General features: G+C 66.9%; 218 protein-coding genes, 3 tRNA genes, 3 pseudogenes and 1 riboswitch (2 of these 225 cut by a window edge). Of the genes and pseudogenes, 107 read left to right on the forward strand and 117 right to left on the reverse strand.

Annotation, left to right across the window (positions count from 1 at the left end; genetic code table 11):
* The 3 genes from ACSQ9I_RS18845 to ACSQ9I_RS18855 all read right to left on the reverse strand — a co-directional run.
* Window positions 1–881, reverse strand: the 5' portion of a protein-coding gene (locus ACSQ9I_RS18845; RefSeq protein ID WP_436314084.1) for a PDR/VanB family oxidoreductase. The gene continues 70 nt to the left of window position 1, outside the view; the window shows 881 of its 951 coding nt (coding positions 1–881); its start codon is at window positions 879–881; its stop codon lies off the left edge, out of view.
* A gap of 1 nt (window position 882) precedes the next feature.
* Window positions 883–1,407, reverse strand: a complete 525-nt coding sequence (locus tag ACSQ9I_RS18850; protein ID WP_436314085.1) for an MOSC domain-containing protein — start codon at window positions 1,405–1,407, stop codon at window positions 883–885.
* 527 nt (window positions 1,408–1,934) lie between these two features.
* Window positions 1,935–2,840 carry a LysR family transcriptional regulator gene (locus ACSQ9I_RS18855; protein WP_436314086.1) on the reverse strand — a complete coding sequence of 302 codons (906 nt, stop codon included), beginning with the start codon at window positions 2,838–2,840 and terminating at the stop codon, window positions 1,935–1,937.
* Window positions 2,841–2,924: 84 nt separating this feature from the next.
* Here ACSQ9I_RS18855 and mdlC point away from each other — a divergent pair, with 84 nt between their 5' ends.
* From mdlC to ACSQ9I_RS18885, 6 genes are all read left to right on the forward strand, one after another.
* Window positions 2,925–4,553: a benzoylformate decarboxylase gene (gene mdlC, locus ACSQ9I_RS18860; protein ID WP_436314087.1), complete on the forward strand. Its 1,629-nt coding sequence runs from the start codon at window positions 2,925–2,927 to the stop codon at window positions 4,551–4,553.
* 39 nt (window positions 4,554–4,592) lie between these two features.
* Window positions 4,593–6,044, forward strand: a complete 1,452-nt coding sequence (locus ACSQ9I_RS18865; protein ID WP_436314088.1) for an aldehyde dehydrogenase — start codon at window positions 4,593–4,595, stop codon at window positions 6,042–6,044.
* A 20-nt stretch (window positions 6,045–6,064) separates the two neighbouring features.
* Window positions 6,065–7,030: a Bug family tripartite tricarboxylate transporter substrate binding protein gene (locus tag ACSQ9I_RS18870; protein WP_436314089.1), complete on the forward strand. Its 966-nt coding sequence runs from the start codon at window positions 6,065–6,067 to the stop codon at window positions 7,028–7,030.
* Window positions 7,031–7,053: 23 nt separating this feature from the next.
* Entirely contained in the window at window positions 7,054–8,781 is a 1,728-nt protein-coding gene (locus ACSQ9I_RS18875) for an FAD-dependent oxidoreductase (protein ID WP_436314090.1), read from the forward strand.
* Complete coding sequence (locus ACSQ9I_RS18880; RefSeq protein WP_436314091.1) at window positions 8,778–9,332, forward strand: Bug family tripartite tricarboxylate transporter substrate binding protein; 555 nt, start codon at window positions 8,778–8,780, stop codon at window positions 9,330–9,332. The genes ACSQ9I_RS18875 and ACSQ9I_RS18880 overlap by 4 nt, the downstream gene beginning before the upstream one ends.
* 133 nt (window positions 9,333–9,465) lie before the next feature.
* Window positions 9,466–11,574, forward strand: coding sequence for a TonB-dependent siderophore receptor (locus ACSQ9I_RS18885; RefSeq protein WP_436315780.1), 2,109 nt, complete (start codon window positions 9,466–9,468; stop codon window positions 11,572–11,574).
* 17 nt (window positions 11,575–11,591) lie between these two features.
* On the opposite strand, the gene ACSQ9I_RS18890 is transcribed toward ACSQ9I_RS18885, so the two are convergent.
* The gene (locus ACSQ9I_RS18890) at window positions 11,592–12,395 is read right to left on the reverse strand and encodes an IclR family transcriptional regulator (protein ID WP_436314092.1); all 804 of its coding nucleotides are present in this window, start codon (window positions 12,393–12,395) and stop codon (window positions 11,592–11,594) included.
* A gap of 176 nt (window positions 12,396–12,571) precedes the next feature.
* Here ACSQ9I_RS18890 and ACSQ9I_RS18895 point away from each other — a divergent pair, with 176 nt between their 5' ends.
* From ACSQ9I_RS18895 to ACSQ9I_RS18910, 4 genes are read left to right on the forward strand one after another with little or no spacing between them, the layout of a single operon-like run.
* Window positions 12,572–13,339, forward strand: a complete 768-nt coding sequence (locus ACSQ9I_RS18895) for an ABC transporter substrate-binding protein (RefSeq protein ID WP_436314093.1) — start codon at window positions 12,572–12,574, stop codon at window positions 13,337–13,339.
* Window positions 13,339–14,004 carry an ectoine/hydroxyectoine ABC transporter permease subunit EhuD gene (gene ehuD, locus ACSQ9I_RS18900; protein ID WP_244503894.1) on the forward strand — a complete coding sequence of 222 codons (666 nt, stop codon included), beginning with the start codon at window positions 13,339–13,341 and terminating at the stop codon, window positions 14,002–14,004. Before ACSQ9I_RS18895 ends, ehuD begins: the two co-directional genes overlap by 1 nt.
* Window positions 14,001–14,756, forward strand: a complete 756-nt coding sequence (locus ACSQ9I_RS18905) for an amino acid ABC transporter ATP-binding protein (protein ID WP_093108212.1) — start codon at window positions 14,001–14,003, stop codon at window positions 14,754–14,756. The genes ehuD and ACSQ9I_RS18905 overlap by 4 nt, the downstream gene beginning before the upstream one ends.
* Entirely contained in the window at window positions 14,753–16,051 is a 1,299-nt protein-coding gene (locus tag ACSQ9I_RS18910; RefSeq protein ID WP_436314094.1) for an NAD(P)/FAD-dependent oxidoreductase, read from the forward strand. Before ACSQ9I_RS18905 ends, ACSQ9I_RS18910 begins: the two co-directional genes overlap by 4 nt.
* Here the strand turns inward: ACSQ9I_RS18910 and ACSQ9I_RS18915 are convergent.
* Window positions 16,048–16,998, reverse strand: coding sequence for a LysR family transcriptional regulator (locus ACSQ9I_RS18915; protein ID WP_436314095.1), 951 nt, complete (start codon window positions 16,996–16,998; stop codon window positions 16,048–16,050). The two genes, ACSQ9I_RS18910 and ACSQ9I_RS18915, sit on opposite strands and share 4 nt — an antisense overlap.
* A 91-nt stretch (window positions 16,999–17,089) precedes the next feature.
* On the opposite strand from ACSQ9I_RS18915, the gene ACSQ9I_RS18920 reads away from it, so the two are divergent.
* Window positions 17,090–18,445, forward strand: coding sequence for an aspartate aminotransferase family protein (locus tag ACSQ9I_RS18920; protein WP_436314096.1), 1,356 nt, complete (start codon window positions 17,090–17,092; stop codon window positions 18,443–18,445).
* Between the two features lie 18 nt (window positions 18,446–18,463).
* Here the strand turns inward: ACSQ9I_RS18920 and ACSQ9I_RS18925 are convergent, their stop codons facing one another.
* Genes ACSQ9I_RS18925 through ACSQ9I_RS18940 form a run of 4 tightly spaced genes read right to left on the reverse strand, consistent with a single transcriptional unit; the run spans window position 18,464 to window position 23,428 of the window.
* Window positions 18,464–20,644 carry an alpha/beta hydrolase domain-containing protein gene (locus tag ACSQ9I_RS18925; protein WP_436314097.1) on the reverse strand — a complete coding sequence of 727 codons (2,181 nt, stop codon included), beginning with the start codon at window positions 20,642–20,644 and terminating at the stop codon, window positions 18,464–18,466.
* A 36-nt stretch (window positions 20,645–20,680) separates the two neighbouring features.
* A complete protein-coding gene (locus ACSQ9I_RS18930) occupies window positions 20,681–21,646 on the reverse strand; it encodes a Bug family tripartite tricarboxylate transporter substrate binding protein (RefSeq protein ID WP_436314098.1) in 966 nt (321 codons plus the stop codon).
* 40 nt (window positions 21,647–21,686) lie between these two features.
* The gene (locus ACSQ9I_RS18935; RefSeq protein WP_436304570.1) at window positions 21,687–22,052 is read right to left on the reverse strand and encodes an AtuA-related protein; all 366 of its coding nucleotides are present in this window, start codon (window positions 22,050–22,052) and stop codon (window positions 21,687–21,689) included.
* Complete coding sequence (locus tag ACSQ9I_RS18940; protein WP_436314099.1) at window positions 22,049–23,428, reverse strand: acyclic terpene utilization AtuA family protein; 1,380 nt, start codon at window positions 23,426–23,428, stop codon at window positions 22,049–22,051. Before ACSQ9I_RS18940 ends, ACSQ9I_RS18935 begins: the two co-directional genes overlap by 4 nt.
* Window positions 23,429–23,518: 90 nt before the next feature.
* Between ACSQ9I_RS18940 and ACSQ9I_RS18945 the strand changes: the two genes are divergently transcribed.
* Window positions 23,519–24,430: a LysR family transcriptional regulator gene (locus tag ACSQ9I_RS18945; RefSeq protein ID WP_436304572.1), complete on the forward strand. Its 912-nt coding sequence runs from the start codon at window positions 23,519–23,521 to the stop codon at window positions 24,428–24,430.
* Window positions 24,431–24,493: 63 nt separating this feature from the next.
* Window positions 24,494–25,024 (forward strand): protein-tyrosine phosphatase family protein, encoded by a 531-nt coding sequence (locus ACSQ9I_RS18950; RefSeq protein ID WP_436314100.1) that lies wholly within the window; start codon window positions 24,494–24,496, stop codon window positions 25,022–25,024.
* Window positions 25,025–25,204: 180 nt separating this feature from the next.
* On the opposite strand, the gene ACSQ9I_RS18955 is transcribed toward ACSQ9I_RS18950, so the two are convergent.
* Window positions 25,205–28,702 carry an indolepyruvate ferredoxin oxidoreductase family protein gene (locus ACSQ9I_RS18955; protein WP_436314101.1) on the reverse strand — a complete coding sequence of 1,166 codons (3,498 nt, stop codon included), beginning with the start codon at window positions 28,700–28,702 and terminating at the stop codon, window positions 25,205–25,207.
* Window positions 28,703–28,851: 149 nt separating this feature from the next.
* Here ACSQ9I_RS18955 and ACSQ9I_RS18960 point away from each other — a divergent pair, with 149 nt between their 5' ends.
* The gene (locus ACSQ9I_RS18960) at window positions 28,852–33,234 is read left to right on the forward strand and encodes a DEAD/DEAH box helicase (protein WP_436314102.1); all 4,383 of its coding nucleotides are present in this window, start codon (window positions 28,852–28,854) and stop codon (window positions 33,232–33,234) included.
* 29 nt (window positions 33,235–33,263) lie between these two features.
* Here the strand turns inward: ACSQ9I_RS18960 and ACSQ9I_RS18965 are convergent, their stop codons facing one another.
* Window positions 33,264–34,058, reverse strand: a complete 795-nt coding sequence (locus tag ACSQ9I_RS18965; RefSeq protein WP_436314103.1) for an exodeoxyribonuclease III — start codon at window positions 34,056–34,058, stop codon at window positions 33,264–33,266.
* Between the two features lie 250 nt (window positions 34,059–34,308).
* Between ACSQ9I_RS18965 and ACSQ9I_RS18970 the strand changes: the two genes are divergently transcribed.
* Window positions 34,309–34,704 carry a response regulator gene (locus tag ACSQ9I_RS18970; protein WP_436294580.1) on the forward strand — a complete coding sequence of 132 codons (396 nt, stop codon included), beginning with the start codon at window positions 34,309–34,311 and terminating at the stop codon, window positions 34,702–34,704.
* Window positions 34,705–34,723: 19 nt separating this feature from the next.
* On the opposite strand, the gene ACSQ9I_RS18975 is transcribed toward ACSQ9I_RS18970, so the two are convergent.
* Both ACSQ9I_RS18975 and ACSQ9I_RS18980 read right to left on the reverse strand, forming a co-directional pair.
* Window positions 34,724–35,089 carry a hypothetical protein gene (locus ACSQ9I_RS18975; protein WP_093108236.1) on the reverse strand — a complete coding sequence of 122 codons (366 nt, stop codon included), beginning with the start codon at window positions 35,087–35,089 and terminating at the stop codon, window positions 34,724–34,726.
* Window positions 35,086–35,307 (reverse strand): hypothetical protein, encoded by a 222-nt coding sequence (locus ACSQ9I_RS18980; RefSeq protein WP_093108238.1) that lies wholly within the window; start codon window positions 35,305–35,307, stop codon window positions 35,086–35,088. The genes ACSQ9I_RS18975 and ACSQ9I_RS18980 overlap by 4 nt, the downstream gene beginning before the upstream one ends.
* Before the next feature lie 274 nt (window positions 35,308–35,581).
* Here ACSQ9I_RS18980 and ACSQ9I_RS18985 point away from each other — a divergent pair, with 274 nt between their 5' ends.
* The 3 genes from ACSQ9I_RS18985 to ACSQ9I_RS18995 all read left to right on the forward strand — a co-directional run bounded on the left by ACSQ9I_RS18985 (window position 35,582) and on the right by ACSQ9I_RS18995 (window position 36,819).
* Window positions 35,582–35,785, forward strand: coding sequence for a hypothetical protein (locus ACSQ9I_RS18985; RefSeq protein WP_436314104.1), 204 nt, complete (start codon window positions 35,582–35,584; stop codon window positions 35,783–35,785).
* 273 nt (window positions 35,786–36,058) lie between these two features.
* Complete coding sequence (locus ACSQ9I_RS18990) at window positions 36,059–36,439, forward strand: helicase SNF2 (protein WP_436314105.1); 381 nt, start codon at window positions 36,059–36,061, stop codon at window positions 36,437–36,439.
* Between the two features lie 125 nt (window positions 36,440–36,564).
* Window positions 36,565–36,819: a hypothetical protein gene (locus tag ACSQ9I_RS18995; RefSeq protein ID WP_436294505.1), complete on the forward strand. Its 255-nt coding sequence runs from the start codon at window positions 36,565–36,567 to the stop codon at window positions 36,817–36,819.
* Window positions 36,820–36,848: 29 nt separating this feature from the next.
* On the opposite strand, the gene ACSQ9I_RS19000 is transcribed toward ACSQ9I_RS18995, so the two are convergent.
* Together ACSQ9I_RS19000 and ACSQ9I_RS19005 are read right to left on the reverse strand one after the other, a co-directional pair.
* Complete coding sequence (locus ACSQ9I_RS19000; protein WP_436294506.1) at window positions 36,849–37,421, reverse strand: hypothetical protein; 573 nt, start codon at window positions 37,419–37,421, stop codon at window positions 36,849–36,851.
* Between the two features lie 28 nt (window positions 37,422–37,449).
* Window positions 37,450–37,638 carry a hypothetical protein gene (locus tag ACSQ9I_RS19005; protein ID WP_244503896.1) on the reverse strand — a complete coding sequence of 63 codons (189 nt, stop codon included), beginning with the start codon at window positions 37,636–37,638 and terminating at the stop codon, window positions 37,450–37,452.
* Between the two features lie 273 nt (window positions 37,639–37,911).
* On the opposite strand from ACSQ9I_RS19005, the gene ACSQ9I_RS19010 reads away from it, so the two are divergent.
* Window positions 37,912–38,316: a hypothetical protein gene (locus tag ACSQ9I_RS19010; protein WP_436304579.1), complete on the forward strand. Its 405-nt coding sequence runs from the start codon at window positions 37,912–37,914 to the stop codon at window positions 38,314–38,316.
* An 8-nt stretch (window positions 38,317–38,324) separates the two neighbouring features.
* Here ACSQ9I_RS19010 and ybaL read toward each other — a convergent pair whose 3' ends face one another.
* The 5 genes from ybaL to phbB form a co-directional block, all read right to left on the reverse strand.
* Complete coding sequence (gene ybaL, locus ACSQ9I_RS19015; protein ID WP_436314106.1) at window positions 38,325–40,016, reverse strand: YbaL family putative K(+) efflux transporter; 1,692 nt, start codon at window positions 40,014–40,016, stop codon at window positions 38,325–38,327.
* Window positions 40,017–40,068: 52 nt separating this feature from the next.
* On the reverse strand, window positions 40,069–42,315 hold the full coding sequence (locus ACSQ9I_RS19020) for a xanthine dehydrogenase family protein molybdopterin-binding subunit (protein ID WP_436314107.1): 2,247 nt from the start codon (window positions 42,313–42,315) through the stop codon (window positions 40,069–40,071).
* On the reverse strand, window positions 42,312–43,307 hold the full coding sequence (locus ACSQ9I_RS19025) for an FAD binding domain-containing protein (RefSeq protein WP_436304582.1): 996 nt from the start codon (window positions 43,305–43,307) through the stop codon (window positions 42,312–42,314). Before ACSQ9I_RS19025 ends, ACSQ9I_RS19020 begins: the two co-directional genes overlap by 4 nt.
* Window positions 43,304–43,840, reverse strand: coding sequence for a (2Fe-2S)-binding protein (locus ACSQ9I_RS19030; protein WP_436304583.1), 537 nt, complete (start codon window positions 43,838–43,840; stop codon window positions 43,304–43,306). The genes ACSQ9I_RS19025 and ACSQ9I_RS19030 overlap by 4 nt, the downstream gene beginning before the upstream one ends.
* Window positions 43,841–43,962: 122 nt before the next feature.
* Complete coding sequence (gene phbB / locus ACSQ9I_RS19035; protein WP_214697806.1) at window positions 43,963–44,700, reverse strand: acetoacetyl-CoA reductase; 738 nt, start codon at window positions 44,698–44,700, stop codon at window positions 43,963–43,965.
* A gap of 154 nt (window positions 44,701–44,854) precedes the next feature.
* On the opposite strand from phbB, the gene ACSQ9I_RS19040 reads away from it, so the two are divergent.
* A complete protein-coding gene (locus tag ACSQ9I_RS19040) occupies window positions 44,855–45,682 on the forward strand; it encodes an endonuclease/exonuclease/phosphatase family protein (RefSeq protein WP_436314108.1) in 828 nt (275 codons plus the stop codon).
* A 12-nt stretch (window positions 45,683–45,694) separates the two neighbouring features.
* Here the strand turns inward: ACSQ9I_RS19040 and ACSQ9I_RS19045 are convergent, their stop codons facing one another.
* The 7 genes from ACSQ9I_RS19045 to ACSQ9I_RS19075 all read right to left on the reverse strand — a co-directional run bounded on the left by ACSQ9I_RS19045 (window position 45,695) and on the right by ACSQ9I_RS19075 (window position 53,179).
* Complete coding sequence (locus ACSQ9I_RS19045; RefSeq protein ID WP_436315781.1) at window positions 45,695–46,630, reverse strand: tripartite tricarboxylate transporter substrate-binding protein; 936 nt, start codon at window positions 46,628–46,630, stop codon at window positions 45,695–45,697.
* A 90-nt stretch (window positions 46,631–46,720) separates the two neighbouring features.
* The gene (locus ACSQ9I_RS19050; protein WP_436309359.1) at window positions 46,721–47,581 is read right to left on the reverse strand and encodes an HpcH/HpaI aldolase/citrate lyase family protein; all 861 of its coding nucleotides are present in this window, start codon (window positions 47,579–47,581) and stop codon (window positions 46,721–46,723) included.
* Window positions 47,578–48,933, reverse strand: coding sequence for an MmgE/PrpD family protein (locus ACSQ9I_RS19055; RefSeq protein WP_436314109.1), 1,356 nt, complete (start codon window positions 48,931–48,933; stop codon window positions 47,578–47,580). Before ACSQ9I_RS19055 ends, ACSQ9I_RS19050 begins: the two co-directional genes overlap by 4 nt.
* A 1-nt stretch (window position 48,934) precedes the next feature.
* A complete protein-coding gene (locus ACSQ9I_RS19060; protein ID WP_436314110.1) occupies window positions 48,935–50,116 on the reverse strand; it encodes a CaiB/BaiF CoA transferase family protein in 1,182 nt (393 codons plus the stop codon).
* Between the two features lie 13 nt (window positions 50,117–50,129).
* Complete coding sequence (locus ACSQ9I_RS19065; protein ID WP_436304588.1) at window positions 50,130–51,299, reverse strand: acyl-CoA dehydrogenase family protein; 1,170 nt, start codon at window positions 51,297–51,299, stop codon at window positions 50,130–50,132.
* 7 nt (window positions 51,300–51,306) lie between these two features.
* A complete protein-coding gene (locus ACSQ9I_RS19070) occupies window positions 51,307–52,197 on the reverse strand; it encodes an FAS1-like dehydratase domain-containing protein (RefSeq protein WP_436314111.1) in 891 nt (296 codons plus the stop codon).
* A gap of 4 nt (window positions 52,198–52,201) precedes the next feature.
* Window positions 52,202–53,179 carry a tripartite tricarboxylate transporter substrate binding protein gene (locus ACSQ9I_RS19075; RefSeq protein WP_093112004.1) on the reverse strand — a complete coding sequence of 326 codons (978 nt, stop codon included), beginning with the start codon at window positions 53,177–53,179 and terminating at the stop codon, window positions 52,202–52,204.
* Window positions 53,180–53,310: 131 nt separating this feature from the next.
* Here ACSQ9I_RS19075 and ACSQ9I_RS19080 point away from each other — a divergent pair, with 131 nt between their 5' ends.
* Window positions 53,311–54,222, forward strand: a complete 912-nt coding sequence (locus ACSQ9I_RS19080) for a LysR substrate-binding domain-containing protein (RefSeq protein ID WP_436294518.1) — start codon at window positions 53,311–53,313, stop codon at window positions 54,220–54,222.
* On the opposite strand, the gene ACSQ9I_RS19085 is transcribed toward ACSQ9I_RS19080, so the two are convergent.
* On the reverse strand, window positions 54,192–55,610 hold the full coding sequence (locus ACSQ9I_RS19085; protein ID WP_436314112.1) for an MFS transporter: 1,419 nt from the start codon (window positions 55,608–55,610) through the stop codon (window positions 54,192–54,194). The two genes, ACSQ9I_RS19080 and ACSQ9I_RS19085, sit on opposite strands and share 31 nt — an antisense overlap.
* A gap of 268 nt (window positions 55,611–55,878) precedes the next feature.
* On the opposite strand from ACSQ9I_RS19085, the gene ACSQ9I_RS19090 reads away from it, so the two are divergent.
* Window positions 55,879–56,106 (forward strand): CDGSH iron-sulfur domain-containing protein, encoded by a 228-nt coding sequence (locus ACSQ9I_RS19090; RefSeq protein ID WP_093112001.1) that lies wholly within the window; start codon window positions 55,879–55,881, stop codon window positions 56,104–56,106.
* A gap of 158 nt (window positions 56,107–56,264) precedes the next feature.
* Here the strand turns inward: ACSQ9I_RS19090 and ACSQ9I_RS19095 are convergent, their stop codons facing one another.
* From ACSQ9I_RS19095 to phaC, 4 genes are all read right to left on the reverse strand, one after another.
* Entirely contained in the window at window positions 56,265–57,005 is a 741-nt protein-coding gene (locus ACSQ9I_RS19095) for a Mut7-C RNAse domain-containing protein (RefSeq protein ID WP_436304592.1), read from the reverse strand.
* Window positions 57,006–57,036: 31 nt separating this feature from the next.
* On the reverse strand, window positions 57,037–57,516 hold the full coding sequence (locus ACSQ9I_RS19100) for an aminoacyl-tRNA deacylase (RefSeq protein ID WP_436294521.1): 480 nt from the start codon (window positions 57,514–57,516) through the stop codon (window positions 57,037–57,039).
* Window positions 57,517–57,669: 153 nt separating this feature from the next.
* Window positions 57,670–58,848, reverse strand: coding sequence for an acetyl-CoA C-acetyltransferase (locus ACSQ9I_RS19105; protein WP_436304593.1), 1,179 nt, complete (start codon window positions 58,846–58,848; stop codon window positions 57,670–57,672).
* Between the two features lie 40 nt (window positions 58,849–58,888).
* Window positions 58,889–60,613, reverse strand: coding sequence for a class I poly(R)-hydroxyalkanoic acid synthase (gene phaC, locus ACSQ9I_RS19110; RefSeq protein ID WP_436314113.1), 1,725 nt, complete (start codon window positions 60,611–60,613; stop codon window positions 58,889–58,891).
* A 112-nt stretch (window positions 60,614–60,725) separates the two neighbouring features.
* Between phaC and ACSQ9I_RS19115 the strand changes: the two genes are divergently transcribed.
* Window positions 60,726–61,022, forward strand: coding sequence for a hypothetical protein (locus ACSQ9I_RS19115; RefSeq protein WP_093111991.1), 297 nt, complete (start codon window positions 60,726–60,728; stop codon window positions 61,020–61,022).
* Here the strand turns inward: ACSQ9I_RS19115 and pgeF are convergent.
* Together pgeF and maiA are read right to left on the reverse strand one after the other, a co-directional pair.
* Entirely contained in the window at window positions 60,954–61,700 is a 747-nt protein-coding gene (pgeF, locus tag ACSQ9I_RS19120; protein WP_436314114.1) for a peptidoglycan editing factor PgeF, read from the reverse strand. The genes ACSQ9I_RS19115 and pgeF overlap by 69 nt on opposite strands.
* Window positions 61,697–62,335, reverse strand: coding sequence for a maleylacetoacetate isomerase (gene maiA / locus ACSQ9I_RS19125; protein WP_436315782.1), 639 nt, complete (start codon window positions 62,333–62,335; stop codon window positions 61,697–61,699). Before maiA ends, pgeF begins: the two co-directional genes overlap by 4 nt.
* Before the next feature lie 104 nt (window positions 62,336–62,439).
* Between maiA and ACSQ9I_RS19130 the strand changes: the two genes are divergently transcribed.
* The 5 genes from ACSQ9I_RS19130 to ACSQ9I_RS19150 all read left to right on the forward strand — a co-directional run bounded on the left by ACSQ9I_RS19130 (window position 62,440) and on the right by ACSQ9I_RS19150 (window position 66,637).
* On the forward strand, window positions 62,440–63,141 hold the full coding sequence (locus tag ACSQ9I_RS19130) for a fumarylacetoacetate hydrolase family protein (protein ID WP_436314115.1): 702 nt from the start codon (window positions 62,440–62,442) through the stop codon (window positions 63,139–63,141).
* A 93-nt stretch (window positions 63,142–63,234) separates the two neighbouring features.
* The gene (locus tag ACSQ9I_RS19135) at window positions 63,235–63,786 is read left to right on the forward strand and encodes an NUDIX hydrolase (protein ID WP_436314116.1); all 552 of its coding nucleotides are present in this window, start codon (window positions 63,235–63,237) and stop codon (window positions 63,784–63,786) included.
* Window positions 63,783–64,253, forward strand: coding sequence for a CreA family protein (locus ACSQ9I_RS19140; protein WP_093111983.1), 471 nt, complete (start codon window positions 63,783–63,785; stop codon window positions 64,251–64,253). The genes ACSQ9I_RS19135 and ACSQ9I_RS19140 overlap by 4 nt, the downstream gene beginning before the upstream one ends.
* Window positions 64,254–64,268: 15 nt before the next feature.
* The gene (locus ACSQ9I_RS19145; RefSeq protein ID WP_436314117.1) at window positions 64,269–66,062 is read left to right on the forward strand and encodes an ABC transporter ATP-binding protein; all 1,794 of its coding nucleotides are present in this window, start codon (window positions 64,269–64,271) and stop codon (window positions 66,060–66,062) included.
* Window positions 66,063–66,124: 62 nt separating this feature from the next.
* Window positions 66,125–66,637, forward strand: coding sequence for a murein hydrolase activator EnvC family protein (locus ACSQ9I_RS19150; protein ID WP_436304599.1), 513 nt, complete (start codon window positions 66,125–66,127; stop codon window positions 66,635–66,637).
* Here the strand turns inward: ACSQ9I_RS19150 and ACSQ9I_RS19155 are convergent.
* A complete protein-coding gene (locus tag ACSQ9I_RS19155; protein ID WP_436314118.1) occupies window positions 66,634–68,256 on the reverse strand; it encodes a phospholipase D family protein in 1,623 nt (540 codons plus the stop codon). The genes ACSQ9I_RS19150 and ACSQ9I_RS19155 overlap by 4 nt on opposite strands.
* Complete coding sequence (locus tag ACSQ9I_RS19160; RefSeq protein WP_436314119.1) at window positions 68,246–68,683, reverse strand: DUF1810 domain-containing protein; 438 nt, start codon at window positions 68,681–68,683, stop codon at window positions 68,246–68,248. Before ACSQ9I_RS19160 ends, ACSQ9I_RS19155 begins: the two co-directional genes overlap by 11 nt.
* Window positions 68,684–68,802: 119 nt before the next feature.
* On the opposite strand from ACSQ9I_RS19160, the gene ACSQ9I_RS19165 reads away from it, so the two are divergent.
* Window positions 68,803–69,072, forward strand: coding sequence for a hypothetical protein (locus ACSQ9I_RS19165; protein WP_436314120.1), 270 nt, complete (start codon window positions 68,803–68,805; stop codon window positions 69,070–69,072).
* Here ACSQ9I_RS19165 and ACSQ9I_RS19170 read toward each other — a convergent pair.
* A complete protein-coding gene (locus ACSQ9I_RS19170) occupies window positions 69,047–69,607 on the reverse strand; it encodes an NADPH-dependent FMN reductase (RefSeq protein ID WP_244504133.1) in 561 nt (186 codons plus the stop codon). The genes ACSQ9I_RS19165 and ACSQ9I_RS19170 overlap by 26 nt on opposite strands.
* Before the next feature lie 52 nt (window positions 69,608–69,659).
* Window positions 69,660–70,529 (reverse strand): intradiol ring-cleavage dioxygenase, encoded by an 870-nt coding sequence (locus tag ACSQ9I_RS19175; RefSeq protein ID WP_436314121.1) that lies wholly within the window; start codon window positions 70,527–70,529, stop codon window positions 69,660–69,662.
* A 126-nt stretch (window positions 70,530–70,655) separates the two neighbouring features.
* On the opposite strand from ACSQ9I_RS19175, the gene ACSQ9I_RS19180 reads away from it, so the two are divergent.
* Window positions 70,656–71,720: a maleylacetate reductase gene (locus tag ACSQ9I_RS19180; protein ID WP_436314122.1), complete on the forward strand. Its 1,065-nt coding sequence runs from the start codon at window positions 70,656–70,658 to the stop codon at window positions 71,718–71,720.
* On the opposite strand, the gene ACSQ9I_RS19185 is transcribed toward ACSQ9I_RS19180, so the two are convergent.
* Window positions 71,717–72,631 carry a LysR family transcriptional regulator gene (locus tag ACSQ9I_RS19185; RefSeq protein ID WP_093112268.1) on the reverse strand — a complete coding sequence of 305 codons (915 nt, stop codon included), beginning with the start codon at window positions 72,629–72,631 and terminating at the stop codon, window positions 71,717–71,719. The genes ACSQ9I_RS19180 and ACSQ9I_RS19185 overlap by 4 nt on opposite strands.
* Before the next feature lie 124 nt (window positions 72,632–72,755).
* On the opposite strand from ACSQ9I_RS19185, the gene ACSQ9I_RS19190 reads away from it, so the two are divergent.
* The 8 genes from ACSQ9I_RS19190 to ACSQ9I_RS19225 all read left to right on the forward strand — a co-directional run bounded on the left by ACSQ9I_RS19190 (window position 72,756) and on the right by ACSQ9I_RS19225 (window position 81,580).
* The gene (locus ACSQ9I_RS19190; protein ID WP_436314123.1) at window positions 72,756–73,712 is read left to right on the forward strand and encodes an AraC family transcriptional regulator; all 957 of its coding nucleotides are present in this window, start codon (window positions 72,756–72,758) and stop codon (window positions 73,710–73,712) included.
* A gap of 167 nt (window positions 73,713–73,879) precedes the next feature.
* Entirely contained in the window at window positions 73,880–74,743 is an 864-nt protein-coding gene (locus tag ACSQ9I_RS19195) for a DUF2272 domain-containing protein (protein ID WP_436314124.1), read from the forward strand.
* A gap of 118 nt (window positions 74,744–74,861) precedes the next feature.
* On the forward strand, window positions 74,862–75,833 hold the full coding sequence (locus ACSQ9I_RS19200; RefSeq protein ID WP_436314125.1) for a Bug family tripartite tricarboxylate transporter substrate binding protein: 972 nt from the start codon (window positions 74,862–74,864) through the stop codon (window positions 75,831–75,833).
* Window positions 75,834–75,851: 18 nt separating this feature from the next.
* The gene (locus ACSQ9I_RS19205; protein WP_436314126.1) at window positions 75,852–76,967 is read left to right on the forward strand and encodes a DSD1 family PLP-dependent enzyme; all 1,116 of its coding nucleotides are present in this window, start codon (window positions 75,852–75,854) and stop codon (window positions 76,965–76,967) included.
* Window positions 76,968–76,990: 23 nt separating this feature from the next.
* Window positions 76,991–78,457 (forward strand): N-acyl-D-amino-acid deacylase family protein, encoded by a 1,467-nt coding sequence (locus ACSQ9I_RS19210; RefSeq protein ID WP_436314127.1) that lies wholly within the window; start codon window positions 76,991–76,993, stop codon window positions 78,455–78,457.
* Between the two features lies 1 nt (window position 78,458).
* A complete protein-coding gene (locus tag ACSQ9I_RS19215) occupies window positions 78,459–79,598 on the forward strand; it encodes a DSD1 family PLP-dependent enzyme (RefSeq protein WP_436314128.1) in 1,140 nt (379 codons plus the stop codon).
* 20 nt (window positions 79,599–79,618) lie between these two features.
* Complete coding sequence (locus tag ACSQ9I_RS19220) at window positions 79,619–80,590, forward strand: ornithine cyclodeaminase family protein (RefSeq protein ID WP_436314129.1); 972 nt, start codon at window positions 79,619–79,621, stop codon at window positions 80,588–80,590.
* Window positions 80,591–80,599: 9 nt separating this feature from the next.
* Window positions 80,600–81,580: a LysR family transcriptional regulator gene (locus tag ACSQ9I_RS19225; RefSeq protein ID WP_436314130.1), complete on the forward strand. Its 981-nt coding sequence runs from the start codon at window positions 80,600–80,602 to the stop codon at window positions 81,578–81,580.
* A gap of 13 nt (window positions 81,581–81,593) precedes the next feature.
* On the opposite strand, the gene ACSQ9I_RS19230 is transcribed toward ACSQ9I_RS19225, so the two are convergent.
* A complete protein-coding gene (locus ACSQ9I_RS19230; RefSeq protein WP_436314131.1) occupies window positions 81,594–83,426 on the reverse strand; it encodes a histidine kinase in 1,833 nt (610 codons plus the stop codon).
* A complete protein-coding gene (locus ACSQ9I_RS19235) occupies window positions 83,423–84,124 on the reverse strand; it encodes a response regulator (RefSeq protein ID WP_436314132.1) in 702 nt (233 codons plus the stop codon). The genes ACSQ9I_RS19230 and ACSQ9I_RS19235 overlap by 4 nt, the downstream gene beginning before the upstream one ends.
* 152 nt (window positions 84,125–84,276) lie before the next feature.
* On the opposite strand from ACSQ9I_RS19235, the gene ACSQ9I_RS19240 reads away from it, so the two are divergent.
* Window positions 84,277–86,388: a carboxypeptidase regulatory-like domain-containing protein gene (locus tag ACSQ9I_RS19240; RefSeq protein WP_436314133.1), complete on the forward strand. Its 2,112-nt coding sequence runs from the start codon at window positions 84,277–84,279 to the stop codon at window positions 86,386–86,388.
* A gap of 104 nt (window positions 86,389–86,492) precedes the next feature.
* Window positions 86,493–87,554 (forward strand): alpha/beta hydrolase, encoded by a 1,062-nt coding sequence (locus ACSQ9I_RS19245; protein ID WP_436314134.1) that lies wholly within the window; start codon window positions 86,493–86,495, stop codon window positions 87,552–87,554.
* Here ACSQ9I_RS19245 and ygiD read toward each other — a convergent pair.
* Window positions 87,551–88,456 carry a 4,5-DOPA dioxygenase extradiol gene (ygiD, locus tag ACSQ9I_RS19250; RefSeq protein WP_436315783.1) on the reverse strand — a complete coding sequence of 302 codons (906 nt, stop codon included), beginning with the start codon at window positions 88,454–88,456 and terminating at the stop codon, window positions 87,551–87,553. The genes ACSQ9I_RS19245 and ygiD overlap by 4 nt on opposite strands.
* Before the next feature lie 89 nt (window positions 88,457–88,545).
* On the opposite strand from ygiD, the gene ACSQ9I_RS19255 reads away from it, so the two are divergent.
* Complete coding sequence (locus ACSQ9I_RS19255; protein ID WP_436315784.1) at window positions 88,546–89,619, forward strand: GAF domain-containing protein; 1,074 nt, start codon at window positions 88,546–88,548, stop codon at window positions 89,617–89,619.
* Between the two features lie 156 nt (window positions 89,620–89,775).
* Here ACSQ9I_RS19255 and ACSQ9I_RS19260 read toward each other — a convergent pair whose 3' ends face one another.
* Both ACSQ9I_RS19260 and ACSQ9I_RS19265 read right to left on the reverse strand, forming a co-directional pair.
* The gene (locus ACSQ9I_RS19260; protein ID WP_436314135.1) at window positions 89,776–89,934 is read right to left on the reverse strand and encodes a hypothetical protein; all 159 of its coding nucleotides are present in this window, start codon (window positions 89,932–89,934) and stop codon (window positions 89,776–89,778) included.
* Entirely contained in the window at window positions 89,928–90,920 is a 993-nt protein-coding gene (locus tag ACSQ9I_RS19265; RefSeq protein WP_436314136.1) for a hypothetical protein, read from the reverse strand. The genes ACSQ9I_RS19260 and ACSQ9I_RS19265 overlap by 7 nt, the downstream gene beginning before the upstream one ends.
* Before the next feature lie 1,227 nt (window positions 90,921–92,147).
* Here ACSQ9I_RS19265 and ACSQ9I_RS19270 point away from each other — a divergent pair.
* Window positions 92,148–93,467: a Fic family protein gene (locus ACSQ9I_RS19270; RefSeq protein ID WP_436314137.1), complete on the forward strand. Its 1,320-nt coding sequence runs from the start codon at window positions 92,148–92,150 to the stop codon at window positions 93,465–93,467.
* A gap of 104 nt (window positions 93,468–93,571) precedes the next feature.
* Here ACSQ9I_RS19270 and ACSQ9I_RS19275 read toward each other — a convergent pair whose 3' ends face one another.
* On the reverse strand, window positions 93,572–94,006 hold the full coding sequence (locus ACSQ9I_RS19275) for a hypothetical protein (RefSeq protein ID WP_436314138.1): 435 nt from the start codon (window positions 94,004–94,006) through the stop codon (window positions 93,572–93,574).
* A gap of 516 nt (window positions 94,007–94,522) precedes the next feature.
* Here ACSQ9I_RS19275 and ACSQ9I_RS19280 point away from each other — a divergent pair.
* Window positions 94,523–95,119, forward strand: coding sequence for a DUF6088 family protein (locus tag ACSQ9I_RS19280; protein WP_436314139.1), 597 nt, complete (start codon window positions 94,523–94,525; stop codon window positions 95,117–95,119).
* Window positions 95,112–96,122 (forward strand): nucleotidyl transferase AbiEii/AbiGii toxin family protein, encoded by a 1,011-nt coding sequence (locus ACSQ9I_RS19285; protein ID WP_436314140.1) that lies wholly within the window; start codon window positions 95,112–95,114, stop codon window positions 96,120–96,122. The genes ACSQ9I_RS19280 and ACSQ9I_RS19285 overlap by 8 nt, the downstream gene beginning before the upstream one ends.
* A 376-nt stretch (window positions 96,123–96,498) precedes the next feature.
* Here the strand turns inward: ACSQ9I_RS19285 and ACSQ9I_RS19290 are convergent.
* From ACSQ9I_RS19290 to ACSQ9I_RS19335, 10 genes are all read right to left on the reverse strand, one after another.
* Window positions 96,499–96,575: transfer RNA gene (locus tag ACSQ9I_RS19290), tRNA-Pro, on the reverse strand.
* Between the two features lie 26 nt (window positions 96,576–96,601).
* Window positions 96,602–97,063: a MerR family transcriptional regulator gene (locus tag ACSQ9I_RS19295; RefSeq protein WP_093109752.1), complete on the reverse strand. Its 462-nt coding sequence runs from the start codon at window positions 97,061–97,063 to the stop codon at window positions 96,602–96,604.
* A gap of 63 nt (window positions 97,064–97,126) precedes the next feature.
* Window positions 97,127–97,498: an integration host factor subunit alpha gene (locus ACSQ9I_RS19300; protein ID WP_093109753.1), complete on the reverse strand. Its 372-nt coding sequence runs from the start codon at window positions 97,496–97,498 to the stop codon at window positions 97,127–97,129.
* Window positions 97,495–99,933 (reverse strand): phenylalanine--tRNA ligase subunit beta, encoded by a 2,439-nt coding sequence (gene pheT / locus ACSQ9I_RS19305; RefSeq protein ID WP_436314141.1) that lies wholly within the window; start codon window positions 99,931–99,933, stop codon window positions 97,495–97,497. The genes ACSQ9I_RS19300 and pheT overlap by 4 nt, the downstream gene beginning before the upstream one ends.
* A gap of 21 nt (window positions 99,934–99,954) precedes the next feature.
* Window positions 99,955–101,031, reverse strand: a complete 1,077-nt coding sequence (pheS, locus tag ACSQ9I_RS19310; RefSeq protein ID WP_436314142.1) for a phenylalanine--tRNA ligase subunit alpha — start codon at window positions 101,029–101,031, stop codon at window positions 99,955–99,957.
* Between the two features lie 110 nt (window positions 101,032–101,141).
* Window positions 101,142–101,501, reverse strand: a complete 360-nt coding sequence (gene rplT, locus ACSQ9I_RS19315) for a 50S ribosomal protein L20 (RefSeq protein WP_028253492.1) — start codon at window positions 101,499–101,501, stop codon at window positions 101,142–101,144.
* A gap of 24 nt (window positions 101,502–101,525) precedes the next feature.
* Window positions 101,526–101,729, reverse strand: a complete 204-nt coding sequence (rpmI, locus tag ACSQ9I_RS19320; protein WP_028253491.1) for a 50S ribosomal protein L35 — start codon at window positions 101,727–101,729, stop codon at window positions 101,526–101,528.
* A gap of 147 nt (window positions 101,730–101,876) precedes the next feature.
* A complete protein-coding gene (gene infC / locus ACSQ9I_RS19325) occupies window positions 101,877–102,488 on the reverse strand; it encodes a translation initiation factor IF-3 (RefSeq protein ID WP_126836544.1) in 612 nt (203 codons plus the stop codon).
* A 99-nt stretch (window positions 102,489–102,587) separates the two neighbouring features.
* The gene (gene thrS, locus ACSQ9I_RS19330) at window positions 102,588–104,495 is read right to left on the reverse strand and encodes a threonine--tRNA ligase (protein WP_436314143.1); all 1,908 of its coding nucleotides are present in this window, start codon (window positions 104,493–104,495) and stop codon (window positions 102,588–102,590) included.
* A 221-nt stretch (window positions 104,496–104,716) separates the two neighbouring features.
* Window positions 104,717–105,028, reverse strand: coding sequence for a putative quinol monooxygenase (locus tag ACSQ9I_RS19335; RefSeq protein WP_093109758.1), 312 nt, complete (start codon window positions 105,026–105,028; stop codon window positions 104,717–104,719).
* A 114-nt stretch (window positions 105,029–105,142) separates the two neighbouring features.
* On the opposite strand from ACSQ9I_RS19335, the gene ACSQ9I_RS19340 reads away from it, so the two are divergent.
* Window positions 105,143–106,105, forward strand: a complete 963-nt coding sequence (locus tag ACSQ9I_RS19340) for a GlxA family transcriptional regulator (protein WP_436309377.1) — start codon at window positions 105,143–105,145, stop codon at window positions 106,103–106,105.
* Window positions 106,106–106,170: 65 nt separating this feature from the next.
* Here the strand turns inward: ACSQ9I_RS19340 and aceA are convergent, their stop codons facing one another.
* Window positions 106,171–107,490: an isocitrate lyase gene (aceA, locus tag ACSQ9I_RS19345; RefSeq protein ID WP_436314144.1), complete on the reverse strand. Its 1,320-nt coding sequence runs from the start codon at window positions 107,488–107,490 to the stop codon at window positions 106,171–106,173.
* A gap of 216 nt (window positions 107,491–107,706) precedes the next feature.
* Window positions 107,707–108,123 carry a gamma-glutamylcyclotransferase family protein gene (locus tag ACSQ9I_RS19350; protein WP_436306319.1) on the reverse strand — a complete coding sequence of 139 codons (417 nt, stop codon included), beginning with the start codon at window positions 108,121–108,123 and terminating at the stop codon, window positions 107,707–107,709.
* Window positions 108,124–108,158: 35 nt separating this feature from the next.
* Between ACSQ9I_RS19350 and ACSQ9I_RS19355 the strand changes: the two genes are divergently transcribed.
* Together ACSQ9I_RS19355 and ACSQ9I_RS19360 are read left to right on the forward strand one after the other, a co-directional pair.
* Complete coding sequence (locus ACSQ9I_RS19355; protein WP_436314145.1) at window positions 108,159–109,085, forward strand: DMT family transporter; 927 nt, start codon at window positions 108,159–108,161, stop codon at window positions 109,083–109,085.
* A 183-nt stretch (window positions 109,086–109,268) separates the two neighbouring features.
* A complete protein-coding gene (locus ACSQ9I_RS19360) occupies window positions 109,269–109,685 on the forward strand; it encodes an SWIB/MDM2 domain-containing protein (protein ID WP_093109762.1) in 417 nt (138 codons plus the stop codon).
* A 60-nt stretch (window positions 109,686–109,745) separates the two neighbouring features.
* Here the strand turns inward: ACSQ9I_RS19360 and ACSQ9I_RS19365 are convergent, their stop codons facing one another.
* Window positions 109,746–111,470: a thiamine pyrophosphate-binding protein gene (locus tag ACSQ9I_RS19365; protein ID WP_436314146.1), complete on the reverse strand. Its 1,725-nt coding sequence runs from the start codon at window positions 111,468–111,470 to the stop codon at window positions 109,746–109,748.
* 93 nt (window positions 111,471–111,563) lie between these two features.
* On the opposite strand from ACSQ9I_RS19365, the gene ACSQ9I_RS19370 reads away from it, so the two are divergent.
* The 17 genes and pseudogenes from ACSQ9I_RS19370 to ACSQ9I_RS19450 all read left to right on the forward strand — a co-directional run.
* Window positions 111,564–112,211: a TetR/AcrR family transcriptional regulator gene (locus ACSQ9I_RS19370; RefSeq protein WP_436304626.1), complete on the forward strand. Its 648-nt coding sequence runs from the start codon at window positions 111,564–111,566 to the stop codon at window positions 112,209–112,211.
* A gap of 98 nt (window positions 112,212–112,309) precedes the next feature.
* A complete protein-coding gene (locus ACSQ9I_RS19375) occupies window positions 112,310–113,287 on the forward strand; it encodes a tripartite tricarboxylate transporter substrate binding protein (protein WP_436314147.1) in 978 nt (325 codons plus the stop codon).
* Window positions 113,288–113,311: 24 nt separating this feature from the next.
* A complete protein-coding gene (locus tag ACSQ9I_RS19380; RefSeq protein ID WP_436294550.1) occupies window positions 113,312–114,475 on the forward strand; it encodes a Gfo/Idh/MocA family protein in 1,164 nt (387 codons plus the stop codon).
* An 8-nt stretch (window positions 114,476–114,483) separates the two neighbouring features.
* Window positions 114,484–115,671 (forward strand): dihydrodipicolinate synthase family protein, encoded by a 1,188-nt coding sequence (locus tag ACSQ9I_RS19385; RefSeq protein WP_436314148.1) that lies wholly within the window; start codon window positions 114,484–114,486, stop codon window positions 115,669–115,671.
* A 26-nt stretch (window positions 115,672–115,697) separates the two neighbouring features.
* Window positions 115,698–116,720 carry an NAD-dependent epimerase/dehydratase family protein gene (locus ACSQ9I_RS19390; RefSeq protein ID WP_436314149.1) on the forward strand — a complete coding sequence of 341 codons (1,023 nt, stop codon included), beginning with the start codon at window positions 115,698–115,700 and terminating at the stop codon, window positions 116,718–116,720.
* A 2-nt stretch (window positions 116,721–116,722) separates the two neighbouring features.
* Window positions 116,723–117,790, forward strand: coding sequence for a dihydrodipicolinate synthase family protein (locus ACSQ9I_RS19395; protein WP_093109769.1), 1,068 nt, complete (start codon window positions 116,723–116,725; stop codon window positions 117,788–117,790).
* Between the two features lie 67 nt (window positions 117,791–117,857).
* Window positions 117,858–118,868, forward strand: a complete 1,011-nt coding sequence (locus ACSQ9I_RS19400) for a Bug family tripartite tricarboxylate transporter substrate binding protein (protein ID WP_436304630.1) — start codon at window positions 117,858–117,860, stop codon at window positions 118,866–118,868.
* A complete protein-coding gene (locus tag ACSQ9I_RS19405) occupies window positions 118,865–119,437 on the forward strand; it encodes a tripartite tricarboxylate transporter TctB family protein (RefSeq protein WP_436304631.1) in 573 nt (190 codons plus the stop codon). The genes ACSQ9I_RS19400 and ACSQ9I_RS19405 overlap by 4 nt, the downstream gene beginning before the upstream one ends.
* 21 nt (window positions 119,438–119,458) lie before the next feature.
* Complete coding sequence (locus ACSQ9I_RS19410) at window positions 119,459–120,985, forward strand: tripartite tricarboxylate transporter permease (RefSeq protein WP_093109772.1); 1,527 nt, start codon at window positions 119,459–119,461, stop codon at window positions 120,983–120,985.
* Window positions 120,986–121,001: 16 nt separating this feature from the next.
* Window positions 121,002–121,856, forward strand: a complete 855-nt coding sequence (locus tag ACSQ9I_RS19415) for a sugar phosphate isomerase/epimerase family protein (protein WP_436314150.1) — start codon at window positions 121,002–121,004, stop codon at window positions 121,854–121,856.
* Window positions 121,849–123,273 (forward strand): enolase C-terminal domain-like protein, encoded by a 1,425-nt coding sequence (locus tag ACSQ9I_RS19420; protein WP_436314151.1) that lies wholly within the window; start codon window positions 121,849–121,851, stop codon window positions 123,271–123,273. The genes ACSQ9I_RS19415 and ACSQ9I_RS19420 overlap by 8 nt, the downstream gene beginning before the upstream one ends.
* A 34-nt stretch (window positions 123,274–123,307) precedes the next feature.
* Window positions 123,308–124,186, forward strand: coding sequence for a sugar phosphate isomerase/epimerase family protein (locus ACSQ9I_RS19425; RefSeq protein WP_436314152.1), 879 nt, complete (start codon window positions 123,308–123,310; stop codon window positions 124,184–124,186).
* 42 nt (window positions 124,187–124,228) lie between these two features.
* A pseudogene (locus ACSQ9I_RS19430) lies at window positions 124,229–124,483 on the forward strand (DNA glycosylase AlkZ-like family protein); the annotation flags it as partial.
* Window positions 124,401–124,646, forward strand: coding sequence for a lecithin retinol acyltransferase family protein (locus tag ACSQ9I_RS19435; protein WP_436296328.1), 246 nt, complete (start codon window positions 124,401–124,403; stop codon window positions 124,644–124,646). The pseudogene ACSQ9I_RS19430 and the gene ACSQ9I_RS19435, both read left to right, overlap by 83 nt.
* 43 nt (window positions 124,647–124,689) lie before the next feature.
* Window positions 124,690–125,295, forward strand: a complete 606-nt coding sequence (locus ACSQ9I_RS19440) for a type IV toxin-antitoxin system AbiEi family antitoxin domain-containing protein (protein ID WP_436314153.1) — start codon at window positions 124,690–124,692, stop codon at window positions 125,293–125,295.
* On the forward strand, window positions 125,292–126,200 hold the full coding sequence (locus ACSQ9I_RS19445) for a nucleotidyl transferase AbiEii/AbiGii toxin family protein (protein WP_436314154.1): 909 nt from the start codon (window positions 125,292–125,294) through the stop codon (window positions 126,198–126,200). The genes ACSQ9I_RS19440 and ACSQ9I_RS19445 overlap by 4 nt, the downstream gene beginning before the upstream one ends.
* Window positions 126,201–126,424: 224 nt before the next feature.
* A pseudogene (locus tag ACSQ9I_RS19450) lies at window positions 126,425–126,661 on the forward strand (hypothetical protein); the annotation flags it as partial.
* Here ACSQ9I_RS19450 and ACSQ9I_RS19455 read toward each other — a convergent pair.
* Together ACSQ9I_RS19455 and ACSQ9I_RS19460 are read right to left on the reverse strand one after the other, a co-directional pair.
* On the reverse strand, window positions 126,630–126,986 hold the full coding sequence (locus ACSQ9I_RS19455; RefSeq protein ID WP_436296329.1) for an ArsR/SmtB family transcription factor: 357 nt from the start codon (window positions 126,984–126,986) through the stop codon (window positions 126,630–126,632). The pseudogene ACSQ9I_RS19450 and the gene ACSQ9I_RS19455 overlap by 32 nt on opposite strands.
* On the reverse strand, window positions 126,970–127,431 hold the full coding sequence (locus tag ACSQ9I_RS19460) for an SRPBCC family protein (RefSeq protein ID WP_436314155.1): 462 nt from the start codon (window positions 127,429–127,431) through the stop codon (window positions 126,970–126,972). The genes ACSQ9I_RS19455 and ACSQ9I_RS19460 overlap by 17 nt, the downstream gene beginning before the upstream one ends.
* A 166-nt stretch (window positions 127,432–127,597) precedes the next feature.
* A riboswitch (FMN riboswitch) is annotated at window positions 127,598–127,754 on the forward strand.
* Window positions 127,755–127,843: 89 nt separating this feature from the next.
* On the opposite strand from ACSQ9I_RS19460, the gene ACSQ9I_RS19465 reads away from it, so the two are divergent.
* The 3 genes from ACSQ9I_RS19465 to ACSQ9I_RS19475 all read left to right on the forward strand — a co-directional run bounded on the left by ACSQ9I_RS19465 (window position 127,844) and on the right by ACSQ9I_RS19475 (window position 129,616).
* Window positions 127,844–128,356, forward strand: coding sequence for a 6,7-dimethyl-8-ribityllumazine synthase (locus ACSQ9I_RS19465; RefSeq protein WP_093109780.1), 513 nt, complete (start codon window positions 127,844–127,846; stop codon window positions 128,354–128,356).
* 16 nt (window positions 128,357–128,372) lie between these two features.
* The gene (locus ACSQ9I_RS19470) at window positions 128,373–129,047 is read left to right on the forward strand and encodes a glutathione S-transferase family protein (protein ID WP_436314156.1); all 675 of its coding nucleotides are present in this window, start codon (window positions 128,373–128,375) and stop codon (window positions 129,045–129,047) included.
* Window positions 129,048–129,157: 110 nt separating this feature from the next.
* Window positions 129,158–129,616: a hypothetical protein gene (locus ACSQ9I_RS19475; RefSeq protein WP_436314157.1), complete on the forward strand. Its 459-nt coding sequence runs from the start codon at window positions 129,158–129,160 to the stop codon at window positions 129,614–129,616.
* Window positions 129,617–129,640: 24 nt separating this feature from the next.
* Here ACSQ9I_RS19475 and ACSQ9I_RS19480 read toward each other — a convergent pair whose 3' ends face one another.
* Both ACSQ9I_RS19480 and ACSQ9I_RS19485 read right to left on the reverse strand, forming a co-directional pair.
* Complete coding sequence (locus ACSQ9I_RS19480; RefSeq protein ID WP_436314158.1) at window positions 129,641–130,393, reverse strand: sulfite exporter TauE/SafE family protein; 753 nt, start codon at window positions 130,391–130,393, stop codon at window positions 129,641–129,643.
* A gap of 88 nt (window positions 130,394–130,481) precedes the next feature.
* Entirely contained in the window at window positions 130,482–131,723 is a 1,242-nt protein-coding gene (locus ACSQ9I_RS19485; RefSeq protein WP_436314159.1) for an MFS transporter, read from the reverse strand.
* 89 nt (window positions 131,724–131,812) lie between these two features.
* On the opposite strand from ACSQ9I_RS19485, the gene ACSQ9I_RS19490 reads away from it, so the two are divergent.
* The 3 genes from ACSQ9I_RS19490 to ACSQ9I_RS19500 all read left to right on the forward strand — a co-directional run bounded on the left by ACSQ9I_RS19490 (window position 131,813) and on the right by ACSQ9I_RS19500 (window position 135,179).
* Complete coding sequence (locus tag ACSQ9I_RS19490; RefSeq protein ID WP_093109900.1) at window positions 131,813–132,634, forward strand: AraC family transcriptional regulator; 822 nt, start codon at window positions 131,813–131,815, stop codon at window positions 132,632–132,634.
* Between the two features lie 74 nt (window positions 132,635–132,708).
* On the forward strand, window positions 132,709–134,400 hold the full coding sequence (locus ACSQ9I_RS19495; RefSeq protein WP_436314160.1) for a SulP family inorganic anion transporter: 1,692 nt from the start codon (window positions 132,709–132,711) through the stop codon (window positions 134,398–134,400).
* Complete coding sequence (locus ACSQ9I_RS19500) at window positions 134,397–135,179, forward strand: metallophosphoesterase (protein WP_436314161.1); 783 nt, start codon at window positions 134,397–134,399, stop codon at window positions 135,177–135,179. Before ACSQ9I_RS19495 ends, ACSQ9I_RS19500 begins: the two co-directional genes overlap by 4 nt.
* Window positions 135,180–135,186: 7 nt before the next feature.
* Here ACSQ9I_RS19500 and ACSQ9I_RS19505 read toward each other — a convergent pair whose 3' ends face one another.
* The 6 genes from ACSQ9I_RS19505 to ACSQ9I_RS19530 are packed head-to-tail and all read right to left on the reverse strand — an operon-like array spanning window position 135,187 to window position 140,756.
* A complete protein-coding gene (locus ACSQ9I_RS19505) occupies window positions 135,187–135,450 on the reverse strand; it encodes an FmdB family zinc ribbon protein (protein ID WP_093109787.1) in 264 nt (87 codons plus the stop codon).
* A 6-nt stretch (window positions 135,451–135,456) separates the two neighbouring features.
* Entirely contained in the window at window positions 135,457–136,869 is a 1,413-nt protein-coding gene (hydA, locus tag ACSQ9I_RS19510; protein WP_436314162.1) for a dihydropyrimidinase, read from the reverse strand.
* 26 nt (window positions 136,870–136,895) lie between these two features.
* A complete protein-coding gene (locus tag ACSQ9I_RS19515; RefSeq protein ID WP_093109789.1) occupies window positions 136,896–137,831 on the reverse strand; it encodes a dihydrodipicolinate synthase family protein in 936 nt (311 codons plus the stop codon).
* A gap of 12 nt (window positions 137,832–137,843) precedes the next feature.
* Window positions 137,844–138,992, reverse strand: a complete 1,149-nt coding sequence (locus tag ACSQ9I_RS19520) for an NAD(P)/FAD-dependent oxidoreductase (protein WP_436309385.1) — start codon at window positions 138,990–138,992, stop codon at window positions 137,844–137,846.
* Window positions 138,989–140,437 (reverse strand): FAD-dependent oxidoreductase, encoded by a 1,449-nt coding sequence (locus tag ACSQ9I_RS19525; protein WP_436314163.1) that lies wholly within the window; start codon window positions 140,435–140,437, stop codon window positions 138,989–138,991. The genes ACSQ9I_RS19520 and ACSQ9I_RS19525 overlap by 4 nt, the downstream gene beginning before the upstream one ends.
* Window positions 140,430–140,756 (reverse strand): (2Fe-2S)-binding protein, encoded by a 327-nt coding sequence (locus tag ACSQ9I_RS19530; RefSeq protein WP_436314164.1) that lies wholly within the window; start codon window positions 140,754–140,756, stop codon window positions 140,430–140,432. The genes ACSQ9I_RS19525 and ACSQ9I_RS19530 overlap by 8 nt, the downstream gene beginning before the upstream one ends.
* A gap of 204 nt (window positions 140,757–140,960) precedes the next feature.
* Between ACSQ9I_RS19530 and ACSQ9I_RS19535 the strand changes: the two genes are divergently transcribed.
* The 4 genes from ACSQ9I_RS19535 (at window position 140,961) to ACSQ9I_RS19550 (ending at window position 143,938) form a co-directional block, all read left to right on the forward strand.
* Window positions 140,961–141,794 (forward strand): transporter substrate-binding domain-containing protein, encoded by an 834-nt coding sequence (locus ACSQ9I_RS19535; RefSeq protein ID WP_093109792.1) that lies wholly within the window; start codon window positions 140,961–140,963, stop codon window positions 141,792–141,794.
* 71 nt (window positions 141,795–141,865) lie between these two features.
* On the forward strand, window positions 141,866–142,534 hold the full coding sequence (locus ACSQ9I_RS19540; protein WP_093109793.1) for an amino acid ABC transporter permease: 669 nt from the start codon (window positions 141,866–141,868) through the stop codon (window positions 142,532–142,534).
* Complete coding sequence (locus ACSQ9I_RS19545) at window positions 142,534–143,223, forward strand: amino acid ABC transporter permease (RefSeq protein WP_436314165.1); 690 nt, start codon at window positions 142,534–142,536, stop codon at window positions 143,221–143,223. The genes ACSQ9I_RS19540 and ACSQ9I_RS19545 overlap by 1 nt, the downstream gene beginning before the upstream one ends.
* Window positions 143,201–143,938 (forward strand): amino acid ABC transporter ATP-binding protein, encoded by a 738-nt coding sequence (locus tag ACSQ9I_RS19550; RefSeq protein ID WP_436304648.1) that lies wholly within the window; start codon window positions 143,201–143,203, stop codon window positions 143,936–143,938. Before ACSQ9I_RS19545 ends, ACSQ9I_RS19550 begins: the two co-directional genes overlap by 23 nt.
* Before the next feature lie 15 nt (window positions 143,939–143,953).
* Here ACSQ9I_RS19550 and ACSQ9I_RS19555 read toward each other — a convergent pair whose 3' ends face one another.
* Together ACSQ9I_RS19555 and arfB are read right to left on the reverse strand one after the other, a co-directional pair.
* On the reverse strand, window positions 143,954–144,748 hold the full coding sequence (locus tag ACSQ9I_RS19555) for a GntR family transcriptional regulator (protein ID WP_436314166.1): 795 nt from the start codon (window positions 144,746–144,748) through the stop codon (window positions 143,954–143,956).
* Window positions 144,749–144,827: 79 nt separating this feature from the next.
* Window positions 144,828–145,241 (reverse strand): alternative ribosome rescue aminoacyl-tRNA hydrolase ArfB, encoded by a 414-nt coding sequence (gene arfB / locus ACSQ9I_RS19560; protein ID WP_436304649.1) that lies wholly within the window; start codon window positions 145,239–145,241, stop codon window positions 144,828–144,830.
* A gap of 93 nt (window positions 145,242–145,334) precedes the next feature.
* On the opposite strand from arfB, the gene amrB reads away from it, so the two are divergent.
* The 3 genes from amrB to ACSQ9I_RS19575 are packed head-to-tail and all read left to right on the forward strand — an operon-like array spanning window position 145,335 to window position 147,711.
* A complete protein-coding gene (gene amrB, locus ACSQ9I_RS19565) occupies window positions 145,335–146,141 on the forward strand; it encodes an AmmeMemoRadiSam system protein B (RefSeq protein WP_436304650.1) in 807 nt (268 codons plus the stop codon).
* Complete coding sequence (amrS, locus tag ACSQ9I_RS19570; RefSeq protein ID WP_436304651.1) at window positions 146,138–147,223, forward strand: AmmeMemoRadiSam system radical SAM enzyme; 1,086 nt, start codon at window positions 146,138–146,140, stop codon at window positions 147,221–147,223. Before amrB ends, amrS begins: the two co-directional genes overlap by 4 nt.
* 11 nt (window positions 147,224–147,234) lie before the next feature.
* Window positions 147,235–147,711: a YbhB/YbcL family Raf kinase inhibitor-like protein gene (locus ACSQ9I_RS19575; RefSeq protein WP_436314167.1), complete on the forward strand. Its 477-nt coding sequence runs from the start codon at window positions 147,235–147,237 to the stop codon at window positions 147,709–147,711.
* 3 nt (window positions 147,712–147,714) lie between these two features.
* Here the strand turns inward: ACSQ9I_RS19575 and ACSQ9I_RS19580 are convergent, their stop codons facing one another.
* The 12 genes from ACSQ9I_RS19580 to ACSQ9I_RS19635 all read right to left on the reverse strand — a co-directional run bounded on the left by ACSQ9I_RS19580 (window position 147,715) and on the right by ACSQ9I_RS19635 (window position 160,260).
* The gene (locus ACSQ9I_RS19580; RefSeq protein WP_436314168.1) at window positions 147,715–149,052 is read right to left on the reverse strand and encodes an amidase; all 1,338 of its coding nucleotides are present in this window, start codon (window positions 149,050–149,052) and stop codon (window positions 147,715–147,717) included.
* Window positions 149,052–149,765 carry a DUF2848 domain-containing protein gene (locus ACSQ9I_RS19585; RefSeq protein ID WP_436304654.1) on the reverse strand — a complete coding sequence of 238 codons (714 nt, stop codon included), beginning with the start codon at window positions 149,763–149,765 and terminating at the stop codon, window positions 149,052–149,054. The genes ACSQ9I_RS19580 and ACSQ9I_RS19585 overlap by 1 nt, the downstream gene beginning before the upstream one ends.
* A gap of 11 nt (window positions 149,766–149,776) precedes the next feature.
* Window positions 149,777–151,177, reverse strand: a complete 1,401-nt coding sequence (locus ACSQ9I_RS19590) for a TRAP transporter large permease (RefSeq protein ID WP_093109802.1) — start codon at window positions 151,175–151,177, stop codon at window positions 149,777–149,779.
* Complete coding sequence (locus ACSQ9I_RS19595) at window positions 151,174–151,782, reverse strand: TRAP transporter small permease subunit (protein ID WP_436314169.1); 609 nt, start codon at window positions 151,780–151,782, stop codon at window positions 151,174–151,176. Before ACSQ9I_RS19595 ends, ACSQ9I_RS19590 begins: the two co-directional genes overlap by 4 nt.
* A complete protein-coding gene (locus ACSQ9I_RS19600) occupies window positions 151,782–152,858 on the reverse strand; it encodes a TRAP transporter substrate-binding protein (RefSeq protein WP_436314170.1) in 1,077 nt (358 codons plus the stop codon). Before ACSQ9I_RS19600 ends, ACSQ9I_RS19595 begins: the two co-directional genes overlap by 1 nt.
* A 69-nt stretch (window positions 152,859–152,927) precedes the next feature.
* Window positions 152,928–153,308 carry a cupin domain-containing protein gene (locus tag ACSQ9I_RS19605; protein ID WP_436314171.1) on the reverse strand — a complete coding sequence of 127 codons (381 nt, stop codon included), beginning with the start codon at window positions 153,306–153,308 and terminating at the stop codon, window positions 152,928–152,930.
* Between the two features lie 151 nt (window positions 153,309–153,459).
* The gene (locus ACSQ9I_RS19610; protein ID WP_093109806.1) at window positions 153,460–154,377 is read right to left on the reverse strand and encodes a LysR family transcriptional regulator; all 918 of its coding nucleotides are present in this window, start codon (window positions 154,375–154,377) and stop codon (window positions 153,460–153,462) included.
* A 45-nt stretch (window positions 154,378–154,422) separates the two neighbouring features.
* Window positions 154,423–154,755 carry a hypothetical protein gene (locus ACSQ9I_RS19615; RefSeq protein WP_436304658.1) on the reverse strand — a complete coding sequence of 111 codons (333 nt, stop codon included), beginning with the start codon at window positions 154,753–154,755 and terminating at the stop codon, window positions 154,423–154,425.
* A gap of 5 nt (window positions 154,756–154,760) precedes the next feature.
* Window positions 154,761–157,382, reverse strand: coding sequence for an ATP-dependent chaperone ClpB (gene clpB, locus ACSQ9I_RS19620; protein ID WP_436304659.1), 2,622 nt, complete (start codon window positions 157,380–157,382; stop codon window positions 154,761–154,763).
* Window positions 157,383–157,453: 71 nt separating this feature from the next.
* Window positions 157,454–158,350, reverse strand: coding sequence for an alpha/beta hydrolase (locus ACSQ9I_RS19625; RefSeq protein WP_436304660.1), 897 nt, complete (start codon window positions 158,348–158,350; stop codon window positions 157,454–157,456).
* 4 nt (window positions 158,351–158,354) lie between these two features.
* Window positions 158,355–159,335: a Bug family tripartite tricarboxylate transporter substrate binding protein gene (locus ACSQ9I_RS19630; RefSeq protein ID WP_436314172.1), complete on the reverse strand. Its 981-nt coding sequence runs from the start codon at window positions 159,333–159,335 to the stop codon at window positions 158,355–158,357.
* 10 nt (window positions 159,336–159,345) lie between these two features.
* Window positions 159,346–160,260 (reverse strand): ferritin-like domain-containing protein, encoded by a 915-nt coding sequence (locus ACSQ9I_RS19635; protein ID WP_436304662.1) that lies wholly within the window; start codon window positions 160,258–160,260, stop codon window positions 159,346–159,348.
* A 113-nt stretch (window positions 160,261–160,373) separates the two neighbouring features.
* Here ACSQ9I_RS19635 and ACSQ9I_RS19640 point away from each other — a divergent pair, with 113 nt between their 5' ends.
* Entirely contained in the window at window positions 160,374–161,267 is an 894-nt protein-coding gene (locus tag ACSQ9I_RS19640; RefSeq protein ID WP_093109810.1) for a LysR family transcriptional regulator, read from the forward strand.
* 93 nt (window positions 161,268–161,360) lie between these two features.
* Window positions 161,361–162,359 (forward strand): Bug family tripartite tricarboxylate transporter substrate binding protein, encoded by a 999-nt coding sequence (locus tag ACSQ9I_RS19645; protein ID WP_214693205.1) that lies wholly within the window; start codon window positions 161,361–161,363, stop codon window positions 162,357–162,359.
* Between the two features lie 9 nt (window positions 162,360–162,368).
* On the opposite strand, the gene ACSQ9I_RS19650 is transcribed toward ACSQ9I_RS19645, so the two are convergent.
* Complete coding sequence (locus ACSQ9I_RS19650; protein ID WP_436304663.1) at window positions 162,369–162,845, reverse strand: molybdenum cofactor biosynthesis protein MoaE; 477 nt, start codon at window positions 162,843–162,845, stop codon at window positions 162,369–162,371.
* A gap of 153 nt (window positions 162,846–162,998) precedes the next feature.
* Here ACSQ9I_RS19650 and dapA point away from each other — a divergent pair, with 153 nt between their 5' ends.
* Entirely contained in the window at window positions 162,999–163,988 is a 990-nt protein-coding gene (gene dapA, locus ACSQ9I_RS19655; RefSeq protein ID WP_436314173.1) for a 4-hydroxy-tetrahydrodipicolinate synthase, read from the forward strand.
* Here dapA and moaD read toward each other — a convergent pair.
* The 6 genes from moaD to ACSQ9I_RS19685 are packed head-to-tail and all read right to left on the reverse strand — an operon-like array spanning window position 163,975 to window position 170,022.
* Window positions 163,975–164,226 (reverse strand): molybdopterin converting factor subunit 1, encoded by a 252-nt coding sequence (gene moaD, locus ACSQ9I_RS19660; RefSeq protein ID WP_126836506.1) that lies wholly within the window; start codon window positions 164,224–164,226, stop codon window positions 163,975–163,977. The genes dapA and moaD overlap by 14 nt on opposite strands.
* 2 nt (window positions 164,227–164,228) lie before the next feature.
* Entirely contained in the window at window positions 164,229–165,476 is a 1,248-nt protein-coding gene (locus tag ACSQ9I_RS19665) for a molybdopterin molybdotransferase MoeA (protein WP_436314174.1), read from the reverse strand.
* Window positions 165,469–166,014, reverse strand: a complete 546-nt coding sequence (mobB, locus tag ACSQ9I_RS19670; protein ID WP_436314175.1) for a molybdopterin-guanine dinucleotide biosynthesis protein B — start codon at window positions 166,012–166,014, stop codon at window positions 165,469–165,471. The genes ACSQ9I_RS19665 and mobB overlap by 8 nt, the downstream gene beginning before the upstream one ends.
* Before the next feature lie 15 nt (window positions 166,015–166,029).
* A complete protein-coding gene (gene thrC, locus ACSQ9I_RS19675; RefSeq protein ID WP_436314176.1) occupies window positions 166,030–167,445 on the reverse strand; it encodes a threonine synthase in 1,416 nt (471 codons plus the stop codon).
* Window positions 167,445–168,767 carry a homoserine dehydrogenase gene (locus ACSQ9I_RS19680; protein WP_436314177.1) on the reverse strand — a complete coding sequence of 441 codons (1,323 nt, stop codon included), beginning with the start codon at window positions 168,765–168,767 and terminating at the stop codon, window positions 167,445–167,447. The genes thrC and ACSQ9I_RS19680 overlap by 1 nt, the downstream gene beginning before the upstream one ends.
* Window positions 168,768–168,795: 28 nt before the next feature.
* Window positions 168,796–170,022, reverse strand: coding sequence for a pyridoxal phosphate-dependent aminotransferase (locus ACSQ9I_RS19685; RefSeq protein WP_093109819.1), 1,227 nt, complete (start codon window positions 170,020–170,022; stop codon window positions 168,796–168,798).
* Between the two features lie 66 nt (window positions 170,023–170,088).
* Between ACSQ9I_RS19685 and ACSQ9I_RS19690 the strand changes: the two genes are divergently transcribed.
* From ACSQ9I_RS19690 to ACSQ9I_RS19715, 6 genes are all read left to right on the forward strand, one after another.
* Entirely contained in the window at window positions 170,089–170,475 is a 387-nt protein-coding gene (locus ACSQ9I_RS19690) for an Mth938-like domain-containing protein (RefSeq protein ID WP_093109820.1), read from the forward strand.
* A 135-nt stretch (window positions 170,476–170,610) separates the two neighbouring features.
* A complete protein-coding gene (locus tag ACSQ9I_RS19695) occupies window positions 170,611–171,087 on the forward strand; it encodes a peroxiredoxin (protein WP_093109821.1) in 477 nt (158 codons plus the stop codon).
* A gap of 191 nt (window positions 171,088–171,278) precedes the next feature.
* The gene (locus ACSQ9I_RS19700; RefSeq protein ID WP_436314178.1) at window positions 171,279–173,027 is read left to right on the forward strand and encodes a PhoH family protein; all 1,749 of its coding nucleotides are present in this window, start codon (window positions 171,279–171,281) and stop codon (window positions 173,025–173,027) included.
* A gap of 76 nt (window positions 173,028–173,103) precedes the next feature.
* Window positions 173,104–173,553, forward strand: a complete 450-nt coding sequence (locus ACSQ9I_RS19705; RefSeq protein WP_436314179.1) for an EVE domain-containing protein — start codon at window positions 173,104–173,106, stop codon at window positions 173,551–173,553.
* Between the two features lie 19 nt (window positions 173,554–173,572).
* Complete coding sequence (locus ACSQ9I_RS19710) at window positions 173,573–174,025, forward strand: GyrI-like domain-containing protein (RefSeq protein ID WP_436314180.1); 453 nt, start codon at window positions 173,573–173,575, stop codon at window positions 174,023–174,025.
* Window positions 174,026–174,068: 43 nt separating this feature from the next.
* Window positions 174,069–174,779 carry a helix-turn-helix transcriptional regulator gene (locus ACSQ9I_RS19715; RefSeq protein ID WP_093109825.1) on the forward strand — a complete coding sequence of 237 codons (711 nt, stop codon included), beginning with the start codon at window positions 174,069–174,071 and terminating at the stop codon, window positions 174,777–174,779.
* Window positions 174,780–174,804: 25 nt separating this feature from the next.
* Here ACSQ9I_RS19715 and dnaB read toward each other — a convergent pair whose 3' ends face one another.
* From dnaB to ppsA, 7 genes are all read right to left on the reverse strand, one after another.
* Entirely contained in the window at window positions 174,805–176,211 is a 1,407-nt protein-coding gene (dnaB, locus tag ACSQ9I_RS19720; RefSeq protein WP_093109826.1) for a replicative DNA helicase, read from the reverse strand.
* A gap of 187 nt (window positions 176,212–176,398) precedes the next feature.
* On the reverse strand, window positions 176,399–176,851 hold the full coding sequence (gene rplI / locus ACSQ9I_RS19725) for a 50S ribosomal protein L9 (protein WP_436291105.1): 453 nt from the start codon (window positions 176,849–176,851) through the stop codon (window positions 176,399–176,401).
* A gap of 13 nt (window positions 176,852–176,864) precedes the next feature.
* Entirely contained in the window at window positions 176,865–177,146 is a 282-nt protein-coding gene (gene rpsR / locus ACSQ9I_RS19730) for a 30S ribosomal protein S18 (protein ID WP_007830781.1), read from the reverse strand.
* A gap of 21 nt (window positions 177,147–177,167) precedes the next feature.
* Window positions 177,168–177,470: a primosomal replication protein N gene (gene priB, locus ACSQ9I_RS19735; protein ID WP_244503991.1), complete on the reverse strand. Its 303-nt coding sequence runs from the start codon at window positions 177,468–177,470 to the stop codon at window positions 177,168–177,170.
* 4 nt (window positions 177,471–177,474) lie between these two features.
* The gene (gene rpsF, locus ACSQ9I_RS19740) at window positions 177,475–177,849 is read right to left on the reverse strand and encodes a 30S ribosomal protein S6 (RefSeq protein ID WP_093109828.1); all 375 of its coding nucleotides are present in this window, start codon (window positions 177,847–177,849) and stop codon (window positions 177,475–177,477) included.
* 121 nt (window positions 177,850–177,970) lie between these two features.
* On the reverse strand, window positions 177,971–178,507 hold the full coding sequence (locus ACSQ9I_RS19745; RefSeq protein WP_436314181.1) for a hypothetical protein: 537 nt from the start codon (window positions 178,505–178,507) through the stop codon (window positions 177,971–177,973).
* 217 nt (window positions 178,508–178,724) lie between these two features.
* Window positions 178,725–181,118, reverse strand: coding sequence for a phosphoenolpyruvate synthase (gene ppsA, locus ACSQ9I_RS19750; RefSeq protein ID WP_093109830.1), 2,394 nt, complete (start codon window positions 181,116–181,118; stop codon window positions 178,725–178,727).
* A gap of 194 nt (window positions 181,119–181,312) precedes the next feature.
* Between ppsA and ppsR the strand changes: the two genes are divergently transcribed.
* The 3 genes from ppsR (at window position 181,313) to ACSQ9I_RS19765 (ending at window position 183,665) form a co-directional block, all read left to right on the forward strand.
* Window positions 181,313–182,134, forward strand: a complete 822-nt coding sequence (ppsR, locus tag ACSQ9I_RS19755; RefSeq protein ID WP_436314182.1) for a posphoenolpyruvate synthetase regulatory kinase/phosphorylase PpsR — start codon at window positions 181,313–181,315, stop codon at window positions 182,132–182,134.
* Window positions 182,135–182,196: 62 nt separating this feature from the next.
* A complete protein-coding gene (locus tag ACSQ9I_RS19760; protein WP_244503992.1) occupies window positions 182,197–182,649 on the forward strand; it encodes a MarR family winged helix-turn-helix transcriptional regulator in 453 nt (150 codons plus the stop codon).
* Window positions 182,646–183,665, forward strand: a complete 1,020-nt coding sequence (locus tag ACSQ9I_RS19765) for an FUSC family protein (protein ID WP_436314183.1) — start codon at window positions 182,646–182,648, stop codon at window positions 183,663–183,665. Before ACSQ9I_RS19760 ends, ACSQ9I_RS19765 begins: the two co-directional genes overlap by 4 nt.
* Here the strand turns inward: ACSQ9I_RS19765 and ahpF are convergent.
* Window positions 183,617–185,194, reverse strand: coding sequence for an alkyl hydroperoxide reductase subunit F (gene ahpF, locus ACSQ9I_RS19770; RefSeq protein ID WP_436314184.1), 1,578 nt, complete (start codon window positions 185,192–185,194; stop codon window positions 183,617–183,619). The two genes, ACSQ9I_RS19765 and ahpF, sit on opposite strands and share 49 nt — an antisense overlap.
* A gap of 79 nt (window positions 185,195–185,273) precedes the next feature.
* A complete protein-coding gene (gene ahpC, locus ACSQ9I_RS19775) occupies window positions 185,274–185,846 on the reverse strand; it encodes an alkyl hydroperoxide reductase subunit C (RefSeq protein WP_093109835.1) in 573 nt (190 codons plus the stop codon).
* A gap of 239 nt (window positions 185,847–186,085) precedes the next feature.
* Here ahpC and bfr point away from each other — a divergent pair, with 239 nt between their 5' ends.
* From bfr to ACSQ9I_RS19805, 6 genes are all read left to right on the forward strand, one after another.
* Window positions 186,086–186,562: a bacterioferritin gene (gene bfr / locus ACSQ9I_RS19780; protein ID WP_093109836.1), complete on the forward strand. Its 477-nt coding sequence runs from the start codon at window positions 186,086–186,088 to the stop codon at window positions 186,560–186,562.
* A gap of 106 nt (window positions 186,563–186,668) precedes the next feature.
* The gene (locus tag ACSQ9I_RS19785) at window positions 186,669–187,313 is read left to right on the forward strand and encodes a PepSY-associated TM helix domain-containing protein (protein ID WP_436306320.1); all 645 of its coding nucleotides are present in this window, start codon (window positions 186,669–186,671) and stop codon (window positions 187,311–187,313) included.
* A gap of 20 nt (window positions 187,314–187,333) precedes the next feature.
* A complete protein-coding gene (locus tag ACSQ9I_RS19790; protein WP_093109838.1) occupies window positions 187,334–187,855 on the forward strand; it encodes a DUF2271 domain-containing protein in 522 nt (173 codons plus the stop codon).
* A 35-nt stretch (window positions 187,856–187,890) separates the two neighbouring features.
* Complete coding sequence (locus ACSQ9I_RS19795) at window positions 187,891–188,697, forward strand: DUF4198 domain-containing protein (protein WP_093109839.1); 807 nt, start codon at window positions 187,891–187,893, stop codon at window positions 188,695–188,697.
* 125 nt (window positions 188,698–188,822) lie between these two features.
* On the forward strand, window positions 188,823–189,725 hold the full coding sequence (locus ACSQ9I_RS19800; protein ID WP_436314185.1) for an FAD:protein FMN transferase: 903 nt from the start codon (window positions 188,823–188,825) through the stop codon (window positions 189,723–189,725).
* Window positions 189,722–191,083 (forward strand): sulfite reductase subunit alpha, encoded by a 1,362-nt coding sequence (locus ACSQ9I_RS19805; protein WP_436314186.1) that lies wholly within the window; start codon window positions 189,722–189,724, stop codon window positions 191,081–191,083. Before ACSQ9I_RS19800 ends, ACSQ9I_RS19805 begins: the two co-directional genes overlap by 4 nt.
* Window positions 191,084–191,219: 136 nt before the next feature.
* Here ACSQ9I_RS19805 and ACSQ9I_RS19810 read toward each other — a convergent pair whose 3' ends face one another.
* Together ACSQ9I_RS19810 and ACSQ9I_RS19815 are read right to left on the reverse strand one after the other, a co-directional pair.
* On the reverse strand, window positions 191,220–192,446 hold the full coding sequence (locus ACSQ9I_RS19810) for an IS110 family transposase (protein ID WP_436313553.1): 1,227 nt from the start codon (window positions 192,444–192,446) through the stop codon (window positions 191,220–191,222).
* A gap of 403 nt (window positions 192,447–192,849) precedes the next feature.
* On the reverse strand, window positions 192,850–194,076 hold the full coding sequence (locus tag ACSQ9I_RS19815) for an IS110 family transposase (protein WP_436313553.1): 1,227 nt from the start codon (window positions 194,074–194,076) through the stop codon (window positions 192,850–192,852).
* 488 nt (window positions 194,077–194,564) lie between these two features.
* On the opposite strand from ACSQ9I_RS19815, the gene ACSQ9I_RS19820 reads away from it, so the two are divergent.
* The 7 genes from ACSQ9I_RS19820 (at window position 194,565) to hemP (ending at window position 200,274) form a co-directional block, all read left to right on the forward strand.
* Complete coding sequence (locus ACSQ9I_RS19820) at window positions 194,565–196,853, forward strand: catecholate siderophore receptor Fiu (protein WP_436314187.1); 2,289 nt, start codon at window positions 194,565–194,567, stop codon at window positions 196,851–196,853.
* Window positions 196,854–196,938: 85 nt separating this feature from the next.
* Complete coding sequence (locus tag ACSQ9I_RS19825) at window positions 196,939–197,619, forward strand: Fe2+-dependent dioxygenase (protein WP_093109843.1); 681 nt, start codon at window positions 196,939–196,941, stop codon at window positions 197,617–197,619.
* Between the two features lie 115 nt (window positions 197,620–197,734).
* Window positions 197,735–198,007, forward strand: a complete 273-nt coding sequence (locus tag ACSQ9I_RS19830; protein WP_093109844.1) for a (2Fe-2S)-binding protein — start codon at window positions 197,735–197,737, stop codon at window positions 198,005–198,007.
* 96 nt (window positions 198,008–198,103) lie between these two features.
* Window positions 198,104–198,817, forward strand: coding sequence for an energy transducer TonB (locus ACSQ9I_RS19835; protein WP_436315786.1), 714 nt, complete (start codon window positions 198,104–198,106; stop codon window positions 198,815–198,817).
* 16 nt (window positions 198,818–198,833) lie between these two features.
* Window positions 198,834–199,547 carry a MotA/TolQ/ExbB proton channel family protein gene (locus ACSQ9I_RS19840; RefSeq protein WP_093109846.1) on the forward strand — a complete coding sequence of 238 codons (714 nt, stop codon included), beginning with the start codon at window positions 198,834–198,836 and terminating at the stop codon, window positions 199,545–199,547.
* Window positions 199,548–199,552: 5 nt separating this feature from the next.
* Window positions 199,553–199,966 carry an ExbD/TolR family protein gene (locus ACSQ9I_RS19845; protein ID WP_436314188.1) on the forward strand — a complete coding sequence of 138 codons (414 nt, stop codon included), beginning with the start codon at window positions 199,553–199,555 and terminating at the stop codon, window positions 199,964–199,966.
* 95 nt (window positions 199,967–200,061) lie between these two features.
* Entirely contained in the window at window positions 200,062–200,274 is a 213-nt protein-coding gene (gene hemP, locus ACSQ9I_RS19850) for a hemin uptake protein HemP (protein ID WP_093109848.1), read from the forward strand.
* A gap of 177 nt (window positions 200,275–200,451) precedes the next feature.
* Here the strand turns inward: hemP and ACSQ9I_RS19855 are convergent, their stop codons facing one another.
* The gene (locus ACSQ9I_RS19855) at window positions 200,452–200,859 is read right to left on the reverse strand and encodes a GlcG/HbpS family heme-binding protein (protein ID WP_093109849.1); all 408 of its coding nucleotides are present in this window, start codon (window positions 200,857–200,859) and stop codon (window positions 200,452–200,454) included.
* A 179-nt stretch (window positions 200,860–201,038) separates the two neighbouring features.
* Between ACSQ9I_RS19855 and ACSQ9I_RS19860 the strand changes: the two genes are divergently transcribed.
* On the forward strand, window positions 201,039–201,740 hold the full coding sequence (locus ACSQ9I_RS19860; protein ID WP_093109850.1) for a Bax inhibitor-1/YccA family protein: 702 nt from the start codon (window positions 201,039–201,041) through the stop codon (window positions 201,738–201,740).
* Between the two features lie 45 nt (window positions 201,741–201,785).
* Here the strand turns inward: ACSQ9I_RS19860 and rlmD are convergent, their stop codons facing one another.
* From rlmD to surE, 5 genes are read right to left on the reverse strand one after another with little or no spacing between them, the layout of a single operon-like run.
* Window positions 201,786–203,222, reverse strand: a complete 1,437-nt coding sequence (gene rlmD / locus ACSQ9I_RS19865) for a 23S rRNA (uracil(1939)-C(5))-methyltransferase RlmD (RefSeq protein WP_436314189.1) — start codon at window positions 203,220–203,222, stop codon at window positions 201,786–201,788.
* Between the two features lie 43 nt (window positions 203,223–203,265).
* Window positions 203,266–204,306: a sigma-70 family RNA polymerase sigma factor gene (locus ACSQ9I_RS19870; RefSeq protein ID WP_436314190.1), complete on the reverse strand. Its 1,041-nt coding sequence runs from the start codon at window positions 204,304–204,306 to the stop codon at window positions 203,266–203,268.
* An 8-nt stretch (window positions 204,307–204,314) separates the two neighbouring features.
* The gene (locus ACSQ9I_RS19875) at window positions 204,315–205,259 is read right to left on the reverse strand and encodes a peptidoglycan DD-metalloendopeptidase family protein (protein ID WP_436314191.1); all 945 of its coding nucleotides are present in this window, start codon (window positions 205,257–205,259) and stop codon (window positions 204,315–204,317) included.
* 11 nt (window positions 205,260–205,270) lie between these two features.
* Window positions 205,271–206,044 (reverse strand): protein-L-isoaspartate(D-aspartate) O-methyltransferase, encoded by a 774-nt coding sequence (locus ACSQ9I_RS19880; protein WP_093109854.1) that lies wholly within the window; start codon window positions 206,042–206,044, stop codon window positions 205,271–205,273.
* Between the two features lies 1 nt (window position 206,045).
* Window positions 206,046–206,810: a 5'/3'-nucleotidase SurE gene (surE, locus tag ACSQ9I_RS19885; RefSeq protein WP_093109855.1), complete on the reverse strand. Its 765-nt coding sequence runs from the start codon at window positions 206,808–206,810 to the stop codon at window positions 206,046–206,048.
* 126 nt (window positions 206,811–206,936) lie between these two features.
* Between surE and ACSQ9I_RS19890 the strand changes: the two genes are divergently transcribed.
* The gene (locus tag ACSQ9I_RS19890) at window positions 206,937–207,923 is read left to right on the forward strand and encodes an NADPH:quinone oxidoreductase family protein (RefSeq protein ID WP_093109856.1); all 987 of its coding nucleotides are present in this window, start codon (window positions 206,937–206,939) and stop codon (window positions 207,921–207,923) included.
* Window positions 207,924–207,989: 66 nt separating this feature from the next.
* Here the strand turns inward: ACSQ9I_RS19890 and ACSQ9I_RS19895 are convergent, their stop codons facing one another.
* From ACSQ9I_RS19895 to ACSQ9I_RS19925, 7 genes are all read right to left on the reverse strand, one after another.
* The gene (locus ACSQ9I_RS19895) at window positions 207,990–208,328 is read right to left on the reverse strand and encodes an H-NS histone family protein (protein WP_436314192.1); all 339 of its coding nucleotides are present in this window, start codon (window positions 208,326–208,328) and stop codon (window positions 207,990–207,992) included.
* A 119-nt stretch (window positions 208,329–208,447) separates the two neighbouring features.
* Window positions 208,448–208,523: transfer RNA gene (locus ACSQ9I_RS19900), tRNA-His, on the reverse strand.
* A 30-nt stretch (window positions 208,524–208,553) separates the two neighbouring features.
* Window positions 208,554–210,467: a SurA N-terminal domain-containing protein gene (locus ACSQ9I_RS19905; protein ID WP_436314193.1), complete on the reverse strand. Its 1,914-nt coding sequence runs from the start codon at window positions 210,465–210,467 to the stop codon at window positions 208,554–208,556.
* A 74-nt stretch (window positions 210,468–210,541) separates the two neighbouring features.
* Window positions 210,542–210,617: transfer RNA gene (locus ACSQ9I_RS19910), tRNA-Val, on the reverse strand.
* A gap of 17 nt (window positions 210,618–210,634) precedes the next feature.
* Window positions 210,635–210,907, reverse strand: a complete 273-nt coding sequence (locus ACSQ9I_RS19915; RefSeq protein WP_007830705.1) for an HU family DNA-binding protein — start codon at window positions 210,905–210,907, stop codon at window positions 210,635–210,637.
* A gap of 228 nt (window positions 210,908–211,135) precedes the next feature.
* Window positions 211,136–212,221 carry a tartrate dehydrogenase gene (locus ACSQ9I_RS19920; RefSeq protein ID WP_436309451.1) on the reverse strand — a complete coding sequence of 362 codons (1,086 nt, stop codon included), beginning with the start codon at window positions 212,219–212,221 and terminating at the stop codon, window positions 211,136–211,138.
* 3 nt (window positions 212,222–212,224) lie between these two features.
* Window positions 212,225–213,115, reverse strand: a complete 891-nt coding sequence (locus tag ACSQ9I_RS19925; RefSeq protein ID WP_436314194.1) for an alpha/beta fold hydrolase — start codon at window positions 213,113–213,115, stop codon at window positions 212,225–212,227.
* Between the two features lie 74 nt (window positions 213,116–213,189).
* On the opposite strand from ACSQ9I_RS19925, the gene ACSQ9I_RS19930 reads away from it, so the two are divergent.
* The gene (locus tag ACSQ9I_RS19930; protein ID WP_436314195.1) at window positions 213,190–214,068 is read left to right on the forward strand and encodes a LysR substrate-binding domain-containing protein; all 879 of its coding nucleotides are present in this window, start codon (window positions 213,190–213,192) and stop codon (window positions 214,066–214,068) included.
* On the opposite strand, the gene ACSQ9I_RS19935 is transcribed toward ACSQ9I_RS19930, so the two are convergent.
* The gene (locus ACSQ9I_RS19935) at window positions 213,990–214,340 is read right to left on the reverse strand and encodes a DUF6788 family protein (protein ID WP_436314196.1); all 351 of its coding nucleotides are present in this window, start codon (window positions 214,338–214,340) and stop codon (window positions 213,990–213,992) included. The genes ACSQ9I_RS19930 and ACSQ9I_RS19935 overlap by 79 nt on opposite strands.
* Before the next feature lie 54 nt (window positions 214,341–214,394).
* Here ACSQ9I_RS19935 and ACSQ9I_RS19940 point away from each other — a divergent pair, with 54 nt between their 5' ends.
* Window positions 214,395–216,113: an IS1634 family transposase gene (locus tag ACSQ9I_RS19940; RefSeq protein WP_436314197.1), complete on the forward strand. Its 1,719-nt coding sequence runs from the start codon at window positions 214,395–214,397 to the stop codon at window positions 216,111–216,113.
* A gap of 61 nt (window positions 216,114–216,174) precedes the next feature.
* Window positions 216,175–216,387 (forward strand): annotated as a pseudogene (locus ACSQ9I_RS19945) (LysR family transcriptional regulator); the annotation flags it as partial.
* Between the two features lie 88 nt (window positions 216,388–216,475).
* On the opposite strand, the gene ACSQ9I_RS19950 reads toward ACSQ9I_RS19945, so the two are convergent.
* The 3 genes in view from ACSQ9I_RS19950 to uvrC are tightly spaced (at most 44 nt apart) and all read right to left on the reverse strand, a layout consistent with a single transcriptional unit that may run on beyond the window.
* The gene (locus ACSQ9I_RS19950; RefSeq protein ID WP_436314198.1) at window positions 216,476–217,318 is read right to left on the reverse strand and encodes a DMT family transporter; all 843 of its coding nucleotides are present in this window, start codon (window positions 217,316–217,318) and stop codon (window positions 216,476–216,478) included.
* A 35-nt stretch (window positions 217,319–217,353) separates the two neighbouring features.
* Window positions 217,354–217,920, reverse strand: coding sequence for a CDP-diacylglycerol--glycerol-3-phosphate 3-phosphatidyltransferase (gene pgsA / locus ACSQ9I_RS19955; protein ID WP_093109863.1), 567 nt, complete (start codon window positions 217,918–217,920; stop codon window positions 217,354–217,356).
* A gap of 44 nt (window positions 217,921–217,964) precedes the next feature.
* Window positions 217,965–219,147, reverse strand: partial view of an excinuclease ABC subunit UvrC gene (gene uvrC / locus ACSQ9I_RS19960; RefSeq protein ID WP_436314199.1) — the 3' portion only. The gene runs 779 nt beyond the window's last position; the window shows 1,183 of its 1,962 coding nt (coding positions 780–1,962); the start codon falls outside the window, past its right edge — the gene reads right to left on this strand; it ends in the stop codon at window positions 217,965–217,967.

The following is a 219,147-nucleotide window of genomic DNA, read 5'->3' on the forward strand; positions in this document are numbered from 1 at the left end:
TGAGCACTCAATACCCGATCGTGATGGATGGGCGGCCCCTCGGTCCAGCGTGTGCGGCATGCCCCGCAGATGCCGCCGGCGCACGACACGGAGATATCGGCGTCCATCGCTTCCAAGGTGGCAAGGAGTCCCACCTCGGGCCGCACTTCCATCTCGCGACCGCTCTTGGCCAGCACTACGCTGTATGGCTGCGCGATCAGGTTTGGAACAAGCTTGGACGCCGTGAACCGCTCCACGTGCTTGCGGCTTTCAGGCCACTCTGCGACAGCGGATTCGAATGCATCGAGCATCCCTGTGGGTCCACAGCAAAATGCCTTTGCATCTTCACCATGGGCTCCCAAGAGGGATTTGATGTCGGGCGGATTGACCTCGAGCGTGTTGTACAAGTGGACCCGTCCACCCTTGACCGCCGGCTCCAGCATGTCGATCAGGCTCGGGTGACCCATGCTTGCCCAATGGAGTTCGTAGTTCGTTTTGCCCTCACGCTCCAACGCCAGAATCGCGGAAACGAACGGCGTCACGCCTATTCCGCCGGCAACGAAGATATTCATTCCCGTTGGCGAAAACTCCAACCCGCTGCGCGGTACCGAAACACCAATGACTTCGCCGGCATGAAGCTCGTCGTGTATGTGGCGCGACCCTCCGCGCCCCCCCTCTTCGCGCTTGACTGCGACAACGTATCTCCTGCTATCGGCGGGGTCGTTGCACAGCGAATAGGTGCGTACGAGCCCATTGGCAAGGTGGAGATCGATGTGCGCTCCGGGCCTGAAGGCAGGCAGGCGCCAGCCGTCCTGGTCGGTCAACACGAGCCGCTTGACTCCCGCCAGTGGCTCGTCGATTTCACGAACGACAGCCTGCAGGTGCTTGATCGCCTTCGGCATATCACGCGCCGCGGACAGCGTCGCCCACGCGGATGACGCCGCCCTTCAGGATCCGGCAATTTAGCCCGGACCTGTTGATCAATGGATCGAACACGGCCTTGCCGAGGATTTCCTCGATGTGGCGGCACGGCGTGGAGAGCCGGGTGGCTTCAAGAAGCGTTTCCCCCACCCAGAATTGGCGGCCGACCAGATGATTCAGCGGCACCCCTTGCACGGTCATGTTTCTGCGATGTTCCTCGGGCAGCATTTGGATCTTTGCATCGCGCGCCAAGGCCTCAAGCGTCTCGATCTCGAACAGCGTGATCTGCCGTCCCTCCTCCGGCTTGTGGGAGTAGAAGCCGGACTCCCTTCCGATCATGTACCGGTCCCCTTCGATGCCCTTGCCAGCCACAAGCGTCAACTCGTCGAATGACTCCATGGGGAGGAAGGCGCGAGGCGTGATGTGAAGATATCGAACGACGCCCGCCCAGGCAGGAACAACTTCCCGATTGCCGAACTCCTGTTGGTGAGTTGCTGCAGTAAGCATGTAACACGCTCCTTGATAACGGTGGCTCAGCCGGTTTGATGAAGGAACCTCATTGTAGGACACTTTGTGTCCCATGGGACTCGCCAGGCACCACGAGAACTGGCTCGAAGCGTGGCATTCTGGCCAAAAGGTGATGGAAGACCAATGCGGCAGGCAGGGATCTTGGACCACAGGGCCGCAACACGGTTGATGGTCGCGCGACGCGCGTCGATGAGCATGTCGGGTTGCCTTCGCTCTTTTCGCAAACCCCGATGTGACAGACGAGTAGCCTGCGACTCTCAAGGCCGCGCTGCGAGCGGGCGGCGTCCGGTTCGTCGAGTTGGCACCTGCTTCAGGTCTGTGCCAGGGTGATCGCCTGATAGATGCCGACGGCGTGTATGCCCTATTCCGGGAATCCCTCGACGCCGAGGCCGTTCTGACGCGGCCCGACTTCGTGGTGTATGGGCACGCCGATCGTGCAGGTCCCGTGCATCTGGCCGAAAGCTTCGCACGCCTCGACAAGGCGGCATCATTCCACCATCAGCGTCCTAGTCCTTGAAAAGACCGATGAAGAGATTCCGCATCCAATGGTGCGCGGGATCCGATTCGAAGCGGCGGCTCCAGTGCAGCGACACGGTGAAGGCGCTGCGGGGAAGCTCCGCCGGAAGCACCGCATAGCGCTTCGGCTCGATGAACCTGCGCGCGATCGCCTGCGGCATCACGACGGCGAAATCGGTGCGCGCAATGATCGCCGGCAGCGCAAGAAAATGCGCCGAGTTGAGCACCAGCCTTCCATCGAGCCCGAGCTGCTGCAAGATGCGGAAGGTCTCCGAATGCGAGCGCACGGCCACGTATTCCAGACGCCGCAGGTCCTGAATGGTCATGCGGACATCCGCCGCCTTCGTGGCCTTGGCCATCGGATGTCCCGACCGCACCACCACCGCGTAGCGATCGCGCAGCAACTCGACGCGCTCCGTTCCGCTGACCGAAGGCAGAAACCCGAGCGCGAAATGGATGGCGCCGGTTTCGAGGGCATCGGTGATCTCCCCGTGCGGCAGCGGAGTCGTATGCACGCGTATGCCGGGTGCCTGGCGGTGCAAGGCTTCCATCAATTCTGGCAGCAGCCGGGCTTCTCCGATGTCGTTCATATGCAGCCGAACGGTCATCTTCGAGCGTGACGGATCGAAAGTGTCTTCGTCCCGCAGCACATCCTCGATGGCCGCCACGGCCGGCTGAACGACGCTTGCGAGCCGCTCCGCACGCAGCGTCGGTCGCATGCGCCCGTTGGCGCGCACGAACAGCGCATCGCCCAAGGCGAGACGCAACCTTGTCAGACCCTGGCTGGCCGCCGGCTGCGACAGCCCCAGCGCATCGGCGGCGCGGCTGACGCTGCCCAGGCGGTAGACCGCCTCGAACAGGCGGAGCAGGTTCATGTCCAGCTTTTCAGTATGCATTCGTCTAATTTTGCTTTAGACATTTCATTGTATTGATGAATACCGCGGCAAGCGTAAGACTGCGGCCTTCATCTAGGAGCATTCATGGATCGACGCGTCGAACTTTCCGCGCAAGCGCCCCTCTCGGCCGTCAGCACCCTGACCGTGCGAGACGCGGTTTTCAGGCTGCTGCGCGCGTTCGGCATGACCAGCGTATTCGGCAACCCCGGCTCGACTGAACTGCCGATGTTCATCGACTTCCCGGAAGACTTCCGCTACGTGCTCGGTCTGCAGGAGTCGGTGGTCGTGGGCATGGCGGATGGCTATGCGCAGGCCACGCACAACGCGGCATTCATCAACCTGCACTCCGCCGCCGGCGTCGGCCATGCAATGGGCAACATCTTCACGGCCTTTCGCAACCGCACGCCGCTTGTCATCACGGCCGGGCAGCAGGCGCGGTCGATCCTGCCCTTCGAGCCTTTCCTCGGCTCCACGCAGGCGCCCGAACTGCCGAGGCCCTATGTGAAGTGGAGCGTCGAGCCGGCGCGGGCCGAGGACGTTCCGCTGGCGATCGCGCGGGCCTACTACATCGCGATGACCCCGCCGCGAGGCCCCGTGCTGGTCTCGATTCCGTCGGACGACTGGGACGTTCAGACCTTGCCGGTTGATGCACGAGAGGTCAGCCGCCACCTGCGCGCTGACCCCGACCTTCTCGCACGCATTGCCGCGGCCCTCGATGGCGCCCGCTCCCCCGCCTTCGTCGTCGGTGCCGCGGTCGATCGCGACGAGGCCTGGAAAGAGGCGGTCCAATTGGCCGAGCGGCACAACGCGCGCGTGTATGTCGCGCCCATGTCGGGCCGATGCAGCTTTCCGGAAGATCATCCGCTGTGGGGCGGCTTCCTGCCGCCGATGCGTGAGCGCATCGCCGAGCGGCTCGCTGGCCACGACCTGGTGTTTGCGCTCGGTGCGCCGGCGTTCACCTACCATGTGCCGGGCCACGGGCCGCACCTGCCCGAGGGGACCGAGCTGGTGCAGCTGACGGACGATCCCCAGGTCGCGGCCTGGGCGCCGACGGGAACCTCCGTGGTCGGCAGCATCCGCCTCGGACTGCTCGATCTGCTCGAGTGCAGCACGCCGCGCGATCGTCCAGCACCACCTGCCCATGTGCGGCCGCCGCGCATGGCAGAGCCCGAACCCGGCGAGCGCCTACCGGTGGCCTGGGTGCTGCAGACGCTGGCCGACGTGCGCGCGCGCGACAGCATCCTGGTTGAGGAAGCACCCAGCGCACGGCCCGTGATGCACGGCCACCTGCCGATCTTCGAATCCGAGACCTTCTACACCATGTGCAGCGGCGGCTTGGGCTACGGCCTTCCGGCGGCGGTGGGGGTGGCGCTGGGCAAGCCGGGCTCACGAGTCATTGCATTGGTGGGCGATGGCTCGGCGATGTACGCCATCCAGGCGCTGTGGAGCGCAGCCCAGCTGGCGCTGCCGGTCACGGTGCTGATCCTGAAGAACCGCCGCTACGCCGCGCTGTACGACTTCGCCCGCATCTTCGGCTACCGGCCGGACGAGCATGTGCCGGGCACGGACCTCCCCGATCTCGATTTTGTCGCGCTGGCTGGCGCGCAAGGCATGAAGGGGCTGCGCGTCGACACGGCGGAGCAACTGCGTCCCGCCTTGCACCAGGCCCTGCAATCGTCCGCACCGATGCTGGTCGAGATCGAAGTGGGCTGACGGTTTTTCGCCTTTCCAAATCTACAAGGAGACAAGACGATGGGCACGATATCGATGTTGATCAATGGCGAGAGCCGCCAGGCTGCGGACGGTGCGACCTTCGAGCGCCGCAATCCGCTCGACGGGACGGTGGCGACCGTCGCGCCGGCCGCAACGAAGGCCGACGCGGTGGCAGCGGTCGAAGCCGCCGCGGCCGCGTTTCCGGCCTGGTCCCGCACCGGCCCGGGCGAACGCAGGGCGCTGCTGCTGAAGGCGGCTCAGGCCATCGAGGCCAAGGCACAGGCCTTGACGGACGCCATGGCATCCGAGACCGGTGCCGGCGCCCCGTGGGCCGGTTTCAACGTGCACCTGGCCGCCGGCATGCTGCAGGAAGCGGCCGGCATGACCACCCAGATCAGCGGCGAGGTCATCCCCTCCGACGTGCCCGGCAGCCTGGCCCTGGGCCTGCGCCGACCGGCCGGCGTCGTGCTGGGCATTGCGCCCTGGAATGCGCCGGTGATCCTCGGCGTGCGTGCGATCGCCACGCCGCTGGCCTGCGGCAATACGGTCGTCTTCAAGGGCTCGGAACTCAGCCCTGCGACACACGGACTGATCGTTGAAGCGTTCAAGGATGCCGGCTTCCCGACCGGCGTCGTCAACTTCGTGACCAATGCGCCGGCGGATGCGGCCGAGGTGGTCGAAGCGATCATTGCCCATCCGGCGCTACGCCGCGTGAACTTTACCGGCTCCACCCGCGTCGGCAGACTGATCGCGCAGACCTGCGCGAAGTACCTGAAGCCGGCGGTGCTCGAGCTTGGCGGCAAGGCCCCACTGGTCGTGCTGGACGATGCCGACCTCGACGCCGCGGTCAACGGCGCGGCCTTCGGCGCCTTCGCCAACAGCGGCCAGATCTGCATGAGCACCGAGCGCATCATCGTGGACCGCAAGATCGCGGACGCCTTCGTCGCGAAGCTCGCCGCCAAGGCCGTGCAGCTGCCGCTGGGCGATCCGCGCAAAGGGCCGGTGGTGCTGGGTTCGGTGGTCGATGCGAGCACCGTCGAGCGCTGCAACGCGCTGATCGACGACGCGCTTGCCAAAGGGGCGAAGCTGGTTTGCGGCGGCAAGGCCGACAGCACGCTGATGCCCGCGACGCTGCTCGACCACGTGACGCCGCAGATGCGCATCTACCATGAAGAGAGCTTCGGTCCCGTGAAGCCGGTGGTGCGTGTCGACGGTGTCGACGAAGCGGTGCGCGTGGCCAACGACAACCCCTACGGGCTGTCCGCGGCGGTGTTCGGGCGCGACATCGCGCGTGCCTGGGAGGTTGCCAATCGCATCGACTCCGGCATCTGCCACGTGAACGGCCCGACCGTGCACGACGAGGCGCAGATGCCCTTCGGCGGCGTGAAGGACTCGGGCTACGGCCGATTCGGCGGCAAGGCCGGCATCGACGCGTTCACCGAACTGCGCTGGCTCACGGTGCAGACCACCGAACGCCACTATCCGTTCTGATGAAGCGCAGGAGACAGCCCATGAAATCCCTGCTCGCAACCGCGGCGCTGGCGCTCGGACTCGGCCCGTGCGGCATCGCCCAAGCCCAGGACTGGCCCAGGCAGCCCATCAAGATCGTCGCCAACTTCGCGCCCGGCGGCGCGGCCGACCAGCTGGCGCGCGTGATCAGCGCACCGCTGCACGAAGCTCTGGGCCAGCCGGTGCTCGTCGAGAACAGGGGCGGCGCCGGCGGCAACCTCGGCGGCGATTTCGTCGCCAAGTCGCCACCCGATGGCTATACGTTTCTGATGAGCTCCGGCGGCATGGTGTCGATCAATCCGCACATCTACGCAAAGATGCCCTTCGATCCGGCGAAGGATCTCGTCCCGGTCGCATCCGTCGCGCGCGTTCCGTTCTACCTGGTGGTCCGTGCCGACAGCCCGGTCAAGGACTTCAAGGGCCTGGTCGCCGACCTCAAGGCGAACCCCGGCAGGCGGTCGTTCGGATCGCCCGGAAACGGGAGCTCGCCGCACCTCGCGGCGGAGATGATGACCGGCCAGACAGGCACCACGGCCATCCATGTGCCCTACCGCGGCGCAGCACCCGCGCTGACGGATTTGCTGGGCGGCCAGATCGACTTCCTCTTCGATCCCGGCATCAGCATCCAGCACGTCAAGACCGGCAAGCTGCGCATGCTGGCCGTGGCAAGCCTCAAGCGCGCGCCGCAGATGCCCGAGGTACCGACGCTCGACGAACTCGGGCTGAAGGGCTTCGACGCCGATGCAGTGTTCGGCCTCTACGCGCCTGCCGGCACCCGGCCGGGCGTGATCCAGCGAATCAATGCCGAAGTCAACCGCGCGCTGGCACTGCCGGCCGTCCGGGCAACCATCGAAACCCTCGGCAACGTGCCGGAGCCGCTGACCCCCGCGGCCTTCAGCGACAAGGGCGCAGCCGACTTCAAGCGGCTGGGCGCCGTGATCCGGGAACGCGGCATCCGCGCCGACTGATGCATGAAGAAGAAAGACAGCCGATGACCGCCACGCTCCGGCCCGATGCCGGCCGCCCTCCCCTCATCGCCACGGACGTGCTGATCGCCGGCGGCGGTCCCTGCGGCCTGATGCTTGCCAACGAGCTCGGCCGCCGCGGCATCCGCTGCCTGTTAGTCGACGCCAAGCCGGGCACGGCCTTCAACCCGCAGGCCAATGCGACGCAGGCACGCACAATGGAGCACTTTCGCCGACTCGGCTTCGCGCACGAGATCCGTGCGCTGGGGCTGCCGGCCGACCACCCGACGGACATCGCCTACTTCACGCGCCTGGCCGGGCATGAGCTGGCGCGCATCAGCCTGCCCACGGCCGCCGAGGCCGCGGTCAAGGTCAAGTCGATGACGGGTTCCTGGAGCGCCGCCGAACTGCCGCATCGCGTATCGCAGAAATTCGTCGAGCAGGCGCTGCGCCGCCATGCACAGGCCTGGCCTTCCGCCGATGTGCGCTATGGCTGGCGGCTGGAGCGGTTCAGCGACAACGGTGAGTCGGTGAGCGCCACGGTGCGGCCGAGCGAAGGCGGCCCTGCGCAGGACGTGGCCGCGAAGTTCCTGATCGGTGCCGACGGCGCGCGCAGCCTGGTCCGGCAACAGCTGGGCATCGAGTGGGGCGGCGAGAGCGGCATCCAGCGCGAGTTCATGGGCGGCAAGATGTTTGCCATCTACCTGCGCGCGCCCCGGTTCCTCGACGTGCTGCGCCACCCCAAGGCCTGGATGTACGTGGCCGTCAACCACGAAAGGCGTGCCTTCATGGCCTCGGTGGACGGCGTGTCCGAATACGCCTTCCATGCGGCGCTGCGCCCCGGCGAAGATGCCGACGGCTGGACCGAGGCCGATGCGCGCCGTGTCTTCGCCGAGGCGGTAGGGGCCGACGTGCCGATCGAGATTCTCTCCATGGCCACCTGGCTCGCCGGGCATGCGCTGGTGGCGCAGCGCTTCCAGCAGGGCCGGGTCTTCATCGCGGGGGATGCGGCCCACCTGTTCACGCCCACCGGCGGGCTGGGCTACAACACGGCCGTCGAAGACGCAGTCAACCTGGGCTGGAAGCTCGCGAGCGTGGTCCGCGGCCAGGCACCGCTGGGATTGCTCGACAGCTACGAGGCCGAGCGCAGGCCCCTGGCCGAGCGCAACACCAGCTACGCGCGCAAGTTCGCCGACTCGGTGGGGCTCTTCGCGGCAAAGCCCGAACTGGAGGAAGCCTCCCCTCGGGGCGATGCCGAGCGCAAGCTCGCGAGTCTGCACTTCGATGCGCATGCCAGGCTCGAATTCAATATCCCGGGCGTGACCTTCGGCGGCAGGTACGACGGCTCGCCGATCATCCTCGGCGATGGGGCCGTGCTGCCGCCCGACGAGCCGAATGCCTACACACCCACCGCCAGTCCGGGCGGCCGGCCGCCGCATGCGTGGCTCGATGACGGGCGTTCGCTGTTCGACCTGTTCCACGCCGAATGGACCCTGCTCGCGCTGGGGGCTGATGCCCCCGCTACCGAAGCCTTCGAAGCCGCGGCACGGGATCTGGAAATGGACCTGCGCGTCGTGCGGCTGGCGCAGCCGGCCCTGCGCGAACTCTACGAAGCGCCGCTTGCACTGATCCGCCCGGACCAGATCGTGGCATGGCGCGGTGCGGCCGCGGACGACGCGGCAAGTGTGCTGTCTCGCGCCACTTCAACCCCCACAACAATCTCCGTCGATGCGACGAGAGGAGACCCGGCATGAAAGCCCACACCCCGCTTCTTCGTCTCGCCGCCTTTGCGCTGGCCCTGGCGATGGCTCCTTCGGCCTTCGCGCAGGCTTGGCCCACCAAACCGGTCCGCCTGGTGGCCGCATTTCCGCCGGGCACCCCGGGTGACGTGATCGCCAGGTTGATACAGCCGGCGCTTCAGGCCGCCTGGAATCAGCCGGTCATCATCGAGAACAAGACAGGCGCGGGAGGCAACTTGGCCGCCGGAGAAGTCGCGCATGCCAGGGACGGCCACACACTGCTCGTCGGGCCCGACACGATCCTCACCATCAATCCTCATCTGTACAGGAAGCTGGGCTTCGATCTGAGGGCATCGCTCAAACCGGTGACCTACTTCGCGAGCTTCAACCAGACGCTGGTCTGCAATCCCGCGGCCGATGTTCCGTCCCTTGCGAAGTTCGTCCAGTTGCCCTCGACGCGGCTGTATGCCTCCGGCGGCGCCGGGACACCGAGCCACATGGCCATGGAGATGCTGTTGGCCACGACCGGAACCAAATCGAGCAATCGGCTCCAAGATTTCTCCTAAATGTGAATGATAATGATTTCTATTTGTACTACTGAGATAGAAATTGTTGAACGTCAGACTCACACCCATTGCCTCAGCCAAAACCCACCGGTCGCCAAAATCTGCCTCTGCACCCCCTTTCAAGCGCTCGACGCTGAGTCTGCACACCGGCGCGACGCTGCTCGTTCTATGGGCCGCCGCCCAGGGCGGCCGCGCCGAGGCGCAAGAGGCCACGAGCGAACAAAAAGCGCTGCCGGTCGTGACCGTGACCGCGTCCCAGGACGACACGTCCCAGCACCTCGATACGAAGGTAAGCAGCGGCGCCCTCGGCGCGCGGACGCAACTTGAAACGCCCTTCTCCACCACTGTGGTCAGGAACGATGACCTGGCGGAACGCCAGGTATCGAAGCTGGGCGACGTGTTCGCCCTCGACGCCTCGGTCTCCGACAACAGCGGCGCCTACAGCAGTTGGGCCAGCTACATCACGGTCCGGGGCCTGCCGCTGGATTGGCAGAACGCCTATCGGATCGACGGCAAGCCCTTCCTCAGCTATGCCATCAACCTGCCCTACGAGCACTTCGAGCAGATCGAATTGCTCAAGGGCTCGTCCGGCTTCATGTACGGCTTCGGATCGCCGGGCGGCATCGTGAACTACGTGTCCAAGAGGCCGACCGATCGGCCGGTGAGGAGCATCGAGGTCGGCTACAAGTCCGACAGCGTGTGGAGCGAGCACGTCGACCTCGGCGGGCGCTTCGGCGCCGACGACCGCTTCGGCTACCGGCTCAACGCCACGCACGAGGAAGGCAAGACCTTCAACGACGGCGGCATCCGCCGCGATTCCGTGTCGCTGGCGCTCGATGCCAGGCTGACGCGCGACCTGAGCTGGAATTTCGACGCGCTGTACCAGAAGCGCAACTCCACGGACCAGTCCCCGTCGATCTTCACCGGCAGCTATGTCGGGGCACAGCTGCCCACCGCAATCCGAGGCGACAACCAGCGCCTCGTGGGGCCCGGACAGCACCTCGACACCGATCTGAAGCTCTACTCGACCGGGCTCCAGTACAAGCTGTCACCCGATTGGACGCTGAGCACCAGCTACAGCCACAGCACGGCCACACGCAGTCGCAACGAGGGCATCGCCTACCTGCTGGATCCGAGCGGCAACTACAACGACTTCCGCTCCGACAGCAGCGAGGGCCATCGCTTCGACCAATGGCAGGCGATGGCGCAAGGCGTGTTGCGCACGGGTGCCATCGAACACCAGCTGACCCTGGGCGCGTCCTGGCAGAAGCAGACCAACGACTACAGCAGCAACAGCGTCTACCAGCAGATCGGCACCGGCAACCTCCATACACAGAACACCAACGGCTATGCCAGCGTGACCGACTTCTCGGTCTACCGCGACAGCGACATCGCGCAGCGCGCGATCTTCGCCAGCGACACCGTGAAGCTGTCGGACCAGTGGTCCGCGCTGCTTGGCCTGCGCAGCACCAACTACGAGCAGAACAGCTACAGCATCGCCGGCGCCAGGTCTTCGCAATACACCAAGAGCGGCGTGGTGACGCCCACGCTGGCGCTGATGTTCAAGCCGGCGCCGGACACGACGCTCTATACCAGCTATGTCGAATCCCTCGAGCAAGGCGCTTCGGTGGGCATCACCTATGCCAACTACCGTGACCTCCTGAATCCGCTCAAGAGCAAGCAGTACGAACTGGGCATCAAGACCCAGCGCCAACGCTGGAGCGCCACGGCCGCCCTGTTCCGCATCGAACGCGGTGCCGAATACGCGAACAGCCAGAACGTCCTCGTGCAGGACGGGCAGTCCATCTACCAAGGCCTCGAACTGGGCGCCGCCACCCGCCTGGGATCGCAATGGCAGCTCGGCGGCAACCTGATGTTCCTCGACACCTCCTACCAGCGCGGCAGCGACTTTGTCGGCAACCGCGTGGCGGGTGCGCCGAACTTCGTGGCGACGGCGCAGCTGTCCTATGCGGTGCCGCAGGTGCCGGGTCTCAAGCTGTCGGCAGACGCGAAGTACACGGGCGGCACCATGCTCAACGCCTCGAACCAGCTGAAACTCGCCGGCTACACGGTCGCGAACATCGGCGCGAGCTACGCGACACGCATCGGCGGCCACGACACAACCTTCCGCGTGGCGGTCAACAACCTGACCAACAAGCGCTACTGGGAATACCAGTATGCGAACTACATCAAGCCCGGTGACCCGCGCACCCTCAGCTTGAGCGCCAAGCTGGATTTCTAGGCGTAGTGGCGGGGCGCTCAGCCGATGCCCCGCACCGACCCCGTCAGCGACCGCGCGCATTGCAGCAGCGTCGGGGCGAGCTTGCGCACGGCGTCATCCATCGTCCAGCGGCTCGTGGGCGCCACCACATGCACGGCCGCCACGGGCCGGCCGTTGCTGCCCAGCACGGGCGCCGCCACGGTCATGTCGCCGAGGAAGAGCTCCTCGCTGTTGGTGGCGAAACCCTGCAGCCTCGCCTGGCGCAGCGCCTCCAGGATGTCCTCGACCGCGGTGCGTGTGTGGACCGTGTGGGCCACGCGATCCGAGGCCTCGATCAGCGCCAGCGCCTCGCTCTCCGGGAGCGCGCTCAGGTAGGCGCGTCCGGAGGCCGTGCAGTACATCGGGATCCGACTGCCGATCGGCATGTGGACGGGCACGAACTGCGCGCTGACGAAGCGGGCGACGTAGACCATGTCGAGCCCGTCCGGCTCAGTGAGGTTGGAGGTTTCCGTGGTGACCTTGGTCAGCTCCGACAGGAAGGGGTTGGCCAGGTCGATCAGCGGATCGGCCGCCAGGTAGTTGAAGCCTATTTCCATCACGCGCGGCGTGAGCTGGTAGCGCCGCGTCTGGGGATGCTTTCGCACATAGCCCAGCCGCTCCAACGTGAAGACCATGCGCTGCGCCGAGCTCTTGTTGATGTCCGTGGCTGCGGCCACTTCCGCCAGCGTCATGGTGCGCCGCCGTGCACTGAAGGCGCGCAGGACGGCCAGCCCTTTTTCCAGCGACTGGTTGAAAAGCAGGCTGCTGCTGTCGTCGGGGGCGGATTTCAGTGGGGCGTCCATCGCAGAAGTATAGCGACCCCGCTCGAAAGAATCGAATATCGATTCATTTGATTCGACTAGTGGTTTTCATAAATTGATATAAGGTTCTTAAGAATCGAATATTGGCACGCATGTTGCATCGCATGAAGGCCGGGCTGTTCCGGCCCGCCCATTTGCATCTTCCTCAAGGAGTCCACATGAATCCCTTCGTTCGCCGCTTTCATCGCTTTGCCGCGGGTCTGTTCGCTGCAGGTGTCGTTTCGCTCGCCTGCGCCCAGGGCGCCTCGCCGACCTACAACGTGGGCGCCACGGCCACCGGCGTGCCCTTCACCTTCCTGGACGTGAAGACCAACACCATCCAGGGGATGATGGTGGACACCGTCACCGCCGTCGGCAAGGCGGGCGGCTTCGGGGTCAACGTGCAGCAGACGGTGTTCTCGGCGCTCATTCCCTCGCTCACCTCGAACAAGATCGACATCGTCTCGGCGGCCATGCTGAAGACGGCCGCGCGCCAGCAGGTAGTGGACTTCAGCGATCCGGTCTATTCCTATGGCGAAGGCCTGATCGTCAAGAGCGAGGACACGCGGACCTATACCTCGCTGGACGAGCTCAAGGGCGAGGTGGTCGGCGCGCAGGTCGGCACGGTCTTCATCGACATGCTCACCAAGAAGGGCATCTTCAAGGAGGTGCGCAGCTACGACTCGGTGGCCGACATGACGCGCGATCTCGCGCTGGGGCGCATCAAGGCGGGCCTGGGCGACCAGCCCATCATCGCCTACCAGCTGCGGCAGAACACCTTCACCGGCGTGAAGCTGGTGGACAGCTACAAGCCGGTCAACGTCGGCGATGTGTGCCTGGTGGTGCGCAAGGGCGACACCGAGACGCTGGCCCGGATCAACAAGGCCATCGCGACGATCAAGGCTGACGGCACCTTGCAGAAGATCGTGCAGAAGTGGGGCATCTAGTGCCCGCGTCCTTCCTCCAGCACGCCCGCGACTTCCTCCCGATCCTGCTGCAGGGCGCGGTCGTCACGGTGCAGGTGACCGTCCTCTCCTTCCTGCTCAGCAGCGTGCTCGGCCTGGCGCTGGCGCTGATGAAACTGTCGCCGGTGCGCGCCCTGTCCTGGACGGGAACGGCGGTGATCAACCTGATCCGCGGCCTGCCGATCATCGTGCAGCTCTTCTACATCTACTTCGTGCTGCCCGAGTTCGGCGTGCAGCTCACGGCCTTCCAGGCCGGCGTGATCGGGCTGGGCATCGCCTACTCGGCCTACCAGGCCGAGAACTTCCGCGGCGGCATCGAGGCCGTCGACGCGGGCCAGCGCGAGGCCGCGCAGGCCATGGGCATGCGCTCCGCGATGATCATGCGCCGCGTGATCCTGCCGCAGGCCTTTCGCATCGCGCTGCCGCCCTACGGCAACACGCTGGTCATGATGCTCAAGGACTCCTCGCTGGTCTCCACCATCACCGTGGCCGAGATGACGCGCGCCGGCCAGCTGATCGCGTCCTCGACCTTCCAGAACATGACGGTCTACACGCTGGTCGCCCTGCTCTACCTGATCATGAGCCTGCCGCTGGTCTACGGCCTTCGCCGGCTGGAGCGCCGTCTCGGCGCCGGGAGGAAAGCATGATCCGCGTCACCGAACTGGAGAAGCGCTTCGGCCAGCACCGCGTGCTGCAGGGCGTCAGCCTGCACGTCGATGCCGGCGAGGTGGTGTGCCTGATCGGCCCCTCGGGCTCGGGCAAGTCCACGGTGCTTCGCTGCATCAACGGGCTGGAGTCGTACGAAGGCGGAGAGGTGCGCGCCTTCGGCGAACGCGTCGACCGCGGCAGCAAGAACATCCACCAATTGCGCAGCCGCATGGGCATGGTGTTCCAGCGCTTCAACCTGTTCCCGCACCGCACCGTGCTGCAGAACGTGATGGAAGGCCCGGTCTATGTGCTGCGCGAAAACCCCGCGCAGGCGCGCAACGAGGCGATGGCGCTCCTGGCCAAGGTCGGGCTGGCCGAGAAGGCGCAGGCCTACCCGGCCCAGCTCTCGGGCGGCCAGCAGCAGCGCGTGGCGATCGCCCGCGCGCTGGCGATGAAGCCCGAAGCCATGCTGTTCGACGAGCCCACCTCGGCGCTCGATCCGGAACTGGTCGGCGACGTGCTCGCCGTGATGCGCGCGCTCGCGGGCGAAGGCATGACGATGATCGTGGTCACGCACGAGATGGGCTTCGCGCGCGAGGTGGCGGACCGCGTCTGCTTCCTGCACAGCGGCAGCATCGTCGAGGAAGGCCCGGCGGCGCAGGTGCTGGGCGCGCCGCGGCAGCCGCGCACGCAGGACTTCCTGCGGCGCGTGCTGCACCCGTCGGCCGCACCCGCGGAGGTTTTGCAGTGACGGGCAACCGGTTCGCATCGGGCCAACAGCTTCCTCCGTCGCTCTGGGCCGCCACCGCGCCAGCCGCGCCGCCGACGCCGCGGCTCACGGAATCGCACAAGACCGACGTGCTCGTCGTCGGCGGCGGCTTCACCGGCCTGTCGACGGCGCTGCACTTGGCCGAGGCCGGCGCGCAGGTTTGCGTGCTCGAAAGCCATGAGCCGGGCTGGGGCGCCTCCGGGCGCAACGGCGGGCAGGTCAACCCGACGCTCAAGCACGATCCCGACGACCTGGTGCGTCTGTATGGCGTCGAGCGCGCGGAGCCCTTGATCGACGCCGTGTCGCGATCGGCCGACCTCGTGTTCGAGCTGATCGCACGTCACGGCATCGACTGCCAGCCGGTGCGCAGCGGCTGGGTGCAGGCCGCGTACTCGGAGCGGGAGGTGGCCGGCCTGCACGCCCGTGCCGCGCAGTGGTCACGGCGCGGCGTGACAACGGAGCTGCTGGACCGCGCCGGCGTCGCCGCCCGCCTCGGCACCGAAGCCTTTGCCGGCGGCTGGCTCGACGGACGCGCCGGGGGCATCCAGCCGCTGGCCTATACGCGCGGCCTGGTGCGCGCCGCCCAAAGTCTGGGCGCGGCGGTGCACGGCGAAACGCAGGTGACGGGGCTCGAGCGCCGCGGCGCGCTCTGGCATGCGAGCACGTCGACGGGCGCCGCCGTCACAGCCGACCAGGTGGTGCTGGCGACCAACGGCTACACGGGCCCGCTGTGGCCGGGCCTCGCGCGCACCATCCTGGCCGCGAACAGCTTCATCGTCGCCACGCGGCCGATCGAAGGTGCGGCCGCCGACAAGATCCTCCCGCGCGGCGAAACGGCATCGACCTCGCAGCGCCTGCTGCTCTACTTCCGCAAGGATGCGCAGGGGCGGCTCCTGATGGGCGGGCGCGGCCACTTCGCCGATCCGCGCGGGCCGCAGGATTTCGCGCACCTGGAGCGCTCGCTCGAGCTGCTCTTTCCCCAGCTGGGGCCGCTGCGCTACGAGTACCGCTGGGCCGGCCGCATCGCGGTCACGCGCGACTTCATGCCGCACGTGCACACGCCGGCGCCGGGCGTCACGATGGCGCTCGGCTACAGCGGGCGCGGCATTGCGCTGGCGACCAGCATGGGCCGGCATCTGGCCGCGCGCCTGACCGGCGACAGCAGCAGTTTCCCCTACCCGGTGACGCCGATGCAGGCCATACCGCTGCACGGCCTCCAGCGCTTCTACGTGGCGGCAGGCGTCGCCTGGTACAGCCTGCTGGACCGGCTCTCCTAGGGGGCGTGCGCCGCCGCGAGGCAGGCCTGGAAGGCCAGCACCGCGCGCGAAGGCTTGGGCGAGCGCCGCAGCACGCTGACGAAGCGGCAGCTGTAGTTGAAACGCGCCGGCAGCACGGCCTTCATGAGGCCGCGCTGCTCGAAGGCCTGCGCATAGTGATCGGGCAGGAAGCCGAGAAAGCGCCCCGAGAGAATCAAGGTCGCGATCGCCTCCTGGTCGAAGCCGGTGGCCTTGCGCGTGAGCTTCGCGCGATGGCTGAGCTGCATGTTGGGCGAGTGGTAGCCGAGCCCGGCGAAGTGATGCTCGCGCAGCCGCGCCCAGTTCAGCTTCGCGTGGCTGCTGTCGAAGAGCGGATGCCCCGCGCCGCAGTACAGCAGCATGGTCTCGTCGAACAGATCCGCGTAGACCAGGCTCTTCGACGTACGGTGCGCCGGAATGATGCCGATCTGGAACTTGCCCTCCAGCACGCCCTGCTCGATGGCGTTGATGGACCCCACGTGCACGCTCAGGCTCACCTCGGGCGCGAGCTGCGTGAAGCGGGCGATGGCCTCGCTGATGCGCGCCTGCGGGTTGCTGGCCGTCTTGTCGAACAGCGCCACCTCGAGTTGCCCGCCCATGCGGTTGTGGATGTCGTCGATGCTGCCGCGGAAGGCGTCGACCGAGGCCAAGAGGCGCAGGGTCTCGTCGTAGACGCGCTGGCCCTCGGCGGTGAGCGAGAAGCCGGCCCGCCCGCGCCGGCACAGCACCAGGCCGAGCCGGGTTTCGAGATCCTTCACATGCCGGCTCACGGTGGAGGTGCCGATGTTGAGCTCCAGCTCGGCGGCCGCCATGCCGCCGCACTCGACCACGCTCTTGAACACCTTGAGCAGGCGCAGGTCCATGTCGCTCAGCTGGCCGAGCACGGCGCGGTTCCTGGCGGCGCTTTCGCGCGGCGGTTTTACTTGCATGGATCGTCAAGTGAAGATTGATATTGCGCCATTCTCCACACTGAAGGCCGTGCGAACAATCGACGCATTCCCATCACCTCCGGAAGCGCCCATGAGCACCGCATCGACCGCCCTCGAACCGAACCCTGCCCTGCGCACCGACGCCGCCTGGCTCGACGCGCACTGGATGCCCTATACCGGCAACCGCAACTTCAAGGCCGACCCGCGCATGATCGTGGAGGCCAAGGGCGCCTATTTCACCGACGGCGACGGCCGCAAGATCTTCGACGGCCTCTCGGGCCTGTGGTGCTCGGGCCTGGGCCACGGCCGCCCCGAGATCACCGAGGCCGTGAGCCGCCAGATCGCCAAGCTCGACTACGCGCCGGCCTTCCAGCATGGCCACCCGCTCTCCTTCGAACTCGCCAACAAGCTCAAGGAACTCACGCCCGCCGGGCTCGACTACGTGTTCTTCACCGGCTCGGGTTCCGAGGCCGCGGACACCTCGCTCAAGATGGCGCGCGCCTACTGGCGCACCAAGGGCCTCGCCGGCAAGACGCGGCTGATCGGCCGCGAGAAGGGCTACCACGGCGTCAACTTCGGCGGCATCTCGGTCGGCGGCATCGGTGCCAACCGCAAGCTCTTCGGCCAGGGCGTGGAGGCGGATCATCTGCCGCACACGCAGCTCGCATCCAACGCCTTCTCGCGCGGCATGCCCGAACACGGCGCCGAACTGGCCGAGCGCCTGCTCGATCTGATCGCGCTGCACGATGCATCGAACATCGCGGCCGTGATCGTCGAGCCCTTCGCGGGCTCGGCCGGCGTGGTGATCCCGCCGCGCGGCTACCTGCAGCGGCTGCGCGAGATCTGCACCGCCCACAACATCCTCTTGATCTTCGACGAGGTCATCACCGGCTTCGGCCGCTGCGGCGCGCTCACCGGCGCGGATGCCTTCGGCGTGGTGCCGGACATCATGAACGTGGCCAAGCAGGTCACCAACGGCGCACAGCCGCTGGGCGCGGTGATTGCGAGCAAGGAGATCTACGACACCTTCATGGCGGCCGGCGGCCCCGACTACATGCTCGAGTTCCCGCACGGCTACACCTACTCGGCGCATCCGGTCGCCTGCGCCGCCGGCATCGCCGCGCTGGACGTGCTGCAGAAGGAAGACATGCCCGGCCGCGCGAAGGCGCTGGCGCCGCATTTCGAGAACGCCGTGCACAGCCTCAAGGGCAGCAAGCACGTGGCCGACATCCGCAACTTCGGGCTGGCTGCCGGCCTCACGATCGCCCCCCTGCCCGGCGAGCCGGCACGCCGCCCCTACGAGATCGCGATGAACTGCTGGAAGAAGGGCTTCTACGTGCGCTACGGCGGCGACACCATCCAGCTCGCGCCGCCCTTCATCGCCGAGAAGGCCGAGATCGACCGCCTCGTCAATGCACTGGGCGACGCGCTCGCGGAGACCGCCTGATCCGGCCGCGCGCTTCGCTCAAGGCAGCACCACGGTGCTTTGAGCCCGCGCGATTCTCCGGTCCGCGTCGCGCTGCAACAGGAAGCGCTGGGCCACCAGGCTGTTGGCCGCGCCGGTCACCGCGGTCACGAAGCCGGCCTGGTTGCCATAGAGCGATTCGATCGATGGCCGCGTGTCGCCGGCCGCGATGCGCGCCGCTTCGGTCTTGTGGAAGGGGATGAAGCTGCCCGACAGGTTCACCAGATCGACGATGCCCGGCGTGGCCACGTAGTTGAACTCGAGGCTGGTGCCCAGCGGCGCCTGCACGTCGACATTGCGGATGCCGGCCTTGGTGAGGGCGGTGCCCGGATCGACCTGCGGCACCAGGATCGCGTAGTCCTTGCCCATGTATGAGGGGGGAACCACCGTCGGGATGCCGGACTCGTCCTGCGGCCTGTACTGCGGGCCGTAGTCGAGCAGCGGAAAGCCGTTGTAGCGCGCCAGATAGTTGAAGGCCGGAATCGCCGTCGGCGCGCCGCCGCCCGCGAGCGGCCAGGTGGCGCCCGCGATGGTCGGGAACACCAGCTGGTCGGGCCGCACCAGCGTGCCGTCGGCGAGCTTCGGCACCTGGCTCGCGGGCGGGGCGAGATTCTTGACGACCCAATCCTCCAAGTCGACGAACAAGGCGCGGAAGGTATCGGCATGGTCCGTCATCGACCCGATCGGATACACCGCCGAGGTCGGACTGAAATTGATTCCGCTCGCCAGGCTTCCCGTGCCGCTGCCGTGCTGCGTGCTCGCGTAGTAGTAGATGCGCGCATTGGCTGGTTGGACGAGGTCCGAGGCACCCAGGGCATCGGTCAACACCGGCGAGCCTTGCAATTGCCAGAACTCCGTGCCCGACAGGCCGAGGAAGAATTTCGGACAGGTGGCGGTCTCGGTGCAGCGCTTCATCACGCCGCCCGTGCGGCCCGAGATCGCGTCGGCGTAGTCGGCCGCCAGTCCGCGCGGCGCGGTCTGGCCGAAGGCACGGTGATCGGTGCGCAAGCCTCCGCCGCCGCCCGGCACCGCGAAACGCGTGTTGATGTTGGTCTGGCGCGCCGCGACATGGGCGTAGATGCCCTCGAAGACCTGCCCGCCGTCGAGCCGCTGATTGAAACCCAGGTGCAGGAAGGTCTTCATCGCATTGCCCGATTGCGAGGTGCCCTGCCCGATCGCATGGCGGATCTTGCCGGCGATCGGATTCGGGGTGCCGGCCGAATCGGCTTGCTGGCTCCTGAAGAAGGCGATCGTGTCGCGCAGCGCCGCGAGGCCGACACCCATCACCTTGGGATCCTTCGCGACGTACTGGAGCTCGTAAAGCGTGTTCGGCTGAAAGCCGCCCTTCAGACAGATGCGCGCGGGATCCGCCGTGCCCGGGAACGGGTTGTCCGTGGCGTTGCAGCTCGCGAACTTCCAGTCCGCGGCGGGGATCGCAATGCGCGGGTCGGTCTCGTTCACGCGGCGCGTCAGCAGATAGCCGGGCTGCGTGTTGTCGAGGCTCGCGGGCGCATACGGAATCATCGTGCCGTTGAAGACGCCGCCCGGCAGGCTGAGCGAAGGCGCGGCGGCCGAGGTCAGCAGCTCGGTGGCGTACGGCCCCGTGATCGACGAACCGTCCTTGTTCTTCGCGACCGGCACCGTGACCGTCAAGCGCTGCGGCGAGCTCTTCGGAACGTCGCCTTGCCAGGCCGAGAACATCCACACGTAGCCGCGCTCGAAGAACACCGCATCGCTGGGATTCGCCGCGAGATTCGGCATCGTCAGGATGTTGCCGCGGTTCGGCGCGTCGTAGCGCAGCACGCCGCTGGCCTTGCTCATGTCCTTCGGCTTGAGCATCACGAAATCGGCGCTGTACTCGACCATGCCGCGCGCATTGACCGGCGCGAGATCGAGGTCCTGGATCACGGCATTCTTCGGGTCCTTCGGATCGACTTCGCCGCTGATCGTGCCGGTCAGCTGTTCGTAGGCGCCGACGCTGCCGAAGCTGCCCGGCATGTCGGTGGTGGCGCTGATCGTCAGCTTCATCTGCGCCGCCGCGGGTGCGGACGCAGGGGGCGCAACGATGCCGCCACCACCACCACCACCGCCGCCGCCACCGCCACCGCAGGCCAGCGTCATCAGTGCCGCAAGCGCGGCTGCGCACAGGACGCGGCAGCGTCCATTGATTCTCATCTGCATTTTTGTCTCCTCGGCTGCCTCTTCGGACAGCGACGCTTACTCGGCCTCGATGCCCGCCGCCTTGACGATGCGCCCCCACTTCTGCGATTCGCCGTACTGGAACTTCGCGAGCTCCTCGGGCGAGGTGGTGAACACTTCGGTACCGCTCGGCTCGTAGAACGCGGTCTTCGCAGCCTCGCTCTTCGCCGCCTTGACCAGCAGTTCGTTGAGCCGCTTGACCACCGCCGGCGACGTCTTCGCGGGCGCATAGGCCGCGAACCAGTAGCCCATCTCGTAGCCCTTGACGCCGGCTTCCGCGATGGTCGGCACCTCCGGTGCCAGCGGCGAGCGCTGGGCGCCCGAGACGCCGAGCGCGCGCAGCTTGCCGGCCTTGACCTGCGGCAGGCCGGTCGCGGTGTCGGTGATCATCATGTCGATCTGGCCGCCCAAGAGGTCGGTCACCGCGAGCGGGTTGCTCTTGTAGGGCACATGCAGCAGCTTGATGCCGGCCAACTGCTGCAGCAGTTCGCCGGCCATGCGGCTCGAGGAGCTGCCGCTGCCGAAGCTCAGCTTGCCGGGCTCCTTCTTCGCGAGCGCGACGAACTCGGCCACCGTCTTGGCCGGCGAGTTCGGATTCACCACCATGATCTGGCCGCCCTTGCCCAAAGCGGCGATCGGGCTGAAGTCCTTCACCGGGTCGTAGGGCAGCTTCTTGAACAGGTGCTCGTTGGCGGCGTGCGTGGTGTTGGTGGTGATCAGCACCGTGTAGCCGTCGGGCGGCGCTTTCGCAACCTGCTGCGAGGCGATGAAGCCGCTGGCGCCGGCCTTGTTGTCGATCACCACCGGTTGCTTGGTTTCCGCCGTCACGCCATTGCCGAGCGCACGCGCGATCTGGTCGGTCGCGCTGCCTGCGGCAAAAGGCACGACGAAGCTGATGGGCTTGTCGGGGTAGGTCTGCGCCGCTGCGGCGCCGGCGCCCAGCAGCGCGGCGAAGGCCAGCGCGAGGGGTCGAATGCGAATCATGGTGATGTCTCCTGGATGAATGAATAAGCGAAGCGAAAGATCAGGCATCGGCCGGGCCGATCAGCAGATGCGCCAGCGAGGCAGGCACCTCGATGGACATGTCCAGCAACAGGAAGGACAGCGCCTTGCCGTGCGCATCGAGGTTCAGCGCATCGTTGACGCCGCCGTCCAGCACATCGTCGAGCACGAAGTTCATCGCGTGCAGCTTCGGCAGCAGGAAGCGCTGCACGCGGCTCGGTTGCCGGTGGCCGAACTGCGCGGCCACGGCCTCGGGCGTGAGCTGTGCCACCAGCAAGGGATAGAGCTCCGGATGCCAGGCGATCACGCTGATGTTGGAGCGGTTGCCCTTGTCGCCGGTGCGGCCGTGGGCGGCGCGGAAGAGCGCGACCTTGTGCACCTGTGTCATGCCGCCTCCACGATCTCGAAGCGCACCGGCACCTGCTCCCGCGGCAACAGGCAGGAGCGCGTGTTGAGCCGCGGCGTGAGCGCCGTGCGCACGCCGCCGCCGCCGGCCGGGCCGCAGGTGTAGAGCGCCATCACCTCGCGCGTGAGCCGCTCGGCTTCGCCGCGCTCCTCGTGCGTCGCGGCCACGCGCAGCCGCACGTCGCGCGCGCCGCTCTCGGGCATCGCGTCCAGCATGCGGCCGGCGTCGTCCGCGAAGATGCTGATCGCGCCGATCAGGTCGACCCGCAGCGCGAGGCCCGCGAGCCGCTTGCGCAGGATGTCGGCGGCCAGCCGTGCCCGCGCCTCGGCGCGTGCGCCGGCGTAGGAGATCTCGCCTTCGGCCAGCCAGCCGCCTTCGTAGCAGACGTTGACCTTGTAGTCGGCGGGCCGCGCATGGCCGCGCACGCCGGAGAGCGCGACGCGCTCGGGCCCGGCGGCGCTCACCTCGGCGTCGCCGATGTCGGCCACCACGTCGGGCGTCAGGTAGGCAGCCGGGTCGTGCACCTCGTACAGCAGCTGCTCCTTGACCGTGGCCTCGCTGAGCAGGCCGCCCGTGGCATCGGCCTTGCCGATGATGCAGAGGCCGTCTGCGTCGATCTCGGCGATCGGAAAACCGATCGCCTCCAGGCCCGGCACCTCCTTGTAGCCCGGATCGGCGAAGTAGCCGCCGCAGACCTGCGCGCCGCATTCGAGCAGATGGCCGGCCATGGTGGCGCGTGCAAGCCGGTCCCAGTCGTCGGAACGCCAGCCGAAGTGCGACATGGCCGGCCCCACCGTCAGCGACGGATCGGCAACGCGCCCACACACCACGATCTGCGCGCCGGCATCGAGCGCGGCGGCGATCGGCTCGGCGCCGATGTAGGCGTTGGCGCTGACCAGGCGCATCCGGTCCATCTCGGCACCCAGCTGTTCGCGCAGCAGCGCGCGCTGCGCGGGCGCCGACAGATCGTCGCCTTCCACAACCGCAATGCGCGGCGCGTCGACGCCGAGCTCGCGCGCCATGCGGGCGATGTGGCGGGCGGCGGCGCGCGGGTTCGCAGCACCGAAGTTGCTGACGATGCGGATGCCGTGCGCCAGGCAGCGTGCGAGCACCGGACGCAGCATCGCGTCGAGCAGCGGCTCGTAGCCCGCTTCGGGATCGGCGCGCCGGCGCAGCTGCGCCAGCGCGAGCGTCCGCTCGGCCAGGGTTTCGAAGATCAGGAAAGCGCGCTGCTCCGAGGGGCCGTGCTGCATGCGCGCGATCAGCGTGTCCACCACCGGTGCGGCGGCATCGGTGCGGTCGCCCGAAAAGCCGGCCGCACAGCCGACCAGCAAGGGGGAAGCGGGCAAGTTGCTCATGTCTCCGATCTCGTCATGCGGTGAATGTAGGTTTTAGGGCCTCATCCGTACAATCGAAAGTTTGGATGGATTCATTCACTATTCGAATCAATGGCATCCGCCGACCTTTCCACCCGCCAGCTGCGCGCCTTTCTCGCGCTGGCCGATCTGCGCCACTTCACGCGGGCTGCAGAGGCCTGCCATCTCTCCCAGCCGGCCTTCAGCACCTTGGTCCGCGCGCTCGAGGAATCGGTGGGCACGCGCCTGTTCGACCGCAACACGCGCAGCGTGCAGCTCACGCCCGAGGGCCGGCTGTTCGAACCTTCTGCGCGCCGCCTGCTCGCCGACATGGGCCGTGCGCTCGCCGACCTGGGCGACCACGTGGAGCGGCGCAAGGGGCGCGTGCATGTCGCGGCGCTGCCCTCGCTCGCGGCCGGCTGGCTGCCGGCGCTGTTCGCGGAGTTCCGCCAGACCTGGCCGGGAATCGAGCTCGCATTGAGCGATCAGCTGTCCGATGCCTGCATCGACCTGGTGCGCGGCGGCCAGGCCGATTTCGCGCTGGCGTCGGGCAGCACGCGCGTCGCGGATGCGGCCGAGCTGCGCATGCGCGTGCTGTGCACCGATCGCTTTCACCTCGTGTGCCGAGCCGACCACCCGCTGGCTTCCGAGCCGCGGCTCACGCTGCGCAAGCTGGCGCCCTGGCCCTTTATCCACATGACGCGCAACAGCAGCGTGCGGCAGGCGCTCGAAGCCGCGCTGCATCCGCTGGCCATGAACACCGTGCTCGAGGTCGAGCAGCTCGCCACCGTGATGGGCATGGTCGAGGCCGGGCTCGGCATCAGCGTCGTCCCGACGCTCACGCTCTACCAGTTCCGGCGCGAGACGATCGCCACCCGGCCGCTTCCGATGCCCCAGCTCACGCGCCGGATCTACCTCGTGCAACGCCGCGAGGGCAGCTTGTCCGCGGCTGCACGGGCGCTGCACGACATGGTGGTGGCGCGACTGGGGTCGCTGTCGGTCTAGCAAGGCGATCTCTTTCTACAACGGCCTACGCAAATGCCAGGCAGAAGGCGCTAGGTTTGGTTCATGGACCCCTGGCAACCGAACTTCAGCTGGATCACCGAGCTGCTCGCCGTCGGCGGCAGCTTCCCCTACGACTGCGCGGAGCGGCTCGCGCGCGAGCATCGTATCCAGGCCGTGATCGACCTGCGCGGCGAAGCGATCCCCGATCCGCACGTGCTGCGCCGGCACGGCATCGCGCTGCTGCACCTGCCCACCGAGGACATGTGCGGCGTACGGATGGCAGATGTCGAGCACGGCATCCGCTTCGCGAACGAGTTTCTCGACGCGGGGCAGCGCGTGCTCGTCCATTGCGAGTACGGCATCGGCCGCTCCGCCACGCTGGCGCTGTGCCTGCTGGTGCACCGCGGCCATGCGCCGCTCGAGGCGCTCGAACTGATGAAGAGACAGCGCCCCGTCGTGGCGCCCTCGCCGCCGCAGTTCGCATGCTGGTCGGCGTGGCTCGACGACTATCGCTTCTCCCGCGACGACGTCGACTGGAGCTTGCCGAGCTTCGACGATTTCAAGACCCTGGCCTACGGCCATCGGCCACGCTGACAGGCAAAAAAAAAGGCCCGCACGAAGCGGGCCGAATGATTGCAGTCAGCAATCCCCCAGAGAACCTGGGTCGCAGTGTCGGCGCAAACGGCCCGGGTACCGCGTGAAGGATTCGGCAAAAAATGCGGGCATCGATGGCGGCGGGCCGGATCGTCCGCGCACCTGAGAATTTTTCCTCGCTCAGGCAATCCTCAAGGCAGGAGCCGCACGGCTTTTCTGCGCGCCGTCCAGCGCAGCGGCCAGGCTCTCCCGGTACGCGCGGATGCTCTCGTCCTTGATGTGGCCGTAACCGCGGATCTTTTCCGCCAGGCCGGCAATGCGCGCCGCCTCGGCCAGCCGATCGGGACCCAAGCCCTCGAGCAGGCGCTCCACCAGCTGGCGGTACTCGGCGATCAGCTGCCGCTCCTGCCTGCGTTCCGCCGTGTAGCCGAAGGCATCGAAAGGCGTGCCGCGCAGCCAGCGCAGCGCACCGAGTCCCTTGAACATCGCCAGCATCCACTGCCCGTAGGCGCGCTTCATCGGCAGGCCCTGCGCATTCCGCTTCGCGAACCAGGTCGGCGCGAGATTGAACTGGAGCCGGAAATCGCCTTCGAACTGCGCGCGCAGCTCGGCCAGGAACTCCGGGCGCGTGTACAGGCGCGCCACCTCGTACTCGTCCTTGTAGGCCATGAGCTTGAAGAGGTTGCGGGCCACGGCTTCCGTCAAGCGCAGCCGCCGGCCCTCCGGCACGACCGCGCGCTCGCCAGCCTCGACGCGCCGCACGAAATCCAGGTAGCGCTTCGCGTACGACAGGCTCTGGTAGTCCTCGAGAAAACGCACGCGGGTCTCGATGATCTTCTCGAGGCCTTGCGGCCGCGTCAGCTGCACCACCGTGCCCTCGCGGCCCGACAGCTTGGCCTTCCAGGCCGGATCGTGCGCGGCCAGGCGCCCGGCGGCAAAAGCCTTCTTGTTGGCCGCGACCGCGACACCGTTGAGCTCGATGGCCCGCGTCAGCGCATCGAGCCCGACCGGCACACCGCCCCGTTGCCAGGCAAAGCCGAGCAGTAGCATGTTGGCGCCGATCGCGTCGCCCAGCAGGGCCTTGGCAGCGTCGTGCGCATCGATGGCCTGGACCTGGGCCTCGCCGACGGCGGCCCGGAACTTCTGCAACAGCGCATCGTGGCGGAAAGGCAGGTCCGGCGAACGCGTGAACTCCGCCAAGGTCTGCAAGTGCGAGTTGACGAGGAGCTGCGTGCCGCCCTCCTTCACCGTGCCCAGCACGTCGGGCAACGCACCCACCACCATGTCGGCCACGATCAGCGTGCGTGCGCGCTGCGGCTGCACGCGCACCGCATGCAGGAGCGAAGGCCGGCCGGCGATGCGGATGTGGCTCACGACCGAGCCGCCCTTCTGCGCCAGCGCGGTGAAGTCCAGCACCGACGCGCCCTTGCCTTCCAGGTGCGCCGCCATCGCGACCAGCGCGCCGATGGTGATCACGCCCGTGCCGCCGACGCCCGCGACCAGCATGTCGAAGGGCCTGTCGACCTTCGGCAGCGCGGGCAGCGGCAGCGCCCCGGCCAGCGCATGCAGATCCGGCGCGGGCGACAGGGCCGTGCTGCTCTTGCGCACCTCGCCGCCCAGCACGGTCACGAAGCTCGGGCAGAAGCCTTCGGCGCAGGAATAGTCCTTGTTGCAGCTCGATTGCTCGATCTGCCGCTTGCGCCCGAACTCGGTTTCGAGCGGCGCGACCGAGAAGCAGTTGGACTGCACGCCGCAATCGCCGCAGCCCTCGCACACGGCGGCGTTGATGAACATGCGCTTGGCCGGATCGGGGTAGGTCTTCTTCTTGCGCCGGCGCCGCTTCTCCGCCGCGCAGGTCTGGTCGTAGACGAGCACCGTGACGCCGGCGATCTCGCGCAGCTCGCGCTGGACCGCGTCCATGTCGCGCCGGTGGTGCACCTGCACCCCTTCTTCGAGCCGCACGCCGCGGTAGACCTCCGGGTCATCGGTGACCACCACGACCCGCTTCGCGCCTTCGCTCGCGACCTGCGTGCAGATCTGCGCGACGGAGATGCTGCCGTCGACCGGCTGGCCGCCGGTCATCGCGACCGCGTCGTTGAACAGAATCTTGTAGGTGATGTTCGCGCCGCTCGCGATCGCCTGGCGCAGCGCCAGGTAGCCCGAGTGGAAATACGTGCCCTCGCCCATGTTCTGGAAGATGTGCGGCATCGCGGTGAAGGGCGCATGGCCCAGCCAGTCGGCGCCCTCGCCACCCATCTGCGTCAAGCCGCCGGTGCTGCGGTCCATCCAGCTCGCCATGTAGTGGCAGCCCACGCCGGCGAGGGCCTTGCTTCCTTCCGGCACCTTGGTCGACGAGCTGTGCGGGCAGCCCGAGCAGAAGTAAGGCAGCCGGCGCATGCCGTCCGACTCGTTCGACAGCAAGGCGGGCTTCGCGAACAGGCCGGCGTCGATGCGCTCGGCGAGCGGGTCTCCGATCGATGCGAGCCAGGCGCGCAAGGCCGAGGCGATCGATGCGGGGCCCAGCTGGCCCACCCACGTCAGTAGCGGCCCGCCGGCCAGATCGTGCTTGCCGCAGACCGTGGGCCGCTGTTCCTGGTTGAACACCAGCTCCTTCAGCTGCTGCTCGACCACCGAGGCCTTCTCCTCGATGACCAGCACATGGCGCAGGCCGGCGCAGAAGTCCTGCGCGCGCTGCGATTCGAGCGGGAAGCAGAGGCCCGGCTTGTAGATGCGCAGGCCAATGCACTGCAATTCGGCTTCGTCGATGCCGCAACGCTGCAGCACTTCCATCAGGTCATGGAAGGACTTGCCGACCACCATGATGCCCGCCGTCGCCTCCGGCGCAGCGACCACCAGGCGATCGATGGAGTTCAGCCGCGCGAAGGCCTTCAGCGCCTCCAGCCTCGCGGCCAGGCGCACTTCGATGGCGGGCGTCAGGAAGTCGTCGCTGCGGTAGGCCCGCGCTTCGGCGGCCCCGGGCGCCTCATCGGGCGCGGTGAACTCGGGCAGCGACGCCACCTCGATCGAACGCCCGCTCTCCACCGTTTCGGAGATGGCCTTGAATGCGACCCAGAGGCCGGCGTGCCGCGATGCGGCCCAGCCCCACAGCCCGAAGGCGTCGTACTCGTCGACCGAGGCCGGATGGACGATCGGCATGCCCCAGCCCATCAGCGAGAGCTCGCTCGCATTCGGGATCGAGGACGAGACCGCCGCATGATCGTCGCCCACCACCACCAGCACGCCGCCCTGGCGCGTCGTGCCCGCGGCATTGCCGTGGCGCAGCGCATCGCCGGCCCGATCCAGTCCGGGGCCCTTGCCGTACCACATGCCGAAGACGCCGTCGAAGCTGCGCTCTGCATCGGCGCCCACCTGCTGGGTGCCCATCAGCGCCGTGGCGGCCAGGTCCTCGTTGATGGCGGGCAGGAAGCGGATATCGTGCGCCTCGAGATCGGCCTCCGCGCGCCAGAGTTCGACGTCCACGCCGGCGAGCGGCGAGCCGCGGTAGCCGCTCACGAAACCTGCCGTCTTCAGGCCGTGCACTTCGTCCCATTTGCACTGCAGGAGCAAGAGCCGCACCAGCGCCTGCGTGCCGGTCAGGAACACGCGTCCCTGAAGCGCGCTGCGGTTGTCGGCGAGCCGGTAGCTCGTTGCCGGAACCGGCTCGGGGTCGCGTTTCATGTCGTCGTTCATCGTGCGCAAAAACAAATAGTAGTCTTGCCGCGCGTCACCGGCATGGCTTCGCCCAGGAGCCGTTTTTTTTTGACTTGACATTCGCGACAAAGGCCCGAATTGACCGGATATCGCAAGCTGGCCCATCGGCCGCTACGATGTCCGTTCTGCCTGTGTCCCTCGAAGCCTTCCACCCCGCCGTCAGCGGCTGGTTCAGCCGCAGCTTCGCTGCGCCCACCGAGGCGCAGGCGGCGGCGTGGCCCGCGATCCGTGCGGGTCGCCATACGCTGGTCGCCGCGCCGACCGGATCGGGCAAGACCCTGACGGCCTTCCTCGCCGCGCTGGATGGACTGGTGCGCCAGGGCTTGAAGCCCGAGGGGCTCGCCGACGAAACCACGGTGGTCTACGTCTCGCCGCTGAAGGCGCTGTCCAACGACATCCACCTGAACCTGGAAGTGCCGCTGGCGGGCATCCGCGCCGAACTGGCCGCGCTGGGCCTGCCGGACGTCGACATCCGCAGCGCCGTGCGCACCGGCGATACGGCGCCCAGGGATCGCCAGCAGAACCTGCGCAAGCCTCCGCACATCCTGGTCACCACGCCGGAGTCGCTGTACGTGCTGCTCGGTTCGGCATCGGGCCGCAAGATGCTGTCGACCGTGCGCACGGCGATCGTCGACGAGATCCATGCGATCGCGGCCAGCAAGCGCGGCAGCCATCTGTCGCTGTCGCTCGAAAGGCTGCAATCGCTCTGCGAGAAGCCTCTGACGCGCATCGGTCTCTCCGCCACGCAGAAGCCCATCGACGAGGTCGCGCGCTTCCTGGTGGGTGCGGGCGCAGTCACCGATGGCGTTGCGGATTGCGAGATCGTCGACATCGGCTATGCCAAGGAACGCGATCTCGCGCTCGAGCTGCCGCCCGTGCCGCTCGGCGCGGTGATGTCGAACGAGCAGTGGGAGCAGGTCTATTCGCGCGTCGCCGAACTCGTGCACCTGCATCGCACCACGCTGGTCTTCGTCAACACCCGGCGCATGGCCGAACGTGCGGCGCGGCATCTGGGCGAGCGCCTCGGGAAGGAAACGGTGGCGGCCCATCACGGCAGCCTCGCGAAGGAGGCGCGCCTCGACGCGGAGCAACGCCTCAAGCGCGGCGAACTGAAAGTGCTCGTGGCTACCGCCTCGCTGGAACTGGGCCTGGACATCGGCGATGTCGACCTGGTGTGCCAGCTGGGTTCGCCCCGATCGATCGCCACCTTCCTGCAGCGCGCCGGCCGCTCGGGCCATGCGGTGGGCGGCACGCCCAAGGCGCGCCTGTTCCCGCAGTCGCGCGACGAGCTGGTCGAATGCGCGGCCTTGCTCGATTGCATCCGCCGCGGCGAGCTCGATGCCTTGCATGTGCTGCCCGCGCCCCTCGATGTGCTGGCGCAGCAGATCGTGGCCGAGACCGCCAGCCGCGAATGGGACGAAGACGAGCTGTTCGCCCTGCTGCGCCGCGCCTGGCCCTATGCGCAGTTGGAGCGCGAGGACTACGCCGCCGTGGTGCGCATGCTTTCCGAAGGCTTCACCACCCGTAACGGACCGCGCGCCGGCTATGTGCACCGTGACGCGGTCCATCACCGCTTGCGCGAACGCAAGGGCGCGCGCCTGACCGCCCTCACCTCGGGCGGCACCATTCCCGAGACCGGCGACTACAGCGTGGTGCTCGAACCGCAGGCCCACAAGATCGGCACCGTGAACGAAGACTTCGCGGTCGAGAGCCTGGCCGGCGACGTGTTCCAGCTCGGCAACACCAGCTACCGCATCCTGCGCATCGAGCCGGGCCGCGTGCGCGTGGAAGATGCGCATGGTGCGGCGCCCAACATCCCGTTCTGGCTCGGCGAGGCGCCGGGCCGCAGCGACGAGCTCTCCTTCGGCGTCTCGCGGCTGCGCGACGAGGTCGGACAGCACATCGCCACGCAAGGCGCCGAGGCCGCGGTGCGCTGGCTGGCGCGCGGCGTGGGACTGCACGACGAAGCCGCACGCCAGATCGTCGACCACCTCGCGCGCACCGTGGCAGCGCTGGGCGCGGTGCCGACGCAGGACCGGATCGTGATCGAGCGCTTCTTCGACGAATCGGGCGGCATGCAGCTGGTGATCCATTCGCCGTATGGAAGCCGTCTCAACCGCGCGTGGGGCCTGGCCCTGCGCAAGCGCTTCTGCCGCAAGTTCAATTTCGAGCTGCAGGCCGCGGCGACCGAGGATGCGATCGTGCTCTCGCTGTCCACCAGCCACAGCTTTGCGCTGCCGGAGGTGGCCCGCTACCTGCACTCGGCCACGGCGCTGGACGTGCTGGTGCAGGCGCTGCTGGACGCGCCGCTGTTCGGTGTGCGCTGGCGCTGGAATGCAACCACCGCACTCGCCCTGCCGCGCTTCATCGGCGGCCGCAAGGTGGCGCCGCAGCTGCAGCGCATGAAGTCCGAAGACCTGCTGGCGTCCGTGTTCCCGGACCAGGTCGCCTGCGCCGAGAACCTCGCGGGCGAACGCGAGATCCCCGAGCACCCACTGGTCGCGCAGACCCTGGACGACTGCCTGCATGAGGCCATGGACGCCGAGGGCTGGTTGCGCCTGCTGCGTCGCATCGAAGCGGGCGAAGTGAGCGTGCTCGCGTGCGATCTTCCCGCGCCCTCGCCGCTCGCCGCGGAAGTGCTGAACGCACGGCCCTATGCCTTTCTCGACGATGCGCCGCTGGAAGAGCGCCGCACCCAGGCCGTGCAGAGCCGCCGCTACACCGATCCGGAGAGCGCGGACGACATGGGCCGGCTGGACCCGGAGGCGATCGGCAGCGTGCGCGAGGAAGCCTGGCCCGGCCCCCGCAACCCCGACGAGATGCATGAAGCGCTCAGCGGGCTCGGCGTGGTCAACGACGAGGATGTGGCCCGCAATGCGAACTGGAAAACATGGCTCGAGGCGCTCGCCGGCGCCGGCCGCGCGACGCGCCTGTCGCCTGGCCTGTGGGTCGCGGCCGAGCGCCTGGCGCTGACCCAGGCGCTCTATCCCGGCGCCGCCATGCAGCCGCTCATCGAGGCCCCTGCCGAATATGCGCAGACCTCCGGGAGCCGCGACGAGCTGCTGCGCGAGCTGCTGCAGTCGCGCCTCGGCGGGCTGGGCCCGGTCTCGGCGGACGAACTGGCGCAGCAGCTCCGGTTGCCGCTCTCAGACATCGAAGCCGCACTGCTGGGATTGCAAAGCGAAGGCCAAGTGCTGCAGGGGCGATTCACGCCCGAGGCCGACGGCCAGGAGTGGTGCGAAAGGCATCTGCTCGCACGCATCCACCGCTACACCCTCAAGCGCCTGCGGCGCGAGATCGAACCCGTGGAGCCGCGCGACTTCGCACGCTTTCTCTTCGAATGGCAGCACGTCGGCGCGGCCGCGCGTGTCAGCGGCCCGGATGCCCTGGCCGGCGTGCTGACCCAATTGGAAGGCTACGAGGCGCCGGCCGCGCTGTGGGAGGCCGAACTGCTGCCGGCGCGCGTCAACGACTATGCCAGCGCCTGGCTCGACGACCTGTGCACTGCGGGGCGCGTGCTGTGGACGCGGCTGCGGCCGTCCGCCAACGATGGCCGCGCGGCAGGGGGTGCCGGCCAGTCGCTGCGCGCCACGCCGATCCTGCTGCTGCCGCGGCGCAGCGCAGCGCTCTGGAACGGACTCGCGCCGGCACCGGTCGACGACGCGGGACTGGGTTCGCGCGCGCAGCGCGTGGCTGCCTGGCTCGCGGCCAACGGCGCGTCATTCTTCGACGAGATCGCCGAGGGCGCACGCCTGCTGGGCACCGAGGTCGAAGACGCGCTCAGCGAACTGGTCGCGCGCGGCCGCGTGCGCTGCGACAGTTATGCGGGCCTGCGCGCATTGCTGGTTCCGGCCTCGAAGCGCGCGCCGACGCACGCGCAGCAGCAGCGCCGGCGCCGCGCCGCGCTCTTCGGCATCGAGGACGCGGGCCGCTGGCTGCTGACGCGGCAGCCGGGCTCCGCGACGACCGAAGAGCCGCCACGCGCCCTCGCGCCCGAATCCATCGAACAGGTCGCGCGCGTGCTGCTGCGCCGCTATGGCGTGGTGTGCTGGAGCATGCTCGAGCGCGAGGCCGCCTGGTTGCCGCCATGGCGCGACCTGGTGCGCAGCTACCGCCGGCTCGAAGCGCGCGGCGAGATCCGCGGCGGCCGCTTCATCGCGGGCCTGTCCGGCGAGCAGTTCGCGCTGCCCGAGGCCATCGGGCTCATGCGCCAGATGCGGCGCCGGCCGGCCGACGAAAGCCTGGTCTGCCTGTCGGCTTCGGATCCCGCCAACCTGCTCGGAACGGTCGTTCCGGGCACCAAGATTCCGCGGGTCGCAGGCTCGCGTGTGCTGTACCGGGATGGCATCCCTATCGCGACCAGCGTCGCGGGCCAGGTCGAGATGCTTGCGCCCCTGAGCGCCGCGCAGCAGAACGCGGCGCGCAAGACGCTCTCGCTGGACCCCGCGCTGCATTGGGTGCATCGAACAACGGAGATCGCCGAGGAGCTTCGCCGCTGAACGCCGGCGTCGGCGAGCGCATCGCTGCTTCAGCTCTTGTCGGAGAGCCCGATCGAGGGCAGATCGAGTTCGACCCAGGCCGGCGCGTGATCGCTGGCACCAGCCCGGCCACGCACCTCGCGATCCACGTTCGCATCGATCAGCAAGGGCGCGAGCTCCGCATTGAGCAGCAGGTGGTCAATGCGAAGGCCCGCGTTGCGCGGCCAGCGGTTGCGCCAGTAGTCCCAGTAGGTGTAGATCGCCTCGTTCGGATGGCGCGCGCGGATCGCGTCGGTCCAGCCCTGCTTCAAGAGGCGCGCGAAGGCGGCACGAGCCTCCGGCTGCAGCAGCGCATCGTCGCGCCACGAGGCGGGGTTGTAGATGTCGGCATCGGTAGGCACCACGTTGAAGTCCCCGGCCAGCACCGCCGGCAGCCCGCAGGCGTAGAGCTTGCGCGCATGCACTTCGAGCCGTCCGAACCATTCGAGCTTGTAGTCGAACTTGGGGCCGGGCTGGGGATTGCCGTTGGGCAAGTACAGGCAGCCGACGACCACGCCGCCGACCACGGCTTCGAGGTAGCGGCTCTGGCTGTCTTCGCTGTCCAGGCCGCGGCCGGTTTCGATCGGCTCCCGGCCGCGCGCGAGGATGGCCACGCCGTTCCACGAACGCTGGCCATGAAACACGACGCCGTAGCCCGCTGCGCGAATCGCGGCCGCTGGAAAATTCTCGTCGGGCGACTTGAGCTCCTGCAGGCAGGCCACGTCCGGCCTCGACTCGGCCAGCCATTCCAGCAGGCGCGGGAGACGGCCGTTGACACCGTTGACGTTGAAGGTCGCGATCTTCATGGCGCAGGCATGGGAGGAAGAATGACGTCGGCATCATGACGTGCAAGCCGTCATCGGCCGCGTCGGAGGACATGCTGTGCTTTTCCATGTGTTGCGCCCTGTATCGCCATACACCAGAGGCGGGCATCTGATCGCGGCGCGTTCCTACAGTCCGCCCCTCGGCGCAGGACGATGCTCCCGATCCCAACGTCCCGAGAGATCGCAGATGGCCCCCTCAACCGCATGCTCGCCCAATGCTTGCAGCTTGCGGGTGCTGGTGGTCGAAGACGATCCCGATGTGCTGGAAGCCGCGCTCGAGGCCCTGGAACTCCTGGGCCACTGGGCGACCGGCGTCCGCAGCGCCGAGGGTGCGCTCACCCGCTTCCTCGAAGGCGCGTTCGACGTGCTGATGGTCGACGTCGGCCTGCCGGCCTTGTCCGGGCTGGAACTGGCCGGCAAGTTGCAGTCTCGTTGCAAGCTGCCGGTCATTTTTGCCACGGGCAGAAAGGCGCCGGACGGACCTCTGCACAGCGCCGTCTGGCTGTGCAAGCCCTTCAGCCTCGAGCAACTGCGCGACGCACTGCGCCAGGCGTCCCAGCTCGTCGAGCTGAAGCTCGTCGACAACCCGGTCGCGCCTGCACCACGGGTCGCGGCAAGCGGCGCCTAGAAGCGGCGCTGCGAAGCACTCAAGCCGGCGGGCAGCGGTCGTAGACCAGGGCCAGGTAGTCCGCGTGCTTTCGAAGGCTCTCGAGCTGCTGCACCGTGTTGCCGCGGATCGGGTCCTTCGGGTCGAACCTCACGTCGCCGTCGGGCAACAGAATGAAATGCGTTCGGCCGGACAAGCGGCCGCTGCGGTCGTCGGCATGCACGTAGCCGCAGCCCGTGCCCGTGCTCTTGTTGTAGGTCACGCCGGAGAACACGGCGAAGCGGGGTTCCGGCAGCCTGGTTTTCACCTGTGATTGGACCTGCCAGATCGGCCAATAGAACCACCACCCGCCGACGCAAGCGGCAAAGACCGAGATGCTGGCCAGAATGCAGACAATGACTCTCATGGCTTGTCCTTGTCGGGTTGCACGAACTGCATCGCGAAACGACCCAGAGGGGTCAGTTCCGTCACGGTGGCCGTGCCCGCCCGTCCCGGCGGCGCCGAGAACGTGACCTTGACCCAGCCCCCGTCCTTCAGGATGCGCAGGCTCTCGATGTCCTCTGCCGCAGTGAAGACCATCGGCAGAGGACCCTTGGCCACGCGCTGGAGCACGCTATAGGACATGTGCTGCCAGGCAGGCACGGCGAAGAGACCGACCGTGGTTTGTCTCGGAGCGTATGTCCATGTAGCCAATTGTAATTACATGTAGTACTTACAGGTTAACTTCTTTCGTGATCCATTTCACGCGTTCGCGAAACCGGCAAAAGCATGAAGTAGTGCCGAATGCGGCGCGCAAGGCCCGCCCCTGCCATGGAAAGGGTCCGGCGCTTTGTGTAGTCTTTCGTGGAGCAGGAGATAACCATCGAAATGGCCCGAGCGCCATGAAATAGAGGCAGCCATGCAGGATTCGGTGACGCCTATCGACGCATCCTTCGAGCGATGGACGCAACTCTCGGACGCCTACGAGCAGCACCTGCTGCACATGAAGCAGGGTGATGAAAGCGCGCGCGCAGAAGCGATACGGCTCGCACGCGAACTGGATGCGCTGACCCGACTGCTCGGACGCAAGCTCCCCGCGAACCAGTCGCCCGACAAGCGCTGAGGGCCTTCTTCGTCCTTCCGCGCAGCCTTCTCTGGGTCCAATTGCCCGATCCGGATCGGGGTGCCGCGTCCGGATTGTTGCCGGAACGAAAACACCGCAATTCCATTTGGCAGGGTTTCCACCTAGATTTCGGGCGCAAACTTCATCCCCACAGAGCAGCCATTCACTGTTCTGGATGAACAGGGCACCGAGCGAGGTGGCCGCCCCCGAAGGGACGGCGCCCCACCCAAGACCGGTTCGAAATCATCATCCAAACCATTGAAGGAAATTGAAATGAAGACCTCGAAGATCATTGCCGCCGCCGCTCTCTCGCTTCTTGCTGCCGCTGGCGCCCAAGCCGAAACCTATGAAGGCGTGCATTCGCTGGTGTCGGCCAACAGCCGTGCCGACGTGAGGGCCCAAGCGGTGGCTGCCGCACGCAGCGAGAACCCGTACGCCGAAGGCGTCTCGTCCCGCATCGCGCCGGCGCTGACCGCCTCGACCGACCGTGCCGGCGTGCGAGCCGAAGCCGTCGCCGCCGCCCGCAGCGCCAACCCGTACGCGGAAGGCTATGCGCAAGGCGTGGCGCCGGTGCTCGCCAGCACGGTTGACCGTGCCACCGTGCGCGCCGAAGCCCGCGCCGCAGCGCGCGGCATCGACCAGCTTGCGCTGTAATCGGCTGCACTCGAGACGACAAACCGGGCCGCGAGCCCGGTTTTTTCATGCGGCGTTGGCCGCAGGCCACTCGGCCTCGCTGAAAGAATGCCGGCGGCCCGGGAGCGCGGCACAATCTCGTCAGCATGACGCAGCAATTGCCCCACCCCGATGACCTGAGCGATGCGGAGCTCGCTGAACACGCCCATGCCTGGCGACGCCTGGCATTGCGCGGAGACCGCAACGCGCGAGCGCCCGCGCACGCTTACGAGACTGCCTTGCGCGAACGCGTGCGCGCCTCGATGGCAGCCGAGCTGATGGCCAGCGCCGCGGCGCCCGAACCGAAACGCCCGTGGTGGCGCCGATGGTGGCCCTCGATGAGCGAGCACGTCACGTCCTGAACGGACGGCGCTTCCTCCTTCTTCAGCGGTCAGCGGCCGCCGAGCTGCCCGAAGGAGGTGCGAAGCCCCACATAGTCGGTCGGCCCGCTGCTCTCGGGTGGATGACCGGTCGCCGACAGCCAGGCCGCGATGCTGGGCAGGCGCTTGTCGAAATAGAGCTGCAGGTGGGACCAGTTGCCGCCCTCCGTATGGGGCGCGGTCATTTCGAGCGCCTCGACCGCGATCGCGCGCAAGCTGCTCACCATCGCCAGCGAGCGCCCGTCGAGCAATTGCAGCGTCACCTCGCGACCCTGCGCCAGGATTTCATCGAGGATGCGGCGATTCACCGTGTAGTCGGGCCAGCTGCGCTTGCCGCAGGCGTCGTTCAGCTCCCTGAAGACCCAGTGCATGTTGGTGGCGAAGATCGCCGCCACCTGACCGGCCTGCCGCAGGCTCTGCTTCGAGGCCAGGGCCTGCAGCCGCAGCGCCCACAGGATCGCGGCAAGAACGCCCAGTGTCTGGACCCATGCCGCCCATTCGGTCGAGGTCGCAGGACGGTTGAACCAGCCGACGACCACCAGTGCGACAGTGAGCGCGGCGACCGCCGCTCCGAATTTCCGCATGCTTTCCTCTGGGTCTGGGTACGCCGCCTCAGGCGCGCGGCCCGTCCTTGCCGAACAGTTTTCTTATCGCCGCAATCCCTGCCACCAATGCATTGGCGTAAGTCGCTTGCGGATCGCTCGCAGCCTCGAGCGGCAGGTATGGAAGCGCTTCTTCCATCGCGTAGTCGGTGCCCTCCATCAATACCCAATAGAACTCGCCCTCTTCGAGTTCGTGCACGGTGAGCGCGATATTTCGCAATTGCGACATGAGTTTAGGAGGGGGTCATCGAGTGAACTCATCGATCCTATTCAACGCGCGTTACAACACCTAGCCAAAACTTCACGTTTCGTCTCAAATGTGATGAACGGTAATTAAATTGGCAAGTCTTGAATACCCTCAATAGTCTGAATGTGGGTAATTTGCACCTGCCAAGCTTTTCCTACAGCGCCCGGGTGCCGCCATGCCTAAGCTGAATGCACCTCAACAACACCGCCGTGCCAAGGAGGAGACATGAAGCATTTCACCCTCGACCCCCACATGGTCGCCGCCTTCGGAGGGGCCTTCTATCCGACCGGCCACTCCATGGTGATGTTTCCCAATGCCGAGGACGCGAGCCGAGTCGGACACCAGCTGATCGAGAACGGCTTCAGCGGCGACGAGGTCTACCTGATCCCTCCCAAGACCATGCTGGCCCAGATCTCGCCCACGGTCAGGGACGCGGACAACCCGCTGCCCTCGGCCGGCACCGACGGCGCCACCGTGCGCGCCTACACCAAGCTCGCGCGCGACGGCCACACCGGCCTCCTGGTCAAGACCGAGAACAGGGCCGCGGCCGAGCGCCTGATGGAGGTGGTGCGTACGGTGCCCTATTCGATCGCCGAGCGCTACTGCAGGCTGGTGATCGAGGACCTCTGAACCAGGTCTCAGGCCGGCGCGGCGCGGCTGAGCACGGCGCGCGCCATCGACTGCGCAAGCTCGTGCTCGCCGAGGAACACGGTGGCCTCCACCTCCTCCGAGAGCAGCCGCGCCTCCTCCTCGTTGTGGCTGCGGATCACGGTCTCGATCGCGGGGTTGAGCGTGCGCGCGGTCTCGATCATCTGCCGCACATTCATCGCATCGGCGACGGCGACCACGAGCACGCGGGCCCGCGCCACATGCGCCTGGATCAGCACCGCGGGATCGGCCGCATCGCCCCAGACGGCCGCCAGCCCCTCGGCGCGCAGCTTCTCCACCAGTTCGCGGTTCTGCTCCGCCACCACGAAGGGAACATCGTGGGCTGCCAGCTCGGCGGCAATGCGCCGCCCCACGCGGCCATAACCGACCAGCACGACGTGGCGCGACAGGTACTTCGCCTCGGTGCTCACCGGCAGCTCGGCCAACGGGTCGTCGCGCAGCGTCAGGCTGCGCGCAAGGGATGAACGCGCATGCAGCCATTTCTGCAGCGGACCGATCAGGCTGAACCACAGCGGATTGGTGGCGATGGAGATCAGCGCGCCGGCCAGCAGCAGGCTCTGGCCCTCGGCCGGCAGCAGCCCGAGCGAGACGCCGAGCGCAGCCAGGATGAATGAGAACTCGCCGATCTGCGCCAGGCTCGCGCTCACCGTGAGCGCCGTGCTCAAGGGATAGCGCAACAGCAGCACCAGCGCGCAGGCCGCCACGGACTTGCCCACCACGATCACCCCCACGACCGCCAACACCTGCAGCGGGCGTTCGATCAGCACGGCCGGGTTGAACAACATGCCGACCGAGACGAAGAACAGGACGGCAAAGGCGTCGCGCAGGGGCAGCGATTCCTGCGCCGCCCGATGACTGAACTCGGATTCGCGCATCACCATCCCCGCGAAGAAGGCGCCGAGCGCGAAGGACACGCCGAACAGCGCCGCCGATGCGAAGGCGATGCTGACCGCGGCCGCCACCACGCACAGCGTGAAGAGTTCGCGCGAACCGGTGCGCGTGACCTGCCACAGGATCCACGGGAACACGCGCCGCCCCACCACCAGCATCAGCACCACGAAACCACCCACCTGCAGCAGCGTGAGGCCCAGCGTCTGCCAGACCGGCGCAGCGTCGGCCACGGCCGTCTTGCCGCCCATCACGCCGGCCAGCGGCGGCAGCAGCACGAGCACCAGCACCATCGCGAGGTCTTCCACCACCAGCCAGCCGACCGCGATGCGGCCGGTGAAGGAATCGAGGAGCCCCAGGCTTTCGAGCGCGCGCAGCAGCACCACCGTGCTCGCCACCGACAAGGCGAGCCCGAACACCAGTGCGCCGCCCAGGCTCCAGCCCCACCACGTGGCCAATGCGCCACCAAGCAGCGTGGCCACCGCCATCTGCACGATCGCGCCGGGCAATGCGATCTTGCGCACCGCGAGCAGATCGTCGAGCGAGAAATGCAGGCCGACGCCGAACATCAGCAGCATCACGCCGATCTCGGCCAGCTGCGCGGCGATCTCCGCATCCGCCACGAAGCCCGGGGTGAACGGGCCGATGATCACGCCCGCGAGCAGGTAGCCCACCAGCGCCGGCAGCCGAAGCCGCGCCGCCAGGAAGCCGAGTACCAGCGCCAGGCCGAGACCGGCCGCAACGGTATTGATCAGGGAGACGCTGTGGGGCATCGCTGCATTTTGCAAGATCGACGCCAACGCACCTGCACCTTTCAGCGCGCCGTCAATCCAGTCCCAGCACCTTGTCGAGCGTGATCGGCAGGCTGTACACGCGGCGCCCCGTCGCATGGAAGATCGCGTTGCCCACGGCCGCCGCGACGCCCACGATGCCGATCTCCCCGACGCCCTTGACGCCCAGCGGATTGACGACCTCGTCCTGCTCGTCGACGAAGATCACCTCGATCTCCCCGACGTCGGCGTTGGCAGCCAGGTGGTATTCGGCCAGGCTGTGGTTCATCACGCGGCCCAAACGGTGATCGACGAGACCCTCCTCGTGCAGCGCCATGCCGATGCCCCAGACCACGCCGCCCTCGATCTGGCTGGTGGCCGTTCTCGGATTGACGATGCGTCCGGCCGCCACCGCGCTGACGACGCGCGTGACGTGCACGCTGCCCAGCTCTTCATCCACGCGCACCTCGGCGAACACCGCCGAATGCGTGGCGCGCGCGTACTTGCGCTGCTTCATGAGATTGGGCAATGCGAGGCTCTTGGCTTCGATCTGGGCCGCACCGGCGCGCTGCATCAGCTCGCGCAGGCTGATGGAACGCGAGGGATCCACGCGCAGCCGCACCAGGCCGTTGACGAATTCGACATCCTTCAACCGCGGCTGGCGCAGCGGCGTATCGCCTTGCGCACGCGCCATGAGGAGCAGCTTGGCCGCGATCTTGAGGCAGGCGGCCTGAACCGCCGTGCCGATGGTGGCCACGGTGAAGGAGCCCCCCTGGACCGGCGCCAGCGGCAGGCTCGAATCGCCGAGGCTGAAGTCCACCTTGGCAAGCGGCAGGCCCAAGGTCGCCGCTGCGATCTGCGACATCACGGTGCCGGTGCCGGTGCCGATGTCGGTGGTGGCGCTGCCGACCTCCAGCGTGCCGTCGACCCGCAGCACGGCGCGTGCGGCGCCGTGGATCTGCATCGCGTCCCACACGCCGGTGGCCATGCCCCAGCCGATCAGCGTGCGGCCGTCACGCATCGAGCGCGGCTCGGGCTCTCGGCGCGACCAGCCGAAGCGCTCCGCGCCGCGCGCATAGCATTCGCGCAACGCCTTGCTCGAGAAGGGTTTGCCGCTTCCGGGCTCGGTCTCGGTGTAGTTGCGCAGGCGCAGGGCCAGCGGGTCCAGGCCGACGGCATGCGCCAGTTCGTCCATCGCGCTTTCGAGCGCATAAACCCCTTGGGCCGCGCCGGGTGCGCGCATGTCGGTCGGCGTGAAACGGTCGAGCTCGACCACGCGATGGGCCAGCCGCAGGTTCGGCGTGTCGTAGAGCAGACCCGTCCAGCTGACGATGTTCTCGACGTAGTCCTCATTGCGCGAAGTCTCCGACACCGCCTCGTGCACGACGGAGCGCAGCCGCCCTTCGGTATCGCAGGCCAGCTTCAGCGTCTGCAGGGTCTCGGGCCGATGGCCGAAGCTGAACATCTGCTGGCGCGTGAGCACCACGCGCACCGTGCGCCGCAGCGTCAGCGCCGCCATCGCGGCCAGCACCAGCTGGTAGCCGGGCCGCAGCCCCGACCCGAAGGCCCCGCCCACGAAGGGACACAGCACGCGCACATCGCGCTTGCGCAGCTTCAGCACGCGCGCCAGGTAGGCGCGGCTGTTCTGCGCGCCCTGCGTCTTGTCGTAGATCGTGAGCCGCCCTTCGCCCTCCCAGATCGCCGTGCTGGCATGCGTTTCCATGGGGTTGTGAAACTCGGCCGGCGAGCGGTAGCGCGCCTCGATCTTGACCGGCGCTTCGTCCCAGGCATCTTCCGGTTCGCCGCGCACCTTGGGCGCGACCTGGTAGCCGAACTTGAGGCGGCTCGGCTTGCGGGCCTCGATCGCCAGCCGCTGCATGTCGCTGCGCGGCCGCTCGGCGGCGCAGTGCACCTCGATCAGCCGCGCCGCATGGCGCGCGGCCTCGAAGCTCACCGCCACGACCAGCGCCACCGGCTGCGCGTCGGAGTGGATCTGCGCATCGTGCAGCGGCCGGAACGGCGAGCCGCCGGGCGCATCCATGTCCTTGTGCAGCAGATCGAAGCGTGCCATGGGCGGCCGGTTCTCGTGGGTCAGCACCTCGATCACGCCCGGCACGGCGCGCGCCGCGCGGCTGTCGATGGAACGGATGCGGCCGCGCGCGATCGGGCTCGGCACCACCACGCCATAGAGCAGGCCCTCGGCCGGATGCTCGGCGGCGTAGCGGGCCGCACCCGTCACCTTGGCCCGAGCGTCGACACGCGCCACCGGCGCCCCGAAGGGCAATCCGGCTTGTGCCGTCACGCACCCGCCTCCATGCCGGCCGCCTGCAGCAGCGCACGCACGACGGTACGGCGCGCCAGTTCGATCTTGAAGCCGTTGTGCTCCAGCGCCCGCGCGCCCTCGACCAGCACGGCCGCCGCTGCCTCGAACGCGGCGACACCGGGCACCTGGCCGGCCAGCAGCGCCTCGGCTTCGCACCGGCGCCAGGGCTTGTGGGCCACACCGCCGAGCGCGATGCGCGCCGACCGGATGCGCCCCTGCGCGATGTCGAGCGCGCAGGCCGCGGACACCAGCGCGAAAGCGTAGGAGCGCCGGTCGCGCAGCTTGAGATAGCAGGAATGGCGAGCGAAGGGATCGGGCGGCAGCTCGAGCGCGATGACCAGTTCGTCCGCGGCCAGCGTCGTATCGCGCTCCGGTGCATCGCCGGGCAGCCGATGGAAGTCGGCCATGGCGATGGAGCGTTCGCCCTGCGGCCCCTGCACGTGAACCACCGCTTCGAGCGCCGCCAGCGCGACGCACATGTCCGAAGGATGCACCGCAACGCACTGCTCGCTGGCGCCGAGGATCGCGTGGATGCGATTCAGCCCCTCGATCGCCGGGCAGCCGCTGCCCGGCGCGCGCTTGTTGCACGGCGTGACGATGTCGTAGAAGTAGTAGCAGCGCGTGCGCTGCAGCAGGTTGCCGCCGACGGTCGCCATGTTGCGCAGCTGCGGCGAGGCGCCGGCCAGCAGCGCCTCCGCCAGCAGGGGATAGCGGCGCTGCACTTCCGGATGCCAGGCCAGGTCGGCATTGCGCACCAGCGCGCCCACGTGGAGGCCGCCGCGTTCGGTGACGCGCACCTCGCGCAGCGGCAGGTGCGTGATGTCGACCAGCCGCGCAGGCCGGGCGACGCCTTCCTTCATGAGGTCGAGCAGATTGGTGCCGCCGGCGATGAAGCGCGCGCCGTCCACGCCGCCAATGGAGCGCAGCGCGTCGGCCGCATCGGTGGCGCGGTGGTACTCGAAAGGATTCATCGCACGGCTTTCCACGCACCGGACTGCTGATGCCCCAGCACTTCGACCACCGCCCTGACGATGTTCGGATAGGCGCCGCAACGGCAGAGGTTGCCGCTCATCTGTTCGCGCACGTCGTCTTCGTTCTGCGCATGGCCCTCGCGCAGCAGGCCGACCGCCGAGCAGATCTGGCCCGGCGTGCAGTAGCCGCACTGAAAAGCATCGTGGTCGACGAAGGCCTGCTGCAGCGGATGCAGAAGGTCGCCGTGCGCCAGCCCCTCGATGGTCTGTATCGTCGCGCCCTCCTGCATCACCGCGAGCGCGAGACAGGCGTTGATCCGGCGGCCGTCCACCAGCACCGTACAGGCGCCGCACTGCCCATGGTCGCAGCCCTTCTTGGTGCCGGTCAGGCCGCAGTGCTCGCGCAGCAGGTCCAGCAGCGTGGTCCAGGCCTCGAGCCGCACCGTGCGCGCGACGCCGTTCAAGTGGAAGCGGACCGTGTGCACCTCGCAGGCCGTGCGCTCCTGCGTGCCGAGGGTGGAGGTGGCATCCATGGGCTGTGACCTTGTCGTGCGGCGGAGGCTGGCGCAGTAGGACGTGACCGCAAGCATCGTCGCCGGAAACAAAAAGACCCGCCGTGGCGGGTCTTTTTGCAACTGGCCGAAGCGTCGGCGCCTCAGTGCATGTGCAGGCCGCCGTTGACCGAGAAGTCGGCGCCCGTCGAGTAGCCGCCTTCGTCGGTCGCGAGCCACGCGATGATGGAAGCGATCTCGCTGGGCTCGCCGAGCCGCTTGACGGGGATCGTGCCCACGATCTTGTCGAGCACTTCCTGGCGGATCGCCTTGACCATGTCGGTGCCGATGTAGCCCGGGCTCACGGTGTTCACCGTCACGCCCTTGGCCGCCAGCTCCTGCGCCAGCGCCATCGTGAAGCCGTGCATGCCGGCCTTGGCGGCCGAGTAGTTGGTCTGGCCGGCCTGGCCCTTGGCGCCGTTGACCGAGCTGATGTTGATGATGCGGCCCCAGCCCTTTTCGACCATGTCCGCGACCACCTGCTTGGTGACGTTGAACATGCTGTTGAGGTTGGTCTCGATCACCGCGCTCCAGTCCTCGGGCGTCATCTTGAGGAACATGCGGTCCCGCGTGATGCCGGCGTTGTTGACCAGCACGTCGATGCTGCCGTGTTCGGCCTTGGCCTTGGTGAAGGCCTCGACCGTCGACTGCCAGTCGCCGACATTGCCGACCGACGCGTGGAACTCGTAGCCCTCGGCTTTCTGCTCGGCCAGCCACTTGGCATGGTCCCGCGTGGGACCGCAGCCGGCGATGACCGTGAAACCATCCTTGTGCAGGCGCTGGCAAATGGCGGTTCCGATGCCTCCCATGCCCCCGGTGACGTATGCGACTCTTTTGCTCATGATGTTCCTTATGTTGACGAGCCTGAACAGGCGCTGTTCACTGTAGCGAAGTTTCGCGCAGCCACCGGCTCAGGAAAACACTGACCCCTCAATGCAACGGGGTGTCACAAGCCGTCCATATACCGCGTTCGAACAGAAGGAAGGCAGGCATCCAATGAAACTCGTGACCTGGAACACCCAATGGTGCTGCGGCCTCGACGGCGTCGTGAGCCCGCAGCGCATCGTCGAGGGCGCGCGCGCCATGGGCGACTTCGACGTCCTGTGCCTGCAGGAGATCGCATCGGGCTATGGCGCCATGCCCGGCGGCCCGGGCGACCAGCCGGCCGAGCTCAGCGCGCTGCTGCCGGGCTTTCAGCTCTTCTTCGGTGCCGCGGTGGACGAGTTCGACCCCGAGGGCCGGCGCCAGCGTTTCGGCAACGTGATCGCGACCCGCCTGCCGGTGTCCCGGGTCCAGCACCACCCGCTGCCCTGGCCGGCCGACCCGGACGTGACCAGCATGCCGCGCATGTGCACCGTGCTCACGCTGACCAGCCCCGAACTCGGGCCCCTGCGCGTGATGACCACGCACCTCGAGTACTACTCGTCGAAGCAGCGCACGGCGCAGGCAAGGGCCCTGCTCGCATTGCACGCCGAGGCCTGCGAACAGGCCGCAGCGCCGCCGAAGGCCGACTACGAGGGCCCCTTCCAGCCCAAGCTGCATACGAAAGAAGTCATCCTCTGCGGCGACTTCAACATGGGCGCATCGGACCCGGCGCACGCGACGCTGCGCGAGCGCCTGCGGGATGCGTGGCCGCTGGTGCACGGCAATGCCCCCCACGCACCCACCTTCCGGCTCTTCGACCGCAGGTACGGCCCCGATCCGGTGAGCTACGACTTCGTCTTCGTCAGCGACGGCCTGGCGCCGCGCGTGCGCCGCATCGAGGTCGACCTGGCCACGCGCGCATCCGACCACCAGCCCGTGTTCGTCGAGTTCGGCGATTGAGGCCTAAGGTTCTCACTCGCCTTGGATGCCGGCGGCGCGGATCACCTTGCCCCACTTGGCGGTCTCGGCCGCGAGGTGGCTGCGCAGCGCCTCGGGCGTGACCTTGTCCATGGGCACGATCTCCGAACTCAGGTCGGCCAGGCGCTGCTTGACCACCTCGTCCTGCAGGGCCGCGCGCAGGGCGACGTTGAGCTTCCCGGTCACGGCGGCCGGCGTGCCCTTGGGCGCGTAGATGCCGTGCCACACGCGCACGTCGAAGCCCTTGAGTCCCTGCTCGTCGAGCGTCGGGATGTCGGGCATGCTGGCCAGGCGCTTGGGCGTGGTCACGCCGAACACCTTGACGCGGTTGCCGTCCTTGATGACCGGCGCCGTCTGCGTGGTCTGGTCGCACAGGAGGTCGACCTGGCCGCCCATGAGGTCGTTGAGCGCCGGGCCGGCGCCCTTGTAGGGCACGGTCGTCAGGTCGACGCCGATCTGGCTCGCGAACAGCAGGCCGCACAGCTGCGAGACGGCGCCGATGCCGGCATTGGCAAGCGAGACCTTGTCCTTGTTGGCCTTCACGTAGGTCAGCAGCTCCTTGAAGTTGTTGGCCGGGAAGTCCTTGCGCGACAGCAGCGTCATCGGCACGTCCATCACCTGCCCGATGTACTCGAAGTCCTTGAGCGGGTCATAGGACAGCTTCTTGTAGAGCGCAGGCGCGGTGGCCATGCCCATGTGATGGATCAGGATGGTGTAGCCGTCGGGCTTCGCCTTCGCGACCCGCGCGGGCGCGATGGTGCCGCCGGCGCCGACCGTGTTCTCGACCACCACCGTCTGCCCGAGCGACTTGCCCATCGGGATCGCCAGCATGCGGGCCACCACGTCGGTCGGACCGCCGGCCGAGTAAGGCACCACCATCGTGATGGGCTTGTCGGGCCACGCGGCCTGGGCCGCAGCGGGCGATTGCATTCCCAGCAGGCCTGCGGCCAGCGATGCGCAAAGCAGAACTTTGGATTTCAGTTCCATGTCGTCGTCTCCTGATGTCGATAAAAACCGGATTCAGACCGCGCCCTGCGCTTCCAGCGCGAGCAGGCGTTGCGCGAGCCGCAGCACGGGCGCGTCGACCATGCGGCCGTCCAGGCTGATCACGCCACCGCCGGCGGACTGCATGGCCTCGTTCACGCGCCGCGCCCAGGCCAGTTGCTCGGCGCTCGGGCCGAGGGCCGCATGCACCGGCCCCACCTGCTCGGGATGGATGCAGAGCTTGGCGCCGAAGCCACCGCGCCGCGCGCGTGCGCAATCGAGCTGGAGCCGCTCCCGATCGCGCCAGTCGGGCGACACGCCGTCGATCGGTGCTGCGAGCCCGGCGCGGCGCGAAGCCAGCACCAGCGCAAGGCGCACCGGCACCAATTCGGCCTCGTCGGCTTCGCAGGCCAGACCGAGATCGGCCTGGAAGTCCAGATGGCCGAAGGCAAGCCGAAGCACCTGCGCTGCGTTCGCGAGCGCATCGAGCGCGGCGAGCCCGGCGGCCGATTCGATCAACGGCACGAGCACGCCCTGCGGCCCGACCGTCGCGACCAGCGCTGCGAGTTCTTCGGCACGCTCGGCCTTGGGCAGCACCACGCCGGCGAGCCCTTGCCGCGACAGCTGCGCCACGAGCGCGCAGTCTTCGTCGTGCCAGGCCGTGCCTGACGGATTGACGCGCACGAACAGGCGGCTGCGCTCGCCAGCGGACAGCGCCGCATGGCTGCGGGCGAGCTGCTCGCGCGCCGCCGCCTTGCGCTCGGGCGCCACCGCATCTTCGAGATCGACGATCACAGCGCCGGCGCCCGAAGCCAGCGCACGCGCATGGCGCTCGGGCCGGTCGGCCGGCACGAAGAGGAAGGTACGCGCCAATGCGAGCGGTGTTGCAGCCTTCATGAAGACGCTCCCAGCAGCATGCCGACCGAGGGCGCACGCGCCACGTCCCAGAGCCGCTCGATGGCGTCGTGCATCTCCGCCTCGCTGGCGCCGCCGCTGTAGGCCGCGAGCCGCAGCGCCTTGGCCGTGATCTCCTCGCGGGAGAGCGTGTTGCCGGGGTCGCCCTTGGGTTCGTCGACGCGGCCCTGCAGCACGCGGCCGTCGTTCGTGTGCACCGTGACCTTGCCGATCCAGCGCTTCGGGTAGGCACCGTCCACCTCCGGATCGAGCACCATCTGCACGCAGTCGCGCAGCGCCACTGTTTCGGCATCGCGGAAGTGCGCGTCGAACTCGGCCAGCCCGGCCTGCCCGAAGCGCGCCACCAGCGCGAGCACGGTACCCATCGAGAACTTGGACTGGTGCACCGTGGCCGGGTCGACCACCGGCCCCAGCACATCGATCGCGCCCTGGTGCACATGCGTCGTGACGCGCGCCAGGTTCTCCGCGCGCAGATCGTTCGCGCGCATGACTTCGAGCAGCGCATCGGCCGCCGGATGCGTATGGCGGCACGAGGCGTGGTACTTGAACGAGGTCTCGGCCAGCGCCCAGCGTGTGCCCAGGCCATCGACCAGCCGCTCTGGATCGGCATCCTGCGACATCCCCGCGGCCATGCCCTGCGGGCCTTCGAGGATCTGCTGCGCGCCGGTGAAGCCGTCGCGCGCCAGCGTCGCCGCCATCAGCCCGGCCGCGGCCGCATGCGCGGTGTGCAGTTGCTTCGAATCAGCCGCGGTGCGCAGGAACTCCCAGAGCCCGGCCGACTGCGTGCCGGCCGAGCCGAAGGCATGCTGCATGCGTGTCGCGTCGAGCCCCAGCAGATGGCCGGCCGTGGCCGCTGCCGCAAGGGTGCCGGCCGTGCCGGTCGTGTGGAACACCTTGTAGTGCGAACGCCCGAGGAATTCGCCCACGCGGATGCCGACCTCGTAGCCCGCGACCGCCGCCGCGAGCAGTCGTTCGCCGCTGGCACCCAGCGCCTGCGCCCAGGCCAGCGCGACCGGGAAGACCACCGTCGCCGGATGGAACACAGAGCCGTTGTGCACGTCGTCCTGCTCGGCCACGTGCGAGGCCGCGGCATTGACCAGGGCCGCGAAGTACGGGCTCGTGCGCGTGCGGCCCACCAGCACTTCGCTGCGGCCACCCACGGGCCCCATCTCGCGCGCGAAGGCGGCAATGGTCTCGACCGGCCGTGCGCCGTGCCCTGCGATCGCGGAGCCGAACCAGTCGACCAGCAGGTCTTCGGTGCGGCGAATCACGGGCGCCGGAATGTCGGTGAAGCGCAGCCCGGCGGCGAAGCGTGCGAGGGATTCGGTGCTCATGTCAGATGGCCTCCGCGGCGCGCAGTGCGTGGATGTCGGCCTCGCTGCGGCCCATCGAACGCAGGATGGATTCGGTGTGCTCGCCGACTGCCGGAATCGCATCCATGCGGTAGTCGAAGGCGCTCTGCCGGCCCGGTGGCAGCAGCGCGGGAATGGCACCGGCCGGCGACTCGACCTCGCGCCAGCGCTCGCGCGCCTGCAGCTGCGGGTGCTGCCAGAGGCCCGCCATGTCGTTCATGCGCGCATTGGCGATCTGCGCCGCGTCGAGGCGTTCGAGCACCTGCGCCGTACTCAGCGCGGCGAAGGTCTCGAGGATCAGGGCCTGCAAGACCTCGCGGTTCGCATTGCGCTTGGCGTTGCTGTCGAAGCGCGGATCGGTCGCGAGCCCGGCCTGCATCAGCACGCCTTCGCAGAAGGCCCGCCATTCGCGTTCGTTCTGCAGGCCCAGCATCACGGTGCCGCCATCGCCCGCGGCGAAGGGGCCGTAGGGGTAGATGGTGGCGTGCGAGGCCGCGCTGCGCGGCGGCGGCGGCGCGCCGTCGTAGGCGTAGTACATCGGGTAGCCCATCCATTCGGCCAGCGACTCCAGCATCGACACATCGATGTGCGAACCCTTGCCGGTCTTGCCCCGCTGCAGCAGCGCCGCGAGGATGCCCGTGTAGGCATACATGCCGGCCGCGATGTCGGCGATCGAGTTGCCCGACTTGCAGGGCGCATCGGCCGTGCCGGTGATCGACAGGAAGCCCGCCTCGCTCTGGATCAGCAGGTCGTAGGCCTTCTTGTCGCGATAGGGCCCGTCCTCGCCGTAGCCCGAGATGTCGCAGACGATCAGCGACGGATGCTTCGCCTGCAGCACCTCCGCGCCGAGCCCCATGCGTGCGGCGGCGCCGGGCGCGAGGTTCTGCACCAGCACGTCGGCGCCGGCGACCAGCTCCTGCAGCACGGCCTGCGCGGCCGGCTGCTTGAGGTCGAGCGTGAGACTTTCCTTCGAGCGGTTGACCCAGATGAAGTGCGAGGCCTCGCCGGCCACGCGCTGGTCGTAGGCGCGCGCGAAGTCGCCGCCGCCGGGCCGCTCCACCTTGATCACGCGAGCGCCGAGATCGGCCAGCTGGCGGGTGCACAAAGGTGCCGCGATCGCGTGTTCGAGCGAGACGACGGTGATGCCGTCCAAAGGTCGTGTCATGACGGATCTCCGATCAGAAGGAGCGCGGCAAGCCCAGCAGGTGCTCGGCCACATAGGAATAGATGAGGTTGGTCGAGATCGGTGCCACCTGGTAGAGCCGCGTCTCGCGGAACTTGCGCTCGACGTCGTATTCGCAGGCGAAGCCGAAGCCGCCGTGGGTCTGCAGACAGGTGTTGGCCGCCTCCCACGAGGCCTTGGCCGCGAGGTACTTGGCCATGTTGGCCTCGGCGCCGCAGGGTTGGCCGGCGTCGAACAGCGCGCAGGCCTTGAAGCGCATGAGGTTCGCCGCCTCGGTCTCGATGTAGTTGTCGGCGATCGGGAACTGGATGCCCTGGTTCTGGCCGATCGCGCGGCCGAACACCTGCCGGTCGCTCGCGTAGCGGCGCGCGCGATCGATGAACCACCAGGCATCGCCGATGCACTCGGCCGCGATCAGCGTGCGCTCGGCATTGAGCCCATCGAGGATGTACTTGAAGCCCCTGCCCTCCTCGCCGATCAGGTTCTCGGCCGGGATCTCGAGGTTGTCGAAGAAGACCTCGTTGGTCTCGTGATTGACCATGTTGAGGATCGGCCGCACGGTCATGCCGCGGCCGATGGCCTGCTTCAGGTCGACGATGAAGATCGACATGCCTTCCGACTTCTTCTTCACCTCCGCGAGCGGCGTGGTGCGCGCCAAGAGGATCATCAGATCGGAATGCTGGATGCGCGAGATCCACACCTTCTGACCGTTGACCACGTAGCGGTCGCCCTTCCTCACCGCGGTGGTCTTGAGTTGCGTGGTGTCCGTGCCGGTGGTGGGCTCGGTCACGGCCATGGTCTGCAGGCGCAGCTCGCCGGTCGCGATCTTCGGCAGGTACTGGCGCTTCTGCGCCTCGCTGCCGTGGCGCAGCAGCGTGCCCATGTTGTACATCTGGCCGTGGCAAGAGCCCGCGTTGCCGCCGGCGAAGTTGATCTCTTCCATGATCACCGAGGCTTCGGCCAGGCCCAGGCCGGAGCCGCCGTAGTCGGCGGGGATCAGCGCGGCGAGCCAGCCGGCCTCGGTCAGCGCGTTCACGAAGGCTTCGGGGTAGCCGCGCTCGTGATCGACCTTCTGCCAGTAGGCGGAATCGAAACTGCCGCAGAGCGCGCGCAGGGCATCGCGCATCTCCTGATGCGCATCGGGGGTGGGGATCTGGGTTTTCATGGGGCTCTCAGGACAGGGTGGCGGTGGCTTGCATCGCGAGCCAGCCGTCGGCGTCTTCAGCCCACAGCCGGAAGCTCTTGCCGTCGGCCTCGGGGCGGCCATGCACGCGGAAGGAAGCGGTGTCGAAGGTGGGTCGCACCGCGCGGAACTCGAACTTCGACAACGTGGCCTGCGGCCTCTCGCGCCGCAGCAGGTCGACCAGCAGCGTGGCGATCAGCGGGCCGTGCACGATCAGGCCCGGGTAGCCCTCGACCTCGGTCACGTAGCGCCGGTCGTAGTGGATGCGGTGGCCGTTGAAGGTGAGCGCCGAATAACGGAACAGCAGCACGTCGTCGGGCACGATCTCGCGGCTGAATGCCGCGTCCTTCGGTGCCGGGATGGGCGGCGGCGCGGCTTCGCCCGCGGCCGGCGCTGCACGGTAGACGATGTCGTGCTCCTCGGTCAGCACCAGGCCGCGCGCATTGCGGACCTCGTGGCGCACCAACACGAAGACCAGCTCGCCGCTGCGGCCTGCCTTGTGCGAGACCGAAGCGATGGTCGATGTACGTTCGAGCGCATCGCCGACCACGAGCGGATTGCCTGCCTCCCACGCCAGTCGACCGCCGGCCCACATGCGGCGCGGCAGCGGCACCGGCGGCAGGAAGCCCCCGCGCTTGGCATGGCCGTCGGGGCCGATCTCGGATTGACGGTGGTGCGGCAGGAAGTAGAGCCAGTGCCAGAGCTCGGGCAGCCGCGTGCCCTGCCCGGGGGCAGGATCGTCGCGGTCCAGCGTGGCCGCCAGCGCGCGCACCGGCGCGGCCGTGACCTCGTCGGCCAGCGTTTCGCTGCGGCCCTGCCAGGCCTGCAGGCGGGCCAATGCCTCGGCATCGATCACTGAAGGGTGTTGAGAGAGGGTCATGCGTTCAATCCACGGCGGCGCCGGAAGCCTTGACGATCCGCGCCCACTTGGCGATGTCGTCCTGCAGCAGCTTCGTGAACTGCTCGGGCGAGGTCGGCGCCGCGATCTCGACGCCCTGCTGGTCGAGCTTTTCGCGCAGGTCCGGCGCGACCATGGCCTTCTGCGTCGCGTCCTGCAGTTTGGCGAGCACGTCCTGCGGCACGCCGGCCGGTGCGAACAGGCCGATCCACAGCGTGCCGTTGTAGCCCGGCACCGATTCGGCGATGGCGGGCACGTCCGGCAGCACCGGCGAGCGCTTGTCGCCGCTCACCGCCAACGCGCGCAGCTTGCCGGCCTTGATGTGCGGCAGCGCCGAGGGCAGGCTCGCGAACACGATCGGCAGCTGGCCGCCGAGCACGTCGTTGATGGCGGGCGCCACGCCCTTGTAAGGCACGTGCTGCAGCTGGATGCCCGCCATGCTGTTGAGCATCTCGCCGAGCAGGTGGTTGAGCGTGCCGTTGCCGGCCGAGGCGTACTGGTAGGCCGCGTCCTTGCGCTTCGCGAGCGCAAGCAGCTCGCCGAGCGACCTGGCCGGGAACGACGGGTTGACCAGCAGCACGTTGGGCACTGCGCCGATCAGGCCCACGGGGCGGAAATCCTTGACCGGATCGAAGCCCGGGTTCTTGTAGAGCGCGGGGTTGATGGCCTGGCTGCTGCTGATGGTCATGAGCAGCGTGTAGCCGTCCTTCGGCGCCTTGGCCACCAGCTGTGTGCCGATGTTGCCGCCGGCGCCGGGCCGGTTGTCCACCACCACGCTGGCGCCCAGCACCTCGGCGATCTTCTGGCCGACCAGGCGGCCGACGATGTCGTTGGTGCCGCCGGCCGCCTGCGGCACGACCAGCGTGATCGGGCGCGAGGGATAGCCGGTTTGTGCGGCCGCGTGCCCGACCGGCCATAGCGCGGCAGCAGCAGCCAGAAGAAGCGCGAGTGCGCGAAAGCTCATTTGTGTCTCCGTTGCGTTTGGGCGTTCAAGCCACGCCCAGACCCGCATGGTGGCCATGGCGGCTCCTGCGCGCAATCTTCGATTTCGAGACGGAGCCTTCAGAATTTCCGAAGGCTTGCTAGGATGCACCCATGCATTTCGACCTGACCGACCTGCGTCTTTTCGTCGCCGCGGCGGAGCTGGGCAGCCTCACGCGCGCGGCCGAACGCCAGCACCTGTCGCTGGCCGCAGCCAGCGCGCGCATCAAGGCGCTGGAGGCGCAGTCCGGGCTGGCGCTGCTGTCGCGCGAAGCGCGCGGCGTGCGCCTGCTGCCGCCGGGCGAGGCCTTTCTCCACCACGCGCGACTGATGCTGCACCAGGCCGGGCAGCTGCGTTCCGAACTGGCCGAGTACGGCGAGGGCCTGCGCGGTCATCTGCGGGTGTTCGCCAACACCACGGCGGTCAGCGATTTCATGCCCGAGATCCTGCCCGGCTTCCTGGCCCGGCACCCGCGGATCAACATCGACCTTCAGGAAAAACCGAACACCCAGATCCCGCACGGCGTGCTCGACGGCCGCGCCGACATCGGCATCGTCGCCGGGCGCGTCGACACGCTGGGGCTGGAGGCGATCCACTTCAGTACCGACCGGCTGGTGCTCGTGACCTCGCGCAAGCACCGCTTCGCGCGGCGCCGTCGCATCGCCTTTGCCGAGACGCTGGACGAGGACGCCGTCGGCATGCAGCAGGGCAGCACGCTGCACGCCTTCCTGGCGCAGATCACTGAAAGCCTGGGCAAGAGCCAGAAGCTGCGCATCCAGCTCGGCGGCTTCGATGCCATGTGCCGCATGATCGGCAGCGGCGTGGGCATCGGCGTGGTGCCCGAGTCGGCCGCGCGCCGCAATCTCGAGAGCATGCGGCTCGCGTTGATCGAACTCAGCGATCCGTGGTGCGTGCGCGAGCGCTACCTGCTGGTCCGCGACCGCGCCACGCTTCCCACCTATGCGCAGGCCCTGGTCGATACCCTCTGCGCGCACTACGCGGCGCAAGACGCCTCTGCCGGCTGAGGCGCACGCAGCAGCCGCTGGAACAGCGCCGCCACCGCCAGCGCGAGCAGCAGCAGGTAGACCGTCGAGGCGACGAAGGCGAGCCGCGGCTCCGTCCAGCCCGCGTAGAACAGGATGCCGATCAGCGCCACGCCGAGCGAGTTGCCGACCTGCTGCACGGTGGAAGCCACGCCGGCCGCCACGCCCGCATGGGCCGCGGGCACGCTGGCCAGCACCGCCGACATCAGCGGCGCGATGATCATGCCGAGCCCTGCCCCCTGCAGGCACAACACCGGCAGCAGCCAGGCCACCGCCCCGCTGCCGGGGTGCGTCAGCACGACCGCGATCATCAGCCCGTGTCCCGCGGCCAGCAGCAAGGCGCCGATCGCGATCGTTTGCGGACCGAGCCGAGCGGCCAGCTTCTTCGCCGTCATCGAGGTCGCGAAGAAGCCCACCGCAAGCACCGTGAAGACCAGGCCCGAGGCCAGAGCCTCGAGCCCGAGGATCTGCTGCAGGTAGAGCGCGAGCACGAAGTAGAACGATGCATTGCCGGCAAAGAACGCGAGCGTCACGCCCAGCCCGATAACGAAAGCCGGCAGGCGGAACAGCGCCGGCGCGATCAGCGGATTGCCGCCACGCTGCTCCAGCCGGCGTTGATGCAGCGCCAGCCCGGCGATCAGCGGCAGCGCGACGATCAGCGTGAGCACGCTCCACAGGGGCCAGCCCTGCTGCCGGCCTTCGACCAGCGGCCACAGCACCGCGGCCAGTGCCAGCGCGACCCACAGCGCGCCGGGCACGTCGAGCCGGCTGCGCGCCTCGGGCGCGAAAGGCGGAATAAAGCGCAGGCCGAACAGCAACCCGGCCAGGCCGATCGGCACATTGATGAGAAAGCATATCCGCCAGCCCAGCTGCGCGAAGTCGGCATGGATCAGCAGCCCGCCCACCAGCTGGCCGAGCACCGCAGCCAGGCCCAGCGCCACGCCGTAGGCGCCGAAAGCCTTGGCGCGCGCCTCGCCGGTGAAGACCAGGCCCAGCATCGCCAGCACTTGCGGCTGCAGCAAGGCGCCGGCCAAGCCCTGCACGATGCGCGCCGCAATGAGCGTCGTCGTGCCCTGCGCCAGGCCACAGGCGGCCGAGGCAAGCGTGAACAGCAGCAGGCCCAGCATGAACATGCGGCGGCGTCCGAACAGATCGCCGAGCCGCCCGCCGGTGATGAGCCCGGCCGCGTTCGCGAGGCCGTAGCCTGCGACCACCAGCTGCAGGGCGCTGTCGCTGGCCTTCAGGTCATGCTGGATCGACGGCAGCGCGACGTTCACGATGAAGAAATCGAGCACCACCATGAAGGTGCCGCTCAAGAGCAGCAGCAGCGTGGGCCAGCCGGAGCGAGGGACGGGAAGAGCGGATGTCATGGGGCCACTCTCGCGCGCGGCGCGCGGCGCCGCAATGACCTCCAAGGTCAAGTCGCGCAGGCCCCTTTGTCGGCAGCCATGGTTTGCGCGCGTTGATGCTCGATCAGACTGCGCTGATAAGTCCGAGTTGCTGCTGGGCCTTTACTCCATCGTCCTAAGTAGGACGCGATCTTCGGAGCTTGAGCGGTGAGTATCAGGCGGTTGTCCCGGGCAGCGCGGACTATACTGAGTTGATCGTTTTGCCGCTTCTAACCCGTCGGAGGCAATCATGACAAGACTGGTGATGCGCACGCGCAGCAAACCCTATCCAGTGACCATTGGCGGCGAGACGAAATTCATCTGCGGCTGTGGCCTGTCGGCGACCCAGCCCTTCTGCGACGGTACGCACAAGCAGACTCGCGACGAGAAAGAGGGGACGATTTGCTGGTACGACGCCGACGTCGGTCGCAACGAAGTCGCAGATGCGTTCCCCAACATCCGCATCCCGAGCGAATAGTTGTCCCGGGGACCCCTCGTTTTCAGTGCAATAACTGACGGTACGCAAGGCCAGTGCCCGACCACAGCCATCGAGCCAGTCGGCGGGCTGCCGATCATGGTCACGAAAGGCCCTATCCGGTGGCTACGAGGTCCGTGACGTTCCGAGCGCTGTCGCCATCACTCCGCCAGCAACCCATCCACCATAACGCGCATGCGCTGCCAGTGCGAACCCTCCCAGAACACGCGACGGCAAACATCGCATACGCTAAAACGTTGGTAGCGCTCGCGCACCGCCGGTGGCAGCGTCGACGTGACCAGCGCCTTGTCGATCCCATGCAAGGGCGTGTTGCAGTTCAGACACAGCGTGAACGGCCGCGCACCACGCGCCAGGTCGAGTCGATCGAAGATCTCGCGCAACTGCTCGGCCGATCGCAAGGCATGCACGTAGCAGCCATGCGTGATCCCACGGCGCTTGAGCAGCTCCCGATCCCGCGTCAGCACGATGCGCCCCTGCGCTACAGCGATACGCTCGATCTCTTCGTCGCGGAAATGGTTGTCGTACAGGGTATCGAACCCGGTCATGCGCAGCAGGTGAGCGAGCCCGCCCAGATGCGCATCGGCGACGAAGCGCGTGACGCGCAGCGCATGCTCGCGAACGCGCAGCAGCGGCGTGACATCGAGCGCTTCGAACTTCGGAAACACGGCGACCCGATCGCCATCGCTCAGCAACACCCCGAATCCGGCCGACTCGCCGTTGACCAGCACCAGCTCGACCTCGGTGTGCGGCACACCGAGCGCCTCGATCATGTGCTTGGCGGTCGCCGCCCGCGCGCACGTGCAGGAGAACTCGTGCCCGCGCCGCTCGCGTGCCAGAAAGTCGTTCAGCTCCTCGTAGAACCGGAAGGTCGCAGTGACCATTGCCAGCCAATGACGGCTTCCGACATCGCACTCAATGCGTCGGCGACTTGCAGAAATTCCCGTGCGGCTGAGCGCGCATCAGCTCGTGAAACTGCTCGCGCGACATCCGCAGCAGCCGCTCGTGATCGCCGCCTTCCATGTAGACGACGTCGCTGGTCTCGAGTTCGTCGTCGACGATGGTCTGGATACCCCAGGCCATGCCGATCGGCGGTATCGCACCGGGTTCGCAGTCCTCGAACAGCGTCGCAACGCGGGCTTCGTCGGCCAGCCTCAGCCGGTGGCGGCCGAGTATGCGGGAGAACTCGCCCAGCATGACCATCTTGTCAGCGGGAACGACGGCCATCACGCAGCCCGTTTCGTCCTCGAGGATGACCGATTTGGCCAGTTGACCCGGAGGAACATGGGCGTTGTGAGCCGTCTCCGCGCTGGTGCGGCTGTGCTCATGCATGCAAACCTCGTAGCGTGTGCCGCGCTGTTCGAGGTAGTCGGACAGATGCGAAGGAATGGACATGGCATGCTCCTTGTGCGAAGCCACGGGCCCTGGTTCGAACAGCGGCTCGGCATGCTCGGCCCGGCCGTCTCCTCAGTTTGCTCCCGGCGCCAGCGGATCGCAAGTGAAAGCGCCGCGTGTTGCGCGGCGCTTTCAGGGGTGGTGATGGACGCTTCAGCGTTCGATCGTGAGCGCCACCCCCATGCCGCCACCGATGCACAGCGAGGCGATGCCCTTCTTCGCGTTCTGGCGCTGCATCTCGTGCAGCAGCGTCACCAGGATGCGGCAGCCGGAGGCACCGATCGGGTGGCCGATGGCGATGGCGCCGCCGTTCACGTTGACCTTGTTCACATCCCAGCCCATCTCGCGGTTGACGGCGCAGGCCTGCGCGGCGAAGGCCTCGTTGATCTCGAGCACGTCGAGGTCCTGCGGCTTCCAGCCGGCGCGCTGCAGCGCCTTGGTCGAAGCAGGCACCGGGCCCATGCCCATGAAGGCCGGGTCGAGGCCGGTGCTCGCGTAGCTCGCGATGCGGCCGAGCGGTTTCAGGCCCAGCGCGGCCGCCTTCTTCGCGGTCATCACCAACACGGCGGCGGCGCCGTCGTTCAGGCCCGAGGCATTGCCCGCGGTCACGCCGCCGGCCTTGTCGAAGGCCGGGCGCAGGCCGGCCAGGCCCTCGGCGCTGGTCTTGCGATTGATGAACTCGTCCTGGTTGAAGACCAGCGGATCGCCCTTCTTCTGCGGGATGTTGACGGCGACGATCTCGTCCTTGAACTTGCCGGCGTCCTGCGCGGCGGCCGCCTTGGTCTGGCTGCCGAGCGCGAGCTCGTCCTGCGCGGCGCGGCTGATGTCGTACTTCTTGGCCACGTTCTCGGCCGTGATGCCCATGTGGTACTGGTTGTAGACGTCCCACAAGCCGTCGATGATCATCGTGTCGACCAGTTTCCAGTCGCCCATGCGCTGGCCGTTGCGCGAGTTGGGCAGCACGTGGGGCGCCAGGCTCATGCTCTCCTGCCCGCCCGCGACGACGATCTCGCTGTCGCCGGTGGCCACCGCCTGCGCCGCCAGCATCACGGCCTTGAGGCCCGAACCGCACACGGCATTGATGGTGAGCGCCGGCGTTTCCTTGGTGATGCCGCTTTTCACGAGCGCCTGGCGCGCCGGGTTCTGGCCGGCACCCGCCGCCAGCACCTGGCCCATGATGACTTCGCCGATCTGGTCGCTGCCGACCTTGGCGCGCGCCAGCACCTCCTTGATGACGATGGCGCCGAGCTCGGTGGCCGAAATCCCGGCCAGCGATCCGCCGAACTTGCCGACAGCGGTACGTGCGGCTGAAACGATGACGATGTCTTCCATGGTGTGCTCTCCGAGGCTGCTATTGAAAAAAAAGTGAAGTTCAGGCTTTTGCCTTGACGTAGCGACCGGGCGCCGGCTCGATCGCCTTGTAGGCGCTGCCCTTGCCGTAGGTCTTGGGGGCAGGGATCTGCTTGCCCGCATGGGTCTTGAGCCAGGTGGACCAGTCGGTCCACCAGCTGCCGGGATGCTCGGTCGCGCCGGCCAGCCATTCGGCCTGGCTCTTCGGCAGCTTGCCGTCGGTGCGGATCCAGTGGCTGCGCTTCTTCTTGGCCGGCGGGTTGATCACGCCGGCGATGTGGCCCGAGGCGCCCATCACGAAGCGCTTCTTGCCCGACAGCACCTGCGTCGAGGCGTAGGCGCCGCCGATCGGCACGATGTGGTCTTCGCGCGAGCCATAGATGTAGACCGGCGCCTCGATGCGACCGAGGTCGATCTTCTCGCCGGCCACGGTGAGCGCGCCGGGCTGGGCCAGCTTGTTCTCGTGATAGGTGTTGCGCAGGTACCAGCAGTACATCGGGCCCGGCAGGTTGGTGGCGTCGCTGTTCCAGTAGAGCAGGTCGAAGGGCGGCGGGGTCTCGCCCTTCAGGTAGTTGCCGACCACATAGTTCCACACCAGATCGTTGGGCCTGAGGAAGCTGAAGGTCGAGGCGAGCTCGCCGCCCTGCAGAAGGCCGCCCTGGCCCATCTGCATCTCGCGGAACTGCACGAAGCCCTCGTCGATGAAGATGTCGAGCACGCCGGTGTCGACGAAGTCGAGCAAGGTGGTCAGGAGCGTTACGGACGCCGCCGGCTGCTCGCCGCGCGCCGCCAGCACCGCCAGCGCGGTCGAGAGGATGGTGCCGCCGACGCAGAAGCCCAGCGTATCGATCTTCCCGCCCTTCTTGTCCTGGCCGGTGATCTCCCGCGTGACCTGGATCGCCTTGATCGCGGCGTCCTCGATGTAGCGGTCCCAGGTGTACTGGGCCATCGATGCATCGGGATTGCGCCAGCTCACGACGAACACGCGGTGGCCCTGCTCCACCGCATAGCGGATCAGCGAGTTCTCGGGCTGCAGGTCGAGGATGTAGAACTTGTTGATGCAAGGCGGCACCAGGAGCAGCGGCCGCTCGTAGACCTTGGCGGTGAGCGGCTTGTATTCGAGCAGCTGGAACAGCTCGTTCTCGAACACCACGGAGCCTTCGGTGGTCGCGACGTTGCGGCCGACCTCGAAAGCGCTTTCGTCGGTCATGCTCAGGTGGCCCTGCTGCACGTCGTGCAGGAGATTCTGGATGCCCTTGGCGATGCTCTCGCCCTGCGTGTCGAGGGCTTTCTTCATCGCCTCGGCGTTGAAAGCGAAGTAGTTGCTGGGCGCCGAGGCGGCCGTCCACTGCTCGACCGCGAAGCGAAGGCGGGAGCGGGTTTTCTCGTCGGCTTCGACGGCCTCGGCCATGCCGAGCAGCGTGCGCGTGTTGAGCAGGTAGACCGCCGCCGAAAAGGCCGAGACCGGATTGCTGCCCCAGGCCTCGCCCGCAAAGCGCCTGTCGCCGCCGGCGCGGGCCGCGAGGTCCTGGCGCCACAGCTCGGTGGCCTCTTCAACGTACTGCTGCTGCAACTGCTGCAGTTTCTCGGTGGACAGCGAGAACTTCGGCATCTCCCACGGGGCGCCCGCGTTGCCGCCGGCGCCGAGCGACTGGAAGGATTCGAGCGCCTTCCCCCATCCTTGGGTCAGCGCCTGCTGGAAGGGCGCGAAACTATCGGCTGCCGCGGCCTGTTGTTCTGGTCTCATGACGTCTCCTGGTTCCTCGCCTGACTCGCCTCATGGCAACGGGTTTTGAGTATGCTGCATTCGCAGGGGCCCGACCAGCAAGCCCCGCTATACCTTCCTGAAACAATCGTCTATGCACCTCGTCGTCATCGCCTGGCTGTATGTCGCCCTGATGATGGCGGTCGCAGAAGCCACCAACACCACCGGCACCGTGCTCGGCGCGGTCTTCACCTTTCTACTCTACGGCTTGGCGCCGGTGGCACTGGTGGTTTACCTGATGGCCACGCCGGCACGGCGGCGGGCGCTTCGCGAACGCGAAGCGGCCGAACGCGAAGCCGCGATCCGGGCTGGCGCGAACGCTTCAGCCGCGCCAGATGCAGGCCGCGAAACGCCCGCTGACGCGGTCCCGCCGGTGCGAGAAAAAGAGTAACGGGTTGTGCACCGTGCACCAAGCCTCGGAGCTGTCGTTGCCGTGGAGCTGCGTCAAGCCGGCCGCACGCAGGCGCTGGCGGGCCAGGCCGGCCAGGTCGGCCAGCCATTTGCCGGGTTGTCCAGCGGACTTGAAGCATCGAGCGGCTTCAGGGGCGCCGGCATCGAAGGCCGCCTTCACCTCGTCGCCGACCTCGAAGGCATCGGGCCCGATGCAGGGCCCGAGCCAGGCCATGAGCCGGTCGTCCGCGCCGAAGCTCTCCACCGTCCGTTCGAGCACCCCGGCCGCCAAGCCGCGCCAACCCGCATGCGCGGCGGCCACGCGTCGGCCTTGTTCGTCGGTGAACAGCACCGGCAGGCAATCGGCGACCATGATCGTGCAGGCCACGCCGCTGGCGCTGGTGGTGCAGGCGTCGGCGGCCTCGCCATCCGGCGTGGACGCATCGAGCGGCAGCAGCTGCGTGCCATGCACCTGCCGGAGAAACACGGCCCGCGCGCCGATGGCCTGGCGCAGAAGCGCCCGGTTGGCTGCCACATCGGCCGGTGCATCGCCGACGTGATCCCCGAGGTTCAGTCCGCGGTAGTTGCCGCCAGAGACTCCGCCTCGGCGCGTGGTGCACAGCGCATGCACGCCAGCCGGCGCTGGCCAGTCGGGCACCAGCCAGTCGGCAGCGTTCATGCTTCTGCGTCGGGGCAGCGCGAGGGCTGGGCGCGCTGGAAGGCATCGAGCTGCATGCAGGCCTCGAAGGCCGCCATGGTGCGCGGCAGGCCGCTGAAATCGCAGTCGAAGCGCTGGCCGTTGAAGACCTGCGGCACCAGGCAGCAGTCGGCCAGCGTGGGCGTGCTGCCCCAGCAATAGAGGCCGGCGGGATGCTGCGCGAGCTGGCGTTCGAAGGCCAGCATGCCCTCGCGCACCCAGTGGCGATACCACGCGTTCTTGGCCGCCTCGTCGAGCTTGAGCTCGCGCACCAGGTACTTGAGCACGCGCAGGTTGTTGAGCGGATGGATCTCGCAGGCGATCGACTGCGCCAGCGCCCGCACGCGCGCGCGGCCCACCGGATCGTGCGGCAGCAGCGCCGGTTCGGGATGCACTTCGTCCAGGTATTCGATGATCGCCATCGACTGCGACAAGCGCTCGCCCTCGTCTTCGAGCAGCGGGACCAGCATGTCGGCCGAGATGGCGGAGAAGGGCCCGGTCTTGTGCTCGCCGCGCGCGATGTGCACCGGGATGTAGTCGTAGTCGAGGCCCTTGAGGTTCAGCGCGATTCGTACCCGGAACGAGGCCGAGGAGCGGAAGTAGGAATGAAGCTTCATCATGGTGTGAAGCATAGCCCCGGCCCCGGGGGGGTGCCAAACCCGGGCAGCGCGCCCGGCCCTCTGGCACACTGCCGCTTTCGCTGAAAAGGACGTTTTTCCCCATGGCTTCCGAATACGTTTTCACGCCGCCGCCGGTGGTCTCCATTCCCGTGGTCGGCCAGGCAGCCCGCTTCCCCGTGCACCGCATCTACTGCGTGGGCCGCAACTACGAAGAGCATGCGAAGGAAATGGGCTTTACCGGCCGCGAGCCGCCCTTCTTCTTCATGAAGCCGGCCGACGCCGTGGTGGTGGTCGCCGCCGGCGAGACCGGCACCATGGCCTACCCGACTCTCACCAAGAACCTGCACCACGAGATCGAGCTGGTGGCGGCCATCGGCACCGGCGGAAAGAACATCCTGGCGGCCGATGCCCACAAGCACATCTTCGGCTACGCGGTCGGCCTGGACATGACGCGCCGCGACCTGCAGGGCGAGATGAAGAAGCAGGGCCGCCCCTGGGACATCGGCAAGAGCTTCGAGCAGAGCGCGCCGATCGGCCCGATCGTGCCGGTGGCGCAGGCCGGCGATGTCGAGAAGGCCGAGATCTCGGTGCAAGTCGGCGGCAAGGACCGCCAGCGCAGCAACGTGAGCAAGCTGATCTGGAGCATCGCCGAGACCATCGAGCACCTGTCGGCCGCCTGGGAGCTCGCGCCCGGCGATCTGATCTTCACCGGCACGCCCGAAGGCGTGGCCGCGGTGGTGGCCGGCGACACGATGGTCGGCGAGATCACCGGCCTGCCGGCCCTGACTGTCAAAGTCATCTGAAGCAATGGGCTCCCACGCTCATCACTTCGTGTATTCGCTGCCCCCCGAGGGGGCGCAGCCCGCCCTTGGGGCGGCCCGGCGCGCGGGCTGAAGATGCTCCTGCGCGTCCCCATCAAGCATTGCAAGAACTGCGGGACCGCGGTGGTCTACCGCCTGCCCGACGACGGCGACACCAAGGAGCGCGCCATCTGTCCGGCGTGCCATACGGTGCACTACGAGAACCCGCTGAACGTGGTCGGCACCATTCCCGTGCTGGGCGAACGCGTGCTGCTGTGCAAGCGCAACATCGAGCCGCGCTGGGGCAAGTGGACGCTGCCGGCCGGCTTCATGGAACTGGGCGAGACCACCGAGCAGGGCGCGGCGCGCGAGACCGACGAGGAAGCCGGCGCCGAGTACGAGATGGAAGGCCTGTTCGCGGTGATGAGCGTGGTGCGCGTGGGCCAGGTGCATCTCTTCTATCGCGCACGGCTCCTGAGCGAGAAGTTCGATCCGGGCCACGAGACCCTCGAGGCCAGGCTCTTCACCGAGGCAGAGATTCCCTGGGAGGAGATCGCCTTCCGCACCGTTCGCGCGGCGCTGGAGCACTACTTCGAAGACCGGCGGCGCGGCAGCTTCGACCGCGTTCACACGCTCGACATCGTATGAAGCATCCTCTTCTCGCACTGTTGTGCTGCGCCGCGCTGGCCGCGAGTGCGCTGGCCGAACCGGTCGGCGAGGTCGACACCGCCTTCAAGCTGATCGGGCCGGACCACAAGATCGTGGTCGAGGCCTACGACGACCCCAAGGTGAGCGGCGTGACCTGCTATGTCTCGCGCGCCAAGACCGGCGGGCTCTCGGGTGCCTTCGGCCTGGCCGAGGACAAGGCCGAGGCCTCCATCGCCTGCCGCCAGGTCGGCCCGGTGCGCGTGACCCAGCCTTTGCCGAAGCGCGAAGAGGTCTACAGCGAACGGCTGTCGATCCTGTTCAAGCGGCTGCGCGTGGTGCGCATGGTCGATCCGGCGCGCAACACCCTGGTCTACCTCACCTACTCCGACCTGCTGATCGACGGTTCGCCGAAGAACAGCGTGACCGCGGTGCCGATCGACCGGGGCACGCCGATCCCGCTGAAGTAGCGGCGGCCGCCTGGCATGAGCGTTGCAGCTGCACCGGGCCATGCGATGGGCGCCATGGGCGAGCTCTACGGCGCGCTGTGGCGCCATGCCGAGGGCAAGCGCGGGCAGCTGCTCGGCGCGACCGCGCTGCTCACCGGCTCCCAACTGCTACGGCTCACGATGCCGTGGCTCGCGGCGCAGGCCATCAATGCGCTGCAGACCGGCGACATCGCGCGCTCCGGACGCTGGATCGCGGCGCTGGCGGGGATCTACGTGCTGTCGTGGGTTGTCCACGGCCCGGGGCGCATCCTCGAGCGCAACGTGGGCCTGCGCGTGCGCGAGGCGCTGGCCGATGCGCTCTATGCGCGCATCGCCGCCGCGTCGCTCGCCTGGCACGACGGACACCATTCGGGCGAGCTGCAGCACCGCGTGCACCAGGCGAGCCGCGCCTTGTCGGACTTCGCGCAGAACCAGTTCATCTACCTCACCAACATCGTCAACTTCATCGGGCCCTTGATCGCGCTCACGCTGCTCTCGCGCACCAGCGGCGCGATGGCGATCGCGGGCTACGTGGTGATCGCGATCGTCATCGTGCGCTTCGACCGCGCACTGATGCGGCTGGCCCGCGCCGAGAACGATGCCGACCGGCGCTACGTCGCGGCGCTGCTCGACTTCCTGGCCAATGCCTCGACCGTGATCGGCCTCCGGCTCTCGGCCGCCTCGCGCTTGCTGCTGGGCCGGCGCATGGCGGCGATCTCGGCCCCGCTCAAGCGCACGGTGGTGCTCAACGAGGGCAAGTGGTTCTCGGTCGATGTCATGGGGCTGGCGCTGACCTGGGGCCTGGTCGTGGTCTACGTCTGGCAGTCGCGCACGCCGGGCCAGACGGTGATGCTGGGTGCGGTGTTCATGATCTACCAGTACGCGCAGCAGGCCGCGAGCGTCGTGACCTCGATGGCGGCCAACTTCAGCTTCTTCGCGCGCATGCACACCGACTACGGCAGCGCGGCGCCGATTTGGCAGGCGCCGTCGCGCGCGGACGACCTGACGCAGGAACGCATCGATCGCGATGCAGCCTGGCGCACGCTGCAGGTCGACGGACTGGTCTGGAACTACCGGCCGCGCGGCACCGAGGCGGTCACCGAGCATGTGCCGAGCGGCCTGCACGAGCTCGCGCTCATGCTGCGGCGCGGCCAGCGCGTTGCGCTCGTCGGGCCCAGCGGCGGCGGCAAGAGCACGCTGCTGCGCGTGCTGGCCGGGCTGTATGCGCCGCAAGGCGGCACGCTGGCGATCGACGGCGAGCCCACGGCCTGGCCGCGGCTGCGCAGCATCGCGACCCTGATCCCGCAGGAGACCGAGGTGTTCGAGGCCAGCGTGCGCGAGAACCTGGGCTTCGGCCAGCCACTCGATGACGATGCGATCCGGGCCGCGCTGCATGCCAGCACCTTCGACGAAGTGCTCGCGGCCACACGCGGCGATCTCGACACGCCGCTGTCCGAACGTGGCTTCAATCTGTCCGGCGGGCAGCGGCAGCGCCTGTGCCTTGCGCGCGGCGTGCTGGCCGCGAAAGGCAGCTCGCTGCTGCTGCTCGACGAACCGACCAGCGCGCTGGATGCAGCGACCGAAGGCCGCGTGCTGGAGCGCATTGCGGCGGCCTTTCCCGAGGCCTGCGTGATCGCATCGGTCCATCGGCTGAGCCTGCTCGAGCGCTTCGACACCGTCGTGCTGATGGAAGCCGGCCGCATCGTCGATGCCGGCGCGCGCGCGGCGGTGCTGGCGCGCCAGCCGTCGCTCCAGGCGCCGGCCTCGCCCTCGGCGCGCGCACCGTGCTAAAAATGCGCCTCGGCCCGGATCCCGGTGGAACCCTTGGCGCCGAATCCGTTCCAAAAAAAGCCATGCCATCCAAGACCCTCGCTCTCCGCACCGGCCTCGTCGCTCTTGCAGTCGCCGGCCTCGCCGCCTGCTCGACGACACCGCTGCCTACGCCGCGCGCCGGCCAGCCCAACGTTCCCAGCAATCCGGCCCCACAAGCCCAGGCCGCCTTCATCCGACCGGCGGCGGGCCCGACGCTCTCGCGCTTCGACGGCAAGCGCAACAAGGGCCTGGACATCGCCGGCAGCATGGGCGATGCAGTGCTCGCCTCCGCCGACGGCCGCGTCGTCTATGTCGGCAGCGAACTGCGCGGCTACGGCAACATGGTGATCGTGAAACACAACGAAACCTACCTCACCGCCTACGCGCACGCTCAGAACATCCTGGTAAAGGAAAAGGACGTGGTGCGCCAGGGCCAGAGAATCGCCGAGATGGGCATGAGCGGCGCCGACCGCGTGAAGCTGCATTTCGAGATCCGCAAGCAGGGCGTGGCGGTCGATCCCGAGCCCTACCTCAGCGGACGCTTGATGCCCTAGAGCAAGCTCTCCGGCACCAGCGGCGCGAAAAACTCCAGCTTCAGGCGCGAGCCGAAGTCGGTTTCGGGCTCCTCGTGGAAGACGAGATCGGGGCCGCCGTCTTCCGACGGACTCACCCATTCGATCTTGCCGCTGTCCCCCATCCGGACGCGGTAGGCCGCGTCCATGGTGATGAAGCCGATCAGGCTGGTGAGCTGCGCCGCAATCTGCGGGCTGTAGATGAACAGGCCGAGTTCGGTGTTGTGCAGATCGGAGCGCGGATCGAAATTCAGCGAGCCGAGGAACACCGCCTTGCCGTCGACCACCGCCGACTTGCCGTGCAGGCGCCCGGCGGCCGAGCCGAAGACGCCGAAGCGCTTGGTCTGCTCGACCCACTTGGGGCTCAGTTCGTAGAGTTGCACGCCGACCTTGACCAGTTCGGGCCGGTAGCGGCGGTAGCCCAGGTGCACCAGCGATTCGTCGGTGGCCGCGAGCGAGTTTGTCACGAGCGTGAAGCGCACGCCGCGCTCGCGCAACAGGCGCACCGACTCCATGCCGCCGCGGCCCGGGATCAGGTAGGGCGTGGTGATCAGCGCCTCGCGCTCGGCCGAGCGAACCAGGCGGCGCACGTTGTACAGCACGCCCTCGGGCGCATCGGCCGTCACGCGCGGCCGGTCCTCGCGCGGGCCCAGTGCCTTGTGCGGCGCGTCGGCGTAGGCCTCGGCCCGCGCCCAGATCAGCGCGAGCTCGCCCTCCTCGAAATCCTCGCCCAGCGCCCGATAGCCCAGCAGGTCGCGCTCGATCGGTGCCGAGGGCATCCAGATGGCAGCGTCCCAGGTCATCTCCTCGAAGCGCTCGCGCAGTTGCCGCAGCGAGCCGCCGACGGCCGCCAGCGACTGGACGGGATACACGTAAGGGCTGTTCCAGTAGACGTCGAACAGCGAGGAGAGCCTCGGGACCACCGCGCCCGTCACCAGCGTATCGATGTCGATGAAGTTCGATCCGGCGTCGCGCAGGAAGTATTCGTTGGCGATGTTGCGCCCGCCGACCACCGCCATCGCGTTGTCGGCGACGAAGAGCTTGTTGTGCATGCGGCGATGGATGCGGTCGATGTCGAACAGCGAGGCCGCAAGCCGCGTGCCGAGGCGGTCGCGTCCTGCCGGGAAGGGATTGAACAGGCGCACCTCCACGTTCGCATGGGCGCCCAGGCCGGCCAGCAGCTCGTCGGCGCCGGCGGTGTAGAGGTCGTCGATGAGAACACGCACGCGCACGCCGCGCTCGGCCGCGTCGCGCAGGGTGCGCAGCAGGTAGCGGCCGGTCTCGTCGTTCTGCACCAGGTAGTACTGGATGTCGATGCTGCGTTGCGCGCGGCGCGCGAGTTCGAGGCGTGCATGCATCGAATACGCCGGCATCGGCAACAGCCGGAAGCCGCTCAGTTGCGCGTCGGGCGCGCCCTTGGCGGCCATGCGCGCGAGCGGCGTGTCCGCCGTATCGGCCAGGGCGAAGGACGGCGGACGCTCGACGATCGCCGGAAGGCCGGCACAGCCCGTGACGAGAAGCGCGAGCACGATCGAAACGAGCCACGCGCCCACCCTGCCCCAGCCGCCTTGCGCCCGCCGCATCGAAGGATCAGCCGCCATGGCCGCGCTCGATCAGGGACAAGGTCCCCTGATCGGACCGGCCATCGAAGTACTTGTGCAGGCAGTCGCGGAACACCGCCTGCGACGGGTCGGCCTGGAGAAACAGCGTCATCGACGACCAGAACTTGAGATCGTCCGGCGCGCCGAAGATTTCGCCGATCGTGCGCCCCTGCACGGCCAGCACCAGCGCGCTGCATTCGCGCAGGCGCGGCCCGAGCAGCGGGTGCGCGAGGTAGGCGTGCGCTTCGTCCAGCGATGCGATCGCGTAGTGGCGCGCCATCTCGCTGCGGCCGAGGCCCGCCAATTGCGGAAAGACGAACCACATCCAGTGGCTGCGCTTTTTGCCGTCGCGCAGCTCGTCCCGGACGCGGTCGATCACGGCGTCCTGGGCATCGACGAAACGCTGCAAATTGAAGGGATCGTTCATGGGCAACAGGGACTCTCTGTAGGCGCTTTCTTTCTCCAGGTGGCGAAGTATGCCGCGCGGTTTTGCAATCGCAACGGCATGAAATCCATGCACACGAAAAAGAGAACCCAGAGACTTTCATGAACTGCGAAGCAATCCATTGCACCGAGACGAAAACCGTCCGGTTCGCCATCTATCCCGACGGCCTCGACGGCCCCCGCATCATTGCCCACATCTCCGAAGCCGCATTGCGCGGCCTGTCTCCAACCCTCGATGGCGACCTGACGGAAACCTGCGAGAACTACTTCGACTGCATCGAGGCCAAGGCCCTGGAGCGCTACCGCGCCGCGCCCTCCGCGCCCATCGTGCTGGACGCGACCGACGTCAGCTCATGCGCTTTACTGCACTGATCCACTTGTCGAAGGCGCGCATCTGGTCGCCGACGAACTTGCGGGTCGTCTCGTCGGTGCACTGGCCTGCCGCGTCGAACTTGGCGCCCGCGCCGCCGATGAACACCTCGGGCTTCGCCAGCACCATGGCATTCATGAACAGCATCACGCGGCGCAGGTCGTACTGAACGCGCGCGCCGCCGACCGGGCCGGGCGAGGCCGAAAGAATGGCCACCGGCTTGTGCGCGAAGGGCTGGTCCTCGCCGCGGCTCACCCAGTCGAGCACGTTCTTGAACACGCCCGGTATCGAGAAGTTGTATTCGGGCGTGGCGATGAGCACGCCGTCGGCGCGGCGGATGCGTTCGCGCAGCGCCAGCACGGCCGGCGGAAGGCCCCTGGCCAGTACGTCGCCGTCGAAGGGCGGTATTTCGCGCCATTCGATGGCGTCCATGCGCATGCTGTCCGGCATCAGCGATGCGGCCAGGTTCAGCGCCATCCGGTTGACCGAGTCGGCGCGCAGGCTGCCGCAGAGGCCGACGATATCCAATGTGCTCACGATGATTTTTCCTGCTGGTTGTGGAAGCTGGATTTGAACAGCGAAGCCGTCTTCATGCAGCCGCTACGGGATTCAGGATGAAATCGAAGTCGAGGGTGTAGTACGGCACCTCGCTGATCCCGCCGTCGGGCGTGGTGCCGGGCGGATGCTCCAGCCAGTCGGCGATCAGCGACCGGCGCACGCCGAAGACGGCGTCGGAGTCGAGGTAGCTGTCGCCGTCGCGGAACACGTGCGTGATCAGGCGCTCGAAACCCGGCGCGGTGATCATGAAGTGCAGGTGGGCGGGCCGCCACGGATGGCGCCCCAGCGCATCGAGCATGTGGCCGACCGGCCCGTCGTGCGGGATCGGATAGGCCTCGGCGCGTATCGACTTGAAATGGAAGTGCCCCTCGGCATCGGCATGCAGGGTGCCGCGGGCGCGGTGGCCGTGCTCGCCGGAATACTGCACGTCGTAGAGACCGTCGGCATCGGCTTGCCAGACCTGCAGCTGCGCATTCGGCACCGGTGCGCCGTCGAGTCCGAGGACGCGGCCGCGCACGAAGCAGGGCTCGCCCCGCGCGCCATTGGCCACGTCGGCCCCGAGCGGATACTCGGGCGAGCCTTCGACGTGGAAGGGTCCGAACACGGTGGATTCGGTGCATTCGCGCGGCTTGCGGTTGTTGAGCGCCGTCACCAGCATCGACAGCCCCAGCGTGTCCGACAGCAGGATGAACTCCTGCCGCTTGTCGTCGGTGATGTGGCCGACTTCGGTCAGAAACTTGATGCCCGCAAACCACTCGGCCTCGGTCAGCCGGATGTCGCGCGCAAAGGCATGCAGGTGCTGCACCAGGCTGGTCATCACTTCGCGCAGCCGCGGGTCGGCGGCACCCGTGTGACGTGCCAGTACGGCCTGGGTGATGGTGTCTTCATCGAGGTTGCGCACGCGGGTCTCCTTGAACGTTCGGGCCGGACTATGGCATTGCGGCGCCACGCAAGGAAGGAGCTTGGCGGAAAACTGTTTTGCGCCGGCACGCCGCCTCCCGCGGGGCGTTCGGCCTACCATCCCCGCATGAAACCCTTGGCCTTCGTCTACACCAGCCAGCCGCAGCGCGTGGTCTTCGGCGCCGGCAGCCTCGCCCACCTGGCGCGCGAGATCGACGCGCTGGGCGCGCGCCGTGCGCTGGTGCTGTGCACGCCCGAGCAGCGCGCCCAGGCCGAGCGCGTGGCCGAGCTGCTGGGCGCCCAGGCCGCCGGCATCTTCGACCGCGCCGCGATGCACGTGCCGATCGAGACCGCGCGCGAGGCTCGCGAGATCGCGCGTGAGCTCGATGCCGACTGCGCCGTGGCCATCGGCGGCGGCTCCACCACCGGCCTGGGCAAGGCCATTGCATTGGATTCGGGTCTGCCCATCCTGGCGATTCCCACCACCTACGCGGGCAGCGAGATGACGCCGATCTACGGCCTGACCGAAGCGGGCCTCAAGAAGACCGGCAAGGATCCCCGTGTGCTGCCGCGCACCGTGATCTACGACCCCGAGCTCTCGCGCAGCCTGCCCGTGGGTTTGAGCGTCACCAGCGGCATCAATGCGATCGCGCATGCGGCCGAGGGGCTCTATGCGCAGGACAGCAACCCGGTGATGGACCTGATGGCCGAGGAAGGCATTGCCGCAATCGCGCGTGCGCTGCCCGCGATCCGGCGCCAGCCCGAGGACATCGAGGCGCGCTCCGATGCGCTCTACGGCGCGTGGCTGTGCGGCAGCGTGCTGGGCAACGTCGGCATGGCGCTGCACCACAAGCTATGCCACACGCTGGGCGGCAGCTTCAACCTGCCGCATGCCGAGGTGCACACGGTGGTACTGCCGCATGCGATCGCCTACAACGCGGCCGCGGCGCCGCGGGCGATTGAGCGCATTGCGCGAGCGCTGGGCCGCGAGAACGCGGCGCAAGGGCTCTTCGAGCTGGCGCGCGACAACGGCGCGCCGGTCGCGCTCAAGGACATCGGCATGAAGCACAGCGACCTCGACCGCGCGGCGGACATCGCGGCGGCCAACCCGTACTGGAATCCGCGCCCGGTCGAGCGCGAGGCGATCCGCGCGCTGCTGCAGCGCGCCTTCGACGGCGAGCCGCCGGCCTAGCTGGTCCACTTGCGCTGGTAGTCCATGCGCTCGAAGTGCTCGACCAGGAAGTCGATGAAGGTGCGCACCTTCGCCGACATGTGGCGCCGGCTCTGGAAGGCGATGTTGATGCGCAGGCGCGGCAAGTCCCACTCGTCGAGCACCGGCACCAGGCGGCCGGCCACGATGTCGTCATAGAGGATGTACTTGGGCTGCACCAGGATGCCGAGCCCGTCGAGCGCCGCCGCGCGCAGCACCTGGCCGTCGTTCGCCTCGAGCAGGCCCTTGACCTTGATCACGCGCCGCTCGCTGCCGCGGCGGAAGGCCAGCTCGTCGGGGTTGTGGCTGTAGGTGTAGATCAGCAGGTCGTGCGCGGCCAGCTCGTCCACGCTCTGCGGCGTGCCGCGCCGATCGAGGTAGCCCGGCGAGGCGGCGAGGATGCGCCGCGTCTCGGCCAGGCTGCGGATGGTGATGTTGGAGTCGTTCTCGTACTCGCGCGTGCGGATCGCGACGTCGATGTTGTTGTCGATCAGGTCGTAGTAGCGGTTGGCCGCGACCACCTGGACCGCGACCTTGGGATAGCGCTCGGTGTAGGCGCGCAGCAGCGGCGCGATGTGGTGCATGCAGAAGGACAGCGATGCGCTGATGCGCAGCGTGCCCATCGGATCGAGCGCCTGGGCATTGACCGCCGAATCGGCATCGCGCAGATCGGCCAGGATGGTCTTGCAGCGGTGGTAGTAGCTCTCGCCCGCCTCGGTCAGCGAGAGGCGGCGTGTGTTGCGCTGCACGAGCCGCACGCCCAGCCGCGCTTCCAGCGAGGCCAGGTGCCGGCTGGCGGCGGCGTTCGACAGGCCCACGGCCTCGGCAGCGCGCGACAGGCTGCCCTGCTCCGCGGTTTGTACGAACAACTCGATCTCGGTCCAGCGATCCATGCGGCATCTTAGTTGCGTGGCAACGGCCTCCCGGACTTGCAGGATCGCCGCGAGTTCTTGCCCGATCGTCCAAACCCTGCCGGCCGCGCGAGACAAACGCAGCAGGCTTGCCTAAGCTATGGACATGACCACCGTCTCCACTGCCGCCACCGCACGCGAACGTCCGGACCAGCAACTGCAACTGGTCCTCCGGCGCGCCGAACTCGCCGCGCTGATCGAGCGCTTTGCCGTCGCGGAGGGCACCAACCCCACCGCCGTTCCCGGCCTGGCGGTGTTCCGATCCACGCGCGTCGGGGAACCGCTTCATGGCGCCTACGAACCCGCCTTCTGCCTCATTGCGCAGGGGAGCAAGCGCGTCATGCTCGGCGACGAGCTGTTCGTCTACGACTCGTCCAGCCATCTCGTGGTGTCGCAGAACCTCCCGGTGACCGGACAGGTCATCGATGCGACCCCCGAAGCGCCCTACCTGGCCCTGCGCCTCGACATCGATCCGGCGGAGATCACGACGATGATGCTGGAGGCGGACCACCTCAAGTCGCCGAAGGCAGCGGCGCGAGGCATCTTCACCGGCGAGACCTCCATCGAACTCCTCGACGCGGTGGTGCGCCTGATCCGCCTGCTCGACACGCGCGAGGACGTCCCTGCCCTCGCGCCGCTGGTCATCCGGGAAATCTACTACCGCCTGCTGAAGGCCGAGAACGGCTGGCGGCTCGGACAACTGGCGGTCGCGGGCAGCCAGAGCCAACGCATCTGCCGCGCCATTGCATGGCTGCGGGAACACAGCACGGCGCCACTGAAGCTGGAGGACATGGCACGGGCTGCGCACATGAGCGTGTCGTCCCTGCACCATCATTTCAAGGCCGTGACCGCGATGAGCCCGCTGCAGTACCAGAAGCAGTTGCGCCTGCAGGAAGCGCGCCGTCTGCTCTTCAGCGACGTGGTGGACGCCGCGGAGGCCGGCTACAAGGTCGGCTACGAAAGCCCGTCGCAGTTCAGCCGCGAGTACAGCCGGATGTTCGGCGCGCCGCCTGCGCGCGACGTGCGGCGCTTCAGACAGGGTGAGCTGGGCGGCAGGCTTTGAGATCCGCAAGCGTTCAACTGGTTTTTTCCATCCGCCCTGTCATGGCACTCGCGAAGGCGGCGAGGTCGCCCCATCGCTGACGCCGAGCTGCTTGTCAGCCATTTGCGACTGGCTACGCCCGCGGCTTCGTGGTCAACTCGCCTGGCCATGGAGACAAGGAGCTTCCGATGCAGAAACTCGTCAACGTCGAAGCGATCAATGTGCGGTCCGAGGCCAGGGTGGAGCCCGACACGCTGATCGGCCCCATCTTCCTCGGGCAGGCCGTCGATGACCTGGAGGACGGACCGGAGGGCTGGATTCACGTCCGCACCGCCGTCGATGGGAAATCGACCGAGGGCTTCGTCAAGGCCGCATTGCCGATCACCAAATTCGACTGGCAGCCGCCCGAGCAGCCCACCTTGCGCGACCCGGCCTCTCCGGCGCGGGAGGCGCTCGTTGCCGCGGCCGTCGAGCAATGGCTGCGCTTCGACAGAGGCGCCGGCAAGGAAGCGAAGGAGCCCTTCAGCGGCTTCATCGGCGAGATGTGGAAAGCATTCGGCAAGCCGTTCACCGGCAAGACCGCCACGCAGCCCTGGTCGGCGGTGGCGATCTCGCTGATGGTGAGGACCGCGGCCAGGGAGTTCGACGAGTACAAGTCCTTCCAGCAGTCGATCGGCCATGCCGCGTACATGTGGGATGCGATCAAGAAGAACGCGAGCGGCGACCTGGCAGCGCCCTTCTGGGGGGTGCGGCTCGACAAGGCAAAGCCCCAGGCGGGCGACATCATCGCAAGCTGGCGCGAGAAGCCGGCGCGCTACGACGACTACCTCAATGCATCGAACAATCCCGAGTTGCCGAGCCATTGCGACATCGTCGTGGCCGTCGGGCCGGAGGTCGCATGGGCGATCGGCGGGAACGTGCAGAACTCGGTGTTCGCAACGGGCTATCAGCTGAGCTCGGATGGCACGCTGCTGAGCAATCCGAGGATCACCGCGGACGGCAAGCTCGTCGGCGAGGCGATCGTCCTCCTGGACAACAGGGTCAGCTCGTAAGAAAAATTGAAGGATAGATGTAGTTTCAGGTAGTTTATTTTTTGAATACGCAAACCTAGACTTGCCTCCAGGCCGTGCTTTCCGGCTTGTCGATTCCACACTGCCGGAGGTCCGTGCCATGCGTCTGCGTTCTCTGCTGCCCTCTCTTGTTCTTGCCGCGCTGGCGGCCATTTCGATGCCGGCCCTGGCGGCCTATCCTGACAAGCCGATCCGCCTGATCGTGCCGTCGGCTCCCGGCGGTGCACCCGACGCGCTGATGCGCGCACTGGCCACGCAGTTGTCGCAGCAGATGGGCGTGCCCATCGTGGTCGACAACAAGCCCGGTGGCTCCTACACGATCGGCACCATGGACCTGGTCCGCTCTCCGGCCGACGGCTACACGCTGGCTTACGGCAACGTCGTCTCGCTGGCCACCAACCGCTCGCTGCTGAGCAATGTGCCGTACGACGTGGAGAAGGACCTGACGCTGGTCGCCAACACGCTGCGCCTGTCCAATCTGATGATCGTCAACAACGAGCTGCCGGTCAAAAGCGTGCCCGAGCTGATCGCCTATGCGAAGAAGAACCCGGGCAAGCTGGCTTTTGCATCCGACGGCAACGGCACCACCGCCCATCTGGGAGTGGAACTCTTCAAGTCCATGACCGGCACCCACATGCTGCATGTGCCCTACAAGGCCGGGACGGCAGCCCTCACCGACCTGATCGGCGGCGGCGTTCAGCTCATGATGATCAACACGCCGGTGTCCGGTCCGCCGGCCCAGGCCGGCCGCGTGAGAGCGCTGGGAATCTCGTCCACCCAGCGCTCGCCCACCTACCCGGACATTCCCACCATTGCCGAATCCGGCGTGCCGGGCTTCGAGGTTGCGGCCTGGGGCGGCATCGTTGGGCCGGCTCGTATGCCCAAGGACATCGTGACCCGCCTCAATGCCGAAATCCGTACCGCGCTGGCCAACCCGGCGGTGCGCGAGCGCTTCAAGATCCTGGGTGCCGAGACCGACCCCAGCACGCCGGAGCAGTTTCTCGAACTCTCGCGCCGCGAGACGGTCAAGTGGGCCAAGATCATCAAGGACTCGGGCGCGAAGATCGACTGACGGTCGGGCTGATACACCATGACCCCCTGGAAAGCTGCAAGGCCCGGCGATCAGCTCAGCGCCATCGACACGCCCGCGCTGGTGCTCGACCTCGATGCATTCGAGCGCAACCTCGCGCGCATGGCCGAGGCGCTGCGCGGCACGAACGTGCGTCTTCGTGCCCACGCCAAGTGCCACAAGACCCCCGAGATCGCACTGCGCCAAATGGCTTTGGGCGCCGCCGGCATCTGCTGCCAGAAGGTCAGCGAGGCGGCGGTGTTCGTGGAGGCCGGCATCGAGGATGTGCTGGTCACCAACCAGGTGATGGGCGACACCAAGTTGCGTCATCTGGCAGCCTTGGCGCGCAAGGCGCGCGTGGGCGTGCTCGTTGATCATCCGCAACAGGTGCAGGCGTTGACCAGCGTTGCGCAGGCGCACGGCGTGGCGCTCGATGTCTATGTCGAGGTCAATGTAGGCGCGAACCGCTGCGGCGTCGCCCCCGGCGACGAGGCCGTGCGGCTGGCGCGGCAGATCGTTGCCGGCACGCCGCTGCGTTTCATGGGCCTGCACTGCTACCACGGCCCGGCCCAGCACATGCGCGCGCCGCAGGAGCGGGCCGCGGCCATCGCCGGCGCCGTGGAGGCCGCGCGCACCACCCGCGCGGCCATCGAGGCCTGCGGCATTGCCGTCGAGCGTGTAACGGGCGCGGGCACCGGCAGCTTCCTGCACGAACGCGATTCCGGCGTCTTCAACGAGATCCAGGCCGGCTCCTATGTCTTCATGGATCGCGACTATGGCGACAACCAGCGCGGCGAGAACGACATCGCTTTCGAGCATGCGCTGTTCGTGCGCACCACGGTCATGAGCCGCGCGACGCCCGAGCGCGCCGTGGTCGACGCCGGCCTGAAGGCATCCAGCGTGGACTCGGGCCTGCCGACCGTGTGGCAGCGTGCCGACCTGCGCTATGTGAAAGCCTCGGATGAGCATGGCGTGCTGGCCACCCCCAACGGAGCCGCGCTTTCGCTGGGTGACCCGCTGATGCTGGTGCCCGGCCACTGCGACCCGACCGTCAATCTCTATGACGAACTGATCTGCGTGCGCGGCGAGCGGGTCGAAGCCCTCTGGCCGATCGCTGCGCGCGGCGCATTGCTGTGACCCTTTTCAACTCGAGATATCCGATGCAGGAAAAATTCGACCTTCTGATCCGCAACGCCAGCGTCGTCGACGGCACCGGCGCGCCCCGCTTCGCCGGCGACATCGGCATTCGCGGCGACCGCATCGCGCGCATCGGCGATCTGTCGGCGATGCACGGCGACGTCGAGATCGACCAGGGCGGCCGCATCGCGGCGCCAGGCTTCATCGATGCGCACACGCACGACGATCGCCTCATGCTCTCCAACCCCGACATGGCGCCCAAGGTCAGCCAGGGCATCACTACCGTGATCGCGGGCAATTGCGGCATCTCGCTGGCGCCGATGCCGGGCGGAATCACGCAGCCGGTCACGCCGCCATTGAATCTGCTCGACGAGGAGGGCGGCTGGTTCGCCTTCCCCACCTTCGCGTCGTACATCGAGGCACTGCGCGCCAAGCCCGCGGCGACCAACTGCGCGCTGCTGGTGGGCCACACCACCTTGCGCGTCGCGACGCTGGACGACCTGGGCCTGCCTGCCACCGAAGAACAAATCGCCAGCATGCGCGCGCTGGTACAGGAAGCGCTGGAAGCCGGCGCCATCGGCGTCTCCACCGGCTTGTTCTATGAGCCCGCGGTCGCCGCGCCGACCGAGGAAGTGATCGAGACCTGCCGCCCGCTCAAGGACTTCGACGGCGTGTACTGCACGCACATGCGCAACGAAGCAGACCAGGTGATCGACTCGCTCGAAGAAACCTTCCGCGTCGGCCGCGAGGTCGGCGTGCAGGTGGTGATCTCGCACATGAAGGTGGTCGGGCCCGCGAACCACGGCCGTTCGCAGGAGGCGCTGTCCTTCATCGAGAAGAACATGGCCACCCAGCCGATCTGCCTGGACTGCTACCCGTACACGGCCGGCTCCACCATCCTCTCGGCCGACCGCGCAGCGACCTCGTCGCGCGTGATCGTGAGCTGGTCGAAGCCCATGCCCGAACATGCGGGCCAGGACCTCGACGTCATTGCGAAGAAGCTGGGCGTCAGCGAGGAAGAAGCGATCCGCCGGCTCAGCCCCGCCGGCGGCATCTACTTCCGGCTCGACGAGAGCGACGTGCAGCGCATCCTGAAGTTCGACAAGACCATGATCGGCTCCGACGGCCTGCCGCACGACGCCTCGCCGCATCCGCGTCTGTGGGGCAGCTTCCCGCGCGTGCTGGGCCACTACGGCCGGCTGCTCGGGCTGTTCCCGCTGGAGACGGCCGTCTACAAGATGACCGGGCTCACGGCGAAGAACTTCGGCCTCAAGGACCGCGGCGTGCTGAAGGAAGGCGCGTACGCCGACCTGACCCTGTTCGACGCCGACACCGTGGACGAAGCCGCGACCTACGAAACGCCGATCGCCCCGGCGCGCGGCATCGACGCGGTGATCGTCAATGGCGCGATGGTCTGGCAAGGCGGCCGCCCGACCGGCGCGCGCCCCGGGCGCGTACTGGCGCGTGAAAGCAGCAAGGCAGAGAGCTGAGATGACGAAGCAATTTCTCGAACAACTGGAGACGCCTGCGCTGCTGCTCGACGAGGCGCGCATGGACCGCAACATCGAGCGCATGCGCCGCCAGGCGCGCCGCCTCGGCGTCTCGTTCCGTCCCCACGTCAAGACCAACAAGTCGATCGAGGTGACGCGCCGGATCATGGAATCGCCGCAAGGGCCGATCACGGTCTCGACACTGCGCGAGGCCGACTACTTCGCGGCGCACGGCGTCACGGACATCCTCTACGCCGTCTGCATCGCGCCGAACAAGCTCGACCATGTGATGAGGCTCCAGGACCAGGGCGTGCGGCTCACGCTGATCCTGGACAGCATCGAGGCGGCGCGGATGCTGGCCGAACGCGCGAAGGCGGACCAGCGGCATTTCGACGTGCTGATCGAGATCGACTCGGACGGCCACCGCTCGGGCGTGAATCCCGATAGCGGCGATCTTCTCGAGATCGCGCAATTCCTCGAAGGCGCCGGCATTCCGGTGCAAGGCATCCTCACGCACGCCGGAAGCTCCTACGACTGCACATCCACCGACGCGATCTGCGCGATGGCCGAGCAGGAGCGCGCGGCGGCCGTGCACGCGGCGCAGCGCCTGCGCGCGGCGGGTATCGCATGCCCCGTGGTCAGCGTCGGCTCGACACCGACCGCGCTCTTCGCCGAGCAGCTGGAAGGCGTCACCGAAGTGCGCGCCGGCGTGTTCGTGTTCTTCGATCTCGTGATGGCCGGCCTGAACGTCTGCCGGGTGGACGACATCGCCCTGTCGGTGCTGGCCACGGTGATCGGCCACCAGCGCGAAAAAGGCTGGACGATCCTCGACGCCGGATGGATGGCGATGTCGCGCGACCGCGGCACGGCCAGGCAGCCGGTCGACCAGGGCTACGGGCTGGTCTGCGACCTCGACGGGCGGCCGCTGGACGACCTCATCCTCGTGGGCGCCAACCAGGAGCACGGGATCATGGCGCACCGCTCCGGCAAGATCGAGGGCGCGCTGCATCTGCCGGTCGGCGCGCAGGTACGCATCGTGCCCAACCACGCCTGCCCCACTGCGGCGCAGTACGAGCACTACAAGGTGCTCGGCGCCGGCCACGAGATCACTGCGACCTGGCAGCGCTTCAGCGGCTGGTGAAGCGCAAACAGGAAGACACGATGTTGATCATCTCGGAGCAGGAAGCCCGCGCGCTGGTGAGCGTCGAGGACGCCATTGCGGCGGTCGAACAATGCTTCGCCGCAATGGCGGCCCAGGCGGCGCGCAACTACCCGGTGGTTCGCGAGGGCGTGGGCTACCAGGACGCCGTCTTCGGCGTCAAGGCCGGCTGCGATAGCAGCGCACCCATTCTCGGCCTCAAGGCGGGCGGGTACTGGCCGCACAACATGGGCAAGGGCCTGAGCAACCATCAGTCTTCGACCTTGCTCTTCGACGCGGACACCGGCCGCGCTTGCGCACTCGTCAGCGCGAACTACCTGACCGGCATTCGCACCGGCGCGGCCAGCGCCATCGCGACCAAGCACCTGTCGCGTCCCGACAGCAGCGTGCTCGGCATCATCGGCGCGGGCGCGCAGTCGCAATACCAGCTGCGCGCGACGCTGGCCGTGCGTGCCATCCGCCGGGTCCATGCGTGGAATCGCTCGGCCGAGAACCTGGCAGCCTTCGGCCGCATCGTGGAGCAACTCGGCCTGGAGTTCGTCCCGGAAAGCGGCGCCCAGGCCGTGGCCGCCCACGCCGACATCCTGATCACCGTGACTCCCTCGCAGCAGGCCCTGGTCGAGAAATCCTGGGTGCGCCCCGGCACCCACATCAACGCGATGGGCGCCGACACCCGGGGCAAGCAGGAGCTGGATCCGGCGCTGGTGGCGACGGCGGCCCTGTTCGTCGACGAGACCGCACAGGCCATCAGCATCGGCGAATGCCAGCATGCCTACGACGCGGGCCTGATCACGGATCGGAGCTTCCGCGGCAGCATAGGCGCGGTCATCGAAGGCCTGTGCGACGGCCGCCGCACGGCGGACGAGATCACGCTCTTCGACGGAACGGGCGTGGCGCTGCAGGATCTGGCCGTGGCCGATCTCGCCGTGCGCATGGCCGCGAAGCGGGGACTCGGCAGCAGCGTGGACTATTAGTATCGAAGGATGTCGCACGACATCACCGACCTGCGCTTCTTCGTCGCCATCACCGAAAGCGGCTCCCTCGCCGAGGCCGCGCGGCGCATGGACGTGACGGCCTCGTCCGTCTCGCAGCGGCTGCGGCAACTCGAAAGCCGCCTGGGCTTGCACCTGGTCCATCGCAGCACGCGCCGCTTCAGCCTCACCGACGAGGGCGAGCTCTTCCATGCGGGGGCCGTGAGCCTGCTCGCCGAACTGGATGGCCTGATCGACAACCTGCGCGCCCGTTCGGGCGAGGTCGCGGGGACGCTGAACGTGTGCGGCCCCTTGGGCTTCGGCCGGCATCACCTGGCAGCCGCCATCGCCGACTTTCATACGCGGCACCCGGGGCTGAAGGTTTCCCTGACGCTCAGCGACGTGGTGTCGGCGGCCGACGCGAACCGCTTCGACCTGATCGTGCACATCGGCAACCTCGCGAATTCGAGCATGGTCGCCTACCCCATCGCGCCCAATGCGCGCTTCGTCTGCGCCGCGCCCGGCTACCTCGCCCGCCGCCCTGCGCCGCGCACGCCGCAGGAGTTGGCCGGGCACGACTGCATCGCGCTGCGCGAAAACCAGGAAGACGTGACGCTGTGGCACTTCAAGAAGAAGCGCAGTGAAGTCGCGGTGCGGGTGGCGGCGACCCTGAGCAGCAACGACGGCGACGTCGTGCGGCAGTGGGCGCTGAAGGGCAAGGGCCTGATCATGCGCTCGGAATGGGACATCGCCGAAAGCCTGGCCTCGGGGCATCTGGTTCGGGTACTGGAGGACTGGAGTCTGCCGGCCGCCGACGTGGTGGCACTGGTGGCGCAGCGTCTTGGCATGTCCGCCAGGGTGAAGCTGTTCCTGTCGTTCCTGCAGCAGCGCTTCAAGCCGGTGCCGCCATGGCGCAGCCAAGGTCCCAACGCCGTACGCTGCGGAGCGCTTCAGCAAAGCATCAACGCTCCATCAAAGTCCCTCCGGCCTTGACCACTCCCGCTAGTCACGCCATATCGAGCTGAACGACCGTGCGACCCGGTCGGCTTTCGAGCACGAGCCGGACTCCCATCGCCTGGGCGCGCTCGCGCAGCGACCGCGGCGCGCGCGAGGCGTCGTAGCCGCGGCCGTCGTCGATCACGCTGAGCCGGACCGCCGTGCCCACCATCGCTGCCTCGATGCGCAGCACCGTGGCCTGCGCATGCTGCAGCACGTTGGAGATCGCCTCGAACAGCAGGAACTGCAGGTGGCGCATGGCCTGGGCGTCGAGACGCTCGACCGGCACCAGTTCGTCGACCGCCCACTCCAGGGCGATGCCCGAGGCGTCGAAGCGCGGCGCCAGGCGGTAGCGCAGGGCCGCCAGCAGCGCGCCCACGTCGCCGTCGGGCAGGTGAATCGAATCGATGGTGAGCTTGAGTTGGTCCAGGGAATCGCGCAGCGTGCGCAGCAGCTCCGGCTGGCTGCCCTCCCCCGCCTGCAGCTGGCGAATGGCCGCGCTGATGTGCGAGCCGACGCCGTCGTGCATGTCGCGCAGGATGCGTTCGCGCTCGTGCGTGCGGGCCTGCTCGCGCGCCGCCTGCTCGAGCCGGCCGTAGGTGCTGGCCAGTTCCTGCTCGCGCTGTGCCACTCGGGCGGCGAGCGTGCCCAGCAGCTCGCGCGCCTGGCCGCTGGCCTCGCGGAAGCGCAGCAGCACGATGTAGAGCAGTGCCAGGCCGAACACCACCGAGACGTAGCGGTTCCAGGTGATGACGCCGAAGCTGTCGCTGAGGCGAATCATCACCCAGTCGCGCACGCCCACCGCCACGTTGAGCATGCCGGCGCCCGCCACCAGCCAGCGGGCCGTGGTCGGATGGCGCAGCGTGGCCACGAAATAGAAGCAGGCGTAAAGCGCCGAACTCAAACTCGCGAAGCCGAGCCAGGCGGTGAGGAACACAGGCTGGTGCTGCGCGAACGACAGCCAGGAAGCCAGCACCCCACTGGCGAACAACGCCGCCGTCGCGACCTGCATCCATCGCATCGAGCGGTGCGCACGCCACCCCGCAACGTGGTGGCAGAACAGCAGCACGCCGCAGATCCAGCCCGCGTAGGACGCCGTCAGCACCACGCCCCACAGCGGCCAGGCCAGCGGCGGCTCTTGGATCACCGCGTCGCCCACACGCAGCGTCCAGCACAGCTCGGCCACGCCGGCCCAGAAGTAGACGCTATCGCGGTGCAGCCGGCCGTCGGGCGCGAGCTGGCGCTGCGTCGCCCAGCAGGTGAACGCGATGAAGGCGACCAGGAGGCTGAACATGCCCAGCAGCAGCGAGCCGGTCACCCGCCACGCGTAGGCGTGGGAAAAAACGTTGTCGCGCATCTCATGGGAAGGCCCGAGGCGGATGGCCGACAGGCCGCCGCGCCGCCCGCCGTCGGCCCGGATGTGCACCCGCAGCAGGTTCTCTTTCTGCAGCATCGCCGGCGGTACCGCCACGTAGCGCGGCGCCTTGGCGTAGTCGTCGCGGTTCGGCGTTGCGACGTCGCCGAAGCGCGCCAGCAACTTGTCGTTGAGCCAGATCTCGGCCGCATTGCCCACGACCGGGAAGAACAGGCCGTAGGGCTCGGAGGGCGCTTCGGCGAAGCCGAACCGAATCTCGAAGCTCGCGTGCCCGGGCACGTTGCGGTGCACGCGGTCCCAGTGATAGGGCAGCACCGTGTCGCGCCAACCCGGTGGTTCGTCGGGCTGCATCACATTGACGCGCGCCTGGCGCAGTTCGAGCACTTCGGCCCGCGCGCCGGGCGCCGCCGCCCAGGCGGCCAGCGCCAGCAGCAGCAGCGCCATCAGCCGGCGCGCAGTGCCGGTCATGGCAAGAGGCCGAGCCGCGTCGCCTCGAACACCGCCTCGTTCTTGGAGTGCACCGCCAGCTTGCCGTAGAGGTTCTTGATGTGCGTTTGTACCGTGTGCACGCTCAGCGTCTTGAGTCGCGCGATCTCGGCGTAGGAAAAGCCGCGCGCGATCAGTGCCAGCACCTCCTGCTCGCGTACCGAGAGCAGCGACGGCGCTTCCGGTGCCGCCGCAGGTGCGGGCCCGCGCTCGAGCCGCAAGCTGCGGTACTTGGCAAGCACGCGACGCGCGATCATCGGCGAGATCGGCGAGGCGCCCGCCTTCATCTCCAGGATGGTGTGGGCGATGTCCTCGGGCGCGGCGTCTTTATGGATGTAGCCCACAGCCCCGGCCTCGATGCTGGCGAGCACGTTGTCCTCGTCGCCGAACACGGAAATCACCAGCGGCTCGCATTCCGGAAAACGCGCCACCGCAGCGCGGATCACGTCCAGCCCGCTGCCGTCGGGCAGGCCCAGATCGGCCAGCAGCACGTCGGGAATCTCGTCGGCGTCGGCCAGCCAGGCCAGCGCTTCGCGCACCGTGCCCAGGCCGTCCAGCCAGCGCAGCTGGGGGCTGCGCCGCACGCTGGCCTCGAAGAACGCGCGCGCATTGCGATCGTCCTCGACCACCAGCACGTTCCAACGGCTCGGCGTCTCCGCCTCGGATCCCTCTGTTTGCATGGCGGTGAGCATAAAGCCACAGAACCCGCCGCAGGCCGCCCTCGCCTCACTCGTTCATGGGATGCGCTCTCGCCGACCCTGCCTCGACACTCGCGTCGCTTCTTTTCATGCAACCACCTGTCAACAACCCAAAACCACGAGGAGTTCTTTTCATGACATCCATTTCCCCCAAGATCCGTGCCGGCTGGGCCGCGGCACTGGTGCTCTCGCTGGCCGCCTGCGGAGGCGGCGGAGGAGGCGGAGGTGGATTCCCGACCGCCGCCGGCAGTACGGGCAGCACCGACACCGGCGGCACCACGACGGCCGCCAAGCTCAGCGGCGTGGCCGCCACCGGCGCGGCGTTCAGCGGCGCCACGATCACCGTGGTCGACCAGACCGGCAGCACGGTCTGCACGACCCAGACCGACAGCGCCGGCGCCTACGCCTGCACCTTGCCGGCCACCACCAAGGCACCGCTGGTCATCAAGGCCGTGCGCGATGACCAGACCTTCTACAGCACCACGGCCAGCGCGGCCGGCGGCACCGCCAACGTGACGCCGCTGACCACCATCATCGTGGCCGAGCTCTCACCCGACGGCAATCCGGCCAGCCTGGCCGGCGCGATCCAGACCAATCCCGGCGCCGTGACGGCGGAGACCATCAAGAAGCAGACCGACGAGCTGGTGGCGGCCATCACCCCGCTGTTGTCGGCTCTGGGCCTGGCGGCGATCGACCCGATCTCGGGCGGCTTCGCGGCCGACGGCACCGGTCAGGACAAGGTGCTCGATTCGATCTCGGTCAGCGTGCTGCCCGACGGCACCGCCGCCAACATCGAAATCACCGTCAAGGCCATGCCCGCGGACGACGGCAGCGCGCCGCTGTCCATCAGCTACAGCACCAGCAGCGCCACCACGCCCGTGCTGCCCACCGTCACGGCCAGCGCGCTGACCAACACGCCCTCGCCTGCGACGGTCGCGGACCTCTTCACGCGCCTCACGGCTTGCTATGCGCTGCCGCTGTCGCAGCGGGTCAACGCGCCGAACGACACGGCCGCCGTCACGGGCGGTCCGGCCGACGTGATCGCCCCGGCCTGCCGCACGCTGTTTGTCGGCGACGATCCGTCCACCTACTACAACAACGGCAACACCGTGGGCCGCACTGCCAGCAACCGGGGCGCATTCAACAGCCTGTTCCGGCCCGGCCCCACCGGCCTGGTGTGGGACCGCGGCAACTTCGAGTTCGTGCGCGCCAACGGCGACCTGGTGCTCAGCTACCGCTGGACCGACACGGCCGGCAACGCCGACAACGACACCATCATTGCGCGCAATGTCGGCGGCACGCTCAAGCTCGCGGGCAACGGCAACGACCACAGCGCCAGCGTGCGCCCCTTCTCGGAGCACCGCGACCTGATCAACACGCCGAACTTCAACTCCTACACCACCGGCTACAACATCAACATCGACAACAAGACCGACGGCAGCGGCAACCCGATCTTCAGCAAGGTGCTGGTGACCGCGCCTGACGGCGTGGTGCGCACCTTCGTGCCGCAGTCGGGCTTGTCGTACCTGGTGGTGATGAAGGACGACGGCGTGACGCCGAGCGGCAGCCCGATCGTTCGGCTCGCCGGCGCCTACCAGAACACGTCCACCGCCGGCAACCCGGCCGACAAGGAGCTCGGCCTCTATTTCGTGGGCACGCAGTACACCGACGCGCAAATCGCGGCGCTGCAAAACCAGAGCGTGTGGACGCTGGAGTTCTTCGACACCAGCAACGCCAGCATCGCGACGCAGAAGTACCGCACCCTCGCCCGCGCGCAGTCGGTCGCCGAAATCCGGCAGCTCGCCTTTGCGAACATCACCACGACGATGCGTGCCGAGTTGCTCGCTGAAACCGACATCGCGACCGACGGCGCCAGCATCTACGGCGCGCCCAGCCAGAACGATCCGAACAACGTCGACTTCAGCGCCGACGGCCAGCTGGACGCCTGGACCGTGCCGCAGGGCGCGCTGGCGCCGACCTCGTTGGCCGTGTACGGTCGTGCGCCCTTCGGCAGCACCACTGCCGGCCAGCCGGGCGCGCGCTTCAACGACAGCACCGGCGTAGCGAGTTCGGCGCGCAAGGCGATGGTGTTCTGCTCGACCCAAGGCAGCAGCGACAAGCATTGCGACAACACCTTCGGCCAGCAGTACGCCGAGGGCACCTCGATCAACACTGTCGAACTCTGGGCCCGCAACGCGCGCCAGGTGGAGATCAGCAAGAAGATCGGGTTCTACAAGCTCCAGTAGCAAGCCGCGGCGGCTTCGCAATCCAGCCCCGCTTGCGGGGCTGTTTTTCTTTGAACGCACCTGCGCGCAGGTGCAGAATGCGCCCCAAAACAACTGGAGGACCCATGCTGATCTTCACGAATCGCTTGTTGACCACTGGCACGGACGAAGCTGTTTTCAGCACCAGCTTCATCGAGCAGTCGGATCGCCTCGGGTTGGCTACGGTCAAGAAGACCAGCAAAGGCTGGAGCGTCTCCGGCGTGGACAACGATGTCGACAACCAGGACTCCATGGGCGCCCTTCGGCCATTGTTCGAGGGAAGTCGCCCCGTTCTGGTCTATCTCCATGGCAACAACAACACGCCAGCCAAGTGCTTCGCGCGATGCGCAACGCTGGAGGCAATGTACAACGTCGAAGTCGTCGGCTTTTCCTGGCCGTCGGAGGGCTACCTCTCCAACGGCGACAAGCTCCCGGAGGTCGAGCCCGACACAGAAGACGGCGATGAGGACGACCTTTCCGGCGTGGCCGTCGGCAAGCAGAAGCCGTCACGGATCAAGTCGAAGATCCTGCGGTACCAGAGGGCCAAGACCAACGCCATCAATTCCGGGGAAGCTCTCGCGCGATTCTTCCGCATGGTCGCCGCAGCCAGGCTGTTCATCAATCGTCAGCCGTTCACCATCGCTGCACACAGCCTCGGCGCGCACTTCCTTCAGTACTCGCTCGACGTCGCGGGCGCCACGGAATCCGTGGCGGCCGCGCAGAACGTCGCACTCTTGGCGCCTTGCGTTCGCTCGAGCGGGCATCGCGACTGGCTTGCGAACGTGCGGCCCAAGGGGCAGGTCTTTGTCACCTTCAACAAGAACGACACCGTGTTGGCCGGAGCCTTCATTGCCGACAAGAGTCAGTTCAAGCTCGGTGCCGCTCCAGGGAGCGAACTGCTTCGAGCTCCACACATGCGGTACGTCAACTTCACGAATGGCGAAGTTGGAAAGGGGGGCCATGGCTACTTCGTGAACGACGGCATGCCCAAGAAGATGAAGCTTCTGTTCGAACGGGTGTTCTCGTCTGAACGGGATCTGCAAGGGGACGAGGCCCCCAAGAAGGTGTTTCTGGTCGGCTGCGACGCCGATGGCCTCACCTGCTACATGGGTGCGCCGGGAATTCCGGGGATCGCAGGGCAGCCTTAACCGAACTGCAGGCAGCGCATGCTCAAGGTCCCCGACTGGAACCCTTCATAGATGGTCTGCGCGCGCTCGTTGGCGCTGGCAGCGCCCAGCGCGTACAGGAAGGGGTAGTAGTGGTCGGGCGTGGCGACGGCAATGGACGCGCCTTCCAGTTTCCCGTAATTGAGGAGGGCCTGGTCGTCGCGGCCCAGGAGGGCCGCCTTGACTGCATCGTCGAACGACTGCGCCCAGGGCCGGCTTGCCCTGAGGCCATCGGGTGTGCCGCGGTCGGTCGCGCGCAGGTTGTGCACGACGTTGCCGCTTCCCAGCACCAAGACGCCCTTGTCGCGGAGGGCGGCCAGGTCGCGACCCACCGCATAGTGGAAGGCCGCCGGCTTGTCATAGTCGATGGACATCTGGAAGACCGGCACGTCAGCCTTCGGGTACAGGTATTTCAGGACGGTCCAGCTGCCGTGGTCGAGGCCCCACTCCTGCGTGGGGATGACCTTGGCCTGCTTCACGAGGCTCGCCGCCTCCTGGGCAATGGCCGGATGGCCCGGCGCCGGGTACTCGATGTCGAAGAGCGCTTGAGGAAAGCCGCCGAAGTCGTGAATCGTCTTTGGCTTCTCCTGGATGCCAACGCCCGTCGCCCCCGAGCTGAGCCAGTGCGCGGAGATGCTCAGGATCGCGGTCGGTCGCGGCAGCGCCCTGCCCCAGTCGATCAGGCGGCGGGTGAACGCGTTCTCGCGGATGGCGTTCATGGGACTGCCATGGCCAATGAAGATGACCGGCATGCGGCTCGAGGGTTTGCCGGCCTTGGCGGCCGCGGCGTGAGCGTACGACGACAGGGAGGCGAGCGCGGACGTGGCGCCGAGCGCCGTGGTGTTCAGAAGGAAGCCGCGGCGGCGCAGGTCAGCAGAAAACATGATTTCAAGTGAGTGGCTCGGTGCACGGCTTGGAGGCTCGCCGAACAATCTGCGTGCGTGGACCCAAGGTCTTCGCAACGCAGTCGTTCGTGCCTTGCCGCCGCCGGATCATAGCGACGGATGCACGGATTCGGCCTCGACAGTCGTGGTGCGAAGACCCGCCACCCGGTAGCCATGGCTTGCAACTTGCTTTGGCTTGTTCGTATGCAGGTCGCAGCATGACTTCAACATTCATCAAGGCCGCAGAAGTCTGGTTGCCGAGCGACGACGGCTCCCTGCTCGAGTTCGGAAGCGGCGCATTCGGTGCCGCCAGGCGATTCGCGGCCATCAGCCGGGAGATGTGCTTCGGCCCAGGGGAAGGTTTGCCGGGTCGCGCCTGGGACGAAGGCAGACCGATCCTGCTGCGTCAGTTCGAAGGCTCGAACTTCCGCCGCATTTCGGCCGCCCGCGACGCCGGCCTGGACTGCGCCATCGCGCTGCCGCTTTTTGTGCATGACCGCCTCACTTCGGTGCTCGTGATCTTCTGCGGACACGAGGCCGCCGCAGCCAGCTGTTTGGAACTCTGGCATCACGACGCACGCATCACCAGCGACATGAGACTTGTCGATGGTGCCTTTGGCGCGAACGCTCAAGCCTTCGAATCAGCCTCGCTCGAGACCTACCTGCCGCGCGGCGTGGGCCTGCCGGGGCTGGCCTGGCAACGCGGCGAAGCAGTGTTCATGGAAAACCTGCCTACCACCGGACGGTTCCTGCGCGCGCATGAGGCGGCCGATGCAGGCCTTCTGCGGGGTCTGGCAATCCCAGTTGGTTCGCGGCTCGATGACAGCCATGTCGTGACCTTCCTTGCCGGTGCGACGTTGCCGCTGGCGCGCCGCATCGAACGCTGGGTTCCCGCTGCGCCAGGCAGCTTGCTGCAGCGCGTCTACGCCTTCAGTGAACTCCATGGTGGTGCCTCGCTGATCGAAGCGACGCTGCCCTTGTCAGCGCCGATGGGATCGATCGCCAGGGCCTGGCTCAGCGGGGTGCCGGCGATCAATGACTGGCCGGCCTCCGAACCAGGCGCTCCCGCTGCTGCCGCGACGGCGATCGGGTCCTGGGCGCTGTTGGCAATACCTGTGGTGTGGGAGAGCGAAGTGGTCGAGGTGGTGGCGCTGTACCTCTAACGGGCGCTCTCGCAAAGAGCTCGACCATTGCCGGGAATCGTTCGTCGCCGGGCTTCTGAAAGCGGTAGAAGATCGGCTTGCCCGTGTCGCTGGCTTGGCGGATTTCGTAGCGACCCGCGTCGACGAATTTCCAGAAGGCCTCTCCGAAGGCCGGCGTCAGCGCTTCCACATGTAGACGATGTCGAGGTCCTTGGTGGCGCGAAATGCCAGCCCGGCGCCTTCCATCGTCAAGGTGGCGGCCGTGCCGCCAATCAGAACGTACTGGTCGGCGTAGGCCGCGAACCATTCCTTGAAAACGTCTAGCCCTCTCACCATGGTAGGTGTCCTTTCAGTTCGTCCAGCGCAAGCTGGATCCGGTCATCGGTGTTGTCCTGCAGGCTGAGCGTCAGGGAAAGCGGGTCTACCGTGGCGGCGTTCGGCAGCAACGCCGGGCTGTAGCTCCACAACTGCCATTCCTGCGCGCCGGCGACGGGTTCAGGCAGCGCCCGAATGCCTGCCTCCGTGGTTGCCTTCCAATCGGAGCCCGTCATCGCATACACCGGCCATTGGGGCTCGGCCAGCATCGAGTACCGTGCGAGCGCGCTCAACCCGGCCAAACGGCCATGCACGTTGGCAAGGACGCTTTCGGGGGCAACCCACACCGTTTGCCTGACGGGTGTTCGCAGTACAGGTTTCGCCCGCTCCCAGACCTGCTCTGGAGGGCCTTCCATGCGCAGCAGGCGCACGCGGCCCACAGCGTGCACGCTCGCGAGCCCGGCCGCGGTCAGCTCCTTCACCACGCGCGACAGCGTCATGGGCGTGTAGCCCAAGGCTATTGCCACCTTGGAAGGTTGCCACTCGGGTTCCCACGGCTGGTGAAGCAGTGCCGTGATCAGCATGGCCTGTGCGGAAGGACTCAGCGCTTCCGCAGCTGGAGCGCGCCGGCGAAAGTATTCACGCAGGTCGAGACCGAGGTCTGGCAGGTAGAGCTGATTGCCCGGAACGATGAACGGCACCTTCTGCTCGATCAAACGTCGCCGTTCGTAGGAGGCCAGGGCATCGGTGACGTAGACCGCCGGCTGGCCAGCCAGCGCCCTGACCTTGGCCAGCCAGGTTCGGACGTCGCTGAGGGAATACTTGCGCCCAGCGCGTCCCACTGCCAGCACAATAGGCTGCCCCAGCAGTTCCAGCTCACTGAACTGAAACGCGTCCCGCAGGAAATACGGCAGTTCGTCGGCGCGCGCCCACGGCTTGACGCCGGGCGCGGCAATGCCCAAGACCTCATGGAGGTAGTGTCGAACGGCGGTTGTGAGGGCCGGCACGGCTGATTCCTATGTAACATCGGTTCCGCACGATAACACAGTCAATGTTATCGTGCGAATTTGTGTTAATCAAGGTTGAATCGGCTCTCCCCTGGATCGGGCCCCCAAAGCCTGTGCGTCCCTCAGCACGCCCCTCCGCGCCCGCACGCGCCCACTGTTCGGCGTTGGAACGGGCCAATCAGCCATCTCCGTCTCGCGCGGCGCCATCGAATCGCCCTGGAGCGCAAATCCCCGCTCCCCACGGCGACAATGGAGGCAAGGATCCATGCCCCAAACATTCCCACGCCGATGGACATCATTCGCCCAGTCCCCCAATGAAAAAAAGGGCGTCCGGTGGATGAAACCGGACGCGCCCCTGGTCTTCTCAACGCTGCGCAGCGTGCCAAGCCCCAGCATGCCGCCGAGCACGTATAGCAGAACCTCGGTGTCGATGGCAGGCGGCGCAGGCCAAAGGCCGCCTCGGATGCATCGTCTGACGTCGCCGCGCAGGAGCTGCTGCACCACGAAGATGTGAAGGTGACGAAGCGCGTCTATCGACGCAAGGTGCCGTCTTCGAAGCCGCTTCCCTCAGCGATCGGAGGCCGTGATGCGGCGTGAAATAGGCCGGGTTTGTCAAAAGACCCGTCCATTTGTCAAAAGCAAGAAAAAACGGGTCAGAGCTTGTGGCCCTAACCCGTTGATCTGCTTAGCGATTTTGGTCTGTGAAAGGATCCATATTTCGACCTGCAGCCCGCGCCACCACTGCCAATCAACGTCTTGGTTGTAGAAATTGCCCCCATAGCTGCCCCCACGATGTTCTGGTGCAACACCGCCTCGTTACCGCACGAGAAATGACCGTTCAAATGCATCGGGACCCTCGGCGGGTAGTGTGACATTGCCTCTGCCTGCACGAACTCATGGACGTGCGCCTTTCGCACAGGCCCTCACCCGATTGATTCCAAGAACGCGCGCCCTCGCGCATGACGCTCGGCTCGGATCGAATGCGGGGACGTGCGACCGGGCAATCGACGGGTCGATCAGGCGTTCCGCCGGTCAAATCGGAGGCCTTGCTGTATCGCGGATGGCCACTCGCCCGTGCGCGTCTCCGCGCCTCGTCTCACTCAGTGTCGCACGGCACCATGCGTGCCGCGAGGTCGCTAGAACGGAGCGTCTCTGGTCGTGTGTGGCGCTGGAGGGGCTAGATGCTGGCGCAACAACTGGTGAAGGGCATCCCAATCGGAAATCCAAGTGGAAAACAAACCGGTAAACCAACCGGAATCCACGCCAGCCATCTTCGTCGCTAACCCGTTGTTTCGTATGACTTTTTCAGAGACAATACCGGAAACAGAACCGGAAATCATGTCAGAAAAACCCAAGACGATTGCCGCCTATGACCAACCCCACCAGTTTGAGCCGCTGTTACCAGCGCTGAACCTGGACGGGTTGATTGAGGCCACGCGCCGCGTCTTCGAGAAATCGGCGCAGCTGCGAGCCTCGGCAAGCCCAGAAGCACGAGATGCCCTGCGCGCAATTGTCCGCTCGATGAACTCCTACTACTCGAACAGCATCGAGGGCCAGGGCACGCACCCTGCGAACATCGAGCGGGCGCTCAGGCACGACTTTTCCGAGAAACCCGACGTGGCCATGCGCCAGCGGGTGGCCGTGGCGCACATCGAAGCGGAACAGGAGCTCGAGCACCTCGTGACGACGGAGGCGGCGGCCCTGAGCAGCGATTTTCTCTTGAGGGCGCACGCAAGTCTGTACGGCAGGCTCTCGGAAGAAGACCGGCGCACCGACGATGGACGCATTGTTGTTCCAGGAGAGCTCCGGAAGCACGACGTCGCAGTCGGCCGACATCAACCTCCGACCTGGCAGTCCGTCCCTCAATTCCTAAAGCGGATGGATGAGCGATATGGCCAGCTCAAGGGCGTCGACGCCGTTCTCTACGCCATTGCGTCCGCCCATCACCGCATGGCGTGGACTCATCCGTTCGAGGGCGGCAACGGGCGTGCTGTTCGACTGCAGAGCCACAGCGCCCTGTTTCCCCTCAGCGGTGGCTTATGGTCCCCAAATCGAGCGCTGGCACGCCAGCGACAGCGCTATTACGAAATGCTCGACAACGCCGACAGTGCCCGGCAGGGCGACCTCGATGGCCGCGGAAACCTCAGCCAGAAGATGCTTTGGGAGTGGTGTCGTTACTTCATCGAGCTGTGCGAGGACCAGGTCACGTTCATGGCCACCATGCTTGACCTTCCGAAGCTCAAAGATCGCATTCGGGCTTACGTGCTCGTGAGAGGGACCACGGACGGCATCTCGGAGTACCGGGAGGAGGCGGTCTTTCCGCTTCAGACGGTCGCAACGACGGGTTCGGTCGCGCGGGGCGACTTCATCAGAATGACCGGCTTGGAGGAGCGAACAGCCCGCAAGGTCGTGTCTCGATTCCTCGCCGACGGGTTGCTGAAGAGCGACGGCCACCGGTCGGAACTCAGCATTGGATTCCCCATGTCCTCGCTCAACATCTTGTTCCCAAACCTGTATCCAGAGGCCGCCACGGCGGCGCTCGAATAGATAGCCGGCTACGCCCGCGAGGCGCGAGGCGGCCTCTGAGAAGGCGCAAAAAGACATGTGCCAAGGTTCCTACGAGCCTGGATTCTGAGCCTGCCCTTTGACGTTCAGATTTCCAGCACCATCCCTGGATCGAAGTCCTTGTTCTCAAACTCCCCGTGCCAGTTCATGTACCACCGCGGATTGCACACGACGCGGCAGCCATCCACCTTGTAGTCGAAGCTGTCGTGCGTGTGTTCATGCACCCACAGCACGGGCACCTGGAAGAACTCGGGCGGCAACTCGCTGACGAAGCCGCCGGACGACCAGTCTTCGGCAAACCGCGGCGCGAGTGATTGGCGATGGGGCGCATGGTGGGTCACCAGCACCGTAGGCCCGTCGAACGGTTCGGCGAGCTCCTGGCGCAGCCACGCGCGGTGCCGCCGGTGAATCAGCAAGGTGTCGATAGGCGCCAGGCGCCGCGTCTCGCGCGAGTTGGAGGTGTACGGGTCGTCCACGCGAATGGCGGAGTAATCGGCCAAGTAGCGCGCGCACGCGTTCATCGACCGATGCCGGTCCGATAGCAGGCGCACCGGCTGCCCGGCAAAGCCCGGATCGTCGGGTCGGAGGTCAATGCTGGGGCGTGACGGGCAGCGGTGCCGAAGGCACTGTGCGACGGTCGTACACCCCTTCGGAGAGGTCGGTCCCGGGCACTGTGCGACCGTCGCACACCCCCTCGAGGAGGTTTGATCCCCGGCACTGTTCGACTGTCGAACACCCCTTCGAGGAGGTCAGTCCCGGGCACTGTGCGACGTCCCAATCGCATGCTGACCCCGAATCCCGGCGGACAAACCCGGACAAAGAAAAAGCCCTTAAGCGTTGATTCTTAAGGGCTTTTCGGAGCTTGCCGGATTACGCCGGACTTTAAATTGGTCGGTGTGAAAGGATTCGAACCTTCGACCCCTTGCACCCCATGAGGGCGGCGCTCTTGTGACTGTCCCCGCCATCGCTGCAATAACGGGGGTCTTGAAAACTGTCAGAAATTACGTCATACTTCTACCACCCCTAAAGTTATCGCCATGCAGACCTTCGCCAAACAAGTTCTGGAGCACGCCGCCGGGTTGCCGGAAGGCACGCCTTTGGTCGCGAAGGAATTGCTGCATCTGGGGAACCGGGCCGCAGTGGACCAGGTTCTGTCTCGCCTTGTGCAGCGCGGAGCCCTGCTGCGCGCGGGCCGCGGCATCTATGTCCTGCCGGTCGAGAGCCGCTTCGGTTCCCGTGCGCCCTCGACCGCCAAGATGGTCGAGGGGCTGGCCAGTCAGCGCGGGGAAACCATCGTGTCGCATGGCGCGTCCGCCGCCAACGCGCTCGGGCTCACGACTCAGGTGCCGATGCGGTCCGTCTACCTGACGTCCGGCCCCAGCCGCCGCCTAAAGCTGGGCGCCCAGACCGTGGAGTTGCGGCATGCGCCGGTGTGGCAGCTGATCTTTCCTGGCCGCGCCGCCGGCGATGTGGTGCGGGCGTTGGCATGGCTGGGGCCGGAGAAGGCCGGCGCCGCGCTGCGGGCGCTGCGCGCCAAACTGCCGCCGGCCGAGATGAAGGAAGTGGCGTCGGCGCGTGCGCGCCTGCCGACTTGGATGGCGCAGGAGGTTAGCGCGTTGGTACCGCATGGCTGAGTTCTTCGAACTCTCTGCCGATGAGCGTCTGGAGGCTCTTGTCCAGGCCGCCGACGCTTCCGGCCGCCCTCCCCACCTGTTGGAAAAAGACGTTTGGGTGGTGTGGTCCCTGCGACACCTCTTCGCCGCGCCTTATGCGTCGCATCTCGTCTTCAAAGGTGGTACATCCCTGTCGAAGGCCTACGGAGTCATCCAGCGTTTCTCCGAGGACGTGGACCTCACCTACGACATCCGCGCCATCGCTGGTGATCTGATCGGCGATGCGGGTACGCCGCTCCCGACCAGCAAGAGTCAGGAAAAGAAGTGGAGCAAGGAGATCCGCACCCGTCTAGCTGACTGGGTGATGACCGAAGTCGTCCCGCGGCTCCAGCAGGACCTTCAACAGCGTGGTCTGCCCGCCACGGTCCGAGCCGAAGGCGACAAGGTGTTTATCGACTACACGCCCCTGGCCTCGGGCACGGGGTATGTCCCGTCGGCAGTCATGCTCGAATTCGGTGCTCGGTCCACCGGCGAGCCTGCGGAACTGCGCTCCGTTCAGTGCGATGCCGCCACGCATCTGTCGGGGGTGGAGTTTCCTGAGGCGACGCCGCAAGTGATGCGCGCGGAGCGGACCTTCTGGGAGAAGGCCACGGCGATCCACGTCTTCTGCGTCCAAGGCACCTTCCGCGGCGGCGACCGGTTCGCTCGTCACTGGCACGACGTCACTCGGCTGGATGCCGCCGGCTTCGCCGACTCCGCGATTGCAGACACGGCGCTAGCGAAGGCGGTGGCCGATCACAAGAGCATCTTCTTTGCGGAGAAGAGCCCAGATGGCGAACCGATCAACTACCACGCCGCCGTCTCGGGCGGTCTTCGCCTGGTTCCCGACGACGGCGCCTTGGCTAAGCTCGCTGCCGACTACCAACACATGTTGGATGACGGTTTGTTCCTTGACGAGGTCGAATCCTTCGACGCCCTCCTTCATCAATGCCGCGGTATTCAAGAGAAGGCGAACGCGGCATGAAGCGGGACCTGACTAAGGACTGCTGGAACCTCGGTGACCGCTCCAGCGCGTATGGTGCTTGTCGAACCACTCGAGCGCCGTCTCTCGAAAGGTATCGCCGGTGTTCACTGCCGCCTTGAGCTTGACCACCTGGCGCGCCTGAATGGGATTGACTCCCGAAGCCTTCTGGGCCTTCGCAGCGTCACGCGCCTTGCGCGCTGCAGCAAGGCTCAAACTGCCGCTCCCAGGGATTCGCGAGGTCTGTACCCCCGTCTGTACCCCCGGTTAGCCCTGGCAGTTACCGGATTTCAGTGTATGCCTCCGGACATCATTCGCCCAGTCCTCCAATGAAAAAGGGCGTCCGGAGGATGAAACCGGACGCCCTTGGACGTTTTGTTGGTCGGTGTGAAAGGATTCGAACCTTCGACCCCTTGCACCCCATGCAAGTGCGCTACCAGGCTGCGCCACACACCGAAGCTCTCGATTATAGCGGTGTGTTTTCAGTGACCTGGAGTCAGCAGTTCGCGAATTTCGTACAGTTCGCGCCGCAGGTGGAGTAGCTGCGACGGATCGATGGTCCGGTCTGCGCCTTGCGGCATATCCGTGCCTTCCTTGAGTGCGGCTTCGAACTCTTCCTGATCGATCTCGACCGCCTCCATGCCTTCGAGCGGCACTTCGCCAGCCTTGCGGCGGTCGCGCTCCGACTGGACCATTTCCTGCAGCTTGTTGCGCGCCCCGCTGATGGTGAAGCCCTGGTCGTAGAGCAGGTCGCGGATGCGGCGGATCATCAGCACCTCGTGGTGCTGGTAGTAGCGTCGATTGCCGCGCCGCTTCATCGGGCGCAACTGCGTGAACTCCTGCTCCCAGTAGCGCAGCACGTGCGGCTTGACGCCGCACAACTCGCCGACCTCACCGATCGTGAAGTAGCGTTTGACAGGAATCGGTGGGAGCGTTTTCTCCATTGAAATCAAGACGGTGCGAGGGAAACCTTAGAGATTACTCCACGCACCGCGCGCGACCAAGCACTATTCGGCGCCGAGACTCCACTCCACCTCTTGCGGCCCCTCTTCGCCGATGCTGCCGTGAATTTGTTCCTTCAGCTTGGCACTGGCGTGAAAGGTGGCGACGCGGCGCTCGCCGATCGGAATGGCCTCGCCGGTACGCGGATTGCGGCCGGGCCGTGGCGCCTTGACGCGGATCTGGAAATTGCCGAAGCCCGAGATCTTGACGTCCGTGCCTTCGATCAGGCTGGCCGCGATCAGGTCGAAGAAGGCTTCGACCATGTCCTTGGATTCGCGCTTGTTGAGGCCGATCTGCTCGAACAGCAGGTCGGCCAGGTGTGCCTTGGTGAGCGCGGGCGTTTCGAGGACTTCGAGCGTGAATTCCATGGCGTTCATACCCGCAGATGCGCGCCGAGCCGCGCGCTGAGTTGCTCGAGGATCGTGGCCACCGCCGCTTCGACCTGCTCGTCGGTCAGAGTGGCGCTGTCGCTATTGAAGCTCAGGCGCACAGCCATGCTCTTCTCGCCCTGCGCCAGGCCCCCAGGGGCGACAGTGCCGTCGCGCGCCACGGGCGGCCGGTAGATGTCGAACAGCACGGCGTCGCGCAGCAAGCTGGGATCGGCGGCCGCGCGGATGGTGCGCATCAGCGCATCGTGCGTGATCGCTTCGGCCACCACGACGGCGATGTCGCGCTCCACCGCCTGGTGCTTGGGCACCGGTTGGGCTTCGGGCAGCGGCCGCGCGGTGACGGCATCGAGCTCGAGTTCGAACAGCACGGGCGCCTGGGCGAACTCCCATGTCTGGCGCCAGCGCGGGTGAAGCTCGCCCACCACGCCGATCGCACGGCCGTCGAGCAGCACGCGCGCCGCGCGGCCCGGATGCAGCGCGGGATGCTCGGTCGCCTCGAAGCTCGGCACAAGGGGCGCGAGCAGCGCTTCGACGTCGCCCTTGATGTCGTAGAAGTCGACGCGCTGCGCCTTGCCGTCCCAGCGCGCGGCCTCGGCATCGCCCCAGGCCAGGCCTGCCACGCGCATGGGCTGGTGGATGCCCTTCACGGTGCTGTCGGTGGTGACGACTGTGTCGTCGCGCAGGAACACGCGGCCCAGCTCGAACACGCGCACGCGCGGCGCCCGGCGGTCGAGGTTGAACTTCAGCGCCTGGAGCAGCGAGCCGATCAGCGACGAGCGCATCACGCTCATCTGGCTCGCGATCGGGTTCAGCAGCTTGATCGGGTTGGCGTTGCCGGCGAGCTCCTGCTCCCAGTGCGCCTCGACGAAGCTGAAGTTGATGGTTTCCTGGTAGCCGAGCGCGGCCAGGCGATGGCGCACGGCGAAGCGGCTGCGCTGGACCTCGGGCCGCACGCGCGCGGTGATCGGTGCCAGCGGGGCCATGGTCGGCAGGTTGTTGTAGCCGACCAGGCGGGCAACCTCTTCGATCAGGTCTTCTTCGATCTGCAGGTCGAAGCGGTGCGGCGGCGGCGTGACGACCAGCGTGCCTTCGCCCTCTTCCATGGGCAGGCCGAGCCGGCGCAGCGCGTCGCCGCACTGGGCCTGGGTGAGCGGCATGCCGATCACGCGCGCAGCACGCGCCACGCGCAGCGTGACGGGCTTGGCTTCCGGCAGGCGCAGTGTCTGGTCGTCGATGGCGCCGGCCTGGCCGCCGCAGATGTCGACGATCAGCTGCGTGATGCGCTCGATGATCTGCACCGTGCGGCTCGGGTCGACGCCCCGTTCGAAGCGGTGCCCCGCGTCGGTGTTGAAATTGAAGCGGCGCGAACGGCCCTGGATGGACTCGGGCCACCAGAAGGCCGCCTCGACATAGATGTTGCGGGTGTCGTCGGACACCGCCGTCGCATCGCCGCCCATGATGCCGGCCAGCGATTCGACCTCGCCGCGCTCGTCGGCGATCACGCCGACCTTCTCGTCGACCATGACCGTGTTGCCGTTGAGCAGCTTGAGCTGTTCGCCCGGCTTGCCCCAGCGCACCGTGAGGCCGCCGTGGATCTTGTCGAGGTCGAAGATATGGGACGGCTGCCCGTACTCGAACATCACGTAGTTCGAGATGTCGACCAGCGGCGACACGCTGCGCTGACCGCAGCGCGCAAGTTGATCGACCATCCAGGCCGGCGTGGCGGCCTTCGTATCGACGCCGCGGACGATGCGGCCCGAGAAGCGGCCGCACAGATCGGGGGCTGCGACCTGGACCGGCAGCTTGTCCTTCAATGCCACCGCCACCGGGGCGATGGCAGGTGTCTTGAGCGGTGCACCGGTCAACGCCGCGAGCTCGCGCGCGATGCCGTAGACGCTCAGTCCGTGCGCCAGGTTGGGCGTGAGCTTGAGCGTCAGCAGCGAATCGTCGAGCTTCAGCACCTCGCGCACGTCGGCGCCTACGGCCGCATCGGCCGGAAGTTCGAGCAGGCCGCCGTGGTCTTCGCTGAGCTTGAGCTCGCGCGCCGAGCACAGCATGCCCTGGCTTTCGACGCCGCGCAGCTTGCCCAGCTTGATCAGGAAAGGTTGGCCGTCATCGCCCGACGGCAGCTCCGCGCCGACCAGCGCCAGCGGCACCTTGATGCCGGCGCGCGCGTTGGGCGCACCGCACACGATGTTGAGCAAGCTGCCCTGCCCCGCGTCGACCTGGCACACGCGCAGCCGGTCGGCGTTGGGATGCGGACCCGCTTCCTTGATCTCGCCGACCACGACCTTGGTGAAGGGCGGCGCCACCGGCCGGCGCTCCTCGACCTCGAGCCCGCCCATCGTGAGCGTCTCCGCCAGTTCTGCGCTGGAAAGCGGCGGGTTGCAGAACTCGCGCAACCAGGACTCTGGAAATTGCATCTCGTCGTTCTCGTTCTCTGTTTACTGGAATTGGCTCAGGAAGCGCAGGTCGCCATCGAAGAACAGGCGCAGATCGTTGACGCCGTAGCGCAGCATCGTGAGCCGGTCCGGGCCCATGCCGAAGGCGAAGCCGATGTAGCGTTCGGGGTCCAAGCCCATGTTGCGCACCACGTTCGGATGCACCTGGCCCGCGCCCGAGACCTCGAGCCAGCGGCCGGCCAGGGGGCCGGTCTGGAACTGGATGTCGATCTCCGCGCTCGGTTCGGTGAACGGGAAGAAGCTCGGACGAAAGCGCAGCACCAGGTCGTCGGTCTCGAAGAAGGTGCGGCAGAAGTCGGTGAACACGACCTTGAGGTCCTTGAAGCTCACGTTCTCGCCGAGCCAGAGGCCCTCGCACTGGTGGAACATCGGCGAGTGCGTGGCGTCGCTGTCGACGCGGTAGGTACGGCCCGGCGCGATCACGCGGATCTCGGGCGCCTTGACCGTGCCGGTGGTGTCGGCCGCCGCGGCTTCGAACTCGGCCGCGTACTTCTTGACGTGCTGATGCGCATAGCGCACCTGCATCGGGCTGGTGTGGGGGCGCAGGTTGTACGGGATGCCGTCTTCGCCGTTGATGTCGACGTAGAAAGTGTCCTGCATGGAGCGCGCGGGATGGTTCGGCGGGTTGTTGAGCGAGGTGAAACTGTGCCAGTCGCTCTCGATCTCGGGACCGTCCGCGACATCGAAGCCCATGCTCGAGAAGATCACCTCGATGCGCTCCATCGTGCGGCTCACCGGATGCAGGCCGCCGGGCGCACGCTGGCGGCCGGGCAATGTGACATCGAGCGCCTCGGCACGCAATTGGACGGCGAGTTCCTCGTCGGCCAGCTGCTGGCGGCGCTCGGTGAGCGCGGCTTCGATGGCCTGCTTGGCAACGTTGATCGCCGCGCCGCGCGACTTCTTCTCGTCGACGGAGAGCGCGGCCATGCCCTTCATCAACTCGGTGATGCGGCCGGCCTTGCCGAGGAACTGCGCCTTGGCGTTCTCGAGTTCGGCCGGGGCCTTCGCCTTCGCGAAGGCAGCACGTGCGGTGTCGACCAGGGAGTCCAACTCGTTCATGGGGAATACTTCGAGGTGAAAGAAAAAAGGGCTGGAGCCCTTTCAAGCGCCAGCCCTTGTGCCGTGGGCGCAGGCCGCTGTCCCGGAAGACGGCAACCCGCTGTGCAGGATCAAGCAGCCAGCTTGGCCTTGACCTGCTCCACGATGCCGGCAAAAGCGGCCTTGTCGTGCACGGCGATATCGGCCAGGACCTTGCGGTCGATCTCGATACCGGCCTTGCGGATGCCGTTGGCGAACTGGCTGTAGGTCAGGCCCAGTTCGCGCGAAGCGGCATTGATACGGGCAATCCACAGTTGGCGGAACACGCGCTTCTTGGTGCGGCGGTCACGGTAGGCGTATTGGCCTGCCTTCATCACCGCCTGCTTGGCGATGCGGAAGACATTGCCGCGGCGACCGCGGAAACCCTTGGCGAGTGCGAGAACCTTCTTGTGGCGGGCGCGAGCCGTTACACCACGTTTGACGCGAGGCATGTGTGTACTCCTTGTTCGTCTGGATTAAATGCCGCTGCCGGGCAACATGGCGGCCATCGAAACCATGTTGGTCTCGTGCACTGCCGTTGCACCACGCAGGTGACGCTTGTTCTTGGTGGTCTTCTTGGTCAGGATGTGACGCTTGAAGGCTTGACCGCGCTTGACGGTGCCACCGGGACGAACGCGGAAACGCTTTTTCGCGCTGCTCTTGGTCTTCATTTTGGGCATGTGAATGCTCCTTTAGTTTGTGCTCGTGAGGCGCCGCGGATATTCCACGGGCTTGTTGGCCCCGAGACACTTCTTTATCCCGCCCTTGCCTGCACCTTGGAGTGCTGACAAGGGCGAAATCCCTTCGAATCCTTCTATCTCTTCAGCTCAGGCCGCCGCGGGTGCCGCTGTCGACTCAGCCGCCGGTTTTGCCGCGCCACCCGCCTTCTTGCGGCCCGGCGCGATCATCATGATCATCTGCCGGCCCTCGAGCTTCGGAAACTGCTCAACCACGATCGCGTCGCCGAGGTCCTCACGAATGCGCTGCAACAGCGCCAGCCCGAGTTCCTGGTGCGTGATCTCGCGCCCCCGGAAACGCAGCGTGATCTTGCACTTGTCACCCTCGTCAAGAAAGCGCCGGATGTTGCGCATCTTGATGTTGTAGTCGCCTTCGTCGGTACCCGGCCGGAACTTGATTTCCTTGACCTCGATGACCTTCTGCTTCGATTTCGCTTCGGCGGCCTTCTTCTGCTCGTGGTACTTGAACTTGCCGTACTCGATCAGGCGGCAGACCGGCGGATTGGCCGCCGCGACGACTTCCACCAGATCCACGTCTTGCTCACCAGCCAGGCGCAATGCCTCGGCAAGACTCACGACACCCAATTGCTCGTTATCGGGCCCGATCAGGCGGACTTCCGGGGCCATGATTTCCCGGTTCAGGCGATGTTGGCGTTCCTCGCGGTGGCGGCGGTCGCGAAATGCAGTAGCGATGGTCAGAATCCTTCAATCAATCTGCTACAAAAATTGTAGCGAACGCCGTAGAGTCCACGCCCACAAGCAGCCTGATTGCTCAAAATCAGCCTTTGAACCGGTTCAAATTCAAAGCTTGTGTTGGATGTCGGCGGCGATCTTTTGGGAGAACGCCTCCACCGACATGGCACCGAGATCAAGATTGCCCCGGGCGCGCACTGCGACGGCACCTGCTTCCTTCTCCTTGTCGCCCACGACGAGGATGTAGGGAAGCTTTTGCAACGAATGCTTCCGTATTTTATACGTAATCTTCTCGTTGTGCAGATCGAGCAAAACTCTAAGCCCTTGATTTTGCAGCGATTTCGCAACTTGAGATGCGTAATCCGCCTGTCCTTCGCTGATATTGAGCACCGCGACCTGCACCGGCGCCAGCCAAGCGGGCAGTGCGCCGGCGTGATGTTCGATCAACATGCCGATGAATCGCTCGAGGCTGCCGACGATCGCGCGGTGCAGCATGACCGGATGTGCGCGGCCGCTGGACTCGGTGACGTACTCTGCGTCCAGGCGCTCGGCCATGTTGAAGTCCACCTGCATCGTGCCGCACTGCCACTGGCGGCCGATGGCGTCTCGCAGCGTGTATTCGATCTTCGGCCCGTAGAAGGCGCCTTCGCCGGGCGAGATGACGAATTCCACACCCGATCGGCGCAGCGCCTCCATCAGCGCATGCTCGGCCTTGTCCCAGAGTTCGTCGGCGCCGATGCGGTTATCGGGCCGTGTTGCCACCTTGTAGAGGATCTCGGTGAAGCCGAAATCGGCATAGACCTTGAGCAATTGCCCCGTGTAGGCCACGCATTCCTCGAGGATCTGGTCTTCGGTGCAGAAGATGTGGCCGTCGTCCTGCGTGAATCCGCGCACCCGCATGATCCCGTGCAAGCCGCCCGAGGGCTCATTGCGGTGGCACTGGCCGAATTCGCCGTAGCGCAACGGCAGGTCGCGGTAGCTGCGCAGATCGGACTTGAAGATCAGTACATGGCCCGGGCAGTTCATCGGCTTGAGCGCGTAGTCGCGCTTTTCCGACTCCGTCGTGAACATGTTTTCGCGGTAGTTCTGCCAGTGGCCCGTTTTTTCCCACAGGCTCTTGTCGAGGATCTGCGGGCCTTTGACTTCCTGGTAGCCCGTGTCGCGGTACACCTTGCGCATGTACTGCTCGACCTGCTGCCAGATCGCCCAGCCCTTGGGATGCCAGAACACCACGCCGGGCGCCACCTCGTCGATGTGGAACAGATCGAGCTCCTTGCCCAGCCGGCGATGGTCGCGCTTCTCGGCCTCCTCGATGCGCTGGACGTACTGGTCCAACTGCTTCTTGTCGGCCCAGGCCGTGCCGTAGATGCGCTGCAGCTGCTCGTTCTTCGCATCACCGCGCCAGTAGGCGCCGGCCAGCTTCGTGAGCTTGAAGACCTTGAGGAAGCGAGTGTTCGGCACGTGCGGGCCGCGGCACATGTCGACGTACTCCTGGTGGTAGTACAGGCCCATCGCCTTTTCGTCGGGCATGTCTTCCACCAGCCGCAGCTTGTAGTCCTCGCCGCGGGACTTGAACACCTCGATGACCTCGTCGCGCGGCGTCATCTTCTTGACCACGTCGTAGTCCCGCGCGATCAGCTCGCGCATGCGCGCCTCGATCGCCTCCATGTCCTCGGGCGTGAAAGGGCGCTCGTAGGCGATGTCGTAGTAGAAGCCCTCCTCGATCACCGGACCGATCACCATCCTCGCCGTCGGGTAGAGCTGCTTCACTGCATGGCCGACCAGGTGGGCCGTCGAGTGGCGGATGATCTCCAGGCCCTCGTCGTCCTTGGGCGTGATGATCTGCAGCTTCGCGTCATGCTCGATCAGGTCGCTGGCATCGACCAGCTGGCCGTCGACCTTGCCGGCCACGGTCATCTTCGCGAGGCCGGGGCCGATGGACTTGGCAACGTCGGCCACCGAAACCGGGCCGGGAAACTCGCGGCGCGAGTTGTCGGGAAGCGTGATCTGGATCATGGGAAGAAAACCTCGGCGAGAAAACAAAAAAGCGCGGTCTGGGACCGCGCTTGGCTGTGGTTTGAGTGCTGGATGCTTCCAGCGTGCGCGGACTACCGGCCTCTTCCTTCAAGGAAAAGACCGCTCATTGCTTGCGGTGTAGTTCGCGGTGTCATAACCAGGGTGCCTTTCTCGCTCTTGTTGCTGCTGAGACGGAGCTGCCGATTCTATCCGCAGCCCGCTCAGGACGCGGGCGCTGCATTCTTGAGACCCAGCACCTCGATCGGCTCGATGGCCGGCGGTTTGGCGAACAGCTCTGGCGCCTTGGCCATCAAGGCCTGGGCGATCGGGCCGTTCAGATGCGCCTGGCGACCGGCCTCGTCCTCGAACGCGTCGAAGACACCGAAGGTGGTGGGCGAAATGCGCAGGGCGAACCAGATCGGCGTGGTCTTCTCGTCGCGCGCCATGGAAAGCCCCGCTTCGAGAAACTGCTGGACCTCGGCTTCCTTGCCCGGCTTGGCTTCGAGGCGGGCGAACAATGCGAACTTGATCATGAAGGTCTCCGGTGGACACGGAAGCGCGGGATTGCGCGTCCATGGTGGTGACTCTAGGCATGCCGCGGCATACGACCTATTGGCATTTTTGACATCTTTGATATCGTTGTTGCCATGAAGGTCAACATCCTCGCACTCGACGGCGTGTTCGACACCGGCCTGGCCACGGTACTGGACGTGTTCACCACAGCCAACGAACTGGCCGGCATGCTCAGTCTGGATGTCGCGCCTTTCGAGGCAAAGCTCACCGGCGTGAGAAAGAGGGTCCGCACCTCGCAAGGCCTGAGCGTGCCCGTGGCCTCATCGCCCGATGCCGGCAAGCCGGACTGGATCGTCGTGCCCGCGATCGGCGAGAAGATGCCCGACGGCCTCCAGTTCGCGCTGCAGCGGCGCGACGTCGCAGAGGCTGCGGCCTGCCTGCGCGCGCAATCCGGACGAGGTGTCCGCATCGCCGCAGCCTGCATCGGCACCTTCGTGCTGGCCGAATCGGGGCTGCTCGACCACCAGCACGCCACGACCACCTGGTGGCTGGCCTCGCTGTTTCGCCAACGCTATCCCTGCGTGAAGCTCGACGAATCGCGCATGTTGGTGAGCTCCGGCGCCTTCGTCACGGCAGGCGCCGCGCTGAGCCACATCGACATGGCGCTGCTGCTGGTGCGCCAGGCCAGCCCCGAACTCGCGGCGCTGGTGGCGAAATACCTGATCGTCGACTCGCGGCCTTCACAGTCCGCCTACGTGATCACCGATCACCTGAGCCACTCGGACCCGACCGTGGAGCGCTTCGAACGCTGGGCTCGCGGCAGGCTGGCAGACGGGTTTTCGCTCGACGAGGCAGCCGCGGCGGCGGGCACCAGCAAACGCACCCTGGCGCGACGCATGCAGCAGGTGCTCGGCAAGACGCCGCTGTCCTACTTCCAGGACCTGCGCGTGGAACGCGCCGTGCATCTGCTCAAGACCAGCGACAAGAGCCTGGAACAGATCGCGACGCTGGTGGGCTACGCCGAGGGCGTGACGCTGCGCGCACTGCTGCGCCAGCGCCTGGGCCGCGGCGTGCGCGAGCTGCGCATGGTCGACTGAGGCGAGACGAAAAAAAATCCCCGCGGATTGCTCGCGCGGGGACAAAACTCAAGCGCCGACGAAGATCAGTGGAACTGCTCTTCCTCGGTCGAACCGGTGAGCGCCGTCACGCTCGACTTGCCGCCCTGGATCACGGTGGTCACTTCATCGAAATAGCCGGTGCCGACTTCCTGCTGGTGCGACACGAAGGTGTAGCCGCGGTCGCGCGCCGCGAACTCGGGCTCCTGCACCTTCTCGACGTATGCCGACATGCCGCGCTTCACGTAGTCCTGCGCCAGGTCGAACATGTTGAACCACATCGAGTGGATGCCGGCCAGCGTGATGAACTGGTACTTGTAGCCCATGGCCCCCAGCTCCTTCTGGAACTTCGCGATGGTCGCGTCGTCGAGGTTCTTCTTCCAGTTGAACGAAGGCGAGCAGTTGTACGCCAGCATCTTGCCGGGATGCACCTTGTGCACGGCTTCGGCGAACTTGCGTGCGAACTCGAGGTCGGGCGTGCCGGTTTCGCACCACACCAGGTCGGCGTAGTGGGCGTAGGCAACGGCGCGCGAGATGGCCTGGTCGATGCCCTTCTTGGTCTTGTAGAAGCCTTCGGCGGTGCGCTCGCCCGTGAGGAAGGGCTTGTCGTTCTCGTCGTAGTCGCTGGTCAGCAGGTCGGCCGCTTCGGCATCGGTGCGGGCGATCACGAGCGTCGGCGTGCCGCAGACGTCGGCGGCCATGCGCGCGGCAATCAGCTTCTGCACCGCTTCGGTGGTCGGGACCAGCACCTTGCCGCCCATGTGGCCGCACTTCTTGACCGAGGCGAGCTGGTCTTCGAAGTGCACGCCGCCGGCGCCGGCCTTGATCATCGCCTTCATCAATTCGAAGCCGTTGAGCACGCCGCCGAAGCCTGCTTCGGCATCGGCCACGATCGGCGCGAAGTAGTCGACATAGTCCTTGTCGCCGGGGTTGCCGCCCTTGGACCACTGGATCTCGTCGGCGCGGCGGAAGGTGTTGTTGATGCGCTCGACCACCGTCGGCACAGAGTCCACCGGATAGAGCGACTGGTCGGGGTACATCGATGCGTAGCTGTTGTTGTCGGCGGCGACCTGCCAGCCGGACAGATAGATCGCCTTGACGCCCGCCTTGACCTGCTGCATGGCCTGGCCACCGGTGAGCGCGCCGAGGCAGTTGACATAGGGCTCGTTGTTCACGAGCTCCCAGAGCTTCTCGGCGCCGCGGCGTGCGAGGGTGTATTCGATCGGGAAGGAACCGCGCAGGCGCACCACGTCGGCTGCGCTGTAGCCGCGCTTGATGCCTTTCCAGCGCGGGTTGGTCGCCCAGTCTTTTTCGAGGGCGGCGATTTGCTGTTCGCGGCTCAGTTGTTCAGTGATGGTTTGGGGCATGGTCACTCCGAGGGTTGATTGAGAGGTGGCGCTGCGGCCGTGGACTTACTGTACGACAAGGCCACACTCTTATGTCTTATAGAAGACATATTTTTCACCGTTTAAAATCAACCACTTACGAGATGTTTTCTCAATGCGGAATAAATTTTCTTGTATTGAGAAAAAATATTGCGTCGCAGCATGCACGGATTTCGCGATGCGCAATGAACTCTTCGCTCATGAAATCGGGGGCATGTGTGCCAGCCAGTCGCCGCTCGCGATCACCGGCCTGCCCACGATGCGCTTCGGATGAATCTCGTAGACCAGACACACGAGTTCCTTCGCGCCGGCTTGCACCTTCACTTCGCGCTTGATGTATTCGCCGCTGTCATCGGGCTTCACTTCTTCGAGCAGATCGAGCTGCGCTTCGAGCGCCGATGCGATCGCGTAGATCTCTCCGACCACCCGCGCAGTCCCGCCGAGCACGGCGCCCGGATAGCTGCCCAGGTCGTACAGCGTGCCGGCGATGGAGGCATCGGCCACATGCGCGGGCGCCGGCACAAAGCGCGCGATGTCGTTGCGCCCGCCACGGCGCAAGGTGCCGTAGACGAACACATGGCGGGCCGGGTCTGCAGGCGCTGCGGATTGGGGCATCATCGAATCACTCCTCGCACAACGCGCCCAGTCTATTGAACACCGCCCTCCCCGCGCCCGGCCGCTTCGTGGCTTACGGTTGCCTGGCCCTGAGCATGTCGCTCGTCGGCAGCTACGTCGCGCTCTCCAAACCCCTGGTGGTCGCCTTCCCTGTGCTGCTGCTCGCCTGGCTGCGCTTCGGCATCGCCGCCTTGGCGATGCCGCACTGGCTGCGCCGCCCGAGCGACGAACCCGCGATGACGGCGCGCACGCGCGGCCTGGTCTTTCTCGAGTCCTTCCTCGGCAACTTCATGTTCTCGATCTGCATGCTGTTCGGCGTGAGCCTGACCAGCGCGGTGTCGGCCGGCGTGATCATGGCGTCGATCCCCGCTGTCGTCGCGCTCACAAGCTGGCTGTTTCTGCGCGAGCGCATCACGCTGCGCATCTGGATCGCGATCGCTTGCGCGGCGCTGGGCATCGGGCTGCTCGCGTTCGCGCCGGCGCCTGCGCAAACCCATCCGGGCAGCGACGCCTCCGCACCGCTGCCCTGGCTCGGCAACCTGCTGGTCTTCTGCGCGGTGCTCTGCGAGTCCGCGTACGCGGTGATCGGCAAGTCGCTCACCGGGCGGCTCGGACCCAAGCGCATCTCTTCGCTGATCAACCTCTGGGGCTTCGTGCTCTCGACGCCGCTGGGCATCTGGTTCGCGCTTCGCTTCGACTTCGGCGCGGTGTCGCTCGGCCTCTGGGGCCTCCTGATCGTCTATGCGCTGGCCGCGAGCATCTGGACGGTGTGGCTCTGGATGACCGGTTTGAAGGGCGTGCCGGCCTCGCAGGCCGGCGTGTTCACCGTGATGCTGCCGGTCAGCGCGGCCGTCGTCGGCGTGCTCGTTCTCGGCGAGAGTTTGTCGATGCTGCAGGTCTGCGCATTCGCGCTCGCGCTGCTCGGCGTGGTGCTCGCCACGTGGCCTTCGCGCCGCTCCTGAGACAGCTTGCGCGCCGCTCAGAGGGAAAACGAGCGCTTCTCTCCTCTGAAAAAACAACAGCTCCCAATGAAAAAACCGCTTTTTCCCTTGGAAACGCGTTTTTTCTCCTTTAGCATCCGCAATGCCAGTGGAGACACCGCTTTTCATTGGTGAAAGTGTCCAATCCAAAAAAGGAAATCAACCATGGCAACTGCAAAGAAGGCTCCGGCCAAGAAAGCTCCTGCGAAGAAGGCCGCTCCGGCCAAGAAGGCGGCTCCTGCCAAGAAGGCTCCGGCGAAGAAGGCAGCACCCGCAAAGAAGGCCGCTCCCGCCAAGAAGGCTCCTGCGAAGAAGGCAGCTCCCGCCAAGAAGCGCACCCCCAACGCTGCGTTCATGAAGGCACTGACCCCCAGCCCGGCACTCGCTGCCGTGGTCGGCTCGACGCCTCTGCCGCGCACCGCTGTCGTGAGCAAGCTGTGGGACTACATCAAGAAGAACAACCTTCAAGACAAGGCCAACAAGCGCAACATCAACGCCGATGCCAAGCTGAAGGAAATCTTCGGCAAGCCGCAAGTGTCGATGTTCGAGCTCGCCTCGCTGATCGGCAAGCACGTCAAGTGAGCCTCGGGCGCCATCGGTGCCCGAATGAAGAAAGCCGGCGCGAGCCGGCTTTTTTTTGCCCTACGCGATCGGTCGCGCCTGCGCGGCCTTGGTGATCGACGACAGCGTGCCGCGCGTGGTGATCACCTCGGGGTCCAGCGGGATCTCGATCAGCGTCCCCGTATCGGCCGCCAGCGCCCGCAGCAGTGCCGCTTCGAACTGGGCAGTCTCGGTCACACGTTCGGCCGCATAGCCGTAGGCGCGGGCCAGCGCGCAGAAGTCCGGATTGCGCAAGGCCGTGCCGCTCACCTTCGCCGGGTACTCGCGTTCCTGGTGCATGCGGATGGTGCCGAACATGCCGTTGTTGAGCAGCACGATGATGCTCTTGCCACCATGCTGCGAAGCGGTGGCGAGTTCCTGGCCGTTCATCAGGAAGTCGCCGTCGCCGGCGATGGTGAAGGCGGTGCGCCCGGTCGCGATGTTGGCTGCAATGCCGGCGGGAACGCCATAGCCCATGGCGCCGCTGGTCGGCGCGAGCTGCGTCTTGTGGCCCTTCACGAGGCCGTGGTAGCGGAAGTAGCGATGCACCCAGCTCGCGAAGTTGCCCGCGCCGTTGGTGATGGCCGCATCCTGCGGCAGGTGCTGCTGCAGCAGGCGGACCACCGCCGCCATGTCGACCGCGCCGCGCGGCGCCTCCACCGGCAAGCCGGCGAGAGCCTGGGGCTCGAGGTTCGCCAGGTAGTCCGCGTTGGCCTGCGCGGTCCACGCCTCCCATGGCAACTCGGCCGGCGCACTCAGCACCTCGAGGCTGCGTGCGGCCGCGCTCATGCCGGCATTGATGGCGAGGTCGGCCTGGTAGACGCGGTTGAGCTCTTCGGCGCTCGCATGGATGTGCACCAGCGTCTGCTTTGCCTTCGGCGCTTCGAGCAGCGTATAGCCGCCGGTGGTCATCTCACCCAAGCGCGGGCCGATCGCGAGGATCAGGTCGCTTTGCTTCACGCGTTCGGCCAGCTTCGGATTGATCGCGATGCCGACGTCGCCGGCATAGAGTGGGTGGTGGTTGTCGAAGGTGTCCTGGAAGCGGAAGGCATTGGCGACCGGCAACCTCCAGTTCTCGGCGAAGCGCTGCAGCGCCTGCGCCGCCTGGACGGTCCAGCCGCCGCCGCCGGCGATCACCAGCGGGCGTTGGGCCTTCATCAGCAGCTCGCGCAGCGTGCGCAGCGCGCCGGGGTCGCTCCAGGGTTGCACGGCCTCCACGCGGGCCAGCGGTCGCGCCGAGGTCATGGTGCGCAGCATGTCCTCTGGCAGCACGAGCACCACCGGACCCGGACGGCCGTTCATCGCCGTGGCGAAGGCGCGCGCGATGTACTCGGGAATGCGGTTCGCATCGTCGATGCGCTCCACGCGCTTGGCAAAACCCTTGGTGCTGGGGCCGAAGAAACTGCCGTAGTCGACTTCCTGGAAGGCCTCGCGATCGCGGAAGTCGCTGCCGACATCGCCCACGAAAAGCACCATCGGCGTCGAATCCTGGAAGGCGTTGTGCACGCCGATCGAAGCGTTGGTGGCGCCCGGGCCGCGGGTGACGAAGCAGATGCCCGGCCGGCCCGTGAGCTTGCCGTGCGCCTCGGCCATGAAGGCGGCCCCGCCCTCCTGGCGATTGACGATGAAGCGGATGCGCTCGCCGTAGGCATGGAAGCCGTCGAGCGCCGCCAGAAAACTCTCGCCCGGGACGCCGAAAGCCAGCTCCACGCCTTGCTCGACCAGGCACTCGACGATCAAATGGCCTGCGGGTTGCGATGAACTCATGGACGTGATGCCTCTGTTGCAATATCGGTGCGCGGATTATCTGCGCGCCCCGAAACCTCTTGCCTTAATTCACCAACTGGTTAAATTCCGCCCATGAAAGCCCCATCCCCTGTGCCCGCCGAACCGCGCTCGCGCGATGCCGATCGCTCGCAGCTCGCGATCCTCGCCTCGGCGCGGGACGAGTTCGCGCAGCGTGGCCTCGCCGGCGCGCGCATGGACAGCATCGCGGCGCGCGCCGGGCTCAACAAGCGCCTGATCTACTACTACTTCGGCAGCAAGGACGACCTGTTCCTGGCCGTGCTCGAACGCACCTATGCCGACATCCGCGAGGCCGAGCAAAGGCTGCACCTCGACGAGATCGAGCCTGTCGAAGCAGTCCGCCGGTTGATCTCCTTCACCTGGCACTACTACCTCGAGCATCCCGAGTTCATCACGCTGCTCAACAGCGAAAACCTGCACCGCGCGGCGCATCTCAAGCGCTCGGACCGCATCCAGGACATGAACTCGCCACTGGTCCAGCTGCTCGACACCGTGCTCGAGCGCGGCCGGCGCGACAACCTCTTCCGCGCCGGCGTCGACCCGGTGCAGCTCTACATCTCCATCGCCTCGCTCTGCTACTTCTACCTCTCGAACAACGACACGCTGTCAGCCGTCTTCGGCCGCGACCTGCGCGCGCCCAAGGCCATGGCGCAGCGTCTGTCGCACATGACCGACCTGGTGCTGGGCTACGTGCTGCGCTGATACGGGTATCTCCTAGGGTCCGGCCGTTGACGAGCCGGCGAGTGGCTTCCTAGAATCTCTAATTCACTTTTTGGTGAATTGCACACTAGGAGACTCCCATGCGACCCACCACCCGACGTACCGCCCTCATTGCCGCGCTCGCGCTCTGCACCTCGTTCGGCGCCGCGGCGCAGGGCGTCTACCCCACCAAGCCGATCCGCGTGATCGTGCCTTTCGCCGCCGGCAGCACCACCGACATCATTGCGCGCGCCATCGCCGACAAGATGGGGGCCAGCATGGGCCAGACGCTGGTGATCGACAACCGCGGCGGCGCCAGCGGCACCATCGGCCAACAGGCCGTGGCCACGGCCGCGCCGGACGGCTACACGATCATGATCCACTCGTCCTCGCACACGGTCAGCCCCTCCACCTTCGCCAAGCTGCCCTTCGACACGGTGGGCGACTTCGCCGGCGTCACGCCGATCTCCTCGCTGCCCAACGCGCTGGTGATCTCGCCTTCTAAGAACATCAAGACGCTGAAGGAGCTGATCGCCGCCGCCAAGGCCAAGCCCGGCAGCATCAACTTCGCATCCGCGGGCCAGGGCAGCGCCACGCACCTGAACGCCGAGAAGTTCAAGCTGGCGGCCAACATAGATGCCACCAACATCCCGTTCAAGGGCTCGGCCGAGGCCGTGACCGAAGTGCTGGCCGGCCGCGTCGACTACTACTTCTCGCCGATCGCGCCGGTCATCGGCCAGATCAAGGACGGCCAGCTGCTCGCGCTGGCCGTGGGCTCGCCCAAGCGCGCGGCCGCGCTGCCCGATGTGCCGACCACGGCCGAGGCCGGGGTGCCGGGCTCCGAATTCAACTTCTGGATCGGAATGATGGCGCCGGCCAAGACGCCGCGCGAGATCGTGAACCGGCTGCACGACGAAGTCGCGAAGGCGCTCGCCAGCCCGGAAGTCAAGGAACGCTTCCTGAAGCTCGGCGCCGACGCCTGGACGCTCAAGCCCGAGCAGTTCGATGCGTACATCAAGGAAGAAATCGCCAGCAACGCCAAGCTCGTGAAGGCCGCTGGCCTCACGCCGACGCAGTAAGAACCCAGGGAAGGAAACACATACATGGCACAGCAACGACTCGGACTCATCATGCACGGCGTCACCGGACGCATGGGCATGAACCAGCACCTGATCCGCTCGATCGTCGCGATCCGCGCGCAGGGCGGCGTCCCGCTCTCCAACGGCGACAAGGTCATGCCCGATCCGATCCTCATCGGCCGCAACGCCGAGAAGATCGAGGCGCTGGCCAAGGCGCACGGCATCGAGCGCTGGGGCACCGACCTCGACCGCGCGCTCGAGAACAAGGACGACACGATCTTCTTCGACGCCGGCACCACGCAGATGCGCCCCACCCTGCTGGCCAAGGCGATCCGTGCCGGCAAGCATGTCTACTGCGAGAAGCCGATCGCCACCAACCTCAACGAAGCCGTCGAGATCGCGCGTCTGGCAGAGGGCTCGGGCCTCAAGCATGGCGCAGTGCAGGACAAGCTCTTCCTGCCCGGCCTGCGCAAGCTCGACATGCTGCGCCGCGCCGGCTTCTTCGGCCGCATGCTCTCGGTGCGCCTGGAGTTCGGCTATTGGGTGTTCGAGGGCGACCTGCAGCCGATCCAGCGCCCCTCGTGGAACTACCGCAAGGAAGACGGCGGCGGCATGATCCTGGACATGATGTGCCACTGGCGCTATGTACTGGACAACCTGTTCGGCGAGGTGCAGTCGGTCTCCTGCCTGGGCGCCACGCACATCCCCAAGCGCTGGGACGAGGACGGCAAGCCCTACGAAGCCACCGCCGACGACGCCGCCTACGCCACCTGCGAGCTCAAAGGCCACAACGGCGAGCCGGTGATCGCGCAGCTCAACATGAGCTGGGCCACGCGCGTGCGCCGCGACGACCTCGTGACCTTCCACGTCGACGGCACCGACGGCTCGGCCGTGGCCGGGCTCTCGTCGTGCCGAGCGCAGTCGCGCGTCGCCACGCCGCGCCCGGTGTGGAACCCGGACGAGAAGCAGAGCATGAACTTCTTCGACCAGTGGCAGGAGATCCCCGATTCGCAGGCCTACGACAACGGCTTCAAGATCCAGTGGGAGCACTTCATTCGCCACGTGGTGGAGAACGCGCCCTACAAGTGGACCTTGCCCGAAGGCGCCAAGGGCGTGCAGCTGGTGGAGGCCGCGCTCGAATCGTGGAAGGACCGGCGCTGGATCGACGTGCCGGCGCTGAAGATCTGAGGATTGCGATGACCCTCTCGCTCACGCTTCCCACCACCGGCGGCAAGCTCGCGCCCTACACGCTGCGCGGCACGACACCGGTCAAGCCGCCGCCGGGCGTCCGCTTCAACCGCATCGCCTACTCGGCCGCACATGTGGTGGCCGATCCGCTGGCCGCGATCGATCCGTGGCTGGAATGCGCGGTCGACTGGGACGCCACCATCGCCTACCGCCGCCATCTCTGGTCGCTGGGCCTGGGCGTCGCCGAGGCCATGGACACCGCGCAGCGCGGCATGGGCCTGGACTGGCCGACCTCGCTGGAGCTGATCCGCCGTTCGCTCGACGCGGCCAAGGACGTGCCGGGCGCACTGGTCGCCTCCGGCTGCGGCACCGACCATCTGAGCCTGATCGACGTGAAGAACGTCGACGACGTGATCCGCGCCTACGAAGAGCAGATGGAAGCCATCGAGGCGCTCGGCGGCAAGCTGATCGTGATGGCCAGCCGCGCGCTGGCCCATGTCGCGAAGAGCCCGGCCGACTACCAGCGCGTGTACGACCGCATCCTCTCGCAGGCGAGGCAGCCGGTGGTGCTGCACTGGCTGGGCGACATGTTCGACCCGGCGCTCGCCGGCTACTGGGGTACGAAGAATGTCGACGCGGCGATGGACACCGCGCTCGGCATCATCGCCGCCCATCCGCAGAAGGTCGACGGCATCAAGATCTCGCTGCTCGACAAGGACAAGGAGATCGCGATGCGCCGCCGCCTGCCGGCGGATGTGCGCATGTACACGGGAGACGACTTCAACTATGCCGAGCTGATCGCGGGGGACGGCTTCGGCAGCGAGCCCACGCATGGAAAGAGCGATGCACTCCTGGGCATTTTCGACGCCATCGCGCCGGCCGCGAGCGCTGCGCTCGGCGAACTGGCGCAGGGCCACACCGAGAAGTTCCACGCGATCCTGGGCCCCACGGTGGCGCTGTCGCGCCACATCTTCGCGGCGCCCACGCGCTTCTACAAGACCGGCGTGGTCTTCATGGCCTGGCTCAATGGCCACCAGAAGCATTTCGCGATGGTCGGCGGCCAGCAGAGCACGCGTTCGCTGCCGCATTTCGCCGAGCTGTTCCGACTGGCCGATGCGGCCAATCTGCTGGAGCAGCCGGAGTTGGCTGTGTCGCGCATGAAAACGCTGCTCGCGATGCACGGCGTCGACAGCTGATTGCACACCACCCGGGAGTCGCCATCATGCCGTTGCCCGACCGCTTCGAAGACCTCGAGCAGCTCGAGGACCTGATGTCGCAGCCTTCCGCGGCGCTCGTGCAGACGCTGCAGAAGATCGAGGGCGACATCCTGGTGCTGGGCGTGGGCGGCAAGATGGGCCCCACGCTGGCCCGCATGGCCAAGCGCGCGACGCCGGGCCGGCGCGTGATCGGTGTCGCGCGTTTCTCCGAACCCGGCCTGTGCGAACGGCTCGAAGGCCACGGCGTCGAGTGCATCGAAGCCGACCTGCTCTCGCGCGAGGCGCTGGCCGCCCTGCCCGATGCACCGAACGTGGTCTTCATGGCCGGGCGCAAGTTCGGCTCCTCCGGCAGCGAATGGCTGACCTGGGCGATGAATGCCCATGTGCCGGCACTGGTGGCGGAGCGTTGGCGCAGCTCCCGCATCGTGGCCTTCTCGACCGCCTGCGTGTACCCGTTCGCCGATGTGCACGGGCCGGGCGCACGCGAAGAGGTGCCGCCCACGCCGCCGGCCGGCGAATACGCGAACTCCTGCGTCGCGCGCGAGCGCATGTTCCAGCACTTCTCGCACCTGCACGGTACCGCGGGGCGGCTGATCCGACTCTCGTACGCGATCGACATGCGCTACGGCGTGCTGCACGACCTGGCGCAGAAGCTCATCGCGCGCGCGCCGATCGACTTGGCCATGGGCCATGCCAACATCATCTGGCAGGGCGAGGCCAACGACTGGACGCTGCGCGCCCTGGCCCACTGCGACACGCCGACCTCGCCGCTCAACCTGAGCGGGCCGGCCATTTCCATCCGCGAGGCCGCGGAAGGACTCGCGCAGCGCCTCGGCGTCGAAGCGGTCTTCACCGGCCGCGAGGCCGACACCGCCTGGCTGATCGACTGCAGCCGCGCTTTCGAACTCTTCGGCCCGCAGCAGGTCACGCTCGCGCGCATGCTGGACTGGACGGCCGACTGGACGCGTCGCGGCATGGCCAGCCTCGGCAAGCCCACGCACTTCGAGGCGCGCGACGGCAAGTACTGACCATGCACTACTCCGAAATCCCGCCCGCCTCGCTCGCGCTGCTCAAGCGCGGCGCAGTGATTCCGGCGCACCTGCTGGCGCTCGATGCCGATCGCAAGCTCGACGAGCGCCGCCAGCGCGCGATGAGCCGCTACTACCTCGACGCCGGCGCCGGCGGCCTGGCCGTGGGCGTGCACTCGACGCAGTTCGCAATCCGCGAGGCGGGCCTCTACAAGCCGGTGCTCGAGCTCGCGATGCAGGAAGCGCTCACCTGGGAAACGCTGGACGGCAGGCGCCCGCTCTTCATGGTCGCCGGCCTGGCCGGCTCGACCGCGCAAGCCGGCGCCGAAGCGATCACCGCACGCGGGCTGGGCTACCACGCCGGCCTGCTGAGCCTGGCCGCGCTGAAGGGCGCGAGCGAAGACGCGCTCATCGACCACTGCCGCGCCATCGCCGAGCTCATGCCGCTGGTGGGCTTCTACCTGCAGCCCGCGGTCGGTGGCATCCACCTGCCCACGAGCTTCTGGCGCCGCTTCGCCGCGATCGACAACGTGGTGGCCATCAAGATGGCGCCCTTCAACCGCTACCGCACGCTGGACGTGCTGCGCGGCGTGGTCGAGGCCGGCGCCGAGGCGCGCGTCACGCTCTACACCGGCAACGACGATCACATCGTGCTGGACCTGCTCACGCCCTACCGCTTCGTGCGCGACGGCAAGGAAGTGACGGTGCGCATCAAGGGTGGGCTGCTCGGCCACTGGAGCGTGTGGACGCGCCGCGCCGTGCAGCTGCTGGCGCGCATCCACGACATGGTTCCGTCCGGCGCCGTGCCCGCCGACATGCTCGCGCTCGACGCGCAAGTGACCGACTGCAACGCCGCCCTGTTCGACGTCGCCAACGATTTCCGCGGCTGCATCGCCGGCTGCCACGAGGTGCTCAGGCGCCAGGGCCTGCTGGCCGGCACCTGGTGCCTCGATCCGCAGGAAGGCCTGAGCCCGGGCCAGGACAGCGAACTCACGCGCGTGCACGACGCCTACCCCGATCTGCACGACGACGGCTTCGTTGCCGAACACCTGAAGCGCTGGCTGAGCTGAGCGCCGCTTCACTTTTCAAAGGTTCCCGCATCCCGTTTCCCCAGTCCAACTCACCCCAGGAGACACCATGCAGAAGCGCACCTTGATCCGAAGCATCGCCTTCGCCGCGGCACTCGCCGCGCTGGGCGGGCCCGTCCTGGCCCAGCAGTGGAAGCCCGAGCGGCCCATCACCATCATCGTGCCCTGGGCCGCCGGCGGCTCCACCGACCAGGTGACGCGCGTCACGGCGGCGGAGATCGAAAAGACGCTGGGCCAGAAGGTGGTGATCGTCAACCAGCCCGGCGCCTCGGGCTCGATCGGCAGCAAGAGCGCGCTCGACGCGCCCAAGGACGGCTACACCTGGACCGCGGGCGCAGCGCAGGACCTGGGCTCCTACGAGACGCTGGGCATGCTCAAGACCAAGATCGCCGACTGGCACCTGTTCCTCAATGTCGCCAACGTCCAGGTCATCGGCGTGAATGCGGCCGCGCCGTACAAGAACGCCAAGGATCTGCTGGACGCGATGAAGGCCAAGCCCGGCCAGATCAGCGTGGCCACCGCGGGCGTGACCTCGGCCGGCCACAATGCGATGGAGCTCATCGCCAAGATCACCGGCGTCAAGTACCGGCACGTCACCTACGACGGCGGCAACCCGGCGGTGGTGGCGACGGTGGCCGGCGAGACCGAGGTCACGACGCAGCTCGCGGTCGAGCAGGCCGACATGATCCGCGGCAAGCGCATCCGGCCGCTGGCCACGGTGAGCGACAAGGCGCTGGAGCTCGAAGGCTTCGGCACCATCGAGCCGCTCGCCAAGACGCTGCCCGGCTTCAAGGCGCCGGCCAACTATTTCGGCATCTTCATTCCCAAGGGCGTGCCCGACGAGGTGGTCAAGACGGTCGAGAAGATCTGGGTCGACAACGTCTCCAAGAGCGAGGTGCTGAAGAAGTACGCCACCAGCCGCGGCGCCCTCTTCGCGCCGCTCCACGGCGCCGAGGCGCAGACCGCCGTCACGCCGGCCATCCAGGCCAATGCCTGGCTGCTCTTCGACAGCGGCAAGGCCAAGGTCTCGCCCGAGACGCTCGGCATCGCGCGGCCGTGACGACCGACACCGCCCACAGCGCCGAACGCGCCGCGGCGGAGGCCGAGGCCGCGGCGCACGAGCGCAAGACCTCGCCGCGCGCGGACCTCTGGCAGTCGCTGGGCTGGATCGCGCTCGGCATCGCGACCACCATCGGCTCGCTGCGCATGGACCGGCTCGAGCGGCAGGACATCAACCCCTACACCGTGCCGGGCCTGCTGCCGGGCTTGCTCGGCGCGGCGATCGTGTTCTTCGGCCTCTTGATGCTCTACCGCTCGTGGCGCCGGTTGGCCAAGGCGCCGCACGTGCCGCACGCGCGCACCGAAGCCGACCGCGCCGAGATGCGCCGCATGTGGACCGTGCTGGCGCTGTGCATCGGCTTCGCGGCTGGCCTGGTGGGCCATGGCCTGCCCTTCTGGCTCGCGGCCGCGATCTTCGTCACCGTCACCATCAGCCTGCTGCAGTACGCGGAGCGGACGGCGAAGAACCAGCGCCTCCGCGGCCTGGCCTTCGCGCTGGCCGTGGGCCTGGGTGCCGGCGTCATCGTCACGCTCGTGTTCCAGGAGTTCTTCCTGGTGCGCCTGCCCTGACGCGCAGACCAAGGAGACGGCATGTTCGAAGGCTTGCAGATGCTGGGGCACTCCTACCTCAGCTTCCTGAACTTCTGGTCCATCACCTACGGGCTTGGCGGGGCACTGCTGGGAATCCTGGTGGGCTGCATGCCGGGCCTGTCGGCCACGTTGTGCATCGCGCTCCTGACCACGCTCACCATCAAGATGGCGCCCAACGACGCCATCCTGATCCTGATCTGCGCCTACGTCGGCACGCTCTACGGCGGCAGCCGCAGCGCCATTCTTCTCAACATTCCCGGCACCGCGGCCAATGCCGCTTCCTGCGCCGACGGCTATGCGCTCGCGCGCAAGGGCGAGGCCGGCCGCGCCATCGGCATCGCGACCTCGGGGGCCTTCACCGGCACCTTGTTCGGCGTGCTGTGCCTGGCGATGTTCACGCCCGCGCTGGCCGAGATCGCGCTGTCCTTCGGCGCCTTCGAGTTCTTCTGGCTCGCGCTCTTCGGCGTGGCGATGTCGGGCAGCATCGTCGGCGAAGACCCGATCAAGGGCTGGCTCATGGGCTGCCTGGGCCTCCTGGTCGCGCAGATCGGCCAGGAAGGCCTCTACGCCTACGACCGCTTCACCTTCGGCTGGGACGAGCTCTCCGGCGGCATCGCGCTCATCCCCGCCTTGATCGGCGCCTTCGGTTTCGCCGAGGTGCTGACCTCGCTGGCCGATCCCATCGAGCGCAAGATCGTCGAGATGAAGGACTCCGTGCTGCCGCGCTTCCGCGAGGTCGTGAAGTACTGGCGCACCGTGATCCGCTCCGGCGTGATCGGCGTGGTGACCGGCATCCTGCCCGGCATCGGCGAGGACTCGGGCGCGTGGATGTCCTATGCGGCCGCCAAGACGGTGAGCCCCGAGCGCGAGCAGTTCGGCAAGGGCTCGATCGACGGCCTGATGGCGGCCGAGACCGGCGACATGTCGGCCATTCCCGGCGGCATCATTCCGGCGCTGGCGCTCGGCATTCCGGGCTCGGCGCCGGCGGCGGTGCTGATGGCAGCGATGATCATCCACGGCATCCAGCCCGGCCCGATGCTCATGATCAAGACGCCGCAGTTCGTCTACGACGTGGTGGCGATGACCACGCTGGCCACCTTCAGCATCCTGATCTTCGGGCTCTTCCTGGTGCGGCCGCTGCTGCACGTGCTGCGCGTGCGCCGTTCGGTGTTGATGCCGGTGATCTTCGTGCTGTGCACCGTGGGCGCCTTCGCGATCGCCTCGCGCCTGTTCGACGTCTATTGCATGCTGGCCATCGGTGTCGGCGCCTTCTTCCTGCGCCGCCGCGGCTACGAGATGGCGCCTTTCGTGCTGGGCCTGGTGCTGGGCGAGCTGCTGGACAAGAGCCTGCGCCGCGGCCTGGTGCTGTCCGACGGCAGCATCGCGCCCTTCTTCACGCGGCCCATCTGCGCGGCGCTGGCTGCCGTCACCATCCTCACCATGCTGATGTACATCCCGGCGGTGAACGTTCGCCTGCGGCGTGCCTGGGGCGGCGCCAAACGCTTCGTGTTCCGCCGCAGTGCCTGAACGAAGACTGACGCCGATGAAGTTCTCTCTTTGCAACGAGGTTCTGAAGCAGATGCCCTTCGAGGCGCAGTGCCGCGCCGCGGCCGCCCTCGGCTACGACGCACTGGAAGTGGCGCCCTTCACGCTCGCGGCCGACCCGATGGCCATCGGCGACGCGCAGGCGCGCGCCTTCGGCCGCATGGCGCGGGACCACGGCATCGAGATCAGTGGACTGCACTGGCTGCTGGTCGCGCCCGCGGGCCTGTCGATCGTCAGCGCCGACGCCGCTTTGCGGCAACGGACCACCGCCGTCATGCAGCGCCTGGTCGAGCTCTGCGCGCTGATGGGCGGGCGCTACCTGGTGCACGGCTCGCCGAAGCAGCGCTCGGTGCCACCGGGCGATACGCAGGCGGCGGCGCTCGAACGCGCACGCGAATGCCTGGCGGCCGCCGCGCGGTCCGCGCAGCAGTGCGGCGTGGTCTATTGCATCGAGCCGCTGTCCACAACCGAGACCGACCTGCTGAACACCGTGGCCCAGGCGGTCGAGCTGGTGCAAGCCATCGCCTCGCCCGCCTTCAAGACCATGATCGATTGCAGTGCTGCAGGCCAGGTCGAGGCCGAAGACGTGCCCGCACTGATGCGCCGCTGGATGCCCACCGGCCACATTGCCCACGTGCAGGTGAACGACCCCAACCGCCGCGGGCCGGGGCAAGGCGAGATGCGCTTCGCGCCCATCCTGGCGACCGTGCGCGAGATGCAGGACAGCGGCCACTACGAGGGCATCGTCGCGGTCGAGCCTTTCGACTACGTGCCCGACGGCATGGGCTCGGCCGCGCGGGCCATCGGCTATTTGCGCGGGCTCGAGGAAGCCGCAGGAGCTCGCCATGGTTGAGGCACCGCGCTTCGTGATCCGCGAGATCGCACTGTACGAGCGCCCGGTGGTGCTGCGCCTGCCCTTCCGCTTCGGCGTGGTGACGCTGACCGAATGTCCCCAGGTCTTCGCGCACGTTCGCATCGTGTTCGCCGACGGGCAAAGCGCCTGGGGCGCGGCCGCCGAGCTGATGGCGCCCAAGTGGTTCGACAAGAACCTCGCGCTCAGCAACGAGGACAACTTCGACCAGCTGCGCCGCGTCACCGCCCTCGCGCGCGAGGCCTACCTGAGCGACGCCACGCCCGGGAGCGCCTTCGGCCACTTCGCGCGGCACCACGATACGCACCGTCTTGCCGCCGAGCGGCTCGGCTTCAATCCTCTCCTGGCCAGCTACGGACCGGCGCTGCTCGACCGCGCGGTGCTCGACGCGCTGTGCCGCGCGCTGCAGATCTCTTTCTACGCGGCCGTGCGCAGCAACGCGGCCGGCATCGGTTCGGCGCGGCCCGAGTTCGACGGGTTGGGGATGGACGCTTTCCTCGCCGGTCTCGCGCCCGCCGCGCACATCGAGGCACGCCACACCGTCGGCATGGTCGATGCCATCACTGCGACCGAGCTGAAGAAGCCCGTGGCCGACGGCCTGCCGGAAACGCTCGAGGACGTGGTGCGCGTCTACGGCCACCGCTATTTCAAGCTCAAGGTGGGCGGCGACATCGATGCCGACCTCGCGCGCCTCGGCGCGATCGAAGCCGTGCTGGACCGCACCGCCGAACCCTACTTCGTCTCGCTCGACGGCAACGAGCAATACACCGACGCGGCCGGCATCGCCGAGCTGATGGCGCGCATGCGCGAGACGCCTGCGCTCGCGCGCCTCTACGCCTCGATCCTTTTCGTCGAGCAGCCGATCGCGCGCAAGCTCGCGCTCGAGCGCGACCTTCGCGACCTGCGCAGCGCGAGCATCGGCAAGCCGGTGATCATCGACGAGTCCGACGGCGAGCTCGACAGCTTCGTCCAGGCCCGGGCGCGCGGCTATGCCGGCGTGTCCTCGAAAACCTGCAAGGGCTTCTACAAGTCGCTGCTCAATGCGGCGCGCTGCGCGGCATGGAACGCCGAGCCCTCGCAGATCCGTTACTTCATGTCGGCCGAGGACCTGACGACGCAGGCCGGCCTGGCCGTGCAGCAGGACCTGGCGCTGGTCAACCTGCTGGGCATCACGCACGTGGAGCGCAACGGCCACCATTACGTCAACGGCATGGCCGCGCTGCCGGTCGAAGAGCAGCGAGCTTTTCTCGATGCGCACGGCGATCTCTACGAGCGCTCGCACGGCGCGGTGCGCCTGCGTATCGCGAACGGCCGCATCGCCCTCGCCTCACTGGACTGCCCTGGTTTCGCGAGCGCCGCGATGCCCGACTTCGACGCCATGACGGCGCTCGCCATCTGATTCTTCACCACCCCCTCGCTTCGAATTTTTCCCCATGCGCGATTTCTCTCAAGACCACGAGTGGCTCTCCATCAACACCGCCACCGTGCGCAAGCAACGCGGCGCCGAAGTGGCGCTCGACCGCATCATCGACCAGTGCGCCGCGCGCGGCATCCGCGCCATCAGCCCCTGGCGCGACCAGGTCGCCGCCGCCGGCATCGACAAGATCGCGAAGCAGCTCAAGGCGCACGGCATCGGCCTGTCGGGTTACTGCCGCGGCGGCTTCTTTCCGGCGCCCGATGCGGCCGGCCTCGCGGCCTCGCTGGACGACAACCGCCGCGCCATCGACGAAGCCAAGCTGCTGGGTGCGCCCTGTCTCGTGCTGGTGGTCGGCTCCCTGCCCGGCGCGCTCGAAGGCAATGCGGCCTACAAGGATCTGTCTCGCGCACGCAGCGAAGTGCACGACGGCATCGCCGCCTCGCTCGACTACGCGCGCGGGGTCGGCATGCCGCTCGCCATCGAGCCCCTGCATCCCATGCAGGCGGCCGACCGCGCCTGCATCAACACGCTCGAGCACGCGCTGGACCTGTGCGACGAACTCGATCCGCAGCGCTCGGGCATGCTCGGCGTCGCGCTCGACATCTACCACGTATGGTGGGACCCGAAGCTGCAGCAGCAGATCGCGCGCGCCGGCAAGCAACGCCTGCTCGCCTACCACGTCTGCGACTGGCTCACGCCCACGCGCGACCTGCTGAGCGACCGCGGGATGATGGGCGACGGCGTGGTCGAGCTGAAGAAGATCCGCGGCTGGGTCGAGGCCGCCGGCTTCGACGGCTTCAGCGAAGTCGAGATCTTCTCGGCGCTCGACTGGTGGCAGCGCCCCGGCGAGGAAGTGCTCGACACCTGCATCGAGCGCCATTGCAGCGCGGTCTGAGCCGCGCTGCACGCGGCAGGCGGTTGTGCTGCAATCCGCCGCATGGCTGAACCGACCCTCGACGACCTGCGCCGCTATGCCGTGGCGCGCACCCTCTTCAAGGCCACGACCCTCCCGCGCGCGATCCGGCGCCTCGGCTTCGTGCAGGCCGATCCGATCCGCGCGCCGGCGCGCGCACAGGACCTGACGCTGCGCCACCGCGTCGAGGACTACCGTGCGGGCGATCTCGAAAGCCGACACGCCAGGTTGGCGATCGACGAGGACTGCCTCGTCAACTACGGCTTCCTGCCGCGCGAGGCGCGCTCACCAGTCGGTCGGCCGCACGCCGCCCTACGACCTGTGGAATCGCAACTGTGAGCACTACGCCACCTGGCTGATGGGCGAGAAGCCACAGAGCCCACAAGTGAACGGTGCCGTCGTTCTCGGGCTGCTCGGTACGGTCCTCTGGTTGGCGAAATGACGCATGACTTGCTGACAAGTGATGCGTACATTAAACTTTCCAGGTGCCACTTACCCAGACCGCACGCATACTCGAACTCGCCCGCCGCCAGCGACTGCTGAGCGCGGCTGATCTGCGCTCGCACGGCTGGTCGCCGCAACTTCTCCTCAAGCTCCACCGGACCGGTCAGCTCCAACGCGTCACCCGCGGCCTCTACAGCCTGCCAGACAGCGAGATGACCGAGCACCAATCGCTTGTCGAGGTCTGCAGGCGTGTGCCCAAGGCCGTCATCTGCCTGCTCTCCGCGCTGCAGTTTCACGAGATCGGCACGCAGCTCCCCCATGAGGTCTGGATAGCGCTGCCCGAGGCGACGCAGACGCCCGCCATCGACTATCCATCGCTGCGCATCGCGCGCCTGCGCGGCAAGGCCTACAGCGAAGGCATCGAGACCACCGTCGAGCATGGCTCGACGATCCGCGTCTACAGCCTGTCCAAGACCATCACTGACTGCTTCAAGTTCCGCCACAAGGTCGGGCTCGACGTGGCTCTTGAAGCGCTCAAGGAGGCCTGGCGCCAGCGCAAGCTGAACATCGATGAAGTGACACGCTACGCCAAGATCAATCGCGTGGCCCAGGTCATGCAGCCCTACCTGGAAACCGTCGTCGCATGACGGCAAACCTCGGGGCCTCGGTGCTTGCCCGCCTGTTGAACCTGGCGAAGCAGCGCGGCGACAACTACAACCTGCTGCTGAACCGCTTCGCGCTGGAACGACTGCTGTGCCGCGTCGCTGCGTCCGCGCACGCGGACCGCTTCCTGCTCAAAGGTGCCCTGCTCTTCTCGCTCTGGTACGACCAGCCCCACCGTCCGACGCGTGACGCCGACCTGCTGGGCTTTGGCCCCGACGACGCCGAGACACTGATCGCGACCTTCCGCGATATCGCCGCCATCGACCTCCACGACGGCATCGCCTTCGATCCCCAGTCTGTTCGCGCCGATGTGATCCGCGAGGACAACCGCTACGGCGGACTGCGCGTGCGCCTCACCGGCCGCATCGGCAACGTGCGCTGCGCTCTGCAGATTGACGTCGGGTTCGGCGACGCAGTCACACCCGAGCCCCAGACCATCGTGTTCCCGGTGCTTCTCGATGACTTGGCCGCGCCCACGCTCAAGGTCTACCCAATCTATACCGTCATCGCCGAGAAGTTCCACGCGATGACAGTGCTCGGCTTGGCCAACACCCGCATGAAGGACTTCTTCGACATCGCCTTCATCGCGCAGCGGACCGATCTCGACGGCGCCACGTTGGCGCGCGCCATTGCGGCCACCTTTGCGCGCCGCGGCACCGCCCTGCCCACCCAGGCTCCGACTGCGCTGACCCCGGCATTCGGCGATGACGACGTCAAGCGTCGCCAATGGCAGGCTTTCCTGAACAAGAGCCGCATCGCTGTCGCAGCCGGCACCCTGCCGGGGACCGTCACTCTGCTCCATACCCTGCTGTGGCCGGCGACCCAGGTCGCCGGCAGCGGCAGCAACGCCACCGCTGCATGGAAAGCTCCGGAGAAGCAGTGGCGCTGATAGGTCTGACAGTGATGTCAGACCGCTTTCGCTCTTAAGCGTGCAGGCGCTGGTGTAGGCGCACGCGGCAGGAATCGGCCAGACTCCAAGAGCACGGCCGCGAGCTTGTAGAGCATCGTCTTCTGTGCAACCCCATGCCCGGTCGTGACGATCACCGCTGAGGCGTTCGGCGTGGCCAAGATCACGTCCCCGCGAAGATAAAACGTCCACGCCGGCTCGCGCCTGCGAAACGCCAGTTCGGCTACTACGCGCTGCCCCTGTTGTGGCACGACCGCGTGATCGGCTGGGCCAACGTCACAGCGCGCGAAGGCCGGCTGCAACCGGCCTTCGGCTATGCCGGCGCGAAGCCGCGCGACGCGGCCTTTCGCGCGGCGCTCGACGACGAGCTGCAGCGCATGAGCGAGTTCATGGCCAGGCGGCCACCGGCGCTCAATCCTCGACGGCCAGCTTCAGCCGCATGAGCGCCTGATCCCACTGCTGGGCGATGGCGTCGAGCGAACGCCGGCCTTCTTCCAGCCGCGCCCGCTCGAGCTCCCAGAGCCGTTCGCGCCCGACCTTCAGGTCATGCACCAGGCCCGCGCCGGCCAGCACCTGCAGGTGCTTGGTGACGGCTTGCCGCGTGATCTCGGTGCCGGATGTGAGCTGCGCGATCGACATCGCGCCGCCGGCGCACAGCACGGTGACCAGGCGCAGGCGCGTCTCGTCGCCCAGCGCCGCGAAGATCGACGCCGAGTTCTTCAGGGCCGGCTTCTTCAGCTTCACCGGCGCGCTAGGGCGTGGCGACATGCTTCTCGATGTTCTTCATCTGCTCGTCCCAGCCGCCGCTGTTCATGCGGAAGGCCTCCAGCCGGCGTTCCGGCGGGATCTTGTCGAAGCCGGATTCGACCAGCGTGAGCAAGGTGCCGCCTTCGACTTCGGTCAGCTCGAACTCGACCAGCGTGGTCGGCTCCTTCGAATAGTCGACAGCGGGATCGATCGCGGCCGGATGCCAGCGCAGGGCCAACAGGCGCTCCGGTTCGACGCGCTCGACCAGCACATCGAAGACCAGATGTTCGTAACCCGGATAGGTGATGTGTCCCCGTGCGCGCTGGCCGGCGACGAAGGCCTGCCCCTTCAGCGACACGCGAAACCATTCGCCGAACTCCTCGGCGTTCGACAGCGCGCGCCAGACCCGCGAGCGCGGGGCCTTGAGCAGGATCTTTCTTTCGATGCGGTCCGTGGATGCATTCATATGCAACCTCCTGGCTGCATATTAGGCAGTGCGAACGTAAAACGCAACCATTTCATTGCATTTCCAGCGAAAGCCCCGCGCCACGCGAGGTCTGCCGCACGCGCGACAACCGGCTCGCCGCCCGGCTCCTAGAATCGCCGGGCCGCCGCACGAAAGCGCAGCGGCAAAGCGTTCTCAGGGCGGGGTGGAATTCCCCACCGGCGGTGATGGCGACACGTTCGCACGAGCCCGCGAGCGCCTGCGGCGTGCAATGCGCCGCAGGGTCAGCAGACCTGGTGAGATCCCGGGGCCGACGGTCACAGTCCGGATGAAAGAGAGCGCGATCCCGTTGCCGGGCAGGCGCGTTCGCACGCGTGCCGGGCCTCGGGTTCGTGCGCCCTGATTCAGGAAACCCTTCTTCAAAAGGCAAACCATGAGTCAGATCAACGACCTTCCCCTCTCCGCCGTCGCGTCGACGGAAGCACCGCGCGGCCGGCGCATCGCCTTCGTGCAGGCGCAATGGCATTCGGATATCGTCCACCAGGCGCGCGACGCCTTCCTCGAGGAAATGCAGCGCCAAGGCGTGCCGCAGGACAGCATCGACATCTTCGACGTGCCCGGCGCCTTTGAGATCCCGCTGCATGCCAAGCGGCTCGCCAACTCGGGGCGCTATGCCGGCATCGTCGGCTGCGCGCTGGTGGTCGACGGCGGAATCTACCGCCACGAGTTCGTCGCCAGCACGGTGGTCCAGTCGTTGATGCAGGTGCAGCTCGAGACCGACGTGCCGGTCTTCTCGGCCGTGCTCACGCCACACCACTTCCACGAACACATCGAGCACCGCAAGTACTTCCACCGCCATTTCGCGGTCAAGGGCACGGAAGTGGCCGAGGCCTGCGTGAAGACCCTGGAGGGATTGCGGCGCGTCGATGCGCTGCTCGCCGCCTGAGCTCTATGCTTTCGCGATGAACACCATCGCCAAGCCCTACACCCTCTACGGCGCGCCCGGTTCCGGCGCGACGCCGGCGCATGCCGCGCTCACGCTCATCGGTGCCCCCTGCACCATCGTCGACGTCGCGCCCTGGGAGAGCGAAGCCGAGCGCGACCGCCTGCTGCCGGTCAACGCGATGCGGCAGGTGCCGGTACTGGTGCTGCCTTCGGGCGAGCTCATGACCGAGAGCGCCGCGATCCTGGTCTGGCTCGGCGACCACCATCCGGAGGCGGGTCTCGCCCCCGCCATCGACGATCCGCAGCGCGCGCAGTACCTGCGCTGGATGAGCTTCGTCTCCGCGGCGATCTATTCGCTATTCTGGGCGCGCGATGTGCCGTCGCGGCTGGCGGCCGATGCGGCGGCCGAGAAGGTGATCCTCGAGCGCACGGAAGAACGCATCGCCGAATGCTGGCGCCTCATGGATGCGCAGATGCCGCGCGGCACACCCTATCTGCTGGGCGACACCATCGGCATGCTCGACCTCTACGTGACGGTGGTCTCGCGCTGGACGCCGCGACGGCTGCGCTTCTACCGCGAGGCGCCGCGCATGGCCGAGGTGGTGCGACGCGTCGACGCGGAGCCGCGCCTGGCCCAGTTCTGGGCCGCGCGCTATCCCTTCACGCCCGGCTGGGAGGCCGCGGAGCCCTGAGCCTCCGTGAGGCCATCCAAGGGTTTGCGCTGACAAGATGGGGGTCAAACCCTGTTCCCGAGTCCCGTAAGAATTGCGTAAGATTCGCGCCCACGCCAACCAGGATCCCCATGCTCGACGTCGATTTGCCCGTGCCTGCTGCGGCGGTTCGCAGCCTTCTTGCCAACCACGGGATCGTCCCGGCGCTGGCCCTGCTCAACGACCGGACGCTCTATCGGTTCACGGCGATCTACAAACTGAGCGGCGAGGTGATGCATGCGGCGCACGCTTTCGACCGCATTTCCGAATACCGCAGCTGGCTGAAGGTGGTGCCGCTCGGCAGGAGCTTCTGCCAATATGCGATCGAGCATGGCGAGTTCGTGACCAGCCATGCCTCCAAGGACCAGCGCCTGACGAACCGCCCCTACGCCGGCTTCGTCGAGTCCTACTACGGCCAGCTGCTGACGCGCGCCGACGGCACGCCTTATGGCACCTTCATCCATTTCGATCTGGAGCCGCTCAGCATTCCGGCGGAGGAAATCGCCTTCCTGCGCGAGGTGATCCCGGAGTTCATCGACTACCTGGAATGAACTAGGGCCTGTTAACAGGCCCTTCTAGCCGGTCCGCGCCAGCAGCACCGGCACCGAGGACGCCAGCAGCGCCACGCCCGACAGCGTCAGGAGCCCCAGCACGACCTGGCGGAAGCGCGCCTCGCTGATGCCGATGTAGAGCCGCGCGCCGAGCAGCACCGGTACCAGCACCGCGATTGCGACGATGCCGAGCAGCGGCAGCGTCTCGGTAGCGACGAAGCCCGCGCCGAGGTAGAACGAGAAGGCCACCACCAGCATCGAGAGATTGAAGTTCTGGATCACCGAGCGCTGCACGTCCTTCTCGAGGCCGCGCAGCGTGCACCAGAGCGTCGGGATCGCGCCGGTGAAGCCGCCCAAGCCGCCGCAGACGCCGCCGATCAGGCCGATCACTGCATCGGCCGGCCGGCCGCCTGCGCTCACGCGCGGCAGATTGCGCGCCATCAGCATGGCCGGGCACCAGAGCACCAGCAGGCCGCCGAGGCAGGCCTTGAACAGCGGCACATCGAGCCGCGGCAGCAGCCAGACGCCGAACGGCACGCCGACGAGGCCGCCGAGGATGAAGGGCAGCAGCAGCGCCCAGTTGAAACCGCGGCGCACCGTGACGGCCGCGATCACCTGGCCGGCGAGCGCGCCGAAGGTCGCGAGCACCGCGGCCAGCTTCGGATCCACCGTCCAGGCCCAGAAGGACATCGCGACCAGCCCAAAGGCGAAGCCCGACAGGCCCTGCACGAAGCCGGCCACGACCGCGCCGAGCGCGACGATCAGGTAGAGAGACAAGGGAATCGGCCGACGCAGGGCCGCCCCAAGGCGGCTGCGGCCCCCTCGGGGGGCAGCGAGGACACGCAGTGCCGAGCGTGGGGGCTCGTCATGCCGAGGCAGGAACCAAGGCCTCGCGCCGCACGCGCCGCACATTGAACGCGCTGGCGATCAGCACCGCCTGCACCACCGCCAGCCCGACGATCACGCTCGCGTACTGGCCATGGTCCATCAGCCGGCCGAAGATCAGCGGCGCCACCGCCTGGCCGATATCCAGGCCCGCGTAGACCACGCCATAGACGCGGCCGGATGCATTGGCCGGCGTCGAACGCTTGACCAGCAGGTCGCGCGAAGGCCCTGCGATGCCCGAGGCGAAGCCCATCGCGCCGAACATCACCGGCACCACGATGGGCGGGAAGTCGGCCAGCGCGAGCACCAGCGCCAGCACCGCGGCCACACCGAAGGCGGCACCCACGATGCGCTCGCACCGCGAGGGGTCGGACGCCAGGAAGCCGCCCACCACCATGCCGGCGGCGCTGGCCACCATGTAGATCGTGAGGCACACCGCGATCAGCGCCACCGGCACCGCGTGCAGATGGCCGGCCGCGGCCGGAGCGAAGGTCTGCACCACGCTCAGCGCCATCGCATAGAACAGGAAAAAGCCGAAGCACATCCAGACCGCCGGGATCTTGAGGAAGGCGAATTCGCTGCCCGCGGCCGCGTCCGATCCGGTCGCCTTGTGCACTGCCTTCACATCGAGCGCCAACACGCTGCGGTTGCACCACAGCACCGCCAGCACCACCAAGGCCACCGCGCCCGCCGAGGCCAGCGCCACGCGCCAGGAGAAAGCGATGGCCAGCGGCACCACGAAAGCCGGCGCCACCGCCCAGCCCAGGCTGCCGGTGATGCCGTGCACGCTGTAGGCATGGCCCAGGCGCGTGGGCGCCACCTTGCGATTGAACAGCGTGTAGTCGACCGGATGAAACACGCCGTTGCCGACGCCCGCAACCACCGCGCTCGCGAGCAGCATCCAGTAGCTCTGCGCCAGCGCATAACCCACGGCGGCCAGGGCCAGCAGGCCGAGCCCCACGAACAGTACCGGCCGCGGACCCAGCTTGTCGACCACGAAGCCCGAGGCCGCCTGCACCACGCAAGAGACCACGAAGAACACGGTGAGCACCGCGCCGAGTTCGGTGTAGCTCACGTCGAAGGCGTCCTTGAGCCACGGAAACAGCGGCGGCAGCACGAGCTGGGCGAAATGGCTGATGGCATGCGCCAGGCCGACCAGGCCGATCAGCTTGGCGTCGGAGCGCAGGGTGGGCGTGGCGGCGGAAGCGTGGGATGAAGACATGAATTGCAACAAGAAACTGGAGCGGGCACCGATCGTATTCCCGGATGCCGCGGCAGAATGCCGATACAGAGACAACATTTGTCGAAATCATGCCGCCCCTTGCCGCCACGCCGATCTACAGCGTCGCCTCGCTCACGCCCCATCTCTATGCGCCAGACGCGCTGCGCCCACTGCGGGCCAAGGAACACTTTCTCAAGGCCGACACCCTCGTCGAGCTGCACTCCCATCCCTGGCCGCAGCTGACCTTCTCGACGCGCGGCGTGATCCGCCTGAGCACCGAGGACGGCAGCTACATCGTGCCGCCCTCGCGCGCGCTCTGGGTGCCAGCCGACATGCCGCACAGCGTCACGCTGATCGAGGACGCCGAGCTGCGCACCGTCTACCTGCACAGCTGGCTCGGGCCGGCCTGGGAGAAATGCGAGGTGCTCGAGATCAGCCCCTTGCTGCGCGCCCTGATGCTCGCGCTCGACACCACGCCTGACGGCCTGCCGCCGTCCGACCCGCATGCGGCGCAGCGCGAGCGCTGGATCGCGCCGCTGCTGGTCGACGAGCTCGAGCGCGCGACGCAGATCCGCATCGATGTGCCGCTGCCGGCCGACAAGCGCCTGCGCCAGTTGTGCGAGACGCTGCTGCGCAACCCGGCCAGCCGCGCCACGCTGGCCGAACGCGCCGAGGCGATCGGCGCCAGCGAGCGCACCGTGGCGCGGCTGTTCCGCGACCAGCTCGGCATGAGCTGGCAGCAATGGCGCCAGCAGGCCGTGCTCGCGCATGCGCTGCCCCTGCTCGCGCGCGGCATGGCCGTGAGCCAGGTGGCGTCGGCCAGCGGCTATGCGACCGACAGCGCCTTCTGCGCAATGTTCAAGGCCGCGACGGGGAAATCGCCGACGGCGTTCCAGCACAAGAAGAAGTAGCTGCCGCGGCGCCTCGGAAGCGCTTTCGTATCATCGGCCGGTGCACCCCGAACAACATCCCGCGCGCTGAAGGCATGGCCCTCCACCGCGACCAGCTCGTGCGCTGGCTTCCCTTCCTCGGCTGGCCCCGCCCGAGTCGCGCGCTGCTCGCCGGCGAGGCGCTGGCCGGCGTCACCGTGGCGCTGATGATGATCCCGCAGGGCGTGGCCTATGCGGCGCTGGCCGGGATGCCGCTGGTCACCGGCATCTACGCCTCGCTGCTGCCGGCGCTGATCGGCGTGCTGTTCAGTGCATCGACGAGGCTCTCGGTCGGGCCGACCGCCTTGTCCAGCCTGCTGGTCGCGGCCTCGCTCGGGCCGCTGGCCATTCCGGGCAGCGCCGAGTGGGTGGCGCTCGCGGTGTGGCTCTGTCTCATGTCCGGCGCAATCCAGCTGGTGCTCGGACTCGGCGGTTTCGGCTGGGTGCTGCGGCTGGTCAATTCGCCGGTGCTGATCGGCTTCACGCAGGCGGCCTCGGTGCTGATCATCCTGTCGCAGCTGCCGGCGCTCTTCGGCTTCACGGGCCGTAGCATCGGCCAGCTGCTGCATGGCGCGCCGCCCGACTTCCTGGCCATTGCCTTCGGGCTCGGCAGCATCGCCGCGCTGTGGCTCGCCAAGGAGCGCTGGCCGCGCTTTCCGGCCGCGATGATCGTGGTCGGCGCCTGCGCGGCCATCAGCGCCGCCATCGGCTATGCGCTGCGCGGCGGCGCCGTGATCGGCACCCTGCCCTCGGGCCTGCCGGCCTTCTACTGGCCCGGCCCGCTCCCGCTCGGCAGCTTCGGCACGCTGCTGCTGCCGGCCCTGATGATCACGCTGGTGAGCTTTCTCGAAACCGCATCGAGCGCCAAGGTCGACAACGCGCGCGCCGGCAAGCTCTGGAACGAAAACCAGGACCTGATCGGCCAGGGCCTGGCCAAAATCGCCTCCGGCTTTTCGGGCGCCTTCCCCACCAGTTCCTCGTTTTCGCGCTCGGCCATCAATCTCTACGCCGGTGCGCAGACCGGCTGGGCCACCGTGTTCTGCGTGCTGCTGATCGGCGCCGCGCTGCTGTGGGCGATGCCGCTGCTCTACCACGTGCCGCAGGCGGTGCTCGCGGCGATCGTGGTCATCGCCATGCTGGGGCTGGTGCGGCCGGGGCAGTTCGTATCGCTCTGGCGCATCTCGCGCGTCGAAGCGGTCACGGCGCTGGTCACCTTCGTGCTCACGATCGCGACCGCGCCCTCGATCTACTGGGGCGTGCTGGCTGGCCTCTTGATGAGCCTGAGCCACTACATGTACCGGCACCTGCATCCACGCATCATCGAGGTGGGCCTGCATCCCGACGGCAGCCTGCGCGACCGCCACCTGTGGAACCTGCCGCCGCTGGCGCCGCAGCTGCACGCGATGCGCATGGACGCCGAACTCGACTTCGCCACCGCGAGCACGCTGGAGCGCGCCATCACCGTCACGCTGGCGATGCGGCCCGAGCTCACCGACATCTGCCTGTTCGCGCAGCCGATCAACCGCATCGACGTGACCGGCGCGGAGGTCTTCGGTGCCATCCGCCGGCTGGTGGAATCCAAGGGCGTGCGGCTGCACCTGAGCGGGCTCAAGCTGCCGGCGCAGCAGGTGCTGGAACGCGCCGGGCTGCTGGCGCCTGGGCCGATGCTCTTCGTCTACCGGACCGACAGCGACGCGCTGGCCGCGCTGGCCGATGCGTCGGTCCTGCAGCAGGAGAGCGTCGCATGAAACTCCACATCCTCTCGGACCTGCACCTGAGCCGCGGCGTGCTGCCGCATCCGCGAACCGAAGCCGACCTGGTCATCCTGGCCGGCGACATCGCGCGCCCGGCCGAAGCGATGGCCTGGGCCGCGGGCTTCGACAAGCCGGTGCTCTATGTGGCCGGCAATCACGAGTTCTACGGCGCCAGCATCGACGGCACGATGCGCGAACTCAAGGCAGGCGCGGCCGGAACGCGCATCCGCGTGCTCGACGACGAGGAGGTCGTTGTCGACGGCGTGCGTTTTCTTGGCAGCACGCTGTGGACCGACTACCTGCTGTTCGGCGCGGGTGAGGCGCGCACGTCGGCGACGGCCCTGGCCGCCCAGTTCATGCGCGACTTCAGCCGCATCCGGCTGAACGAGGATTCGCCTGCCCTCTTCACGCCGGCGGACGCGGCCGCGCTGTTCCGGCGCCACGCGGCCTGGCTGGCGGGCAAGCTGGCCGACCCAAATGCAGGGCCGACCGTGGTCATCACGCACCACGCGCCTTCGCCGAAGAGCATTCATCCGCGCTTTGCCGGCTCGCCGATCAACGCCTCCTTCGTGTCCGACCTGCAGGCGTTGATGCCCGGCGGCGGGCCCGAACTCTGGATCCACGGTCACACGCACGACAGCTTCGACTACCGCGTGAACAACACGCGCGTGCTGTGCAACCCGCGCGGCTATGCGCGCGACGGGGTCAACGAGAACGCGCTCTTCGACCCGCTGCTCGTGGTCGAGGTCGGCACGCGGAACACCGGCCGCTGACGCGGCCTCAGGCGCGGGTCCGCAGCGCCGGCGGGCAACAGCCGCAAGCGCCGCCATGCCGCAGGCGCTGGTAGCCCGAACCGGCGCCCTGCTCCGACCGCAGGCCGGATCTTGGCTCCCGGCTGCCCATGCCCAACGAAACCGGAACACTCAGCGCGCGGCCGGACTCGGCGCCGCATGCAGGGCACGGGGCGGGCTGGTCGAACAGCGCCAGGGGCCGCCGCGCGGTGAAGGGACCGCAGCGTGCACAAGCGTAGTCGTAGGTGGGCACAGGCGTTTACCAGCCGCCCGATTCGCCGCGCGGAACGTAGCGGCCGCTGCCGGTCTTGCCGAGCCAGTGCTCGCCATCGACGATGAGCTCGCCGCGCAGCAGCACCTTGCTCACCCGGCCCGTCACGCTGCGGCCTTCGAAGAGCGTGAAGTCGCAGTTGCCGTGCTGCGTGTTCGCCGAAATGACATGCTGGGCGCCGGGATCGAAGAGCACCAGATCGGCGTCGCTGCCGACCGCGATGGTGCCCTTGCGCGGAAACAGGCCGAAGAGCTTCGACGGCGCCGTCGAGGTCAGCTCGACGAAGCGGTTGAGCGAGATGCGGCCGGAGCGGACGCCGCCGTCGTAGAGGGTCGCCATGCGTGTTTCGACGCCCGGCACGCCGTTCGGGATCTTCGAGAAATCATTGCGGCCGTACGGCTTCTGGTTGACGCGGCCCAGATGCCCTTCCTTCATGCAGAACGGGCAATGGTCGGTCGACACGAGCTGCAGATCGTCGGTGCGCAGTGCGGTCCACAACGCCTGCTGCGACTCCTTGGAGCGCAGCGGCGGACTCATGACGTAGCGCGCCAGGTCGAAGTCCTCGCTGTCGTAGGCGCTCTCGTCGAAGAACAGGTAATGCGGGCAGGTTTCGGCGAACACCGGCACGCCCATGTCGCGCGCCTCGATCACATGCTTGAGCGCTTCCTTGGCCGAGAGATGCACGAAGTACACCGGCGCATCGGCGAGTTCGGCGAGCTTGATGCCGCGGTGCGTCGCTTCCCCCTCCATGAGGGCCGGCCGCGTGAGCGCGTGGTACTTGGGCGCGGTGTGGCCCTGCGCCAGCGCTTCCTGGATGAGAAGCTCGATGATGGTGCCGTTCTCGGCATGCAGCGCGATCATGCCGCCGTGCTGGCCGACCATGCGCATGGCCCGGAAGATGGCCGCGTCGTCGACCATGACCGAGCCCGGATAGGCCATGAACATCTTGAAGCTCGAGACGCCTTCGTGCCGGATCGCGTGCTGCATGTCGGCCAGGGCCTGGTCGTCGACCGCGGTCACGATGACGTGAAAGCCGTAGTCGATGCAGGCGCCCTCCACGCCCTTGGCCTGGGCGCGTGCTATCGCCTCGAGCACGCTCACCTCCTTGCGCTGGAACGCGAAGTCCACGATCGTCGTCGTGCCGCCGAAGGCGGCCGAACGCGTGCCGGACTCGAAACTGTCGCAGGTGGTGGAGTCTCCGAAGGTGTTGTCCATGTGCGTGTGGCAGTCCACGCCGCCCGGCAGCACAAGAAGACCGGTGGCGTCGATGACCGCGGCGTCGGGGCCCGCGTCGAGCGAGCGGCCGATGGCGACGATCCGGCCGTCATCGACCAGCAGGTCTGCGGTGTAGTCGTCCACGGCCGTGACGATGCGGCCGTTGCGAATGATTTTGCGGGACATGGGTGTTGACTCCTGAAAAAACCGAGCTACGCGCTGACGCCGGCTTCGGCCAGCGCACGCTCCAGGGCGGCGACTTCCTCGGCCGGCAGCGGCCCCATCGGCAGCCGCATGGCATCGCTCGGAAAACGTCCGAGCAGCTTCAGGCAGGTCTTGAGCCGTGCCGTCGCGTAGCCGCCCGGCGCCGTGCCGTAGATTGCCTTGGCCAGCGGATAGATGCGCTCGTTGAGACGGCGCGCCTCGTCGAGATCCTTGCGCCGGATGGCCTGGTCGAGCGCGATCACGAGCTCCGGTACCACGACGGCCAGGCTCACCAGGCTGCCCTCGGTGCCGATGGCGAAGCAGGTGAACAGGTGTTCGTCGCCCGAAGCCATCATCGCCACCTGCGGCGCCACGCGCTTCACCAGGCGGCGGTTGGCCTCGTAGGCTGCAGCCTCCCAGCTGCCCTCCTTGACGCCGACCACGTGCGGCAGCTGCGCGAGCTCGGCAAGCACCTCCGGCGGATAAGCCATCGCGCCCGCATTGACGCCGGCCTGGTAGAGCATCAAGGGCATCTGCGCGTTGGCGTTGGCCGTCTTGTGGTGCGTCACGGCCATGCGCGAATCCTGCGAAAGCGCCCAGGAGAACGGCGGGAAGACCAGCACCGCGTCGGCACCGGCGGCCTTGGCATCGTCGACATGGTGCCGGGCCTCGAGGCTGTCCTCGGCGTTGATGCCGCAAACCAGAATGGCGCGCTGGCCGCAGACCTCGAAGGCGATCTCGGTCACGCGGCGCTTCTCTTCGCGCGAGAGCAGGAAATTCTCGCCGGCGTGTCCGTTGATCAGCAGGCCCGTCATGCCGGGCACGGAGGCGTTGGCCTCCAGGTGGGACGCCAGCGTGGTCTCGTCGATGCGGCCATCGCCCTGCAGCGGGCACAGCGTGGCGGCATAGATGCCGTGAAAAGGGTCAGGTCGTTGAGGAATCATGGAGGGGACATTTCAAGTGCCGGACATCGGCATGCCCAGCAGGCGGGCGGGATCGAAAAGAGGCAGGTCGGGCTCCTGGCCGAGGATGTGCTGGGCCATGATCCGGCCCATGAACGGGCCGCTGGTGTAGCCCGAGTGCGCGCTGCCGACCACATAGGCCTGCGGCACGCCGGGCACGTCGCCGATGATGGGCATCGCATCCGCGGTCTCGGCCTCGAGGCCGAGCCAGATGCGCGCGATGCGTGCTTCGGCCAGCGCCGGTACCGCGTAGGCCGCGAGGCGCACGTTGCCCACCAGGTTCTGCGGGCGGGCCTCGACGCCGCCGCGCTCTCGGTCGCCATCGCCCTGCCAGCCGCCGCCGATCAGCACGGTGCCGTTGGCGAACTGCTTGAGCGAGAGCAGACCGCTCGCGACGCTGAGCACGGTGCGCATCACGGGGCGGATGCGCTCGGTGATGATGAGTTGGTTGATCAACACCTTGATCGGAATCTGCACGCCGAGCCAGGCCAGCATGTTCTGGATCCACACGCCGCCGGCCAGCACCACCCGCTTCGCGTGCAGCGGTGCGCGGCCGGCGGCGGCGTCGAGACGAATCACGTGGCCCGCATCGCCCGAATCGATGGCCGCAACCGGCGCGTTTTCGAGCACCTCGACGCCGGCGTGCGTGAGCGCATGGCGGAACGCCCGGCCCGTGAGGTAGGCGCTTGCGAAACCATCGATCTCGCAGTAACCCGCCTTCAGCAGGCCGGAATGCAGGCCGGGCTCGATCTCCCGCGCACGCTCGGGCGTGATCACCTCGATCGGCGCGCCATACGCGCGGCGGGCCTTGGCGCGCAATTCGACCAGTTCGCACTCCGCCTCGGTGAAGGCCAGCGTGAGCCCGGGCACGTGGGTCGCGAGCACCCCCATGCCGAGCCACTTCTCCGCATCCATCCACATCTGCCACGCGCGCATGGCATAGGGCACGAGCGCGGCGCGCGTCATGTGCAGCGTGAGCGTGCCGGCGTTGACGCCCGAGGCTTCGCGGCACAGCGGTCCGCGATCGACCACCGCCACCCGCATGCCGCCCTCGGCCAGATGCAGGGCGGTGGCGCAGCCCATGACCCCGCCGCCGATCACGACCGCGTCGTAGGCCGCCGCATGGCGCGTGGCCTCGCTCACAGCGGGGCCGCCTTCGGAATGGGGATGTCGGCGTAGGTGTAGTCGCCCGCCACCTCGGCGAGCGAGACCGGACGCAGCGGCGCGCGGCCCGTGAAGCAGCCCACTGCCTCGCGACTGCCGACATGCGCTGCGAGCAGTTGCCCGGCCACATCGCCGCAGCTTCGGCCCTGGCACGGTCCCATGCCGCAGCGGGTCCAGGCCTTGAGCTGGTTCATGTCGCGTGCACCGTCGCGCGCTGCCGCATCGATCTCGGCGCGGGTCACGTCTTCGCAGCGGCACACGATGGTGTCCGCGGCAATGCCGGCCACGGCACCTTCGCGCAGTGCCATCAGGCCCGCCATCGCACGCCCGAATCGTGCAGGCTTGTGCCATTGCGCCAGCAGGCGGGCGCGTTCGCGTGCATGGACCTCTGCCACCAGCCGGCCGAGGTCGTGCGCACAGGCCAAGGCTGCCAGTTCGCCATGGGCGCCGGCCGCGGCGGCGCCGGCAATGCCCGCGCCGTCCCCTGCGACGTAAAGGCCCGCGACCGAGCTGCGGCCGTCGGCGTCGGTGTCGGCGATCCAGCCGCCGCGTTCCGCGGCATAGCGATGGCGGGCGCGCAGCAGCCGGGTCACGTCGGTGCCCGGTACCAGGCCGTGCCCGACCGTCACGCCGTCGGCCACGAACACGGCTGACGGGACATCGGCAATCGGCTTGCCGGCCGCATCGACACGCAGCGCACGTACCTGAAACCCATTGCCCACCGCCTGGACGGAATGGATGCCGTGCCGGTGGAGCACCGGCACACCGGCGATGCGCAGGCTGGCGTACCACTGCGCCCCTCGCCACAGCAGATCGGGGCGGCCAGTGAGCGACGGCAGCGCACGCAGCCAGTCGGCCTGCCCGGCCACGTCGAGCACCGCGGCCACCTCGCCGCCTGCCTTGAGGATGCCGTTCGCCACCGCCAGCAGCAGCGGCCCGCTGCCTGCCACCACCGTACGGCGCCCCGGCAGCATGTTCTGCGACTTGAGCAGGATCGTCGCGGCGGCCAGGCCCATGACGCCCGGCAGGGTCCAGCCGGGAAAGGGCACGACGCGCTCGGTCGCTCCTGTCGCCACCAGCAGCGCACGCGGCTGCCAGCTGACGGTGCCATCCGGACCGATCAGGTCGGTGCGCAGACTCGTACCGACGTTCCACACCTTGTGGCCGAAGAGGCAGCGCACGCCGGCCCGGCGCAGTTCTTCGCGCAGGGCATCGCCCTGCCTCGCCTCGGTCGACAGCGCGGCGCCGCTTGCACGTGTGAATCCTGCGGGAAGCGGCCGCCACACCTGCCCGCCCGCGTCGTGGTTCTCGTCGACCAGCAGTACGCTGAGGCCGCAGCCCTGCGCGCGCAGCGCCGCCCGCGCGCCGGCCGGACCGGCACCGATCACGAGCAGATCGACGGACTGGAGCGCTGCCTCAGCCATGACGCTCTTCCCTGAAGGGGAGCGTTTCGACCTCCAGCCCGCCGGCCACCGGCACCTGGCAGGCGAGCAGCTTGCGCGCACCGACCCACACCAGGCATTCCTGGCAGGAGCCCATGAGGCAGAACAGGCCGCGGGGCGCCCCGTCGCGCGGACTGCACCGCAGCTCGCGCCGGCCCGCCGCGAACAGCGCCGCGGCGACGCTTTCGCCCCCGAATGCCCGAACGGTGCAACCATCGACAAGGAACTGCACCGCCGGCCCCCGCTGCACCGCCTGATCGGCACGCAGTGCCACAGGCGCGGAATAGGAAGACTTCGTCATGAAGAAAAAGCGTCGGATGAGCGATTGAAACAAGCCGGGCAAGTCCAGGCTGGACCCGCTGGATTTTATTGTATACATTTCATATATCGATGTTATTTCTTTTGCAGACATCGATCGAACTGGCATTCGTCTTGCGTTCGTTCCCGCTCTGCGAACCGCTATCGGCGGTTCGATCCAACCATCCATCTCTAGGAGTTCTTCTCGATGAAGCAAATCAGGAACGCAGTCCGCCGCGCCTTGCTGGCGGCCGGATCGCTCGCACTCGGCTCGACCCTGCTGGGGCTGCCGGCGTCCGCGTCGGCGCGAACGCTCGACGAGATCGTTGCCAGCAAGAAGATCGTCATCGGCGTCAATCCCACGCTGCCGCCGCTGGGCATCTTCAACGACAAGAATGAGATCGATGGTTTCGACGTCGAAATCGCACGCAAGCTCGGCGAGTTGCTGGGCGTGAAGACCGAAATCGTGCAGGTCGGCTCGCCCGATCGCATTCCCTTCGTGAGCAGCGGCAAGATCGATGCCGTGCTCGGCGCCATGACGATCACGGCCGAACGCCAGAAAGTCATCGACTTCACCGTGCCGCTGCACACCGAGGTGTTGGGCGTCCTGACGACCAAGGCCAAGCCGTACAAGGACTGGATGGAGCTCAACGACCCCTCGGTCAAGCTGGTCGAGGTGCGCGGCGCCACCCCCGTGAAACTGGTGCAGGAGAAGCTGCCCAAGGCCCAACTGCTGCTGCTGGACAACTACCCCGACGCGGTGCGTGCGATCGCCCAGGGCCGCGCCGACGCGATGATCGACGTGATGGACTTCATGACCGAGCACACCGCCAAGCACAAGATCGACTGGCGCATCGTGGACGCGCCCATCGACGTCTATTTCTGTGCCATCGGCGTGCAGAAGGGCAACGACGCGCTGCGCGAGAAGCTGAGCGGCGCGATCAAGGAACTGCACCGCAACGGTTATGTGGACGAGCGCTGGAAAAAATGGTTCGGCGGCCCCATGCTGCATGACCCGCGCACCGCGCCGAGCTACAAGTAGGCGTCGCGCCGAATGATCCCGCGCCGCGCGCAGCCTGCCTGCGCGCGGCGCGCATGCACGACCGAGATCCCATGCAATTCGACTACACCCCGGTCCTCGAACGTCTGCCCTACCTCATCGGCGGTGCGTGGCTGAGCCTGCAGATCGCCTTTCTCGCTTTCGCTTTCGGCATGCTGATCGGCCTGGGCGGCGCGTCGGTGCGCGCCTACGGCCCGCGCTGGGCGCGCCGCATCGTCGGCGCCTACGTGGTGTTCTTCACCAACACGCCGCAGCTGGTGCAGATCTTCTTCATCTTCTTCGCACTGCCTGACGCGGGCATCCTCCTGTCGCCCTACCAGGCGGTGCTGATCGGTATGACGCTCAATGCCGGTGCCTACCTCACCGAGATCCAGCGCGCGGGCTTCGAATCGGTGCGCCTGCCCGAGCTCGAGGCGGCGGAGACGCTGGGCTTTTCGCGCCTCCAGACCATCCGCCACGTGATCGTGCCGCACATCGTGCGCGTGCTGTTCCCGCCGCTTTCGAACCAGTACATCCTGATGACGCTCGGCACCTCGATGGCCGCTGTGTTCGGGGTCGAGGAACTCACCGGCCGGGCCTTCAACATCAACTCCGAAACCTTCCGCTCGATCGAGGTGTTCTCGGTCGCCGCGGTGCTCTACATCGTGATCACGCTGATCGCGACGCTGTCGCTCGCCTTCGTCGGCAAGCGCTTCTTCCGCGCCAAGATGAGGTGGTTCTGATGTGGGACCAGCTCATCGAAGAGCTGCCGCGCTTCTTCGGCTACTACAACCTGATCTTCTTCGCCAAGGCACTGGGCGCGACCTTCGCGCTGTCGGCCATCGGCTGCATCGTGGGCTTCTCGCTCGGCTTCGTGCTCGCGGCCGTGCGCCTGAGCACGCGGCCTGCGGCGAGGCCGCTGCGCGTGGCGGTGACGATCTTCACCGAGCTGTTCCGGCGCATCCCCTTCCTCGTGACGCTGATGCTGGTGTTCTTCATCTTCCAGGGGATGCATGCGGACCTCAGCATGTTCGCGGTGGCGCTGATCAGCGTGTGCCTGATCGCCACGGCCTTCATCGCCGAGATCGTGCGCAGCGGGCTCGAATCCGTGCACCGCAACCAATGGGACGCCGCCATCACGCTGAACTTCAGCTACCTGCAGACGCTGCGCCTGGTGATCGTTCCGCAAGCCTGGAAGATCATCCTGCCGCCGGTGTTCGGCTTCTTCGTGCTGTTCATCAAGGACACGGCGCTCGCATCGCAGATCGGCGTGGTCGAACTGGCCTTCGCCGGCAAGACGATGAACAACAAGGGCTTCTCGGCCACGCTCGTCTACGGCACGGTGCTCGCCCTCTATTTCATGCTGTCCTATCCGCTGGCGCGTTTCGGCAAATACCTGGAGAGAAAGCTTGCCCCAACTCGAAATCGTTGACCTCAAGGCCAACTATGGCGCGCACACCGTGCTCGAGCGCATCAACCTGTCGGTCGAGAAGGGCGAGATCGTCAGCCTGATCGGACCCTCGGGCTCCGGCAAGAGCACGCTGCTGCGCGTGCTGATGGGTTTGCTGCCGCCGATTTCCGGCCAGGTGCGCATCGACGGCCAGGCGCTCGACTACAACGACCGCGGGCAGCTGCGCCGCATCCGCTCGCAGATGGCGATCGTGTTCCAGCAGTACAACCTGTTCCAGAACATGACGGTACTCGACAACGTGACCGTCGCCCCCATCAAGGTGAAGGGGCGGCCGCGCAAGCAGGTGGAAGCCTATGCGACGCAACTGCTCGAAAAAGTCGGCATGGGCAGCAAGCTGCAGTCCTACCCCGACCAGCTGTCGGGCGGCCAGCAGCAGCGCGTGGCCATCGCACGTGCGCTCGCGCTGCAGCCCGGCATCGTGCTGCTCGACGAGGTGACGGCTGCGCTCGACCCGGAGCTCGTCAACGAGGTGCTGGACACGGTGCGATTGCTGGCAGCCGACGGCATGACCATGTTCATCGTCTCGCACGAGATGGGGTTCGTGCGCGAAGTGTCGAGCAAGGTCGTGTTCATGGACGGCGGGCAGGTGGTCGAGGTCGGCGACCCGAAGCAGATCTTCGATCAGCCCCGCGAAGCGCGCACGCGCGAGTTCGTCGGGAAGATCCTGCGGCACTGACCGCGTTCGCCCGGGCTATGGCGAGAACTCGCTCACCAGCCCGTTGCTGAGCCGCGAGAGCGTGTAGCGCGCGAGATTTCGCAGGTGCGCCACCACGGCCTCCTCGGCCGCCTTTTCGTTGCCCGCGATGTACGCGTCCAGGATGGCCAGATGCTCCTTGCGGTCGTCCTCGATGCGCTTGAAGGGATCGACCACCTCGAACAGGCGGCACAGCACGCGCAGATGGGCGATGGTGTCGGCCAGCATCGCATTGCCGGAGGCGCGCGCGAACAGCCCGTGGATCTCGTCATCGGCCTGCCAGTGGCTGGAGCCCTGCTGGCTCGAGTCCAGCGACAGGATGCTGGCGCGCAGGTTCCGCACCTCTTCGGCCGGCACGCGCCCCATGGCAAGCGACACCGCCTGCGACTCCAGGCGTTCGCGTACCTGCAGGCACTGGAAGTAATGCGACGCCGCGATGCGCCGCACCGCATAGGAGCGCGCATTGGCCCGCACCAGCAAACCCTCGCCTTCGAGCCGCAGCAGGGCCTCGCGCAGCGGCGTGCGCGACATCTGGAGTCGCTCGGCCAAGCGCCCTTCGACCAGCACTTCCCCACCCGACAGCTCCCGCTGGAGGATGAGCCGCCGCACGACGGCGTAGGCCCGGTCGGTCAGGTTCGTCGACAACTCGGCCAGCGCCTCGGGCGCCGCGGCCTTGCGCGACGGCTCTGCAGGCGTGGCATCGGCAGCCGCGCGAGCGGCGGATTTCTTCGGCCGACCGGGCTTCCTGGCCTCCTCATGCACCGGCGCCTTGGCCGTGACTTTGGATTTCATATGCTTTGTCTACAAATTGTGTGCAATCGAGCGATGCCGCAGCATACGGTGTTCTCGCGACCGGCGCCAAGCGCCTGCCTCAATCCTTCACCGGCCCGCGCAGGCTCTTGATCTCCGAACGCTGGCTCTTGCCCTCGAGCCGCCGCTGCTTCGCGCCATAGCTGGGCTTGGTCGGCCGGCGCACGCGCGGCGGCGTGGCGACGCTGTCGACCAGCTCCTGCAGCCGCGCCAGCGCGTCGGCGCGGTTCATGTCCTGGCTGCGGTGCTTCTGCGCCTTCAGCACCAGCACGCCTTCCTGCGTGATGCGGCTGTCGCGCAGCGCGAGCAGGCGTTCCTTGACGTCCTCGGGCAGCGAGCTCGCCGCGATGTCGTAGCGCAGGTGCACCGCGCTCGATACCTTGTTGACGTTCTGCCCGCCCGCGCCCTGCGCGCGGATGGCGCTGAACTCGACTTCCAGAGGGTCGATGAGGATGGGCGGACGCGGCGCGGGCATCCGCTATTTTGGCTTGCGCGGTGGTGCCTTCATCTCGAGCCGGTTGACGCTGACCCGCGGTGAGTCCATATTCATCGCAGGAGGTGTGATGCCGTGCCTGCCGTTCGTCCCGCCGCGGTCGCGGGGACCTTCTACCCCGGCGATGCGCTGCAGCTGCAGCGCGAAGTCGGCGATTGCCTCGCCGCTGCCGGCAGCGCTGTCGCCGAGTCCACGAAGCCACCGAAGCTGCTGATCGTTCCGCACGCCGGCTATGTGTATTCCGGCGCCGTCGCGGCACAAGCCTATGCCCTGCTCGCACCATGGCGCGAGCGGATCACGCGTGTCGTGCTGCTCGGTCCGGCCCATCGCTGCGCGGTGCGCGCGCTGGCGGCACCGGAAGCGGACGCCTTCGATACGCCGCTCGGTCGCATCGCACTGGAACATGCGTCCCTGGCCCTGCTCGGCAGCCCGCCGCAGGTCGTGCACGACGACTGGCCTCACGCCTTCGAGCATTCGCTGGAGGTGCAACTGCCGTTCCTGCAGACGGTGCTGAACAACTTCGCGCTGGTCCCCCTGCTCGTCGGCAACGCAAGTCCCTCCGAGGTCGCGGAGATTCTGGAACGGCTGTGGGGCGAAGACGAAACGCTGATCGTCGTCAGCTCCGACCTGTCGCACTACCTGCCGTACGCGCAGGCCCAGGCGCGCGACCGCGCGACGGTGCAGCGCATCCTCGCCTTCGACGGCGCCCTGGTTCCCGAAGAGGCTTGCGGCGCACGGGCGATCAACGGTGCGCTGCAGGCGGCACGCAGCCACCGCCTGCAGCCGCGCCTGCTGGACCTGCGCAATTCCGGCGATACCGCGGGAGACCGCCGCCGCGTGGTCGGCTACGCGGCGATCGCGTTCGAGGCGCCGGCATCATGAGCGCGAGCCATCCCGGGCGCTGGTGGCACAGGTTGGACGACGGGCGCATCCAGTGCGACCTGTGTCCGCGCGACTGCCGGCTGCACGAAGGCCAGCGCGGGATGTGCTTCGTGCGTCAGCGTGTCGGCGACGAAATGGTGCTGACGACCTACGGGCGCAGCTCGGGCTTCTGCCTCGACCCGATCGAGAAGAAGCCGCTGAACCATTTCCATCCCGGCTCCAGCGTGCTCTCCTTCGGCACCGCCGGCTGCAACCTGGCATGCAAGTTCTGCCAGAACTGGGACATCTCCAAGAGCCGCGAGATGGACCGGCTGATGGATGCCGCATCGCCGCAACGCATCGCCGAGCTGGCGCGCCAGCGCGGCGCCCTGAGTGTGGCCTTCACCTACAACGACCCGGTGATCTTCGCCGAGTACGCGATGGACGCCGCCGATGCCTGCCATGCGCTGGGCCTGTTCAGCGTCGCCGTGACCGCGGGCTACATGCACGCCGCGCCGCGGCGCGAGTTCTACGCCAGGATGGACGCGGCCAATGTCGACCTCAAGGGCTTCACCGAAGCCTTCTATTTCCAGCAGACCGGCGCCCACCTCGCGCCGGTGCTCGACACCCTGCAGTACCTGCGCCACGAGACGAGCTGCTGGTTCGAGATCACGACGCTCTTGATCCCCGGCCACAACGACAGCGATGCCGAGATCGAGGCGATGAGCCGCTGGATCGCCGAGCACCTCGGGCCGGACGTGCCGCTGCACTTCACCGCCTTCCATCCGGACTACAAGATGATGGACGTGCTGCCGACGCCGCCTGCCACGCTGACGCGCGCCCGCGCCATCGCGCTCGCCAACGGGCTGAACCATGTCTACACCGGCAATGTCCACGACGTGGAAGGCGGGACGACCTGGTGCCCGCATTGCCGCGCGCCGCTGGTGCGCCGCGACTGGTATCTCGTGCTGGACTGCGAACTCGATGCGCGCGGCGAATGCCCGCACTGCGGCACGCCGATCGCAGGCCGCTTCGGCGCCTTCAGCCACGGCTTCGGCCGGCGGCGCATCCCGGTGCGGGCAGCGCAATCACTGCCATCATAAAGGAGACCTCCATGAGCCTGACCTTCACTTCCACCGCGTTCGCACCGGACGGCGCGATACCGCCCATCCACACCTGCGAAGGCAAGGACGTGTCGCCGCCGCTGGCGTGGAGCGGCGCACCCGCGGCGACCCTGAGCTTCGCGCTCATCGTCGACGACCCGGATGCGCCCGATCCGGCGGCGCCCAAGATGACATGGGTCCACTGGGTGCTCTACAACATCGGCGCGGAGGCCGGCGAGCTTCCCGAAGCGGTCAAGCCGGCGGCATTGCCGGCGGGCACGCGCGAGGGCGTCAACGACTGGGGCCGCACGGGCTATGGCGGCCCTTGCCCGCCCATCGGCCGCCACCGCTACTTCCACAAGCTCTACGCGCTCGACGCCGTGCTGCCGGAACTCGAGCGCCCGGACAAGGCCGCGCTCGAGAAGGCGATGAAGGGACACGTGCTCGCACAGGCGGAGCTGGTGGGCACGTACGAGAAGCGTCGATAGGCGCTACTTCAGCGCCGCCTCCACCGCCAGCGCCACCGCGGCCAGCCGCGCATCGTCGCCCTGCACCGAGGAGAGCATGAGTCCCACCGGCAATTCGCCCGCGCGGTGGCAAGGCAGGCTGAAGGCGCAGCCGTCGAGGTAGTTGATCGCAAAGGTGTTGCGCAGCAGCAGGCCGTTGGCCTTGAAGAAAGCCTCGTCCGAGCGCACCAGTTCGTCGATCGGCGGCGCGACGATGGGCACCGTCGGGCACAGCAGCGCATCGAAGCCTTCGAGCGCGCGCTCGGTGCGCGCGATCCAGGCGCGGCGCTTGTCCTGCATCGCGATGTAGTCTGCCGCGCTCGCCGCGGCACCGGTCGCGATGCGCGCGGCCACGCGCGGGTCGAATCGCTCGCGCGCCTGCGCCAGGCGCTCGCGATGCACCGCATGCGCCTCGACCGCCGAGAAGCCGCCGGGCGCGTTGAGCTGCGCGATCTCGGCCAGTTCCGGCAACCCGATGTCGACAATCAGCGCGCCGGCCGCGGACAGGATCTTCAGCGCACGGTCGAAGGCGCTGGCCACCGCGGGCTCGATGCCGTCGAACATCAGCGTCTGCGGCACGGCGAAGCGCATGCCCGCGAGCGGCCGTTGCCGCACGGCCAGCGGCGCATCGGCGATGGCGGCGTCGACCCGCAGGCAGTCCTCCACGCTGCGCGCCATCGCGCAGACCGTGTCGAGCGTGCGCGACAGCTCCAGCGCGCCGGTGCGCGGCGTGCGCGCCTGCGTGCTCTTGAAGCCGACCAGCCCGCAGAGCGCGGCCGGAATGCGGATCGAGCCGCCGGTGTCCGAGCCCAGGCCGGCGACCGCCAGCCCCAGCGCCACCGACACGGCGGCGCCCGAGGAGGAGCCGCCCGGGATGCGCGCCACCGCGGCGTCCGCCGGATTGCGCGGCGTGCCGTGGTGCGGATTGATGCCCACGCCCGAGAAGGCGAACTCCGTCATGTTGGTCTTGCCGACGATGGCGGCGCCGTTCGCGCGCAGCCGCGCCACGGCCGGCGCGTCGGCCACAGCCGGCAGCTCGTCGCGGCAGACGATGGAGCCGGCCATGGTGGTCTCCCCGGCCACGTCGTAGAGATCCTTGACCGACACCGGCAGGCCGGCGAGCGCAGGCAGCGCGACGCCCGCGCGCAGCGCCGCATCGGCATGGCGCGCCGCGGCCAGCGCGGCCTCGGCATACAGCTGCGTGAACACATGCTGCGCGCCCGAGGCCGCGGCGCCTTCCAGCGCCTGGGCGACGAGATGCTCGTGCGAGAGTTCGTCGCGCGCCATGCGGCTGCGCAGCGCGGCGATCGTCTCGCCACTCATCACGCCACCACCGGCAGCGGCTGGACCGCATAGCGATGCACGATGCTGCGCTTCAGGCGCGGATCGTGGATCTCGATCTCCATTTCGGGCGCGGGCCGGATGCCCTCGCCGCGTGCGTTTGGCAGCGCGCCCAGCGTGCCGCAGGTCATGAAGCATCCCTCTTCGCTGTCTTCGAAAATGCCGTCGCGCAGCGAAGCGAGCGGCCGGATCGCCGCCAGGCTGCCCTGCTGGTAGCTCACCCACTTCCCATCCTCGAGGATGCGCGAGCGCAGCTGCAGTTCATCCTGGTAGTGGGCCACGTCGGCCCAGCGCCATGCGGCCGTGGCCACCGGCTTGGCGCACATCTGCTTGGAGACCGCGACCGAGTAGCCCTCCACCTTGCGGTCGGTGTGGTCCGAGCCGACGCTGAGCCACCATTCGCCGCGCGCGAAGAACAGCACCGGCTCGGCCTCGCCGGAACTCTGCTCGCCGAGCGCCTCGATCGCGGGCGCCTGCGTCAGCAGGTTGGCGCCGACGCGGTAGTAGAGCGGCACGCCCGAGGGACGCGGCACGCCGATGGCCTCCAGCTCCTCGATGTGGTGTGCGATGGCGGCGGCGTCGCGGCCGGTCCAGCCCGCGACCACCAGGCGTTGCGGCGCGCTGGCGATCAGTTGCGCGGAGCGCGTGCCGTCGGCAGCGACCGACTCGCAGGCGAAATGAAGCTTCGATGACATGAATGAAAGTCCTAAATAAGCACGCCCGGCAGCCACAGCGCGATGGCGGGGAACACCATCAGCACGATGATCGCGAGCATGTAGACGCCCATGAAAGGCAGAACGCCGGAGAACACGTCGGTGATCGGCCCGGGCTGCCGTCGCATGCCCTGCAGCACGTAGAGCACGGTGCCGTCGGGCGGGCTGATCATCGCGATCTCGACCAGCATGGTGATCACCACGCCGAACCACACCGGGTCGTAGCCCAGCGCCGTCACCACCGGAAAGAGCAGCGGGATGGTGGTGATCACCATCGACATGCCTTCCATGAAGGTGCCCAGCGCGAGGTAGAAGCCGATGATCACCAGCATGATCACCCAGCCCGGAAAGGGCAGCCCCGTGAGGAACTTCGCCAGCATCTGCGGAATGCCCAGCGAGGAGAGGATGTAGTTGAGGAAGTAGGCGCCGAACAGGATCAGCGCGATCATCGAGGTGGTGCGCGCGGTGGCGCGCATCGATTCCGCCATCATCTTCCACGTCAGCTTGCGGTCGGCCAGCGCCAGCACCACGCTGCCGGCCACGCCCAGCGCGGCCGATTCGGTGGGCGTGGCCCAGCCGGCGTAGATGGTGCCGAGCACTAGTGCGATCAGCAGGGCCGTCGGCACCAGGTCCGACAGGCTCGCGATGCGATGCTTCCAGGTGATGGCCTTGGAAGCCGCGTCGCCGTGCAGCTCGAGCTTGAAGCTGTAGTAGAGGATCACCGCCGTGAACAGCAGCACCACCAGGATGCTCGGCCCCACCGCAGCGAGGTAGAGCGCACCCACCGAGGTCTCGGTGATCAGCCCGTAGATGATGAAGGTGATGCCCGGCGGGATCAGGTTGCCCAAGGCACCACCGGCCGCCAGCGAGCCCAGCACCAGCTTCGGGGGGTAGTGGCTCTTCTCGAAATACGGCAGCGCGACCGAGCCCATGGTCGCGGCCGTCGCCACGCTGGAGCCGGCCACCGCCGAGAACACGCCGCAGGCCATGACGTTGGTGTGCAGCAGGCCGCCGGGCAGTCGGCCCATCCAGATGTTGAGCGCGCGGTAGAGCCGCTCGGAGAGCCCGGCGCGCAGCATGATCTCTCCCATCAGCAGGAAGAGCGGGACCGACACCAGCACGAAGTTGGTCGAGGGCCCCCAGATCATTTCGCCGATGAAGTTCCAGAACGGCCGGTCCGACAGGCCGAAACCCGCCAGCAGCGAGAGCACGGCCAGCGCGGCGCCGACATAGATCCCGCCCGCGAAGAAGCCGACGAAGGCGAGCAGCACCGCGGCCAGCGCCCACCAGGGCACGCCGGCCGAGGCCACGGCGGCGGCATGGCCCTGCACGCCGAACAAGGAAGCGCCGCCGATCAAGAGGCCGATCGCGACGATGAAGACGATGGCGATCATCGGGTGGCTCCTGCGGCGGCGACGGGCTGCATGCCCTGCTGCGCTTCCGCCACGGCCTCGAGCGTTTCGGCGGCTTCGTCGATGTAGGTGCGCGCCATCAGCATGCGGTCCATCGCATCGGCATCGCCGATCGCCAGCTGGCGCAGCGCGCGCGCCGCGATGGCCAAACCGGCCAGGAGCAGCAACGCCAGGCCCGCGGCCCACAAGCCCTGCGGAATCGCCAGCGGCGTGTGCAGCGCCGACAAGTCGGTGGCGCCGAAGTCCCACGAGTCCTTGGCGAGCGAGAACGCGCCCCAGGCGAAGAAGCCGGTGGCGACCAGCAGCGCGAGCAGCGAAACGAGGTGCAGCCACACGCGCATCTTCAGCGGCAGCTTTTGCACCAGCACGTCGATGCGCACATGGCCGCGCTCGAACAGCGTGCCGGCCAGGCCCCAGCTCATGCCGATGGCCATCAGATAGCCGGTCACTTCGGTTGTCGCCTCGGTCGAGAAGCCCAGCAGGCGCCGCGCCCCGATGTCGAAGCAGATCAGCACCGTGATGACCAGGTAGCACCAGCCGGCGATGGTCATCGCCTTGCCGCTGACCCATTCGAGCGCGCGGAACATCAGCGGCTCGCGGCGTACTTGATGCCGGTGATCGGGGAGATCACCTCGTTGTAGACCGCGGCGCAGCGTTCGCCGCAGCGCTTGATCCAGCCGGGCAGCACGTCGTCGGCGAGCTGCTTCTTGAGGGTGGCAGCCACGTCGGCCTGCGGCTTGCCTTCGACCATCGGCTTCTTGACCAGCGTGTGCAGCTTGCAGTCGGCGGCGCGGCCCACGTTGCAGGCGATGCCGTCGTTGGTGGCTTCGACACCGAGCTTCCACTGCGCCTCCTGCACTTCGGACATCGTCTTCTCGAACTGCGCGCGCACGGCCGGATCGAGCTTGTTCCACCAGGCCAGGTTGACGAAATAGCCCGAGGTGGACCACGACAGCGGCAACGTGTAGAGGTGCGTCGTGACCTCGGGCCACTTCACGCCGTTGCCCGAGCCCGCGCCGGTGATGCCGCAGTCGACCGTGCCGCGCTCCAGCGCGGTATAGACCTCGCCGAAGGCCAGCGACACCGGCTGCGCGCCCAGGCCCTTCATGAGATCGGCCGCCGAGGGGCCGTTGGTGCGCACCTTCAGGCCCTTCAGGTCCGCGAGACTGGTCACCGGCTTGCGGCAGAACAGCATCTGGCCCGAGAAGGGATAGGTCGCGACCAGCTTGATGCCCAGGCGTTCGAGTTCCTTGTTGGCCACCGGCACCATCGCGTCGGCCACCTTGCGGGCCTGCGCGATGTCGGCGTTCATGCCGGCCAGGTCCACACCGTCGAGCATCGGCACGTCGCCCGATACGGTGGTCAGCGGCGCGGCCGCGATGTCGACCTGGCCGGAGCGCACCAGGCGCAGCACTTCGGGGCCGTTGACGTTGCGCTCGGGCCAGGACGAGAGCGTGACTTCCACGCGTCCGTTGGTGGCCTTGGCCATGCCGTCGCGCAGCAGCGGCTGGTCGACCTTGGTGTACTGCGGCAGGTTGGGCGCCACCTGAGTGATCGCTTGCACGGCGATCTTCGGGCCGGCCGGCACCTGGGCGAAGGCGGACACGGCGGCCAGCATCGCGGCGGCTGCGAGGCATGCAAGAGGAGGCAGGGAACGCTTCATCGGGAACTCCTGGAGGGAAACAAAGAGAAATGGAACGAGGAAGGGGGAGCGGCAGGCCGGACGGCTGCCTCACCCGTAGTACTGGAATTCGAGCATCACGCAGCCCGCCGGCGACGCGAAGGGGCCGTGCCACACGCCCGGCGGGCGACAGGCGAAGGTGTAGGGGCCGAAGGTTTCGCCGCCCTGCCCCTCGGCATCGCAGCCGACCACGAGTTCGCCTTCGACGATGAAGACCTCCTCGTGGAAGTCATGGATCACCGGCCGGTCGATCAGCGCGCCGGCGGCCCAGCGTGCGAGCCGCGTGCGCGAACCGGTGCGGGCCGCCGCGTCGAGGTTGTCGGCGAGCACCAGTTCCTCGATGCGGCCGGCGGAAGAAGGCACCGGCACCCAGGCGGTCGATGCCGCATCGAGCCGGATCGCGAAGAACTCGCGATGTAATTTGCTTGACATGGCCTTGTGCATGGCGCGCAGTGTTGTCGCGCACCCCTGCCCGGTCAAACGGGAAATTTTTTTGGAGGCCGATAGAATTTTCTGATGCACGGCCCTGGCGCATGCCGCCGCCCCAGCAACGGGCGCGCGGTGTACCGAATGAGGGCAGACTCTAGGGCGCGAGCACGTCGTCGCGGCTGTTGGCGACGAACTGGTCGCAGGCCGCCTGGGCCATGTTGACCAGCGCCTCGGCCAGCGGCGAGGCGGGTTCCAGCCGCATGCTGGCAACCAGCGGCAGCGGGATCGGCAAGGGGTCGACGTCGAGCACGACGAGGCGCCCGAGGCGCAAGTCTTCCTGGATCACGGCGAGCGGCAGCAAGGCCGTGCCGAAGCCCGTGCGCGCGAGGTCGACCATGGCGCCCAGCGACGAGAAGTAGCTCACGCGCAGATTGGCGCAGCCGCTCGCGCCCTGTGCGATGTTGCGGTAGACGCCCGACTCGCGATGGAAGGAAATGATGGGCTGCTCGGCGATGTCGGCAAAGGACAGCAGCTTGCGCGCCGGCAGCTTCAGCGCCAGGCTCGGGCTCGCGACCCAGCGCATCGCGAAGTTCACCATGCGCCGGTTGTCGATGAAGCCCGGCGTGATCTCCTCGGAGAGGATGGCGCAGTCCAGCGTGCCGCGCAGCAGGTCGTCGCGCAGGTGCGGCGTGATGTCCGAGTCGAGCTCAAGCGTGGCGTTGGGGTAGCGCTCGGCAAAGCGCGACAGCAGGTCGGGCAGCCAGGTATGGACCACCGTCTCGATCACGCCGATGCGCAGCATGCCGGAGAAGGCATCGGCCTGGCCCATGGCACCGATCATGCGTGCCTGCATCTCGATCATGCGTTCCGCATAGGGCATGAGCTCGGTGCCGTGGTAGGTGAGCATGACGCCGCGGTGCTCGCGGTCGAAGAGCTTGACGCCGAACTGCTGCTCCAGCGTGGCAATGCGGCTGGAGATGCCGGCCTGCGTGGTGTGCATCTTGTCGGCAGCCGCCTTGAAGCTGCCGAGCTTGGCAACCCAGACGAAGGCCTCGAGAAAACGCACGTTCATTGCGCGGAGTCTAGGCGACCCGCCGCAGTGCGGACGATGGGGGTTCTACTCGCCGCGCGACACCGGACGGGCTTCCACGTCCGTCACACGGCCCGGATCGCGCAGGCGAACGGGGCTGTCAGCGGCTTCGCCGCGCGCTCGCGCCGCAGCCACGTCGGCCGCGGTGGGCTCGGCCGGGCGCGCTGCAGCCCGAAAGCGATCGAAGCCGTGGCGTGGATCGAAGCGCATCACCCACGGCTGAACCGGCTGCCCCGTGAGACGTGCCCAGCCATAGCGCAGGCCCCAGACCGCCGCCAACAGCAGCACGGCAACTGCGAGGCTGGCCGCGAACAAGAGGCCCAAGAAGAAAAGAACGAGGCGCAAAAGAAAGTTGAGCATCGAAGTTAGGCCACGGCCTCCAGGCTTTGTTCCCCGGCCTTGCGGAAGCTGAACTGCCCCGGCGCCTGGATCGGGTCGGTGGTGACGACGATCGTATCCTTCGGCCCGAAGCTGCCGTCGAGCAGCAGCTTCGAGAGCGGGTTCTCGATGCGCTGCTGGATGGCGCGCTTGAGCGGCCGGGCGCCGAACACCGGGTCGAAGCCGACCTTGGCGATCTCCGCCAGCGCCGCCGGCGACACCTCGAGCCCGAGGTCCATCTTGACCAGACGCTCCTGCAGCACCTTGAGCTGGATGGCCGCGATCGCCTCGATATTCTTGGCGTCGAGCGCATGGAACACCACGGTCTCATCGATGCGGTTCAGGAACTCGGGGCGGAAGTAGTTCTTCAGCTCGTCCCAGACCGCGTCCTTGATCTCTTCGTTCGGCCGGCCCACCATCGCCTGGATGATCGGCGAGCCGATGTTGCTGGTCATCACGATCACCGTGTTCTTGAAGTTCACGGTGCGGCCCTGGCCGTCGGTCAGGCGGCCGTCGTCAAGCACCTGCAGCAGGATGTTGAAGACGTCAGGATGCGCCTTCTCGACCTCGTCGAGCAGGAGCACGCTGTAAGGCTTGCGGCGCACCGCTTCGGTCAGGTGGCCGCCCTCCTCGTAGCCCACGTAGCCGGGCGGCGCGCCGATCAGGCGCGCGACCGAATGCTTCTCCATGAACTCGCTCATGTCGACGCGGATCAGGTGGTCTTCGCTGTCGAACAGGAAGCCCGCGAGCGCCTTGCACAGCTCGGTCTTGCCCACGCCCGTGGGGCCGAGGAACAGGAAGGAGCCGGTCGGGCGGTTCGGGTCCGCGAGGCCCGAGCGCGAGCGGCGAATCGCGTTGGCGACCGCGCCGATGGCCTCGTCCTGGCCGACCACGCGCTCGTGCAGCTTCTCTTCCATCATGAGCAGCTTGTCGCGCTCGCCTTGCATGAGCTTGGCCACCGGAATGCCGGTGGCGCGCGCCACGACTTCGGCGATCTCCTCGGCGCCGACCTGCGTGCGCAGCAGCGTGGGCGCGCTGGACTTGCCCTTGTTGGCCTCGGTGTCCTGCGCTTCCTTCAGGCGTTTCTCCAGGCCCGGCAGCTTGCCGTACTGCAGCTCGGCGACCTTGTTGAAGTCGCCCTTGCTGGTGAACTCGGCGATCTGGAACTTGATCTTGTCGATCTCTTCGCGGATCTGCGCGCTGCCCTGGGCCTGCGCCTTCTCGGCCTGCCAGATCTCGTCGAGATCCGCGATTTCCTTCTGCAGGCGCTCGATCTCGCCCTCGATCAGCGCCAGGCGCTTCTGCGAGGCCTCGTCCTTCTCGCGGCGCACGGCTTCGCGCTCGATCTGCAGCTGGATCAGGCGGCGATCGAGCCGGTCCATCACCTCGGGCTTGGAGTCCATCTCGATCTTGATCTTGGCCGCGGCCTCGTCGATCAGGTCGATGGCCTTGTCGGGCAGGAAGCGATCGGTGACATAGCGGTCGGACAGCTCCGCCGCGGCGACGATCGCCGGGTCGGTGATATCGACGCCGTGGTGCACCTCGTACTTTTCCTTCAGGCCGCGCAGGATCGCAACCGTCGCCTCCACGCTGGGCTCGCCCACCAGGATCTTCTGGAAGCGGCGCTCCAGCGCGGCATCCTTCTCGATGTACTTGCGGTATTCGTCGAGCGTGGTGGCGCCCACGCAATGCAGCTCGCCGCGCGCGAGCGCGGGCTTGAGCATGTTGCCGGCGTCCATCGCGCCCTCGGCCTTGCCGGCGCCGACCATGGTGTGCAGCTCGTCGATGAAGACGATGGTCTGGCCCTCGTCCTTCGCGAGCTCGTTGAGCACGGTCTTCAGGCGCTCCTCGAATTCGCCGCGGTACTTGGCGCCGGCGAGCAGCGCCGCCATGTCGAGCGAGAGCACGCGCTTGCCCTTGAGCGACTCGGGCACCTCGCCGGCGACGATGCGCTGCGCCAGGCCTTCGACGATGGCGGTCTTGCCGACACCGGGCTCGCCGATCAGCACGGGGTTGTTCTTGGTGCGGCGTTGCAGCACCTGGATGGCGCGGCGGATTTCCTCGTCGCGGCCGATCACCGGATCGAGCTTGCCGAGGCGAGCGCGCTCGGTGAGGTCCAGGCAGTATTTCTTGAGCGCTTCGCGCTGGCCCTCGGCATCGGCGCTGTTCACGCCCTGCCCGCCCCGAACAGCATCGATAGCGGCTTCGACCGATTTGCGCGTCACGCCGTGGCTGCGCGCCAGGTTGCCGATCTCGGCCTTGCTGTCGGCCAGCGCGAGCAGGAAGAGCTCTCCGGCGATGAACTGGTCGTTGCGCTTGATGGCTTCCTTCTCGGTCGCCTGCAGCAGCTTGCCCAGCTCGGGGCCGACCTGAACCTGGTCATGGCCCTGCACCTGCGGCAGCTTCTTGATCGCCGCTTCGGCGGCCTGCAAGAGGCCCGGCACGTTGGCGCCGGCGCGCTCGAGCAAGGCCCGCGGGCCGTCGTCCTGGCGCAGCATGGCCACCAGCAGGTGGAGCGGTTCGATATAGGGGTTGTCGTTGCCGAGAGCGAGCGATTGCGCGTCGGCGAGGGCTTCCTGGAATTTGGTTGTGAGTTTGTCTTGGCGCATGAATGACTCCGATTCCCCGGCATGTAGGGGTGGGCGGCACCGAATTCAAGCGGAAAGCAACGACCCTACACCTAAACAGGCAGCGAGGAAAAGAAGTCCATGATCTCGCGCCCCAGCGCCTCTTCGCCGCTGTTGAAGTGGGCCATGACGGACATGTGGTTATGGCCTCGCATCTGCAGAAAACGCGGTGCGCGCCGGCGCGCGTCGGCCAGGCGGTGGGCGAATTCGAGCCCGTAGACATCGAGCAGGGGGTTCTCGAACTCGGCGATCACGATGAAGGCGGGGATGTCGCTCAAGCCCGCAAGGCGCATCGGCGAGCGCGCTGCATAGAGCGAAACGTCGTCGCCGAAGTAGGCACGGACGCCCGGCGCATTGGGGTTCTCGGGCGATTGGTCGGCCTGGAGGCGCGCCGAGACGAGCACTACGGCCCGCGCATGGCATCCGCCCGGCTGCAGATCCGGATCGAATGCGTAGTTCGCCACATGCGTCCCGCCCGCGGAATGGCCGATCAGCATCATGCGGGACGGATCGCCTCCGTAATCCGCCACCTGTGCATGCAGCCAGGCCATGGCCTGGGCCACGTCGCGCGCACCGCCGGGGTAAGGCGCCTCGGGCGCCAGCCGGTACTCGATATTGACGCCGACGAAGCCCTGCCGCGCGAACCAGTGAAGCACGTTGTCGTAGAGCTCTGCGCTCGTGCACTTGTCGCCGCGCACGAAGGCGCCGCCATGGACGAAGGCCACCACGGGCGCATGCCTCGCGCCGCTCGGGCGAAAAATGTCGAGCACCTGGCGTGCGTGCGTGCCGTAGGCCAGGTTCCGCGCCACCGCCACGCCATTTTTGGGAGCGCTCGCGAGCAGCGGTGCGTAGGCGTCCTTGACGCGTTGGCTGTGCCCTGGGAGATCGAGCGCCCAGCGCGGGCCGATCTCGGCCATCAGCGCGCGCAGGGTTTCGGGACCCTCGATCATTCCGTCATTGCGCGAGCCCCGCGTTCTTGACGACCACCGACCACTTGCCGACTTCGCTGCGCGCAAAAGCGGCGAAGGCGTCGGGCACGGCCTCTTCGGGCTGTGCGCCGAGCTCGTGCAGGCGCTTCTGCATGTCCGGCATCCTGAGCGCGGCCGTGATCTCGGCGTTGAGCCGATCGAGCACCGGCTTCGGCAGTCCGGCTGGCGCGAAAACGCCGAACCAGGCTGTGACCTCGTAGCCCGCGAGCCCGCTCTCGATCACGGTCGGCACCTCGGGCAACAAGGCGCTGCGCGTCCTGCCGGTCACTGCCAGCGCCTTGAGCTTGCCGGACTGCACATAGGGCAAGGCCGTGGCCTGCAGATCGAACATCAGCGGCACATGGCCCGCCACCACGTCGTTGAGCGCGGGAGCGCTGCCTTTGTAGGGCACGTGCAGCAGCTTGATGCCGGCGGCCGAGGCCAGCAGCTCGCCGGCCAGGTGGTTGGAGGTTCCGAGCCCGGCCGATGCGTAGCTCAGCTCGCCGGGCCTGGTCTTGGCCTGCGCGACCACATCGGCCACGTTCCTGGCGGCGAAGGACGGATGTGCCACAAGCACGAAGGGAATGGAGGCCAGCGGCGCAACCGGCGTGAAGTCTTTCACCGGCTCGTAGCCGACCTTGTTCATGGCCGGATTGATGGCCTGCGAGCTGACGGTGCCCATCAGCAGCGTGTAGCCGTCGGCTGCGGCAGCCGCGACGAACCTGGCGCCGATGGCGGTGGCCGCACCGGCGCGGTTGTCGACGACCACCGGCTGCCCGAGCCGCTCGGCCAGCTTCTGGCCCACGGTGCGCGCAAGGATGTCGGCCGAGCCGCCGGCCGGGTACGGCACCACCATCGTGACCGGACGCTGCGGATACGCGCCCTGCGCATGAACCGGCGGCGCGAGCGCGACCGCGCCGACGGCCGCCATCAGGCAGCAGCCCAGAGTTTCCATCAGTCGGTTCATGGCTTCGTCCTCAATGCGCCGAAACCGCGGCGCGATCCACTTCGGGCACTTCCGGTATCTCGACGCCGTAGGGCGCGACGTCGGCGCGGATCCGGTCCAGCGCACGCCGGATGATCGCGATCTCCTGGTCGGGATGGGTCGCGCCCAACCCGTGCTCGGCCGCCAGCGCCCGGTTGCGCCCTGCCCGCGCCCGCTCGTCGTCAGGCAGGTTGACCACCGCATAGACGCCGTTGAGCAGGCTGCCGCGCAGTTTCTTGGCCACCTTTTCGCCGAGCAGGCGGCGGTCGTCCGCGGACAGCTCGGCAAAGAACCTGCGCATGATGATGCGGCCGAACTGGATGTGCCGCGCCTCGTCGCGCAGGATCAGCTGGCAGGCGGTGCGGATCGACTTGAAGCGCGCGTTCTCGTAGCGCGCCTGCAGCAGCTCGCCCGAGAGCTGCTCGAACAGCGTGTTGACCGCGAGCCCCGCGAAGAAGGACATCGCCTTTTCGTCGCGCTCGTCGTGGAAGCGCGGGATCACCGCCTTGAAGTAGTCGGCGCGCGGCTCGTCCTGGTAGCCAGCCAGCCCGCGCGCGACGAGGAATGAGGCCTCGTGATGGCGCAGCTCCTCCGCGATGAAGTTGACGATGTGCTGCTTGATCTCGAAAGGCTGGTGCGCGAACACGGCTTCGCGCAGCCGTTCGGTGCCGTAGGGAATGGCACCGTGCTCCATCCAGGCGCGCAGGCTCCACCATTCCGCACCGGCTTCTCGCACCTCGGCGGGAAGCTCCGCGTCGCGGAGGTCCGAGAAATCGATCGCGGCCGGATTCCATGCCAGTTCGCGCGATTGTTCGCACAGGCGCCAGACCTCCGGATATTCGATCTCGGACTTGATGGGATACGGGTTCGGAACCGGGGTGAGTTCTTCGAGAAGCGAAGGCTGCATCGTGTGGTCTTTCTCAGTTTCAGCCGCATGCTGCGGCAGCGCGGGTGCTTCGTCCAATACCGTTTGAAGGGGCTGGTGATAGGCTGGAGCGATCACCAATCCTGGAAGCAGCGATGGACCTTCGTCAGCTCCGGCAATTCGTCGCGGTCGCGGAAGAGCGCAGCTTCCGGCGCGCCGCGGAGCGCCTTCACGTGTCGCAGCCGCCTCTGAGCGTGGCCGTGCAGCGGCTCGAAGCCGAGGTAGGCGCAACCCTGCTGGACCGCACCCGCCACCATGTGCGCCTGACCGTGGCCGGCGAGGCCTTCCTGCGCGAAGCGCGGCGCACGCTGGCGCATGCGCAGCTGTCGATCGAGATCGCGCAGCGCGCAGCGGCCGGCAAGCTCGGCACGCTGCGACTGTCCTTCGTGCCCAGCGCCGCGCTGGGCGTGGTGCCGCGGCTCCTGCGCGCCTTTCGCGAGGACTACCCCGACGTCAAGCTGGTGCTGACCGGCGACACCACCTCGCAGCAGGTGGCGGCGCTCCTGAGCGGCGCCATCGACGTCGGCATCGTCGTGCCACCGCTGCACGACGCGGGCGACTTCCGGATCCAGCCCTTCTGCGACCAGGAGCTCACGCTGGCGGTGCCCGACACGCATCCGCTCGCGCAGCAGAAGCGCGTGCAGCTGCGCGACTTGGCCTCGGAGCCTTTCGTCGGTTTTCCCTTCAAGGAAGGGCCCGGCTTCGAGAGCGTGGTGATGGCGGCCTGCCAGGACAGCGGCTTCATACCGAACTTCGTCCAGGTCGCCTCGCAGATGCAGACCATCCTCGCGCTGGTGGGCGGCGGCCTGGGCATCGCGCTGGTGCCGCAGGCCATGCAGGCGGTGCAGACCGAGCACGTGGTCTACCTGCAGGTGCGGCGGCGCAACGCACCGGTCAAGTACGCGCTGGGGCTGGCCTTCCGGCCGTCCAACGGCAACCCGGCGCTGGATGCCTTCATCGCGATGGCGCATCGGCTGCGCCGGCGATGAAAGCGACCGCGCTCGTTCAGAATAGCTTCCCTCGAACCCGGGCACGCGTGTTGCTCGCTCGTTCGTTCTTTATTCAATCGTCTGGAGTTGCTCATGTTTTGTTCAAGGTGGATTGCCGCTTCCGCGCCGCGCCGGGTCTTCGCGCTCGGGCTCCTGGCCGCGATTGCGGGCTTCTCTGGCTTCGCGCAGGCGCAGCAGGGCACGCCGATCAAGCTGCTGGTCGGCTTTCCTGCCGGCGCCGGCAGCGACGCGATCGCCCGCACGCTGGCCGAGAAGCTCAAGGACCAGCTGGGCGCGCCGGTGGTGGTCGAGAACCGCGCCGGTGCCGGTGGCCAGATCGCCGCGCAGGCCCTCAAGGCCGCCGCACCGGACGGTCACACGCTGTTCCTCTCGCACGACCACAGCATTTCGATCCTGCCGCAGGTGGTAAAGAACGCGGGCTTCAATCCGGCCACCGATTTCGTGCCGGTCGCCGGCTTCGCGACCTTCGCCAACGTGCTCGCGGTATCGGGCGGTACCCCGGCGAAGAACCTGGACGAGTACCTCAAATGGGTGCGCACCCAGCGCGGCGGCAAGGACACCATCGGCGTCCCGGCGCCGGCCTCGATCCCCGAGTTCCTCGTGAAGATGATCGGCGCCAAGTACAAGATCGACGTGCAGTCGGCGCCCTACCGCGGCAGCGCGCCGATGACGGCCGACATGCTGGGCAACCAGATCAGCGCCGGCATCGCCTCGGTGCCCGACTTCATCGAGAACCATCGGGCGGGCAAGGTGCGCATCGTCGCCACCATCGGCAGCAAGCGCCAGGCGCTGCTGCCGCAGGTGCCGACCTTTACCGAGCTCGGCTTCGCGAACCTGGAAGACCTGCCCTACTACGGCGTGTTCGCGCCCGTCGGCACGCCGCAGCCGGTCATCGATCGCTTCGGCGATGCCCTGGCAAAGGTGCTGGCCATGCCAGACGTGAAGCAGAAGCTCACCACGATGGGCCTGACGGTCGCCTACGAGCCGCAAGGCCAGTTCGCGGGGCGCGTGCGGAGCTATACGCAGACCTGGGAAGGCATCATCAAGGCCAGCGGCTTCACCCCTCAATAAGCCCTTGGCTCAGGCGTTGCTGCTCGTGATGCCCCAGCGCGCCAGGGCGGCATCGTCGTCCACGCGCGCATCGACCCAGCGCGCGCCGTCGGGCGTCTGCTCCTTCTTCCAGAACGGCGCCTGCGTCTTGAGGTAGTCCATCAGGAACTCGCAGGCCTGGAAGCTCTGGCCGCGGTGGGCCGAGATCACGGCCACCATCATGATCTGGTCGAGCGGCTGCAAGAGGCCGACGCGATGGATCACGCGCGCGCCGAGGATGTCGAAGCGGCGATGCGCCTCGTCGATCATGGCTTCGATGGATTTCTCGGTCATGCCGGGGTAGTGCTCGAGCTCCATCGAAGCGACCGCATCCCCATCGTTGCGGTCACGCACGGTGCCGATGAAGCTGCAGACCGCTCCGACCCGCTTGTCGTCGCCGCGCAACGCGGCGATCTCGTGCGCGAGGTCGAAATCGCCTGTTTGAATGAAAACGCGTGGGCTGCCCATGGCCGGATTGTGGCACCGCGCTAGACTGCGGCGATGCCTTCCCGCGCCCCGCACCGCCACCCCGCTTCGCCCGAAGCGATGGCCTGCGTGCGCGTGGGCGGCAAAGCCAAAAAACCAGAGCTCGTCTGACCGGAGCTTCGGTTCCGTCGTCGGATGAGCGACGGAACTGCAAGGCTCCAGCTGAAGCTGTTTTCTCGTGTGCGCGCATCCGATGGTGGTTCTTCCATCGGTCGATTCCTGAAGGACATCCGCGTGCACCCCTCTTCTTCCACCCCTGATTTCTCGGGCCTCTGGATCCCGCTCGTGACACCGTTTCGCAAGGGCGGCACCGTCGACCACGCGGCGCTCGCCGCGCTGGCCGAGCGGCTCCCGTCCACCGGCATTGCCGGCTTCGTGGTCTGCGGCTCGACCGGCGAGGCAGCGGCGCTCGACGGCGACGAACAGCTGGCCGTGCTCGCCACGGTCGCGAAGGCCGCGCCCGCGCTGCCGCGCATCATGGGCATCTCGGGCTACCACCTCGGCAAGACGCTGGACTGGGTGCACCGGCTGAACGACTGCGGGCTGGCCGGGCTGCTGGTGCCGGCGCCGAGCTACATCCGGCCCTCGCAGGCAGGCCTCGTCGCGTGGTTCGGCGCGATCGCTGAGGCGAGCACCGTGCCGCTCCTGGTCTACGACATCCCCTACCGCACCGGCGCGACGATCGCGCGCGAGACGCTGCTCTCGCTCGCGGCCCATCCGCGCATCCGCGGGGTCAAGGATTGCGGCGGCGACATGACCAAGACCCGGGCGCTGATCGCCGACGGCCGCCTCCAGGTGCTGGCCGGCGAAGACGCACAGCTCTTCGGCACGCTGGCCGAGGGCGGCGTGGGCGCCATCGCGGCCAGCGCGCATCTGCAGACCGCGCGTTTCGTGCAGGTCGTTCAGCTGTTGCGCGAAGGCCGGCTGGCCGAAGCGCGCGCGCAATGGCAGCCTTTGCTGCCCTTGATCGAAGCGCTCTTCGCCGAACCGAACCCCGGACCGTTGAAGGCCGTGCTCGCCAACGAAGGATGGATGCAGGACGAGTTGCGCGCGCCGATGACGCGGGCCGGCAGCGCGCTGCGCGAGCACCTCTTCCGGATGCAGGCCGCGCTCAGCCGCCTGTGACCGGCGGGAAGAAGGCCACTTCCTGGCCTTCGCGCAGCGCAGCGCTCTCGGCGCTCATGACCTGATCGAGCGCCATGCGCACGGCCTTGCCGCGAGCCAGCGCGCTTGCATGGGGCTCGCCGCGCGCGATCAACTCGTCGCGCAGCGCGGCCAGATCGGACGCGCCGGTCTCGACGGTCTCGCTGCCGGTTCCCAGTGCCTCGCGCACCGAGGCGAAATAACGCACCGTGACTTTCATGTTCAGGCCAGGAGCGATGCGAAGGGAATGAACTGCACGGTGTCGCCGGCCTTGAAGGGCCGGCCCGCCGGCGTGTCGATCACACCGTCGCCCCAGACCATCGAGGTCAGCACGCCGGAGCTCTGGTTGCCGAACAGGTCGAGCCCGCCCGCGGCGTTGCGCCGCGCGCGCAGGAACTCGCGGCGCCGGTCGGCGCGCGGCCAGTCGAAATCGGCACGCATCGCGATCGGCGCCGGCGCCACGCGCGTCGCGCCCTGCAGAGTGAGCAGGAACGGGCGCACGAGCAGCAGGAATGTCAGGAAGCTCGAAACCGGGTTGCCGGGCAGCCCGGTGAGGTGCGCGTCGCCGATGCGGCCGTAGGCGAAGGGCTTGCCCGGCTTCATCGAGAGCGACCACAGGTCGAGCTGGCCCAGCGCCTGCACGGCGGCCTTGATGTGGTCTTCCTCGCCGACCGACACGCCGCCGGTGGTGATGATCACGTCGCTGCGAAGCGACGCGGCGCGCAGGGCCTCGATGGTCGCGTCGCGCCGGTCAGGCACGATGCCCAGATCGTTCACCTCGCAGCCCAGCCGCTGGAGCAGCGCCCGCATGAAGAAGCGGTTGGAGTTGTAGATCGAGCCCGGCTTCATCGCCTCGGGCGCCACCTCGCCGGGCATCACGAGTTCGTCGCCGGTCGACAGCAGCGTGACGCGCGGGCGTTTCGCCACCTGCAACCGGTCGAGGCCGACGCTGGCAGCCAGCCCCAGGCCCGCGGGCGTGAGGCGTTCGCCCCTGGACAGCACCACGTCGCCGGCCGCCACGTCTTCGCCGGCGCGGCGAATCCACCGGCCCGCGGCGGGCACGGTCTCGATGCGCACGCTTCCGAGGCCGCCCTCCTCGGGCAGCGCGCTCGTGTCTTCCTGCATCACGACCGCGTCGGCGCCTTCGGGAATCTGCGCGCCGGTGAAGATACGCGCTGCCGTGCCGGCCGCAAGCGGCGTGCCCACGCTGCCGGCCGGAATGCGCTGCGCCACCCGCAACACCGCGCCGGGTGCCGCGCAATCGGCTACGCGCAGCGCGTAGCCGTCCATCGAGCTGTTGTCACGCGGCGGCACGGTGAGTGCCGACACCACGTCCTGCGCGAGCACGCGGCCGTCGGCCTCGAAGGTGGAGACGCTTTCGATGCCGACTTGCGGCGTGGCGGCCGCGAGCAGGCGCGCGAGCGCTTCGTCGAGCGGCATCAGGGGAGGACGTGCGGATGGATCAGCCATGGCGTTCCACCTTGTACTCGAAACGCCCCGCGTTCTGCAGCAGCCAGTCGCCGATGCCATCGACGTCATTCAGGTCGAAGATCGGCAGCTCGGTGGCGGTAGGCAGGCGTTCCGGCGTGTCGGTCGCGATCGCGACGATGTGCGCGTCTTCCACGTAGCGCGCGGGGCGAGCGGCCTCGCCCTCCCCGGGCTCGCGCCAGATCTCGATCTTGAGCAGGTCGCTGTGCTTGAAGCCTTCGACCAGCACCCAGTCGACACGGTCATCGAGTTCGGCCACCAGGTCGTGCACGTCGAGCTGCGTCGGTCGCTCGAACTCGCGGATCAGCGCGAGCCGCTTGTCCGACCCGACCACCACCTCGAAGGCACCGGCTTCGCGATGCCGGAAGGTGTCCTTGCCCGGATGGTCGATGTCGAACTTGTGATGGGCATGCTTGACCACCGAAACGCGCTGGCCGTGCAGCTTGAGCACGGGGATCAGGCGTTCGACCAGCGTGGTCTTGCCCGCGCCCGAGAAGCCGGCGAAGCCGATGACTTTCATGCGCCGCCTTCGCGATCAATCACAGTGCTGGGCAATGTAGGCTTTCACCGCCTCGGCCTCGGCCGGCAGCTTGACGACGCGCTTGGGCAGCGCCTCGATGCCTTCGAAGCGCGCGGGGCGCTCGGGCTCATGGCCCAGTGCCTCGACGATGGTTTCGGCGAACTTGATGGGCAGCGCGGTCTCGAGCACGATCATCGGAATGCCCGCTGCGAGATGCTCGCGGGCGGCCTTGAGGCCATCGGCCGTGTGTGTGTCGATCAGCGTGGCGAAGCGCTTGTCCGTGTCGCGGATGGTCGCGAGCCGATCCGCATGCGTGCTGCGGCTGCTCGCGAAACCGAAGCGTTCGGAAGCCTGCGCGAAGGCCGGGTCGGCGCTCAGGTCGAAGCGGCCGTTGCGGCCGAGCTCGCCTTCGAACAGGCCGCGCGCCTTCGCTGCATCGCGGCCCACGAGATCGAACACGAAGCGCTCGAAGTTGCTGGCCTTGGAGATGTCCATCGAGGGGCTCGAGGTCTCGTGCGTGTCGGCAGCCGAGCGCACGCGGTAGACGCCGGTGCGGAAGAACTCGTCGAGCACGTCGTTCTCGTTGGTCGCGACCACCAGCGTGCGGATCGGCAGGCCCATCGAACGCGCCACGTGGCCGGCGCAGACGTTGCCGAAGTTGCCGGAAGGCACGGTAAAGCTCACCTGCTTTTCGTTGTCCGCCGTCGCTTGAAAGTAGCCGGCGAAGTAATAGACCACCTGCGCCAGGAGGCGCGCCCAGTTGATCGAATTGACGGTGCCGATCCTGTACTTGCGCTTGAAATTCAGGTCGTTCGAGACCGCCTTGACGATGTCCTGGCAATCGTCGAACACGCCGGCGATCGCGATGTTGTGGATGTTGGCGTCCTGCAGGCTGAACATCTGCGCCTGCTGGAACGGGCTCATGCGGCCGTCGGGCGAGGTCATGAAGACGCGCACGCCCTTCTTGCCGCGCATCGCGTATTCGGCGGCGCTGCCGGTGTCGCCGCTGGTCGCGCCGAGGATGTTGAGCTCCTCGCCGCGGCGCGCGAGTTCGTACTCGAACAGGTTGCCGAGCAGCTGCATCGCCATGTCCTTGAAGGCGAGCGTGGGGCCGTTGGACAGGGCCTCGAGATAGACGCCATCTTCGAGCTCGCGCAGCGGCACGATCTCGGGCGTGCCGAACACCTCGGCGGTGTAGGTCTTGGCGCAGATCGCCTTCAGGTCGGCCGGCCGAATGTCGTCGATGTAGAGCGAGAGCACTTCGAAGGCCAGATCGGCGTACGGCAGGCCGCGCCACTTCGCGAGCGTGGCCGCGTCGACCTGCGGGTAGCGCTCGGGCAGGTACAAGCCGCCGTCGGGCGCCAGGCCTTCCAGCAGGATCTCGCAGAAGCGGCGGCGGTCCGGATGGCCGCGCGTGGACAGGTAGCGCATCAGGACAGCTCTTCCTTGCGGATGCGCACGATCGGCGCCAGCACCGTGGGCAGCGCCTGCAGCTGGGCGAGCGCGTCGTCCAGCGTGCCTTCGCGCGTGTCGTGCGTGAGGATGATCAGGTCGGTCTGCGTCGAACCCTCGCCGCCCACCTCGTCGGCTTCGCGCTGCAGCACCGCATCGATGCTAATGCCGGCCGTGGCGAGCAGCCCCGTGACCTGGGCCAGCACGCCGGCCTCGTCGGCGACGCGCAGGCGCAGGTAGTAGCTGGTCACGACCTCGGCCATCGGCAGCACCTTGAGGTCGCTCATGGCGTCGGGATGGAAGGCCAGGTGCGGCACGCGGTGCGCCGCGTCGGCCGTGTGCAGACGGGTGATGTCGACCAGGTCGGCGATCACCGCGCTGGCGGTGGGCTCGCTGCCGGCGCCTTTGCCGTAGTAGAGCGTGGTGCCGACGGCATCGCCGTTGACCACTACGGCGTTCATCGCGCCTTCGACGTTCGCGAGCAGGCGTTTCGAGGGCACGAGACTCGGGTGCACTCGCAGTTCGATGCCCTGCGCCTTCCGCTTGGTGATGCCGAGCAGCTTGATGCGGTAGCCGAGCTGCTCGGCGTACTTGATGTCCTGCGCCGCGAGCTTGGTGATGCCCTCGATATGCGCCCTGTCGAACTGGACCGGGATGCCGAAGGCGATGGCGCTCATCAGCGTGACCTTGTGCGCGGCGTCGACGCCTTCGATGTCGAAGGTCGGGTCGGCTTCGGCGTAACCGAGGCGTTGCGCCTCCTTCAGCACGGTGCCGAAATCGAGGCCCTTGTCGCGCATCTCCGAGAGGATGAAGTTGGTGGTGCCGTTGATGATGCCGGCGATCCACTGGATGCTGTTGGCCGTGAGCCCTTCGCGCAGCGCCTTGATGATCGGGATGCCGCCGGCCACGGCGGCCTCGAAGGCCACCATCACGCCCTTGGCATGGGCGGCCGCGAAGATTTCGGTGCCGTGCACCGCGAGCAGCGCCTTGTTGGCGGTAACCACGTGCTTGCCCGCGGCGATCGCCTCGAGCACCAGTTCCTTCGCGATGCCGTAGCCGCCGATCAGCTCGATCACGATGTCGATGTCGGGGTTGGCGATCACGGCGCGCGCGTCGTTCACGACCTGCACGCCCTCGCCGACGGCAGCCTTGGCGCGCGCCAGGTCGAGGTCGGCGACCATCGTGATCTCGATGCCGCGCCCGGCACGGCGCTTGATTTCTTCCTGGTTGCGCCGCAGCACCTGAAAGGTGCCGCTACCGACCGTGCCGATGCCGAGCAGGCCTACTTGGATGGGTTTCATTCGTTTCGTCTCTTGAGCGATGAGGGCCTCAGGCGGCGGCCCGGTTTCTGTAGCGTTCGAGGAAGTCGGCGATGCGCTGCACCGCTTCGCGCAGGTCTTCCTCATGCGGGAGGAACACGATGCGGAAATGGTCCGGCGTCGCCCAGTTGAAGCCGGTGCCCTGCACCAGCATCACCTTGGTTTCCTTCAGCAGCTCGAGAAAGAACTGCCGGTCGTCGTCGATCGGGTAGACCTTGGGGTCCAGCTTGGGGAACATGTAGAGCGCGGCATTCGGCTTGACGCAAGTCACCCCGGGGATGGCGGTGATGAGTTCGTAGGCCAGATCGCGCTGGTGGCGCAGGCGGCCGCCGGGCCCCACGAGGTCGTTGATGCTCTGGTAGCCGCCGAGCGCCGTCTGGATCGCCCATTGACCCGGCACGTTGGGACACAGGCGCATGTTCGAAAGCATGTTGAGGCCTTCGATGTAGTCCTGCGCGATCTTCTTGTCCCCCGACACCACGAGCCAGCCGGCGCGGTAGCCGCAGGAGCGGTAGCTCTTCGACAGCGAGTTGAAGGTCAGGGTCAGCACGTCCTTCGACAGGCTGGCGATGGCGGTGTGCTTGACGCCGTCGTACAGCACCTTGTCGTAGACCTCGTCGGCAAGGATCACGAGGCCGTGCTCGCGCGCGATCGCGACGATGCTCTTGAGCAACTCGTCCGAATAGAGCGCCCCCGTCGGATTGTTGGGGTTGATGACCACGATGCCCTTGGTCCGGGGCGTGATCTTGGCGCGGATGTCGTCGAGGCTCGGCATCCACCCGTTGTCCTCGTCGCAGAGATAGTGCACCGGCTTGCCGCCCGAAAGGCTCGCGACCGCAGTCCACAGCGGGTAGTCGGGGGCAGGCAGCAGCAGCTCGTCGCCGTCGTTGAGCAGCGCGTTGGCGGCCATCGCGATCAATTCGCTGGCGCCGTTGCCCAGGTAGATGTCGTCGAGCGTCACGCCCGCGATGCCCTGTTTCTGGGTCTCGTGCATCACCGCCTTGCGCGCCGCGAAGATGCCCTTGCTGTCCGAGTAGCCGGACGAGGCCGGCAGGTTGCGGATCATGTCCTGCTGCACCTCCTCGGGCGCATCGAAGCCGAACGGCGCGAGGTTGCCGATATTGAGCTTGATGATCTTCTGGCCCTCTTCCTCCATCTGCTTCGCGGCGTCCATGATCGGGCCGCGGATGTCGTAGAGCACGTTGGCCAGCTTGGCCGATTTCTTGATCGCTTTCAAAGTCCCTCCAAGGGCGTCTGCACGGGGGAAAACCTATAATTTGACCACAGTTCCCCCGGCCTCCCGATGAAGCTCCAGCCCGACAAATCCGACGTCCAGACCCTCACCGCACACGGTCCCGGCTGGGTGGCCGTCAACAACGAGAAGATCGAAAGCAGCGTGGTGATCGGCTCGCGCGGCGAGCGCTTCGCGTGGGACTGCACCCGCTTCGACCAGCTCGGCGCCGAGCATTTCGCGCAGTTGGCCTCAATGGGCGCCGAACTGATCATCTTCGGCAGCGGCGGGCGCATCCGTTTTCCGCAGGCAGCCTGGCTGCAGCCACTCATGGCGCAGCGCACGGGCGTGGAGACCATGGACACGGCCGCCGCCTGCCGCACCTACAACATCCTCGCGGGCGAAGGCCGTCATGTGGTTGCCGCCCTGCTGGTCGAGAGGCCGGATGACGGCAAATAGAGGGCGTTTCGGGGTAAAATAGCGGGTTGCAAAGCGGCAGCCCGCCCAGTAAAGCAACGACCAATCCTCCATTTCGAGCGCCTCCAGAGCCAGGAGCGGGCTCGAACATGGAATCAAACGGAGAAAACAAGTTTCATGGCGATCGTTGTCAACAAACCCATTCCCGAATTCGACGCCAACGCCACCGGCGGCATCAAGGTTTCGAACACCTCGCACCTCGGGCACGTGCTGGTGATGTACTTCTATCCCAAGGACAACACGCCCGGTTGCACCACCGAAGCGATGCAGTTCCGCGACCGCTACAAGGATTTCGTGAAAGCCGGCGCCACCGTTTTCGGCGTGTCGCGCGACAACATGAAGTCGCACGACGAATTCAAGGCCAAGCTCGAGCTCCCTTTCGAGCTGATCGCCGACACCGAAGAAAAGATGTGCCACATGTTCGGCGTGGTCAAGAACAAGATCATGTACGGCAAGAAGGTCAAGGGCATCGAGCGCAGCACCTTTCTGATCGGTGCCGACGGCGTGCTCAAGGCCGAATGGCGCGGCCTCAAGGTCCCAGGCCATGTCGATGACGTGCTCAAAGCAGTCAAGGCGCTCAAGAAGGCCGCCTGATCTCCTGCAAGCGTGTACTTTTGCGCGGTCGCGTTGGCGATGCGCAACGTTCACGGGAGGTGACACATTCGTTGTGCATAATGGTTTCATGCCGTTGAGCTCCACGACCGCATCCCCCGAACAAAGCCGCCCTGGTCTTCAGGCGGCTTTTTCGCTTTCTGGCCTCTTTCTTTTTGCGAGCGAACTGCCCCATGCCCCTGCCTCCCGCACCCACGAAACGCGCCGCATTGCTTTCGCCGGACGCGCACGACGCGCCCGCCCGTTCTTCGCACGGAAGAAACGGCCGCCGCTCGTCCGATCGGCGAACTGAAGAGACCCGGTCCAGCGGGCCCCAGCCGCTCGAACTGTTCGACCGTCACGCCGCAGAAGGCGGCGGCAGCATCGAGGCGCCGCCCGTGCCCAAAGTCAGGGCGCTGGCGCCCTCTCCGGCGCCGACCGCGCCGTCGCGCAGCCAGATCGAGAGCCGCCCCGCTCCAGTCCCCGCTGCACCGCAGAACGCGGCGCGCGCCAAGCGCAGCAAACCCAACGGCCCGGCCAAGCTGTTCGTGCTGGACACCAACGTGCTGCTGCACGACCCGATGTGCCTGTTCCGCTTCGAGGAGCACGACATCTTCCTGCCGATGATCGTGCTGGAGGAACTCGACGGCCACAAGAAAGGCACGACCGAAGTCGCGCGCAACGGCCGCCAGACCAGCCGCACCCTCGATGCGCTCGCCGGCACCCAGGGCGCCGACATCGCCAAGGGCCTGAAGCTCGACTCCACCGGCCACCGGGAGTCCGGCGGCAAGCTGTTCTTCCAGACCGCTCCGCTCGACTATGCGCTGCCGACCAGCCTGCCCCAGGGCAAGGCCGACAACCAGATCCTTGGCGTCGTCCAGGCACTGCGCGACCTCTATGCCCAGGACGCGCCCGGCCGGCCGAAGCAAGAAGTGGTGCTGGTGTCGAAAGACATCAACATGCGCGTCAAGGCGCGTGCACTCGGCCTCGCGGCGGACGACTACCAGAACGACAAGACGCTCGAAGACGGCGACCTGCTCTACTCCGGCTCGCTGGCGCTGCCGGCCGATTTCTGGACGCGCCAGAGCAAGACCATCGAAAGCTGGCAGAGCGGCAGCAGCACCTTCTACCGCATCAGCGGCCCGATCGTCCCGAACCTCTACATCAACCAGTTCGTCTACTTCGAGGCGCCCGGCGAGCCGAGCATGTATGCACGGGTCACCGAGATCCGGGACAAGACGGCGGTGCTCAAGACGCTCAAGGATTACGGGTCGATCAAGAATGCCGTCTGGGGCGTGAACACGCGCAACCGCGAGCAGAACTTCGCGATGAACCTGCTGATGGACCCCGAGGTCGACTTCGTCACGCTGACCGGCACCGCCGGCACCGGCAAGACGCTGATGGCGCTGGCATCGGGCCTCACCCAGGTGCTCGACGATCGGCGCTACACCGAGATCATCATGACCCGCGCGACCGTGAGCGTCGGCGAAGACATCGGCTTCCTGCCCGGCACCGAAGAGGAAAAGATGGGGCCCTGGATGGGCGCGCTCGACGACAACCTCGAGTTCCTGGCCAAGGGCGACAGCGGCGGCGCCGGCGAATGGGGCCGCGCGGCCACCAACGAGCTGATTCGCAGCCGCATCAAGATCAAGAGCATGAACTTCATGCGCGGGCGCACCTTCCTGAACAAGTACGTGATCATCGACGAGGCGCAGAACCTGACGCCCAAGCAGATGAAGACGCTGGTCACGCGCGCGGGCCCGGGCACCAAGATCATCTGCATGGGCAACCTGGCGCAGATCGACACACCCTATCTCACAGAAGGCTCCTCCGGCCTGACCTTCGCGGTCGACAAGTTCAAGGGCTGGCCGCACAGCGGGCACATCACGCTGGCGCGCGGCGAACGCTCGCGCCTGGCGGATTTCGCGAGCGACGTGCTGTAGCCGGCCTGCGTTCCTGCGCTTTGCGCGAAGGCTGCTGACAGGACGTTGTCAGTAGCCTCCGCGCAGCATTGGCGGCATGAACCGCAGGAATTGGATCGCCGTCGCCAGCGCAGAACATGCACGCCGTGGGCGCGACCACGCCGGCCTGGGCTTCATGCAGGTCGGCCATGGCAAACTCGCGCCCCTCCGGCGCCTCGCGCCGGGTGATCGTGTCGCCTATTACGCGCCCGCCACGGTGCTCCACGGCACCGACAAGCTGCAGAGCTTCGTCTCGATCGGCGTCGTGCAGAGGGGCGAGCCCTACGAAGCGGACATGGGCGGCGGCTTCGTGGCGTGGCGACGCGACGTGGGCTACGTGGCCGCGCAGGAGGCACCGATCCTGCCGCTCATCGACCACCTCGACTTCGTCGAGGACCCGAAGCGCTGGGGCTACAAGCTCCGCTTCGGGCTGCTCGAAGTCAGCGACCACGACATCCACCTGATCGCCGGCGCCATGAACGCCAGCATCAGGGCATTGGACCTTTGATTCAAGAGGAAAAGAAACCATGCAACCCCAGCTCCAACGCCATGACGCGTTCAGCATCGCCGGCCTGACCGTGCGAACCACAAACCGCGAGGAAAACGATCCGCAATCGGCCCGGATCGGGAAGCTCTGGACGCGCTTCTTCGACGAGCGAGCCTATGAAAGGCCGCACCGGATCAACGACATGCGGCTCTACGGCGTCTATTCGGCCTACGAATCCGATGCGCATGGCGCCTTCGACATCACGACCGGCGTGGCCGTCTCGGACGGCCCGGCGACCGTGCGGATCGAAGCCGGCGATTACCTCGTCTTCAGCGGACAAGGCGAAATGCCGCAGATGGTGCTCGCGGTCTGGCAGTCGATCTGGCAGTATTTCGAGCAGCACCCGGAAATCAAGCGGACCTATCGCAGCGACTTCGAGGCTTACAGCGGCCCCGACCAGGTCGCCATCCACATCGGCGTCAACCTGGACTGACAAAGATTTCGACAAGAAGCCCGTTCGACATTGACCTGCCTGCATGCGCCGCGCCGACCGCCTGTTCCAGATCGTCCAGCTCATCCGCGGGCGACGACTCACGACCGCCGCATTCCTGGGACAGCGCCTGGAAGTGTCGGAACGCACCGTCTACCGCGATGTGGCCGACCTGCAGCGCCAGGGCGTGCCGATCGAAGGGGAAGCCGGCGTCGGCTACCGCTTGGGCGCCGGCTTCGACCTGCCGCCGCTCATGTTCACGCAGGATGAGGCCGCGGCCCTCGTCGCCTCGGCGAGGCTGGCCCAGAGCTCGGTCGATCCCGCCCTGGCGCGCGACATCCAGACCGCGCTCGGCAAGATCCTCTCGGTGCTGCCGCCGGCAGCGCGCGCCTCGGCAGAAAGCCTGGCGCTCTTCGCGCCGGCGTTCTCCATCGACGATGGCACGCGCGCCCGTTTGCAGACGCTGCGCGAAGCGGTGCAGTCGCGCAACAAGCTGAGCATGGACTACCGCGACGTCAGCGGCGCGCCGAGCCAGCGCATCGTGCGGCCGCTCGGCTGTTTCTATTGGGGCCGGGTCTGGACCTTCTCGGCCTGGTGCGAGCTGCGGCAGGACTTTCGAGCCTTCCGGATCGATCGCATCGACCAGGTCGAAGTTCTGCCCGAGCGCTTTCGCGACGAACCCGGCAAGACGCTGGCCGAGATGCTGCGCCGCCTGCAGGAGGACCCGGCGGAACCTCAATCGTCCGGGCTGCGGTAGCGTCCGTCCGCGCCGCCGGCCAGGGTCAGAAGTCGGCGCCTCCGCCGCCAGCCAGGTTCTCGAACTTGGTGAGCGGCTTGAGGAATGCAAGCTTGACCGTGCCCGTCGGGCCGTTGCGATGCTTGCTGATGATCACCTCGGCCACGCCGGGCTCCTTGCTGTTCTTGTCGTAGTAGTCGTCGCGGTAGATGAACATGATGATGTCGGCGTCCTGCTCGATGGCACCGGACTCCCGGAGATCGCTCATCATCGGACGCTTGTCGGTCCGGCTTTCCACACCGCGGCTGAGCTGCGACAACGCGATCACCGGGCATTTGAGTTCCTTTGCCAGCATCTTCAGTCCGCGCGAGATCTCGCCCACGGCCGTGGCGCGGTTCTCGTCGCTCATGCTGCTCGACACGCTCATCAGCTGAAGGTAGTCGACCACGATCAGGCCGAGCTTCCCGTACTGGCGCGCGAGGCGGCGTGCGTTTGCACGAAGTTCGCTGGTCGTGAGGCCCGGTGTCTCGTCGATGTGCAGCGACACGTTGCGCAGCTTCTCGATGGCCTCGGTGAGGCGCGGCCATTCTTCGTCGGTGAGCTTGCCGGTCCGCAGGTGCCCCTGGTCGATGCGCCCGATCGAGCCGACGATACGCACCGCCAGCTGCGAAGCGCCCATTTCCATCGAGAACACCGCGACCGGCAACCCCTCGTTGAGCGCCACATGCTCGGCGATGTTGATCGCCAGCGAAGTCTTCCCCATGGACGGACGCGCGGCCAGCACGATCATGTCCCCCGGCTGCAGGCCCGAGGTCATCTTGTCGAAGTCGTAGAAACCCGTGCGCACACCGGTGATGTCGTTGGGGTTCTCCGCCATCTCGGTCACGCGGTCCAGCAGTTCGACCACCAGGGAATCCATGCCCTGGAAGCCCTGCTTCATGCGCGTGCCTTCCTCACCGATGTTGAAGATCTTCTGTTCGGCCTCGTCGAGGATCTTGTCGACCGACTTGCCTTGGGTATTGAAAGCGTTGGTCGCGATTTCGTCGCTGGCGCTCACCAGCTTGCGCAGGATCGAGCGCTCGCGCACGATCTCTGCGTAGCGGCGAATGTTGCTCGCGCTCGGCACGTACTGCGCCAGCGAATTCAGGTAGACCAGACCGCCGATTTCCTCGGCCTTGCCAAGGTTCTGCAGCTGCTCGTAGACGGTGATCACGTCAGCCGGCTTGCTGGCGTTGATCAGCGTTCCTATCGCCGCATAGATCAGCTTGTGCTCGTGGCGATAGAAGTCGCCGTCGACGAGCAGGTCGCCCATGCGGTCCCAGGCGCCGTTGTCGAGCAAGAGGCCGCCGAGCACGCTCGATTCGGCCTCGATCGAATGCGGGGGGATGCGCAGCTGCGCAACTTGGCGGTCGGCCGACGGATCGTTGTCGGCATAGGAGAAAACGGCGGACATGGACTTCCTTGCAGCCGCACATGCTAAGCGGCACGGCGGACGGCGTCACCTTATAAGGCTGTGGATAAACGGTGAGTTGTCGGTGCAATGCGCGGGACAACACGGCAGGCCAAAAAGAAAGGCCGCCCAAAGGCGGCCCACAAGGACAAGTTCGCACCAGCGATCTTGTTTTCTCCTTGCCGAAGGCTTACGCGCTTTCGCCGTACACCGTGACGGTGATGTCGACCACCACGTCGGTGTGCAGTGCAACGCTGACGGTGCTGTCGCCGACGGTCTTGATCGGGCCGTTGGGCATGCGCACCTGCGACTTCGCGACCTTGTAGCCCTGCTTGTTGAGCTCTTCGGCGATGTCGTGGTTGGTCACCGAGCCGAACAGGCGGCCGTCGACGCCGGCCTTCTGCGTCAGCTTGACGGTGGTGCCGGCGAGCTTCTCGCCCTGGGCTTGCGATTCGGCCAGCTTGGCAGCCGCGGCCTTTTCGAGTTCGACGCGCTTGGCTTCGAATTCGGCCTTGTTGGCTTCGGTGGCGCGGCGTGCGCGGCCCGAGGGGATCAGGAAGTTGCGCGCGTAGCCGTCCTTGACTTTGACGATCTCGCCGAGCACGCCGAGGTTGACGACCTTGTCCAGAAGAATGACTTGCATGGTGTCTTGCTCCTTAAACGCGGTGTTGGTCGCTGTACGGCACCATCGCGAGGAAGCGTGCGCGCTTGATCGCGGTGTTGAGCTGGCGCTGGTAGATCGCGCGCGTGCCGGTCAGGCGCGCGGGGATGATCTTGCCGTTTTCGCTGATGAAATCGCGCAGCGTGTCGATGTCCTTGTAGTCGATCTCTTCGACGCCGGCGACGGTGAAGCGGCAGAAGCGCTTGCGCTTGAACAGCAGCGACTGGGTGTTGCGCTTCGGGCGCTTGTCTTTGTTGAATTTCTTGAACGTGGCCATTGTGGGACCTCTTTTCGAAAATTAATCTTGCTGAAAATCCTGGATGTGCAGCACTGGGTGCTTGCCGTTGCCCGGTGTCGCGAGGAAGCCCTGAAAACGCCAGAGACTTCCCAACGCCTGTCTCGCGAGCCGCTCGGCCACTGCGCCGAAGGCCACGGCCTTGAGGGCCGCCTTGATCTGCCGGGGCTGGGCCGCTTCGGTCACCGTCGACTCGTGCTCGAGTCGCAGGTCGATAGCGGGCAGGCCGGCAGGCGTGAAGCGCAAGGTACCGAGTTCGGCGACGCAGGCAGTCAGCACGAGGCTGTTGACTGCGGCAGCGCTCACACCATCAGTTGTTGTTGGCGGCGTACTCGGCCTGCTGAGCCTTGCGGGCCTCTTCGCGCTCGACCGTCTTCATCATCGACGACGGGCCGGTCTCAGCCTTCTTCTTGACCACGGTGAGGTGGCGCAGGACGGCGTCGTTGAATTTGAACGCGTGCTCGAGTTCGGCCATCACGGCCTGCTCGGCCTCGATGTTCACGCACAGGTAGTGCGCCTTGTTGAGCTTGTTGATCTGGTAGGCCAGCTGACGGCGGCCCCAGTCTTCGACGCGGTGGACCTTGCCGCCGCCGGCCGTGATCAGGCCCTTGTAGCGCTCCAGCATGGCCGGAACTTGCTCGCTTTGATCCGGATGGATCAGCAGAATGATTTCGTAGTGACGCATGGCACTCCTTGTGGATCTTCCGTGGAAGGGATAAAGCCACCTGCAGCGTCGGTCGCAGTGTGGCAAGGCAAAGCCGGCTATTGTAGCAGGGTATCGCCGTCCGGGAAGTGCCTGAAGATCGTCAAAGGCCCAGGGCGCGATCGAGTGCGGCCGCCTTCTCCGGGCCCACTGCGTCGCGGATCTTGGGCGACAGGGCGAGCAGTTCCTCGTAGGTCGATGTGCCTTCGACCGAGAGATTGAGCCTGAAGCCCCGCAGGCCGAGGCTGCCGGTGAGTTGGGTCGCGATCGGATAGGCGTCCTTGTAGCGTTGCTGATTCGAGCGCGCCGGGGCCGGGTGCGCCGCGGACGCCTCCGTCGGGGCGGGCGCGGCCGGCCACGCGGCCTCCTTCGGAACTTCAGCGGCCGGCGCAGCCGAATTGGGCGGGACCGAAACCGTCCCTGCGTTGGCCGCATCGGCCGTTCCGCCCACCTGCCCGAGCAAGCCGAGTTCGACCATCTGGTCGATGTCCTCGCGTGCGATGCCCATGCCAGCATCGAGCACTTCGCTCACCGAGCGTTTGCCATCGCACAGGATGAAGGCCGAGCGTTGGCGCGGCGTGAGCCGGATCGAACGGTCCTTGAGCGCCTGCTGCCCGGCTTCCGTCTTGACAAGAATCATGCTGTCCCCCAACGCGAATTTCCCGAGAGCGATCGAGGTTTCATGGTTGTCCTCTGTCTACGCTCTCGGGGCTGCGCCTCCCCTAGGTCATGAGTTTGACACTAAAGATTCATCTGGTTGCAATTACACCGGGCTGACATGGGAATTACAAGCCGGGTGTGACGAAATTTGTAGCGCGGCGGTGACAGGCCGCCCGCCGCGCTTCGAGCTTCGAGCTTCAGCGTTGCGCCAGTTGCTGCCAGGTGTCGATCACACTGTCCGGGTTCAGGGAGATCGACTCGATGCCCTCTTCCGCCAGCCAGAGCGCGAAGTCGGGATGGTCGCTGGGCCCTTGCCCGCAGATCCCCACGTACTTGCCCTGGGCCTTGCAGGCCTTGATCACGCGGCTCAGCAAGGCCTTGACTGCGGGGTCGCGCTCGTCGAAGTCGGCCGCCAGCAGTTCGAGACCGGAATCGCGGTCGAGACCCAGAGTGAGCTGCGTCAGGTCGTTCGATCCGATCGAGAAGCCGTCGAAGTACTTCAAGAACTCCTCGGGCAGGATCGCATTGCTCGGCACCTCGCACATCATGATCAGCTTGAGTTCGTTCTCTCCGCGCTTCAGGCCATGCTCGCCCAGCAATCCCGTGACGCGCTCGGCCTGGCCCAGGGTGCGCACGAAGGGCACCATGATCTGCACGTTGGTCAGGCCCATCTCGTTGCGCACGCGCTTGAGCGCCTCGCATTCCATGGCAAAGGCTTCGCCGAAGTCCGCGCTCAGGTAGCGCGCCGCGCCACGGAAGCCGAGCATCGGGTTTTCTTCCTCCGGCTCGTAGCGGCTGCCGCCGATCAGCTTGCGGTATTCGTTGGACTTGAAGTCGGACAGGCGCACGATCACCTGCTTGGGCCAGAACGCGGCGCCGATGGTGGCGATGCCTTCGGCGACCTTGTCGACGTAGAAGGCGCGCGGCGAGGCATGGCCGCGCGCCACCGATTCGACGGCCTTCTTGAGGTCCGCATCGACATTCGGGTAGTCGAGGATCGCCTTGGGATGGACCCCGATGTTGTTGTTGATGATGAATTCGAGCCGCGCCAGGCCGACCCCGTGGTTCGGCAACTGGGCAAAGTCGAAGGCGAGCTGCGGATTGCCCACGTTCATCATGAGCTTGATGTCGATCTCGGGCATTTCGCCGCGCTGGACTTCAGTGACTTCGGTTTCCAGCAGGCCGTCGTAGATGAAGCCGGTATCGCCTTCGGCGCAGCTCACCGTGACCAGGGTGCCGTCCTTCAGCAGGTCGGTGGCATCGCCGCAGCCGACCACGGCCGGAATGCCGAGTTCGCGCGCGATGATCGCCGCATGGCAGGTGCGGCCGCCGCGGTTGGTGACGATCGCGGCAGCGCGCTTCATCACCGGTTCCCAGTTCGGGTCGGTCATGTCGGTTACCAGCACATCGCCGGGCTGGACCTTGTCCATCTCGCTGATGCTGTGAACCAGGCGCACCGGACCGGTGCCGATCTTCTGCCCGATGGCGCGCCCCTCGGCCAGCACGGCGCCCTTGGCCAGCAGCTTGTAGCGCTGCTCGGCCTTGCCCTGCTGCTGGCTCTTCACGGTTTCGGGGCGCGCCTGCAGGATGTAGAGCTGGCCGTCGGTACCGTCCTTGCCCCACTCGATGTCCATCGGACGGCCATAGTGCTCCTCGATTACCAAGGCGTACTTCGCAAGCTGCTCGACATCGGCGTCGCTCAGCGAATAGCGGTTGCGCTGCTCGGTCGGCACGTCGGTGGTCTTCACCAGCTTGCCGCTGGCCGCCTTTTCCTCCGCGCTCGCGAACTCCATCTGGATCAGCTTGGAGCCGAGGTTGCGCCGGATCACCGCGCGCTTGCCGGCTCGAAGGGTGGGCTTGTGCACGTAGAACTCGTCGGGATTCACCGCGCCCTGCACCACCGTCTCGCCCAGGCCGTAGCTCGAGGTGATGAAGACCACGTCCTCGAAGCCGGACTCGGTATCGATCGTGAACATCACACCCGCAGCGCCCAGGTCGCTGCGCACCATGCGCTGCACGCCGGCCGACAGCGCCACGACGTCATGGGCGAAACCCTTGTGAACCCGGTAGCTGATGGCGCGATCGTTGTAGAGGGAGGCGAACACCTCCTTCATCTTGTGGAGCACGTCGTCGATGCCCACCACATTGAGGAAGGTCTCCTGCTGGCCCGCGAACGAGGCGTCTGGAAGGTCTTCTGCGGTGGCCGACGAGCGCACGGCAAAAGAGGCTTCGGGGTTGCCCGCGCTGAGCTTGGCGAAGGCCTCGCCGATCGCCTTCTGCAGGTCGGCCGGGAAAGGCTGGGCCTCCACCATGGCGCGGATCTCGGCGCCGACCGTGGCCAGCGCGCGCACGTCCTCGGTATTCAGGCTCTTGAGCTTGGCGCTGATCCGGTCGGCCAAGCCGTCGTGGGCGAGAAACTGGCGGAACGCGTGGGCGGTGGTCGCAAACCCCGTGGGCACACGAACCCCCTGGGGCAGTTGGGAAATCATCTCGCCGAGGCTGGCGTTCTTGCCGCCGACCGACTCGACGTCGGTCATCCTCAGGTTTTCAAACGCAACGACCAGGGCGGTCGCTTCGAAGAGTGCAGACATGGGAAAGCTCCAGAAGTTAAAACCGGGGCAACATGCAGACGGCGCGACGCAATCGTTCTTTTTGCTCTGGGCGCAGGGGCGGTGTGCATGAAAGAAGGCATTGGGATTGGGGAACGGCGCTGGCGCATTCCCGATAATGGGCCGGATTGTAGGCGCCGCCCGCTTCGGCGCGCCGCAGGACAAGGCCGCCAACCATGCACACGCGCACCGTTTTCTTCGTTTCCGACGGCACCGGCATCACTGCCGAAACCTTCGGTAACGCCGTCCTCGCCCAGTTCGAGATGAAGCCCCGCCACGTGCGGCTGCCCTTCACCGACACGGTCGACAAGGCCCACCAGGCCGTGCGGCGGATCAATCACACGGCCGAAATCGAGGGTCTGCGGCCGATCGTCTTCACGACGCTGGCCAACATGGACGTGCTCGAGGTGATCGAGACCGGCTGCAAGGGCATGCTGCTCGACATGTTCGGCACCTTCGTGCGGCCGCTCGAAATCGAGCTGGCGATGAAGTCGAACCATCGCATCGGCCGCTTCAGCGACGTGAGCAAGAGCAAGGAATACAACGCGCGGATCCAGGCCATCGACTTCAGCCTGGCGCACGACGACGGCCAGAGCAACCGCGACCTCGACGGCGCCGACGTGATCCTGGTCGGCGTCAGCCGCAGCGGCAAGACGCCCACTTCGCTCTATCTCGCCATGCAGCATGGCCTGAAGGCCGCGAACTACCCGCTGATCCCCGAAGACTTCGACCGCCGGCAGTTGCCGCCAGCCCTGATGCCACATCGCAAGAAGATCTTCGGCCTCACGATCCAGCCCGAGCGCCTGAGCGAGATCCGCAACGAACGGCGCCCGGACTCGCGCTACGCGAGCATCGAGAATTGCCGGCATGAGGTGAGCGAGGCCGAGGCGATGATGCGGCGGGCCGGCATCCGCTGGCTGTCGACCACCACCAAGTCGATCGAGGAAATCGCGACCACCATCCTGCAGGAGCTGCGGCCCGAGCGGCTGACCTACTGATTGGCTTTTACTAAGATTGATCTTATGATCTGCGGATGGCTCCCAAACCTCCCGCAGATGCGATGCACACCGCCGTGCGTCTGCGCGCGGCGGTTTCGCAGCTGACACGGCATCTTCGTTCGCAGGGCAGTACAGACCAGCCGGGTTCGGCCAAGCTGAGCGTGCTCGGACAGCTGTATCGGCGCGGCCCGCTGACGCCGACGCAACTGGCGCTGCACGAGCGGGTCAAGCTCCAGACCTTGACAAGGCTGCTCGCAGAAATCGAGACCGATGGCCTCGTGGAGCGTCGTGCCCACGAGGGCGACGCGCGCAAATCGATCCTGTCCCTGACTGCCGCAGGCGCGCATCTGCTCACCGCCGAGGTGCATCGCAGGGAGGCGTCGCTTGCATCCGCGCTCGGCGCACAGCTGAGCGCCGGTGAGCGCGCGCAATTGCTCGCGGCCTGCGAGCTCATCGACCGTGTGGCCGAAGGCTTGGGCGCGCAGCCTTCAACAGTCCCGGTCGGCCGTTCATGAACGACGCCACGTTGCGCCACGGCCTTCAACTGGCGGCCGCGGTAGTGCTGTCCTACCTGGCGTCCGATGCCCTGCATATGCCCGAGCGCTTCTGGGCCGTGACGAGCGCCTTGATCGTGATGCGCCCGACCACGGGCTCCACGCTCGGTGCGGGCTGGGACCGGGTGCGCGGCACGCTGGCCGGTACCGGCCTGGGACTGGCCGGTGTCTGGCTGCAGCATCACATCGGGGTGGGGTCGACGGCGGCCACGCTCGGCATCGTGGCACTGCTCGCGCTGGGGAGCGCATGGATTGCTTCGATGCGCAGCGCGCCGATCGCTGCATTGATCGTGCTGTCCAGCGGCGGGATCGCGGGCCACCCGGCGCTCGAGGTCGCCGGCCTGCGCGTGGTCGAGATTGCGATCGGGGTCTCAACGGGCCTGGCGATCTCCATGCTGGGGCTGGCATCGCGCACGCAAGCGCGCTTCGATGCGGCGTGTGCGTCGGTCTTGCGGCGCATCGCGGCCGACGTGCAACGCGATCTCGGCCCGGCGCCTTTGACGCCGGAAGAAAAGGAGGCCGCCGCTGGCGCAGCGCGGCTCGCATTGCGCGACTTGGCCGTGATGGCGGTGGGCGCCGATCGGGAAGCGAAGCTCTGGCGCCGCCTGCGCCGCAGAGCGCAGAACGGCGCCGAGGATTGCGCTCGGACGGCGCAGCTCGTGGCACGCATCGCGCATGACGCCGCCCTGTTCGCGCGGCTGGCCGAGAGCGCGCCGCTCGCGCGCGACGATGCAGCATGGACAGCACTCGGCCAAGCCGCGGGGCGAGCGCTCGAAAGCAGCGCAGAAAGCCTGGAAGCAGGCGCTCCACCCGATCTTGCCGCGTTGCGCCGGTTCGCCCCGGCCTCGCCTTCTTCGCCGATCCCGTGGATCGCACCCGCCGCCCGCCTGCTGATGCAGGACTTGACGGGCCTCGCCCACCTTCGCCTTCAGGCAGCCACGGCCTCCTCTGCCGGCGCCGAGGTCCGGATCAGGTGATCGAAGGCGCTGAGCGCGGCCTTCGCACCATCGCCGGCCGCAATGATGATCTGCTTGAACGGCACCGTCGTCGCATCGCCCGCCGCGAACACGCCGGGCACCGAGGTCTGGCCCTTCGCGTCGACCACGATCTCGCCGTGCTTCGAGAGCTCGACCGTGCCCTTGAGCCAATCGGTGTTGGGCACCAGGCCAATCTGCACGAACACGCCTTCGAGTTCCACCTGGTGGCTCTCGCCCGTCGCGCGGTCCTTGTAGATCAGGCCGTTGACCTTCTGCTTGTCGCCGGTGATCTCGATCGTCTGTGCGTTGGTGACGATCCTGACGTTCGCCAGGCTCTTCAGCTTGCGCTGCAGCACCGCGTCGGCGCGCAGTTGCGTGTCGTACTCGATCAGCGTCACGTGGCCCACGATGCCGGCGAGGTCGATCGCCGCTTCGACGCCCGAATTGCCGCCGCCGATCACGGCCACGCGCTTGCCCTTGAAGAGCGGGCCGTCGCAGTGCGGGCAGTAGGCCACGCCCTTGTTCTTGTACTCGTGCTCGCCCGGCACGTTGATGTTGCGCCAGCGCGCCCCGGTCGAGATCACGACCGAGCGGCTCTTGAGCGAAGCACCGTTCTCGAGCTTGATCTCGATGAAATCCTTGCCCGGCACCAGCGCCGCGGCGCGCTGCAGGTTCATGATGTCGACCTCGTAGTTGCGCACGTGCTCCTCGAGCGCCAGCGCGAACTTGGGTCCTTCGGTTTCCTTGATCGAGATGAAGTTCTCGATGCCCATGGTGTCGAGCACCTGGCCGCCAAAGCGCTCGGACGCCACGCCTGTGCGGATGCCCTTGCGCGCCGCATACACGGCCGCTGCCGCGCCGGCCGGCCCGCCGCCGACGATGAGCACGTCGAACGGAGCCTTGCCGGCGATCTTTTTCGCCTCGCGCTCGACGCCGCTGGTGTCGATCTTGGCCAGGATTTCTTCCAGGCTCATGCGGCCCTGGCCGAATTCGGTGCCGTTCAGGAACACGGTCGGCACGGCCATGATCTGGCGTTCTTTCACCTCGTCCTGGAACAGCGAGCCGTCGATCATGGTGGTCTTGATGCGCGGGTTCTGCACCGCCATCAGATTGAGCGCCTGCACGACGTCCGGGCAGTTGTGGCAAGTGAGCGAGATGTAGATCTCGAACTCGAAATCGCCGTCGAGCGCGCGAATCTGCTGCAGCACGGCTTCGTCGACCTTGGGCGGATAGCCGCCGACCTGCAGCAACGCGAGCACCAGCGAGGTGAATTCGTGGCCCATCGGAATGCCCGCGAAGCGCGGGCCATGGCTCTGGCTCGGCCGGTTGATCGAGAACGAGGGCTTGCGATGGTTGTCGTCGCGGCTCTCGGCCACCTTCACCAGCGAAGACGAGTCGGCTACGTCCTTCAGCAACGATTGCAGATCGCCCGACGCCTTGCTGTCGTCGAGCGAAGCGACGATTTCGATCGGCTGCGTGATGCGGTCGAGATAGCTTTTCAGTTGTGCCTTGGTGCCGGCGTCGAGCATGGTGAACTCACTTTGAAAATACGAGGGGAACAAAAAAGCCCGGGAGCGAAACGCGCCCGGGCCTGGCGCAAACGGCGAGTTAGATCTTGCCGACGAGGTCGAAGGAAGGCTTGAGCGTTTCGGCGCCTTCGGTCCACTTGGCCGGGCAGACCTCACCGGGGTGGGCAGCCACGTACTGGGCGGCCTTCACGCGGCGCAGCAGCTCGGCGGCGTCGCGGCCGATGCCGTTGTCGTGCACTTCGATGGTCTTGATCTTGCCTTCGGGGTCGATCACGAAGGTGCCGCGATAGGCAAGGCCTGCGTCTTCGCCCTCTTCGATGAGGACCTGGAAGGCACGTGCGAGTTGCTGGCTCGGGTCGCCGATCAGCGGGTACTGGACCTTGCCGATGGTTTCCGAGGTGTCGTGCCAGGCCTTGTGGGTGAAGTGGGTGTCGGTCGACACGCCATACACCTCGACGCCGAGCTTCTGGAATTCAGCATAGTGGTCGGCCAGGTCGCCCAGTTCGGTCGGACACACGAAAGTGAAGTCGGCCGGGTAGAACACCACGACGGACCACTTGCCCTTGAAGTTTTCGTTGCTGACCGGAACGAACTTGCCGTTGTGGTACGCGGTGGCCTTGAACGGGATGATTTCGGTGTTGATCAGGGACATTCAGTTTTCCTTGGGTGACTGATGAAAGAAAATGGCGAGCGATTAGTATAACTACCAATCAAGGCGAATTCATAGTTATGAACTATGAAAAAAATTGCGGTGGCCTATGAGGTCGGCGGCCACCGCCAAATGCGAACACCTATCACGATCAAACGCATGCAGACCGCCAGCGCATGGGTTTGCTTGCGTGCTGTCACGAGCGGCTCACACAATCGACGCTTTCAGAACAAGGAATAACCATGAAGGGCGACCCTCAAGTCATCGACCATCTCCAGGCGCAGCTCAAGAACGAGCTCACTGCGATCAACCAGTACTTCCTGCACTACCGCATGCTCAAGCACTGGGGCCTGGACAAGCTGGCCAAGAAGGAATACGAGGAGTCGATCGGCGAAATGAAACACGCCGACAAGCTCATGGATCGCATCTTTGTGCTCGACGGCCTGCCGAATCTTCAGGATCTGGCCAAGCTCAATGTCGGCGAAGACGTCCCCGAGATCCTGCAGTGCGACCTCACCGCAGAGACCGGCGCACAAGCCACCATCAAGGCCGGCATCGCCCACTGCGAATCGGTGCGCGACTATGTCTCGCGCGACCTGCTGCAAGAGATCCTGGACGACACCGAAGAGCACATCGACTTCCTCGAAACCCAGATCGATCTGGTCGATAAGGTCGGGCTGCAGAACTATCTGCAGTCGCAAATGGGCGAGATCGAGTAAGGCGCATCGCGCCATGCAGGCGGGCTGCGGCCCGCATTTTTTTGCCCGCATCGCGTCTTGTAAATGGCATTCATTCTCATTTGCAAGGCTAGAATCGCGGGCTCCAATGCCCCCCGCCGCCACCGACAACCGCCGCCGCGCCTACTGGCTCAAGACCTTGCATGAATGGCATTGGGTCAGCTCGGCGCTCTGCCTGATCGGCATGGCGCTGTTCAGCGTCACGGGATTCACCCTCAATCATGCCGCCGGCATCGAAGCCAAGCCGAAGGTCAGCAGCCTGACCGGCACTATCGACAACGCGTTGCGCGGCCACCTCGCGCAACAACTGCCGGCTGCCAAGGCGCGAAAAGGCAAGGCCGAACTCCCGGCAGAACTTCAGGCCTGGGTGCACAAGCAATGGGCGATCGACACTTCGGGCCGCGAAGCCGAGTGGTCCGACGACGAAATCTATCTCTCGCTCCCGCGCCCCGGCGGCGACGCCTGGCTGCGGCTCAGCCTGTCCGACGGGCAGATCGAATACGAACGCACGGACCGCGGCTGGCTCTCCTATTTCAACGACCTGCACAAGGGCCGCCACACCGGCGTTGCCTGGAGCTGGTTCATCGACATTTTTGCGGCCGCCACGCTGGTGTTCTCGGTCACCGGCCTGTTCATTCTCAAGATGCACGCAGGCAACCGGCCTTTCACCTGGCCCATGGTGGGCATGGGTCTGGTCGTGCCGGTGCTGCTCGCGCTGTTGTTCATTCATTGATCCAGGAAAGAGGTTTTCCCGTGCAAGTTCGCTATTCGCTCGCGCTCGCAGCGCTCTTCGGCGCGCCCGCCTTCGCAGCCGGCCTCGCGGTCAACATCGAAGTGCCGCGCCTGACGGTGGCCGAATACCACCGCCCGTACGTCGCAGCGTGGATCGAGCGCGCCGACCAGTCGGTCGCCACCACGCTGGCCGTCTGGTACGACATCAAGAACAAGGGCAACGCGGAAGGCGAAGGCACCAAGTGGCTCAAGGACATGCGCCAGTGGTGGCGGCGCACGGGACGCGAGCTGCAAATGCCGGTCGACGGCGTGAGCAGCGCCACCCGCCCTGCCGGCAAGCACCAGATCAGCTTCACCGAAGGCTCGGTCGCGCTGCCGAAGCTGGCGCCGGGCGCCTACAAGCTGTACGTCGAAGCGGCACGCGAAGTCGGCGGCCGCGAGATCGTGAGCATTCCGTTCCAGTGGCCGCCGGCCAAAGCCGAGCAGCCCCAGGTCGCCGGCAACAGCGAGCTCGGCGAAGTCCGGCTCGAGCTCAAGCCTTGATCCATCCCCTTTCATCCTCCTCATCGGGTCTCACCATGAAGTTTGCTTTTCGCACCGCCGCCCTGGCCCTTGCTCTTTCCGCCGGCGCCGCTGCCGTGCAGGCGCACAACGTGTGGCTGCTGCCTTCGAGCACCGTGCTCTCGAAAGGCGACTGGATCACGGTCGACGCGGCCGTTTCGAACGACTTGTTCTTCTTCAATCACAACCCGCTGGCGCTCGACAACTTGGCCGTGACCGCACCAGACGGCAGCGCCGTGAAGGCCGAGAACATCCACAAGGGCAAGTTGCGCAGCGTGTTCGACCTCAACCTCGCGCAGCCCGGCACCTACCGCGTCGCGGTGCTCAATGGCGGCGTGTTTGCCCGCTGGAAGGACAAGGCCACCGGTCAACCCAAGCGCGCACGCGGCACGCCGGAGAACATTGCCAGCCAGATCCCGGCCGATGCGCAGGAGGTCGAGGTAACGCAGTCGGCCGGCCGCATCGAAACCTTCGTGACCGTGGGCAAGCCCGGTGTGCTCAAACCGAGCGGCAAGGGCCTGGAACTGGTGACCACCACCCATCCGACAGATCTGGTGAAGGGGGAGAAGGCCAGCTTCGTCCTGCAGATCGACGGGCAACCGGCCAAGGACCTCGAAGTGACGGTCACGCCCGGCAACACGCGCTACCGCGACAAGGTGGATGAGATCACGGCCAAGACCGACGCCAAGGGCCAGTTCTCCGTGATTTGGCCGCAAGCCGGCATGTACTGGCTCGAAGCCAGCACCAAGGACGGCAAGACCACGGTGCCGCAAGCCAAGGAGCGGCGCCTGAGCTATGCCGCCACCTTGGAAGTGATGCCCTGAACACGTCTCGGGACACGCCGCACAAGCGGCCTTCTTTCGCGGTCCGGCGCACAGGTGGCTATGCCAACGCGGCCGTGCCGCGTCGCGCCGATCCTGCGAGTCTTCAGCAACTTGCCGGGCGGACCATGGGCACGACCTGGTCGCTCAGGTTCGACAACCCGCTCTTGACTCCTCTGGACGCCGTTCGTGCGAGTGCAGAGGCTGCGCTGGACCGGGTGATCGCCCAGATGAGCACCTGGGAGTCGGACTCGGACATCAGCCGCTTCAACCGCGCTGCTGCCGGCAGCCGGCATGCACTGGCGCCCGAATTCGGCAAGGTGCTTGCCTGCGCATTGCAATGGGCTGCGGCAAGCGACGGCGCCATCGATCCGACCATCGGGCCGCTGGTGGCGCTCTGGGGTTTCGGCGCGCACGCCATTGCATCGCCATTGCCGCCCTCGCCCGCCGAACTCGCGGCGGCACGCTCGCATGTCGGCTGGCAGCGCATCGCCTTCGAGTCCGATACCAATTCGATCCTGCAGCCGGGCGGTGTCTGGCTCGATCTCTCGGGCATCGCCAAGGGCTTTGCGGTCGACCAAGTAGCAGCTGAACTGCAAATTCTCGGGCTCGGGGATTTTCTCGTTGAAGTGGGCGGCGAACTGCGTGGCGTCGGCCGCCGCCCCAGTGGGCAGCCCTGGCAAGTCCAGATCGATGCCGCGTCCGGTGTCGCAACACGCATTGCGCTCAGCGACATGGCGGTTGCCACTTCGGGCGACCGCTGGCACCTGCGTCAACACGAGGGTCGAAGCTGGTCGCACACCCTCGATCCGCGCTGCGGCGAGCCGACCGGCCATGCGCTGACAGCGGTGACGGTGCTGCATCGCCAATGCATGCACGCCGATGCGCTCGCCACCGTTCTCACGGTGCTCGGTCCGGACAAGGGCTTGACCTTTGCGCAGCATCACGGAATCGCAGCCCTGTTCGTTGGCCGCGAAGGTGCGGGGCACCGGGCGCTGGCCAGCGAGGCCTGGACAGCGCAAGTTGCATGACCGAAGCCACCGTGCGCGCGCTGGCAGCCGGCTCGACCGTGTGCGCCTACGCGGGCCTGTGCCTCGCGGTGTACTGGCGCGAACGCCGACGCAATCAGGTCCTGGCACGCGCTGCCGCAGCGCTCGCGGGGGATGGCGCCGAAGAGACCGCGTTGGTGCTGTACGCAAGCCAGACCGGCCAGGCCGAAGCCATCGCCTGGCAGACCGCAGGCTGGCTGCGCGCGGCAGGGACCCCGGTCCGCGTCATGTCGCTCAACGAAGCCGATACGAAGACCTTGCATGGCGCAAGCTCTGCGCTCTTCATCGCCAGCACTTACGGTGAAGGCGACGCACCCGACGGCGCCAGCGTGTTCGCCGAGCAGGTGATGGGCAGCACTGCCGACTTCTCCTCGCTGCGCTACGCCGTGCTCGCATTGGGTGACCGCCAGTACGCAAGCTTCTGCGGCTTCGGCCGCGCGCTCGACGAATGGCTTCACTCGGCCGGCGCCACACGCACATTCGAACGCCTTGAAGTCGACAATACCGACCCGGCCAGCCTCGCCGTCTGGCGAGCCCGATGCGGCGGCGACGCAGTTGCGCAGGCGGAAGACAGCAGCGCAAGGACCATGCCCTGGCGTCTCGCAGCGCGCGAGCGCTTGAATGCGGGCAGCGCAGGCGCGCCGGTGTACCACCTGGCGTTCGTGGCGCCGGCGGGAACTGCAGCACAGTGGGCGTCCGGAGACGTGGCGCAGATCACCATCGCCAGCGATCCAGGTCGACCGCGCGACTATTCGATCTCCTCGATTCAAACCGACGGAGAGCTCCAGTTGCTGGTGCGCCAGGAACAGCACCCCGACGGGACTCTGGGTGCCGCATCGGGCCTGCTGACCTCGACATTGGCCATCGGTGACACGGTCGCGCTGCGCCTGCGGCCCCACCGCAATTTCCGCCTCGAAGGCAATGCGCAGCGGCCGCTGATTCTCATCGGCAACGGCACCGGGCTGGCCGGCCTGCGCAGCCATCTGCGAGCCCGTGCCGCCGCCCGCCAGCACGACAACTGGCTGGTGTTCGGGGAGCGCAATGCGCGGCATGACTTTCTCTACCGCGCCGAAATCGAAGCTTGGAACGCCGCAGGCGTTCTGCGCCGGCTCGACATGGTCTTTTCGCGCGATCAGCCCGACCGGCTCTATGTCCAGCACCGCTTGCTGCAGGCTTCCGAGGAAGTGCTCGCGTGGATCGGTCGCGGCGCAGCCGTGTATGTGTGCGGCAGCCTGCAGGGAATGGCCTCCGGCGTCGACGCGGCATTGCGCCAGATCGCCGGTGAAGCCCTGGTGCGTGAACTCACGGCCACCGGCCGCTATAGACGCGACGTCTACTAAGAAGCACTACTCGCACCCCATGCTTCATGCGCCGGGGTCGGGCCTGCCCGATGAACAACTACTAAGAAGCACTACTCGCACCCCATGCTTCATGCGCCGGGGTCGGGCCTGCCCGATGAACAACTACTAAGAAGCGCTATCCCGTATGAGCAACCACAGGAAGCTCGCAGCCGAGGTCTTGAAGGCGCTTGATCAAGCGGCGGATGATTTTGGATCGGTCGTGGCGGTCGAGGTATTCGCTACCCAAGTCGCTGTACTCGGTGCCGTCGCGAAGCATGTGGTACGCGGCAGTGAGCATGGAAGCGGCCACGGCGAGGATGGCCTTCTTGGCTCCGCGACGTGCCTTGATACGCAGGAACTGCGCACGCAGGTAGCTGGTCTTCACGCGCACCGCGGCCCAGGCGGCAGTCACCAGGGTGGTCTTGATCCAGGTGCCGCTCTTGCGCACGCGGGTGGATCGGCGCTTGCCGGCGCTCTCGTCGCTGCGTGGACACAGTCCGGCCCAGGAGATCAGATGGCCGGCAGTGGGGAAGCGCGACATGTCCACGCCGATCTCCGCCACCACGACGCTGGCCGTCAGGTCAGAGACCCCGGGCATCGTCGTGAGCAGGCGGGCGCGCTGCCGGATCGGCGCCAGCGCTTTTCCCACGGCCGCATCCAGTTCGCCCAGCGTGCGCTGCAAGGCATCGATGACCTGCAGGTGCAGCCGCAGCATCGTGCGATGGTGCTCGGTGATGCGCCCGCGCAGCGCCTCGCGCAACTCGGCGGTCTTGTTGCGCGCCGTGCCCTGGGCCAGCGCGGCCAGCAGCGCCGGATCGCTCTGGCCGGCCACGATGGCATCGAGCATCGCACGGCCGCTCTTGCCCAGTACATCCGACAGGACGCTGCCCAACTTGAGGTTGGCGTCCTCCAGCACCTTCTGGATACGCAGCGAGTGCTGGGAGACCTCCCGCACGAGTTGCTTGCGCGTGCGCGTGAGGTCGCGCAACTGCTGGATCGCCTGCGGCGGCACGAAGCTGGAGCGAATGAGGCCGTGCGCCAGCAGATCGGCAATCCACATCGCGTCGTTGACGTCCGTCTTGCGCCCGGGCACGTTGCGAATGTGCGCGGCGTTGGCCAGCACCAACTCGAACTCGGCCTCCAGCACATGCCACACCGGCTTCCAGTACACGCCGGTGGCCTCCATCGCCACGTGGGTGCAGTCGTGCTCGGCCAGCCAATCGGCCAGTTCGAGCAACTGGGTGGTTGTGGTGCCGAAGCTGCGCACCTCCTGGTGCATGGGCGGCGAGACGCACCGCACGCAGGCCACGATGGTGTCCTTGTGCACGTCCAGGCCCGCACAGCGCGTGTAAAGCACTTGCATGAGAACCTCCTGACGGTTGATGGGCGCCGCAGGCAGTCCTCGTCATCGAACTCTACTAAGCGTGCTTCGGGACGTCGCCGCCCTCTGCCACATTCCGGGGTGCTCGCAGGACTGCGGGTCCAACTATTGAACGGGCTTGTTGCACCAAGGAGAAGCCGACCTCGTCAGCAGCGCCCAATTTCATCCTACAACCACCCGCCATCCGTCGCCAGCCACGTCCCCCGCTTCATGCTCCGGGGTCGGGCCCGCCCGATGGCGAACTATTGACTTGGCGCCTGCACGCCGCGCCAGTTGCTAACTGGCAACAAACACAGCGGAACTTAGTCTACTAAGAAGCACTACTCGCACCCCATGCTTCATGCGCCGGGGTCGGGCCTGCCCGATGAACAACTACTAAGAAGCGCTATCCCGTATGAGCAACCACAGGAAGCTCGCAGCCGAGGTCTTGAAGGCGCTTGATCAAGCGGCGGATGATTTTGGATCGGTCGTGGCGGTCGAGGTATTCGCTACCCAAGTCGCTGTACTCGGTGCCGTCGCGAAGCATGTGGTACGCGGCAGTGAGCATGGAAGCGGCCACGGCGAGGATGGCCTTCTTGGCTCCGCGACGTGCCTTGATACGCAGGAACTGCGCACGCAGGTAGCTGGTCTTCACGCGCACCGCGGCCCAGGCGGCAGTCACCAGGGTGGTCTTGATCCAGGTGCCGCTCTTGCGCACGCGGGTGGATCGGCGCTTGCCGGCGCTCTCGTCGCTGCGTGGACACAGTCCGGCCCAGGAGATCAGATGGCCGGCAGTGGGGAAGCGCGACATGTCCACGCCGATCTCCGCCACCACGACGCTGGCCGTCAGGTCAGAGACCCCGGGCATCGTCGTGAGCAGGCGGGCGCGCTGCCGGATCGGCGCCAGCGCTTTTCCCACGGCCGCATCCAGTTCGCCCAGCGTGCGCTGCAAGGCATCGATGACCTGCAGGTGCAGCCGCAGCATCGTGCGATGGTGCTCGGTGATGCGCCCGCGCAGCGCCTCGCGCAACTCGGCGGTCTTGTTGCGCGCCGTGCCCTGGGCCAGCGCGGCCAGCAGCGCCGGATCGCTCTGGCCGGCCACGATGGCATCGAGCATCGCACGGCCGCTCTTGCCCAGTACATCCGACAGGACGCTGCCCAACTTGAGGTTGGCGTCCTCCAGCACCTTCTGGATACGCAGCGAGTGCTGGGAGACCTCCCGCACGAGTTGCTTGCGCGTGCGCGTGAGGTCGCGCAACTGCTGGATCGCCTGCGGCGGCACGAAGCTGGAGCGAATGAGGCCGTGCGCCAGCAGATCGGCAATCCACATCGCGTCGTTGACGTCCGTCTTGCGCCCGGGCACGTTGCGAATGTGCGCGGCGTTGGCCAGCACCAACTCGAACTCGGCCTCCAGCACATGCCACACCGGCTTCCAGTACACGCCGGTGGCCTCCATCGCCACGTGGGTGCAGTCGTGCTCGGCCAGCCAATCGGCCAGTTCGAGCAACTGGGTGGTTGTGGTGCCGAAGCTGCGCACCTCCTGGTGCATGGGCGGCGAGACGCACCGCACGCAGGCCACGATGGTGTCCTTGTGCACGTCCAGGCCCGCACAGCGCGTGTAAAGCACTTGCATGAGAACCTCCTGACGGTTGATGGGCGCCGCAGGCAGTCCTCGTCATCGAACTCTACTAAGCGTGCTTCGGGACGTCGCCGCCCTCTGCCACATTCCGGGGTGCTCGCAGGACTGCGGGTCCAACTATTGAACGGGCTTGTTGCACCAAGGAGAAGCCGACCTCGTCAGCAGCGCCCAATTTCATCCTACAACCACCCGCCATCCGTCGCCAGCCACGTCCCCCGCTTCATGCTCCGGGGTCGGGCCCGCCCGATGGCGAACTATTGACTTGGCGCCTGCACGCCGCGCCAGTTGCTAACTGGCAACAAACACAGCGGAACTTAGTCTCAATTTTGGAAATACGTAAACAAACGTATTGAGATTCATTATCATTCGCTTCGAGTTCGCGCAGCCGCAACTCAGCTCACCCAGCCAATCCCGCCGCCTCTTGGAGGAGCGCGCTCGGACCCGCCAGTCGAGTTCTCACATTCCTTCCCGGAGAACCCTTCATGGCCTACATCAAGAGCCGCAAGCACGCCGTCGGGCGTGCACCGTCACCCCAGTTGACTGGCGCAGCAGCCGCAACCCTGATCGCGATATCGATGCCCGTAGCGGCGCAGACCAGCACGGCGAATACGTTGCGCGAAGTCAAGATCGAAGCGACGGCCGATGGCTACAAGCCCGAAACGTCTTCATCGCCCAAGTTCACCCAGCCCCTGGTGGATACGCCGCAAACCATCACCGTCATCAAGAAGGAGGTCCTGCAGGACCAGGGCGCGACGACGCTGACCGAGGCGCTGCGCAATACGCCCGGCATTACCTTCCAGATGGGGGAAAACGGCAACACGTCCACAGGCGACGCCGTGTTCATGCGCGGCTTCGACACCTCGGGCAGCATCTTCGTCGACGGCATCCGCGACGTGGGCACCGTCTCGCGCGACATGTTCAATATCGAGCAGGTCGAGGTCGTCAAAGGCCCGGCGGGCGCCGACATTGGCCGCGGATCGCCGACCGGCTACATCAATCTCGTATCCAAAGTACCCACCGCCGAGAACTTCTTCGCCGGCAGCGTGAGCCTGGGCTCCGCCAGCCAGAAGCGGGCGACGGTCGACCTCAACCGGGCGCTGAACGAAACTGGTTCCGTGGCATTTCGTCTGAATGCCATGGTGCAGGGCGGCGGCGTGCCGGGACGGGACCTGGTCGAAAACAATCGATCGGGCATCGCGCCCTCGCTCGCCATCGGCCTCGGTACGCCGACGCGCATCTACCTGTCCTATCTGCACATGGATCAGAAGAATCGCCCTGACGGCGGTATTCCAGTGGTCGGCCTCGAAGGCTACTACCTTGCCGATCTGGCGCGCATCGGCGGCAACGGGCCCCGGGTCGACACCAACAACTACTACGGCTTTCTGTCGGACCATGACGACGTGAAGGCCGACATGTTCACGGCGCGCATCGAACACGATATTGCGCCCGGCGTGACCATCCGCAACATCTCCCGCTGGGGCCGCACCAAGCAGGACCTGGTACTCACGGGCGTGTTCAGCAACGGGCTGCTCGTCCCGAACGTGTTCAATCCGCTCGGCTGGTCGGTGCGCACGACGCCGCAGGGCAAGCTTCAAGACAACGAGATCTTTGCGAACCAGACGAACATCACGGCGGACCTGACCCTGGGCGGCTTGAAGCACTCCATCAGCGCCGGCGTCGAATTGGGCCGCGAAGAGCAGGACAACACCGCCGTGGCGGCCCAGATCAACGCGCTCAACGGCGTGCGCTCGGGCACTTCGTTCCTTGCCTACAACAACCTCTACGCCCCCAACGTCAACCGCGCCTTCGTTCCGGTGCTGCCGACCGGCGCCAGCACGGCCGGCAAGACGACCACGGCCGCGCTGTACGCTTTCGACACCATCAAGCTCAACGAGCAATGGCTGATCAACGGCGGTCTCCGCTACGAGCACTACAAGAGCGACTTTTCCGGCCTGGACGCACCTGCAGCCAACGGGACGCAACTCGCAACACGGCTCGGTAAATCCGACAACCTTCTCACAGGCAAGGCAGGCGTGGTGTTCAAGCCGGCCCCCAACGGCAGCATCTATGCCGCCTACGCCACGTCCGCGAAACCGCCAGGCTCCGACTTCGCGCTGTCGGGCACGGCCACCAACATCAACAATCCGAACCTCGATCCGCAGAAGGCGAAGACCGCCGAGGTCGGCACCAAGTGGGATCTGCTCGACAAGCGCCTCGCGGTGACCGGCGCACTGTTCCGGACAACCAACGAGAACGAACAGGTTCAGATCGATACCTTCGGCAACACCGAGCAATACGGCAAGACGCGCGTGCAAGGCGTGGAACTGAGCGCCATCGGGCAGATCACGCCTGCATGGCAGGTCATTGCAGGCATCGCCAGCATCGACACCGAGATCCTGGAAGGTTCGCGGACAAGCACCACGCAGAACGGCGCGCAAATTCGCTTCTCGCCGAAGCTCACGGCCACGCTTTGGACGACCTACAAGTTTCCTATGGGCCTGATCGTCGGCGGAGGCGCACGTTACGTCGACACGCAGGCGCGGGCGACGTCGAACGCGGCGCTGACACCGACCACCTTCTTCCCGACCATTCCGAGCTATACGGTCTTCGACGCGATGATCGGCTACGAAATCAACAAGAACGTGGCGATCCAGCTCAACCTGTACAACCTGACGGACAAGTTCTATCTGGCACGGGTGAACAACGCAGGGAACCGGCTGACGGTGGGGACGCCGCGCTCCGCGACGTTGACCGCCAACTTCAAGTTCTGACACGCCCCGGCATCCCACTCTCGAGGACTGCGAAACTCGCAGCCCCAGTCGTCGCGCTGGGGCTTTTTTCATGGAGATCTTGCAAATGATGTTGCATGTGCCCGATGTCCTGACGCGGGATCAGGTGCGCGAAATGCGAGCAACCCTCGACACGACCGATTGGGTGGACGGCAGGGAAACCGTCGGGGAACAGGGCGCCAGGGTCAAGCGTAATCGTCAGCTGCCCGAGTTCTCCCCCGTGACCCGTGCGCTGGGCAGCACCATCCTGGCCGCGTTGGCCAAGAATGCCCTGCTCTTTTCCGCTGCGTTGCCGCTCCGGTTCGTGCCGCCGCTGTTCAATCGCTACGAAGGCGGCGAACACTACGGACTGCATGTGGACGGATCGGTACGCTCCGTGCCCGGCACCGGCGAGCAATTGCGCACCGATCTGTCGTGCACCCTGTTCCTGTCCGAGCCCGAGGACTACGAAGGGGGCGAACTGGAAGTCGTGGACACCTACGGCACCCACGAAGTCAAGCTGCCGGCCGGTGATCTGATCCTCTACCCCTCGAGCAGCCTGCACCGCGTGCATCCCGTGACGCAGGGCGTGCGCATCTGCTCCTTTTTCTGGTTGCAGAGCATGGTGCGCGACGACCGGCAGCGGGCCATGCTGTTCGAACTCGACCAAACCATCATCAAGTTGCGCGCCCGGCTCGGCGAGTCGGAGGAGACGGTCGCCCTGACCGGCCACTATCACAACCTGCTGCGCATGTGGTCCGAGGTGTAGGGGCCAGCTATCGAAGGGCTTGGCCCCAGAGCTGCAATAGTTATTGCAAATGCGAGGAATTCGTATTTATAATCAGGCCTTCTACAAACAGCCAGCCAACTGCCGCCTCACCGCCATGATCGTTTGCGTATGTCGCCGAGTGTCAGACCGCGAAATCGCACGCCATGTGCGCGCCGGCATGACCTTCGACGAAGTGCAGTTTGAGCTCGGCGTGGCCACCCAGTGCGGCCAGTGCGAAGGCTGCGCGCGCGACGTGGTCGCGCAATGCAGCGCTTCCCATCCGGTTGCCGCACTCAACCGCGAATCGGAACCGAGGTCGATCCAGCTTGCCAACTCCATCACGGAAAGCAGGGCATGGAACTCTTCTCGGCACTCGGCGGCAGCCTGATCCTCGTCACCGGCTCGGTCTGGTGGATTCTTCGTAAGTAACTGGCGGTTCCGCTGCACCCGGGCACCTTTCGCAAGGGCCGGCACTCCATAGTTGATCGTGTCTGACCGCTTTTCCTCGTCTCCTCCCTCCGTTCTAGGCCTGTCACGCAACGCCGTCATCGCAGGCGGCGTGGTGCTTTTTCACGTCGCTGCCCTGTGGGCTCTGCAGAGCGGCCTGCTGCGCCGCGCCGCCGAGGTGGTCATCCCGGTGGAAATCCTGAGCGAGTTCATTGAGCCGCCCAAGCCGGCAGAACCGCCGCCCCCGCCACCCGAACCGCCCAAGCGGGAAGTGACGAAAACGCCTCCGCCGCCGCGGCCGCGGCCGCAGGCGATACGCGAGCCGAAGCCCACACCAGCGCCGAATGCGCCCACGGGGAGCATCGAGCCGCCGCCCCCACCCGCGCCCATTGCACCGCCCGCCCCCGCAGAGCCGCCGGCTCCTCCTGCCTCGCCACCCGCACCGCCGGCGCCCAAGCTCGTCGAAATCAGCCAGGGCCAGACGCAATACATCCGCGAACCTCGCATCACCTACCCGGCGATGAGCAAGCGATTGGGCGAGACCGGCACGGTGGTCGTGGCGGTCTATTTCAACAGCGCGGGCCTTCCCAAGCGCGCCGAGATTTTCAAGTCCAGCGGCTATGACCGGCTCGACCAGGCTGCGCGCGAGGCAGCCATGTCATCGCAGGTCACGCCGATCAGGCAGCCGGGCGCCGACGAGGCGACCGTCTACTTGTTGAAGGCGCCTTTCAATTTCACACTTTCCCAATAGTCCCGGAGCAGTAGTTATGGATTCCCAATTTGGCTTGATGAACGTATGGGCGCAGGGCGACTTCGTCACCAAGGCCGTCGCCTTGCTGCTGATCGGCATGTCGCTCGCCTCGTGGATCGTGATCCTGATCAAGGCGCTGGACGTCATCAAGTACAAGCGCCTCGCGAAGCACTCGCAGGACTTCTGGCACAGCGAAGACTTCGCCACCGCGCTCAACAAGCTCGGCAAGGACGACAGCAACCCGTTCCGCGCACTCGCCCTGGAAGGCCGTGAAGCCGCGGCGCATCATCGCAACACCAAGGCCCATCTGCACGATGCGCTCGACGTGAGCGACTGGATCACACGCGCATTGCGCAACGGCATCGATGAATTCACCGCGCGCCTGCAGACTGGTCTGGCCGTCCTGGCCTCGGTCGGTTCGACGGCCCCGTTCATCGGCTTGTTCGGCACGGTCTGGGGCATCTACCACGCCTTGATGAGCATCAGCTCGGCCGGCCAGGCCACCATCGACAAGGTGGCCGGCCCGATCGGCGAAGCGCTGATCATGACGGCACTCGGCCTGGCGGTCGCCATTCCCGCGGTGCTGGGCTACAACGCGCTGGTGCGCGGCAACAAGTTCGTGCTGACCAAGCTCAACAGCTTTGCGCACGATCTCCATGCCTACTTCGTGACGGGCGCACGCGTCCAGAGCGGCGTCGAAGCCATCGTCGTCCCGCTCAAGAAAGGCTGAGCACCATGGCTTTCGGAACCCAGGACGAACCCGATGAGGTGATGAACGAGATCAACATGACGCCGCTGGTCGACGTCATGCTGGTGCTCCTGATCATCTTCATCATCACCGTGCCGGTGATGAAGCACGCGGTGAACATCGACCTGCCCCGCGCGAGCAGCGAGCCGGAGCAGACCAAACCGCAGAACATCCTGTTCACCGTCGCCGCCGACGGCAGCTATTACTGGAACGAACAGAAGATCGAAGACACCGAGTTGAAGACACGGCTCGCGGCCGAAGCGGCCAAGGAACCGCAACCCGAGTTGCACATCCGCGGCGACAAGGCGGTGCGCTACGAGCGTGTTGCGCAGGCGATGTCGGCGGCGCGCGAGACCGGCGTACGCAAGATCGGCTTCATCACGGAACCCGAGGCGAAGTAAAGCCTGCTTTGCAAGGCAAAAAGATCGATCGAGACGATTGACTTTTTATTGCGAATCATTATCATTCACGCATCGCTTCGACAAGGGGATTTCCAATGCCAGCCACTCCCAACGCATTCACCGTCCTGAGCCATCCCTCGCTCGATCATTCGGGCGGTGGCCGCGCCGCCGCCGAGGCGCCCCGCCCTGCTGCCCTTTTCGAAAGCACGGAGCTTCTCAAGGGCAGCAAGATCGTCGGGATCATGCACAACGGCTCGCTCTATCGGCTGCAAGCCACCAAACTCGGCAAGCTGATCCTGACCAAATAGAGATCAGCCCGCCCCTCGCGCAAGTTTCATCGTGGGGCGACTCGAGGAGATTCATCTCCGAAGGGTCGTTTTTTGCTAGCCAACGGTTCGCCGACTAGCCAAGCTTTTTTTCCACCTTGAATCCGAAAAGAAAACGCCGACCCGAAAGTCGGCGTTTTTGTTTTGGAAGCCTGGCGATCAGAGGCCGAGCGCGGCGATACCCGCCTTGGCGATCTGCGCGTCCTCGTTCGACTTGACGCCACTGACGCCGACCGCACCGATCACCTGGCCATCCTTGACGATCGGCACACCGCCTTCGAGCAGGCCTTGCACCCCAGGCGCCGTCAGAAACGAGGTGCGGCCGCCGTTGATCATGTCCTCATAGATCCTGCTCTCTCGCCTTCCCATCGCGGCCGTGTGGGCCTTGGCAGGCGCAATGTGCGACGACAAGGCCGCTGCCCCATCGAGCCGCTGCAGCCAGAGCAAATTGCCGGCGTCGTCGGCGATGGCGATGGTCACGGCCCAGTTGTTCTTGAGCGCTTCGGCTTCGGCCGCGGCGGCAATGGCCTTGACATCGGCGAGTTCGAGAAAGGACTTGGTCTTCATGGTCTTGCAAAAAGTGAACTAAGCCCTGAAGCATAGCGCCCGCACCTGCATGAGCCCTTACGGAAGGCAGAAAGCGCTTTAGGGACATCCGGATGCGGGTTTTTGTGGCGGCCGGCTCTTGCGGCCACCTAGAATGGGCCCCAACTGCAGCGTTGCAGCGAACATCAGGAGTTTCAGCAATGAACGACCGCGTCAACACCCTCGACACCACCGTCGGCTACGGCCAGACGTTGCCGCAGGCAGAGCGCCAGCGCGTCCTGCGCAATACCTATTGGCTGCTCGCCCTGAGCCTGCTGCCCACCGTGCTGGGCGCCTGGCTGGGCGTCGCCACCGGCATCACCCGCTCGCTGAGCGGCGGTATCGGCCTCATGGTCTTTCTGGGCGGTGCCTTCGGTTTCATGTTCGCCATCGAGAAGACCAAGAACTCGGCCGCCGGCGTGCCGGTGCTGCTGGCGTTCACCTTCTTCATGGGCCTGATGCTGTCGCGGCTGATCGCGATGGTGCTGGGTTTCAAGAACGGCTCCGAATTGATCATGACCGCCTTCGGCGGCACCGCCGGCGTGTTCTTTGTGATGGCCTCGCTGGCAACGGTGATCAAGCGCGACCTGTCGGGCATGGGCAAGTGGCTGTTCGTCGGCGCACTGGTACTGATGGTCGGTGCGATCATCAATGTCTTCGTCGGCTCCAGCGCCGGCATGATGGCGATCTCGGTCGCCGCCATCGGCATCTTCTCGGCCTTCATGCTGTATGACCTGAAGCAGATCATGGACGGCGGCGAGACCAACTACATCAGCGCCACGCTTGCGCTTTACCTGGACCTGTTCAACGTGTTCCAGAGCCTGCTGGCCTTGCTCGGCATCTTCGGCGGCGAGCGCGACTGAGCACCTGCTCGGCTTGAAGCAACAAGGGCCCCTCGGGGCCCTTTTTCATGCTCGATCGAACACGGCGATCGACTCGACATGCGCCGTGTGCGGGAACATGTTGACCACACCCGCGAAGGTGCAGCGATAGCCCGCCTGGTGTACCAGGAGGCCAGCGTCGCGCGCCAGCGTCGAGGGATTGCAACTCACGTAGACGATGCGCTTCGGCGGCGACCAGCCGCCCTCGTGCAGTTCGATCTGCTGATGAAGGTCGGCGAGCGCCTTGGCCAGCGCAAACGCACCCTCGCGCGGCGGATCGACCAGCCACTTGTCCGCGGCGCCGTCGGCCACCAGCATCGCGGGCGTCATCTCGAACAGGTTGCGCGCGACGAAGCGAGTCGCGGCCAGCGCGCTTCGACCTGGCACGGCGGAGCGGTTGCGCTCGAAGTTGTCGGTCGCCCGCGCCACCAGCGTATCGCTGCCCTCGATGCCCAGCACCTCGCGCGCGCGGCTCGCCAGCGGCAGGGTGAAGTTGCCGAGTCCGCAGAACCAGTCGATCACGCGCTCGCCCGATTGCACGTCGAGCAGGCGCAAAGCGCGGCTGACCAGCGCGCGGTTGATGTGCGGATTGACCTGCGTGAAATCGGTCGGCTTGAAAGGCATCGTGACGCCGAACTCCGGCAACTCGTAAGCCAGCGCGGGACCGTCGGGTTCGAGGAGCTTCACCGTCTCGGGCCCTTTGGCCTGCAGCCACCATTGCACGCCGGCGTGCTGCGCCGCGAAAGCTTTGAGCCGCGCCATGTCCGCAGCGGACAGCGGCTCCAGATGCCTCAGCACCAAGGCGATCACGCCGAGGCTGGCGCCGTCCGGCGCGTCCCCGCAAGCCAGTTCGATCTGCGGGCAGGTGTCGCGCGCCTCCATCGAACCGACGAGTTCGCGCAAGGGCATGAGCATGGCGCTGACCCGGGCCGGCAGCACGGGACACACCTGCATGTCCGCCAAGTAGCGGCTCTTGCGCTCGTGAAAGCCGATCAGCACGGTGCCCTTCTTGGCCACGTAGCGCATCGAAAGGCGGGCGCGATAGCGGTAGTGCCAGGCAGGCCCTTCCAGCGGCCGCAGCATGTTCTCGGGACGCACCTTGCCGAGATGCCACAGGTTGTCCTCGAGTGCGCGCTGTTTCACCGCCACCTGCGCAGCGGCATCCAGGTGCTGCATCTTGCAGCCGCCGCATGCGCCGGCGTGCAGACCAAAATGCGGACAGCCGGGCCGCACACGCTGCGACGACTCGCGGCGGATCGCGGCCACGGTGCCTTGCTCCCAGTTGTTTTTCTTGCGGTGCACGCTGAACTGCACTTCTTCGAAAGGCAATGCGCCTTCGATGAACACCACCATGCCGTCGGCCTTGTGCGCCACGCCTTGTGCGTCGAGGTCGAGCGACTCGACGTGCAGCCATTCATCGCGGGCTTGCTGCTGCGCCGCCTTCTTCTCTATCGAATCCGTCATGCACGGATTGTCTCAGGGCTGCGGGGCGCCCTCGCCCCGAGCGCTACAAAAACGCATCGCGCTGGACGCCGGCGCGCGCGAGCTGGCGGCGCATCTTGGCGAGCGCCTCGTTCTGGATCTGCCGCACGCGTTCCCGCGTCAGGCCGAGGCGCACGCTCAACACCTCGAGTGTTTCCGGATCGCGGTCGTGCAGGCCGTAGCGGCCTTCCAGCACCTCGCGCTCGCGTTCGCTCAGTGCGAGGATCCATCGATCGAGAAGCTTCTCGACCTCGTGCGTCTGCGTCACGCCCGTCGGGTCTCCGCCCTCGTCTTCCGAAGCCACCGTGTCGGCCAGGCTGAAACTGTCGTCGCCGCGCTCGCTGCCCGCGTCGAGCGAACGTGGCGCCTCGGAGAGCGCCATCAGCTCGGCCACCGCCTGCACCTCGCGGCCCAGCAGCGCCGCGACATCTTCGACCCGCACGCCGTCGGGCCGGCGGGCGATGAAGTCGGCGTCGCCTTCCAGCGCACGGCGCGCCCGCATCACCTGTTGCAGTTCGCGAACCACATGCACCGGCAGCCGGATCGCGCGAGCCTGCATCATCGCCGCCCGCTCGATCGACTGGCGGATCCACCAGGTTGCATAGGTGGAGAAGCGAAAACCACGCTCCGGCTCGAACTTGTTGATCGCATGCATCAGGCCGAGGTTGCCTTCCTCGATCAGATCCGACAGCGGAACGCCGCGGCCGAGATAGGCCTTGGCGATGTTCACCACGAGCCGCAGGTTGTGCTCGATCATCGATTGCCGCGCCGCGAAGTCGCCGCTGCGGGCGGCGCAGGCGGTCTGGTATTCCTCGTCGGGAGTGAACAGTTCGGTGCGGCGGATCTCGCGCAGGTAGAGCGTCAGCGAATCGCCGCCTTCACCGCCTAGGTCGACCGGCACCGCGTCGTGCGGAATCTCAGGCAGCGCGCCCTTGTCCGCGCGATCAACGACGTCATCCGCAGGAGCGGGCAGGCTCGCAGGCTTGTAGGGCCGGAAGGTCGAGATGCTGCCGTTGCCCGCCGCGCGCCGCACGACCGGAATGCGACGCGGGACGGAGGCAGCCATGCATGATCCTAGCGCGCGGGCAGGTAGCGCGCCGGATCGACCGGCTTGCCCTGGCGGCGGATTTCGAAGTGCAGCTTCACGCGATCCGCGTCGCTGTTGCCCATCTCGGCAATCTTCTGGCCCTTCTGCACGGACTGGTCTTCCTTCACCAGCAGCGTCCTGTTGTGCGCATAAGCGGTCAGGTAGGTGTTGTTGTGCTTGAGGATGATCAGATTGCCGTAGCCGCGCAGGCCGGCGCCGGCATACACCACCCGTCCATCGGCTGCAGCAAGCACCGAATCGCCGGCCTTGCCGCCGATGTCGAGTCCCTTGTTCTTGGCTTCGTCGAAGCCCGCAATCAACGAGCCGTGCGCAGGCCAGATCCAACCCACATCTTCATCGCCCGATGCCGTGGCAGCCGGCGCGGAAGGTGAAGCGGTGATGATGGGCGGGGTGGGTTTGACAGCCGCACTCGCCGCGGCCGCAGGAGCCCCTGCGGCGCCGGAGGACGGTGCGACGGCGGCCTGCGTGACCGGCCGCGTCACGGCGCTCGAGGCGTCGGTCGTGCCAGTTGCAGATGCCGGTGCCGCAGCGCTTGCGGTAGCGCCGACCGGCGGGATCACGCGCAGCACCTGACCGACTTCGATCAGGTCGGGATTGTCGAGATTGTTCCAGCGAGCGATGTTCTGCCAGCTCTGGCCGGTTTCGGTGCCGATGCGGCGAATCGTGTCACCGGGACGCACCGCGTAATAGCCGGGCTTGCCGTAGTTTTCGATGCCCGGCAGCGGCTTGCCCGAAGCGTCCGTGGTGATGGTCGGGACACCGGCCGCGCTGGGCGCGGCAACCGTCGCGCTGGTCATCGTGCCGCGGTCCTCGACCGGTACGGGGCCGCGCCTGGCGGCACACCCCGCAATCAAGAGCGCGACCAGCAGCGTCACGCCGGCAAGCCAGCCCCGATTGCCAATACCCAGCATGTGTTCTTCCTTCAAGCAATTCCCGATTTTAGGGGGACAAAGTGAACCGCCTCAAGAATGCGGCGCTCCAGTCCCCGCGCTGTTTTGTCGATCACGACAAGCGCCTGTTTGCCGACCTCGGACTGTGTCGGCGCGACGATGCGGCCGCCCACGGCCAGCTGCGCGATCCATGCCTCAGGCACCGCTTCGCCGCCGGCCGCCGCGATGATGCCCGCGTAGGGTGCGCCCTTCGCATAGCCCACCATGCCGTCCCCCAGCAGCAGATGGACCGTGGCCAGCCGGAACGAGCGGAGATTGATGCGCGCTCGCTCGTGCAATCCGCGCAGGCGTTCGATGCTGTAGACCTCGGTCGCGATGTGGCTCAACACCGCCGCTTGGTAGCCGCAGCCGGTCCCGATCTCGAGCACGCGGCCCAGGCGGTCGGCGGGCTTGTTTGCCAACGCGGGCGCACCAAGCAGGAGTTCGATCATGCGGGCCACCACGTTCGGCTTCGAGATGGTCTGGCCCAGACCGATCGGCAGGCTCGTGTCTTCATAGGCCTGATTGACCAGTGCGCTGTCGACGAAAAGATGACGCTCGACCGTGCCCATGGCGCGCAGCACCCGCGCGTCGGCAATGCCCTGCGCCGCGAGCCGCTGAACCATGCGCGCGCGCACGGCGTCGGAGGCCATCGAAGGCGTGTGATGAACGAGCGGCTTGGCAGGCACGGCCGACGCGCGCCCGCGCGTCGCAGCCGACGCGGTGGGCGTGAGCCGGACGGGGAATCCTGGTCGCTGGCTCGCCATGTCAGGACGGCTCGCCCAGGCGAGCCACCGTCTCGCGCCATTGGCCGAGGTTGGCATGGTCGGTCAGGTCGATCTGCAAGGGCGTGAGCGCAATGTGGCCGGCCGCCGTCGCATGGAAGTCGGTGCCCTCGCCGCTATCCTTGGCGCCGCCCGCCCCCGCGATCCAGTACATGGTCTCGCCGCGCGGGCTGTCCTGCGTAATGACCTTTTCGGCTGCATGGCGGCGCCCCAGCCTGCAAACCTTGACCGATTTCAGCTTGTCGAAGGGAAGATTCGGGATGTTGACGTTGAGCAGAAATGCGCCGCTCTCGAGCATGCGTTCGCGCTCGATCTGCTCCACCAGCCGCCGGGCCGCGCGGGCCGCCGCGTCGACATGGGCCCAGCCCTTCTCGATCTGCGAGAACGCGATCGCCGGAATGCCGAACAGGTAGGCCTCCATGGCAGCACCAACGGTGCCCGAGTAGATGGTGTCGTCGCCCATGTTGGCGCCGTTGTTGATGCCGGAAACCACCAGATCGGGCCGGTAGTCGAGCAGCCCCTTGAGTGCGATGTGCACGCAGTCGGCGGGCGTGCCGGTCACGTAGCGAAAGCCGTTGTGCGCAGTGTGCACGTAGAGCGGCGCCGCCAGCGTGAGCGCGTTCGACTTGGCGCTGTTGTTGTGCTCGGGCGCGACCACTTCGACTTCCGCCACCTCCTTCAGCGCATCGTGCAGCGCAACGATGCCGGGAGCCTGGAAGCCATCGTCGTTCGAAATAAGTATCTTCATGTCGTCTGTGAGTGCGCGCGATTGTAGGCGGCCGATGCGTCACGGCAGGGACAATGCCGGCCTGCCAGCCCGCCTATCATGGCCCGGATTCATTGCCCCAGAGACCTACCTCAAGGAGACACGAGCATGCACGCATGGCTCTGCGAAAACCCCACCGGCGTCGACGCCCTGACCTGGAAAGAACTGCCGACGCCAACCCCCGGCCCGGGTCAGGTGCTGATCGAAATCAAGGCTGCCAGCCTCAACTTCCCCGATCTGCTCATCGTGCAGAACAAGTACCAGATCAAGCCGCCGCTGCCCTTCGTGCCTGGGTCTGAATATGCAGGGGTGGTAGCGGCGGTCGGCGACGGAGTGACTCATCTGAAGGTCGGCCAGAACGTCGCCTGTCTTTCCGGCACCGGCGGCTTCGGCACCCACACGCTGGCGCCGGCCGCCCTTTGCATGCCGCTGCCCGAGGGCTTCGGCCATGTCGATGCGGCGGCTTTCATCATGATCTACGCGACATCGTGGCACGCGTTGATGGACAGGGCGCAGCTCAAGGCCGGCGAAACCTTGCTGGTGCTCGGTGCGGCAGGCGGCGTCGGGACGGCAGCGATCCAGATCGCCAAGGCCGCCGGCGCCAAGGTGATCGCTGCCGCGTCCACCGATGAAAAATGCGAGCTCTGCAAATCCATCGGCGCCGATCTCACGATCAACTACACGACGCATGCGCTACCCAATGGCTTTCGCGAAGCCATCAAGGCAGCAACCGACGGCAAGGGTCCGGATGTCATTTATGACCCGGTAGGCGGCGATTTCGCGGAGCCTGCATTCCGCTCGATCGGTTGGCGCGGGCGCTATCTGGTCGTGGGCTTCGCCGCCGGTCCCATTCCCTCGCTGCCATTGAATTTGATGCTGCTCAAAGGCGCGTCGCTGGTTGGCGTGTTCTGGGGGGATTTCGCCAAGCGCGAACCCAAAGCCAATGCGCAGATGATGGCCGAATTGGCAAAGTGGTACGGCCAAGGCAAGATCAAGCCGGTGATAGACCGCACCATGCCGATGGCGGAGTTGAAGGCCGCCTATGCGCACATGGGTTCGCGCGGCGTCAAAGGCAAGCTCGTGATGGTCAACTAAGGCCTGCTACACACAATAAAAAAGCCCGCACATGCGGGCTTTTTTACGAGGGACCAAGCAAACCGTCTACTTGATCTCGAAGTCCGACAGCGACTTGCCGGCGGCCAGCGCCTCCGTAATCCAGCGCGGCTTGCGCCCGCGCCCGCCCGACCATGTTTCACCGGTGGGACTGCGATACTTTGCAGCCGCCTTGATCGTGACCACCCCCGTACTGCGCTTGGCGCCACGCGTGCCGAGTTTCAGATCGGCCGCAGTCAAACCGTATTCCGCGATCTTCTTGCGCAGTTCCTCGATGACACCCGCGCGCTCCTGATTGCGCAGCTCCTCGGCTTGTTTGCGCAATTGCGCAATCTGCTCGTCGTGCTTCTTGATCTGGGAATTGATGTCGGCAAGGGTTGAGGCCATCGGTGAAATCCTCCGAATTGGAAAGTAAAAATTCTAATTCAAATCCCAATTGCCGCAAGTGAGGCAACTCCAAAAAAAAAGCGCCGATCGAATGATCGGCGCTTTATGTCAAAGGGGTTTGGGGTGGCTGATGGGACTCGAACCCACGACGACCAGAATCACAATCTGGGACTCTACCAGCTGAGCTACAGCCACCACAGAGCCTGCAATTGTAGCGGCAAAAAACTAGCGCCCGCCGACAACGATCGGATCCACCGGTTTCGCCACCAGGATCGCCGCCTTGAACCTGCTCTTCAGCATGTCGTAGTACGCCGCATTCTCCGCCGCGGCCACGGCCTGGGCGACCTGCTGCGTCTCCTGCTGCGCCGCCTCGGGTGCGGACGGCGTCCGCGGCACCGTCTTGTTGACGCGCACAACGGCATAGCCCTGTGCGCCGAGATCGACGCCAACCAGTGAAGGAAGCTTGGCCGGATCGGCCCGCAATGCGCTCTCGATGACAGGCGCCGGCTGCGACTGGGTCTCGAGCCGCGAAACCGTCACCGGCCCACCAAGGCTCGCGTCGGCCGGCTTGGCTTGCCACGCCGCGAGCTTGGCCTCGCCCTCGGCCTTGGCGAGCGCGGCTGCGCGCTCGGCGACAAGCTGCGTACGAACCTTGTCCTTGACCTCTTCGAAAGGCAACGCCCGAGCAGGGCTGTATTGCGTCACGCGCCCCGATGCGAGCTGGTTGGGCCCGATCTCGATCGCCTCGGTGTTGTGCTTGCGCTCAAGCGAATCGGCGGCAAACAGCGCGTTCAGGAAGTTGCGGCTTGCCAGCGCGCCCGCGGCGCCCGGCGCCGGCATGCGGCCGATCTTGCTCGCGGTCTGGATGGTGAGCTTCAACTTGTCGGCGGCCGGCTTCAGGCTGTCGGGCTGCTGGTAGACGATGTCGGTAAAACTCTCGGCCGCCTTGGCGAACTCCTGCGTGGCCTGCTGGCCGCGCACTTCGTTCTCGATGGCGGCGCGCGCCTGCTCGAAGGGCTGTATCACCGCGGGCTTGATGTCGTTGAGCTGGATGATGTGATAGCCGAACTCGGTTTCGACGACATCGCTGACCTCGCCTTTCTTGAGCGCAAACATCGCATCCTCGAAAGGCTTGACCATGGCGCCGCGCGTCACGAAATCAAGGTCGCCGCCCTTTTCCGCCGATCCGGGATCTTGCGAATTCTTGCGCGCGAGGTCGGCGAAAGTGCCAGGCGCCTTCTTGACTTCGGCCAGCAGCTGCTGCGCCTTCGCACGCGCCTTCTCGCGCTCGACAGCGGGCGCACTCGCGGGCGCACTGATCAGGATGTGGCTGGCACGGCGTTCTTCCTTGGTACCGAAGCGCGCGGCGTTCTGATCGTAATAGCTGCGCAGATCGGCCTCGTTGATCGCGATGTTCTTCTTCGCCGCTTCGAGGTCGAGCACCAGGTATTCGATGCTCGCCTGTTCGGGCACCTGGAATAGCGCGACATGCTGCTTGTAAAAGGCCTCGAGGTCGGCATCGCTCACGCTGACCTTTGCTGCGAAGTCACCCGGGTTGAAGCGTGCGACCTGCACTTCGCGGCGGTCATAGAACGCATTGAGCGTGGCCGCTGCCTGGGCGGGCGTGGCGAATGCCGTTCCCGAAATGCCCAGCAGCACCTGCTGCGTTGCCAGATCGGCGCGCACCGAGGCTTCGTACTGCTCGGGTGTGCGGCCCGTCGCACGCATGAAGCGCTCGCGATCGAACTTGCCGTCGGCCGTACGGAAAGAAGCCAGGCCCGTATCTTCGGCGAACAAGCGCGCGAGCCGCTCTTCGGACACCGTCATGTTCGATTTGGAAGCGGCTGCCGCGAGCACGCGGTCGCGCACCATCCGCTCCAGGGTCGCGTAGCGGGCAGCGTCCGAATCGAGCAAGCCCGGTTCGATGTTGGGTGCCTGCTGCCGGATCCTGTCGACTTCGTTGCGGTGCTGCGCATCCCATTCCGGCCGCGTGATGTCGGTGCCGTCCACGCGTGCAACCTTCTCCCCTTGGCCGCCGCCCTGGTAGCGATCCACGCCGAACAGCACAAAAGACGGAATGATCAGCAAGAACAAGAGCGCCATGATGACCTTGTTGTACTTGCGGAAGGAATCAAACATGCTTGGACACTCTCTGCGGGATGAACGAAACAGCAAACAAAAAAGGCGAACTGAGTGTTCGCCTTTGCATCGGGTGGTGGGTGCTGAGGGGTTCGAACCCCCGACCTACGCCTTGTAAGGGCGCCGCTCTACCAGCTGAGCTAAGCACCCCACCGGGAACCAGTGTCTCAGTTCAGCGCGTCTTTGAGCGCCTTGCCGGGACGGAACTTCGGGATCTTGGCGGCCTTGATTTTAATCGCGTCGCCGGTGCGCGGATTGCGGCCCGTGCGCGCAGCGCGTTTGCCGACTGCAAAGGTGCCGAAACCGACGAGCGATACGGAACCGCCCTTTTTGAGCGTGGTACGAATGGCGCCGATGGTCGATTCAAGTGCGCGCGTGGCAGCGGCTTTGGAGATATCGGCGTTTTTTGCGATGTGCTCAATCAGTTCGGTTTTGTTCACAAGGACCCCTTGCAGGAAAAAATTGTTGATCAGGTAACGTCAGAAACAATGCCGGCCCCATGACGGTGCCATGGGGTGTGATGAACGAAAAAGGATGGCAGTTCTGACGCGCCGGCAGCGCACTGCCGACAAGGATTACAACCACTGGTCCACGGGGTGTCAATACGACACTCAGCCGCGCAATCCAGCGAGGACCGCGATTTTAGTGGTGTTTTGCGCCGGCTCTTTTCAGAGCGCTTGTGCGACCGCACGACCCAGGTCAGTCGTGCCCGCGCTGCCGCCAATGTCAGGCGTACGCGGTGCGCCGCTCGCCGGCGCCAGTACTTTCTCGATCGCTGCCAGGATGGCGTCATGCGCAGCCTTGTGGCCCAGGAACTCCAGCATCATCGCGCCGCACCAGATCTGCCCGATCGGATTGGCGATGCCCGTGCCGGCGATGTCCGGCGCCGAGCCGTGCACCGGCTCGAACAGCGAGGGCGTGGTGCGATCCGGATTGAGGTTCGCGCTCGGCGCGATGCCGATCGTGCCGGTGCATGCGGGTCCGAGGTCGGACAGGATGTCGCCAAACAGATTGCTCGCCACCACGACATCGAAGAAGTCGGGACGCTGCACGAAGTGCGCCGTCAGGATGTCGATGTGGAACTTGTCGAGCTTGACGCCCGGATAGCTCTTCGCCATCGCGGCGACGCGCTCGTCCCAGTACGGCATGGTGATCGAGATGCCGTTGGATTTGGTCGCGCTGGTGAGGTGCTTCTTCGGTCGCGATTGCGCGAGCTCGAAGGCGAACTTGAGCACACGGTCCACGCCGACGCGCGACATCACGGTCTCCTGGACGACGATCTCGCGCGCCGTTCCCTCGTACATGCGCCCGCCGATGCTCGAGTACTCGCCCTCGGTGTTCTCGCGCACGATGTACATGTCGATCTCGCCGGGCTGCCGCGGCGTGCCGTCCCGCCGGACCACCGGCGCCACGATGCCCGGCATCAGGCGCGCGGGACGCAGGTTGACGTACTGGTCGAACTCGCGGCGAAACAGCAGCAGGGAGCCCCAGAGCGAGACATGGTCCGGAATCTTCTCGGGCCAGCCGACCGCGCCGAAGTAGATGGCGTCGTGCCCGCCGATCTGATCCTTCCAGTCGTCGGGCAGCATCTTGCCGTGCTTCTCGCAGTAGTCCCAGCTCGAAAAATCGAAATGGTCGAAATGAAGATCGATGCCGAACTTGCGTGCCGCGGCATCGAGCACACGCAGTCCTTCGGGCATCGTTTCCTTGCCGATGCCGTCGCCGGCGATGACTGCGATTCGTTGGGTGCTCATGTCTCAGATCCTTGGAGTGGTGTAGAAGAAAGACAGCGCCTCGGCCAGCAGCTCGCGCGGCGCCTCCTCAGGAATGTAGTGGCCGCAAGGCAAGGTCGCGCCCGACACGTCGACGGCGCGTTCGCGCCACAGCGAGAGCACGTCGAACCAGCGGCCCACCGCGCCATGCTCGCCCCACAGCACGCGCAGCGGCTGGGTCAGCTTGAGGCCGGCGGCGATGTCCGCGCGATCGTGTTCGAGATCGATCGTGGCCGAGGCCCGGTAGTCCTCGCAGATACCTCGCGCGGTGCCCTCGATCGCCGCACACCGCTCGTACTCGGCCAAGGCCTCGGGTGCAAAGGGCGCGAGACCGGCATGACGGCTGCCCATGACGCTGCGAACGTAGCGCACCGGATCGGACTCGATCAGCGCTTCGGGCAAGGGCGGCGGCTGGATCAGGAAGAACCAGTGCCAGTAGGCGCGCGCAAAGGCCTCCGAGGTGTTCTGGTACATCGCGAGGGTCGGTGCGATGTCGAGCAGCATGAGCCGTTCGACCGCCTGCGCATGATCCGCCGCGAGCCGGTGCGCCACTCGAGCGCCGCGGTCGTGCGCCAACACGCCGAAGCGTGAGAAGCCGTGCTGCTGCATGGCATACAGCGCATCGAGCGCCATCTCGCGCTTGCTGTAGTGCACGTGGTCCGCATCCGCCGCAGGGCGGCCCGAATCGCCGTAGCCGCGCAGATCGACCATGACGACCGTGAACTGCTCCGCCAGCGCCGGGGCCGTGCGATGCCAGATCGCATGCGTCTGCGGATGGCCATGAAGCAGCAGCAGCGGCGCACCGTGTCCGCCGATGCGGCCGTGCAATCGCACGCCGTTGCGCGACAGGTCGAAGGTGGAGAACGAGGTGAACACGGGCCGATTGTGCGTTGCGTGCCGCACGGCATCAAGCAACAATCAGCCAATTGATACTTTCCAAAATGGCAGTAATGGACCGTGGAGACCTGGAACTGGTGATCGCCATCCGCGATCGCGGCAGCCTCGCGCGCGCGGCGGCGGCGCTGGACGTCGTGCCCTCCGTCGTCACCAAGCGGCTCGGCGCGCTCGAGGCACGGCTCGGCCAGCGCCTGTTCGATCGCACCACGCGCCGGCTCAACCTCACCGCCGAAGGCGAAGCCGTGTGCCTGCATGCCAAGAGCCTGCTGGCCGGCTTTGCGGCGCTCGAGAACGAGCTCGGCGAGCGCCAAAACGAGCTGGCCGGCACGATCCGCCTTGTTGCGACTTTCGGTTTCGGCCGGCGCTGGCTCGGCCCCGCGCTCGCGGCTTTTCGCGAGCAGCACCCCGCGCTGCAGTTCCAGTTGCAGCTGATGGAGCAACTCCCCGACCTCGGCGCCGAAGGCCACGACGGCGCGCTCTGGCTGTGGCCGGTGCAGCGTCGCCACGCCGGCGACTGGGTCACACGCAGGATCGCGCGCAATCAGCGCGTGCTGGCCGCAGCGCCGAGCTACCTCGAGCGGCGTGGCAAGCCCGCGGATCTCGCCGCGCTGGCCGCGCACGACTGCCTGGTGGCGCGGGAGAACGGCGACGGCAGCGAACGGGAGGCCGCGCTCTGGACGCTGCGTCACGTCAGGGACGGCAGCACGGCGCGTGTGCGCGTGCGCGGCCCGCTGTCGAGCAATTCGGGCGAGATGGTGCGCGACTGGTGCCTCGCCGGCCAGGGCATCATGCCTCACATTCCGCACATGTTGCGACGCAATAACTCGCAATTACCGGGACGTTTGGGGCCCGGTCAAGGCGCGGGTGGTTGCACGGCGTCGATGAGGCGTTCGGTGTTCTCCTCCCAGTCGCGCAGCATCTTCTTGACCTGACGATAGTTGTCGATCGCCTGACTCAAGATCTGCGCCTGCTGCTCGCTGACGTAGCGGGCGGTCGGCTTGCCCGCGCGCGTGCGCACCCATTGGTAGTAGGGGCCGTGGCGCGCAGCCGGATCGGTGGCGCAGCCGCAGTTGGGCTTGCCGCACTTCATCATGCGCTGGCTCAGCGTGCCCGAACACAGCAGCTCGAATTCACCCAGCGAGGCGCGGATGCCCTGGATGCGTTCGCGCGCGCGTTGCACGCTGCGCTTGGAGGGGATGGTCATGCGCTGCCTGATCTTGATTTGTTTCTATCTTACATATATTATGATGTAAGAAGGATGGCGCTTCAACCTCCGCTCTCACCCTCTGCGCTGGGCGTGCTCGCCGAGCGGATGGGTCCCTTACCCCTGGTCAATCACTTCCTGTCGCGCATGGGTCTGCTCGAATTGCTCGAGCACCACGTCCCCACCGCCGACGGCCGCAGCACTGTCTCCCATGCGCAGGCGCTGGGCGTGTTGCTGCGCTCGATCATCGTCGAGCGCGAACCGATCTACCGCCAGCAGGAGAGCGCCAGCGGGTTCGCCGCCGGCCTGTTCGGCGTCGATGCCGCGCAGGCCACCCGACTCAGCGACGATCGCATCGGCCGCGCGCTGGATCGGCTGTTCGACGCCGATCGCGCCGCGCTGCTCACCGGCGTCGTGCTGGCCGTCGCGCAGCGCTTCGGCGTGCGCATGGAGCAGTTGCACAACGACTCGACGTCGGTCTCTCTGTGCGGTCAGTACCGCCAGGCCAGTGGCCGCGGCGTGCGTGGGCGCAGTGCGCCGGCTATCACCTTCGGTTACTCGAAGGACCACCGCCCGGATCTGAAGCAGCTGCTGTTCATCCTGACCACCGCCGCCGACGGCGGCGTGCCGGTGCAGTTCCGCTGCGCCAGTGGCAACACCACCGACGTGCGCACCCATATCGAGACCTGGAACACGCTGCGCGAGCTGGCCGGGCGCGCCGACTTCCTGTATGTCGCCGACTCGAAGCTTTGCTCGTACGACAACATGCAGCACATCGCGCGCGCCGGCGGGCGCTTCGTGACGGTCATGCCGCGCTCGCGTCAGGAGGATGCGCAGTTCCGCAAATGGATCCAGACCGGCTCGCCGCCCTGGGAGCTGGTGTGGGACCGGCCCAATGCGCGCGAGGCCGACGGTCCGCGGGATCTGTGGTGCGTCTTCAAGCCCGAACTGCCCTCGGCGGAGCTGTACACCATCGTGTGGGTGTGGAGCACGCTGCTGACCCTGCACCAGACCCATCGCCGCCAGAAGCACCTGGCGGCGGCCATCGAACAGCTGAGCGATCTCAAGCGACGCTTGGCCGCTGCCCGCGCCCGGCTGCGCGGCGCCGCGCAGATCGACCTGCAGGTCGCGCAGATCCTGGAGCGCTACAAGGTCGCCCGCTATGTGAAGGTCTCGCGCGTGGTGCGCGAGGAGCACAGCTTCAAGCAGTCACGCCGCGGACGCCCGGGCCCGGACACCGCCTACCGCAAGATCACCCGCCGGCGCTTCGACATCGAATGGACGCTGGACACGCATGCCATCGCCTACGACCAGAAGAGCGACGGTATGTACCCGTTGCTTTGCAACGACCCCAGCCTCTCGCCCGCCCAGGTGCTCACCGCCCACAAGGGTCAGCCATGCATCGAGAAGCGCTTCGAGCAGCTGAAGTCGGTGCACGAGATCGCACCCGTGTTCCTGAAGAACGAGGCGCGCATCGAGGCGCTGTTCACCCTGTACTTCCTGGCCCTGCTGGTGCAGGCGCTCATCGAGCGCGAGCTGCGCCAGGGCATGCAGGCGGCCAACATCGATCAGCTCCCCCTCTACCCCGAGGCCCGGGCCTGTCGGCGGCCCACCACCGAACACATCCTGCGGCTGTTCAGCCTCGCCGAGCGCGTGTCGGTGTTGGCCCATGGCGAGGTCATCCGGGTCTTCCCGCCAGAACTCACCGAACTGCAGCGCCGAGTCCTCGGCTTGCTGGGAGTGCCCGCTTCAGCCTATCTCGACAAGCCCTGAAGCCGCCTTCCGCTACGACGGAAATTCGGGTTTATTGACAGATTCGATGTGCGGAATGTGAGTCATGCTGCGCAGCCTGTGGGACATCGCCCCGCAGCTCGCATCGGGCGAACTGGTGCAACTGCTGCCGCAGTTCGCGATGCCGGACGCCGACATCCAGTGGATCGCACCCTGGCGCCCGAAGACACCAAAACGAGTGCGCGTCCTGGTCGACTTCCTGATCGAACGCTTTCGCGGCGAGCCGTGGAAACCCGAGGGCAAGCGTTCGCGCTGAATCAGGCCGACGCCGGCCCGCCCCAAGGCGGCCTGCGGCCCCCTCGGGGGGCAGCGAGTACACGCAGTGACGGAGCGTGGGAGCCGGTTTACCTTTCCCCGCGCACGACCAGGCTCACGCCGATGGCCGTCGTCGCAATGCCTGCCAAGGTCATCGCCGTGATCGGCTCCGCGAAGAGAAGCCATGCCATTACCGCGGTGCACGGTGGCACGAGATAGAGCAGGCTCGTGACCGCCGTCGCGGTGCCGCGCTGGATCAACATGTAGAGCAGCGAGCTGCCGCCCAGCGACAGCGCCAGCACCGACCAGGCCATCGCGCCGCCCGAGTACAGGTTCCACTGGATGCTGTCGGATTCCAACGCCGCGAAGGGCATCGTGACGATCAGGGCGGCGGCGAGCTGGATGGCGCCCGCGCACCGCACGTCGCAAGGTGCGACAAAGCGCTTCTGGTACAGCGTGCCGGCCGTGATGGAGAACAGCGCCATCAGCGCCAGGCCCATGGTCATCGCACTCACCTCCCCGCCCTCGCCGAACTTGCGCGACACCACCAGCACCAGGCCCGCGAAGCCCAGGGCCAGTCCGGCCCACTGGCGGCGCGTGATCGAGCCGCCCCACATGGACAACCAGACGGCGGTGAGCACCGGCTGAATGCCGACCAGCAAGGCGACGAGCCCCGAGCCCATGCCGGCCCGGACCGCGGCCCAGACGCCGCCGAGGTAGCCCGCCTGCATCAGCACGCCGGTGACCACGAGGTGCCGCCACTGCGTGCGCTGTTCCGGCCAGTTCGCGCGCGCGAGCCGCACCCAGATGAGGAAGCAGAACACCGACAGCGCATATCGCACCGCCAGAAACTTGAGCGGCGGGGCATAGGGCATGCCATAGCGCGCGACGATGAAGCCGGTGCTCCAGATGAGCACGAAGACCGCGGGCATGGCGCGCAGCCAACCCGACGGCCGGGCTGTGCCCGTCATTTCGCGCGGGCCCGGATCTCGGGAATGGCCTTCTGCAGGTAATACACCATCGACCAGACCGTGAGCACGGCCGAGATCCAGATCAGCCATTGCCCCCAGGCCCCGGTGTCGATCAGGCCGAACAAGGTGCCGTTGAAAAGCAGGAAAGGGATCGCGACCATCTGCACCACGGTCTTGATCTTGCCGATCATGTGGACCGCCACGCTCTTGCCGGCGCCGATCTGCGCCATCCATTCGCGCAAGGCGGAAATGGCGATCTCGCGGCCGATGATGATCAGCGCCACGAACACGTCGGCGCGGTTCAGATGCACCAGCACGAGCAGCGAGGCGCACACGAGGAACTTGTCGGCCACCGGATCGAGGAAGGCACCGAAGGCCGAGGTCTGGTTGAGCCTGCGCGCCAGAAAGCCGTCGAGCCAGTCGGTCGCGGCGAACACGATGAACATCACCGTGGCGATGAGGTTGCGCATCGGCTCTGCCAGCGGCAGGTAGAACACGCCCACGATCAGCGGAATCGCGACGATGCGCGTCCAGGTCATGATCGTTGGGAGCGTCCAGAACATTGCGGCGATTGTGTCACGGGGCAGGTATGCCTTCGAGTCGACGGTCAATGCAGCGCGCGATAGATCTCTTCGGCCAGATCGAACGCGATGCCGTCGACCGAGGCGATGTCTTCCACGCTGGCCGCCGCCACCCCGCGAATGCCGCCAAAGCGCTGCAGCAGGCGCGCGCGCCGCTTGGGGCCGATGCCCGGGATGTCTTCCAGCTGGCTGCCGCCCACCCGCACCTTGGCCCGCTTGGCGCGCATGCCGGTGATCGCGAAGCGGTGCGCCTCGTCGCGGATCTGCGCGACCAGCATCAGCGCCGCCGAATCGCGACCGAGGTAGACCTTCTCGCGGCCGTCGGCGAACACCAGCTCTTCGAGCCCGACCTTGCGGCCCTCGCCCTTCTCCACGCCGACGATCAGCGACAGCGGCAGACCCAGCTCGCCGAAGACCTCGCGCGCCATCGACACCTGGCCCTTGCCGCCGTCGACCAGCACCAGGTCGGGCATGCGCGCCGCCCGCGTGCCCGGCCGCGCATCGGTGCCGACGCCGCCTGCGTCGCCGGCAGGTGGCGCGTCCGTCTCCGCTGCCATCGCCTCGGCCAGCTTGCCGTAGCGGCGATGCAGCACCTGGCGCATCGCCGCATAGTCGTCGCCGGGCGTGATGCCCTCGATGTTATAGCGGCGGTACTCGCGGTTCTGCATCGTGTGGTGCTCGAACACCACGCACGAGGCCTGGGTCGCCTCGCCGGCGGTGTGCGAGATGTCGAAGCATTCGACGCGGAAGTTGTCGAGCTCGTCCGGCGCGAGTTCCAGCGCATCGACCAGCGCGCGCGTGCGCGCCTGCTGCGAGCCCTCCTCGGCGAGCAGGCGTGCGAGCTGGAGGCCGGCATTGGTCTGCGCCATTTCGAGCCAGTGCCGGCGCTGCTCGCGCGGCTGGAACACCGCCGTGACGCGGGTGCCGGCCTGCTGGGCGACCGCCTCGATCAGCTCGCGGCTCACGAGCTCGCTCAACACCAGCGTTGGCGGCACCGGCACATCGATGTAGTGCTGCGCGATGAAGGCCTCGAGCACCTGCACCTCGACCGATTCGGCGGGCGGCGCGGCCTCCTCGCCTTCCATGGCGCTCTCGCCATGCTGGATCTGCGTCGCGTCTTCGACGTGCACCGGGAAGTAAGCGCGATCGCCCAGGTGCCGGCCGCCGCGCACCATCGCGAGGTTGACGCAGGCCTTGCCGCCCTGCACC

The organism is Variovorax sp. LjRoot84, from assembly GCF_964254305.1.
In the GTDB taxonomy this organism is placed as follows: Bacteria; Pseudomonadota; Gammaproteobacteria; order Burkholderiales; family Burkholderiaceae_C; genus Variovorax.

Coding starts and splice junctions, on each gene's coding strand:
- ACSQ9I_RS19935 (WP_436314196.1), bottom strand. CDS start 214,340: ATGACCATCCCCTCCAAGCGCAGCGTGCAACGCGCGCGCGAACGCATC.
- ACSQ9I_RS19275 (WP_436314138.1), bottom strand. CDS start 94,006: ATGAACGCGTGCGCGCGCTACTTGGCCGATTACTCCGCCATTCGCGTG.
- ACSQ9I_RS18865 (WP_436314088.1), top strand. CDS start 4,593: ATGGGCACGATATCGATGTTGATCAATGGCGAGAGCCGCCAGGCTGCG.
- ACSQ9I_RS19080 (WP_436294518.1), top strand. CDS start 53,311: ATGCATTTCGACCTGACCGACCTGCGTCTTTTCGTCGCCGCGGCGGAG.
- ACSQ9I_RS19185 (WP_093112268.1), bottom strand. CDS start 72,631: ATGGATCGCTGGACCGAGATCGAGTTGTTCGTACAAACCGCGGAGCAG.
- ACSQ9I_RS19895 (WP_436314192.1), bottom strand. CDS start 208,328: ATGGCCTCAACCCTTGCCGACATCAATTCCCAGATCAAGAAGCACGAC.
- ACSQ9I_RS19580 (WP_436314168.1), bottom strand. CDS start 149,052: ATGAGTGGCGAGACGATCGCCGCGCTGCGCAGCCGCATGGCGCGCGAC.
- ACSQ9I_RS19590 (WP_093109802.1), bottom strand. CDS start 151,177: ATGATCGCCATCGTCTTCATCGTCGCGATCGGCCTCTTGATCGGCGGC.
- ACSQ9I_RS19595 (WP_436314169.1), bottom strand. CDS start 151,782: ATGTTCCGCGCGCTCGAATGGGTCAGCGGCAAGGCGATGACCATCGCC.
- ACSQ9I_RS19160 (WP_436314119.1), bottom strand. CDS start 68,683: ATGAACGATCCCTTCAATTTGCAGCGTTTCGTCGATGCCCAGGACGCC.
- ACSQ9I_RS19215 (WP_436314128.1), top strand. CDS start 78,459: ATGACGAAGCAATTTCTCGAACAACTGGAGACGCCTGCGCTGCTGCTC.
- thrS (WP_436314143.1), bottom strand. CDS start 104,495: ATGATCCAGATCACGCTTCCCGACAACTCGCGCCGCGAGTTTCCCGGC.
- dapA (WP_436314173.1), top strand. CDS start 162,999: ATGAGCGACGGAACTGCAAGGCTCCAGCTGAAGCTGTTTTCTCGTGTG.
- thrC (WP_436314176.1), bottom strand. CDS start 167,445: ATGCGCTACCTGTCCACGCGCGGCCATCCGGACCGCCGCCGCTTCTGC.
- bfr (WP_093109836.1), top strand. CDS start 186,086: ATGAAGGGCGACCCTCAAGTCATCGACCATCTCCAGGCGCAGCTCAAG.
- ACSQ9I_RS19470 (WP_436314156.1), top strand. CDS start 128,373: ATGAACACCATCGCCAAGCCCTACACCCTCTACGGCGCGCCCGGTTCC.
- phaC (WP_436314113.1), bottom strand. CDS start 60,613: ATGAGACCAGAACAACAGGCCGCGGCAGCCGATAGTTTCGCGCCCTTC.
- ACSQ9I_RS19815 (WP_436313553.1), bottom strand. CDS start 194,076: ATGCAAGTGCTTTACACGCGCTGTGCGGGCCTGGACGTGCACAAGGAC.
- ACSQ9I_RS19610 (WP_093109806.1), bottom strand. CDS start 154,377: ATGAACGTGCGTTTTCTCGAGGCCTTCGTCTGGGTTGCCAAGCTCGGC.
- ACSQ9I_RS19460 (WP_436314155.1), bottom strand. CDS start 127,431: ATGAATGCATCCACGGACCGCATCGAAAGAAAGATCCTGCTCAAGGCC.
- ACSQ9I_RS19905 (WP_436314193.1), bottom strand. CDS start 210,467: ATGTTTGATTCCTTCCGCAAGTACAACAAGGTCATCATGGCGCTCTTG.
- ACSQ9I_RS19465 (WP_093109780.1), top strand. CDS start 127,844: ATGAGTCAGATCAACGACCTTCCCCTCTCCGCCGTCGCGTCGACGGAA.
- ACSQ9I_RS18950 (WP_436314100.1), top strand. CDS start 24,494: ATGGACCCCTGGCAACCGAACTTCAGCTGGATCACCGAGCTGCTCGCC.
- ACSQ9I_RS19075 (WP_093112004.1), bottom strand. CDS start 53,179: ATGAGCTTTCGCGCACTCGCGCTTCTTCTGGCTGCTGCTGCCGCGCTA.
- ACSQ9I_RS18955 (WP_436314101.1), bottom strand. CDS start 28,702: ATGAAACGCGACCCCGAGCCGGTTCCGGCAACGAGCTACCGGCTCGCC.
- pheS (WP_436314142.1), bottom strand. CDS start 101,031: ATGAACGAGTTGGACTCCCTGGTCGACACCGCACGTGCTGCCTTCGCG.
- ACSQ9I_RS19930 (WP_436314195.1), top strand. CDS start 213,190: ATGGACCGTGGAGACCTGGAACTGGTGATCGCCATCCGCGATCGCGGC.
- ACSQ9I_RS19045 (WP_436315781.1), bottom strand. CDS start 46,630: ATGCAATCGCCCGCTGCGGCCCAGGCCGCGTGGCCCGACAAGCCCATC.
- ACSQ9I_RS19810 (WP_436313553.1), bottom strand. CDS start 192,446: ATGCAAGTGCTTTACACGCGCTGTGCGGGCCTGGACGTGCACAAGGAC.
- ACSQ9I_RS18980 (WP_093108238.1), bottom strand. CDS start 35,307: ATGTCCTATAGCGTGCTCCAGCGCGTGGCCAAGGGTCCTCTGCCGATG.
- ACSQ9I_RS19220 (WP_436314129.1), top strand. CDS start 79,619: ATGTTGATCATCTCGGAGCAGGAAGCCCGCGCGCTGGTGAGCGTCGAG.
- ACSQ9I_RS19665 (WP_436314174.1), bottom strand. CDS start 165,476: ATGGCTGATCCATCCGCACGTCCTCCCCTGATGCCGCTCGACGAAGCG.
- ACSQ9I_RS19395 (WP_093109769.1), top strand. CDS start 116,723: ATGCACTACTCCGAAATCCCGCCCGCCTCGCTCGCGCTGCTCAAGCGC.
- ACSQ9I_RS19495 (WP_436314160.1), top strand. CDS start 132,709: ATGGCCCTCCACCGCGACCAGCTCGTGCGCTGGCTTCCCTTCCTCGGC.
- ACSQ9I_RS19535 (WP_093109792.1), top strand. CDS start 140,961: ATGAAGCAAATCAGGAACGCAGTCCGCCGCGCCTTGCTGGCGGCCGGA.
- ACSQ9I_RS19210 (WP_436314127.1), top strand. CDS start 76,991: ATGCAGGAAAAATTCGACCTTCTGATCCGCAACGCCAGCGTCGTCGAC.
- ACSQ9I_RS19350 (WP_436306319.1), bottom strand. CDS start 108,123: ATGCCCCAATCCGCAGCGCCTGCAGACCCGGCCCGCCATGTGTTCGTC.
- moaD (WP_126836506.1), bottom strand. CDS start 164,226: ATGAAAGTCACGGTGCGTTATTTCGCCTCGGTGCGCGAGGCACTGGGA.
- ACSQ9I_RS19525 (WP_436314163.1), bottom strand. CDS start 140,437: ATGGCTGAGGCAGCGCTCCAGTCCGTCGATCTGCTCGTGATCGGTGCC.
- rlmD (WP_436314189.1), bottom strand. CDS start 203,222: ATGACGGATTCGATAGAGAAGAAGGCGGCGCAGCAGCAAGCCCGCGAT.
- ACSQ9I_RS19410 (WP_093109772.1), top strand. CDS start 119,459: ATGTTCGAAGGCTTGCAGATGCTGGGGCACTCCTACCTCAGCTTCCTG.
- ACSQ9I_RS19880 (WP_093109854.1), bottom strand. CDS start 206,044: ATGGCGAGCCAGCGACCAGGATTCCCCGTCCGGCTCACGCCCACCGCG.
- ACSQ9I_RS18890 (WP_436314092.1), bottom strand. CDS start 12,395: ATGGACGCCCCACTGAAATCCGCCCCCGACGACAGCAGCAGCCTGCTT.
- ACSQ9I_RS19060 (WP_436314110.1), bottom strand. CDS start 50,116: ATGACACGACCTTTGGACGGCATCACCGTCGTCTCGCTCGAACACGCG.
- ACSQ9I_RS18940 (WP_436314099.1), bottom strand. CDS start 23,428: ATGAGCAACTTGCCCGCTTCCCCCTTGCTGGTCGGCTGTGCGGCCGGC.
- ACSQ9I_RS19820 (WP_436314187.1), top strand. CDS start 194,565: ATGGCCTACATCAAGAGCCGCAAGCACGCCGTCGGGCGTGCACCGTCA.
- ACSQ9I_RS19165 (WP_436314120.1), top strand. CDS start 68,803: ATGAACTGCGAAGCAATCCATTGCACCGAGACGAAAACCGTCCGGTTC.
- pgeF (WP_436314114.1), bottom strand. CDS start 61,700: ATGAACGCTGCCGACTGGCTGGTGCCCGACTGGCCAGCGCCGGCTGGC.
- ACSQ9I_RS19575 (WP_436314167.1), top strand. CDS start 147,235: ATGAGCCTGACCTTCACTTCCACCGCGTTCGCACCGGACGGCGCGATA.
- ACSQ9I_RS18990 (WP_436314105.1), top strand. CDS start 36,059: ATGAAGACCTCGAAGATCATTGCCGCCGCCGCTCTCTCGCTTCTTGCT.
- ACSQ9I_RS19800 (WP_436314185.1), top strand. CDS start 188,823: ATGGGCACGACCTGGTCGCTCAGGTTCGACAACCCGCTCTTGACTCCT.
- mobB (WP_436314175.1), bottom strand. CDS start 166,014: ATGAAAGTCATCGGCTTCGCCGGCTTCTCGGGCGCGGGCAAGACCACG.
- ACSQ9I_RS19870 (WP_436314190.1), bottom strand. CDS start 204,306: ATGGCTGCCTCCGTCCCGCGTCGCATTCCGGTCGTGCGGCGCGCGGCG.
- ACSQ9I_RS19135 (WP_436314116.1), top strand. CDS start 63,235: ATGCTCCTGCGCGTCCCCATCAAGCATTGCAAGAACTGCGGGACCGCG.
- hydA (WP_436314162.1), bottom strand. CDS start 136,869: ATGTCCCGCAAAATCATTCGCAACGGCCGCATCGTCACGGCCGTGGAC.
- ACSQ9I_RS19360 (WP_093109762.1), top strand. CDS start 109,269: ATGGCAACTGCAAAGAAGGCTCCGGCCAAGAAAGCTCCTGCGAAGAAG.
- ACSQ9I_RS19745 (WP_436314181.1), bottom strand. CDS start 178,507: ATGATTCTTGTCAAGACGGAAGCCGGGCAGCAGGCGCTCAAGGACCGT.
- ACSQ9I_RS19100 (WP_436294521.1), bottom strand. CDS start 57,516: ATGTCCATTCCTTCGCATCTGTCCGACTACCTCGAACAGCGCGGCACA.
- ACSQ9I_RS19700 (WP_436314178.1), top strand. CDS start 171,279: ATGCCCCTGCCTCCCGCACCCACGAAACGCGCCGCATTGCTTTCGCCG.
- ACSQ9I_RS19370 (WP_436304626.1), top strand. CDS start 111,564: ATGAAAGCCCCATCCCCTGTGCCCGCCGAACCGCGCTCGCGCGATGCC.
- ACSQ9I_RS19280 (WP_436314139.1), top strand. CDS start 94,523: ATGCAGACCTTCGCCAAACAAGTTCTGGAGCACGCCGCCGGGTTGCCG.
- ACSQ9I_RS19760 (WP_244503992.1), top strand. CDS start 182,197: ATGCACACCGCCGTGCGTCTGCGCGCGGCGGTTTCGCAGCTGACACGG.
- ACSQ9I_RS19890 (WP_093109856.1), top strand. CDS start 206,937: ATGCACGCATGGCTCTGCGAAAACCCCACCGGCGTCGACGCCCTGACC.
- ACSQ9I_RS19130 (WP_436314115.1), top strand. CDS start 62,440: ATGGCTTCCGAATACGTTTTCACGCCGCCGCCGGTGGTCTCCATTCCC.
- ACSQ9I_RS19645 (WP_214693205.1), top strand. CDS start 161,361: ATGTTTTGTTCAAGGTGGATTGCCGCTTCCGCGCCGCGCCGGGTCTTC.
- ACSQ9I_RS19260 (WP_436314135.1), bottom strand. CDS start 89,934: ATGGTGAGAGGGCTAGACGTTTTCAAGGAATGGTTCGCGGCCTACGCC.
- ACSQ9I_RS19485 (WP_436314159.1), bottom strand. CDS start 131,723: ATGTCTTCATCCCACGCTTCCGCCGCCACGCCCACCCTGCGCTCCGAC.
- ACSQ9I_RS19010 (WP_436304579.1), top strand. CDS start 37,912: ATGAAGCATTTCACCCTCGACCCCCACATGGTCGCCGCCTTCGGAGGG.
- ACSQ9I_RS19515 (WP_093109789.1), bottom strand. CDS start 137,831: ATGATTCCTCAACGACCTGACCCTTTTCACGGCATCTATGCCGCCACG.
- ACSQ9I_RS18965 (WP_436314103.1), bottom strand. CDS start 34,058: ATGAAGATCGCGACCTTCAACGTCAACGGTGTCAACGGCCGTCTCCCG.
- amrS (WP_436304651.1), top strand. CDS start 146,138: ATGAGCGCGAGCCATCCCGGGCGCTGGTGGCACAGGTTGGACGACGGG.
- ACSQ9I_RS19545 (WP_436314165.1), top strand. CDS start 142,534: ATGTGGGACCAGCTCATCGAAGAGCTGCCGCGCTTCTTCGGCTACTAC.
- ACSQ9I_RS19680 (WP_436314177.1), bottom strand. CDS start 168,767: ATGAAACCCATCCAAGTAGGCCTGCTCGGCATCGGCACGGTCGGTAGC.
- ACSQ9I_RS19875 (WP_436314191.1), bottom strand. CDS start 205,259: ATGCTGGGTATTGGCAATCGGGGCTGGCTTGCCGGCGTGACGCTGCTG.
- ACSQ9I_RS19115 (WP_093111991.1), top strand. CDS start 60,726: ATGCACCTCGTCGTCATCGCCTGGCTGTATGTCGCCCTGATGATGGCG.
- rplT (WP_028253492.1), bottom strand. CDS start 101,501: ATGCCTCGCGTCAAACGTGGTGTAACGGCTCGCGCCCGCCACAAGAAG.
- arfB (WP_436304649.1), bottom strand. CDS start 145,241: ATGCCCGCGCCGCGTCCGCCCATCCTCATCGACCCTCTGGAAGTCGAG.
- ygiD (WP_436315783.1), bottom strand. CDS start 88,456: ATGTTTTCTGCTGACCTGCGCCGCCGCGGCTTCCTTCTGAACACCACG.
- ACSQ9I_RS19860 (WP_093109850.1), top strand. CDS start 201,039: ATGAACGACCGCGTCAACACCCTCGACACCACCGTCGGCTACGGCCAG.
- ACSQ9I_RS19650 (WP_436304663.1), bottom strand. CDS start 162,845: ATGGGCAGCCCACGCGTTTTCATTCAAACAGGCGATTTCGACCTCGCG.
- ybaL (WP_436314106.1), bottom strand. CDS start 40,016: ATGCCCCACAGCGTCTCCCTGATCAATACCGTTGCGGCCGGTCTCGGC.
- ACSQ9I_RS18915 (WP_436314095.1), bottom strand. CDS start 16,998: ATGCAAGTAAAACCGCCGCGCGAAAGCGCCGCCAGGAACCGCGCCGTG.
- ACSQ9I_RS18880 (WP_436314091.1), top strand. CDS start 8,778: ATGAAAGCCCACACCCCGCTTCTTCGTCTCGCCGCCTTTGCGCTGGCC.
- ACSQ9I_RS18995 (WP_436294505.1), top strand. CDS start 36,565: ATGACGCAGCAATTGCCCCACCCCGATGACCTGAGCGATGCGGAGCTC.
- ACSQ9I_RS19530 (WP_436314164.1), bottom strand. CDS start 140,756: ATGACGAAGTCTTCCTATTCCGCGCCTGTGGCACTGCGTGCCGATCAG.
- ACSQ9I_RS19335 (WP_093109758.1), bottom strand. CDS start 105,028: ATGATCAAGTTCGCATTGTTCGCCCGCCTCGAAGCCAAGCCGGGCAAG.
- clpB (WP_436304659.1), bottom strand. CDS start 157,382: ATGCGCCAAGACAAACTCACAACCAAATTCCAGGAAGCCCTCGCCGAC.
- aceA (WP_436314144.1), bottom strand. CDS start 107,490: ATGCCCCAAACCATCACTGAACAACTGAGCCGCGAACAGCAAATCGCC.
- ahpF (WP_436314184.1), bottom strand. CDS start 185,194: ATGCTCGACGCCGGCACCAAGGCACAACTGAAAAGCTATCTCGACCGC.
- ACSQ9I_RS18960 (WP_436314102.1), top strand. CDS start 28,852: ATGTCCGTTCTGCCTGTGTCCCTCGAAGCCTTCCACCCCGCCGTCAGC.
- ACSQ9I_RS19400 (WP_436304630.1), top strand. CDS start 117,858: ATGCAGAAGCGCACCTTGATCCGAAGCATCGCCTTCGCCGCGGCACTC.
- ACSQ9I_RS19105 (WP_436304593.1), bottom strand. CDS start 58,848: ATGGAAGACATCGTCATCGTTTCAGCCGCACGTACCGCTGTCGGCAAG.
- ACSQ9I_RS19285 (WP_436314140.1), top strand. CDS start 95,112: ATGGCTGAGTTCTTCGAACTCTCTGCCGATGAGCGTCTGGAGGCTCTT.
- ACSQ9I_RS19245 (WP_436314134.1), top strand. CDS start 86,493: ATGCTGATCTTCACGAATCGCTTGTTGACCACTGGCACGGACGAAGCT.
- ACSQ9I_RS19600 (WP_436314170.1), bottom strand. CDS start 152,858: ATGAAGCGTTCCCTGCCTCCTCTTGCATGCCTCGCAGCCGCCGCGATG.
- ACSQ9I_RS19540 (WP_093109793.1), top strand. CDS start 141,866: ATGCAATTCGACTACACCCCGGTCCTCGAACGTCTGCCCTACCTCATC.
- ACSQ9I_RS19240 (WP_436314133.1), top strand. CDS start 84,277: ATGACATCCATTTCCCCCAAGATCCGTGCCGGCTGGGCCGCGGCACTG.
- ACSQ9I_RS19155 (WP_436314118.1), bottom strand. CDS start 68,256: ATGGCGGCTGATCCTTCGATGCGGCGGGCGCAAGGCGGCTGGGGCAGG.
- ACSQ9I_RS19150 (WP_436304599.1), top strand. CDS start 66,125: ATGCCATCCAAGACCCTCGCTCTCCGCACCGGCCTCGTCGCTCTTGCA.
- ACSQ9I_RS19025 (WP_436304582.1), bottom strand. CDS start 43,307: ATGAATCCTTTCGAGTACCACCGCGCCACCGATGCGGCCGACGCGCTG.
- ACSQ9I_RS19490 (WP_093109900.1), top strand. CDS start 131,813: ATGCCGCCCCTTGCCGCCACGCCGATCTACAGCGTCGCCTCGCTCACG.
- rpsF (WP_093109828.1), bottom strand. CDS start 177,849: ATGCGTCACTACGAAATCATTCTGCTGATCCATCCGGATCAAAGCGAG.
- ahpC (WP_093109835.1), bottom strand. CDS start 185,846: ATGTCCCTGATCAACACCGAAATCATCCCGTTCAAGGCCACCGCGTAC.
- ACSQ9I_RS19065 (WP_436304588.1), bottom strand. CDS start 51,299: ATGAAAACCCAGATCCCCACCCCCGATGCGCATCAGGAGATGCGCGAT.
- ACSQ9I_RS19920 (WP_436309451.1), bottom strand. CDS start 212,221: ATGAGCACCCAACGAATCGCAGTCATCGCCGGCGACGGCATCGGCAAG.
- maiA (WP_436315782.1), bottom strand. CDS start 62,335: ATGAAGCTTCATTCCTACTTCCGCTCCTCGGCCTCGTTCCGGGTACGA.
- ACSQ9I_RS19205 (WP_436314126.1), top strand. CDS start 75,852: ATGACCCCCTGGAAAGCTGCAAGGCCCGGCGATCAGCTCAGCGCCATC.
- ACSQ9I_RS19425 (WP_436314152.1), top strand. CDS start 123,308: ATGCGCGATTTCTCTCAAGACCACGAGTGGCTCTCCATCAACACCGCC.
- ACSQ9I_RS19050 (WP_436309359.1), bottom strand. CDS start 47,581: ATGAAGGCTGCAACACCGCTCGCATTGGCGCGTACCTTCCTCTTCGTG.
- ACSQ9I_RS19785 (WP_436306320.1), top strand. CDS start 186,669: ATGCCCCCCGCCGCCACCGACAACCGCCGCCGCGCCTACTGGCTCAAG.
- ACSQ9I_RS19715 (WP_093109825.1), top strand. CDS start 174,069: ATGCGCCGCGCCGACCGCCTGTTCCAGATCGTCCAGCTCATCCGCGGG.
- ACSQ9I_RS19855 (WP_093109849.1), bottom strand. CDS start 200,859: ATGAAGACCAAGTCCTTTCTCGAACTCGCCGATGTCAAGGCCATTGCC.
- mdlC (WP_436314087.1), top strand. CDS start 2,925: ATGGATCGACGCGTCGAACTTTCCGCGCAAGCGCCCCTCTCGGCCGTC.
- ACSQ9I_RS19415 (WP_436314150.1), top strand. CDS start 121,002: ATGAAGTTCTCTCTTTGCAACGAGGTTCTGAAGCAGATGCCCTTCGAG.
- pgsA (WP_093109863.1), bottom strand. CDS start 217,920: ATGTTCTGGACGCTCCCAACGATCATGACCTGGACGCGCATCGTCGCG.
- ACSQ9I_RS19030 (WP_436304583.1), bottom strand. CDS start 43,840: ATGGATGCCACCTCCACCCTCGGCACGCAGGAGCGCACGGCCTGCGAG.
- ACSQ9I_RS19765 (WP_436314183.1), top strand. CDS start 182,646: ATGAACGACGCCACGTTGCGCCACGGCCTTCAACTGGCGGCCGCGGTA.
- ACSQ9I_RS19420 (WP_436314151.1), top strand. CDS start 121,849: ATGGTTGAGGCACCGCGCTTCGTGATCCGCGAGATCGCACTGTACGAG.
- ACSQ9I_RS19630 (WP_436314172.1), bottom strand. CDS start 159,335: ATGAACCGACTGATGGAAACTCTGGGCTGCTGCCTGATGGCGGCCGTC.
- ACSQ9I_RS19200 (WP_436314125.1), top strand. CDS start 74,862: ATGCGTCTGCGTTCTCTGCTGCCCTCTCTTGTTCTTGCCGCGCTGGCG.
- ACSQ9I_RS18975 (WP_093108236.1), bottom strand. CDS start 35,089: ATGAGAGTCATTGTCTGCATTCTGGCCAGCATCTCGGTCTTTGCCGCT.
- ACSQ9I_RS19845 (WP_436314188.1), top strand. CDS start 199,553: ATGGCTTTCGGAACCCAGGACGAACCCGATGAGGTGATGAACGAGATC.
- ACSQ9I_RS18895 (WP_436314093.1), top strand. CDS start 12,572: ATGAATCCCTTCGTTCGCCGCTTTCATCGCTTTGCCGCGGGTCTGTTC.
- rpmI (WP_028253491.1), bottom strand. CDS start 101,729: ATGCCCAAAATGAAGACCAAGAGCAGCGCGAAAAAGCGTTTCCGCGTT.
- ACSQ9I_RS19555 (WP_436314166.1), bottom strand. CDS start 144,748: ATGAAATCCAAAGTCACGGCCAAGGCGCCGGTGCATGAGGAGGCCAGG.
- ACSQ9I_RS19445 (WP_436314154.1), top strand. CDS start 125,292: ATGACGGCAAACCTCGGGGCCTCGGTGCTTGCCCGCCTGTTGAACCTG.
- ACSQ9I_RS19690 (WP_093109820.1), top strand. CDS start 170,089: ATGAAGCTCCAGCCCGACAAATCCGACGTCCAGACCCTCACCGCACAC.
- ACSQ9I_RS19825 (WP_093109843.1), top strand. CDS start 196,939: ATGATGTTGCATGTGCCCGATGTCCTGACGCGGGATCAGGTGCGCGAA.
- ACSQ9I_RS19455 (WP_436296329.1), bottom strand. CDS start 126,986: ATGTCGCCACGCCCTAGCGCGCCGGTGAAGCTGAAGAAGCCGGCCCTG.
- ACSQ9I_RS19190 (WP_436314123.1), top strand. CDS start 72,756: ATGACCACCGTCTCCACTGCCGCCACCGCACGCGAACGTCCGGACCAG.
- ACSQ9I_RS19385 (WP_436314148.1), top strand. CDS start 114,484: ATGACCCTCTCGCTCACGCTTCCCACCACCGGCGGCAAGCTCGCGCCC.
- ACSQ9I_RS19605 (WP_436314171.1), bottom strand. CDS start 153,308: ATGTCAAGCAAATTACATCGCGAGTTCTTCGCGATCCGGCTCGATGCG.
- ACSQ9I_RS19070 (WP_436314111.1), bottom strand. CDS start 52,197: ATGACCCTCTCTCAACACCCTTCAGTGATCGATGCCGAGGCATTGGCC.
- ACSQ9I_RS18920 (WP_436314096.1), top strand. CDS start 17,090: ATGAGCACCGCATCGACCGCCCTCGAACCGAACCCTGCCCTGCGCACC.
- ACSQ9I_RS19805 (WP_436314186.1), top strand. CDS start 189,722: ATGACCGAAGCCACCGTGCGCGCGCTGGCAGCCGGCTCGACCGTGTGC.
- ACSQ9I_RS18930 (WP_436314098.1), bottom strand. CDS start 21,646: ATGATTCGCATTCGACCCCTCGCGCTGGCCTTCGCCGCGCTGCTGGGC.
- ACSQ9I_RS19140 (WP_093111983.1), top strand. CDS start 63,783: ATGAAGCATCCTCTTCTCGCACTGTTGTGCTGCGCCGCGCTGGCCGCG.
- ACSQ9I_RS19615 (WP_436304658.1), bottom strand. CDS start 154,755: ATGCTCAACTTTCTTTTGCGCCTCGTTCTTTTCTTCTTGGGCCTCTTG.
- ACSQ9I_RS19840 (WP_093109846.1), top strand. CDS start 198,834: ATGGATTCCCAATTTGGCTTGATGAACGTATGGGCGCAGGGCGACTTC.
- phbB (WP_214697806.1), bottom strand. CDS start 44,700: ATGAGCAAAAGAGTCGCATACGTCACCGGGGGCATGGGAGGCATCGGA.
- ACSQ9I_RS19225 (WP_436314130.1), top strand. CDS start 80,600: ATGTCGCACGACATCACCGACCTGCGCTTCTTCGTCGCCATCACCGAA.
- ACSQ9I_RS19795 (WP_093109839.1), top strand. CDS start 187,891: ATGAAGTTTGCTTTTCGCACCGCCGCCCTGGCCCTTGCTCTTTCCGCC.
- ACSQ9I_RS18875 (WP_436314090.1), top strand. CDS start 7,054: ATGACCGCCACGCTCCGGCCCGATGCCGGCCGCCCTCCCCTCATCGCC.
- ACSQ9I_RS18855 (WP_436314086.1), bottom strand. CDS start 2,840: ATGCATACTGAAAAGCTGGACATGAACCTGCTCCGCCTGTTCGAGGCG.
- ACSQ9I_RS19235 (WP_436314132.1), bottom strand. CDS start 84,124: ATGCAAACAGAGGGATCCGAGGCGGAGACGCCGAGCCGTTGGAACGTG.
- ACSQ9I_RS19625 (WP_436304660.1), bottom strand. CDS start 158,350: ATGATCGAGGGTCCCGAAACCCTGCGCGCGCTGATGGCCGAGATCGGC.
- ACSQ9I_RS19295 (WP_093109752.1), bottom strand. CDS start 97,063: ATGGAGAAAACGCTCCCACCGATTCCTGTCAAACGCTACTTCACGATC.
- ACSQ9I_RS19635 (WP_436304662.1), bottom strand. CDS start 160,260: ATGCAGCCTTCGCTTCTCGAAGAACTCACCCCGGTTCCGAACCCGTAT.
- ACSQ9I_RS19195 (WP_436314124.1), top strand. CDS start 73,880: ATGCAGAAACTCGTCAACGTCGAAGCGATCAATGTGCGGTCCGAGGCC.
- dnaB (WP_093109826.1), bottom strand. CDS start 176,211: ATGTCCGCCGTTTTCTCCTATGCCGACAACGATCCGTCGGCCGACCGC.
- ACSQ9I_RS19040 (WP_436314108.1), top strand. CDS start 44,855: ATGAAACTCGTGACCTGGAACACCCAATGGTGCTGCGGCCTCGACGGC.
- ACSQ9I_RS19090 (WP_093112001.1), top strand. CDS start 55,879: ATGACAAGACTGGTGATGCGCACGCGCAGCAAACCCTATCCAGTGACC.
- ACSQ9I_RS19640 (WP_093109810.1), top strand. CDS start 160,374: ATGGACCTTCGTCAGCTCCGGCAATTCGTCGCGGTCGCGGAAGAGCGC.
- surE (WP_093109855.1), bottom strand. CDS start 206,810: ATGAAGATACTTATTTCGAACGACGATGGCTTCCAGGCTCCCGGCATC.
- ACSQ9I_RS19375 (WP_436314147.1), top strand. CDS start 112,310: ATGCGACCCACCACCCGACGTACCGCCCTCATTGCCGCGCTCGCGCTC.
- ACSQ9I_RS19380 (WP_436294550.1), top strand. CDS start 113,312: ATGGCACAGCAACGACTCGGACTCATCATGCACGGCGTCACCGGACGC.
- ACSQ9I_RS19950 (WP_436314198.1), bottom strand. CDS start 217,318: ATGCCCGCGGTCTTCGTGCTCATCTGGAGCACCGGCTTCATCGTCGCG.
- ACSQ9I_RS19145 (WP_436314117.1), top strand. CDS start 64,269: ATGAGCGTTGCAGCTGCACCGGGCCATGCGATGGGCGCCATGGGCGAG.
- ACSQ9I_RS18935 (WP_436304570.1), bottom strand. CDS start 22,052: ATGACACAGGTGCACAAGGTCGCGCTCTTCCGCGCCGCCCACGGCCGC.
- ppsR (WP_436314182.1), top strand. CDS start 181,313: ATGCACACGCGCACCGTTTTCTTCGTTTCCGACGGCACCGGCATCACT.
- ACSQ9I_RS18850 (WP_436314085.1), bottom strand. CDS start 1,407: ATGCTTACTGCAGCAACTCACCAACAGGAGTTCGGCAATCGGGAAGTT.
- ACSQ9I_RS19710 (WP_436314180.1), top strand. CDS start 173,573: ATGCAACCCCAGCTCCAACGCCATGACGCGTTCAGCATCGCCGGCCTG.
- ACSQ9I_RS19300 (WP_093109753.1), bottom strand. CDS start 97,498: ATGAACGCCATGGAATTCACGCTCGAAGTCCTCGAAACGCCCGCGCTC.
- ACSQ9I_RS19940 (WP_436314197.1), top strand. CDS start 214,395: ATGGCGCTTCAACCTCCGCTCTCACCCTCTGCGCTGGGCGTGCTCGCC.
- ACSQ9I_RS18925 (WP_436314097.1), bottom strand. CDS start 20,644: ATGCAGATGAGAATCAATGGACGCTGCCGCGTCCTGTGCGCAGCCGCG.
- ACSQ9I_RS19475 (WP_436314157.1), top strand. CDS start 129,158: ATGCTCGACGTCGATTTGCCCGTGCCTGCTGCGGCGGTTCGCAGCCTT.
- ACSQ9I_RS19340 (WP_436309377.1), top strand. CDS start 105,143: ATGAAGGTCAACATCCTCGCACTCGACGGCGTGTTCGACACCGGCCTG.
- ACSQ9I_RS19055 (WP_436314109.1), bottom strand. CDS start 48,933: ATGAGCACCGAATCCCTCGCACGCTTCGCCGCCGGGCTGCGCTTCACC.
- ACSQ9I_RS19000 (WP_436294506.1), bottom strand. CDS start 37,421: ATGCGGAAATTCGGAGCGGCGGTCGCCGCGCTCACTGTCGCACTGGTG.
- ACSQ9I_RS18985 (WP_436314104.1), top strand. CDS start 35,582: ATGCAGGATTCGGTGACGCCTATCGACGCATCCTTCGAGCGATGGACG.
- ACSQ9I_RS19095 (WP_436304592.1), bottom strand. CDS start 57,005: ATGGTCACTGCGACCTTCCGGTTCTACGAGGAGCTGAACGACTTTCTG.
- ACSQ9I_RS19390 (WP_436314149.1), top strand. CDS start 115,698: ATGCCGTTGCCCGACCGCTTCGAAGACCTCGAGCAGCTCGAGGACCTG.
- ACSQ9I_RS19695 (WP_093109821.1), top strand. CDS start 170,611: ATGGCGATCGTTGTCAACAAACCCATTCCCGAATTCGACGCCAACGCC.
- rpsR (WP_007830781.1), bottom strand. CDS start 177,146: ATGGCCACGTTCAAGAAATTCAACAAAGACAAGCGCCCGAAGCGCAAC.
- ACSQ9I_RS19230 (WP_436314131.1), bottom strand. CDS start 83,426: ATGACCGGCACTGCGCGCCGGCTGATGGCGCTGCTGCTGCTGGCGCTG.
- rplI (WP_436291105.1), bottom strand. CDS start 176,851: ATGCAAGTCATTCTTCTGGACAAGGTCGTCAACCTCGGCGTGCTCGGC.
- ACSQ9I_RS19180 (WP_436314122.1), top strand. CDS start 70,656: ATGAAACCCTTGGCCTTCGTCTACACCAGCCAGCCGCAGCGCGTGGTC.
- ACSQ9I_RS19085 (WP_436314112.1), bottom strand. CDS start 55,610: ATGACATCCGCTCTTCCCGTCCCTCGCTCCGGCTGGCCCACGCTGCTG.
- ppsA (WP_093109830.1), bottom strand. CDS start 181,118: ATGTCTGCACTCTTCGAAGCGACCGCCCTGGTCGTTGCGTTTGAAAAC.
- pheT (WP_436314141.1), bottom strand. CDS start 99,933: ATGCAATTTCCAGAGTCCTGGTTGCGCGAGTTCTGCAACCCGCCGCTT.
- ACSQ9I_RS19365 (WP_436314146.1), bottom strand. CDS start 111,470: ATGAGTTCATCGCAACCCGCAGGCCATTTGATCGTCGAGTGCCTGGTC.
- ACSQ9I_RS19830 (WP_093109844.1), top strand. CDS start 197,735: ATGATCGTTTGCGTATGTCGCCGAGTGTCAGACCGCGAAATCGCACGC.
- ACSQ9I_RS18945 (WP_436304572.1), top strand. CDS start 23,519: ATGGCATCCGCCGACCTTTCCACCCGCCAGCTGCGCGCCTTTCTCGCG.
- hemP (WP_093109848.1), top strand. CDS start 200,062: ATGCCAGCCACTCCCAACGCATTCACCGTCCTGAGCCATCCCTCGCTC.
- ACSQ9I_RS18905 (WP_093108212.1), top strand. CDS start 14,001: ATGATCCGCGTCACCGAACTGGAGAAGCGCTTCGGCCAGCACCGCGTG.
- ACSQ9I_RS19705 (WP_436314179.1), top strand. CDS start 173,104: ATGAACCGCAGGAATTGGATCGCCGTCGCCAGCGCAGAACATGCACGC.
- ACSQ9I_RS19585 (WP_436304654.1), bottom strand. CDS start 149,765: ATGTCATCGAAGCTTCATTTCGCCTGCGAGTCGGTCGCTGCCGACGGC.
- ACSQ9I_RS19500 (WP_436314161.1), top strand. CDS start 134,397: ATGAAACTCCACATCCTCTCGGACCTGCACCTGAGCCGCGGCGTGCTG.
- ACSQ9I_RS18870 (WP_436314089.1), top strand. CDS start 6,065: ATGAAATCCCTGCTCGCAACCGCGGCGCTGGCGCTCGGACTCGGCCCG.